The sequence below is a fragment of the Kitasatospora sp. NBC_01287 genome (assembly GCF_026340565.1).
Lineage (GTDB): Bacteria > Actinomycetota > Actinomycetes > Streptomycetales > Streptomycetaceae > Kitasatospora.
The window spans coordinates 1082301-1311253 of sequence record NZ_JAPEPB010000001.1 but is presented as its reverse complement, the minus strand read 5'-3'; the positions used below and the strand labels follow the sequence as shown (position 1 = coordinate 1311253).

The window sequence follows — 228953 nt, the reverse complement described above, 5'->3', positions numbered from 1 at the left end:
CCGTTCCCGGTGCGGTCTGCCTGTCCGGCCCGGAGCGGCTGGCCAACCTGCAGCGCGCACTCCGGCACGCGCTGGCGCTGCGCGTGTACGGGCCGCCTGCCGGAACCTCGCCCACGGCGGCCGTGTGGGAGGTGGTGCTGCCGGGCATGCGGCTGAGCCTCATGCTGTCGCCGGACGCCGCACGCGGCTTCTCCGGCGAGGGCGGTGTGCTCGCCGCGCTCGCCAACGAGCATGCCGATTCCGACGCCGAATTGGTCTCGGCGCTGCTGGCTTGGGAACCCCGGATCGACCCGGCGGAGCTCGCCGAACAGGCGGGGCTGACCACCGAGCGCGTCCGCGCAGCCCTGACCAGGCTCGGGGCGGCCGGCCAGATCGGGTACGACACGGCCGAGGCCGCATACTTCCACCGTCAACTCCCCTACGACTCCGGCCGCGCCGAGGCGCAGAACCCGCGCCTTCGGGCGGCCCGCGCCTTGGTGGCGGCAGGCGCCGTGCGGTTGGAGGGCGGCGGCGCGCTGGTGACGGTGGACGACCACGTGCAGCGGGTTCGGGTGGGGCCGGACGGGCGGCTGAGCTGCACTTGCCTGTGGTGGGCCAAGTACCGGGGCGGGCGCGGGCCGTGCAAGCATGCGCTCGCGGTGAGCCTGTGCTCGAACTCGGGCTCGGTGGCCGACGGCAGGGCGGAAGACGGGGCTGGGACCACGGTAGTGGAGGGAATGCGATGACGCTGATCGAGCGGGTGCGGGCGGGAGACGCCGACGGTGTGGTCCGGGAACTGGCCGGGTTGACGCCAGCCCAGCGACGTGACTGCATCGCGGAGCTGAAGGAGATCCGTCAGGAGATCGGCGAGGAGTGGTGGCTCAAGCGCGGCGTCCTCCAGGCGCTGATGGTCGCGGGGGCCGGCTGCCACACTGCCGCCACCTCGGCGGCCGCCTGGCTGAGCATGAGCGGCCCGGGGTTCAGGCTGGACGACAGCTGGGATCAGCCCGCCCTGCTGACGGCGATCGAGAGCCAGCCGCTGGAATGGCGCAGCGCGCTGGTCGCCAAACTGGCCGAGCGGCGGGCCACCTCCTGGGCGACGAGGAAGTACCACCTGCTGGAGCACCTGGTGCTGACGACCGGCTGCGACGTGCCGACCTCGGACGGCTTCGTCACGCAGTGGTTCCGCGGCCGGACCTGGACGTACGCCTCCCACCGGAACCCGATCGTCGTCGTGACCGGTAAGACCCTGTGGGAACGGCTGTCGAAGGACCCGTTCGTGCCGCTCCTGACGCCACGGTTGTTCGAGCTCGACGAGATCGGCCCCATGCTCGACGGCCCGGGGAACGAGCAGCGCCCCGAGGACTGGTGGCCGACCTGCCTGGTCCGGCTGGCCGAGCAGGGCATGCTGGACCGGGGGGAGCTGATTGACCTCTGCCTGGCCCGGCTGGCGCGGGGCGGGCGGACCAGCGATCAGCGCGGCTTCCTGAAGCTGCTGCAGATCTTCGCCCCGACCGCCGAGGAGAGAACGGCCCGGGCCAGAAACTACTTCGCGCTGCTCGACGCGCTCCCCACCGTCGCCGCGCACGCCCAGCAGGTGCTGGCCGACCTCGACGAGGCGGGCCTGCTGGCTCCCGGCCTGCTCGCCGAGGCCTCGGCGACGGTGCTCCTGCGCACCGAGAAGAAGCTCGTCCGCGCCCAGCTCGGCTGGCTGGACGAGGCTGCGCGGCGCGACCCGGCCCGTTCCGGTGAGGTGGTGCTCGCGACGGCTCGCGCCTTCGGCCACCCCGACCCCGACCTGCAGGGCCGGGCCCTGCAGGTGACGGCCCGCCACCTCCCCGCGGCCGGAACGGCGGTGCTCCCGCAGTTGCGAGCGGCCGCCGAACTGCTCAGCCCGGCGCACACCGCACGGGCCGGGGAACTCTTCGGTGGCGACCTTCCCGCGCCCGCCGAGGCGTATCGGGAGCTGCTGCCGCCGGTGCTACTGCCCGTGCCGGTGCCTGGCCCGCTGGACAGTGTGGAGGAGGTCGCCGAGGAGCTCGGCGCGGTCCTCGCCGGAGACCCGGACGCGGCGGCCTTCGAACGCGTCCTCGACGGCTTGGTCCGGCACACCCACCGGGACCGCCCGGCGCTCGCCCGGGCGCTGGAGCCGGTGCTGCGCGCCCACGCGTGGAGCGGCACGCACCGCTGGGCGGACTGCTCGCCGCGGGCCGTCCTGCACGTCGCCCTGGCGGCAGCCGGGCGAGCGACCCCCGAGCCGCTGCGCAGCCCCGGCTTCGGCACCGAGTTCGGTGACGTGCTGGCCGGCCGGCTGGAGGAGGCGGCCGACCGGATCCGGACCGGCAACATGCCCTTCCTGCTCGCCACTCCGACCTCCGCTACCGGAGCGCTGGACGCGGCGACGCTGGTCGACCGTCTCGCCGCCTATGAGGCAGCCGGTGCGGAACCTGGGGCCGCCGACCTCTCGCAGGCGCTGCTGCGCGTGGTGCCCACCGAGGACACCGAGGTGCTGGTCGCCGCCGAGCGGCTCGGATCGCCGGCCGGGCAGTACGCGGCGCGCTGGCTCCGCTCGCGCGGGCTGCCCGCGCAGCGGTCCACCCGTAGGCGGTTCGCCCCGGCGCAGGACCTTGAGGGCCATTGGCGGGTGCACGAGTTCGAGGGCGTCGTGCTGACCGTGATCGACCAGCCCGGCGAGGAGTCCGCCGATCAGCGCGACGGGGTGGACGGCCAACTGGCCGCCGACTTCGTCGAACTGGTCGGTCCGCTCGTCCACTCGGGGCTGCGGACGATCCGGTACCGGCACGGCACGCCGCCCCGGCTCTGGCTCGCGGCCCTGCCCAACCACCGTGAGGAACTGGCTGCCCGGCTGCTCGACGCGTTCGCCCACACCGAGGACCGGGGCGCCGCCGAACTGCTTCCCCACCTCGTCGAGGCCGGCGGCCCGGCGGGCCCGGCCGTCCACCTGGCCGTCGGGTACGGGCTGGGCGCCCGGCGGCCCGAGGACCGCACCGCCGCGGTGGACGCCCTGCTGGTGCTCGCAGCCCAGGGCGACCTGGACGGCCCGCTGCTCGGGCAGGAGCTGGCGGAGCTGGTGCTGATCGGGGCGGTGAAGGCCAACCGGCTCACCGACTCCGTACGGGCCGCCGCCGCGACGGGTGCGTACGGCACGGTGTGGTCGGTGCTGGCCGCAGCCCTGCCGCAACTGCTCAGGGCAACGCCCGCACGGGGCGTTGGCGAGCTGCTCGCGGTGGCAGCCGACTGCGCGCGGCGCAGCGGCTCGCGCGGACCGATCGCCGAGGTGTCGGAGACGGCCGGGCGCGGTGGATCGAGCCGGGTGGTGAAGGAGGCACGGGCCCTACGAGAGGTGCTGGCCGGGGCATCAGCCGGAGGGTAGACGTCCGCTGGCTATCCGGCACTGGAATGTGTGCCAGTCGGCGTGACATCCAGAAGCTTCTGCAGGCCGGGTTCAAGCTGTCACAGCAGGGGGCCGACTCCGCCGTCATGGGCACGGCGGTGTTCGGTGAGGCTGGTCACGCTGCTCAGTGCTTGCAGCTCGTCCTCCAGGGCGGCCTTGTCGACGGTCAGCTGGCGGATCGCCTCGGCGTAGATGCGGACCAGCTTGCGCAGGTCGCTGTTCTCCCGCCGGAGGCGGGCTGTCTCGTCGTCGGGCCGGGCACTGTTCTTCGGCGCCGTGGCCGAGCGGTGTCGGTCGTCGAGTCGGCTCTTGAACCAGGCGATCAGCTCCGGGTAGTTGCGGTAGAAGGTCGCGTGGGTGACACGGAGGTGCTTCTCAACGTTGGTGACGGTGGCGCGTCGGCCGACGGCCTTGCTCTCGGCGAGTTCGGTTTCCATCGCGGTTCGGACTTGCGCGTCGGTGGGCAAGTGAGGGCTCACGGGTTCTCCGTCACAGTGTCCGGGTCGGTGCCGACGGTTTCGGCGAGGAAGTCGGCGAGCTCCTGCCGGCGGGCTTGGAGCCGGTGCCGAACGAACGGTGCCAGCCGGTCCGCTTGGGCGAGCTCCTGGTCGTGAGCGTCCAGGGCTGCTCGCAGGTGGCCGGTGTTCTCGATGGACAGGGCGACGTTGCGGCAGCGCAGGGGCTGGCAATCCGGCAGCGAGGGACCGTTCCCACCATCGTCCCGGCGGCACAGGGCCCGGTCGGGGTTGTGGACGCAGGTGACGTACTGGCCTGGGTAGATGTGCGGGTCGTGTCGAGCCATGTGGCGCTGGAGCCGCTTCGGGTCGTTGATCACCTTGCCCTGGAAGTGGACGTGGCGCTCGAACTCGGCGAGGCGGCTCTCCGCCTCCGCCGCGGCCGGCCCGGTGAGTCGGTGGAACTCGTCGCTGATGATCAGATCGCCGAGCTTCTCGCCGCGGGCGATGGCCTCCTCGGATTCGACTTCGTCGCGGAACCCGGAGCTGGAGGTGCCTAATGGTGGAGTCGGGTATTGGAACCCTCTGAATGCCTGTCACTCCCGTGCCATGATCGGTGCATGAGGGAGTAATCCTGGCCTGAGGACGGCATCGAAGTCGGAGCCCGAGCCAGGGCGGCGTGGTCCGCGACATGCCAGGCGCTACTGAACTTGAACTCGTGATGTCGGTCCAGGTCCCGGGCCTGCACGCCGCCGCTGCGGGCGAAGATCGCCGCGACCGATACCCCAACTCCCGCTGCTCAACAGGCTCCGGCGGTGCCGACTGCCGTAGCCCGTGGCCCCGCACTGGTCGGCCCGCCGCCCCCAGCAGCATGCCGGCGGTCCCCACTGAGGCGCTGTTCTCCCGCGTCCAGACCCGTCAGGCGGTGTGACATGACCGAATAGGACACCGACAAGAATCTGCGGCCACTTCTAGCGAAGATCACCATCACCGGTTGGGCCACGCTCACCGAGGATGTGAGCAGGGCTCATCCAGAACGAGACCCGGGGCATCGACAGCCTCGCCTGGTCACCGCCTTGGAGGGCACGTTCGGCATCGTCATCCCCGACGAGGCCACCGGCTAGCTGGAAACCGTCGACGACATCCGCCGCTGCGTGGAACCGCTCACTGCCGCGGAGACCACGCTCCCCGCACCCGAAGGACCCCCCGAGTGAGCCTCCGCGAGATCAAGCCAGGTAACCGCGGCTACCTCTACGTCAACAGCCATCCGACCGGCTGCAAGACGGTGGTTGACCGCATGTGGCAGCGGCTACCAGACTCCGCTGGCGGCCGGCCCGGCCCGGTCGCCCTCGTCATCGGCTCCAGCGCCGGCTACGGACTGGCTGCGACCCTGGTTGGCCTGCGTACCCACCGGATGCGCGGACTCGGCATCGCCTTCGAGTCCACCGCAACCGAGCGCCGCACCGCCAGCGCGGGCTGGTACCGCACCGCGCGGACCGCCGAGCTCGCCGCCGAGGCCGGCGCTGACTTCACCTTCCTCAACGGCGACGCCTTCTCCGAGGGCGTCAAGGACGAGGCCACTGACCAGCTCGCCGCCCGCTTCGGCAAGATCGACCTGCTCGTCTACAGCATCGCGGCCCCGCGTCGCACGGACTCGCTGACCGGGGAGGTCCACCACTCCGTCATCAAGCCGCTCGGCACCGACTACCAGGCCAAAACCCTCGTGTTCGAGGACGGCCTCCCGCGGATCGGCGAGTTGCACCTGCAGGCCGCGGACGAGGCCGAGCGCGAGGCGACCGTGCAGGTCATGGGCGGCGCCGACTGGCAGATGTGGATCGACACCCTGCAGTCCAAAGGCCTGCTCGCCGACGGCTTCCAGACCGTCGCCCTCTCGTACGTCGGATCCGACATCACCGCCCCCATCTACCGGGCCGGAACCATCGGCGCTGCCAAGCAGCATCTGGAAGAAACCGCCCGCGCCATCAACACCCAGCTCAAGGGCACAGGCCACGCCTACACCGTCGTCGCCGGCGCGGCCGTCACCCAGGCCTCCACCGCCATCCCAAGCATCGCGCTCTACACCAGCATCCTTCACCGCGTTACCGGTGACAGCTGGCAGGCCACCGTCGACCAGGCAGCGGCCGTGTGGAACCAGCTCGCCGGTGACGCCGAACTCGACCTGGACGACCAAGACCGCATCCGGCTGGACGACTGGGAGATGGACCCCGGGGTTCAGGCTGCCGTCCGCGCCGCGTGGGACCAGGTCGACGCCGACACCATTGCCACCAGCGCGGACACTGGTTGGTTCCGCGACCAGGTCGGCCAGCTCTACGGCTGGGACGTTCCCGGCGTCGACTACGAGGTCGCAGCCGAGACCACCGTCCCGTGGCCCGCTTCCCCGTCGTCCGACGCCGCCACCCCGTAGAGCCCTATCCGCCCTTCGAGGATAAGAAGCCGCTCCCGCTGCCGTTCCACCCGCTCGTTCTGGGTGGTCAACGGCGGCTGACGGCGGCGGCATAGGCGGCCCAGTCGCCGGCCGATGCCTTCTGCCACTGGACGGCGACTTGGATGTGGATGCCGAGCATGCGGGCCAGGATCGCGGCCGGGACTTCCTCGGCGAGGGCGAACAGGGCGGTGGACCTGGCCTGGCCTGGTTGGATTCCGACGGCGATCAACCGTAGGCCGAGCCGGTCGGCGCTGACGTGTTGGCCTGGGCGTTGACCTGGAAACAGCCAGGGCGTCTGATCGGCGTGTCCGATCACTGTGTAGGGGCGGCGTGTTGCGAGGCGAGTTGGCGGTCTTGAACATCTCCTGCCAGCCCGACGGATGGCTTGGCAGGCCGTGGCGGTTCAACCAGAGCGCCGCCGGCTCCAGCCCCTGGGGAGTCTCGATCAGGACCCGGCGGCGCTCGCGGTGGTCCAGCTGGCCGATCGGCAGGCGTTCGCCGTCGATCACCACCACCGGCTTACACGGGTCCGAGACGATCAGCGGCTTGCGGATCCGTTCGTAGAGGCCCTTCTCCCGCGCCACTTCGACAGCCTCCGCCCGGTCTGTCTCCACGTAGTCCCACACGTCCTTCAGCGAGGACACCGGGAAGTAGATGCGTCGAGCCGATCCGCCCTTGGCGATCGCCTCGGGCAGCCAGGTGCGGAAGTTGAGCGTCCCGGGCACCGGCTCGGGCAGCTCGAACAGGCTCAGGCTCGTCTGCTCGGACAGTCGCAGCCCGGTGCGGATCAGCGAGTCGGTGAAGGCCGAGTTCCGTGATGCGAACCGGCCGCGGAACGACCGGTCGGGGAGGCCATGCGGGGTGAACCCGCGCACTCCCGTATCTCTCCAGAGGCGGTAGGTCGCGGGCGGCAGCCACTCGACGTCGTTGGGCCGCCCCTCGTGTGAGGCCTCGGCCGGGGTCGGCTCACCCGAGGGCCGACGTGGATCGCGGCTGCGGGATACCCGCTGCCGGAACGGGTTCCGTGCCGCGTGCCCCTCGACGACGGCCCAGCGGTAGAACTGGTTGACCGTGGCGACCTCACGGTCCCAGGTCGTCGCTTCCACTCTCGGTCCGGCAGCGTCGTGCAGCCGCCAGTGTTTGAAGGCTGCCCGGTCATCCGGCGAGGCGGCCTTCCAGCTCCGGCGGCCCCGGTTGTCCCACAGGAACTTGAGGAACCGCTTCAGGTCGTAGGCGACGGCGGCTTGGGTCGTGTCAGGCTCGTTAGCGAGCATGGTGACGAAGTAGTCGTTCAGGTCGACGTCGTACCGGCCGAGCGGATCGATCAGGTACGGCGAGCCGTCCCCGATCCCGTACTCGTCCAACCAGTCGTCCAGAGCAGCAACGTCGACCATCACGTCCGTACTTGCCTGCGGCAGCCCAAGCTCACGCCGGGTGAAGAACACCCGCCAGCCCAGCACGCCCGGATCTCTTGGTCTGGATCGCACCGCTGGAACGTAGCAAGGACATGTCCGAAACCGCACAAGTGACGACGAGGGCGGCCCGGCACCGCGTCAGCGCAGGCGCACCGGCAGCTCGTAGAGGTCGTTCTGGGTGACCACCGGCTTGTTGCGCAGCTCGGTCCGGTCCACCGCCAGGTCGAGCGCGGGGAAGCGCTCGTACAGGGTGGGCAGGGCGATGCCGGCCTCCAGGCGGGAGAGGGCCGAGCCGGGGCAGACGTGCGGGCCGTGGCCGAAGGCGATGTGGCGGTTGGGCGAGCGGGTGATGTCGAAGTCCTGCGCGGTGGGACCGTGCGCCTGCTCGTCGCGCCCGATCGCCGCGTAGGAGACGATCAGGGCCTCGCCCGCGGCGATGGTCTTCTCGCCGACCTGGACGTCCTCGGTGGCGAAGCGGATCAGGACGTGCGAGGTGGGGGTGGACCATCGCAGGGTCTCCTCGATCACCGCGTCCCAACCCACCGCCCCGGAGCGGACCAGGGCGAGCTGCTCGGGGTGGCCGGAGAGGTTGACCACCGCGTTGACGATCAGCGAGATGGTCGTCTCGTGCCCGGCGGCGATCATCAGCTGGAGGGTGTTGACGATCTCCTCGTCGGTCAGCCGGTCGCCGTCCTCGGAGGCCAGGATCAGCGCGCTGGTGAGGTCGTCGCCAGGGGCGGCGCGGCGCTCCGCGACCACCTTGGCCATCATCTCGCCCAGCTCGACCAGCGTCGCGAAGACCTCCGTGGGCGGGGTCTGGGTGGAGAAGAACTTCTCGAAGAGCACCTTGAGCCGGGGATGGTCGGCGGGGTCGATGCCCATCAGCCCGCTGATCACCTCCATCGGCAGCGGGTAGGCGAACTCGGCCTTCAGGTCGACGACGGCCTCCGGCGGGTGCGCGGCGAGCCGGTCGAGCAGCCCGTTCGTCAGCTCGGTGACGTGTCCGCGCAGCAGCTCCACCCGGCGCGGGGTGAGCGCCTGCGCGACCAGGGTGCGCAGCCTGCGGTGGTCCTCGCCGTCGACGGTCAGCATCGAGCGGCCGGGGTTCGCCAGGCCGATCAGCGGCCAGTCCTGCGGTATCTCACCGCGCTGCCAGGCGCCCCACACGTTGATGTCCTTCACCAGCCGCCGATCGGCCAGCAGCTGCCGCGCCTCGGCATGGTGCGTGACGGCCCACACCGGCACCCCGCCCGGCAGCTCCACCGCGGCGAGGGGGCCCGCGGCGCGCAGCCGCGCGCTCTCGGCGTCCAGGTCGGTGACGAACGGGTCGAGCGCGATGCGTCCCTCGTCGGGGACGGTGGTGGGGCTGGTCATGACCTCGTGCCTCCAAGCGCGGGGGTGGGGGTGAAGCGCACCGGCAGCTCCGTCAGGCCGCGAAGCCAGGGGGAGGGGCGGCGGCTGAGCGATCCGGCGGGGACGTCCAGGTCGATGTCGGGCAGCCGGTCGAGGACCACCTCGATGGCGGTCCTGGCGATGACCTCGGCGATCTCCTGGGCGGGGAACGGGCAGCGGTGCTCGCCGTGGCCGAAGGAGAAGAACGCGCTGTTGCCGCCGGTGAGGGAGCCGCTGTCGGTGCGCACCTGCGGGTCCGAGTTGGCGGCGGCCAGGCCGAGCAGCAGCAGGTCGCCGGCCCTGATGTGCTGGTCGCCGAGCTGGGTGTCCCGGGCGGCCCAGCGGCCCGCCACGTTCTGCGTGGGCGTGTCCTCCCAGAGCACCTCGTTCATCGCCTCGGCGACGCTGTGCCGGCCGCCGAAGAGCGAGGCGGCGAACCGGTCGTCGGTGAGCATGAGCCGCAGCGAGTTGCCGATCCAGTCCGCCGTCGGCTGGTGCCCGGCGGCCATCATCACCATCAGGTCCTGGGCGACCTCCTCGCCGGTGAAGCCGGCGGAGTCGGCCAGCATCCGCGAGACCACGTCGCGGCCGGGGGCGGCGTGCTTGTCCGCCAGGAGCTGCTGCATGGACGCGGCCAGGTGCTGCATCCCGGCCAGCGCGCCCTCCTGACCGTTGATCATGTCGTTCATGGCGGTGACCAGGCCCGGGCCCTGCGCGTCGGAGAACCCGTAGAGCCTGGCCAGCACCCGCAGCGGGAGCAGCATCGCGTAGTCGGCGATGATCTCCGAGGCGCCCTTGCCGCAGAACCCGTCGATCAGCTCGTCGGCGATCTGCTCGGTGTACGAGCGCAGTTCGGTGGGGTCCACGGCCTCCAGCGCGTCGCTGACCATCGCGGCGCGCACGCGGTGGCGCTCGCCGACCGTGTAGAGGATGGACGGCTGCTTGTGCCCGATCATCGGCAGCAGCGGCCAGTCGGCCGGGATGCGGTCCCACTGGTTCCACAGGTCCGAGTCCCGGCTGAAGAGCACCGGGTCACCGGTGACCTGGTGCAGTTCGCGGTAGCCGAGCACCAGCCAGGCGGGCACCTGGCCGTCCAGCAGGACGGGGGCCACCGGCCCGTGGTCGCGCCGCATCTCCCGGTAGAGCTCGGCGGGTTCGGTCTGGAACCGGGGCCCCGAGAGCGGTACGGGGGCGGGCCCTGGGGCGCTGGTCACTGGGCGGCCTCCTGGAGGACGTAGCGGGAACGGACGTGCTGCACCAGCGTGATGAGCACGTTCTTGCTGGACTCTCGCGACCGGGCGTCGCAGATCAGCAGGGGCACGCCGGGATCGAGGTCGAGCGCCGCGCGCAGCTGCTGCTCGCTGTGCTCGGGCCCGGCGAAGTCGTTGCAGGCCACGATGAACGGCGTGCCGTGCGCCTCCAGGCGGTCGATGGCGTACCAGGAGTCCGCGATCCGCCGGGTGTCCACCAGCACGACGGCCCCCAGCGTGCCCGTGAACAGGCGGTCCCACAGGAACCAGAACCGCTCCTGGCCGGGGGCGCCGAACAGGTAGAGGACGTTGCGCTCGTCCAGCGAGATCCGGCCGAAGTCGAAGGCGACGGTGGTGGCGGTCTTGCCGGCCACCGCGGCCGTGTCGTCGATCCGCTCCCCGGCCCGGGTCATCGTCTCCTCGGTGCTCAACGGGCGGATCTCGCTGACGGAGTGCACCATCGTGGTCTTGCCGACGCCGAAGCCGCCGACGATGACGATCTTGACGCCGTTGTCGGAGGTGGCCCGCAGGTCGGTGCGGGCTCCCGGCAGCTCGGCGGCTGCCGGCCGGTCAGAGGTTGCGGAGGCCAACGAGCACCTGCTCCAGGAGGTCGAGGTCGGGAACGCTGCGGGCCGTGGCGGCGGTGCGCGGGTGGCGGGCGCTGATCCGGCCCGCGTCCAGCAGGTCGGAGAGCAGGATGCGGACGATGCTCACCGGCAGGCCGAGCTCCGCGGCGATCTCCACCACCGCCGCCGGCCGCTGGCACATCCGCAGGATCGCGGCGTGCTCGGACTGCATGCCCGGGACGGGGGCGAACTCGGCGACCACCAGCGTCACGAGGTCGAAGGCGTCGGAGCCGGCGTGGCTGCGGCCGCCGGTGAGGGTGAAGAGCCGGTCGGGCGCGTCGTCCCTGCCGGGGCGGCTCATGAGCCGCCGGCCGTGCGGGGCGCGGCTCGCAGGTGCTCGCCGAGCTGCTCCACGAGCTCGCTGACCTGGTGGCCGACGAGCCCGGCGTCCGCGTCCTCGGCCGCGATGACGGCCAGGTGGGCGCCCTCGCCGGCCTCCACGACGAACAGCAGTCCGCCGTGGAACTCGGTCATCGCGGAGCGGACGCCGCCGGAGCCGTCGCCGAACTCGATGGACGCCCCGTGGGAGAGCGACTGGATGCCCGCGGCGATCGCGGCGAGCTGGTCGGCCTGGTCGACCGACAGCTCGGGCGTCCGGCAGAGCTTGAGGCCGTCGCGGGAGAGGACGAGCGCGTGCCGGGCCCCGGGGGTGGACTTCAGCAGGTTCTCCAGCAGCCAGCCCAGCTGCTCGTCGACGGTCGCGGTGGCATTGCGGGAGCTGGCGGTCATCGAGGGGTGTCGCCTTCCGATTCCGAGTGCGGGGGAGTGGCCGGAGCCCGGCCGCTGAGCGGGTCTGCGGGGTGGCCTGTCCGGTCTGCCTGGTCTGCCTGGTCTGCCTGGCCTGCCTGGCCTGCGGGGCCCTCGGTCCCGGCGGCCGCGCCGGCCTGCGCGGCGCCGCCGCGCACGGCCTGACGGAAGCTGCCGAAGCGGGCCAGGCCCGCCCGGACGTCGGTGCGCGCGGGCTGTGCCGGGGCGCCGGTGCGGCGGGCGCCCTCGGCGGCGGCCAAGGTCCGGCCGCGCCGGCGGTGCGGCAACGCGCCGTCGCCGCTGTCGCCGTCGCTGCCGTCGCCGTCGCTGCCGTCGCCGCCGTTGCTGTCGCCGTTGTCGTTGGCTTCGGAGCCGGGCCGCTGCTCGGAGGGGAGCGTTGGCCTGCGCAGGGTGAGGGTGGCCGTGCTGGACGCCTCGTCCGCCGTGGCGGCGGGGGCAGGCGCGGGGGCAGCCGCGGGCGCGGGGCGGGGGTGCACCGCCTGGGCGGGGGCCGCCGCCTGCGGCGCGGCGCTGCGTCCCAGCAGCTCCTGCGGGACGAGGACCAGGACGCCGGTGCCGCCGCGCGCGGACGGTCGGAAGGAGACGGTCAGGCCGTGCTTGCGGGCCAGCCGGCCCACCACCGCGAGACCCAGCCGGGTGCCGGAGAGGCCGCCCAGGTCGGTCGCCTCGCCGCTCACCGCGCGCTTGGCGCGGCGCAGCTGGACCTCGCCCATCACCAGGCCGCTGTCCTCGACGGAGACGATGACCCCCGCGGGCACCTGCTCGACGTAGACGTGCACCTCGGCCGTCGGCGGGGAGAACTTCGCCGCGTTGTCCAGGAGTTCGGCGAGCACGTGCATCACGCCCTCAGCGGCGTGGCCGGCCACGGACACCTCACCGGTCGAGTGCACCCGGACCCGCTGGTAGCCGCCGATCCGGCCCATCGCCCCGCGCAGCACGGACTCCATGCTGATCGGCCTGGCCCAGCGGCGACCCGAGCGGGCGCCGGTCAGCACGGCGACGGAGTCGGCCAGCCGGCCGGCCTGCGCGGTGCGGTGGTCCAGGTGGAGGAGGTCGGCGAGGACGTTCTCGTCGGCGTGGCGCTCCTCCATCTGGCGCAGGTCGGCCAGGATGCCGGTGGCCATCGCCTGCATCCGGGCGGACGCGTTGGCGCAGGCGGTGATCGCCGAGGTGCGGTCGGCGACGGCCAGCCGGGCCGCTGCCGCGAGGCGGTCGCGCTCGGCGGCGTGCTCCGCTGCCAGCCGGGCGCCCTCGGCGGTGAGCCGGGCGCTGTGCCGGGCCTCCTCGGCGGTGAGCTGGGCGCGCAACTGGTCAACAGCGGCGGCTAGTTGCTCGCGCTCGCGGTGGAGCTGCCCGGCTTCCCCGGCCGCGGCCGCCAGGTGCCGCCCGCGCAGCCGGGCGGACCGGAGGGCGTGGGTCGCCGTGGCGACGGCGGCACTGAGCAGCACGGCCCCGGCCCCGGCGCCCCAGCCGAGCGCGACGCGCACCGAGGCGGGAGCGGCCGCCACGGAGCCGGCCACGATCAGCCCGGCGGCCACAGCCGTCAGCAGCAGTGCCAGGACGGAGGCGCGCAGCGGTGGACGTTCCGTGCCGGGGGGAGCGAAGGGCGGTGACGCCGTCATCAATGTCCTCGAAGTACTCGTGAGCTCGATGTCCCGACGGGGTGTCATCGACAGAGACTGTGCTGAACTGATCAACGGATCGTTACTATAAATGAGTTGGTGGGTACTCGAAACCATCGCCCCGCATGCTGGGATCCCGGGCCCGGTCGCCCCGGGCCAACCCGGTCGGAGGGAGCCGCCGTTCGGTGCCCCGCCCGCTCCTCCGAGCGCTGCTCCGGCGTCGTGGTCCGAGGCGCTCCGTCAGGCGCTCCACTCGGCAGCGGAGTTGGTCGACGCGAGCCGGCAGGGCCCGGGCGCTGGATGCCGGGTGCCGGGTGATGCCGCGTGGGCTCAGGGAATGATGATCACCTTGCCCCGGATCCGGCCGGCCGCACTGCGGCGGTGGACGTCCGCGAGGGCACTCAGCGGGTGCGACTCGCTGATGTCGATGGTGATCACGCCCGCGTCGACGAGTTCCACGAGCGCCGCCAGCTGCCCCGGGTCGTTGCGGGCGACCATGTGCAGCGCGGTCACCCCGGCATCGGCGGGCGGCTCGACGGGGGTCGCGATCGAGACGATCCGCCCGCCCGGCCGCACCAGCGGCACCAGGGCCGCGGCGTCCGGCGGACCCAGCGGCACCAGGTTGAGCAGCGTGTCCACCGGGCCGTCGAGCGCGGCGGCCAGCGGCCCGGCGGTGTAGTCGATCACCTGGTCCGCACCCTGTCCGCGTACGGCTGCCGCGCTCCGGGCTCCGGCCGTGGCGATCACCTCGGCTCCGGCGTGCTTGGCGAGCTGCGTCACGAAGCCGCCGACGCCGCCGCCCGCGCCGTTGACCAGCACCCGCTGATGAGCACTCACCCGCCCGTGCTCGAAGACCGCCTGCCAGGCCGTCAGGCCGGCCACCGGCAGGGCGGCGGCCTGCGCGAGGGGGACCGAGCGCGGCGCCGCGACCAGCACCTCGACCGGCGCCCGGACGTACTCGGCGGCCGAGCCCGCGCCGTCGAGCCGCCCGATGACCAGGTCGCCGACACCGAACCCCCGTGTCCCCGTGCCGGTCCCGGCGACGGTGCCCGCGACGTCCCAACCGAGGGTGTGGGGCAGGTCGACGGGCAGGAATGCCCGCAGCAGCCCGGCGCGCAACGCGGCCTCACTGGGATTGAACGAGGTCGCGGCGACCCGGATGAGCACCTCGCCGGCGGCGGGGCTCGGGCGCGCGACGTCGTCGTAGCTGATCACGGAGGCGTCGCCGTACGCGTGGATCCGTGCGGTCCTCATCGTCTCCGTCGTCTCCATCGTCTCCATCGTCTCCGTCGTCTTCGTCGTCTTCGTCGTCCTCAACGTCATGCCACGAAGCTACGGGCGTGTCCGGAGACGATCCATGCTTCAGGGTGCCCGGTTCATACGTGAGCGTCTCGCACGCGTAGGGTCCGCGCATGGATCTCCTCAGCGACGTGATCGCGGTGACCCGCACCGGCCGCCCCCGGTCGGCCTACGTGCGGTGGCACGCCCCGTGGGGGCAGGAGTTCGCCTCCGTCCCGGGGTCGGCGGGCTTCCAGGTGGTCCTGCGGGGCTCCTGCTGGCTGCTGCCCCCCGACGCGGAGCCCGTCCGCCTGGGCGCGGGAGACGTGGTGTTCCTGCCGCACGGCCGCGGGCACACGCTGGCCGACAGTCCCGAGGGCCTGCTGACCGCCCCGGCCTGCGGCCCCGACGACCCGCGGCCGTTCGAGTCCGAAGGCCCGGCCGGCGTCCACGCGTCGGACAGCGTCGACCGGAGCGGCAACGGCGGTCCGGTCACCGTGCTGCTCTGCGGGGCCTACCAGCTCGACCCGTCCCGTGCGCACCCGCTGCTTCGCACCCTGCCGGACCTGATCCACCTGCCGGCGCGGGCGGGCCGCCACCCCCGGCTGAGTTCGGCGGTGGAGCTGCTGGCCGCCGAGCTGGAGAGTCCGGGTCTGGGCACGGACGCCGCCGTCCCGGCGCTGCTGGACACCCTGCTGCTCTACCTCCTGCGTGGCTGGCTCACCGAGCAGCCCGCCCAGGGCAGCCCCACCGGCTGGGCCGCCGCCCTCAACGACCCGCCGGTCACCGCCGCTCTGCGCGCCATCCACCAGGACCCGGCGGCGCCCTGGACGGTGGCGGAACTCGCCGTGGCAGCGGGGCTCTCCCGGGCACCCTTCGCCAGGCGCTTCGCCCTGCTGGTCGGTCAACCGCCGCTCGGCTACCTGACCTGGTGGCGGATGACCACGGCGGCGCGCCTGCTGCGCACGACGCGGGCGCCGCTGCGGTCCATCGCCGCCCAGGTCGGCTACACCTCCGAGTTCGCCTTCGCCAACGCGTTCAAGCGCACCCACGGCTCGGCACCCGGCAGCTACCGGCGGAGCGGTTGAGCCCGGTGCGGGGCGCCGCGCCGCGGAGGCCTGTCGGACTCTCAGTACCTTGGCGGGCAAGGGTGGTTGATGTCCGAACGGCTTGGTAGGGTCCGTTCCGCCCTTACTGAACGATTGTTCGGACGACGGTCGGCCCAGCGCCACCGGAATGGAGAAGCCATGGCCAGCGGTTCAGTTCACGGTGCGGATCATTCCGGTGGCGGCACCAGTCGCCGGTCGATCCTCGCGCGCACCGTCGCCGGCGCCGCCGGGCTCTCCGCGCTCACGATGGCGATGCCTGAAACGCCCGCCGCGGCCGCCGGCACCGGACAGGGCGTCACCGACTGGGTCAACGCGGTCACCCAGTTCGGCGCGGACCCCAGCGGGGCGACCGACAGCACGAGCGCGATCCAGCAGGCGCTGAACTCGCTGTCGAAGACCGGAGGCGTCGTCTACCTGCCGACCGGTGGCTACGTGTGCAACCAGGCCAGGCTGACGCCGGTGGACGGCGTCACGCTCCAGGGCGCGGGATCGAAGGCCTCGGTCGTCCACTTCGACGCGACCCTCAACCCGACCCTCTTCGGGACGGTCGACACGACGCGGCGCAGCTTCTGCATCCGCGACCTCGGCATCACCCAGACGAACAGCTCGGCGGCGGGCACGGCCATCGACGCGAGCTACTTCCTCTACTCGGACTTCACCCGGCTGCAGATCGCCGGCTCGAACATCGGCATCGACATCAACGGGGGCAGTGCCTACTACAACTGGGTGAACTGGTGCCAGATCACCGTCGCGGGAGCAGGTGCGATCGGGATCCGGATCGGCAGCGGCTCGAACAACAACCACGTGGTCGGCGGGCGGGTGCAGGTGTCGAGCGTCGACACCGGCAGCACCGGGTACTACATCGACGCGAAGTCCTGCTCGCTCCAGTCGCCGAACTGCCAGGAGGGTCCCGGGGTCGGCATCGACCTGGGCCCCATCGGTGTCGCCACCACGATCACCGACCCCTACCTGGAGGACAACGCCGTCGCCAACCTGCGGTTCGCGGCCGGCGTCCTGTCGCCCACGGTCATCGGCGGGACGATCGAGAACGACACGCAGTTCGCGCCGAACATCGTCGACAACGGTGCCATCTCCCCGATCATCCTGAACGCCAGGACCTCGCACGGCGGCGACATCTACGCGCACACCAAGGCGGTGATCGGCAACACCTGGCAGCCGGAGGACCACGGCCTGATCTCCTGGGCGTACGACCCGGCGGCCATTTCGGCGAGTTCGGCGATCGTGTCCGGCACCGCGTACTTCGTCAAGCTCCCGGTGCGGTACGTCACGACGGTCTCGACCGTCTGGTTCGACATCGCCTCGCCGGTGACCTTCCCGCCGGGCGGTCACGGCTTCTTCGGGCTCTACCACGTCAGCCCCGGCGAGTCCGTGGCCACCCTGCTGGCCGCGGGCAGCGCCGACGCGGTCCTCACCGCCGGCGGCGTGCAGTCGGTCGCGATAAGCCCCCAGGTGGTCACCCCCGGATACGTCTACGCGTGCGTCATGGCCGCGGGCTTCACGGGCACCCTCGCGCTGGGCCGCAACGCCACCGGTGGCGCGGCCAACCTCAACCTCCCCGCCGCGGGGTACCGGTTCTTCCAGAACACCACGGGCAACGGCACGGCGCTGCCCGCCTCGATCACCATGTCGGCCAACGCGGCGCCCCCGGCGGCCTTCTGGGCGGCGATCGGCTGACAGAGCGCCCGAGGACGACCGAAGGAGCCAGGTCGGAGGGGCGTGCCCGGGCGGGCGCGTGGGACCACCGCCCGGGCGTCGGACCGTATTTGACGGATCGACACATGGGGTCCACCGGCGCTCGCTAGTCTGCCCGCGTACATGCCAGAGAGGCCCGCCCCGGATCCCGGAGGTCCCATGTCCTTCCTGCCTGTCCTCGCCCGCCCGCTCCGCCACGCGGCCACCCTGCTCGCGGCGCTCGCCTGCGTGCTGCCACTCACCACCGGAGCGGCCGGCGCCGCCGACACCGGCGGCCTCTCCCTGGCGGCCGGCACCTCGGTCGGCCTCCACAACACCTACGACGACACCGCCCAGTTCCCCTTCCTCGCCGACGCGCTGGACACCGGGGCCTCGCTGATCGAGCTGGACACCTGGGTGGACCCGATCACCCTCGAATGGAAGGTCAGCCACGCCAACCCGCTGGGCAACCAGAACAACTGCGTCGACGCGAGCACCGCCGCCGACCTCTACCGCGGCGGCGCCAACAAGGACCTGGGCAGCTGCCTGGACGACATCCGCCTCTGGCTCGCGGCCCACCCCGGGCACCCGCCGATCATGGTCAAGCTGGAGATGAAGGCGGGCTTCGACGCGACGGTCGGCCTCGGCCCCACCCAGCTGGACGCGCTGGTCCAGGCGCACCTGGGCGCGGACGTCTACCGGCCGGCCGACCTGCTGGGCGGCTACCCGACGCTCGACGCGGCGGCGCGGGCCGGGAACTGGCCGACCCGCGCGGCGCTGGCCGGCAAGGTGGTGCTGGAGGCGATCCCGGGGACGTTCGAGCAGGCCAACCCCTTCGACCACCTGTGGACCGACACCGAGTACGCCCAGCACCTGTCCGCGCTCCAGGCGGCGGGCACCCTCGGCCAGGCGCAGGTCTTCCCCTCGGTGCTCGGCGCCGCCGCCGGTGACCCGCGCACCCGCTACCCCGACGCCTCGCTGCGCCCCTGGTTCGTCGTCTTCGACGGTGACGCGCACGCCTATGTCGACGGCGGCATCGACACCTCCTGGTACGACACCAACCACTACCTGCTGGTCATGACCGACGCCCAGAACGTGGCCCCCGCGCTCTCCGACACCGCCCCGGCCCAGGCCGACGCCACCGCCCGGGTGGCCCGGCTCGCGGCCGCGCACGCCTCCTTCGTCTCGTGCGACTGGACGGGCCTGCCGGCCGTGCTGGGCGAGCAACTCCCGCGCGGCTGACGCGCCCCAGCGCCGCCAGCGCCCCCAGCGCCCCCAGCGCCTCCCGCGCCGCCCGTCAGGCGCAGGAGGCGCACAGCCCGCGGTAGGTGACCTCGGCCTCCAGGACGGTGAAGCCGAACCGCTCCCGCGCCGGCAGGTCCGCCAGCGGATCGCCGGTCGGGTGGACATCGCGGATGGTGCCGCAGCGCGAGCAGACCAGGTGCTGGTGCGGGTGGTGCGCGTTGGGGTCGTAGCGCTTGGCGCGGCCGTCGGTGGAGACCTCGACGACCTCCCCGAGGGAGACCAGCTCGCCCAGGGTGTTGTAGACGGTCGCGCGGGAGATCTCGGGCAGCCGCCGCGCCGCGCGGGCGTGCACCTCGTCGGCCGTGAGGTGCACGTGGTCGCCGCCGAGGACCTCGGCGACGACCCGCCGCTGGGCGGTCATCCGCCAGCCGCGCCGGCGCAGGCGCTCCAGCAGGTTGCTCATGTCAGCTCACCCAATCAGGTCGGCTCAGGTCGGCGGGACGTGTGCTCTGCGTGCTCCACCCCGCGTGCTCTACCAGCGGATGTCCGGTTTCCGATCAGATATGGAGTTGGCGCACTTCTTGACTTGGACTCTGTCAATCGTAGGATCGGTTCTAGCGATAAGCCAAGGGATAGGAAGAATTCCAGTACGCCGCGGCGTCACCCGCCCGCAGTTCCTGAGCACCACGATCCGCCTGGTCCGGAAGGAATCCCATGTCTGAGAACCATGATGCAATCGTCGTAGACGCGAAGGCGGAGGGCGGGGGTGGCTGCCCCGTCGCGCACGGGCGCGCCGCGCACCCCACCCAGGGCGGTGGAAACCGCCAGTGGTGGCCGGATCGGCTCAACCTGAAGATCCTCGCCAAGAACCCGGCCGTGTCCAACCCGCTCGGCGAGGAGTTCGACTACGCCGAGGCGTTCAAGACCCTCGACCTCGCCGCCGTGAAGCGGGACATCGCCGAGACGCTGACCACCTCGCAGGACTGGTGGCCGGCCGACTACGGCCACTACGGCCCGTTCATCATCCGGATGGCGTGGCACAGCGCGGGCACCTACCGGATCAGCGACGGCCGCGGTGGCGCCGGCGCGGGCCAGCAGCGCTTCGCCCCCCTCAACAGCTGGCCGGACAACGCGAACCTCGACAAGGCCCGCCGCCTGCTGTGGCCGGTGAAGAAGAAGTACGGGCAGAGCCTCTCCTGGGCCGACCTGCTGGTCCTGGCCGGCAACGTCGCCCTGGAGTCGATGGGGTTCGAGACCTTCGGCTTCGGCGGTGGCCGGGCGGACGTCTGGGAGCCCGACGAGGACGTCTACTGGGGTCCCGAGACCACCTGGCTGGACGACGAGCGCTACACCGGCGACCGCGAGCTGGAGAGCCCGCTCGGCGCGGTCCAGATGGGCCTCATCTACGTCAACCCGGAGGGCCCGAACGGCAACCCGGACCCGCTCGCCGCGGCCCGCGACATCCGTGAGACGTTCCGCCGGATGGCGATGAACGACGAGGAGACGGTCGCCCTGGTCGCCGGTGGCCACACCTTCGGCAAGACCCACGGCGCGGGCCCGGCGGACAACGTCGGCGCCGACCCCGAGGCCGCCTCGCTGGAGCAGCAGGGCCTGGGCTGGAAGAACGCCTTCGGCACCGGCAAGGGCGCCGACGCGATCACCAGCGGCCTGGAGGGCGCCTGGACCCCCACCCCGGTGGCGTGGGACAACAGCTTCTTCGAGACCCTCTTCGGCTTCGAGTGGGAGCTGACCAAGAGCCCCGCGGGCGCCCACCAGTGGAAGCCGAAGGACGGCGCCGGGGCAGGCACCGTCCCCGACGCCCACGACCCGGCCAAGAGCCACGCCCCGACGATGCTGACCACCGACCTCGCGCTCCGCGTGGACCCGGTCTACGAGCAGATCTCGCGCCGCTTCCTGGAGCACCCCGACCAGCTCGCGGACGCCTTCGCCCGGGCCTGGTTCAAGCTGACCCACCGTGACATGGGCCCCGTCGTGCGCTACCTCGGCCCGGAGGTCCCGAGCGAGACGCTGCTCTGGCAGGACCCGCTCCCCGCGGTGGCGCACGAGCTGGTCGACGCCGCCGACATCGCCGAGCTCAAGGGCCGGGTCCTCGCCTCGGGCCTCACGGTCGCCGAACTCGTCTCCACCGCGTGGGCCTCGGCCTCCTCCTTCCGGGGCAGCGACAAGCGCGGCGGCGCCAACGGCGCGCGCGTGCGCCTCGAACCGCAGCGCGGCTGGGAGGTCAACGACGCCGACCGCCTGGCGGCGGTGCTGCGCACCCTGGAGGGGATCCAGCAGGCCTTCAACAGCGACCGGAGCGGCGGCAAGCAGGTCTCGCTCGCCGACCTGATCGTGCTCGCCGGCGGCGCCGCCGTCGAGCAGGCCGCCAAGGCCGCCGGGTTCGAGGTCGAGGTCCCCTTCACGCCGGGCCGGGCGGACGCCTCGCAGGAGCAGACCGACGTGGAGTCGTTCGCCGCGCTGGAGCCGACCGCCGACGGGTTCCGCAACTACCTCGGCAAGGGCAACCGGCTGCCGGCCGAGTACCTGCTGATCGACCGGGCGAACCTGCTGACCCTGAGCGCCCCCGAGCTGACGGCCCTGGTCGGCGGCCTGCGGGTGCTGGGCGCGAACCACCAGCAGTCGCAGCTGGGCGTCTTCACCACCACTCCCGGGTCGCTGACCAACGACTTCTTCGTCAACCTGCTCGACCTGGGCACGACGTGGCAGGCGACCTCCGAGGACGCGAACACCTTCGAGGGCCGTGACGCCGCCACCGGCGAGCTCAAGTGGACCGGTAGCCGGGCCGACCTCGTCTTCGGCTCCAACTCCGAGCTGCGCGCGCTCGCCGAGGTCTACGCGAGCGACGACGCGAAGGAGAAGCTCGTGCGCGACTTCGTCGCCGCGTGGCACAAGGTGATGAACCTCGACCGGTTCGACCTCGTCTGATCCCGCGGACCCGTCCGATCCCGCGGACCCGGCCGGCCCGCACGGGCCGGCCGGGCCACCCGTCGGCCCGACACCCTGTCACGGGGTGCCGGGCCGGCGCCGTTCCGGCCGGCGCGCGGCCGGGCGCAAGGCGTCCGGGCCCCGCGCCGTAGACTCTGGATCCGCTTCGTCCTCTTCAGACGTGGCCACCCGGATCGCGTCGGCAGGTAGGTAGGTACTCCATTTCATGAGCGTGATAGCTGGGCCGGAGCAGGCCGCGGACGGAAAGGACGGCCGCCGCAGGGTGCCCCGGCCACTGGGGGCCCTCGTGGGGTGGGCGGGACGCACGTTCGACGAGCTGGGTCCGGCGGTGATGGGCTACGGGGCCGTGAAGCTGATCGGCTTCACCGTCTTCATGCGGCTGCTGGAGGTTTCCGGCGACTACCTCAAGAAGGGTGCCTTCGGCGGCGGCAAGCACCCCTGGGACGTCCTCGGCTCGTGGGACGGCGCCTGGTACCAGCAGGTCGCCATCCACGGCTACCACCCGCAACTGATCTACACCACCGGCGGATTCTTCACGGCCGAGCAGAACTCCGCGGGCTTCTTCCCGCTCTACCCGGGGCTCATGCGGCTGGTCATGGAATGCACGGGCCTGGGCAGCTTCGGTGCCGGCATGCTGGTGGCCATCGTGGGCGCGTTCGCGGCCGCGGCCGGCATCTACAAGGTCACCGCGCGGCTGGGCGGCCCCAAGGCCGGCGTGATCGCCGCCCTCATCTGGGCCGTCTTCCCCGGCTCCGGCGCCGAGTGGGCGGTGTACTCCGACTCGCTCTTCGTCGCGCTCTGCGCCTGGGCCTGCTACTGCGTCATGACCCACCGCTGGCTCACCGCCGGCACCCTGACCCTGATCGCCGGCCTGAGCCGCCCGACGTCGGCGGCGCTCATCGCGGCCGTCGGGCTCGCCGCGCTGGTGGCCCTGGTGCGCCGGCAGGACGGCGTGCTGCGCCCGCTGCTCGCGGGCCTGATGGCCCCCTGGGGCCTGATCGGCTACCTGGCCTGGGTGGGCTACCGGATGGGCAACCTCAGCGGCTACTTCATCCTCGAACGCGATGCCTGGGCGCACTACTTCGACTTCGGCCGCTACACCGAGCACGCCACGCTGAGCGTGATGCTCGGGCGCACCAACTACATCTACTCCTACCCCCTCGCGGACGAGATCGCCGCGCTGGTGCTGGTCGCGCTGCCTCTTCTGATCATCGCCCTGGTGCGCCTCAAGCCGCCGCTGGTGCTGGTCGTCTACACCCTGATGACCTGCGTCCCGGCGCTGGGCAGCCAGCAGATCTACAGCAACCTGCCCCGCTACCTGCTGCCGGCGTTCCCCCTCTTCATCGCGCTGGCGATCGGCCTGAGCCGGTTCAAGTGGACGGCGCTGACCGGCATGTTCGTGGTCCTGGGGGCGGCCTCGGGCTGGTACGCCGGCTACGTCCTCTTCGAGCTGGGGATCCCGTAGCCGGCGCGGCAGGGCCGACCCCGTGATCACAACTCGATGTCCGGGTGCAGCCGGGCGACCGTCCACACCCGCTGGCGCCGCACGCTGAGCGTGCTGAGTGCGAGGAAGGCCAGGGCGAAACCGGCCAGCACCACCAGGTCGCGGACCAGGTGGCCGGTGAGGCCGCCTGAGATGGTCACCCGCAGGCCGTCGACCAGGTAGGTCATCGGCAGCAGCGGGTGCAGGAACTGGAAGAAGGCCGGCGCGGTGGCCATCGGGTAGAGCCCGCCCGAGGCGGTGAGCTGGAGGATCAGCAGCACCAGCGAGAGCACGTCGCCGGCCACCCCGAGGCTGGTGCGCAGGAAGTGGTCGACCGCCACGAAGGAGCCCGCGGCCAGCACCAGCAGCGCCACCGTGGCGAGCGGGTGCACGGGGTGGAGCCCGAGCGCCTGGTCGACCACGGCGTAGAGCAGCAGGGCGGCCACCGCGCCCAGCAGCGCGGCGGGCAGCCAGCCGCCCACGGCGACGCCCGCCGCGCGGGTCCGCCCGGCCAGGGCGCGGCGGTTGACCGGGCGCAGCAGCAGGTAGGCGAAGAGACCGAAGACCCATAGGGCGATGCCGAAGAAGAACGGTGCCAGGCCGCGCCCGTACACCCCGGCCGGGTGCAGGTTCTGCCGGTCGATCCGCACCGGCGAGCCGAGCACCTGGGCCGCCGAGGCCGCCTGCTGGTCGCTGAGGACCGGGATCTGCTTCAGCTCGTCGTCCACCGTGCCGGAGAGGCTGGTGGCGCCGTCGTGGGCCTGGCCGGCGGCGCTCTGCAGCGCGCTCGCGCCCTGCTGCAGGGTGCCCAGACCGCTGGAGACGCCCGCGGCGCCGGTGGCCACGCCCTGCGCGCCGGAGTCGATCTGGCTCAGCGGGGTCTGCAGGCCGAGTACCTGCTGCTGGAGCGCGCCGATGTGCCGCTGGAGGTCCTGGGCGTCCTGCAGGGCCTGGTGCGCGTTGCCGTCCGCCGTGGCGGCCTGGCCGTCGAGCTTGCCCGCGGCGTCGTCCGCGCGCTGGGCGTCCTGCAGGGCCCGCTGGAACGCGGCGTCCTGCGCCAGCTCGGGGTGGGCCGCGGCGACCTGCTGGAGGTCGGTGACGACCAGGGTGGTGCCCTGCACGGCCAGCCCGGTGCCCTGGTGCACCGCGTCCAGGCCCTGGGCGGCCAGGCTCGCGGCGGTCACGAGGGAGGAGGCGGTGCTGGGCAGTTGGTCCGCCGCCGCCGAGTCCAGGGTCTTGGCCGCGCTGTCGAGGGTGCTGATCGCCTGGCTGATCTGCGCGGCGCCCGACGCGAGTTGGGTGGATCCGGTGTGCACCGCGTCGCCGCCCGCGCTGAGCGCCGCGCTGCCCTGCTGCGCGGTGGCGGTGGCGGTGACCAGCTGGTGCGCGCCGTCGGAGGCCGTCGTCAGCTTGTCCCTGACCTGGGAGAGTTCACCGTAGAGGCTGCGTACGTAGGCCTCGTGGGTGGCCGAGTCGATCTGGTCCGCCAGCTGGGACTGGACCACCTCGGTCATCACGCCCGCGATGTAGTTGTTGGCGTCGTTCAACTCCATCCGGATACCGGCCTGCTGGGGCTGTACGTCGGAGCCGCTGGCCAGCCGGGAGCTGAAGTCGGCGGGAATCTCGATGGTGAACGCGAAGCGCCCCTCGCGCAGGCCCGCCGCGGCCGTGCCCTGGTCCACGAACCGCCAGCCGAAGGTTCCGGAGGCCTTCAGCTGCTGGACCAGCTGGTCCCCGGCGTCGACCAGTTGACCCTGCGCGGTGGTCGCTGGCCGGTCCAGGTCGACCACCGCCACCGGGATCCGGTCGGTCTTGCCGTAGGGGTCCCAGTTCGCCCACAGGTACATCGCGCCGTAGAGCAGCGGGATCAGGCAGAGCAGCAGGGGTACGGTGCGGCGCAACGGGCCACGGAAGCGGCGCAGTTCGAGGAAGGCCAGGCGGACGGCGATCACGCGGCCGCCTCCCGTCCGGTGGGCGCGTCGGACGTGTCGGAGGCGTCGTGCCTGCCTTGGTCCGGTGCTGCCAGCAGGTCGGCGCTGCGCCTGGGCAGTGCGATGAGGACCGTGCCGTCCGTGCCGTCCGCGCCGTCCGCGCCGTCCGGGGCGGTCGGCGGTGCCTGGGTCGCGCCGGCCAGCACCGTGCAGCCCGTCGAGCGCGCGGCTCCCAGCGCCCGCCAGGCTCGTTCGCGCTCGTCATCGGGGCAGCCGTGGTCGACCGCGTCCACCACGAGCACGGCGGGCCGCGCGGCCAGGGCGAGGGCGGTGGCCAGCAGCAGTGCGTCCAGCGGCGGGAGCTCCTCGGCCCACGCGTCGGCGCGCAGCCGCAGCCCGAGCAGCCGGGCCGCCTCGACGATCCGGCGCGGCGTCACCCCGCGCTCCAGCCAGCATCGCTCGGCCACCAGCTCGCGCACCCGCAGCCGCCCCTCCAGACCGACGGCCGGCTCGGCACGGGCCACCGCGACCGCCTGCCTGATCCGGCGCCCGCCCCGGCCGGGAGCGGTGTCAGCACCCACCCGCACGGCACCCGCACTCAGTCGCATGCGCCCGGCCAGGGCCAGCAGCAGCGAGGTCCGCCCCGACGCGGCCGGACCGTGCACCACCAGCAGGCCGCCGGCGGGCACGTCCACGTCCACGTTCTCGAACACCGGACCGCGCGGACCGCGAACGCTGATGCCGCGGGCGGTCACCTCTTTCCCAGTTATCTCCACTACCGGCGGGTAACCGGATTCGGCGGATGTACTCCCGCCACCGAATAGTGACGGATCAGGAATGCGAGTCCGTCATCAGGGCAGACGCCGGTCGTCACCAACTGGGAGGTTGTTCATCATGGTTCCTCTTCTGCTCGTTCTTCTTCTGGCGCTCCTCCTGTTCGGCGCGGGGTTCGCCCTGAAGATTCTCTGGTGGGTCGCCATCGTGGTGCTGGTGGTGTGGCTGGTGGGCTTCATCGCCCGTGGAACCGGGGCATCGGGCAGCCGGGGCCGCTGGTACCGCTGGTAAATCCTCACCGCCGGACCGCAATCGACTGATTTCGACGCACATTCGACGCAGATCGTGGTCGAGGATATTCCCACCGCGCCGGCCCGCCAGATTCCCTGGCGGGCCGGCGCGGTGCTGAGCCGGGCCACCCGGCTCAGCTGTCCCACCCGGCTCACCGCTGGCGGCGCCTGGCACGGCTGAGCACCAGCCAGGGCAGGACCAGCCAGCAGGTCGCGAACCACGCCATCACCCCGCCCGTGACGGCCCACGCGGTTGCCGACCCGGTCGCCACCAGCAGCAGGAGCAGCAGTGCCGAGCCCACCGTCAGGGCGAGCAGCACCAGCCCGAGGGAGATCAGCCTGGCGGCGGCCCGGTCCAGCTCCGGCTTCAACCGGTGCCCGGCGAAGAAGCGGTGGAAGGCGACCGGCGCGATCAGTGTGCCGGTCGCCATGGCACCGAGGATGACGGTGATCACGTACAGCGTGCGCTCGGTCGCGGACAGCTGGGCGAACCTCGGTGTGAAGGCGACGCTGATCAGGAAGCCGAAGAGGATCTGCGCTCCGGTCTGCGTGACTCTGACCTCCTGGAGCATCTCGCCCCACTGGCGGTCGGCGCGCTCCTCCGGACTCTCGTCGCGTCCGGTCCGGCTGGATCCCGACCCGTCATCCGTCTGTCGCATGCCGTCCGCCCTCTCGTACGCCGAATAGCCGAATACCGGATGTATGGACATTTTCCCGGTATCCCCGGGGAGGAGCCAGCAGGAGCCGGCGTCATCCACGAAGAGGAGAAGGTCTTGACGTTCCAGCACCCCGCCCGGAAACGCGATGACGGCAAGCGAGGCCGGTTCGAGGAGTTCGCCGAACTGGCCTCGAACTTCACGAGTTCGCCGTTCTTCGCGCTGCTCTGCCTGGCCCTGGTCGGCGTCTTCGTGGGCGTGCACGCGGCCGGGCTCGCCATGGAGTGGCAACTGCTGGCCGGAGACGCGATGGGAGCGGTCACCCTGCTGCTGCTGGCCCTGCTGAAGAACGCCGAGCGCCGCGCCGAGCACGCCGTCCAGCGCAAGCTCGACGCGATCGCCTCGGCGCTGCTCGAACAGCAGCAGCGGAACGCCGGCGCCGCGCAGGAGGAACTGGAGCAGGCCATCGGCATGGACGAGCGGCACTGAGCGCGGTGCGCGTTCACCGTCCCGCGGAGGCCCCCGGTCGCTCCCGGTCGCTGCCCCGCGGCGGCGCGGCGGTCGGCGACCCCGACCGCCGGGTGGACCAAGCGGCAGCCCAGCAGTACGGTCGCCGCCGTCGACCAGCCGCTCACGCTGCTTCGTCCACGCGGCACAGGGCTCGCTCGACCCGGCGCGGGGCGACCTCGGGCCGTGGCCGGCGCACCCCCTGCGGGCGCTCCGCCCGCGCCAGCGCGCGGACCAGCAGGGCGCACCCGCGCAGCAGCGCGTAGGGCAGCACCGCGAGGGCGCGCGGGACACCCGGGCCGACCCCGGGCCGGCGGCCCGCCGCCCGGCGGACCCGGCGGGCCGCGCCCGCGGCCGCCGTGGCCGCCAGCACGGCCGCCACCAGCTCGACGGGAGTCGCCGGACCGATCAACCCGAGCGTCAGCGTCACCAGCACGACCCACCAGACCGCGAGCTCCATCACAGCACCGCGCACCGCGCACCCCTCTCCGCCTCCGACGGGCCACACCGCCGGTATCCTTCGGGCCCGGCGGCGAGGACCGCCCGCCGGGCGAGTGGTCGGCACGCTCAGTTCACTGCGACAGCCCAGCCGACCGGGCGTCGTCTACCCGCGACCGCCGGCCCGATGCCGCCCCGATGCCGATCGGCGCCGCCGGTTCACCGCGTCCGCCCCGCCCGCGCGCACGCGCCCACGCCCACGGCCGCCACCGCGGCGGCCGCTGCCAGCAGCGGACCCCGGTGCCGGCTCGCCCAGAGCTGCGCGCTGCGCGGGTGGGCGCGGTCGTCGAAGCGGCCGTGCGCGCCGTGGTCCCGCTCGGCGTCGACGGGCTGCCAGAGGTTGGACGGATCCGTGCTCCGCCGAGGCCGGTCGGTCTGCTGCGAGTCGAAGCCGGTGCGCGCGAGGTAGCGGTCGAGCAGGCCCGGGACCACTGCGTTCGCCAGCAGGGTCGCCGCGGTGCTGCCGCCCACCCAGTACTCCCGCCGCCCGGGGTGGTCGGCCGCGTACAGCACCGCCCGAGCGGCGACCTCGGGCTGGTAGATCGGCGGCACGGGCTGCGCCTGGTTGCGGAGCCGGGAGAGCACCCAGTCGAACTGCGGGGTGTTCACGGCGGGCATCTGCACCATCGTGGTGCGCACTTTGGTGCCGGAGGCGAGCAGCTCGCAGCGCAGTGCCTCGTGCCAGCCCTGGATCGCGTGCTTGGCGCCGCTGTAGGCGCTCTGCAGCGGTATCCCGCGGTAGGCGATCGCCGAGCCGACCTGCACCAGGGTGCCGCGGTCGCGGGGCAGCATCCGCCGCAGCGCGGCCTGGGTGCCGTACACGTAGCCCAGGTAGGAGACCTCGGTGACGCGCCGGAACTCCTCGGCGGTGATCTCCGTGAAGGGCGCGAAGACCGAGGCGAACGCGTCGTTCACCCAGACGTCGATCGGCCCCAGCTCGTCCTCCGCGCGCTGCGCGGCGGCCTCCACGGCCTCGGGGTCGGCCACGTCCGTCTCGATCCCGATCGCGGTGGCGCCGGCCCGCTCGGCCTCGCGGACGGCGCCGGCCAGCCCGGCGCCCCCGCGGGCGACCAGCGCGAGCCGGTCGCCCCGGGCGGCGAAGGCTTGCGCGCAGGCGCGGCCGATCCCGGCGCTGGCTCCGGTGACGACCACGACGCGGTCGGTGCTGCGGTAGTTGGTCATGCGGGACGTCTCTCCCGGGCGCCGGCGGCGAAACGGCCGGGGCAGGCGCGGTGCGCCAGCGCACACGTGCGCGGCCCGGCCCGGGTTGGACCCGGGCCGGGCCGCGCTTGTCGGGGCGAACCCCCGGTCAGCCGTGGAGCATGTCGTCGGGATCGGCCGGCGGGGTGGCCGCGTGACGGCCGATCGGCCGGCCCGGGTAGGCCTCCGGCGGCGGAGGCGCCCCCTCATCGGTCATCCGGGACTGCGGCGTCTCCGGGACCGGGGTACCACCGACCAGGTCCCCGGGCGCGCCCGCGTGGCGGGCGGTGGTGCCGCGCCGCCCTGCCACGGGAGCCTGCGCCGCCACGGGACCCTGCCCCTCCCCGGGCGCGATCCGGCCGCGCCACCCGCCGCGCTCGCCGCCGCGATCCTCGATGAAGTCCTTGAACCGACGCAGGTCGCCGCGCACCCGCCGGTCCAGCACCCCGAGCAGGTCGCCCGCCTTCTCGGTCACGCCGTGCGGCTCGAACTCCATGGCCAGGCTGATCCGGGTGTGGGTGTCGTCGAGCTGCCGGAAGGTGATGACGCCCAGCTGCTCGACGTCCCCGCCCACCGTGCGCCAGGAGATCCGCTCGTCGGGCAGCTGGTCGACGATCTCGGTGTCGAACTCGCGGCGCACACCGGCGATCTTCGTGTTCCAGTGGCAGCGCCGGATGTCGATCTGGCGGACGTCCTCCACGCCGTCCATGAAGCTCGGGAAGTCCTCGAACCGTGTCCACTGGTTGTAGACCCGGTCCACCGGGAGGTTGACGTCGATGGATTCCTTCACGCTGCTCATGGGGGTCTCCTTCGCTGGTCGTGCCGGGCGGTTCCGGTCGAAACGGCGCCTGCCCGCTCCGGCGCGACTCATGCGACTCGATCGCACGGGCCGGCGGCTGTCACCGGTGGGGCGGCGGCTGGGTCAGGCGGACGGCGGTCTCCAGCATCAGGCCGTGCACGAAGGCCTGCGGCAGGTTGCCGCGCAGCTGGCGCTGGGAGATGTCGAACTCCTCGGCGTAGAGGCCGGGTGACCCGCAGGCGGCCCGGTTGCGTTCGAACCAGCGCACGGCCTCGATGGTGTGTCCCTGCTGGTGCTCGGCCAGCGCCAGCACGAATCCGCAGAGCAGGAAGGCGCCTTCGGCCTCCTCCAGCGGGCGCTCGTCGTGGCGGAACCGGTAGGCGAAGTGGTCCTGGCAGAGTTCGCGGCGCACCGCGTCGAGGGTCGCCGTGGTGCGGGAGTCGTCCGCCGGCAGGGCGCCGCGGATGGCGGGCAGCAGCAGCGCGGCGTCGACGCCGGGGTCGGTGGGGGAGCGCTGCCAGCGCCCGGTGGGGTGGGTGCTGGTCGCGGCGGCCAGTGCGGTGAGGTGGTCGGCCAGCGCCTCCCAACCGGCGGCCGTGCCGGGGTCGGTGACGCCGGCGGTGGCGGCCGAGCGCAGGCCGGCGGCGCAGATGAGGCGGCTGTGGGTCCACCGGTCCTCGTGCAGCTCCCAGATGCCCGCGTCCGGCTCCCGGTGGCGCTGGGCGATGGCGTCGGCGGCGATCCGGGCGGCCTGGCGGCCGTCCTGGTCGAGGCGCCCGTGCCGGGCGGCGGCCGCGAGCAGCAGCAGCGTCTCGCCCAGCCCGTCGAGTTGGAACTGCTCGTTGACGTGGTTGCCGGTCACGTCGGAGCCGCCGGGATAGCCGGGCAGGTCCAGGGTGCGGCGGTCGGGCAGGGCCAGGCCGGTGGTGGTGTAGGCGGGGGCGAGGTCGGGGCCGTGCTCGTGCAGACGGGCGGTGGTGAAGCGCACGGAGTCGTCGAGCAGGGGGTGCGCTCCGGCCGCCGCGACCGCCTGGCCGATGTAGGCCTGGTCGCGGATCCAGACGTAGCGGTAGTCGTAGTTGCGGCCCTGCTCGGCCCGTTCGGGCAGGGAGGTGGTGGCCGCGGCGACGGTGCCCCCGCTCGCGCCGGTCAGCCCGCGCAGCACGGCGTAGGCGTGGCGGGCGTCGCGCGGGCCGAGCGCGTCGTCGAAGTGCGGCACCTGCTCGGCCCAGCTCGCCTCGGTGGCCCGCCAGAGCCGGTCGGCGGCGGGGCAGCGGCCCAGCGTCCGGTCCGCGATCTCCAGCACCAGGTCGTGCTGCTCGCCGGCATCGAGGTGCAGCCGGGTGCGGAGCACGGGGTGACCCTCGCCGTCACCCTCGCCGTCACCCTCGCCCTCGATCACGTCGGCCCCCGGCGCGCCCGTCCAGCGCAGGTGCAGGTCGCCCGCCCGTCCGGTCCAGCGTCCGGTCTCGTCGCGGTGCAGCCCGCGGGCCGGGTGGTCGCCGAAGCCCGCGGCGGGTTGCAGCGCGACGTCCACGGTGGCCGGCCCGTCGACGGCGATGATCCGGCGCAGCAGCACCGCGCGGTGCGGATCGCCCGGGTGGGCGAGGGCCTCCCGGCACTCGATGATGCCGCTGGTGGTGGTCCAGCGGCTGCGCCAGATGAGGGAGCCGCCCTCGTAGTAGCCGCCCCACACGTACGGGGCGGCCGGGGTGACGCAGTACCAGCCGGGGCCGCCGATCAGTGCGGCGAAGACGGCGTCGCTGTCCCAGCGCGGGGCGCACATCCAGGCGAGGTCCCCGCGCGGGCCGACGAGGGCGCCGCGCTCGCCGTCGGCGAGCAGCGCGTAGTCGCGCAGGACGTGCGGGGGCGGCGGGGCGGGGTGCACGGGTTGGTCTCCTCACGGGTCTGGATCGCCTTCCCCGGAGCGGGGATGACGGTGGGTCAGGCGGTGCGGTAGCGCTCGGCACGGTCGGCTCGCAGGGTCAGGCCGAGCCCGGGGGCGCCGTCCCGGCCGGGGCGCAGCGTCCCGCCGCGCGGGTCCAAGGTCCCTTCGAAGAGCAACTCCTCGATCCGGACGTGGTCGTGGAACCACTCCAGGTGGCGCAGGTTGGGGATCGCGGCGGCCGCGTGGGCGTGGACGTGCGGCGCGCAGTGGCCGGACAGCTGCAGGCCGTTCGCCTGGGCCAGGGCAGCGGCGCGCAGCCAGCCGGTGAGGCCGCCGCAGCGGGTGGCGTCCGCCTGCAGGCAGTCCACCGAGGGGATCATCCGGGCGAAGTACGGCAGGTCGTAGCCGTACTCCCCGGCGGTCACGTCCGCGGTGACGGCGTCGCGGACCAGGGCGAGCCCGGCCAGGTCGTCGGAGGAGACGGGCTCCTCGAACCAGCTGACGCCCAGGCCGGCGAACGTGCGGGCGAGGCGGACGGCCTGCTTGCGCTGGTAGCCGCCGTTGGCGTCCACGTACAGCTCGGTGTCGTCGCCGATCGCCGCGCGGGCCTGCTCGGTGCGCCGCAGGTCGCGTTCCTCGCACGTGCCCCAGGACTCGCCGATCTTGATCTTGACGCGGGGGATCTCCTGCTCGTCCGTCCAGTGCCGCAGCTGGTCCGTCAGGCGCCGCTCGTCGTAGCTGGTGAAGCCGCCGCTGCCGTAGACGGGCACGTCCTGGCGGGCTGCTCCCAGCAGGTCGACCAGCGGCAGGTCGAGCAGCCGGGCCTTGAGGTCCCAGAGCGCGATGTCGACGGCCGAGACCGCCCCGGCGACCAGGCCGGGGCGCCCCGCGTTGCGGACCGCCCTGCCCATCGCCTCGTTGGCGGCCGGCACGTCGAACGCCGGCCGGTCCAGCACGAGTTCGGCCAGCTGGTCGCGGATCACCGCCGCGGTGGCGGGCGCGCCGTAGGTCCAGCCGAGACCCGTCGCGCCGCCTGCCCGGGCCTGCACGAGCACCATCGTGGTGGCGTCCCAGGCGAGGGTGCCGTCCGCCTCGGGCCCGTCGGTGGGGACGGTCAGCACCTGGACGTCGAGGCTCTCCAGGAGCGGGGAGTCGGGGGTCATGCCGAGCCGCCTTCCGTCGGGGTGCGCAGGCCCTGACGCTCGCCCGCCACCAGGCGGCGGGCGGCGCGGTCGACCAGGGCCATGATGGTGAGCGCCGGGTTGGCCGACCCCTGGGTCGGCAGCACGCTGCCGTCGGTGATCAGCAGGTTGGGGATCGCGAAGGTGCGCAGATCGCCGTCGACGACGCCGTGTTCGGCGTCCGCCGCCATCCGGCAGCCGCCGACCAGGTGGGCGTAGCGCTCGATGGTGATCACCTCGGTGGCGCCGGCGGCGCGCAGGATCTCCTCCATCGTGGTGCGCGCCGCCTTGATCACGGCACGGTCGTTGTCGCACTGGCTGTACGAGAAGTTCGCCACCGGCAGGCCGTGGCGGTCCCGCTCGTCGGCGAGGGTGACCCGGTTGCCGGCCTGGGGGAGCAGCTCGCAGAGCGCGCCGAGGGTGGCCCAGTGGATGTAGTCCTGCAAGTAGCCGCGCAGGTCGCGGCCCCAGTGACCCTGGGCGGCGACGTGCTCGGCCCAGGTGATCGGCAGTGGCGAGACGGTCTGGATCGCGTACCCGCGCCGGTAGGGCTTGGCCGGGTCGGTCTCGTAGAACACCTCCGAACTCACCTCCGGCGGAGGGGCCTTGTAGGCGCGGATCTCGTCCGCGAACCGGCCGGCGGTCTGCGGCGCGCCCTGCACCATGACGTAGCGCCCCACCAGGTCGTGGTCGTTGCACAGCCCGTCGGGGAAGCGGCGGTCGGCGGAGTTGAGCAGCAGCCGCGGGGTCTCGATCGCGTAGCCGGCCACCGCCACCATCCGGGCGCGCTGGACGTGTTCGCGGCCCTCGCGCAGGTAGCGCACCCCGGTCGCGTAGCGGCCCTGGGCGTCCGTCTCGATCGCGGCGGCCATCGACCCGGTGCGGATCTCCGCGCCGTGCGCGAGCGCGTCGGGGATGTGGGTGATCAGCGTGGAGCCCTTGGCGTTGACCTTGCAGCCCTGCAGGCAGAAGCCCCGGTAGACGCAGTGCGGGCGATTGCCGAAGCGACCGTTGGTGATGGCGACCGGTCCCACCCGGGCCTCGATGCCCAGCGCGGCCGCCCCGCGCAGGAAGACCTCGCCGTTGCCGCCGACCGGGTGCGGGGCGTGCGGGTAGCCGTGCGGGTCGCCCCAGGGCCAGTACTGGCCCGCCACCGGCAGCTCCTGCTCGATCCGCTCGTAGGAGGGGCGCAGTTCCTCGTAGCCGATCGGCCAGTCGGCGCCCACCCCGTCGTCGGTGAGCGTGGTGAAGTCACTGGGGTGCAGGCGGGGCACGAAGCCCGCGAAGTGGACGGTCGAACCGCCCACCCCGCGGCCCGAGTTGTTCGATCCCATCGGCACCGGGTCGGGGCCGGAGATCACTCGCGGTTCGTTCCAGTAGAGCTGGTGCGAGCCCGCCTCGTCGCTGACCCACTGGGTGTCGGGGTCCCAGAACGGGCCGGCCTCCAGGCAGACCACCGACCAGCCGGCGTGCGCCATCCGCTGGGCCAGGGTGGCCCCGCCCGCGCCGCAGCCCACGATGACCAGGTCCACCTCGTCCGCGTCCTCGAACCGGCGCATCCGCTCGACCAGGTGCTGGTCGAAGCGCGAGCCGTCGTCGGGCAGCAGCCAGGCGGAGGCGTTGCGTTCGCGGATCGCCCGCTGCGATCCCGCGCTCCGCGCGAGGGTGGCGCGGGCGGCCGCCAGGCGTCCCTTCACTGCTTCTCCTCCTGCGGCGGTCGAGGTTGCCGCTGCTGTCGCGGGGCCGCCGGATCGCGCGGGTCGGCGTCCGGGTGCTCCCAGCGCTCGCGCGAACCCACCCCCAGGCGGGCGTAGCCGCGCGGATAGGCGGGGCCGCCGAAGCCGATCTCGTTCCACGCCCAGGGGTGCGCGTAGAAGGCGGTGCACGCGTAGCGGGTCCACAGGCTCCAGACGTGCCGCGCGGGCATCCCGTGCCAATCCTTTCCCTGCAAGTCCTGCACCGCTTGGACCAGTTGGCGCTGCTGCTCGTCGCCCAGCGCGGCGAACGGCGCGCCATGGCGATCGCCGGCGTCCTGATCCAGGGCGCGCAGCGTGGCACGCCAGGCCTCGCCGTCCTCGGGCATGTCCTCGTAGCGCCAGCCGTCGGTCTGCGCCTCCGCCAGGCGCGCGTCGATCAACTGCAGGACCGGCACCTTCGGTTGGCCCGGCGGCCCGTCCTGGGCGAGCAGCAGGTCGAGCAGCGGACCGGCGCAGGCCTCCTCCTCGGTCGTGAAGAAACGCAGCTCCGGCGGGAGTTGGAGGCGCTGGAAGACGGTGGCGCTGGTCACCGGGTCCCAGGCGCCGGACTGGTCGAGCACATCGAAGCCGGGGAAGCGCCGGCCGGCCTCGCCCGAGGGCACCGCCCGCTCCGACGGCGGGCGCCGCGCGGCCACGCTCACCGCTCCCGGCGCAGGGCGGCGGCCAGCAGGCCCATCCCGCCGACCATGGTCACCAGCAGCGGCGCGAACAGCGGCGGCCCCATCTCCACGTTGTAGCGGGCCATCGACCAGCCGCCCGGCTTGCGGGCGACGCCCCGGGCGTGCAGGTAGGTGCCCTGCAGCCCGTTTGCCACGACCGCCGCCGACACCAGCGGCAACGCGGTGTGCGCTGCCCGCCGACTGGCGAAGCCGGCGACGCCCGCCGCGGCGGCGAGGGGGCCGAGCACGACGGGCCACCACATCACGCGGTTGCCGAAGCTCGCCCGGTCGTGCTCCAGGTAGATCTCGGCGGAGGTGATCAGCGCGCCGCCCGCCATCAGCAGCGAGAGTGAGCGCTCCAGGCGGCCGTGGCGCACGTTGCGGGCCACCCTCGGCAGCAGGCGCACGCCGTGAACGTCCCTGACGTGAAAGGCCGTTCGACCCTGGAGTGGCGACCTGAGTGGCGACCTGAGTGGCGACCTGAGCGGAGACCTGAGCGGCGACCGGTGCGGCGACCGGAGCACGGTGCTCACTCCTTCTCCCCGCTGGGCAGGAACTCCTGGATCTTGGCCTTGATGCCCTGGCGGATCATCGAGCCGCGATCGCTGTCGCCGTGGACCACCGCCGAGGTCGCCGCCTTGATCTGCGCCACCGTCGCGTGGGGCGGGATCGGCGGCACCGCCGGGTCGGTGCGGAAGTCGATCACGTACGGACGGTCCGAGGCCAGCGCCTGGCGCCAGACCGTCTCGACGTCCGCCGGGTCCTCCACCCGCCGTCCGTAGAGCCCCAGTTGGACCGCGAAGTCCGCGTAGCGCACGTCCGGCAGCTGCTGGGAGGGCTCGAACTGCGGGGCGCCCTCCATGGCGCGCATCTCCCAGGTGACCTGGTTGAGGTCCTGGTTGTTGAGCACCGCGACGATGAGCCGCGGGTCGGCCCACTGCCGGTAGTACTTGGCGACGGTGATCAGCTCCGCGAGGCCGTTCATCTGCATCGCCCCGTCGCCCACCAGCGCGATGGCCGGCCGGTCGGGGTGGGCGAACTTCGCGCCGATGACGTACGGGACGCCGGGTCCCATGGTCGCCAAGGTGCCCGAGAGCGAGCCGCGCATCGAGCCGCGCATCCGCAGGTGCCGGGCGTACCAGTTCGCGGACGAGCCGGAGTCGGCGGCGATGATCGCGTCGTCGGGCAGCAGCGCGTCCAGGGCGTGGACCACCTGCTCGGGGTTGAGCGGGTCGGCCTCGACGGCCGCCCGGTCCTCCATCACGCGCCACCAGTGCTCGGTCCGCTGCTGGATCGTCTCCCGCCAGGTCCGGTCGCTCTTGCGCTCCAGCAGCGGCAGCAGCCGCCGCAGGGTCTCGGCCGCGTCGCCCACCAGGTTGAGCTCGAAGGGGTAGCGCAGGCCGATCATGGACGGGTCGATGTCGATCTGCACGGCCCTGGCCTGCCCGAACTCGGGCAGGAAGTTGCTGTACGGGAAGCTGGAGCCGATCACCAGCAGGGTGTCGCAGTCGCGCATCAGCTCGTAGGACGGGCGGGTGCCGAGCAGGCCGATCGAGCCGGTCACGTAGGGCAGCGTGTCGGGCAGCACGTCCTTGCCGAGCAGCGCCTTGGCCACGCCCGCGCCGAGCACCTCGGCGAGCTGCTCCACCTCTGCGCGGGCGTGCCGGGCGCCCTGGCCGAGCAGGATCGCCACGTTCTCGCCGGCGTTGAGGATCTCCGCGCAGCGGGCGATCTCCTGGTCGGCCGGGATCGGCGCGTAGTAGCCGACCCCGAGGCTGGAGGGCACCATCTTGAACGCGTGGGCCGGGGGCTCGTACTCCAGGTCCTGCACGTCGGCGGGGATGATCAGCGCGGTGACGGTGCGGCGGGTCGCGGCGATCCGCATCGCGCGGTCCAGCACGTTGGGCAGTTGCTCGGGGACGGTGACCATCTCGCAGTACTCGGCGACGTCCTTGTACAGCGCCAGCAGGTCAACTTCCTGCTGGTACGAGCCGCCCATCGCGCTGCGGTCGGTCTGCCCGACGATCGCCACCACCGGCACGTGGTCGAGCTTGGCGTCGTACAGGCCGTTCAGCAGGTGGATCGCGCCCGGCCCCGAGGTGGCCGCGCACACCCCGGTGCGTCCGGAGAACTTCGCGTAGCCCACCGCCTCGAACGCGGCCATCTCCTCGTGCCGGGCCTGGACGAACTGGGGCTTGTTGTCGGCCCGGCCCCAGGCGGCGAGCAGGCCGTTGATGCCGTCGCCGGGATAGCCGAACACCTGCTCCACATCCCACTCGCGCAGCCGTTCCAGGACGTAGTCCGAGACCTTCATCGCATGGACTCCCATCGGTGTCGACGGCCCCGCGGGGCCAGGGCGCGCGGCGCGGCGCCCACTGCCGCGTCTGACCCGCGGGGTGCGCGGGAAACCCTCAGCCGGCCGCCCGGTTGAGCGCCACCCAGGCGTCGACCCGGTCCCAGTGGGCCAGTAGCCAGGCTTCCCGGGCCTGCCGCCCCGTGGGTACCGCGCGGGCCGGGACGCGCCACCACCGCGCGCGGACCGGGCGGGTCAGCGGCAGGCCGCGCCAGACCGTGCCGATCGAGTCCATGCCGTCGAGCCCGGTGTGGGCCACGAAGACCACGTCCGCCGTCGGTGCGGCGGCCAGGGCGGCGAGCGTGCCGGCCATCCTCGGCGGCAGCACGTGGTGGTCCCGCTCGGCGTGCGCGACCCGGGCCCGCTCACCGCGCCGGCGCAGCCGGCGGATCGCGCGCTGCCGGCGCCGCTGGGTGAAGTTCCCGCCCTCGGGGAAGATCACCAGTGCGTCCCCGTCCCGCAGCCCGGCGGCGAGTTCGGTGATGCGGGCCACGGTCGCGTCGGTCTCGCCGCCTCCGGGCGGCACGAAGCAGGAGGGCAGGCGACCGAGCAGCACGTCCAGGGTGGGGTCCAGGCGCAGCCGCTGCTTCAGCACGATCCGCGGGCGGTAGCCGGCCGCGGAGAGCAACTGGTCGACCAGGAGGAACGAGTCGCCCGGTCCGGCGTGCCGGGCGAGCACGATCAGCGGACCGCCCGGGCCCGCGCCGCCGGTGCTGCCCCCGCCCGCCGGATCGGGGCGCACCCGCAGCCGCAGGTCGAAGAGGCGGGCACCGGCTCCGTGCACGATGCGCAGCAGCCGGCCCAGCAGCCGGTGGTCCAGCTCGGCGCGCCGCTCGGCACCCCGGGCCCGCCCCAGGCAGCGCAGCCAGTTGACAGTCGCGGCCAGCAGGCCGCCGAGATCCGCCAGGACGTACAGCAGCAGCAACGCGGCGAGCCGCACGGGTCGGGCGCGGCGGCGGCCGAGCAGCAGCAGCGGCAACTGGCAGACCAGCGCCACGAGCAGCAGCGCGGCGGCCGCCGGGAGGCTGACGAGCAGCAGCGGGACGGTGACGCTCCGCCGCAGCAGACACCGGAGCCGGCCCGTCGCGCGCCGGCCCTCCACTCGGCGGCTCGTCGCACGCCCGCCCGTCGCTCGGCGGTTCATCGCGCGCCGGCCCGTCAGTCCTGCACGGGGCGCAGCCCCGCCAGGTAGCGGGCGCTGGCCCGGTGGGCGCGGTCGATCCGCTCGGCGACGCGGCGGGCGTCCCGGTAGCGCAGCTGGCTGACCGGTCCGGGCGGGCGCTCGTCGGCGGCCCCCGAGGGCAGCAGGTGGACATCGACCCCCGGTGGCAGGTTGCTCACGTCATGGGCGAAGCGGTGCCGCCGGGCGATCTCGAAGGCGACCAGCGGCACCTCCCAAGGGCGTTGGGCCGGCCGCAGCGGTTGCTCGATCCGCCCGACCTGCAGGACGAACACCTCCCGCGCGCCGAGGGCGACGGCCCGGCCCACCGGGATGCTGTTCACCAGACCGCCGTCCAGGTAGTGGCGACCGTCGATCCGGGCGGCGGGCAACAGCCCGGGGACCGCGCAGGAGGCGAGCAGCGCCTCCACCACCGGGCCCTCGGTGAACCAGTGCTCGGCGGCCGACTCCACCTCCGCCGCGACGCACTGGAACGGGACGGCCAGGTCCTCGATCAGCCGTCCGTGCAGCTCGCGCTCCAGCAGCGCCCGCAGCCGCGTGTCGGAGTGCAGATGGGTCCGGCTGCGCACGGCGGTGCGGGTCCGCTGGAGCACCGAGCCGGAGAAGACCGCCGAGCCGGTCAGCCCCGCCCACACCGCCACCAGCCGCTCGACCGCGTCGGGCGTCGGGTCGGCGGCCAGCACCGCCCCGTTCAGCGCGCCGACCGAGGTGCCGACCACCAGGTCCGGACGGATGCCGGCTTCGAGCAGGGCCCGGAGCATCCCGACCTCGTGGGCGCCGAGATAGCCCCCGCCGCCCAGCACGAAGGCGCACCGGTAGCGCCCCGCGGTCTCCCCGGGCGGCTGCGTGGCGGCTGGTGTCCTCATACCGGGCGTCTTCCCGCACCAGGCGCCTTCACGCCCCCGGGTAGCCGGTCCGCGTCAGCCGGTGGCTCGTCCCCCTCCGTGCCGAGGAGTGATCCGTCGCCCCGGTGCCACCAACTCGCCGACGCGGACACGGATTCACCCGGATCGAGTGAGACCCGCCGGGACACGCCGAACGTCCCGGCAGCGCGCTGCCAGGATCGGGGACCGCACCAGCAGCCCACCCCGTTGCGCGGCATGCCGACCGGCACCGCCGCTGACCGAGCACGCCCACCAGCCCACCGCGTCACCGCCCCGGCACGTCATCACCCCACCTCCGCAACCAGGCCGCCGACCAAGGGAGCAATGTGTCCGAGCACAGCGTGAAGGCGGATCAGCAGAGCGCCGCCCCCGCAGCCCAACACCCCGAACCCCAGCGCCCCGAGTCCGAGCACTCCGAGTCCGAGCACTCCGAGGAGTTCCACCTGCGCTTCCCCGGCGACCGGCGGGCAGCCGCCGCGGAGTCGATGTCCACCGGCGCGATGGTGCGCCGCCTGCCCCACCTCGTCCGCCGGGCCCTCGCGCTGGCCTGGACCGCCGACCCCCGCTCCACCGTGCTGCTCCTCGTCTGCCAGGTCCTGTCCGGGGTCTGCGGTGCCGTCGCCCTGTACGCCACCACCGGCACCCTCGCCGCGCTCCTCAAGCCGGGCCCGATCGCCGGGCACCTCGCGGTCGCGGCGCCGTCCCTCTCCGTGCTCACCGCCGCTGCGGCGCTGCGGGCCGTCCTCGCCATCGCCGTCACCACCCTGTCCGGCCGGGTGTCCCCCCGGATCGGCCGGGAAGCGGAACTCGCCCTGATCGCCGCCGGCTGCGCGGCCGAGCTGGAGGCGTACAACGAACCCACCTACAACGAGCGGTGGGAGTCGGCCGACCGCGGTGCGGCCACCGTCCCCGACCTGCTGACCAACGCGCAGGACGTGATCGCCTCCACCGTCTCGCTGGTCGCCGCCGCCGGCGTGCTGGCGACCCTGCACCCCTACCTGCTGCCGTTCCTGCTGCTCGGTTCGGTGCCCACCGGGGTCGCCGCCGTCCGTACCGCCCGCATCCACTACCTCGCCTCGATCAGCACCAACGAGGACCGGCAGGCCCTGCGGATCTACCGCTGGTTCCTGATCGACAAGCGCAACGCCGACCAGGTCCGCTCCGACCAGATCGCCCCCTTCATGATGGCCAAGTACCGTGCGGCGGAGGCGAAGATCGCCGCCGCCACCGACCAGGCGACCACCAAGGCCGCCAAGGTCTCGCTGGTCGCCTCCCTCGGCACCGGCGCCGGCACGGCCCTGATCTGGGGCACCCTGCTCTACCTCGTCGCCACCGGCCGGATCGGCCTGGCCGCCGCCGGCACCGCCGTCTTCGCGCTGCGCACCGCGTCGAGCGGCCTGCAGGGCATGGTCGGCAACGGCGCCCGCCTCTACCGGATGGGCCTGTACCTCGACGACCTGTTCGGCTTCCTCGACGAGGCCGGCGGCCACCGGATCGAGCGCGGCACCGTCGTCCCCGGCGCACCCGGCACGGTCGAGGTCAAGGGGCTCAGCTACACCTATCCGGGCGACCAGCAGGAACCGGCGCTGCGCGACGTCGACATGACGCTGCGCCGCGGCGAGGTCGTGGCGCTGATCGGGCAGAACGGCAGCGGCAAGACCACCCTCCTCAAGCTCCTGGCCGGTCTCTACCTGCCCAGGACCGGGTCGATCACCTGGGACGGGGTTCCGATCGCGGACCTGGACGCCGAGGGCCTGTGGCGCAGGGTCGCGCGAGTGCCGCAGGAGTATGCGAACTGGCCGCTCCCGGCCGCCGAGAACGTCCACCTCGGGCACGGCGCCGACGACCCGGACGTACTGGACGCCGTGCGGCGGGCCGCCGAGAAGACGGGCTTCGACGAGATCGTGGGACGCCTGCGCTCAGGGTGGCGCACCCTCCTCGCCCAGGGCTGGTGGGGCGGCGCGGAGTTGTCCGGCGGCGGCTGGCAGCGCGCGGCGGTCGCCCGCGCCCTCTACCGGACCAGCCGCAACCCCGGCCTGCTGATCCTGGACGAGCCGACCTCCGACCTCGACCCCCGCGCCGAGCACAGGATCCTGCACTCGCTGCGCGCCCTCGCCCCCGGACGCATCACCCTCCTGGTCACCCACAACATCGCCAACGCCGCCGTCGCGGACCGGGTGATCGTCATGGACCAGGGCCGCGTCACCCAGACCGGCACCTGGCAGGAGCTGGCCGATCAGCGGGACGGCCTGTTCCGCGAACTCCTCGACCTCCAACGCGACCGCGCCGTCCCCGGCCAGCGCACCGCCCCCGAGTAGGACTCACCACCGAGTAGTACCGGCCACCGAGTAGTACCGGTCACCGAGCTCGGTCGGTGTCGGGAACAGCGTCTCTCGACACCGACCGACACCGACCGACACGGATCGAGCCCGCGCCGAGCCTGCGTGCGCCCGCGAGTTTGTACCTTCCTACAGGCATGTGCGCCAGTTCATCGCAGTCTCTCGTGTGGATCTTCAACGTTCGCGTGTGAACTGGCTTTCGAGCGGGGTATCGATCAGGATCGACGGTTGGGTGCGGGGCGCCCGAGTGCGCTCGGCCGACCGGCCCTACCTGCACCCGAGGTCTACCCTCCCGAAGTCAGAGAGCCCCGTTCATGCGCTTCTTGAACCCCCAGACCGGCACGATCGACGACCGTTACTCGGGACCGTACGACCTGACGTACGACGACGTCTTCATGGTCCCCAGCCGCTCCGCCGTGGGCTCCCGGCAGGGCGTCGACCTCTCCTCGAACGACGGGACCGGAACCACCATCCCGCTGGTGGTGGCCAACATGACCGCGATCGCCGGCCGCCGGATGGCGGAGACGGTGGCGCGGCGCGGCGGCCTGGTGGCCATCCCGCAGGACATTCCCACCGAGGTGATCGCCGACGTGATCGGGTGGGTGAAGCAGCGGCACCTGGTCTTCGACACGGCGGTCACGCTCGCGCCCGGTGCCACGGTGGCGGACGCGCTGGCGCTGCTGCCCAAGCGGGCGCACGGTGCGCTGGTGGTGGTCGAGGATGGCAAGCCGGTCGGCGTGGTGACCGAGAGCGACTGCCAGGGGGTGGACCGTTTCACCAGCCTGGCCCAGGTGATGTCGCGCGACCTGCTGCTGCTCGACGAGGGCATCGACCCGCGGACCGCTTTCGAGCGGCTCAACGAGGGCCACCGCAAGGTCGCCCCCGTGGTGGACGCGGCAGGCAGGCTGGTCGGCATCCTGACCCGCAAGGGCGCGCTGCGCGCCACCCTCTACACCCCGGCCGTGGACGGTGCCGGCAGGCTGCGGGTCGCGGCCACCGTGGGGATCAACGGCGATGTGGCCGGCAAGGCCAAGGCACTGCTCGACGCCGGCGCCGACGTGCTGGTGGTGGACACCGCCCACGGTCACCAGGAGTCGATGATCAGCGCGCTGCGCGCGGTGCGCGGGCTGGCCCCCGAGGTGCCGGTCGTGGCGGGCAACGTGGTCTCCGCCGCGGGTGTGCGCGACCTGGTCGAGGCGGGCGCTGACATCCTCAAGGTCGGCGTCGGTCCGGGCGCGATGTGCACCACCCGGATGATGACCGGCGTGGGGCGCCCGCAGTTCTCGGCGGTGCTGGAGTGCGCGGCCGAGGCGCGCAAGCTGGGCAAGCACGTCTGGGCGGACGGCGGGGTGCGCCACCCGCGCGATGTCGCGATGGCGCTGGCCGCCGGTGCCTCCAACGTGATGATCGGCTCCTGGTTCGCCGGCACCTACGAGTCGCCCGGTGACCTGCAGACGGCTGCCGACGGCCGCCAGTACAAGGAGAGCTTCGGCATGGCCTCGGCCCGCGCGGTGCTCAACCGCACGGCCGAGGAGTCCGGCTACGACCGGGCCCGCAAGGCGCTCTTCGAGGAGGGCATCTCCACTTCGCGGATGTTCCTCGACCCGGCCCGCCCGGGTGTCGAGGACCTGATCGACTCGGTGATCGCCGGCGTCCGCAGCTCCTGCACCTACGCGGGCGCCAGCAGCCTGGAGGAGTTCCACCAGAAGGCGATCGTCGGCGTGCAGAGCGCGGCCGGCTACGCCGAGGGCAAGCCGCTGCACTCCAGCTGGGCCTGAGCCGCCCGGCACCCGTCGGCCCCGCGCCCGGACCGTGAGGTCCGGGCGCGGGGCCGACGGGCGTGCGGGCCTTCGGGTCCGCCTCGGCTGACCGGGGTTCGAACCGGGTCCGCCCCGGTCCGCCGTTGTATCAGCCGTTGTAGGTGGCCCAGAGCTTGGAGAACTGGTACGGCGACTGGGCGATGTTGGTGCACTTGAACAGGCTGCCCGTGCAGGCGTTGCCATCCCGGGTGACCTCCCAGAAGGAGAGCTCGCCGAGGTGGTTCTGCTGGGCGAAGGTGAGCAACTGCTGCGCGTCGGCCAGGCCGAACACCTCGTCCGCGTTGTCGTTCTGACCCAGCATCGGGGTGACGCCGACCATCGCCCAGGTCTGCGCGGTGGTGAGGGTCGGCCAGACCGAGGCGATCTGGGCGCGGGTGGACTGCGCCGCCTGGATCGAGTAGGCGCCCATCTTGCCGGACGGGCTGGGCGCCTCGGTGTCACCGAAGTCCATCGCCATCACGTTGACCGCGTCCACGTTCACCCCGGCGGCCTTGGCCGACTGCAGGACGTAGACGCCGTCCGCCGTCAGGCCGCTGGGCAGCACCGGCAGGGTCAGGGTGACCTTGAGGTCGCGGCCCTTGGCCCGCTGGGCGGCCTGGACGGCGGCGATCGCGGCCGAGCGGCGGTCGATCGAGGCGTGGTCGGAGACCGCGGAGCCCTCGATGTCGAAGTCGATCCGGTCCAGGCCGTAGGCGTCGACGACTTTCTGGTACTGCGCGGTCAGCGTCGGCACGGTGGTGCAGGACTGGGCCAGCTCGGTGCCGTTGGCGCCGCCGAAGGATGGGCGGACGTCGCCGCCGGCCGCGCGGACCGCGTCGAAGTCGGCCTTGTCCCACCCGGTGCCGGGGTCGTAGGCGTTGAACCAGCTGGCCGTGCACGCCGTGGTGCCGTTCACGATGAAGCCCAGTGAGAACTGCCTGAGGCCGGTGGTGGCCGCGATCTGCGCCAGGTCGGGCGTCGGGTAGGCGCCGAGGTCGACGAAGGGGGCGGCCACACCGGGGGTGGCGCCGCTGCCGGCCACGCCGGTCACCGCGGTGGACTTCGCGGACTCGTTGCCGAGCGCGTCGAAGGCGGTCACGGTGAAGGTGTGGCTGCTGCCCGCCAGCAGGCCGGGCACGGTGACCGAGGTCGCGGTGGTGGTCGAGGCGACCACCGAGCTGCCCTCGTAGACGTTGTAGCCGGCCACCCCGGAGCTGTCGGTGGAGGCGTTCCAGGCGAGCGAGATGGTGTCGGGCCCGGTGCCGGAGACCGCGACCCCGGTGGGGACGGTCGGCGGGGTGTTGTTCACCGGGACGCCGGCGCACGGCGCGTTGTTGATCAGGCAGTTCGCCGGCAGGACCTGGGTGCCGGTGGCGCTGATGTCCATCCCGACCACCGGCGCGCTCGCTCCCGGGGCCAGCGGGGAGGCCCAGCTCGGCGAGGTGATCGTGACGTGGCTGCCGGTGCTGGTCGCGGTGCTGGTCAGCGTGCCGTTCCAGGCGCTGCTGACGGTTTCGCCCGTGGGCAGGTCGAAGCTGAGCGACCAGGAGTTGACGGTCGCCCGGGTGTCATTGGTGATCGTGTAGTCGGCCTCGAAACCGCCCTGCCAGCTCTGTGGCGAGGTCACGGTCGCGACCAGGCCGGTGATGCCGCTGGCGGCCTGGGCGGCGGCCGGCAGCGAGAGGGGCAGGACGACACCGGAGAGCAGCGCGGTGGCTACGACGGTGGGCAGGGTGACACGCCTCATGGGCGGGCCTCCTCGGCGTGGGGCGGCGCACGGAGCACGCCGCCAGGACAGTGTGGGGGAGTGCCGCGGCTCCCCCACATTGGTAGAGACCAATAGGGTGCGTCAATAGCGCTGGTGGGAACCGGTGATGATTTAAGGTCAGCTCAAGGTAGGCCCCCCTTGCTGTGCCCTTGCCGCGTCCAAGACCGCCGCTGACCAGGCCCTTGCCGCCCCCTTACCCCCTGCCGGCCCGTCCCCGTGCGGGCCGCTTGCCCTGTCCGGTGCCGCGCTGCCCGCGGGTCAGTCGCCCACCGGGGTGAGGAGTGCCCGGCTGACCATGCCGACTGAATCGTCCAGCGCGGCGACCAGGGCGCGGTAGGCGAGTGGTGACTCCCGCAGGCCGCGCAACGCCAGCACGGTGGCCCAGGCCGCCGCCCTGGCCCGGTCGATGCTCCAGACGCCGATCACGTGCAGCAGCGGCTCGGCGTCTCGGAGCCGGCCGGGCTCCGGCAGCAGCGCGATGCGGACCTGGGCCTCCACCTGGGCCAGTAGGTCGTTGATCCGGTGGTAGTCGGCCTCGAAGGAGAGCGGATCGCGGCCCAGTCGCCGGGAGGTGTCCAGCACGGCGAGCGGCAGGTCGTGCTCGATGTGCGTGTTCATCCCCGACAGCGCGGCCTGCAGTGGGTGGATCCCGGGCCGCCGGCGCAACTCGAAGAGCGGCCGCCAGCAGGCCTGCGGCGGTGCGCCGGCCGCGTCCGCGTCCACCGCGGCCAGGTAGCGGCCGGCGAAGAGCGCGTCCAGCACCGCCAGCGCGGCGGGGTCGGTGAAGTAGGCGTCGGAGAGCCTGGCGGCGACCAGCTCGGTGACGGTCAGGTACATCCGGTGGAAGACGCCGACCCCGTCGTCCGGTGGGAAGCCGGGCGCGAGCTCGCGCATCCGCGCCAGCACCTGATCGACCGTCAGCTCTGCCTGCTGGGTCGGCCCTGTCGTCACCTCGGTCATGACCTCACCTCACCTCCGCGGCCGGGGAGGTCCAGCCTGTCAAATCGAGCGGCTGTCCGATATCGGCCGACCGGGTGATCGCGGCGGGGCGCGACGAGGGCGTGGCGAGGGCGTGGCGAGGACGTGGCGAGGACGTGGCGAGGGGGCCGGTGGGGGCGCGTCAGAGCGCCCCGGCGTCCCGTGCCGTCCAGACCGACGGGTAGAGCGGTCGCCAGCCCAGCTCCGCGCGGATCAGCGCGGTGCTCGCCACGCCGTGCCAGGGGTCCGTGTCCACTTGGTCGGCCGTGTCCGTGGGCTGCGGCACCCCGTGCAGTGCGCGGATGTCGTGCGCGGTGATGGCGGCGTCGTCCAGCACGTTGTAGGTGCGCCCGGCCGCGCCCGGCATGCTGAGCGCGCGCCAGAGCGCCTGCGACAGGTCCGCGTGGTGCACCACGGGCAGCCGCTTGTGCGCGGGCCACTGTGCGACCCGGGGCAGCGCGTCCCGCAGGTGGCTGTCGCCCTCCCCGTAGACGAAAGCCGGTCGCACCACGGTCAGTTCCAGCTGCTCGGCGAGCTCCCGCAGTCCGGCCTCGGCCTGTGCCTTCGAGGCCGGGTACACGTTGGCCGCCGGCCCCGGGTCGGCCGGATCGCTCTCCAGCGCGGGCCGGCCCAGGCCCGCCGGGTAGACCAGGTTGGTGCTGGTCTGCACGAACCGGCGCACGCCCGCCTCGACGGCCTCGCGGCCCAGCGCGACCGCCGCGTCCCGGTTCACGGCGAAGGCCTCGTCGTCGGGCACACCCCGGAAGGCGGCGGCCACGTTGACCACGATGGTGGCACCGGCCAGCGCCTTCACCCGGTCTCCGGGCTCGCGCAGGTCTCCGGCCACCACCTCGACCCCGGCCCGGGCCAGGCCCTCGACCGCCGCCGCGTCCCGCACCAGCACTCGCACCGCGTCGGCGCCCGCCCACTGCACCAGCCGCGGCAGGAACCGTCGGCCGACCTGCCCGGTCGCGCCGGTCACCAGAATCTTCGTCATCGTCGCTCTCCTTGTTGTTCGTTGCCCGTCGCCCGCTGTTCGTTGCCCGCGGTTTTGTCGCTGACGGCTGACAGATGACGAAATTTGTCATCCGTTAGTTGTTGGCAGTCAGCCGCCAACGGTCAGCTGCCCGTCGTCAGCAGTCAGCAGTCAACGGTTAGCCGCCACCAGTCAGCCGTTCGCCGTTCGCCGGCCTTGACCCGTCCGTCGGGCTCGCCCACCACTCTGCGCCTGTCCGGCCGCTGCCGGGAGAGACCTGTTGAGCAGCGGATTCGCTGTCCAGGGACTCATAATCCCTGGATAGCCGGAACGGGAGGGGCCATCCTTGGACCATGATCGACCGCCAGGAACTCGCCGACTTCCTCAGCCGCAGGCGGGCCCGCCTGACGCCCGCCGACGTCGGGCTGCCACCCGGCGCCCGGCGCCGCACCCCGGGGCTGCGCCGTGAGGAGGTGGCGGGCCTGGCCGGCCTCTCGGTCGACTACTACGCCCGTCTGGAGCAGGCCAGGGGCCCGCAGCCTTCGCCCGCGCTGCTCGCCGCACTGGCCCGTGCGCTGCGCCTGAGCGGCGACGAGCGGGACCACCTCTTCCACCTGGCCGGTCATGAACCGCCGCGCGGAGCCGGGCGGCTGACCCATGTCCGCCCCGGTCTGCTGCTGATCCTCGACCGCCTCTACGACACGCCGGCCCAGGTGGTCTCGGAACTCGGTGACATCCTGGCGCAGAACGCGCTCAGCGCCGCGCTGAGCGGCGACATGACCCAGGTGCCGCCGCGCGAGCGCAACCTCGTCTGGCGCTGGTTCGCCGTCCCGGGCAGCCGCTCGCTCTTCCTGCCCGCCGACCACGAGCAACTGGCCCGCGCGCACGTGGCCGGACTGCGGGTGCTGCACGCCGCCAGATCGGATGATCCCGAGGTGCGCGAGCTGGTGGAGAGCCTGCTGGCGACCAGCGAGGAGTTCCGGGAGCTCTGGGCGCGGCACGACGTGGCGGTGCGCCGGGCCGAGTGCAAGACCTTCCTGCACCCGCAGGTCGGGGCGATCGAGCTGGACTGCGAGGTGCTGGCCGGGGCGGGGGAGGGCCAGCGGCTGGTGGTCTTCACGGCGCGTCCCGGCAGCGAGTCGGCCGGGCGCCTGGAGCTGCTCCGGGTGATCGGCCAGCAGCGGATGACGGAGGCGCGAGGGTAGCCAGGACGCGCTGCTGCCGCCGGCTGCCGTTGCCGCTGCCGTGCCGTTCCGCCGCTCAGCGTCGCGCGGCGGCCAGGCCGGTCAGCTCCGCGCGGGCCAACTTGCCCGTCGCCGCCAGGGGCAGCGCGTCGAGCGCGATCAACTGCTCCGGCAGCTTGCGCCGCTCCAATCCGCGCACCGCCTCCAGGAAGTGGTTCAACTCGGCCAGGTCCGGAGCCGGTTCGCCGGCCCTGGGCACCACGCAGACGCACAGCCGCTCGCCCAGGTCCTCGTCCGGCACCGCCACGCACACCGCCTCGGCCAGCGCGGGGTGGGCGCCGGCGTGCCGCTCCACCTCGGCCGGGCTGATCGAGTAGCCGCCGCGTTTGACCAGTTGGCTGTTGCGGCGGAGCAGCCGAAGCCGACCCTCGGCGGTCAGCAGTCCGTGGTCGCCGGTGCGCACCCAGCCGTCGGAATCACGGCGCTGCAGGTCCAACTCCGGTGCGCCGACGTAGCAGAGCGGCGTCATCGGGCCGCGCGCCCATAGCTCGCCCGGCGTGCCGGGCGGCAGCTCACGGCCTCGCGCGTCGCGCGCCGTGAAGTCGCAGACGGCCGGGTCGGGGCGCCCGAGCAGGGTGGTGTCCTCGGTCGGGGTGCGGTACTCCGCACGGCAGTTGACCCCGTCCGAGGAGCCGTAGAGGTTGCTGACCGGGCAGCCGAACCGCTCCAGGCAGGCGGCGAGGAGCTCGGCCGGCAGCCCGTCGCAGCTGGCGACCACCGAGCGCAGCGAGGAGAGGTCCTCGCCGGGACCAGGTGGCAGCTGCGTGATCCGGCGCAGCATGGTGGCCACTCCGAAGAGATGGGTGGGCCGGTGCTCGGTGACGGCGCGCAGGGCGGCGGCGGCGTCGAAACCGTCCAGCAGCACCAGCGTCGCGCCGTGGCGGTAGAGCGAGACGACGCCGAGCGAGCCGTAGGAGGCGGCCAGCGGCACCAGCACCAGGGCACGCGGCACCTCGGTGCCCGCGAACACCTGGGCCAGGTAGGCTCCGCGCCCGCCCGCCATCGCATGGTGCGCATAGGCGACCATCTTGGGCTCGGCCTCGGAGCCCGAGGAGACCAGGATCCTGGCCGGTCCGGCAGGTTCGGCCGCCACCGGCTCGAACGCCACCGGCTCGAATGCGGTCGGGTCGAACGCGGTCGGGTCGAACGCCACCGGCTCGAATGCGGTCGGGTCGAATGCGGTCGGGTCGAACGCGGCCGTCGCCTGCTCCGCTGGTGGTGGCTGCCCCTCGGCGCCGATCAGCAGTCGCCGCACGCCCGGTGCGGCGTCCGCCTCGAAGGTGAACAGTGCTTCCAGGAAGGGTAGTTGGTCATGCCCAGCGCGGATCGCATGGACCGTGCGGGTCGTTGCGGCCGTGGCGACCAACGCGGTTGCGCGGGAGCGGGTCAGCAGGGCGACGGCCTCGCCGCTGCCTCGTCCGTCGGGGAAGGTCAGAGCGACCGCGCCGAGCGCGGCCACCGCCAGCTCCGCGGCCACCGCGGGCCAGCCGTTCGGCAGCCGGATCGCCACGATCTCCCGGGTGCCGACGCCGCCCTGGCGCAGCTGGTGGGCGATCAGCCGCACCCGGTGGTCGAGTTCGGCGTAGTCGAGCGACTCGCGCGGGTCCACCACAGCCTGCTGCCCGGGGTGCCGACGTACCCGGTCCTGGAACAACTGGTAGACGTCCCGCGCGGGAAATCCGCCCTGTTCGGCCCAGGCCCGGCGCAGCCCGGCCGGGACGAGATCGGGCAGCTCGACACCCTGCGGGGAGCGCCAGACCGGCGCCGACTGCTCGGCGCCCCTGTGCAGCCGTGTCGCCGGCGCCGCGCCTGCCATCGGCGCCGCGCCTGCCATCGGCGCCGCGCCTGCCATCGGCGCCGCGCCTGCCATCGGCGCCGCGCCTGCCATCGGCGCCGCGCCTGCCGCCGGCGTCGGGCCGACCGGCGCGCCCGGGAGGCTCGTGCTCACGGGTGGAACTCCCAGGGTGAGCGCGGCAGCAGGCAGCCGTCGCGCTCCAGCGCGCCCGCGAACCGGGGGTCGGCCGCCAGCTCGCCGATCGTCGCGGGACGCAGGGCGCTGGGCGGCGTGCGCGGTGGGGTGGCGGTGTCCAGCAGGGTGACGGCGGCCGACCAGAGCGAGGACTCGACCCGCTGGCCGTATCCGGTGACGGCCCGCGCCAGCAGTGCGGCGAGCACGCCCTCGGTGCTGACCAGGCCGCCGAAGATGTCGGTGATGGTCAGCAGCGACGGGGTGACCGGCCGGCCGGGCGGGGTGACCAGAGCGGCCAGCCCGCTGTGCGCCTGCACCAGGTAGTCAGTGCCGAACGGCGGCTTGCCGCCGAAGAGTTCACCCCACCCGGAGGCCCAGGCATGCACCAGCCCCGGTTGCTCGGCGAGTAGCCGCTCGGCGTCCAGCTCGAACTCCTCGGCCTTGCCCGGGGCCAGGTTGTGCAGGAACACGTCGGCCCCGCCGACCAGTTCGCGGATCGCCCGGCGCCCGGCGGTCGAGCGCGGGTCCGCCTCGACCACCCGCTTGCCCCGGTTGAGCGCGTGGAACCGCGCCGAGACCTCGCCCACCATCGGCGGTACCCCGCGCAGCGGGTCGCCGCCGAGCGGCTCGATCCGGATCACCTCGGCGCCGAGCAGCGACAGCAGCAGCCCGGCCAGCGGGCCCTGCAGGCGGCGGGTCATCTCGACCACCACGACCCCGGCCAGCGGCAGGGCCACCGGCGGGGCCGTGGTGGCCCCGGGTGGCATCGGCGGTTCGCCGGCCCGCGCGATCCGCCAGGGCGGGGCCGGGTAGTCGCGCGGGCCGCCGGCCCGCACCGGGACGATCGCCAGGCCCGCCTCGGCCGCCGCCACGGCCAGTTCCTGATAGGGCAACCCGGCGGCGGCCTCGGCCAGTTCCACCGGGAGGCGGCAGCGCGCGGTGGCGAAGCGCAGCTGGAACGGCGGCCAACCGTGCCCGATCACCCGGTTTGGTACCCCGAGCCGGCTCCAGAACTCCAGCCACTGCCCGGGCTCCAGCGCCTCGATCTCGAACCGCACGCCGTCCCCGCTGGTGAACGGCGGTGCGGCAGCGGTGAACCGGGCCACCGCGGAATCCCCGGCATCCGTCCTTCCGGCCCGCGCGCCCCCGGCCCCCGCACCGGTGCCCGCGCCACCGGCCGTCCCCGCGCCACCGACCGCCCCCGCTCCGTAGCCGCCCCCCGCACCGCTCCGGCCGTCCGGAACGCCCCCCGTTCCGTGCGCCGTCTCGTCCGCCGTGGCCGCCGCGAGGTACTGACCCACCGTCAGTAGTGCGGCCTGTGCCACCGAGGTCCGCACCTCGCGCACCGCCGAGCCGCGCAGCATCGCGAACCGTGCGGCCAGCAGCCCCTGTACGGCCAGCACGCCGGCCACCGCGCTCGCGTAGTCGATCCCGAGCGGCAGCGGGCCGCCGTGGCGCCGACCGTGCACCTGCGCGATGCCGCAGGCCGCCTGGACGCCGGCCTCGTCACGCAGCGGCAGCGCCACCGGCCCGGCCCAGTCGATCGCGCAACTCAGGCTGCCGAGCGCCAGCCTCCCGGCACCTTCTGCCAGGGCTGCGTGAGGACCCAACTGGCAACCCAATGTCCAGAGTTGACGAGTCGCCAGCTCGACAGCGGCGCCCTCGCCGGCCGCCACCAGCCGCACTCCGGCGAGCGGGCCGGTGGCCCCGACGGCGTTGCCCGGTCGGCGCAGTAACGGGCGGTTCGTGCTGATCCGTGGCATCGGGCCTCGTCGGTCCTCGTGGTGCGGAAGGGGAGGTTGAGCCCGGTGCGCGCGCTCTGTGACGAAGCTAGCACAAAGGGTGACGCCCCATCATCTCCCTGTCACCCGCTCGCACCGTCTCAAACCGCTCGCGCCGCCTCAACCCGCTGCGGTAGCCGGATCCCCACCTCACGGTGGATGCCGCCACCCGGCGTTCTGGCTAGGGTTCGCCGGAGTGCGCGGGTTCGGCCTCGGGGCTCGGGGAGTGGCCGGGGCCCGAGGAGCCACGGGGCCTGGGAGAGGGGCGGTGGGGTGACAGGCACGGTGGTCGGCGAGCGCTGGACACGCTGGCGGCCGTGGGTGATCGACGTCGCGCTGGTCGTCGGCGTCACCCTCTGCAGTGTGTTGCTCGGCCGCCAGGTGCCGCCGAACGGCTGGCGGCCGATGGACCTCGACGGGCAGCTGCTGACCTACGCGTTCAACGGCGTCCTGGTGTTCCGGCGCCGGCTGCCGATGACGGTGCTGCTGGTCGGCCAGGCGTGCTGGCTCGGCTACATCGCCGAGGGGTTCTGGCCGGTGGTCGGCACCTACCCGACCATGCTCGCCTTCTACACCGTGGTGGTGTTCCGCGGTGGCCGGATGGGCCTCGCCGCGGGCGCGGTCATGGCGGCCGACTGGATCGTGGCCGGGCTTCCTCCGGCCGCCGATTCCTTCCCCACCGTGCTCGCCCAGGCGCTGGCCACCCCCACGATCCTCGGGTGGTTCGGCCGCCACGACCGCCAGCTGCGCGAACGCAACCGCCAACTGGCCGATCTCGCCCGGCAGCTGGCGGCGGAGCAGCAAGCCAGGGCGGAACACGCGGTCACCCAGGAGCGGTTGCGGATCGCGCGCGAGCTGCACGACGTGGTCGCCCACCACCTCTCCGTGATGTCGGTGCAGGCGGGCCTCGCCGACTACGTCTTCGAGGCCGACCCGCCCACCGCCCGGGGCGCGCTGCGCACCATCGCGGCGACCAGCCGCGAGACGCTGGAGGAGATGCGCAGCCTGCTCCAGGTGCTGAGGCTGCCGATCGGCGGCACCGCCGAGCCGCCGGGTGCCCCGCTCCGTCCGCCGCCCGGCCTGGTCAGGCTCGGCGAACTGCTGGAGCGCGTCGAGGTGGCCGGGATCCAGGCCGAGTTGCGGATCACCGGCGAGCAGCGGCCGCTGCCCCCGGGGATCGAGCTGTGCGCGTACCGGGTCATCCAGGAAGCGCTGACCAACGTGCTCAAGCACGCGGGCGCCACCCGGCTGCTGCTGGCCGTGCACTACGGGAAGGACGAACTGACCGCCCAGGTCACCGACTGCGGCGGCCGACCGGAGTCCGCGGCCGGTGCTGCCGGCACCACCGGCACCACCGGTCCGGCGCTGCCCGGCGGTGGCCACGGGCTGATCGGGATGCGCGAGCGGGTCAACCTCTACGGCGGCGAGCTGCGGGCCGGGCCGCTGGCCACGGGCGGCTTCGAGGTGCGGTTCAGCCTGCCACTCAGCCCACGCAGCCCACGCAGCCCATCGAGCCCACCCAGCCCGAACGACCCGACCCCCCTCCCACCGACCCCCCTCCCACCGCCCCCGCCCCCATCGCCCCCACCGCTCACGCCCCCGCTCGCGCACCCACCGCCCGCGCACCCACCGCCCGAGGCCCCACCGCCCGAGGACCCGCCACCGATCGCTGCCGCCCACCTCCCGGGCTAAGGTCGGTGTATGGGAGAGCGACAGGTCGCGCCCACCGCGCCGCAGCTGGTCCTGCAGACCGCCGGCGACTCGCAGCTCCTCAGCCCGAGCCGCTCGTACCGTGTGGGCCGTGATCCGGTCAGCGAGATCCCGCTCGCCGATCCCCGGGTCTCCTGGCACCACGCCGTTCTGCACGCCGATGGCACCCACTGGGTCCTGGACGACCTGCACAGCACCAACGGCACCTACGTCGCGGGCCACCGGATCGGCCATCTCGACGTCAGCGCCGGCAGCGTGGTCCGGTTCGGCAGCCCGGGCGACGGCCCTCAGGTGGAGTTGGCCCCGGTGCCCGCCGCCCCCGAGCCCGCGCGGCGGGCCCGCCCGGGACCACGGCCGACCGCGCTGACCGCCATCACCGGCTCCTACCGTCCGCCCACCAGCGTGCACCCGCTGAGCGCCCGCACGGTGCACATCGGCCGCGCGCTCGGCAACGACCTGGTGATCGAGGACCTGGAGGTCTCCCGGCACCACGCCGAACTGCGCACGCCCGCCGACGGCCGGTACGAGATCGTCGACCTCGGCAGCCACAACGGCACCTACCTCAACGGCCAGCCGGTGCTGCGGGCCGAGGTCGGCCCCGGCGACCTGGTCGGCATCGGCCACTCCGTGTTCTGCCTGGTCGACGGCGAGTTGCAGGAGTTCGCCGACACCGGCGAGGTCAGCCTCGACGTGCAGGACCTGCGGGTCCGCACCGGTGAGGGCCGCACCCTGCTGGACGGCATCAGCTTCCCGGTCGGCGAGAAGTGCCTGCTCGCGGTCGCCGGACCGAGCGGCGCGGGCAAGTCCACGCTGCTCAACGCGCTCACCGGCCTGCGCCCCGCCGACGAGGGCAGCGTCCGCTACGACGGCCGCGACCTGTACCGCGACTACGCCGAACTGCGCCGCCGGATCGGGCTGGTGCCGCAGGACGACATCCTGCACACCCAGCTCACGGTGCGCCGAGCCCTCGGCTACGCGGCCGAACTACGGTTCCCCGGCGACACCGCACCCGCCGAGCGCGAGGCCCGGATCGCCGAGGTGCTCGGCGAACTCGGCCTGGAGCAGCGTGCGGACCTGGTCATCTCCAGCCTCTCCGGCGGCCAGCGCAAACGCGTCAGCGTCGCCCTCGAACTGCTCACCAAGCCCTCGCTGCTCTTCCTGGACGAGCCCACCTCGGGCCTTGACCCCGGCATGGACCGCTCGGTGATGCACATGCTGCGCGCGCTGGCCGACGACGGGCGCACCGTCATCGTGGTCACCCACAGCGTGCTCAGCCTGGACCTCTGCGACCGGCTGCTGCTGCTCGCCCCCGGCGGGCGCACCGCCTACTACGGTCCGCCGGAGGAGACCCTGCCCTACCTCGGCTACCGGCAGTGGCCCGAGGCCTTCGAGGCGTTCGAGACCGAGCCGGACCGCGACTGGGCCGGCCAGTACCGCGCCTCCACGCCTTACCGCCGCTACCTCGCCCAGCCGGCGGGCCCGATCCAACCGGCCGGCCCCGTCCAGCCGGCCGGCCCCGTCCGGCCCATCAGCCCCGCGCAGCCCGCCGGACCGGGCAGCCGGCCCGCCGGACCGGGTGACCACGCCGCCGTCGGGTACCCGGCCGCCGCACCCCCGGCCGAGCGGCCCATGCTCAAGTCGCCCACCCCGCAGCGCTGGCACCACCAGGTCGGCACCCTGGTCCGCCGCTACGCCACCGCGCTGACCGCCGACCGGACCTTCCTGGCGATCATGATCGCGCTGCCCTTCGTGATGGGTGCGATGACCCGCGCCCTGGCGGGCGGCAAGCTCACCCAGAACAGCGCGCTCAACGCCCTGCTGCTGCTCTGCGTCGGCGGGGTGCTCACCGGCGCGGCCAACGCGGTGCGCGAGCTGGTCAAGGAGCGGGCCATCTACCAGCGCGAACGCGCGGTCGGCCTGTCCCGCTCGGCCTACCTCTGCTCCAAGGTGGTGGTGCTCGGCACGGTGACGGTGGTGCAGGCGGTGGTGCTCACCGTGGTCGGCCTGGCCGGCGTCAAGCTGCGGCCGGCCGGCGGCGGGGTGCTGATGCCGCCGCTGATCGAGATCGCCCTCTCCGTCGCGGTGCTCTCCTTCACCGCGATGATGCTCGGCCTGCTCATCTCCGCCCTGGTCCGCAAGGAGGAGGTGACCATGCCGCTGCTGGTGCTGCTGGCCATCGTGCAGGTGGTCTTCTGCGGCGCCCTGCTGCGGTTGAACGGCGTGCCCGGGCTCGACCAGCTCTCCTGGCTGGTCCCCTCCCGCTGGGCGCTCGCCGCGATGGCCGCCACCGTCGACCTGCCCGCCCTGGTGCCGGGCACGCTGACCGCCGACCCGCTCTTCCGGCACAGCGCCGGGGTCTGGCTGCTGGACATGGGGATGCTGCTGGTCCTCAGCCTCGTCTTCGGCCTGCTGGTGCTGCGGTTGCTGCGCCGCCACGAGCCGGCGGTGATGCGGCGGTGATCGGGGCCGCCACCGAGGGGTTCGAACCGACCCATGTGATACCGCCCGGCGGGCTGCCCAGTTGGGTGGCCCCCGACCCGGCCCGGCCCGCCGCCCGGCTCGACCCGCTGCTCCCGGTCCGGCTCGCCGAGACCGTGGGGGACTGGGCCCGGGTGGTCTGCGCCAACGGGTGGGCCACCTGGCTGGACGGGCGGCTGCTGGTCACCCTGCCGCGCGGCCCGGACCCGGCCGAGCTGCTGGCCGGTGAGGACCCGCGTCCGCTGCTGGCCCGCCTGGAGCGGGCCCTGGCCGACTACCGCGTGCTGCTCGACGACCTGGCTGCCGGGCGGCTGACCCTGGGCGCCTTCGCGGAGCGAGCCGCCGGCCTGCGGATCGGCGCAGTGGTGGCCGGCACCGAGGCCTGGCTGCTCGACCTCGCCGAGCACCGCTGGTACTACTGCGACGGGACCCGGTTGCGCGGCTACGCCACCGACCCGCAGGCCGAGCGGTGACGGCCGCCGATGTCCGCGATGCCCTCGGACCTGGCCGGGCAGGAGATCGCCGGATACCGCCTGGAGCACGAGCTCGGGCGCGGCGGGATGGCCGTGGTCTACCGGGCGCTGGACCTGCGGCTCGGGCGTACTGTCGCGATCAAGGTGCTGGCTCCTGAACTGGCCCGCAACGACGTCTTCCGCCGCCGCTTCGAGCACGAGTCGCGGATCGCCGCCTCCATCGACCACCCGCACATCGTCCCGGTCTTCGAGGCCGGCGAGGCGCAGGGGGTGCTCTTCATCGCGATGCGCTACGTCCGGGGCCTGGACCTGCGCGCCCTGCTCGACCGCGAGGGGCCGCTCCCGGTGCCCAGAGCGGCCCGGCTCTTCGCCCAGGTGGCCTCCGCGCTGGACGCCGCGCACGCCCACGACCTGGTCCACCGCGATGTGAAGCCGGGCAACATCCTGGTCGCCGAGGGCACCGACCCCGAGCACCCCGAGCACCTCTACCTGACCGACTTCGGACTGACCAAGAAGTCGCTCTCGCTGACCGGTTTCACCACGGTCGGCCAGTTCGTCGGCACTGTCGACTACATCGCGCCCGAGCAGATCGAGGGCAAGCCGGTGGACGGGCGCTGCGACGTCTACGGCCTGGCCTGCGTGGTGCAGGAGGCGCTCACCGGGGCGCCGCCGTTCCGCCGGGACGACGACCTGGCGCTGGTCTGGGCCCACCTGCACGACCCGCCGCCCCCGACCGGGATCAGCACCGAGGTGGACGCGGTGCTGGGACGGGCGCTGGCCAAACAGCCGCAGGCGCGGTACGGCAGCTGCATGGAGTTCGTCACGGCCCTGCGGCGCGCGGGGGAGGGCGGGGCCAGGCCGGTCCGCCCGGTGCCGCGCCCGCCCGCGTGGGCGGCACCGGTCTTCCTGACGCCGGACGAGCCGGACGAGCCTGACGCCTGACGCCTGACGGTCCGTGAGCCGTTCACCGCAGCAGCGGTTGCGGGTGCCGCCGCCGTCGCACAGAGAATGGCGGGTGAGCTCCGAAACCCCGTCAGACCAGCCGGACCAGCCGGACCAGCCGGACCAGCCGAGCCAGCCGGATCGGCCGACCGAGGCCGCCGCGCCGCGCGGCTCGGACGCGCCGGACCCGTCGCAGGGTTCGAGCCGACCGGACCGCCCGACCGAGCCGGCCTCGCCCGCCGGGCCGCCGTCCGGGCCGCTGGCGGGGGATTCGGGCGCCTCCGGTGCCGGACCGGCCGGGCGACCGCCGGGCCCTGGGTCAGGAGCGGGTTCGGGAGCGGACACCGCTCCGGGTTCCGGTCCTGGCACCGGCCCCGGTTCATCGGGTTCGGGTTCGGGTTCGGGGGCAGGCTCTGGCGCCGAGCCACCGCCCGGCCCGTCCTCGGCGCCGCCCGCCGGGCCGCCGCCGTCGGGGCCCGGCGCTCAGGGCGCCGTCCCGCCGCCGCCACCGCCCCCCGCCCGTACCGTGGTGGGCGCCGCGGGCTCCGGGCCCCGCCCGCCGTGGTGGCGGCGGCCGCGCATGATCGCGGTGGCCGTCGGCGTGGTGGTGGTCGCGGTGGTGCTGGCGGTGATCCTGGTGGAGCGCCAGCCCAAGTCGAGCAGCCCCACCGTGTCGGCGTCGGCACCCTCGTCGCCGGGATCGAAGGTGACCCTGGTGGCGGCGGCCGCTCCCGGGCAGGACCCGTACACCACTTCGGTCGCCGCCTCACCCTCGGCGGGCCCGTCCGGCGGCTCCCCGGGCGCCGCCTCCGGCCCCGCGCCCGGGACCATCACCGTCTCCGCCGGGCCGGGCGGCGCGCAGAACGTGAGCGGTGGCACGGTCGGCCTCTACGGCGGCACCGAGCAGGTCGCCAGCTGCGATGTCGCCCAGCTCTCCGAGTTCCTCACCACCCACCCCGACAAGGGGAACGCCTGGGCCGGCGTCGAGGGCATCGACATCGGACAGATCCCCGCCTACCTGCACACGCTCACCCCGGTCGTGCTGCGGGTCGACACCCGGGTGACCAACCACGGCTTCGCGGGCGGCGCCGCCACCAGCTACCAGTCGGTGCTCCAGGCCGGTACCGCGGTGCTGGTCGACGACCGCGGCGTGCCGCGGGCCCGCTGCGCCTGCGGCAACCCCCTGCTGCCGCCGACGGCCGACAGCGCGTCGCCGCAGTACACCGGTGACGCTTGGTCCGGCTTCAGCGCCACCCAGGTCGTGGAGGTGCAGCCCGCCCCGGCCCCGGTCGGCTCGCTGGTCCTGGTCGACCAGGGCAGCGGCCACTGGTTCACCCGGCCGGTCGGCGGCACCGGAGCCGGTGACCGGGCCACCACCGCGCCGACGGGCGCCGCGAGCGGCTCGGCCTCGGCCTCCGGCGGGCGGACGGCGACGGCGACCGCCACCTCGACGGCCTCCGGCACCGGGCCGGCCACCGCGACGGCCACCGGAGCGGCGAGCTCGGCCTCGGCCGCGACGTCGGCCGCGAGCTCGGCGGCCTCCTCGGCGCCGCCGAGCAGCAGCGGGCCGCCGACCGGCGGCCACTCGACCGGGACGGGGGCCGCCACGCTGACCTCCGCACCGCCCGCGGCGCTCTCCCCGGCCGCGAACGCGGACGGCTCGGCGGTGCGGGGCTGACCCGGATCACGCGGGGCCGAGCCGGATCAGTGGTGCCGGTCAGTGGTGCCGGTCAGTAGTGCCAGTGCAGGCCGCCGCTCTCGGTGACGCAGGTGATGCTGGTGCCGTCGCTCTCCACGGTCGACTTCCCGAGATCGGCCTTCGGGCAGAACTCCCCGGCACGGTAGTAGTTGCCGCTCGGTGACAGGAGCACCCCGGCCGGCGCGGCCGGCGCGGCCGGCGCGGCGGGGGTGGCCGGTGGTTCCGCTTGCTGCGGCGGTTGCGGCTGGTCGGCGGGGGGCTGCGCCGCCGTGGTTGGCCGGGCGGGTGTGGGCTTCGCGGCGGGGGAGGGGGTGCGGGTGGCCGCGGGCGTCGGCCGGGCCGCCGGGGTGCCGGCGGCGGGAGCTGTGGGAGCGGCGGGAGTGTTCGCGGCCGGGGCCGCCGGAGCGGTCTGCGCGGGCGTCGGGGGGAGCGTCGGCGCCTGGGCCGGTGCGGCGATGAGCGAGGAGGCGGGCGAGGCGGTCGGCGAGGCGGTCGGCGTGGGAGAGACCGAGTGCGTCGCAGTCGTCGTCGCTCCGGCTGTCGTCACCGTCTCCTTCTGCGGAGAGACGACGGCACTGACGACGCCGGCCAGGACGAAGAGGCCCACGGGTATTCCGCAGCCGATCCCGGCGATCTTGAGGCCCTTGCGCGGTCGGCGCGGTGCGGCGGGCTGCAGCGGCCGGCTCCAGCCGGGCGGGGTGGGGAAGCTGTCGGGCATGGCGGTCCTCGGTGCGAAGAGTGGGAGCGTGGCGACGCGTCAGCCTGCCAGCTCGGGCTGACCATGCGTCAGCTTGTGATCAGGTCGTGATGGTGCTGCGGCGAAACCGCCACCGCGCGGAGCGCGGACGTCGTGGGTCGGGCGCGGGGCTGAACGCGTGGTCCGGCCCGCGACGGAGCGTCAGACCGCTCCGCCCGGTGCCCGGAGCCCTACCATCGGGATCACTCCGCAGCCGACCGGTCACGCACCGGGGGAAGACAGGTTCGTGCGTGATCGCGCTGGTCGTCAGCATGGCAACGCTCTTCGCCTGGGCCCTGGTGGCCGACCGGCTGGCGCACTGGAGCATCACGGCGCCGGTCGCGATGACGGCCGCGGGAGTGGCGCTGACCGTCGGCCCGCATCCGGTGGTCCGGATCAGTCTGGGCACCTCGCAGGCCGAGCGGGCCGTGGAGATCATCCTCGCGATCCTGCTCTTCGTCGACGCCACCGCGGTGCCGGCCGGTGCCATCCATGAGCAGCGCGGGCTGCTGGCCCGGCTGCTGGTCCTCGCCCTGCCGCTGACCCTGGGTGCCGGGCTGCTGGTGGGCGGCCTGCTCTTCCCGGCGGACCACTGGTGGCTGGCCGCGCTGTTCACCTCGGTGACGGTGCCGATCGACCTGGCCCCGGCCGCCGAGCTGATCCGCGACGCCCGTCTGCCGTCCTGGCTGCGCGGGGTGCTCACGGTGGAGAGCGGGCTGAACGACGGCATCGTCGCCCCGGTCTTCCTGCTCTGCCTGGCGGGTGCCGAGGCGCACGGCGGGGTCCCGGAGGCGGCCGACGATCCGCTGGGGGCGGCGGTCAACGCGCTGCTCTGGGCGGTGGTCGCCGGCGTCCTGGTCGGCCGCCCCGCCGGCTGGCTGCTGCGGCGGGCCTGGCGGGCGGGCTGGACCAGGCCCGCCGCCGTTCGGCTGGGTATCGTCGCGCTGCCCCTGATGGCCTACGCGCTGGCGATCGTGCTGGACGGCAACGGCTTCGTCGCGGCCTTCGTGGCCGGGCTCGGTTTCACGCCGTACTCCCGGGCGCTGCCGGCCAGGACGCTGCACCTGGTCGAGGACACCGGGACGCTGCTCTCGCTCGCGCTCTGGTTCGTCTTCGGGGAGGTCGTCACCCAGGCGTTCACCGGCGACTTCGACGGCCGGGTGGTGGCCTACGCGTTCCTGTCGCTGACCGTGGTGCGGATCGGCCCGGTGCTGCTCAGCCTGCTGGGCAGCGGCCTGAGCCGGGCCGACCGCCTGCTGCTGGCCTGGCTCGGGCCGCGCGGGCTGGCCTCCATCGTCTTCGGCCTGCTCGCCTTCATCGCGCTGACCCCGGCCGACCCGCACGCCGCCGACCTGATCGGCCAGGTGATGACGATGACCGTGCTGATGAGCCTGGTCCTGCACGGGTTGACCTACGGCCCGCTGGCCGAGCGCTACGCCAGGGCACGCGAGCGGGCGGCCGGCGGGTGAGCCGCGAGGTGAGCCGCGTACGTGAGCCGTGGGGGTGTTGACGGCGGCTGATACTTCTCCGAGAAACTATCTCTGGGAAATTGACGCCCGGAGCCTGAGGAGGCCGCCCGTGCCCAGTACTCACCCACCCCTCGCCGGCGGGTCCGCGATCGTGCTCGGAGCTGCCGGCGGGATCGGGCGGGCCTGTGCGGAGCGGCTGGCCGAGGGCGGGGCGCAGGTGGTCGCGGTCGACCGGCACGAGGCGGTGCGCGAGCTGCCCGGCTGCCGCGCGGTGGTCGGCGACGCCGCCGACGAGGCGGTGCTCGCGCGGGCCTTCGCCGCCTGCGAGCGGCCGCCGTTCGCCGTGGTGCACGCACTGCTGGCCGAGCACCGGGCGCCGCTGGCCGAGCAGACGGCCGAGGCCTGGCACCAGGTCTTCGACACCACCGTGGTCTCCGCCTGGCGGGCGGGGGCCGCGCTGCTGCGCGCGGCGGCCGGGCGGCCCGCTTCGCTGGTGCTGATCGGCTCGGTGCACGCGCACGGCGCCGTCCCGGGGATGGCGCCCTACGCGGTGGCCAAGGCCGGGCTGGCCGCGCTGGCCAGGGCTGCCGCTGTCGAGTGGGGGCCGGCGGGCCTGCGCTGCAACGTGGTGGAGCCGGGCTTCGTGGCCGTGGCGCGCAACGCGCACCGCTGGCAGGAGCCGGCGGAGCGCGAACGGATCCTGGCCGGCTACCCGTTGGGGCGGCCGGCGGGGCCGGAGGAGGTGGCCGAGGTGGTGGCGTTCCTGGCCGGGCCGGGTTCCGGCTATGTGAACGGCGTCTGCCTGCCGGTCGACGGCGGCGCGCTCGCGGTGCTCCCCGAGGTGAGCGTCCGATGAGCACGCCGCGAGTCGAAGCCGTGGACGACCGGGTGAGCCTGCTCGGCGAAGGGCCGGTCTGGGACGTGCGCACCGGCACCCTGCGCTGGGTGGACATCCCGGCCGGGCTGGTGCACAGCACGGACGGCTCCTCGACGGCGCTGCCGCCGCCGGTCGCGGCCGTGCTGCCCACCAGCGCCGGGTGGGCGGTGGTCCGGGCCGACCGGATCGAGGACCTGGCCACCGGGGCGACGCTCGCCCGGATCCCGCTCGGGGCGGCCGACCGCTGCAACGACGCCAAGACCGACCCGACCGGCCGGATCTGGGTGGGCACCATGGTGTCCGGCGAACCGGACGGGCGCGGCGCGCTGTTCCGGCTCGACGAGGATCTGACGGTCCGTCAAGTCATCGCGGGGGCCACCATCTCCAACGGCCTGGGCTGGAGCCCGGACGGCAGTCGGATGTACTGGATCGACACTCCCACCCGCCGGATCGAGCTGCTCGACCCTGCCCTGGCCATCGGCGCGGCCCCCGCGAGCGCTCTCGGCGCGACCATCGCCCGACGCACCTTCGCCGAGGTGAGTGCCCCCGGCCGGCCCGACGGTCTGGCGGTCGATGCCGCCGGCGCGGTCTGGGTCGCCCTGTTCGACGGCTCGGCCCTGCACCGCTACACCCCGGACGGCCGGTTGGCCACGGTGCTGCCGCTGCCGGTCTCGCACCCCACCAGCTGCGCCTTCGGCGGCCCGGACCTGCGCACCCTCTACATCACCACTGCCAGTCGTCCGCCGGGCGCCACCGGGGCGACGGCCGGGCGACTGCACGCAGTGCGCGTGCCGGTGCCGGGGCTGCCGCCCACCGAGGCGCGGATCCCGAGGTCGCGGGCATTCCCGGCCGCCGAGTGAAACAGAGCACAGCGCCATCCTCTCCCGCCGCGCTTGCGGATCATGGCAGAATGACGGCAATGCAGTAAGCAGTGACGTTCAGCGCACTCCGGGGTCGGTGAAAATCCGAACCGGCGGTTACAGTCCGCGACCCGTCCGCAGCCAGCGGCCGGTTGACCAGGTGAAATTCCTGGACCGACGGTTAAAGTCCGGATGGGAGGCGTGCGCGACGGGTTGGACAGCGGTGCCGTGGTTCCCCTTGGCGGGAGCCGCGTTCGAGCGGTGTCGGCGGATGGCCGTCCTCCTGCAGGGGGCGCGCGGTCCGAGGGCTCCGCGCGGCTCCGCCGTTCCGGTAGGCCCGTTGGTCAGCTTCCCATGTCATGCCGCCCCGGAGTCCGCGCCTCTAGCGCGAGGAGAACCCGGGTGTTCACCGGCATCATCGAAGAGCTCGGCGAGGTCGTCTCCATCGAGGAGTTCGGCGACTCCTCGCGGATCCGCCTGCGCGGTCCGGTGGTCTGTTCCGACGCCCGGCACGGCGCCTCCATCGCGGTCAACGGCGTCTGCCTGACCGTGGTCGACACCCCTGAGGAACTCGCGCTGGGCGCCGGTGAGTTCAGCGCTGACGTGATGGCCGAGACACTCAACAGGTCCAGCCTCGGCGCGCTCGGGCCCGGCTCCCGGGTCAACCTGGAGCGCGCGATGGCGCTCGGCGCCCGGCTCGGCGGACACCTGGTGCAGGGGCACGTCGACGCCACCGCCACCCTGCTGGGCCGCGCCCCGGGCGAGTTGGACGAGGACGGGCTGCCGCGCTGGGAGGTGCTGCGCTTCTCGCTGCCGCCGAGCATCGCGCGCTACCTGGTCGACAAGGGCTCGATCACCGTGGACGGCATCAGCCTCACCGTGGTCGAGGCGGCCGCCGACACCTTCACCGTCAGCCTGATCCCCGCCACCCTCGCGCTCACCACGCTGGGCGCCAAGGCGGTGGGCGAGCCGGTCAACCTGGAGGTCGACGTGCTCGCCAAGTACGTGGAGCGGTTGCTGGGCGCGGGTGTCGTCCCGGGCGGCGCCGCGCTCTCCCCTCTCGGCACGGCCCCCGTGGACCCCAAGGACGCCTCGTGAACTGGCTCAACGGCATCGCCTTCTCGATATTCGGCCAGCACGTGCTCTGGACCGACATGATCGGCAACCTGCTGGGCCTGGGCGCGCTGGCGCTCGGCTGGCGGCGCTCGATCTGGAGCTGGCCGGCCCAACTCCTCTCCGGCGTGGTGCTCTTCGGGGCCTTCGCGTCCGGCCACCTGTCCGGCCTGGCGGGCAAGCAGGTGATCGTGGTGGTCACCGCGCTCTGGGGCTGGTTCCAGTGGCAGCGCGGGCGCCGCGACACCGGTGAGATCCAGGTGCGGTTCGCCAGTTGGACCGAGCGCGCGCTGCTGGTCGCCGGCACGGCGGTGGCCACCGTGGGCCTGGCGCTGCTCTTCACCCACTACTCCTGGATGTCCTGGAGCCCGTGGTCGGACGCCTACATCTTCACCGGCACGCTGGCCGCGATGGTCGCCCAGGCGCGCGGTTGGGTGGAGTTCTGGATCGCCTGGATCGCCGTCGACGTGGTCGGCGTCCCGCTCGCCTTCAACAACGGCTACGCCTTCTCCGGCCTGACCTACAGCATCTACTTCGTGCTGGTGCTGCTCGGCCTGCGCGCCTGGTGGCTGCGCGGCCGCACGCCCCGTACCGCCTCCGCCTCGACCCTGCAGGGAGCCACGGCATGAGCATCACCGCTACCGACCGCAGCACCGCCCCGGTGTCCGCCCTGTCCACCGGCACCACTGGCACCACCGGAACCGCCGGGGCCGTCGCCGCCGCCGACCTGACGCTCGACCCGGTCGAGCGCGCCATCGCCGACATCGCGGCCGGCCGCGCGGTGGTCGTGGTGGACGACGAGAACCGCGAGAACGAGGGCGACCTGATCTTCGCGGCGAGCGCCGCCACGCCCGAACTGCTCGCCTTCACCATCCGCTACACCTCCGGCGTGATCTGCGTGCCGGTCACCCACGCCGACGCCGACCGGCTCGACCTGCCGCCGATGACCCGGGTGAACGAGGACCGCAAGGGCACCGCCTACACCGTCTCGGTCGACGCCCGCGAGGTGGAGTCGACCGGCATCTCGGCAGCCGACCGCGCGCTGACCGTGCGGCTGCTGGGTGAACCGGCCAGTACCGCACGCGACTTCACTCGTCCGGGTCATGTCTTCCCGCTGCGCGCCGTGGACGGCGGGGTGCTGGTCCGCCCGGGCCACACCGAGGCCGGGGTGGACCTGGCCCGCCTGGCGGGGCTGCCGCCGGCCGCCGCGATCTGCGAGGTGGTCAACGACGACGGCACCATGGCCCGGCTGCCCGAGCTGGTCGCCTTCGCCCGGCAGCACGGCCTGGCGATCATCTCGATCGAGGACCTGATCGCCTACCGCCGCCGCACCGAGCTGCACGCCGAGCGGATCGCGGTCACCAAGCTGCCCACCGTGCACGGTGAGTTCACCGCCGTCGGCTACCGCGGCACGATCGACGGTACCGAGCACGTCGCGCTGGTGGCCGGCGGCCTGGACGAGCACGGGCGGCTGCCGGACGGCGAGGACGTGCTGGTCCGGGTCCACTCCGAGTGCCTGACCGGCGACGTCTTCGGCTCGCTGCGCTGCGACTGCGGCCCCCAGCTGCAGGCCTCGCTGGAGCGGGTGGCCGAGGCGGGGCGTGGCGTGGTGCTCTACCTTCGCGGCCACGAGGGGCGCGGCATCGGCCTGGGCCACAAGCTGCGCGCCTACCAGCTGCAGGAGCAGGGCCGCGACACCGTGGACGCCAACCTGGAGCTGGGCCTGCCCGCCGACGCCCGCGACTACAGCGGCGCCGCGCAGATCCTCACCGACCTCGGGGTGCGCTCGCTGAGCCTGCTCACCAACAACCCCGAGAAGCTCGCCGCGCTCACCGAGCACGGCCTCAAGGTCACCGGCCGCGAGCCGATCCCGGTGCAGGCGGGCGAGCACAACCTGGCCTACCTGCTGACCAAGCGCGACCGGATGGGCCACGACCTGCCGTGGCTCGTCGGCTGACCGGCCCTGCCCTTTCCGATGCCCTTTCCGATCCCCCTTCCGATCCCTTCCGACCACAGCAACCCAACCGTGAGGACATGAACGTGAGCGGCCACGGAGCCCCCGAGCTGACCGTCGAGAACGCCCAGGACCTGCGGGTCGCGGTGATCGCCGCCCAGTGGCACACCCAGGTGATGGACGGGCTGCTGGACGGCGCCCGGCGCGCCCTGAAGGAGCTCGGCGTCGCCGAGCCCACCGTCATCCGGGTGCCGGGCACCTTCGAGCTGCCGGTCGCCGCCAAGCGCCTGGCCGAGCGCGGCTACGACGCGGTGGTCGCCCTCGGCGTGGTGATCCGCGGTGGCACCCCGCACTTCGACTACGTCTGCGAGGCGGCCACCCTCGGCCTCACCCAGGTCAGCGTCGACACCGGGGTGCCGGTCGGCTTCGGCGTGCTGACCTGCGACAACGAGGAGCAGGCGATCGACCGCGCCGGGCTGCCGGGCTCGGCCGAGGACAAGGGCCACGAGGCGGTCACCGCCGCGGTGGCCACCGCCGCCACGCTGCGCGCGCTGGGCTGAGCCCGCCCGCCCCGGGGAGCGTCCCAGATCGGTGTCCACCGTCCGGGACGCTTCCCACGCCTCCCGCGATTGCCCGTATGGTGAGTGCCATCATGGCTTCCAAGACATTCGAGGCGCTCTTCACCGAGCTCCAGCAGAAGGCCGCCACCGGCGACCCCGCGTCCTCCCGCACCGCCCAGCTCGTGCAGCAGGGCGTCCATGCCATCGGCAAGAAGGTGGTCGAGGAAGCGGCCGAGGTCTGGATGGCCGCCGAGTTCCAGACCAAGGAGCAGACCGCCGAGGAGATCTCACAGCTCCTCTACCACCTTCAGGTGATGATGGTCGCCCGCGGGCTGACGCTCGACGACGTCTACGCCTACCTCTGAGCCGCACCGCCACCTCCGAGCCGCACCCCGAGTCCCGTACTCCGCTCCCCTCCCACCGCACCGCTCCCACAGCGAAGGATCTTCCTCTCATGCTGCGCATCGCCCTCCCCAACAAGGGTTCGCTCTCGGGTCCCGCGGCGGAGATGCTCCATGAGGCCGGGTACCGCCAGCGCAAGGACCCCAAGGAACTGGTCCTGGTCGACCCGGAGAACCAGGTCGAGTTCTTCTTCCTGCGCCCGCGCGACATCGCGGTCTACGTCGGCTCCGGCCGGCTGGACGTCGGCATCACAGGGCGTGACCTGCTGCTGGACTCCGCGGCCGGTGCGGAGGAGGTGCTCGCGCTCGGCTTCAGCGGCTCGACCTTCCGGTTCGCCGGCCCGGTCGGCTCGCCCAAGGACGTGCACGGCCTGCAGGGCCTGCGGATCGCCACCTCCTACACCGGCCTGGTCGAGCAGCACCTGGCCGAGCACGGCGTCAGCGCGACCGTGACCAAGCTGGACGGCGCGGTGGAGACCGCGGTGCAGCTGGGCGTGGCCGACGTGATCGCCGATGTGGTGGAGACCGGCACCAGCCTGCGCAACGCGGGCCTGGAGGTCTTCGGTGAGCCGATCCTGGTCTCGGACGCCGTGGTGATCCGGCCCAAGGGCGCGGGCGAGGACGCTCGGGTCGAGCAGTTCATGCGCCGGTTGCAGGGCGTGCTGGTGGCCCGCCGCTACGTGCTGATGGACTACGACATCCGGGCCGAGAAGGTCTCCGAGGCGGTCGCCCTGACCCCGGGCCTGGAGTCGCCCACCGTCTCCCCGCTGCACACCGAGGGCTGGGTCGCGGTCCGTTCGATGGTGCTCCGCAAGGAGGCCCAGCGGATCATGGACGACCTGTGGAACATCGGCGCCCGCGGCGTCCTGGTGACCAACATCCACGCCTGCCGCCTCTGACCTGCCGCCTCTGACCTGCGGCTTCTGACCCGCCGCCGCTGACCTGCCGTCGGTGGCTGGCCCTCACCGGCCGGTCGCCGCACCCGCAGGCCGCTCCACCCGCCGTCCGCGTCACCCAGGAGTACCACCGCCGTGCCTGCCACCGACCTGCCCGCCCTGCCGCTCACCTGGGCGCCGCGCCGCAACCGCCTGGTGCTGCTGCCGGCCAGCGCGGTGCTGGTGGTGCTCTTCGTCGGCATGGCGGTGCTGCTCCCGGCCAGCTGGCAGCTGAACGACCGGATCCTGCTCACCATGCTGGGCCTGGTCTTCGCCGGGGTCGGCGTGATGCTGGCCAGGCCCAAGGTGCTCGCGGACGCGGACGGGGTGACCGTGGTCAACTTCGTGCGCACCCGGCGGCTGCAGTGGGCCGAGATCGTCCGGGTGAACCTCCGCCAGGGCGACCCCTGGGTGACCCTGGACCTGGCCGACGGGACGGCGCTGGCCGCCCTCGGCATCCAGCCCGGCAGCGGGCGCGAGCAGGCGGTGCTCGCCGCCCGCGGCCTGCGCGACCTGGCCGAGGCCCGCGGCGCGGCGGGCGAGCCGGCCGCCGCCTGAGGCCTGCGGCCTGACGCCTGCGGTCCGGGCCGCGACCCCGGGGACGCCATGGTCCAAGGGCCGCTCGGGCTGCGCGAGAAGTCGAACAGGTATCGGCTAACCTGGTAAAGCCGGGGCAAAGCCCGCCCGCCGGCAGGCCCGCGACCTGAGGAGTGACTCTCCCCCTCGATGGACGATCCGTCCGGTAGTACCCCCGCCGCCACTCTCCCCGAGCCACGAGAGCGAGCGGCGCTGTGACCACCGCCTGGCTGCTCCTGCTGGCGGCCTTCCTGCTGATCCTCGCGAACGGCGTCTTCGTCGCCGCCGAGTTCTCCTTCGTGACCGTGGACCGCGGCGCGGTGGATCGGGCCGCGGCGGCCGGTGACCGGCGGGCGGCAGGTCTGCGCACCGCGCTGCGCCGCCTCTCCTTCGAACTCTCCGGCGCCCAGCTCGGCATCACCATCACCTCGCTGGTGGTCGGCATGCTCGCCGAGCCGGCCCTCTCCGTGCTGCTCGCCCCGGTGCTGACCGCGGTGGGCGTGCCGACCGGGGCCGCCACCGGGCTGGCCGTGGTGATCGGCATGCTGGCCGCCACCGTGCTGCAGATGGTGATCGGTGAGCTGGTCCCGAAGAACTGGGCGATCGCCCGCCCGCTCCAGGTGGCCCGCGCCGTGGCCGCCCCCCAGCGCGTCTTCTCCGCCGTCTGCCGGCCGCTGATCGCGGCGCTCAACGGCTGTGCCAACCGCCTGGTGCGGGCCTTCGGCCTGGAGCCCGCCGATGAGCTGGAGCACGCCCGCACCCCCGGTGAACTCGCCTTCCTGGCCCAGCACTCGGCCAGGGCGGGCGCGATAGAGCAGGATGCCGCGCTGCTCTTCGTGCGCACCCTGGGCCTGGCGGACCTGACCGCCCAGAGCGTGATGACGCCCCGGGTGGACGTCGCCGCGCTGCAGCAGGACGCCACCGCCGCCGACGTCGTCAACCTGACCCGGGCCACCGGCTTCTCCCGCTTCCCCGTCTACCGGGACAGCCTGGACGAGGTCACCGGCACCATCACCCTCAAGGAGGCGCTCACCGTGCCGCCCGAGCGCCGCGCCGAGGTGCGGATCGCCGAACTGGCCGAAGCCCCGCTGCTGGTGCCCGAGACGCTGCCGGCCGAGCGGCTGCTCGAACAGCTGCGCCGCCGCCAGCCGATGGCCATCGTGATCGACGAGTACGGCGGCACGGCCGGCGTGGTCACCCTGGAGGACATCGTCGAGGAGATCGTCGGCGAGGTGCGCGACGAGCACGACCCGGGCTCCACGCCCGAGCTGCTCGCCGTCCCGCCGGTGGCCGGCCGCCCGGCCTGGCTGGCGGACGGCAGGGCCCGCCTCGACCAGCTGGCCGAGATCGGGCTGAACGCCCCGCACGGGCCGTACGAGACGCTGGCCGGGCTGCTGGCCGACCTGCTCGGCAAGATCCCGGACCAGGGCGACCTGGTCACGCTGCCCGGCTGGGAGCTGACCGTGCAGGCCGTGGACCGCCACCGCACCACCCGGGTGCGCCTGGTGCGGGTGCCGCAGCCGGGGGAGGAGTGGCGGTGATCTTCCTCCAACTCTTCGCCGCGGTACTGCTGCTGCTCGGCAACGCCTACTTCGTCGGCGCCGAGTTCGCCGTGATCTCGGTGCGCCGCAGCCAGGTCGAGCCGCTCGCCGAGGCCGGCGACCGGCGGGCCCGGCAGGTGCTCGGCGCGCTCTCGAACGTCTCGGCGCTGCTGGCCGCCGCCCAACTGGGCATCACGGTCTGCTCGCTGCTGCTCGGCGCGCTCGCCGAGCCGACCATCTCCCACCTGCTGGAGGGCCCGTTCGAGGCGATGGGCCTGCCGGCGGGGCTGGTCCACCCGATCGCCTACGCGCTGGCGCTCGCCCTGGTGGTCTTCCTGCACATGGTGATCGGCGAGATGGTGCCCAAGAACGTCGCGCTCGCCTCGCCGGAGCGGGCCGCGCTCGTGCTCGGTCCGCCGCTGGCCCGGCTGGCCCGCGTGCTGGCCCCGGCGATCCGCTTCCTGAACGCCTTCGCCAACCGGGTGCTGCGGCTCTTCAAGGTCGAGCCGAAGGACGAGGTGGAGTCGGTCTACACCGCCGAGCAGCTGCTCTGGATCCTGGCCGAGTCGCGGGCCGCGGGCCTGCTGGCGGCCGACGACCAGGAGCGGCTGGAGGATGCCCTGGAGCTGGGCCGCCGCCCGGTGCGCGAGGTGCTGCTCCCCTTCGAGCAGCTGGTCACCGTCGAGCCAGGGGTGACGGCCCGGGAGCTGGAGCGGCGGGCGCTGTCGACCGGCTTCTCCCGGTTCCCGGTGGTCGACGCGGAGCGGGAGATCCTGGGGTACCTGCACCTCAAGGACATCCTGGAGATGGACGACCAGGACACCCCGGTCCCGGTCCGCCTCTGGCGCCCGGTCACGGTGGTGGGCGAGCTGCTCCCGCTGGACGACGCGCTCACCGCGATGCGCCGGGCGGCCGCCCACCTCGCGGTGGTGACGGGCGCGGACGGGCGGGTCCTGGGGCTGGTCACCCTGGAGGACGTGCTGGAGGAGCTGGTCGGCGAGATGCACGACCCGGACCACCGGCACGCCGCCGCCTGACAGCTCGACCACCTGACAGCTCGACCACCGACCGCTCGACCACCTGACAGCTCGACCACCGACCGCTCGACCACCCGGCCGCCGCCGGGCCCGGCACGGGCGTCCGGCGGCCGGTTCGGCTCCGGCGGCCGGCTCAGCTCCGGCCGTCGATCAGCTCGCCGTAGGCCTGCACCAGGTCCGGCAGCCGCAGGGTGGCCAGGTCCTCGCGGGTCGGCAGCTCGCGCGAGAGCGAGAGCCGCAGGTCGCGGTAGGCGCAGGACTTCTCGTAGAGGGTGCGGATGAAGCGTCCGTTGCCCAGTTCGTCTATCCAGCCCTCGCCGACCACGTGGGCGCAGATGCTGGCCAGCTCGTCCGCCGCGTCCTCGTCCCAGCCGTCGCCGTCCCTGGCGGCCAGCGCGCTGCCGATCGCGGTCAGTTCGGCGGGCCGGTAGCTGGGGAAGTCCACCCGGGTGGTGAAGCGGGAGTTCAGGCCGGGGTTGGCGGCCAGCAGCCGGTTCATCCCCTCGGGGTAGCCGGCCAGGATCACCACCAGTCGGTCCCGGTTGTCCTCGGCCCGCTTGAGCAGCACCTGCAGCGCCTCGTCGCCGTAGGCATCGCCCTTGCTGTAGCCGGAGTTGGCCAGGCTGTAGGCCTCGTCGATGAAGAGCACGCCGTCCAGCGCCGAGTCGATCAGGTCGTTCGCCTTGACCGCCGTCTGTCCGAGGAACTCGCCCACCAGGTCCGCCCGCTGGGCCTCCACCAGGTGGTCGCCGGAGAGCAGGCCGAGCGCGTGGAAGACCTGGCCCAGGATCCGTGCGACGGTGGTCTTCCCGGTGCCGGAGGGGCCCGAGAAGACGAAGTGCCGCTTGGGCGGCTGCACCGGCAGGCCCTGCTCGGCGCGCAGCCCTGCCATCCGCAGCTGCGCCGAGAGCGCCCGGACCTGACGCTTCACCGGCTCCAGGCCGACCATCTGCTCCAGTGCCGCCAGCGCCTCGTCCAGCCGCTGCTGACCGCCCGCCTCGGGGCCGGTCCCGGGCAGGCCGGCGCGCGGTGCGGTGGCGGCGCGCGCTCCCGGCGCGGGCTGCGGCTGCGAGGTGCTCCCGGGGCCCGGTCCGGCGGCGGCCTCGACTGCTTCGGCGGCCTCGCCGGCCTCCTCGGGCGCCGCTTCGGCGGGTGCCTCAGGACCGCCGGGGCCGCCCTCGCCGGAGCGCTCGGCCAGCGGGGAGCGCCCCACCACCTGCAGCGGCCCGCCGTCCGGCTGCTCCGGGTAGCCGGCCTCCTCGGCAGCGCCCGCCGGTTCCGCGAAGCCCGTCTCCTCCTCGAAGGCCGCCTCCTCGAAGCTGGCCTCCTCGAAGCCGGTCCCCTCGAAACCGCCCTGCTCGAAGCCCGCCTCCCCGAACACCGCCGTCTCCAGCACCCCGCCGACCCCGCCGAGCAGGTCCAGCGCCGCGCTGTCCGCGCCGGGCCCCTCGGCGCCGAGCCCGTCGCCGGCGCCGAAGACGGGCAGCTCCTCCAGCAGCCCGAGCCCGTCCTCGGCGGCGATCGCGGCCAGCCGGGCGGCGGTGTCCATGAAGGCGGGGTCGGCGCGGTGCACCGCGCGGTAGAGCGGCAGCGCGGCCGCGCTGCGTCCGGCGCCCTCGTAGGCCCTGGCCAACCAGTAGCGCAGCTCCTTGCGCTGCGGCTGCTCGGAGCGGCAGCGGGCCAGCGAGGCGGCCAGCGGGGTCTGGGCCTGGGCGCACATGTCCAGGCGCACCCGGGCCATCCCGCCGAAGAGTCCGGCCTCGATGCCGAGCAGCGGGTCGTCGAGTAACTGGTCGGTGTCCCGGATCAGCTGCTCCCAGTCCTTGAGCAGGTAGGAGCGGCAGGCCCGCAGGAAGCGCACCGAGGGGTCCTGTTCGGCGGGCGGGCACTGGGCCATGGCGCGGTCCAGCTCGGTCAGGTGCCGACCGTCCAGCCAGTGCGAGGCGTGCGCCAGCGCCAGGTCGCGTTCGTCCTCCAGCACCGGCTGCACCCACCAGCCGAGCCAGTACCACGAGCTGAGCGGCCGGGCGTGGCGGCGGCGCTGCTCGCCGAAACGTTTCTTGTGGCGGTGCATCGAGAGCAGCGCGCCGGAGGTGTCGCAGCGCAGCGCGTGCAGGCCGAGCCAGGCGTCCGCCATCCCCGGGTCGAGCCGGACGGCGGTGCGGAACTCCTCCTCGGCGCGGGCGTAGGCGCCGGCCGTGTAGGCGTCCATCGCCCGCAGCCAGGCGCGGTCGGCCGGACCGTGCGGTCGGCCGCTGCTGCCGGAGTTGTCAACCATGGTCACTCACGCCCCCCGTGGTGTGCACCGAGGCCCGGTCAATGGCGGGACAGCGCCGTGCACCCGGGACGCTTCTGCGCCTGTGCGGAATCGTACCCGTGCGGCGCTGATCCGTAAGGGTGTCGCGCAGGTCCAAATCATTGGTGTGCGTTGACCGTTGGCGTACTGACGGTTCACCGCACGGACCTGGTCGGACGATGCCCCGGGCGGCCCGCGGGGAAACGGCCGTGGGGCGGGGCGCGGTGGGTCGCGGGGGCGGTGGGCCGCGCGGATGGGTGCGGGTGGGCGCGGGTGGGCGCGGAAAAAAGAACGGCACCTCCGGCTCACGGGGGAACGAGCCGGAGGTGCCGCGTCTAGTTGCGGGCTCAACTAAATCCCGCTGAGGGAGAACTTAGTTCAAATCCGTACTCCCGGTCAAGCGACCGCTTAGTCAGCTGGTCAGGCCGCTGGTTGGTGTGTGTGACATCTCTCGTTCATCTGGATGACATGTTCTGGCGCCGGCCCGGTCGGCCCGGTCGGCCCGGTCGGCCCGGTCGGACCAGCCGAGCCAGCCGAGCCAGCCGGGTCAGCCAGGGTCGGCCGGCAGCAGCTCGCCGCTCCGCCCGTCCACCCGCAGCCCGGCGAACGGTCGGCTGGGGTCGGCGGCGAAATGGGCCGCCTCGGCCGCCGTCCAGCGCTCCCAGAAGGCGGCCAGTTCCGGCCCGTCCCGCCGCAGGCCGCGGGCCCTGGCGTCGGCGGCCGGCAGCTCCATCCAGATCAGCTCGGCGAGCGCGGGCCGCACCGCCCGCCGCCCGGCACCGACGCCCTCCAGCAGCACCACCGGTGCGGGCGGCACCACCCGCGGTTGCGCGAACCGCTCGGCGACCCAGTCGTAGGCCTCGAAGCGGGCGCTCTCGCCGAGCGCCAGCGGTCGCAGCACCTGCGCGCGCAGTCGCTCGGTCCAGCCGAAGAAGGCCTGCTGGGTGGCCAGGTCGTCCAGGTGCACCACCGGCGCGCCGTCCAGCCGCGCGGCGAGCAGGCCCGCGAAGGTGGTCTTGCCGCTGCCCGCGTGCCCGTCCACCGCGACCAGCCGCACCCCGCCGCAGGACGGCGGCAGGGCGCGCAGCCGCCGCGCCAGCTCGGCGAGCGTGCGCGGACGGGGGATCGGCACCGGGTGATTCACTGGCGTCACTGTACGGCCCCTGACCTGGTCTTCGGCTCGAAGCGACGGAGCCGGGACGGATCGGCCGGCGGTCGTGACGCGGGGCCCGGGATCAGGCATACTCGCTTCGCCAGACATGTGAACGCCCGTTCACCGCGACCCGGTCGCGGACGTCCACCAGCTCCCCCCACCGCGCCTACCGGACACCCCCGGGGCCCGACCGAGGAGGCGACCACCCTCATGAACGCCGCACCCCCCAAGCCCGTGGAACGCCGACTCCCCAGCGACGAGGCCCGCGAGCTGCTCGCCCTCACCCGCGAGCTGGTCCACCGCGAGCTGCTGCCCCGGGCCGCCGAGGACGAGGCGGCCGGCCGCTTCCCGCGCGAGGTCTTCCGGACCCTGGGCGAGGCCGGCCTGCTGTCGCTGCCCTACCCCGAGGCCGTGGGTGGCGGCGACCAGCCCTACGAGGTCTACCTGCAGGTGCTGGAGGAGCTGGCGGCCGGCTGGCTGGCGATCGGGCTCGGCACCAGCGTGCACACCCTCTCCTGCCACGCGCTCGCCACCTTCGGCAGCCCCGAGCAGCGCGAGCGCTGGCTGCCCGGCATGCTCGGCGGCGAGCAGCTCGGCGCATACTGCCTCTCCGAGCCGCAGTCCGGCTCCGACGCCGCGGCGCTGCGCACCAGGGCCGACCGCGAGGGCGCGGAGTACGTGCTGCGCGGTACCAAGGCGTGGATCACCCACGGCGGGCGGGCCGACTTCTACAGCTCGATCGTGCGCACCGGCGAGGACGGTCCGCGCGGCATAAGCTGCCTGCTCGTCCCGGGTGACGCCGAGCACCTGTCGGCCGCGCCGCCGGAGCACAAGATGGGCATGAACAGCTCGCCCACCGCGCAGCTGCACTTCGACGGTGTGCGGGTGGCCGCCGACCGGCTGGTCGGCGAGGAGGGCCAGGGCTTCCAGATCGCGCTGGCCGCGCTGGACTCGGGCCGACTGGGCATCGCGGCGTGCGCGATCGGCCTGGCCCAGGCCGCGCTGGACCAGGCGGTGGAGTACGCGGGCACCCGGCAGCAGTTCGGCCGTCCGATCGCCGACTTCCAGGGCCTGTCCTTCATGCTGGCCGACATGGCCACCCAGATCGAGGCCGGCCGCGCGCTCTACCTGGCCGCCGCCTGCCGCCGCGACGAGGGCCTCGCCTTCTCGAAGCAGGCCGCGATGGCCAAGCTCTTCTGCACCGACACCGCGATGCGGGTGACCACCGACGCCGTCCAGGTGCTCGGCGGATACGGCTACACCCAGGACTTCCCGGCCGAGCGCTTCATGCGCGAGGCCAAGGTGCTGCAGATCGTCGAGGGCACCAACCAGATCCAGCGCCTGGTGATCGGCCGTCACCTGACCCGGGGCTGAACGGAGCAGGCCTGCCCGGGTGCTGACGGTGCGCAGGACCTGGCGCACCGTCAGCACCCGGGCGGGCGGGCGCCGGTTCAGCCCCGGACCAGGCCCCGCTGCGCGGGCACCCGCTCGGCGAGCAGCAGCGGCACCGAGCCGGGGCCGCCCACGTGCGAGAAGGGCTGGGTGCGCCAGTCGAGTTCGGCGGGCAGCGTCAGCAGCGCGTCCAGCGGGTGGAGCGCCGGGCCGTCCGCCGCGTCGGACTCCCGGTCGTTGGCCGGGCCGGAATCCGTGGCGAACTCCTCCAGGTCCTCGGTCGGCAGGCCGGAGCCCGGGCAGAGGGCGGGCGAGAACGGGTGCCAGGCCGTGCGGAGCACCGCGTGCTGCGGCAGCAGCTCCTCGTCGCCGACCAGGGCGATCGGGCGGTGGCACTCCGGGCAGTGCACCCGGAAGATCTCCCAGGTCTCGGCGTCGCCGGGATCGGCGCCGGGGGCGAAGTCGGCGCCGGCGGCGGTGAGATCCTCGCCCTCCGGGTCGTCGTGCGAGGTCAGGGTGCGCTGGGCGCCGAAGGCGCGCTGCTCAGTTGCAGGCATGTGATCCCCCTTGGATCGGGCCGGGCCGACTCGGCCCGGGCCACCAGCAGCCTTTCCCAACTCCGCAAGCTCATAACCCTGCAGGTCGGCGCACGGTGATGCACTCGCGATGTGGCCTTCGCCACATTCCGCCGGCACATGCCACCCGCCGCCTCCGGCGCCCGCTCCCGGTGCGGACCGTGAGCCGGGCGCCGCTCAGCGTGTGCGGCACCCGCCCGGGTCTCGGGTAGGTTTACGCCTTGTGGAGGATCTCGACCAGCGCATTGTCCAGCTGCTCGTCCAGGACGGGCGGATGAGCTACACCGACCTCGGCAAGGCCACCGGCCTGTCCACCTCGGCCGTCCACCAGCGGGTCCGCCGCCTGGAGCAGCGCGGGGTGATCCGCGGCTACTCGGCGATCATCGACCCCGACGCCGTCGACCTGGCACTGACCGCGTTCATCTCGGTCAAGCCCTTCGACCCCAGCGCCCCGGACGACGTGCCCGACCGGCTCGCCCCGCTGCCCGAGATCGAGGCCTGCCACAGCGTGGCGGGGGACGAGAACTACATCCTCAAGGTCCGGGTCGGCGCACCGGGCGACCTGGAGGACCTGCTGGCCAGGATCCGCACCGCGGCCGGCGTCTCCACCCGCACCACCGTGGTCCTCTCCACGCCGTACGAGGCACGCCCGCCCAGGCTCTGAGTCCGGGCCCCGAGTCCGAGCCCGAGTCCGGGCCCCGAGCCCGAGTCCGGGCTCCGGGCCCAGCGCCCGGGCGCCGAGGGGGCAGCGTCCAGCAGGTGGACGGACCGGGTGCAGACTGTTCCCCATGACCGAACGCACCTCCCGCACCGTGCTGCTGCGCGGCGGCACCGTCTACAGCCCGGCCGACCCCTTCGCCACCGCGATGCTGATCGAGGGCGAGCAGATCGCCTGGGTCGGCAGCGAGGGCGCCGCCGACGCGTACGCGAGCGTCGCGGAGGAGATCGTCGACCTGGCCGGTGCGCTGGTCACCCCCGCCTTCGTGGACGCCCACGTGCACGCAACCTCCACCGGCCTGGCCCTCACCGGCCTGGACCTGAGCGACTGCGCCTCACTCACCGAGGCCCTGGCCCGGATCGCCGGGCACGCCCGCGCGCACCAGGGCGTGCTGATCGGCCACGGCTGGGACGAGACCCGCTGGCCCGAGGGCCGCCCGCCGACCCTGGCGGAGCTGGACGCCGCCGCCGAGGGGGCGCCGCTCTACCTCTCGCGCACCGACGTGCACTCCGCCCTGGCCACCAGCGCGCTGCGCGAGCGCACCCCCGACCTGGCCGGGCAGCCGGGCCACCACCCCACGGGACCGCTCACCCGCGCCGCGCACCACGCCGTGCGCCGCGCCGCGCTGGCCGAGCTGACGGATGATCAGCGCCGCGCCGCCCAACTGGCCACCCTGCAGCGCGCCGCCGCCCTCGGCATCGCCGCGCTGCACGAGTGCGCCGGCCCCGAGATCTCCTCCGAGCAGGATCTCGGCGCCCTGCTCGCGCTGGCCGCCGAGCACCCGGGGCCCGAGGTCTACGGGTACTGGGGCGAGCTGAGCGAGCGCGGCGGCGTCGAGCGGGCCCGGCGGCTCGGCGCGGTCGGCGCGGGCGGCGACCTCTTCGCGGACGGCGCGTTCGGCTCCCGCACCGCCTGCCTGCACGAGGCGTACCGCGACCTGCCCGCGGACGGCCAGGACCGGAACGGCACCGCCTACCTGACGGCCGCCCAGATCGCCGACCACGTCGCCGCCTGCACCGAGGCGGGCCTGCAGGCCGGCTTCCACGCGATCGGCGACGCCGCCGTCGCCGCCGTGCTGGCGGGCGTGCGCGCGGCCGCCGACCGGGTCGGCCTGGCCCGGGTGAAGGCGCTGCGGCACCGGGTCGAGCACGCCGAGGCGCTGGACGAGGAGGCGATCGACGCCTTCTCCGAGCTGGGCCTGACCGCCTCCGTGCAGCCCGCCTTCGACGCCACCTGGGGCGGGCCCGAGGGCATGTACGCGCAGCGCCTGGGCACCGAGCGGGCGGCCGCGCTCAACCCGTTCGCCGCGCTGCTGCGGGCCGGCGTCCCGCTGGCGCTGGGCTCGGACGCGCCGGTCACCCCGCTGGACCCCTGGGGCACGGTGCGGGCCGCCGCCTTCCACCAGAACCCCGAGCACCGGATCTCGGTGCGCGCAGCCTTCGCCGCGCACACCCGCGGCGGCTGGCGGGCGATCGGCCGCGACCAGGAGGGCGTGCTGGTCCCCGGCGCCCCGGCCAGCTACGCGCTCTGGCGCACCGGCGAGCTGGTGGTGCAGGCCCCCGACTCGCGGGTGGCGGGCTGGTCCACCGACCCGCGCTCGGGCACCCCGGGGCTGCCCGACCTGACCCCGGGCACCGAGCTGCCGACCTGCCTGCGCACGGTGGTCCGCGGCCGGACCGTCTACCAGCGCGAACTCGCTGGCTGACCTGCGGATTCTCACCCGCCCGCGACTTCCGGTGGGTGGTCGGCGGCAGGTACCGTCGACCTTTACCGCGAATACCGCGAAGGTATCCCGACCCCGGCCGCGGTCCCTCGACCCGGCCGGATCCAGCCAGAGAGATGGTGCGCAGGTGGCTTTGCCCGTCGACGCGGATTCGCCCGCCCCGGATTCGCCCGGCCGCGAGGCGTCCGGCCCGGAGGTGTCCGGCCAGGTCGGGTCCGGCCGTGAGGCGTCCGGCCGTGAGGCGTCCGACCCGGAGGTGTCCGGCCCGGAGGCGTCCGACCGCGAGGTCCCCGACCGCGAAGCGCCACAGGCCGCGCGGCCGGGCCGCTTCGCCCGGCGGCGGGCCAAGGTGCGGGCCGGCTGGCGCCGCGCCGCGCTGGCCGCGGCGGCCGGGCTGGCACTGGCCGCCGCCTTCCCGCCCTACGGCCTGTGGCCGCTGTCGATCCTCGCGGTGGCCGCGCTCTCGCTGCTCACCCGTGGCCGCACCTTCCGCCAGGGCGCCTGGACCGGCTTCGCCTTCGGGTTCCCCTTCTTCCTCTGGCTGCTGGCCTGGATCCGGGTGGTCGGCTCGGACGCCTGGGTCGGCCTGTCGGCCGCCGAGGCCGCCTTCCTCGCGGCCCTGGGCGGCGCGCTGGCGCTCACCTCGCGGCTGCGTTGCTGGCCGCTCTGGGCGGCCTGCCTCTGGGTGACCGAGGAGTGGGCCCGCGACCGGCTGCCGTTCGGCGGCTTCCCGTGGGGGCGGCTGGCCTTCGCCAACACCTCCAGCCCGTTCACGCCGCTGGCCGCGCTCGGCGGCGCGGTGCTGGTCACCTTCGCCGTCGCGCTGACCGCCACCCTGCTCGCCTACCTCGCGCTGCCGCCGCTGCGCCGCCTGCGGGACCGCCGGGCCCCGGCGGGTGCGGGGGCCGTCGGGGGCGAGGCGGCCGACCGGGCCGGACGGGTGCCCGCCGCTCCCGCGCCGCGCCGGGTGCTGCTGCCCGCCGGGGCCGGCGCCTGCGCCGCGCTGATCGTGATCAGCGGCTTCGCCGTCCCGGTGCCCACCGCGGGCCAGAGCGCGGACGGCCCGGCCAGCGCCCAGGTCGCGGTGGTCCAGGGCAACGTCCCGCACCCCGGCATGGACTTCCTCGGCCGCCCGATGCAGGTGCTGGACAACCACGCCAACGAGACCGAGAAGCTGGCCGGCGAGGTGGCGTCCGGCCAGGTGCCCAAGCCGCAGCTGGTGATCTGGCCGGAGAACTCCTCCGACGAGGACCCCTACGGCGACCCGCTCACCTACGAGACGATCACCGAGGCGGTCCGCTCGATCGGCGTGCCCACCCTGGTCGGCGCGCTGGTCGACGGCCCCGACCCGCAGCACGTGCAGAACGAGGGCATCGTCTGGGACCCGATCAGCGGCCCCGGCGCCCACTACACCAAGCAGCACCCGGTCCCGTTCGGCGAGTACGTGCCGTTCCGCTCGGTGCTGATGAAGGTGATCACCCGGCTGCAGCGGGTCGCCCACGACTTCTACCCGGGCAAGGGCACCGGCGTGATGCAGCTCGGCCCCGCCCGGATCGGCGACGTGATCTGCTTCGAGGTCGCCTACGACGAGATCGTCCGGGACACCGTCAACGACGGCGGCCGGGTGATCGTGGTGCAGACCAACAACGCCACCTACGCCAAGACCGGCCAGCCCGACCAGCAGCTCGCGATGTCCCAACTGCGCGCGGTCGAGCACGGCAGGGCCGTGCTGATCGCCGCGACCAGCGGGATCAGTGCGATCATCCGCCCGGACGGCAGCATCGAGAGCCGCACCGCCGAGCTCACCCCGGCCACGCTCAGCGCCGACGTGCCGCTGCGCGACAGCAGGACCCTGGCCGACCGGGTCGGCGCCGCGCCGGAGTGGGCACTGGCCGTGATCGGCCTGCTGGCCTGCGGCGCGGCGGTGCTGATCGAGCGCCGTCGGCGCGGTACGGGCGGCGGCAGCGGGACGGAGATCGGAACACCGGCGGACGCCGAACCGTTGTCCGTTTCGTGACACAGCATGCGAACCCCACCCCCAGGGCCGGCCGCCCCAACCGGCTGCGCCGCTTCGTCCCGCTGCTGCTGGCCCTCTGGCTGGTGCTGGAGATCTGGCTGCTGATCAAGGTCGCTTCGGTGACCGGCTGGCTGCTGGTGCTGCTCCTGCTGCTGCTGGGTCTGATGGCGGGGTTCCGGCTGATCAAGAAGGCCGGGCTGGACGCGCTGCGCGCCGCCACGGCCGGCACCCCGTTCGAGCGGGAGGTGGCCGAGCCGAAGGGGCGGCGGCCGGGTGGCGGCAACGCCGGCCTCACCGCGCTGGCCGGGCTGCTGCTGGTGCTGCCGGGCTTCCTCTCCGACCTGATCGGTCTGACCATGCTCGTCCCGCCGACCCGGGAGCTGTGGCGGGCGGTGGGCCGCCGGCTGGCCCGCCGCGCCGCGCGCACGGCGCCGGTCGGCGATCCCCTGGCCGACGCGCTGCGGCTGCAGGAGCAACTGCGGATCCACCGGCCCGACGGCAAGGTGGTCCAGGGCGAGGTGGTCGACCCGGTCGACGACCGGGTGGGCGAGCACCGGCCGCAGGACGATGAGCCGCGCCCGCCGCTGGGCCGCTGACGCCACGCCTGCTGAAGCGCGCACACGCCGATAGCGCGGCGGGGCCCCGATCCAGTGGATCGGGGCCCCGCCGCGCTATCGGTACTTCGGTGCTGTCGGTACTTCGGGTTCAGGCGCTCTTGCGGGTGTCCCGCGGGTGCACCGCGAGGTTCATCCCACCGGAACGGAGCACGGCCAGCCGCTCGGCCAGCACCTCCTCCAGCTCCTCACGCGTCCGGCGCTCCATCAGCATGTCCCAATGGGTCCGGGTCGGCTTGGTCTTCTTCTCCTCAGGCTCGTCACCGTCGAGCAGGACGGCCTCGGTGCCGCAGAAGCGGCACTCCCACACCGAGGGAATCTCCGCCTCGACGGAGAAGGGCACCTCGAACCGGTGTCCGTTCTGACATGCGTACTCGACGGTCTGGCGCGGAGCCAGGTCAATGCCACGGTCGGTCTCGTAGCTAGTGGCGCCGAGTCGCGTGCCTCGGAGAGCTCGCTCGCTCATGAATCGTGCCTCCAGGGCTTATGGCCCACAGGACTAGTTGGGTCGCTGTCTTCGTCGTTCGGTCAACGCTCGGCTTCCGACGAAGATTCCCGTCCGGGGACATGCGTCGTCTGTCGTGTCGCCCCTGTTTGTACCCATCTCCGTCCGATTTGTCACATCTGGACAGTGATATCACCCTGGGTGTCACGAATTTCGCGTCCTGTGACCGAATCGCTTTACTGGCGTGCCGGAGCGTACTGGGGGTTACGCCGAATTGGCCATTCGGCGGGTTCCGCCGGGCCGAACCGGTGAGCCGGCCGGCCCGGCGGAACCGGTCAGCGGGGCTTGCCCAGCTCCACCCGGGTCGCGCCCGCCGGGGGCTGCTGCTCGGCGGCGCCGGGTGCCTGGGGCGGGTGTGCGGGCAGCGGCGGGGCGGCGGCCTCGATCCGGGTGTCGCGGTGCGGCAGCAGGGCGATCACCGCGTCGCGCAGCCGGGCGGGGGCCTCCTCGTCCAGCGGGTCGATGGTGGCGGGCACCTGGAGCCTGGTCGGCGGCTGGGCACCGACCCGGGCGTAGCCGCGCCCCGGCGGGGTCTGCGCGGCCGGGACGACGTCCAGTGGGACGCCGAGCGCGCGGTGCAGGTCCTGCGGGTGGTGGCCGCCGAGCACCACCCGGGCCCGGGCGGCGGAGCGCAGCGCGGGCGAGAGCCGGTCCATGGCCTCGATCGACTCCGCCACCACCACGGTGACCCGGGCCGCCCGGCCGTGGCGCAGCGGCAGCTCCAGCAGGTCCTGCGGGTCGGGGCGGCCCTCGGCCTGGGCCAGCTCGCTCAGCTCGGTGGGGTGGTCGAGCAGCAGCCAGAGCGGGCGGGTGGCATCGGTCGGTGCCGGCTCGCCCCGGTAGCGGGCGGCGTTCAGCGCGGCGAGCCGCCGCTCGGTCTCCTGGGCCGCCCACTCCAGCGCGGCCAGCGCGCCGTGCAGGCTGGTCTCCACCGTGTGCACGCCCGGCCGGTTGACCAGGCAGGCGTGCTCGCCGGTGCCCGCGCCGTCGATGACCAGCAGGTCGCCGTGGACCAGCGCCTGCAGGCCGATGGTGCGCAGCAGGGTGGAGGTGCCGGAGCCGGCGGTGCCCAGCGCCAGCAGGTGCGGCTCGGCCGAGCGCGGGCCGGTGCGCCAGATCACCGGCGGCTGGTGGCCGGGGCCGCCCTCCTGGGCGACCGGGATCATCCGCTGGGTGGCCTGGGAGTCGGTGAAGCCGAGCACGATCTCCCCCGGGGTGGTCACCCAGGTCTGCGCGGGCACGTCCTGCGGCAGCGGGGCCAGCGCGGTGACGTGCAGGCGGTTGCACTCCTGGTCCCAGTCGAAGCGGTACTCCCGGGCCCGGCCCGCCTTGCCCTGCACCACCTGCTCGATCCGGGCGCGGGCGGCGGGCTCGGTGTCGGTGAAGTAGGCGGGGTAGCCGATCTCCAGTGCGGCCAGCCGCCCCTGTGCGTCGAAGGACCAGTCGGCGAAGGCGTCCTGGTAGGCGCCGTCCGGGCGGTAGAGCGGGCAGGCGTCCTCGGGGGCCGCGAGGTAGGGCGTGAGGGCCGCGTAGAGGGCGGGCAGCTTGACGTCGGCCGGGGCGGGCTCGGGGGCGGTCGCCGCCTTGGGCTCGCGCCCCTTCCAGGCGGCGCTGGCCACCAGGGTGACCACGGCGAGGAGCGGGCCGTGCGGCAGCAGCAGCACGCCGACGCTGGCGGCGAGGGCGAGCAGCAGGGTCGGGCCGCGGCGCTCCCTGGGCGTGGCCTGCCAGCGGGCCCTGGCCCAGCCGGCGTGCCGGCGCAGGCCCCGCGCGATCAGGGTGAGCGGCGCGAACATGTCGGCGGCGTGGTCGCCGGCGGTGCGGGCGAGGTCGCGGCCGCGGGTCAGGTGGCGGTTGAGGGACATGGTCCTGGACTCCCCGGGCGGATCGGACGGGCACGGATCAAGGCGGGCTCGGAGCAAGGCGGGCTCGGAGCAAGGCGGGCTCGGCGGTGGGACGCCGGGTGTGGCGGGTGTGGGAGGTGCGGGAGGGTGCGGGAGGTGCGGCGGGGCCGGTACGGGTGGCGGCCCGGGGCGGTGGGACCGCGCCCGGGCCGCCGGTCCCGGGGCGCGGCTCAGAACTTGATGCCGCCCAGCAGGTTGGCCAGGCTCGCGCCGCCGGCCTGGATGCTCGGGGCGATCGCGGTGCCCGCCAGGTAGAAGCCGAAGAGCGCGCAGACCAAGGCGTGCGAGACCTTGAGCCCGTCCCGCCGGAAGAAGAGGAACGCGATGGTGCCGAACAGGACGATGCCGGAGATGGACAGGATCACGGGGGCTGCTCCTCGGTGAGGCGGGACAGGGTGCCACTGCCGGGGGATGGCAGCGACGGGGTGGTCCGCGAGGCCATACAGGGGACAGTGTCACGGAGAGTGCCTTAATCCTGACAAAAAGTAATAGATGACGGAACGGGGCAAATGGGTGGTTTTCGACCGAAGCCGCAGGCCGGAGGTGGGAACGAAGGTTCGGTCGGCCTTCTGGCACGGGCGCGGCGCGCGGTTTTCCCGGACTTCTGCGGCGCGCCGCCCGCGACCGGAACCGGCTCGGGACGACGCGCCGAATTCGCTCGAACGGCGCCGGTGACCACCGGGCCGGTGCGTCGTGTCCGCCGCCGGTGGCGGGCGGCGGCTCGCCCGGTCGCGGTCGGGTGGCCGGATCCTGGACGGCCGCTGGCCCGGTTGATCACGGACGGCTACCGTTCCGGTGGCTGTACCCCGACCTGTTCGCCCCGACTCGAAAGGGCCCGTGATGGCCGACTCCTCCGAATCCCTTCCGCCCACCGCCGAGGAGCCCGACGAGGCCGAGCTGATCGAGCTGGCCGGCCGGATCTTCGACGCCGCGCGGGCCGGCGACGCCGAGTCGCTTCGCGGCTTCCTGGCGGCCGGGGCGCCGGCGAACCTCGCCAACGACCGCGGCGACACCCTGCTGATGCTGGCCGCCTACCACGGCCAGGCCGAGGCGGTGCGGGTGCTGCTGGCCGGCGGCGCGGATCCGAACCAGGCCAACGACCGGGGTCAGACCCCGCTGGCCGGCACCGTCTTCAAGGGCGCCGACGAGGCGCTGGACGCCCTGCTGGCGGGCGGCGCCGACCCGCACGCCGGTGCGCCCTCGGCCTTCGAGACGGCTCAGATGTTCGGCAAGGACGAATTGCTGGCCCGGTTCGGCGGGCGTTGAGACCACCGTTCGGTCCAAGAGGGAGAATCATCGGATGATCGGGTGGGTCGTATCCTGGCGCGCATGGAACTTCGCATCACCGGATACGACCACCCCGACGCCGAGAAGCTGACCGCAGCGGTGCAGCAGGAGTACGTCCGCCGCTACGGCGACATGGATCTCACCGAGATGCGGGCCGAGCACTTCGTCGACCCGCAGGGCATCTTCGTGGTCGGTTATCTGGACGGCGCGCCGGTGGCCTGCGGCGGCTGGCGGGTCAAGGACGGCGGCCACCCCCATCTGCGGGACGGCGACGCCGAACTCAAGCGGATGTTCGTGGTTCCCGCCGCCCGCGGCCGCGGCCTGTCCCGCACCCTGCTGCGCCACCTGGAGGAGCTGGCCGGCCGGGCCGGGCGGCGGCGCCTGGTGCTGGAGACCGGCACCGAGCAGCCGGAGGCGGTGGCGCTGTACGAGTCGGAGGGCTACCTCCCGATCACCAAGTTCGGCATCTACCGGGACGCCCCCGAGTGCATCTGCCTGGGCAAGGAGCTGTCCGCCGCCTGAACTCCGGGCCCCGGCTCCCGGAAATTCGGCGCGCGGTGCCGCCGATCGGCCGGTTACTTGACTGATGCCGGTGAATTATCCGTACTCCGGTCGTGGGGTCGTGCCACCGGGTGGCGGATAAACCGCGAATGGGACGGTTGGGCTGGGTTAGCGTCGTCCCCGTTGCGTCTTCGAGTGCTCCCGGGAAACCGGGAGTGCTCGTCCCTGCCCAACCGCTATTTCCCGGGAGAAACCGTGCACGACAATTGCCAGCCGGAAAGCAGTGCGGCCGCCGCCGACGGAGTCCAGCTCGCCGTGAACGCGCTCGCCGAATTCCCCGTCCGGGGTGGGGCCGGAAACATGGTGGGCCGCATCGCCGCGGTCGCCGAGCTGTGCCGGGCGGTGGACAAGGCGATGGACGCCCTGGTGGTCAGGGTCGCGGCCGAGGCCGCCGAGGAGGGCTGGACCACCGGCCGGATGCGCGAGGCCAACGCCGGCTACCACCAGCGCCTGCAGCAGGCGCTGGCCGGCCCGCACCGAGTGACCTCAGCCGGGGCGCAGCGGTGAGCGGGGCCCGGATGACCACCGGTCGCAACGCCCACGTCCTGCGCTGCCCCACCCGCTGGGCCGATGTCGACCAGAACGGGCACATCAACAACGCCCGGCTGGTCGGCTACATCCAGGAGGGAATCTACGACCTCTTTCACCACCACGCGCGGGCGGTGCGGGATTCGCTCTTTCCGGCCGGATTCCTGATCGCGCGGCACGAGATCGATTATCTGGAACAGCTGCACCACCAGCCCGACCCGCTGCTGGTCCGGCTGACGGTGGAACGGCTCGGCCGCAGTTCCGCACACGTGCGGGTGGACGTCTGCCGTGACCCGTTCACCTACATGACGGCCCGCACCGTGGTGGTGGCCCGGGACCGGGCCACCGGGCGGTCACGCAAGCTCAGCTCCTCGGAGCGGCGCTTCCTCTCCGACTACCTGACGGTCACACCGTCGGTGATGGCGGACAGCAAGCCGCTCTCGGCCCGCCCGGTGGTCCACCAGGGGGCGCCCGGACGCGGCCCGAGCGCCCCGTCCCGCAGCAAGGTTCCGCTGCCCAGCCGACTGCCGGCCCGGGTGCTCTGCCGGGTCTGACCGGCGGGCGCGCGATGCGGCCGGACCGGGAGCCTCCCGGTGCGGCCGCACCGCGCGATGCGGCCGGACGGGGAGGCTCAGTCGAGCACGGCCTGCGCGTCGATCTCGACCAGCATCACCTCGTGCGGCAGTTCGACGAAGACGGTGGTGCGGCAGGGCTTGACCGCCCCGGCGGGCAGGTTCTCGGTCAGGAAGTCGGCGTACACCTCGTTCATCGCCGCGAAGTGGCCGCGCTCGGTCAGGTAGACGCGGAACATCACCACGTCCGCCACGCTCGCGCCGCCCGCGGTCAGCACCGCCTTGACGTTCTCCAGGGTCCGCCGGGTCTGCGCCCGCACGTCGCCCTCGTACAGGTAGGCGCCGGTCGCCGGGTCCTGCGGGCCCTGGCCGGAGACCTGCAGGATCGGGCCCTTGCGCACGCCCTGGGAGAACACCCAGGCCGGGGCCGGGGCGCCGGTGGTGCGGATCTCGGTCTTCTCGCCGAGTGGCTGGGTCTTCTCGCTCATGGTGCTCGTCTTCCTGTTCGGTGCTGTGCGGCTGTGCGGTGCTGTGCGGGCCGTTGGCGCGGGTCAGGGGGAGCCACAGGCGGCGGAGATCTCGGCGGTGGTGGCGAGCAGCTGGGGCAGCAGTTCCAGGACCTGCTCGTAGGGGAGGACCAGATCGGGGACCGAGAGCGAGGCGGCGGCGACCACCCGGCCGGTCGCGTCCCGGACCGGGGCCGCCACGCAGTTCATGAACGACTCGTGCTCGGCCCGGTCCTGCGCCCAGCCCTGCTGCTCGACCTGGGCCAGCTCGGCGAGCAGGGCCTTCGGGGTGGTCAGCGTGCGGTCCGTGAAGGGTGTGAACTCCAGCGTTCTGACCAGAGCCTGACGCTCGGTCAGCGGCAGGTCGGCGAGCAGCACCTTGGCCACCGCCGCGCAGTGCATCGGCACCGGCAAGCCGATCCTGGAGTACATCCGCACCGGCTGGCGGGACTCGTACTTGTCGATGTAGACCACCTCGCCACCCTCCAGCGCCGCCAGGTGCACGGTCTGGCCGGTGGCCGCGCTCAGCTCGGCCAGCCGGGGGGCGGCGGGGCGGCGCACCGAGCGCTGCTCCAGGGCGCGGCTGGAGAGGGCGAACAGTCCGGCGCCCAGGTGGTAGCGGTAGGCGCCGTCGCGGTAGACCAGGCGCGACTCCTCCAGGCTCTGCAGCAGCCGCAGCACGGTGGTCTTGTGCACGCCGATCAGCTCCGCCAGCTGGTCCAAGGAGCGCTCGCCCTCGGCCAGTTCGGTCAGCAGCGCCAGGGCGCGGCCCACGGTCCGGCTCATCGGTCGCCGCCCACGGGGGAGTCGACGCCCGCCGGGCCGACGCGGGTGTCCGCCCACTGGCGCTCGGTGGCCGCCAGCAGCGCCGCGACCAGGTCGGGAGCCGGCAGTGTGCCCTGGTCGCCCGGCGAGGTGAGGGCGGTGGCCGCCGCGAGGTGGCCCAGGCGCAGCCGGCGGCGCTGGTCGAGCTCGCGCAGGGTGCCGGCCAGGTAGCCGGCGGCGAAGGCGTCGCCCGCGCCGGTCGGCTCCACCACCTCGACCCGCAGGGCCGGTTCGGTCACCTGGCGGCCGCGGTGGTCGAGGGCGGTCGCGGTGTGCTCGGCGTCCTTGACCACCAGGGTGGCGGGGGCGGGCAGCAGGGCGCGCAGCGCCACCGGGTCGCCGGTGCCCAGGGCCTGCGCGGCCTCGTCGGCGCCCAGCAGCACCAGGTCGGCCGCCCCCAGCAGCTCGGGCAGCACCGCCGGATCGCGCCGCTGCCAGAGCGCGGGGCGCCAATTGAGGTCGAAGCTGACCAGCCGCCCGGCCCGGGGCGCCGCGAGCAGCGCGCGCAGCAGGGCCAGGCAGCTGTCGGAGAGGGCGGCGGTGATGCCGGACAGGTGCAGCAGGCGGGCGCCTGACAGCAGCGCGGCCGCGGCGGGATCGGCGAGCAGCTCGGGGCCGAGCGCCGCGGCGGCAGAGCCGGTGCGGTAGTAGTGCAGGCGGCTGCTGCCGGGCCCGAGGTCGTGCGGGTGCTCGCCGGCGCCGCCGACCTCCTTGACGTACAGGCCGGTCGGGCGCGCCGGGTCGACGGCCACGGCCGAGGTGTCCACCCCGTGCGCGGCCAGCTCGGCGAGCAGGCGGCGGCCGAAGCCGTCCGCGCCGATCCGGCTGAGCCAGGCGGTCGGTATGCCGAGGGCGGCCAGTGCGCAGGCGACGTTGGACTCGGCGCCGCCGACCGTGCTGCGGAAGCCGCCGACGGTCTCCAGCGGGCCGGGGCGGTCCGGGAGCAGCGCGGCCATCGACTCGCCGAGGCAGACCGCCTCGGGCGTGGTGGGTGCTGGGGCTGCGGCTGTCACCAGGTGCCCTCCTTCGGTGGCTGCTGTTCGGTGACCGATGTTCGCGTCGACCGAGGTTCGCGTTGACCGCTGTTCGTTGACCGTTGTCGCCCCGCATGTTAGAACGGCGGCAGCAGTATACGCAATGGAGGTTGCATGCAGTGCAACTCCCCAGGTCAGAATGGGTGGTGGCGAGGCATGGGGCAGTCGGCCGGGGTGTCAGGGTTGCCAGGGGGCGCGGCGGGGCCGACCCCGCCGGCGATCGATCCGGCCCGGGTGGCCGCACTCGCCGACGAGCGCCTGGACTGGCGGTTCAAGGCCGTGCCGCCCGCGGCCTGGGGCCTGACGGTGCGTCGGTATCTGGCCACCGAACCGACGCTGGACCAGTTCGCCACCCCGCTGCTGACCCTGGACGCCGGTGCCCTGGCCCACAACCTGCGCACCATGGCCGACTGGTGCGCGCGCGCCGGTGTCGCGCTCGCCCCGCACGGCAAGACCACCATGGCGCCGGCGCTCTGGCAGGCCCAGCTGGACGCCGGCGCCTACGGGATCACCCTGGCCAACCTGCCGCAGCTGCGGGTGGCGCGGGCCTTCGGGGTGCGCGAGGTGCTGCTCGCCAACTCCCTGCTGGACCCGGGTGGTCTGGCCTGGCTGGCCGCGGAGCTGGCGGCCGACCCGGGGTTCCGGTTCAGCTGCTGGGTGGACTCGGTGGCGGCGGTGCGGCTGATGGACCAGGCGCTGCGGGCGGCCCGGGCCGCGGCGGGTCCGCAGGGTGGGGCCGGAGTCGGAGTTGGAGTCGGAGCCGGAGCCGGAGACGGGGCCGGGGGCGGGCGGCCGGTCGAGGTGCTGGTCGAACTCGGCGGCCCCGGCGGGCGGACCGGTGCCCGGGACCTGGCGACCGCGCTCGACGTGGCGCGGGCGGTCGCGGCGGCGCCGACCCTGCGGCTGGCCGGGGTGGGCGGCTACGAGGGCGCGCTCGCCCATGACGCGACCGGCCCCGGGCTGGCCGCCGTGCAGCGCTACCTGGAGCGGCTGGTGGAGCTGCACGACGAGCTGCGCGGCGCGGGGCTCTTCGCGGCGGGGCGGCGGGTACTGGTGAGCGCGGGCGGCAGTGCCTACTTCGACCAGGTGGCCCAGGTGCTGGCCCCGCTCGGCGCGCACCCGGACACCACGGTGGTGCTACGCTCGGGCGCCTACCTGGCGCACGACGACGGCTTCTACCGCGCCGTCTCCCCGCTGGTCCGGGGCGGGGGCGCGGGCGCGGCGCCGTTCCGGGCGGCGCTGCACGGCTGGGCGCGGGTGCTCTCGCGGCCGGAGCCCGGCCTGGCGCTGCTGGACGGCGGCAAGCGCGACTTCCCCTACGACGAGGGCCTGCCCGAGCCGCAGCAGGCCAGGGCTCAACTCGCGCTTCCTGGGAGGCCCTTGCACGGCGTGGTGAGCGCGCTCAACGACCAGCACGCGTTCCTGCGGGGGAGCGACGCCGAGGTGGGCGAGGTGGTCCGGCTCGGGCTCTCGCACCCGTGCACCGCCTTCGACAAGTGGACGCTGATCCCGGTCCTGGACGACGCGTCGGCGGCCCGGCCCCGGGTGGTCGACCTGGTGCGGACCTTCTTCTGATGGCCGATCTGCTCTTCCGCGGCGCCACGGTGGTCGACGGCACCGGCGCCGACCGCCGCCGGGCCGACGTGCTGGTGCGAGACGGTGTCGTCGCCGAGCTCGGGCAGAAACTGACGGCTCGTCACATCATCGATTCCGAGGGCCTGGTGCTCGCCCCCGGTTTCATCGACATGCACAGCCACTCCGATCTGCGGCTGCTGCTGGAGCCCGGGCACCCGTCCCGGGTGACCCAGGGCGTCACCTGCGAGGTGCTCGGCCAGGACGGCCTCTCCTACGCCCCGGTGGACGATCGCACGCTGCCCGAGCTGCGCCGCCAACTCGCGGGCTGGAACGGCGATCCGGCGGACTTCGACTGGAGCTGGCGCACCGTCGGCGAGTACCTGGACCGGCTGGACGGCCAGGGCACCGCCGTCAACGCCTGCTACCTGGTGCCGCACGGCACGCTGCGCGCGCTGGTGCTCGGCTGGGAGCGGCGGGCGCCGAGCGCGGCCGAACTCGACCGGATGCGCGCCCTGCTGGCCCAGGGGCTGAGCGAGGGCGCGGTGGGCCTGTCCAGCGGACTCAGCTACCCGCCCGGGATGTACGCGCGGACCGAGGAGCTGACCGCGCTCTGCGCGGTGGTCGCGGAGCACGGCGGCTACCACTCGCCGCACCAGCGCTCCTACGGCGCCGGCGCGCTGGCCGGGTACGCGGAGATGCTGGAGATCTCGCGCCGCTCCGGCTGCCCGCTGCACCTGGCGCACGCCACGATGAACTTCGGGGTGAACGCCGGGCGGGCCGGCGAGCTGCTGGACCTGCTGGACGCGGCTATCGCGGCGGGGGCCGACGTCACCCTGGACAGCTATCCGTACCTGCCGGGCTCCACCACCCTGGCGGCGCTGCTGCCGAGTTGGGCGGCCGAGGGTGGCCCCGAGGCCACCTTGGCCCGGCTGGCGGACCCGGGCGCGCGGGAGCGGATCCGGGTGGACCTGGAGGAGCGCGGCAGCGACGGCTGCCACGGCGTGGTGGCGGACTGGCGCACGGTGCAGATCGCCGGGGTGCGGACGGCCGGGCTGGTGGGCGCGGTCGGGCGCACCGTCGCCGACCTCGCCGCCGAGCGCGGCCGCGGCGGCACCGAGGTCTTCTTCGAGCTGCTGCGCGCCGACGAGTTGGGCACCACGATCCTGCAGCACGTCGGCCACGAGGAGAACGTGCGCGCGATCATGCGCCACCCCGCGCACACGGTGGGCAGCGACGGGCTGCTGGTGGGCGCGCGGCCGCACCCGCGGGCCTGGGGCACCTTCGCCCGCTACCTCGGCCACTACGTGCGGGAGGCGGGCGTCCTCACGCTGGAGCAGGCGGTGGCCCGGATGACCGGCCGGCCCGCCGCCCGGCTGCGGCTGGCGCGTCGCGGCCTGGTGCGGCCCGGCCACCACGCGGACCTGGTGCTCTTCGACCCGGAGACGGTCGCCGACACCGCCACCTTCGAGCAGCCGCGCCGCGCCGCGACCGGGCTGGCGCACGTCCTTGTCAACGGTGTCGCGGTGCTGCGCGACGGCCGCCCCACCGGGGCGCTGCCGGGGCGGACACTGCGGCGCGCCCCAGGAGGAGAGACCCGATGACCTTCCAGCAGCTACTGGCCCGCGCCCGGGTGATCGCCGTGGTGCGCGCACCACTGATACCCGACGCCGCGGCGCTCTGCGCGGCCCTGGTGGCCGGCGGCATCCACTGGGTCGAACTCACCTGCACCACACCGGAGGTGACCCGCCACCTGGCCCGCGCGGCCGGGGCGGGCACCGGGGCCAGGCTCGGCCTGGGCACCGTGCTGAGCGCCGAGCAGGCCGAGGCCGGGATCGAGGCCGGGGCCGAGTACCTGGTCACCCCGGGCTGCCGGGCCCCGGTCGCCGAGGCGGCCCGGGCGGCGGCGGTCCCGGTGCTGCTCGGCGCGCTCACGCCCACCGAGGTGGCCCACGCGGTGGACCTGGGTGCCGCCGCCGTCAAGGTCTTCCCCGCCCGCGCCTTCGGACCCGGCTACTTCAAGGACCTGCACGGCCCTTACCCGGGCCTGCCGCTGGTCGCCTCCGGGGGCGTCGACGCGGCCAGTGCCCCCGGCTACCTCGCGGCCGGCGCCGTCGCCGTCTGCGCCGGCGGCGAGGTGGTCCCCGCGGCCGCCGTCGCAGCGGGCGACTGGCCCGAACTGACCCGCCGGGCCGCCGCCTTCATGGCCGCTCTGGCGAGCTGAAGGCCCGGCGGGCGCCGGGTCAGAGCTTGGCCAGGAACGCGTCCGCGATCACCTGGTAGCCGGTGTCGTTCGCGTGGATGTCCCCGCGCGACATGTTCGTCCAGGTCATGATCCGCGCCACGTCGAGCGGCACCTGCTGCCCGGCCAGCGGCACCAGCGGCAGCAGGGAGTTGGTGCTGAACGCGCCCGCCACGTCCGCCGTGGGCACCCCGTGCACGGCGTCCACGAAGCCCAGGGTCCCGTTCAGGGTGTCGGCCAGCGGGACCGACAGGCCGGCCAGCACCTTGCCCTGGGTGCCCGTCATCCAGGCGGCCAGGAAGGGGTCGTAGAGGTTCATCCCGACGAACCTGGTGTGCGGTCCGGCGGCGGCCTTGAGTCTGCTGAGGATGGTGCCCAGGTCCCAGCCGGCCGTCGCGATGCCCTTGGCGGCGCAGGCGGCGTCCAGGCTGCCGCCGGTGGCGCAGCCGTCCACGTTGTTGGCGCCGATGTCCAGGGTGACCGTCAGGTCGTCCCCGTGGTGGGCCTTCAGGTAGGCGACGGCCGCGTCCAACTGGGCGCCCGCGTAGGGGTGCGGGTACGGGCAGCCGCCGTTGATCATCGAGCCGGTGGTCTCGCCGGGGCAGCCCAGGTCGGTGAAGGAGAACGGGTGGCCCGCCCGCTCGGCCCGCTGCCCCAGGGTGCTCGCCAGGTCCTGGGCGTAGCCGTGGCCGACCTCGGAGCCGCCGCCGGGCAGCGTCTGGTAGCCGGCCGCGAGGGAGTCGCCCAGGGCCAGGTAGTAGCGGGTGCTGGGCGCGCTCGCGGCGGCGGCGGGGCCGGCGCAGAGGCCGAGCAGAGTGGCGCCGAGCGCGGTGGCGCAGGCCGCCGCGCGCAGGCGGCGGCTGAGACGAGAACGCATGAACCCTCCCGGGTGACCCGGCGCGGCCCGGATGGCGGCGCGCGGGTCGGATCCGGCGAGGTTACTGCCTGGTAGTGGCCAGGGTAAGGGGTGCGGAAGGCCCAGTTCTCAAGATCGGCGAATCGTGACCGGAGCCGCCGCTAAGCGTGACCGGAGCCCGGGGAACCGTGGCCTGACGCGGGCGAACCGTGACCGGAGCGCCGCGAACCGTGACCGGGGATCAGGGAATCGTGACCAGGCCCAGGGCGATCAGGTCCGCCAGCGGCTCGGCGATGCTGCAGGTACCGAAGCCGGTGAAGGCCGCCCGCGCGGCGTCCACCTGCGCCGCGCTCAGGTCCGCCGCGTTCTCGGCGAGCACCGCGCCGTCCCGCTCGCGCAGCAGTGCGGCCAACTCGCCGTGCTCGGCGCCGTCGAGCGCCGCGTGGGTGGCCAGCAGCACGTTGAGGAAGCCGTGGTGCTCGAAGCCGGTGGCCGGGTCGTCGTGCCGCAGCGCGTGGTGCAGGCCGGCGGTGCACTTGAAGGACAGTCGCCGGTAGACCGCCGCGTAGAGGAAGGAGGCCAGCTCCAGCTCCCCGGGGAAGGCGTCGTGGCTGGTGCCGCCGGTGCGGAACTTGGCGCGGTAGGGGCTGCCCTCCAGCTCGTCCAGCGCGAGCAGCAGCTCGGGGCCGCGGGCCACCTCGACGGCCGCCACCACCCCGGGCGCGTGTTCGGGCAGCAGCTTGTCGAGCGCGGTGCGCACCTTGCGCACGCCCTCGGCGGCGGTGCCGTCCCGGTCGGCCGGCACCTCGATGGCCGTCAGCCGCAGCCGCGGCGCGGCCGCCACCGCGCGCAGCGCCGGCTCCAGGCCCGCGCTGCCGTCCGGCACGATCAGGCCGATCGGAAGGCCGCCGGTGCCCAGCCGCTGCCCGAGCGCGTCCGCCTGGTCCGCGACCGCGTCCACCTGCTCGGCGAGGGTGCCGATCCGCCCCGCGCCGCAGAGGAAGGGGCCGACCAGCGGCGCGTACCAGGAGGAGCGGTGCGCCAGGTGGGCGGGGACGGCCTGCGGGAGCGGCAGGTCGCCGGGCGGGAAGATCGCCGCGTCGTCGCAGAGCCCGGCGAAGAGCGGGGGGATCACGCTCTGGGGGGCCTGAGGGATCGTCATCGGTGCTCGTCCTTCGGGGTCGCGGCGGGGCACGGCGATGTGCCCCTGTCAGCCGAGCCTGCCGCAGGTCGCGGGGGCGGGGCAAGGGGGTCTGGTGGCGGGCGGGTGACACGCGCCGAACGAGTGAGAATGCGACCGCCTGGAGCGGGGAGGCGATAGCTGTAAGCGCGAACGCGCTGTCACCGAAAGCGCGAATTCGTCACTGGAGGTAGTCATGCGGGTCTCTCCCGCCCTGAACCGCGTCCGCCCGCGCACCGCGGGCCTGCTCGGCGCGGCCCTGCTCGCCCTGCTCACCGCCGCCGCGGCGCCGGCCGCGACGGCCGGCGCGACCGGCGCCCAGGAGGTGCGGATCGACAGCACCGGCAGCGTTTCGGCGGACGGCACGGTCACGCTCACGGGTAGTTACCGCTGCCTGAGCGGGGGCGCGGTCTTCGTCAGCAGCAACCTGCGGATCGGCGACGAGTCGCGCAACCTCGGCACCGGTGTGCGGGCCGCCTGCGACGGTGCCTCGCACCGCTGGAGCAGCCGGGCCAAGCCGGAGCAGCTCGACGCCAAGCCGGGGCCGGCGCAGGCCGAGGCGACCTTGGTGCATCTGACAGAGGGATCCCTGGTGCCGATGCCGGAGTTCCTGGCCGTCGGCCGGCAGGACATCACGCTCGTCGCGGACGGTGCCTGACCGCCCGTCGCCATCGCGCCGCAGCCGGACTGACGCCACGTCAATCGCCGCCGGGGGCTGGCGAAGCGGCGCCCGGCCGGGATTCCCGGGGGCGCGGAATAGCGCCCCCGGCGGACCGCATCGCTATACAGCCCGAATGAAGAATATGACCGGAGGGGCCGACCATAATGCAGCCTCGGGCGAGAAGCCTCAAATGAAGCTCAAATATTGGTCTGGACTAATCCGGGTGTAAGTGGTCAACCGCATCGGCGCCGCTGACCTGCGGCGATCCTACGCTCCCCGGACACTCTCAGGCTCGGTGCGATCAGCTGAATTTCAGCCCCAAAGGGGGCGTGCGCCAGCCCGTGAACGTAACTATTCGGCCGAGGGGTCTTTGCAGATCCTTAATGGCCCGCTAGCGTTCACCGCACTCTCACCCGCCATCTTTGAAGAGGGTCCCCACACATGGCAGTTGTTGACAAAATAGCGTCGTCGGGCACCGGTTCGGGCACCAAGCTCCGCCGGGACATCGGGCTCGTGGGCCTGCTCTGGGCCTCGGTCGGTTCGATCATCGGCTCGGGTTGGCTCTACGGCGCGAAGAACGCGGTGGTGGTCGCCGGTCCCGCGGCCGTCATCTCGTGGGGGATCGGGGCCGTCGCCATCGTGCTGCTCGCACTGGTCCATGCCGAGCTCGGTGGCATGTTCCCGGTCGCGGGCGGTACCGCGCGCTACCCGCACTACACCTTCGGTGGCCTGGCCGGGATGAGCTTCGGCTGGTTCTCCTGGCTGCAGGCGGCCACCGTGGCGCCGATCGAGGTGGAGGCCATGATCGGCTACGCCGGTCACTGGAGCTTCGCGCAGGGCTTCCTGCACGCCGACGGCACCCTGACCGCCTCCGGCTTCGCGGTGGCCGTGATCCTGATGGCCGTCTTCGTGGCGGTGAACTTCCTCGGGGTCCGCCTGCTCTCCAAGACCAACAGCGCCGCGACCTGGTGGAAGGTCTTCATCCCGCTGGTGGCGATCTTCGTGCTGGCGTTCACCAACTTCCACCCGAGCAACTTCACCTCGCACGGCTTCATCCCGTACGGCGTCAAGGGCGTGCTCGGCGCGATCAGCACCAGCGGCATCATCTTCGCGCTGCTCGGCTTCGAGCAGGCCATCCAGCTCTCCGGTGAGAGCAAGAACCCCAAGCGCGACATCCCGCGGGCGGTGCTCGGCTCGGTCTTCATCGGTGCCGCGATCTACACCCTGCTGCAGATCGTCTACATCGGCGCGCTGCCCGGCAGCTCCTTCGTCAAGGGCTGGGCGAACCTCGCCTACGAGGGCATCAGCGGCCCGTTCGCCGGTCTGGCCACGATCATCGGCCTGGGCTGGCTGGCCTGGGTGCTCTACATCGACGCGCTGATCTCGCCCGGTGGCACCGGCCTGATCTACACCACCTCCACCTCGCGCATCTCCTACGGCCTGAGCCGCAACGGCTACGCCCCGCAGCTGTTCGAGCGCACCGACAAGCGCGGTGTGCCGTGGTTCGGCCTGCTGATCTCCTTCGTGACCGGCGTCGTCTGCTTCCTGCCCTTCCCCAGCTGGCAGCAGCTGGTCAGCTTCATCACCTCGGCCAGCGTGCTGATGTACGCCGGCGCTCCGCTCGCCTTCGGCGTGCTGCGCGGTCGGCTGCCCGAGCGCGACCGCCCGTACCGCCTGCCGCTGGGCAACGTGGTGGCCCCGGCCTCCTTCGTGGTCGCCAGCCTGATCATCTACTGGTCCGGCTGGAACACCCTGTGGCGCCTGGGCTTCGCGATCCTCTTCGGCTACCTGCTGCTCGGCGGCTACGCCCTGTACGCCACGCTGAAGCGCCTGCCGAACGCGCCGCGGATGAGCTGGAAGGCCGCGCAGTGGCTGCCGGTCTACCTGATCGGGCTGGGCATCATCTCCTACCTGGGCGGCTTCGGCGACGGCTCGCAGAACGTGCTCAAGCTCGGCTGGGACATCGTGGTGATCACCGCCTTCTCGCTGGGGATCTACTACTGGGCCCGCGCCGTGGCGCTCCCGGCCGAGGAGATCCAGCGCAACATCGAGGACGTCGAGGTGGTCGACGAGGGCGGCCACTGACGGTCCGTCAAACCCCCTGTCAAAACCCCTGACCCACGCCTCGGGCCCGCCACCGGAACCACTCGGTGGCGGGCCCGAGGCGTCGTCGTAGCATGCCCGGTATGACGAGTCAGACGAGTGACCTGATCCCCGAGGGCGTCGGCCGGACGGCCGTCGGCGTGGCCCGGGCCCGAGCCGTGGAGAGCGCCCGGGCCGACCGCCTCTTCGACGACCCCTACGCCGCCGCCTTCGTGACCGCCGCCCACGGTGGGAACCCGGCGCCACCGCGCGCCAACCCCACGCCGGCGCTGATCGCGCTCGCCCGCCACCTGGTGATCCGCACCCGGTTCTACGACGACTACCTGCTCACCGCCGCCCGCGAGGGCTGCGTCCAGGTGGTGGTGCCCGCGGCCGGGCTGGACACCCGGGCCTTCCGGCTCGACTGGCCGTCCGGCACCCGGGTCTTCGAACTCGACATGCCGCCGGTGCTGGCCTTCAAGGAGCGGGTGCTGGCCGAGCAGGGCGCCGTCGCGCCGGTGCCGCGCAGCGTACTCGCCGCCGACCTGCGCGAACCGTGGGCGGCGGTGCTCACCGCGGCGGGCTTCGACCCGGCGGTGCGCAGCGTCTGGCTGGTGGAGGGGCTGCTGGTCTACCTCGGCTCGGCGGAGGTCACCGACCTGCTCTCCACCATCGGCGAACTCAGCGCCCCCGGAAGCCGGTTGGGCCTCACCCACGGGCGCGGCAAGCAGGAGGGCGGCGATCCGCAGGGCCCGCGCCCGGAGGAGAAGGCCCAGGAGCTGGGCCTGGAGGTGAGGTTGATGACCGACCTGTGGCGCGGCGGCCTGGACGAGGACCCGGTCGACTGGCTGGCCCGGCACGGCTGGCGGGCCGAGCGCCACGACCGCGCCGAGCTGGCGGTCGGCTACGGCCGCCCCGCCGACTACGTCAGCCAGAACCATAGCTTCATCACCGCCGAGCGCACGGGCGGGCCGGAGGCCGCGCGGCAGGCCGCACAGTAGGGCTCGCAGTAGGGCGCGCAGCGGGCCGCACAGTAGGGCGCCCACACCAGCGGTCCGCCGCCGGTGTGGACCGCCCACATGTCAGCCGCGCCCCGCCGCCCCTACGGTGGCGGGGCGCGGGCCGATCGGGCCCTCACCAGTGGGGAGTTGACGCGGCATGCGAGCTCGGTACCGATGGCTGCTGGCGATGCTGCTGGCCCTGGCCGGCCTGGGCACGGGGGTGCTGCCGGCCGCGGCGGCGGTCCCCTCCTACCTGACCCTGGAGGCCGGTTACACCGGCGTGCCCAACGGCTGGGACCACGTGGAGCGCTACCTGGACAGCACCCCCGGCTTCCACCAGGAGCAGTACCCTCCGGACGGCCGCGGCGACCAGGACGGCCAGCGGCTGACCTACTTCAACAACGTCAAGGAGCCGTTCTCCGGCCGCTTCCTGCTCTACTCCGCGCCCGGCTGGAACACCGGCTCGCACCAGGTGCCGGTGCTGCTGGTGCACGGCGCCAACGACAACCCCGACCGCGCCTGGGCGAACCCCGGTGAGTCCGGCGGCTACGGCTGCGGCACCACCCCGTGCCCGAGCACCGGCATGATGCAGTACCTCTCCTCGCGCGGCTACCGGGTCTTCGCGATCGGCTTCGCGCAGAAGCAGGGCGACAACCTGATGCAGGCCCAGGAGGTCGGCGACGCGATCGCGCTGATCCGGGCGAAGCTGAACGTCCCGCAGGTGGACCTCATCGGCTGGAGCAAGGGTGAGATGTCGGCCCGCGCCTACGTCTCCTCCCTGGCGCCGAGTTGGGGCCGCCCGTACGCCGGCGACGTGCGCAAGCTGATCACCCTCGGCGGCCCCAACGGCGGCTACGACTACCCCTTCGCGCACGGCTGGGCGCACGACGTCAGCATCTGGCCCCAGTGCGGCGGGACCGTCAACGCCCCGGCCCCGAACCTGGACATGACCTGCTACGGCACCTACACCGCGCATCCCGAGTTCGCCTTCACCCCGACCGCCGGCTACGACGACTACCCGGGCCAACGCCAGATGCTGGCCCGCTGGGACGGCACCTACGGCGTGGACGAGACCCAGCAGGACTGGTACACCACCTACTACGGCGGCCAGGGCCTCTACACCTACACCAGCGGCTCCGGCATCCAGTCCGCCATCGACGCCGGCTCGCTGGTCGCCCCGCTGCAGCAGGCCGGGGTGCCCGCCTCGGTCAGCACCTACCTGCTGGCCGGCGGCACCCCGAACGTGCTCGGCATCTTCAACGAGGACCGCGGTCCCAGCGACGGGGTGGTCTTCGAGGCGAGCGCGCTGGACACCGCGGGCATCGGCCACGTCGCGGGGACCGCGCTGATCGCGGGCGCCAACCACCTCGAACTCGGCTGGAACGGCGCGGCTTGCGCGCAGGTCGCCGGCTGGCTGAACTGAGCGGAGCAGCCCGATGCCGAACATCACCACCGCCCGACTGGCCGTCCACTACCGCGAGGTCCCCGGCCGCACCGGTGAGCCCGTGCTGCTGGTCCACGGCAACGTCTCCGACAGCTCGTTCTGGCAGCGCACCATGCTCGACCTGCCCGAGCGCTACCGCCCGATCGCCCCCGACCTGCGCGGTTTCGGCGCCACCGAGCCGCTGCCGGTGGACGCCCGGCGCGGGGTGCGGGACTACGCGGACGACCTGCTCGCCCTGATCGAGGCGCTCGACCTGGGCCGGGTGCACCTGGTCGGCTGGAGCCTGGGCGGCGGGGTGGCCCTGCAACTGCTGCGCGACCACTCGGCGCTGCTGCGCTCGGTCACCCTGGTCAACCCGGTCTCCCCGTACGGCTTCGGCGGCACGCACGGCCTCGACGGGCGGCTCAACGCCGCCGACGGGGCGGGCTCCGGCGGCGGCGCGGCGAACCCGGAGTTCGTCCGGCGGCTGGCGCTGGGGGACGCCGGGGACGAGTCGCCGCTGTCGCCCCGCGCCGTCTTCACCGGCTGCTACGTCGCCGGCCCGGTGGCCGGCACCGATGACTGGGTCGCCGCGATGCTCACCACCCGCTGCGGCGAGGACCACTACCCGGGCGACAGCCGCCCGAGCGAGAGCTGGCCCGGCTTCGCCCCGGGCGCCCGCGGCGTGCTCAACTGCCTGGCCCCGAACCACTTCCGGTTGGCGGACCTGGAACTGGTCGACCCCAAGCCGCCGATCCTCTGGGTGCGGGGCACCGAGGACGTGATCGTCTCGGACACCTCGCTCTTCGACCTCGCGCACCTGGGCGCGCTCGGCGCGGTGCCCCACTGGCCCGGCGAGGAGGTCTGCCCGGCCCAGCCGATGGTGGCGCAGACCCGCGCGGTGCTGGCCCGCTACGCCGCGGCGGGCGGCAGCGTGCGCGAGGCGGCGGTGGCGGGCGCGGGGCACAGCGTGCAACTGGAGCGGCCCGAGGAGTTCCTCGCGGAGCTGGTCCGGGTGCTGGCCGGGCCCGTCTCCGGCTTGCCGGGTGTGGGGTGACGGCTGCTGGACTGAACAGCGCCGGGCGGCCCCGCTGGGAGCCGCGGCCGCCCTTTTGACGCACCGTCAGCCAGCGGCCGCACCGTAGATCTCGCTCGAGATTGACCAGTAACGCCATTGCTGCAGAACGCTCTTGGCTGACATGATCTGCTGGCCTGGCGGGGGATCCACCTGGCTCGGCAGGACTGTGCCAAGTAGCCCGGAGCTGTCCTGGCTGCAGCGCGCTGCCTGCCGGTCGAGCACGGGGGCGGCCTGGCCGCCTCGTGGACAAGGGGCGGAACATGGGATTCATGCGGCAACTTCCTGGCGCAGCCAGGCGAATACCGACGCTGCTGATCGGCCTCGGACTGGCCTCGAGCTCGTTCTGCCTGGCCGGCGCTCCGACCGCGTACGCGAATACTGCGACGCCGGGGACAACATCGGCTGGACTGTGGCACAACTATGCGATCGGCTTCGACACCAGCCACGGACCGTACTATGGGATCGGAGTCAGCCGCAACGACACCTACATTCCGGTTGGACCCGCGAGTGACTGCACCACGAGCGCCTTCAGCCCACCTGTGGTCTACCAGACCCAATGGGTCCTCATGACCTCCGATGCGCAGAACTGGGAGGAGCTCGGCACCTCGCATCGCTGCAACTACCACGACTTCTGGTACTACGGCTACGGACTGTCTGGCGCCTGGTACCCGGTGGGAACGAGGAACGAGCAGTACATCGGGTCCCCTGCCCGGCACCGCTTCAGCATCTGGCGCGACGGCAGCAACACCTGGCACTACGAGGTCGACTCCACTGACCTGGGGACCGACTACTGGGCGACCTCCGGGGCGCAGATCAGCTTCGGGCTGGAAAGCTACGACCCCAGCGCGTCCACGGTCGGCACCGACTATGCCGGCATCTCCTTTCTCAACAGCGCGGGCGGCAGCACCTCGATCAGCGGCCAGGGCGGCGTCGACATAGGCACCAACATGTGCGGCACGTGGAGCGCGAACAACACCACGTGGTGGGCCGGAGAAGGCTCGGGGTGCGGCTTCGGGAGTGCCGCCAGGACACAGTCGTCGACCGTCCAGGGCACTCCGGCAGCGGCGGACTCGTCGCAGGCAGCGCTCCCCATCGCCGGGCCACTGCGAGCCGGCGGCGGACTGAGCACCGCGGCGGTCGCCACGAGCTGCGCAAGCACCGCCAAGTACGGTGCAGCGGTGTGGGGAACCACCGGCGCGGTCACCAGTGCCTACGGATCCACCGCCAAGGCCGTCAACGCGTGGAAGAGTCGAGACTTGGCCCGCAAGGGCAAGGAGCTCAGTCCCGCACAGGCGGACGCAGATGGTCCGGTCGCTGTCTGCGTGATCTCCGGGACCTACGCGATTCCCGCGCCGCTGCCGGCCGGTGGTTCCGCGGACCAGGCAGCCGGTTACGACCTGGCTGTCGTCACCGTCGACAGCCACGGCAAGGTCACGCCGTTCGCCTACGGGAACGCCATCACCCTGGCCGACCTGCTCACCCCGCCCCCGGCGGGCTGACAGCTGGGTGAAGCAGTACGCGTCCCGGCCTGCCGACCGCCACGGGCGGCCGGACTGACGCCATGACGGCCGGTCAATGGACTGCCAGCTGACGATCCGTCAGGTCGACCGTTGGTACCGCGCCGTCGCTCCCCAGGTGGGGCAGCCCACCACCGGGAGCCAGGCATGCTGTGTCGGAAGTCGGCTGAGCCGACTTCCGACACAGCATCAGCTGACCGGTCAGGCGCCGCCCGGCAGCGGCCGGTCCTCCTCGACCAGGCGCTTGAACTGGGCCAGGTCGCCGCGCACCGTCTCCTCGATGGCGTGCGACTGGGCGAAGCCGTTCGGGCCGCCGTAGAGGTCGTGGACGGCCTCGGGCTCGTACTCGACCCGGACCTGCATCCGGGTCGCGCCGTTCTCCAGGGAGCGCAGGGCGACGGTGCCGCGCAGGTGCGCCGGGTCCAGCGTGCGCCAGTTCATCACCTGGTTCTCGCCGTGGTCGCTGATCGCGGTCTCGAAGGTGCGTTCCGCTCCGCCGACCTCGATGTCGAGGTGGGCGCGGTGGCTGCCGTGCGCGTGCGCGTGCCGCAGGCCGGCCACGAACTCGGGGTACTGGTGGATCCGGTGCAACTGCTCCCAGCAGACCTGGACCGGGACGTCGACGTCGATCTGCTCTTCCAGTGTGCTCATCGGCTCACTCCGCGTCCTCGTAGGGTTCGCCCTCCGCGCGGGTCTCGTCCGTGGCGTGCTTGACCTGCTCGGAGGTGACGCCGTCCAGCAGGTCCGGGTCCTCGGCCTCGGCGGCGTCGGCTGCCGCGCTCCGGTCGCGCTGCGGGCTGACGGTGGACATCAGTGCCTCCCTGGTGTTCAGGGGCCGGCCGGTGCGTCCGGCCGACATGTCCAGCCTGCGCCCCCCGGCTACGGTGGGCAACCGGCCTCGGCGCGAGCGGTCTCAGGCCAGCCCGAGGCCGGGGTCCGCCTCGGGCTCGGCGGCGGGGGAGAGGTCGGCCAGGGTGTTCCAGAAGAGCAGCTCGCACTCCTGCAGCAGCCGCCCGTAGCTGCGACCCTCGGTCAGGCGGGCCTCGGTCAGGCCGCCGGCCGCGAGCACCTCGACGGCGTCGTCGTCCAGTTCGGGGGCCGGGGTGGCGAAGAAGTCGAAGAAGGCGCAGGCGGCGTCCGAGAACCCGTAGTGACGGCGCAGCGCACGGGCGGTGACCGCGCAGTAGTCGCCCCAGGTGGCGAAGTTGACGGCCAGCGCGAGCACGACGGCACTCGGCTCGCCGTTCAGCGCCAGCCAGGCCAGCTGGCCGGCGTACGCCTGGCAGCCGGCCAGCGGCTCGCGGGCGCGCAGCGCCGCCTGGTCCAGGCCGCAGCCCGCGGCGAAGGCGGTCAGCGCGCTGAGCGCCAGCGATTCGCCTTCGGCCAGCTTGGCGAAGTAGCTCCCGGCCGGGGTATCGGCGCAGCGGGCGGCCAGCACCAGGAAGCTGCGCCGGTCGCTGCGGATGATCCGGTACTGCTGCCCGGCCAGTTCGGCGAGCACCGGGACCGGGGCCAGGCCCGCCTCGATCCGGGACACCAGGCGGTTGTCCCGGGCGGCCGGGGCGAGCTCACGGCGGATGGTCAGCAGGGCCTCGCGCGGCGTGGGCGTCATGGCGGCAGCGTATCCGTGCGGACACGGAGGGTGGGCGAGCCCGGCCGCCGTGTCGCCGTGCCGTCGCCATGGTCGCCGCGAGGATGACGCACCGTCAGAAGATCGACCAGCCGGTCGCCGTGGTGAAGGCGTCCAACGCGGTGACCGCGCCGACCGAGTTGCCCGCCCGGTCCAGCGCCGGCCCCCAGGCGCAGAGCGTGCCGCGCCCCGGCACGATGGCCAGGATGCCGCCGCCGACCCCGCTCTTGCCCGGCAGGCCCACCCGGTAGGCGAACTCGCCCGCCGCGTCGTAGGTGCCGCAGGTCAGCAGCACCGCGTTGATCCGCTTGGCGTCGCTGCGCGAGAGCAGCCGGCTGCCGTCGGCGCGCAGGCCGTGCCGGGCCAGGAAGAGGCCGGCCAGCGCGAGGTCGCGGCAACTGGCGCTGATCGCGCAGTGCGCGTAGTAGTGCGTGAGCACCGCCTCGACCGGGTTCTCCAGATTGCCGTAGCTGGCGATGAAGTGGGCGAGCGCGGCGTTGCGGTGGCCGTGCGCGGCCTCGGAGGCGGCCACCTGCTGGTCGGTGTCCAGCAGCGGGTTGCCCGACTCGGCGCGCAGGAAGGCGCGCACCGTCGCGGCGGCGTCCCCGGTCAGCGTCAGCAGGCGGTCGGTGACCACCACGGCGCCCGCGTTGAGGAACGGGTTGCGCGGGATGCCCTGCTCCGACTCCAGCTGGATCAGCGAGTTGAACGGCGTGCCGGAGGGCTCGCGGCCGACCCGGTGCCAGATCGCCTCGCCGCCGGTGGCCAGGGTCAGGGCGAGGGTGAAGAGCTTGGAGATGGACTGGACCGAGAACGGCGCCTGCCAGTCGCCCGCGCCGTACACCTCGCCGTCGACCGTGGCCAGCGCCAGGCCGAAGGCGCCGGGGTCGACCGCGCCCAGCACCGGGATGTAGTCGGCCACCCGTCCGGCGGAGAGCACCGGCCGCGCGGCCTCCACGGCGCGCTGGAGTTCGAGCTGATAGTCCATACAATCAGCTTTTCATGGCGCGGCGCCGCCCACCTACCCCCCGGTCGGCGGCAGACTGGACGGTATGCCCGAACTGCCCGAAGTCGAAGCGTTGAGCGCCTTCCTGGCCGAGCACCTGGTCGGCCGGCGGATCGAGCGAATCGACCCGCTCGCGGTGAACGCGCTGAAGACCTACGACCCGCCGGTCACCGCGCTCGCGGGCCGCACCGTCACGGCCGTCGGGCGACGCGGCAAGTTCCTGGTGATCACGACCGCGGGCCAGGGCGCCGACGGCGACCCGCACCCGGACGGCGACCTGTACCTGGTGGTCCACCTGGCCAGGGCCGGCTGGCTGCGCTGGCAGCGCAGGCTCGCCGCCGAGCCGCCGCACCCCGGCAAGGGCCCGCTGGCCCTGCGGGTCGCGCTGGCCGACCCCGAGGACCCCCGGGGTGCCGGGTTCGACCTGACCGAGGCCGGGACCAAGAAGGGCCTGGCCGTCTCGGTGGTGGCCGATCCGGCGCAAGTCCCCGGGATCGCCCGGCTGGGTCCCGATCCGCTGGACCCCGGGCTCACCCTGGCCGAGCTGCGCGCACTGCTGGCCGGCGAGCGGCGGCAGCTCAAGGGCGTGCTGCGGGACCAGAGCGTGCTGGCCGGGATCGGCAACGCCTACTCGGACGAGATCCTGCACGCCGCGAAGCTCTCCCCGTTCAAACCGGCCGCCAGGCTCACCGAGGCGGAGAGCGAGACCCTGCACCGGGCGATCGGCGAGACCCTGCGCGAGGCCGTCGAACGCTCGCGCGGGCTGGCCGCCGGGGAGTTGAAGGCGGAGAAGAAGACCGGGCTGCGGGTGCACGGCCGGGCCGGGCAGCCCTGCCCGATCTGCGGGGACACCATCCGCGAGGTCTCCTTCGCCGACTCCGCGCTGCAGTACTGCCCGCGCTGCCAGACCGGCGGCAAGCCGCTGGCCGACCGGCGGCTCTCCCGGCTGCTCAAGTAGCGCGAGCTCAAGTGCCCGAGCTCAAGTACCCGAGCTCAAGTAGCGCGAGCTCAAGTGCCCGAGCTCAAGTAGCCCGAGGGTATGGCGGGTCGCGGCCGGGTGTGGCAGCCTCGCTCCCGGTTACGATCCCTCACCCGCACGGGAGCTGCCCATGCTCAGCCACGCCCAAGGCGCCACCGACCGACCGCTGCTGGCCGAGACCATCGGCGCCGACCTGGCCCGCACGGTGGCGGCCTTCGGGGAGCGCGAGGCGCTGGTGGACGTGCCGACCGGGCGGCGCTGGACCTACCGCCGGCTCGCGGCCGAGGTGGACGTGGTGGCGCACGGGCTGCTCGCCCTGGGCGTGCGGCGCGGCGACCGGGTCGGCATCTGGTCGCCGAACTGCGCGGAGTGGGTGCTGGTCCAGTACGCGACGGCCCGGATCGGCGCGGTCCTGGTCACCGTCAACCCGGCCTACCGCACGCACGAACTGGAGTACGTGCTGCGCCAGTCCGGCGTCGTCGTGGTGGTGGCGCCACCGGCCTACAAGAGCTCCCAGTACGCGGCGATGCTGGCCGGGGCCCGGTCGAACTGCCCCGAATTGCGCGAGGTGGTGCTGATCGGCGAGGACTCGTGGACGGCGCTGCTCGAAGCCGGGCGCGCCGGCGACCCGGCGGCGCTGGCGGCCCTGGCGGCCGAGCTGCGGCCCGAGGATCCGATCAACATCCAGTACACCTCGGGCACCACCGGCTTCCCCAAGGGCGCCACCCTCTCGCACCGCAACATCCTCAACAACGGCTACTTCGTCGGCGAGCTGTGCGACTACACCGAGCAGGACCGGATCTGCGTGCCGGTCCCCTTCTACCACTGCTTCGGCATGGTGATGGGCAACCTGGCGGCCACCTCGCACGGCGCCTGCGTGGTCATCCCGGCCCCCACCTTCGACCCCGCCGCCACCCTGGCGGCCGTCGCCGCCGAGCGCTGCACCTCGCTCTACGGCGTGCCGACCATGTTCATCGCCGAGCTCAACGACCCCGGCTTCGCGACCCACGACCTGGGCTCGCTGCGCACCGGCATCATGGCCGGCTCGCCCTGCCCGGCCGAGGTGATGAAGCAGGTCATCGAGAAGATGAACATGCGCGACGTGTCGATCTGCTACGGCATGACCGAGACCTCGCCGGTCTCCACCCAGACCCGCCGCGAGGACGGCTTCGAGCAGCGGATCTCCACCGTGGGCCGGGTCGGCCCGCACCTGGAGGTCAAGGTGGTCGACCCGGTCACCGGGGCGGTCGTCGAGCGCGGCACCCCCGGCGAACTCTGCACCCGCGGCTACTCGGTGATGATCGGCTACTGGGCGGAGCCCGAACGCACCGCCGAGGCCCTGGACACCGAGGGCTGGATGCACACCGGCGACCTCGCGGTGATGGACGAGGACGGGTTCCTGGCGATCACCGGCCGGATCAAGGACCTGGTGATCCGCGGCGGCGAGAACATCTACCCCCGGGAGATCGAGGAGTTCCTGCTCACCCACCCCGACATCCTCGACGCCCAGGTGGTCGGGGTGCCGGACGAGAAGTACGGCGAGGAGCTGATGGCCTGGATCCAGCTGCGCGCCGGCGCGCCCGAGCTGACCGCCGAGGCGCTTCGGGCCTACTGCACGGGCCGGTTGGCGCACTACAAGATCCCCCGCTACGTGCACCGGGTGGACGCCTTCCCGATGACGGTGACCGGCAAGGTGCGCAAGGTGGAGATGCGCGAGGAGGCGGTGAGGCTGCTGGGGTCGGGCCTGGCCGGTTAGAGGCCGGTTAGAGGCCGGTTGAGAGGCCGGTTGAGGCCGGAGGCCGCTCAGGCGTGGTCCTTGCCGACCTTGCCGACCTTGCCCGCCGGCGCGGCGGGCATCGGCTCGTAGCGCAGCGGGGCCCGGGTGAAGGAGCCGGTGCCGTGCGAGAGCGAGCGCAGGTCCACCGCGTAGCGGGTCAGCTCCAGTTCGGGCACCTCGGCCCGCAGCAGGCTGCGGCCCGGCCCGGCCGGCTCGGTGCCCAGCACGCGCGCCCGGCGCACCGAGAGGTCGCTGAACACCCCGCCCAGGTACTCGTCCGGGACCAGCACGCCGACCTCGGCCACCGGCTCCAGCAGCCGCACGGTGGTGCGGCTCGCGGCGTCGCGCAGCGCGAGCGCGCCCGCCGACTGGAAGGCGGAGTCCGAGGAGTCCACCGAGTGCGCCTTGCCGTCCACCAACGTGACCCGGACGTCCACCAGCGGGCGGCCCTCGCCCACGCCGCGCTCCAGCTGGGCCCGCACGCCCTTCTCCACCGAGGGGATGAAGTGCCGGGGCACCGAGCCGCCGACCACCTTGTCGACGAACTCGAAGCCGCTCCCGCCGGGCAGCGGCTCGACCAGCAGTTCGCAGATCGCGTACTGGCCGTGGCCGCCGGACTGCTTGACCAGCCGGCCGTGCCCGGTGGCGGGCGCGCCGAAGGTCTCGCGCAGCGCGACCCGGTACTCGACCTGCTCGACCTGGACGCCGAACCGGTCGGCCAGCTGGTGCAGCAGCACCCCGGCGTGCGCCTCGCCGGTGCACCAGAGCACCAGCTGGCCGGTGGCGGGGTTCTGCTCGACCCGGACCGTCGGGTCCTGCGCGGCCAGCTTGGCCAGGCCCTGGGCCAGCTTGTCCTCGTCACTGCGGCTGCGGGCCTCGACGGCGACCGGCAGCAGCGGTTCGGGCAGCTCCCACGGGGTGAGGCGGAGCGGTTCCCGCGGCTCCGAGAGGGTGTCGCCGACCCGGGCGGCGGTCAGCTTGCCGACGCAGACCAGATCGCCCGCCACCGCGTGCGGGACCGGGCGCTGCTGCTTGCCGAACGGGCTGGTCAGGCCCGCGATCCGCTCGTCGGTGCCGGTCCTCGCCGCCTCGCCCTCGCCCTCGCCCTCGGCGGCCGCGGCGCCGGCCACGTGCAGCTGGGTGTCCGGGTGCAGGGTGCCGGAGAAGACCCGCACCAGGCTGAGCCGCCCGACATAGGGGTCGTCGGTGTTCTGGATCACCTGGGCCAGCAGCGGACCGGCGGGGTCGCCCGGCAGCTCGACGAGCTCGGGCAGCGGCCGGTCACCCGGGGCGGGGAAGGCGGTGACGATCAGGTCGAGCAGGTCGACCGCGCCGGTGCCGTCCTCGGTGAGCGGCAGCACCGGGTGGATCGCGTCGTGCAGCACCGCGCCGCGCAGCCCCCGGGTGAGCGAGCCCTCGTCCAGCGTCTCGCCGCCGAGGTAGCGCTCCAGCAGCCCGTCGTCCTCGCTCGCGATCGCCTCCACCAGCCGCTCGCGGGCCGGGCCGGTCTCCGGCACCGCCGCCCGCTGCGCCTCCTGCGCCGCCTGGCCGTGCGTCTCGCCGCTGAGCAGCTCCACCGTGCCGCGCACCCGGCCCTCGCTGCGCACCGGCAGGTCCATCGGCTGGACCGACTCGGGGTGGCCCGCGCCGAAGGCCTCCTGACAGGCGCTCAGCACCTCGTCGAAGTCGGCCCGTGCTGCGTCCATATGGGTGATGGCGATGGCCCGGGGCAGGCGGAGCGCCGCGCACTGCGCCCAGAGCGCGAGCACCGGCGCGCCGATCGGCTCGGTCCCGGCGACCACGAAGACGGCCGCGTCGGCGGCCCGCAGCGCGGCCCGCAGCTCGCCGGCGAAGTCGGCGTGCCCGGGCGGGTCGAGCACGTTGATCTTCACGCCCCGCCAGCCGACCGGCACCAGCGAGAGCCGCACCGAGCGCTGCTGCTCGTGCTCGATCTCCTCGTGGTCGGAGACGGTGGTGCCCTCGCTCACCCGCCCGGCCCGGCTCAGCTCCCCGGCGGCCAGCGCCAGTGACTCGGCCAGCGTGGTCTTGCCGGAGCCGCTGACACCGACCAGGACGACGTTGCGCAGCTGCTCGGGCCCGTCGGCGGCGGGGACCCGTCCGGCCGCGCCGGCCCGGGATGATGCTCGCTCGGACATGCCGGTGCTCCTCGGACGCACGGGAAGGCTCGTCCTTCGAGCTTTCCACCGTGGCAGGCCCGGGTCCACCGGGGGCGCGGGCCCCGGGCGGGCGGGCGCGGCGCTCGGCAGGACGCGGGTGCTCAGCCGGCCGCGGCCGCGGGCGCGCTCGACGGGGCCGGTGCGGCCGCAGCTTCCGAGGCGCCTGCTTCCGAGGCGCTTGCTCCCGCGCCGCTCGTTCCCGCGTCGCTCGTTCCCGCGCTGCCCGTTCCCGTGCGGCTCGCGCTCCGACGCTGGGCGGTGGCCAGCAGCAGCGCGGTGAGCAGCGCCAGCCCGGTCGCCACCACGATCGCGATCCAGGCGTGCCGGAAGGCGTCCAGCGCCTGCCCGGCGGAGTGCGGGGTGCGGGGTGCCCAGCACGCTCACCACCACGGCCACGCCGACCACCGCGCCGATCTGACGTCCCATCGTGGTGACCGCCGAGCCGGTGGCGAACCTGGCGGGCGGCAGCGCGGCCGCCGCGGCGCCGATCAGGGTGGGCAGGGTCAGGCCGACCCCCGCGCCGGTCAGCAGCATCCCGGGCAGCAGCTCGGCCGCGTACCCGGGCGCGGTCTTCGCCGCCACGGCCCACCAGGCGATCCCGGCGGCGAAGAGGAGCAGCCCGAGCGCGGCCAACCGGCCGTGGCCGAGCCTGCGCAGCAGCGGACCCGCGCCCAGCGCGATCGGCGGGACCAGCAGCGGGCCGGGCGCGACCGCCAGGCCGGTGCGCAGCGCCGAGTAGCCCCAGACCTGCTGGCACCAGAGCACCGAGGTCAGCAGCATGCCCGCGAAGGCCACCGTGAAGAGCAGCGCGGTCGCGTTGGCGGCGGCGAAGACGGGCACCCGCAGCAGCGGCAGCTCGACCACCGGGGCCGGGTGCCGGGCCGACCTGCGCAGGAAGCCGCCGGTCAGCAGCACGGCCGCGGCCAGGCTGCCGGCCACCCGCGTCGAGGCCCAGCCCCAGCTGTCCGCCTTGACCAGGCCGATCGCCAGCAGCGCGATCGCGCCGGTGAGCAGCAGCACGCCGACCAGGTCCGGCCACGGCTCCGCCGCCCGGCCGCGCAGCCGCGGCAGCACCCGGATCCCGGCGACCAGTCCGGCCAGCCCGACCGGCAGGTTGGCCAGGAAGACCCAGCGCCAGTCGGCCTCCACCAGCAGACCGCCGAGCACCGGGCCCAGCCCGGCCGCGATCCCCCCGATCGAGGCCCAGGCGCGCACCGCCCCCGGCCGCCGGGCCGGCTCGGTCGAGTCCAGCAGCAGTGCCAGCGAGGTCGGCATCAGCAGCGCGGCGCCCACCGCCTGCAGCAGCCGGGCGCCGACAAGCCACCACACCCCCGGCGCGAGCGCGCAGAGCGCGGAGGAGAGCGTGAACAGCCCGAGCCCGGTCAGGAACGCGCCCCGGTGCCCGACCCGGTCGGCCAGCCGCCCGGCCGGCACCAGCAGCGCCGCGAAGACGATGGCGTAGCCGTTCAGCACCCAGGAGAGCGAGGCGAGGTCGCTGCCCGCGAAGTGCGTGTTCATCGCGGGCAGCGCGACGTTGACGATGAAGAGGTCGAGGTTGGAGACGAAGACGGCGGCGGCCACCACGAGGAAGACGCCGCGGGCCGGTGCGCCGGCTCGCCGGTCATGGTTTGAATTTCCAACTATCTGCATGGCACGGCACCGTAGCGTTAGCGGGTTTGGAAATGCAACCCATCGAGTGGGCCGATGAGCGGGTCGTATGCTGAGCGCATGGGTGGGACGGTGACTGCGGTCGGCAGCAACGGTGAGTACTCGTTCACCAAACCCAACCGGGCGGGCATCAGGCTGCTCGCCGGGCTCGGCGTCGAGGGCGACGTGCACGCGGGGGTGACCGTCAAGCACCGCTCGCGCGTCCGGCAGGACCCCACGCAGCCGAACCTGCGCCAGGTGCACCTGATCCACCAGGAGCTCTTCGCCGAGGTCGAGCGGCAGGGCCACCTGGTGGCGCCCGGCGACCTCGGCGAGAACATCACCACCAGCGGGGTGGACCTGCTGGCCCTGCCGGTCGGCACGCTGCTGCGGATCGGCGCCGACGCGGTGGTCGAGGTGACCGGTCTGCGCAACCCCTGCCCGCAGATCGACCACTTCCAGGACGGACTGCTCAAGCTGGTGGTGCACCGCGACGACGCCGGCGCGCTGGTGCGCAAGGCCGGCGTCATGGGCGTCGTGCTGAAGGATGGCGAGGTGCGCCCTGGTGACCCGGTCGAGGTCGAACTCCCGGCCGGACCGCACCGGCCGCTCGACCGGGTCTGACGTCCGTCCCCGGCTGTTCTCCGCACTCGTGGTGACGTCCGAGATCGCGGAACGGATCGCCGCGCGGTGCCCGGAGTTGGACGGACTCGAAGGACAACCGCTCGTTGATTCCGCCACGACCGCGGCCCGGACCGCGGCCCGGACCGCGGCCCGGACCGCGGCCCGGTCCGGCGGCACCGTGCCGGCGCCGGTGCTCTCCCAACTCGGTTCCCCGGAGGGAACGGTGCGCTGGGCAGCCCGTCCAGCACCGGAACGTCGGCGGAGTTCGTCGCCGCCTTCGCCCCTCGGTTCGCCAGGGCGCTGGCCGGGGAAGCCTCGAAGCCGAGCGGGGCTCGTTCGGATTCCGTATGGTGTCGCGTGATCGGCCGGTGACAGGAGTGGGGGATCGCGGTGCAGGAAGACCGGGTGGGTGGGCTGATCGCGGGGCGTTACCGGTTGACGGCGAAGCTCGGGGCCGGGGGCTTCGGGGAGGTCTGGGAGGCCCACGACGAGACCTTGGGTGTCAACGTGGCGGTGAAGGCGGTGCGGGTGCCTCCCGCAGCGTCCGTCGAGGAGCAGGCCGAGCGGCTGGCCCGAGCAGCACGCGAGGCACGCAACGCGGCGAGGCTGCGCGACCATCCCAACGTCGTGGCGGTGCACGACGTGGTCATCGACGGTGGACTTCCGTGGACCGTCATGCAACTCGTCGCCGGCACATCGCTGCAGGAGCACCTGGACGCGCAGGGCCCGCTGCCCGTGGGCCGGGCCGTCGCACTTGCCTCGGCGATGCTGAGCGCCCTGGGCGCCGCGCATGACGCGGGGATCGTGCACCGTGACGTCAAGCCCGCGAACGTGATGCTGGCGGGTGATCGGATCCTTTTGACGGACTTCGGCATCGCCGTTCACCAGCAGGACACCGCGCTGACCGGTACCGGGATGCTGATCGGCTCGGCGGAGTACATGGCTCCGGAGAGGGCCCGTGGCCAGGACGCTCTCCCGGCGAGTGACCTGTTCTCCCTCGGGGTGATGCTGTATCAGGCGGTGGAGGGGTTCTCGCCGTTCCGCCGTGGCACCTTCGAGGCGTCACTGGCAGCCGTGCTGTTCGAGAGCCCATCCCCGCCGCAGCGCGCCGGGGGGCTCGCTGACCTGATCACCCAGCTGATGGCCAAGTCCCCGGACCAGCGTCCAACCGTGGCACAGGCCCGGGAACTTGTGCGGTCGACCATGCTTGGTCGCTCTCGGAAACCAACCTTCGACGGGAGCGACGGCCAAGGTGGCCTTCCCCATGCCGGCACACACCGACGAGAACGCCTCAGTGAGGCTCTGGCCGCTGCGGAGCAGACCGCTCGCTGCCTGGTCGACGTGGACGAATCCGCCTGGGTGTTGGCCCAGGTGGCACAGTTCGTGAGCATCACCGACCCCGACCGGGCCCGTCACCTCGCCGCCGAGGCCGAGAACTTGATTCGCAGCTCCCCGCCGGCGAGCGGTTTCGGCGAGCCGGCGGTCCTGGCCGGGGTCGCGAGCAGCCTGGCCGGCACCGACCCCGACCGAGCCCGGCACCTCGCTGATGAAGCCGAGCATCTCGCCCGCGGCCTCCTCGGGGAGGCCGACCGGGCGCCGGCGCTCGCCCTGGTCGCGCGAAGCCTGGCCCGCGTCGACCCCGAGCGAGCCCGACGGCTCGTCGACGACGCCGAGCGCCTCGTCCTCCCGGACACGGACGCGTGGGCGGTGGCTCTCAACTGGGCCGCGGACGCGATGGCCGTCATCGACCCCGGACGCGCCCAGCAGCTTCGGGTAGCAGCCATCCACACCGAGGCCGTCCCTCCCTCTCCGGGCGAAGCCAAGGTGAGTCTTGCCGCCTCACCCAGCAGTGAGGCCGAGCGGGCGGCCCGCGCCACCTCCGATCGGGTCGAACGCGTCAAAGCGCTGGCCGAGGTGGCAGGCCAGTGGGTCGAGGCCGACCCCGACCGTGCTGAACTGCTGATGGCCGAGGCCGAACGCACCGCGCAGCGGATCCTCACCAGGTCGACGCGCTCCTGGGCGCGCTCCGAGATGGGAAAGGCCTGGGCGCGGACCGCACGAAAGCTGGCCTTCAGGGACCCCGACCGGGCCTGTGCCTGGGCGGACAGGACCCGGCGCCTCGCCCAGGACATACCCGATGGCACCTGGAAGAACGTGGTGCTGACGGAAACGGCTGGGGCGTTGGCCTGGATCGCGTTCGCCGTCGCGTCTGCCGACCCGGACAAGGCCGTGTCCCTGGTGGCCGAGGTCCGGGGCGTTGCCCGGACCGTGCCCGACGGCGAGTGGAAGCACATGGCAGTCACGCACGAGGTGAGTGCCCTGTCCTGGGTTGCGGGGAGCTTGGGCGGGCACGACCTCGACCGCGCGCTCCAGCTGATGGAGGAGGCCAAGACCACCATCAGCCGAGAGCTTCCCCATGATCGCAGGGACATTCCGCGGCGCGATGTGGTGCGGGATCTGGCGGAGATCGCGAGACGGCAGGTTCCTGTGGACCTCGACCGGGCCCTGGCGGTTGTCTCCCAGGCTCAGCTCCTCGCGCAGGAGATCTCTCACGACACCTGGAAGACCCCGGCGCTGGACGCGGTCGTGAGGGTGCTGGCCGATGTCGCCAAGCTCCTGGCCATCAGCGATCCCGTCCGGGCCCAGCAGACGGCGAACAGGGCCCTCCGGGCCCTCCGCGGCCTCCCGCAGGATGCCGCGAGCGGTTCGATGGGGCGGGTCGTCGAGGCAATGGCACGGATAGGAGAGCAGCAGGAGAGGACGGACCCGGGCCTCGGCGCAACACTGCTGGCCGACGCGGAACGCCTCACGCGCGACATCACCGACGACTCCGACAGGGCGTTCGCCTGGACAGAGATCGCGAGGGCGTGGGCGAATGTCGAGGAAGGCCACTGATGCCTCCTCGAAGGTGGACGGTTCCTGTAGCGGCCCCGACACTTCACTGACCGTCTGTCTGGCCGTCTGTCAGGCCGCCCGTCAGGCCGCCCGTCAGGCCGTCTGTCTGGCGCCCGACCGGTTGCCTGACGGGTTGCTGACCAACCATCAGGCCGGCTGCTCCATCACGGCGTTGATCTCCGCCATCGGAACCGCCCCGGCGAAGGAGCCGAAGCCACCGGTGCGCAGGATCTCGGCGGCGGAGCGCTGCGCGGCGGCCAGCGCGAGGCGGGCGAAGGCCGAGCCGACGCTGATCCGGCGGGCGCCGAGCTCGGCCAGCTGATCGACCGTCAGCTCGGCGATCGGGCCGGCCGCGATCACGCTGACCGGCTTGCTGACGGCCGAGCAGACGGTGCGGACCGCCTCGGCGTCCGGCAGCCCGGGCGCGAACAGCACGTCGGCGCCGGCCGCCTCGAAGGCCCGCAGGCGCCGCACCGTGTCGTCCAGGTCGGGGCGGCCGTGCAGGAAGTTCTCCGCGCGGGCGGTGACGGTGAACGGGAAGTCGAGCTCACGGGCCGCCGCGACGGCCGCCCGGACCCGTTCGACGGCTGCCTCGAACGGGAAGATCGGCTCGCTCGACCGGCCTGTGGCATCCTCGATCGATCCGCCGACCAGACCGGTCGCGGCGGCCAGCCGGATCGTCTCGGCCACCTCCTGCGGACTCCGGCCGAAGCCGTTCTCCAGGTCGGCGGCGACCGGCAGTTCGGTGGCGGCGACGATCGCCCGGGCATTGGCCAGCGCCTCGTCGCGGTCCACCAGGTTCGCGCCGTCGGCCCGGCCGAGCGCGAAGGCCAGCCCGGCGCTGGTGGTGGCCAGCGCGGCGAAGCCGAGGCCGCTCAGCAGGCGCGCGGTGCCCGCGTCCCAGGCGTTGGCGATGACGAAGGCGCCGGGGGCGGTGTGGAGGTCGCGGAAGGCGAGTGCGCGGCGGCGCTGGTCCTCGGTGGAGAGCTGCACGGGAGTCCTCTGGTCGCACGGGTGGTGACGGAGTGTCCGCGGTGGGCGCGGCCACCAGGACTTCCTATCACCACCGGCCGGGGTCGTGGTGCCGGTCGGTGTGTTGTGGTCAGGCGCTGCGGTCAGGGGAGTTGGAGGTAGGCGGCGCGGCCGGTGCGGCGGGCCTCGGCGCCCGCCTCGACCAGCGCGAGCCGGGCCGGGCGCAGTTCCCGGCGCCAGGCGGTGAGCGGGCGGACGGCGAACTCGTGGTGCTCGGCCGGGTCCAGCCGTAGCGTCGCGAGCCGCGCCGGGTCGAGCGCCGCCGTCGAAGACCACGCCCACCTTGAACGGCCGGCCCGCCGACGGTGCGGCGAAGAGCAGCGCGAGCGGCGGCGGGACCGGGTGCTCGGGCAGGATCAGCCCGGTCTCCTCCCTGACCTCCCGGCGGGCGGCCCGCCACGGGTCGTCGCCGGCCTCCAGGTTGCCGCCCGCGAACTGCCAGACCTCGGGGTCGTAGACCGACTTGAGCAGGTTCCGAGGGCTATCGCCGGTCCACCGGGTCGGAGTCGGCGGCGACATCGCCGTCCAGGTAGACCCAGGCGCCCTCGTGGCGCACGAAGCGGCTGTTCTCGTGCATCGCGCCGGCGTGCCCGCGCTCCCGGTAGTGGGCGGTGAACTCGACCGTGCCCTCCTGGTGGAACGGGCCGCCCTCGGTGCTTCCCAGGATCTCCAGCCGCTGCCAGCGCAGCTCAGGGGCGTAGTCGACCTCCGCCGGCCGGGTCAGCGGGTGCCAGCTGCGCAGCAGGTAGGCGGTGTCCTCCAGCGCGAAGGCGCTGAACCGTGAGCGCATCAGCTGCTCGGCGGTGACCGCCGGGGCCAGGCCGCGGTGCAGCCGGCCGCAGCAGTCGGCGTAGCTCGCGGGCAGGCCGCACGGGCAGGCGGTGGGCTCGGCGGGGCGCTGGGTCGGGCGGGGCCTGGTGGCGCGTCGTGACATGTGTCCATTGTGACCGGCGGGGGTCGGTAGGGGGCCGGTGGGGGACCGGCGGTCGCAGCCCGGTGCCGGGTGGCACCGGGCTGCCGGGGATCAGGGCAGCTGGAGCTGCTGCCCGGGGTGGATCAGGTCGGGGTTGCCGCCGACCACGCCGAGGTTCGCCTGGTAGAGCTGCTGCCAGGAGTCGAGGTGGTGCTGCTGGGCGATGTCCCAGAGGTTGTCGCCGCTCTGCACGGTGTAGCCGGCGGCGGGGGCGCTCGGGGTCGCGGTGGGGGCGCCGGCTGCGTCGATGGCGCCGGCCGGCGTGCCGGGCGCGGTGGGCTGCGCGGGCGCCTGCGGGGCGGCGGACACCGGGGTGCCGGGTGCCGGGGCGGTCGGCACGGTCGCGGGCGGCACGGTCGGGGTGGCGGCGGGAGTGCCCGGCACCGGGGCGGCCCAGGTGGGGCTCGCGGGGGCGGGAACGCTGGACGCCGGCGTGCTGGAACCGGGCGCGGGCGTCGCGGTCGCGCCCGGGGCGGTGGGCGGGGCGGCGGGCGGCGTGCTCGGCGCCGGTGCGCTCGGGGCGGTCGGCGCGGTGGTGGGCGCGCCCGGGCTCGGCGGCGTCACCGGTGCGGTCGGCGGGGTGGGCGCGGTCGGCGCGCTGCTGACGGGCGCGGGCGCGCCCACCGGTGCGGTCGGGAGCGGATCGGTGGGCGTGGTGGGCGTGGTCGGTGCGGGCGCGGTCGGCGTCGGAGCGGGTGTGCTCACCGGCGCGGTCGGGGTGGGCGCGGCCGTCGTCAGCCCCGCCGTGGTCGCGCAGGTGCCCCAGATGGCCGGGCCCTGGGCGGCGAGCAGCTGCTCGGCCACCGCGATCTGCTGCGCCTGGGTCGCGTGCGAGGCCTGCGCCGCGTACTGGTCGCCGCCGTAGGTGAGCCAGTTGTCCTGGCTGAGCTGCAGGCCGCCGTAGAAGCCGTTCCCGGTGTCGGTGCTCCAGTTGCCGCTGGTCATGCACTGGGCGACGGTGTCCCAGGTGGCGGGGGTGGCCGCGTGCGCGCCGGTCGCGGTCAGCAGCGGCAGGGCCAGCCCCGCGCCGGCCACGGTCGCGACGGTCACCGCGCGCTCGGCCTGGGTGGGGCGGCGGTGGCGGCCCGGACCGGAAAAGACTCCGGATATGCCCATCGAACATCCCTCTCCGCACGCCTGCGAGGTGAGCTGTCGGGTTCGGACCGGGAGGTTGGCCCGGCCGTTCGCGGACGGATCCGGCGGACGGCTTCACCCCGAGCCGTACGGGGACGGCATCGAAACCTGGGTCCCCCGCCCCTGCCCAGAGGTGTGGTCGTGGTCCCGGGAGCGCGGTGGGCAGGACTCGGCGTTCCGGCCCCGGGTGCCCGCGCGGCGGCGGGTTGCTGGGGAGACTAGACGGATCATCACCTCGATAACAACCCCGCATCGCACACGTCACACGCGAATCACGGTCGCCGACCGATGCTCCGTACTGAGACCGTTCACGCTGGGTTGCGATTGGTTGCCGTGGTGTTTGCGGGGCGGCGTCGGCGAAATGCTGTGTCACTGGCCTGCCATAGCTTGCGGCCATGGGTGTCTACCTGGTCAGCATCAGCGCGGAGGAGTGGTTCGGTGGGGATGAGGACGGGTGGGGTGAGACGTCGGCAGCCCTGAACGCGGAGCTGGCGAAGCGCGGGACAGCGCCGTACGAGCCGGTGCCTGAGGGGGCGGACTTCGTCCGCGGCTCTGGCCAGTCCTTCGAGGAGAAGCTGATCCCCTCGATGGACGGGTTCACGGCTCTGTGCGAGGCACATCTGGAGCGGGAGGAGATCGAGACCGTCTGCGGCTGGACGGTCATGGTCCCGATCTCCCTGGAGGAGGACATCTGGCTGCCGGTCAGCTCCAGCTACACGGACGAGACGATGGTCGCGGGTGCTCCCCAGGTGCTGGGGATTGCCGAGCGGCTGGCCGCAGTGGTCGAGCTGCCTGCCGAGGTCCCGGAGATGTGCGACAACCTCGACCTGACGATGTGGTTCATGGGCGGGGCGGCGAAGGAGCTCGCCGCCGCGCGGCCGGGGCCCTGGGCGGAGGATCTCGACAGCACCTTCTACGTCGCGCTCCACCTGCGTGCGGCTCAGCATTCGCTGCGGCGGGGCTGTCCCATCGCATTCAGCTGACACCGCGGCTGACACCGCGGCGTAGCTACGGACGGTCACCCCGGGAACGCCGATCGGTACTGCGTCAGGTCCGCCGCTCCCGGCGGCGGTGATCGCGCCCGGACTCGCGTCCGCCGCCGCTAGGTTGGGAGTTGCCGGCGCGGACGAGCCGGTGCCGACCAGCTGATCAGCCGATGAGGAGAGGCCCATGGCCGACGAAGCCAAGATCCGCGAACTGTTCGCCGCCCAGATCACGGGCGTGCTGGTGACCCTGAAGCGGGACGGGCGGCCGCAGCTGTCCAACATCCGCTACGCCTACGACCCGGCGAAGGAGCTGATCCGGGTCTCGATCACCGCCGACCGGGCGAAGGCGAAGAACCTGGCCCGGGACCCGCGCGCCAGCCTGTACGCGACCACGCCGGACTTCTGGACCTGGGCGGTCGCCGAGGGCACCGCCGAGCTCACCCCGGTGGCGGCGGCCGAGGACGACGCCACCGTCGAGGAGTTGATCGACCTGTACCGCACCTTGGAGGGCGAGCACCCCGACTGGGACGACTACCGCGCCGCGATGGTCCGCGAGCGCCGCCTGGTGGTCAAGCTGCACGTCGAGCACCTGTACGGCCAGACTCCCTGACGGCCGTTCCCCAGCGGCCCGAGGGACGCCCCCGGGGGTCCGACGGCCGTTCCCGGGCGTCCCGACGGCCGGGCGGGGCGCCGGAGTCCGGCCCGCTCGGCCGCCCGGGTTTGCCCGATCGGCGGACACGGCACCGCGCGCCGCAGCACGATGAAGGGGCGCGCCCCCGACCGGGGAGCGGCGGTCGCATCGGGAACGAGGTGGGGCTGTGCACGAGTTGGAGCCTGCCGTCGAAGGGGCGGAGGGTGAGCCGCACTGGTGGTGGGAGGTCGACGCCGCCCTGCTGGGCAAGGCGCCCGCCCTGGACGTGGCGATGCACTGGGCCCAGGGGCTGACCGGTTGGGCCGCCGGACACGATCCCCGGGTGGCGGGTGGCGGGTGGCGGGCGGCGACCTGGAGGCGGTGCGGACCCTGCTCGGCCTGGCCGTCTACCGCGCCGCCCAGAGCGAGGCGGTCACCGACCCGGGCCGGATCCCCACCCTGCTGCCCCTGCTCGCCCTCGCCCGCGGTGCGGCCAGGAGCACCGCCGAGGCCCGCCCGCTGGGCTACGGCAACCGGGGTCGGCTGCGGCTGGCGGACCGGGCCCGGCTGCGCGCCGTGCTGGACGACCCGGACCCGGCGGCCTTCGAGGGGCTGCGCAAGGAGACGGTGCTGGTCCTGGTGGCCAACACCGACCACGCGCGCACCGAGCTCTGCCGGCGGTCCAACAGCCCGAGCGTCTGGAAGGACCGCCCGCTGATCACCATCAACGCGCGCGAGCCGCACCTGCCGCGCCGCGGGCCGCTGCCCTGGGACTGGTACAGCACCGGCGGCGGGGCGCCGGAGGCCGAGCGTTAGCGGCGTACCGACCGACCTGGCACGAGCGCCCCGGCGGCGGCCGGTCCGGGGCCTTCCCGTACGCTCGGGGGCTCGCGGGCCGAACGGCTCTGGCCTGCGGCGGAACAGCACAAGGGGAGGCCGGAACGATGAGCGCCGACGACGTGTGGCGGGCGCCGGACCCGGACGGCGGGCCTGACCTGGCCGGCGGGCCGGAGCCGAAGGACTGGCCGGGTGCGGCGGTCCCGCCGCCGGCGGCCGGACCGTTCCCCGGCCCCGGCGGACAGCAGGGTCCCACCCCGTACCCCGGCCCGTACCAGGGCTCTGGCGGCCACCCCGGCCCCGGCCCGTACCCTGGCGCAGGCCCGTACCCCGGCCCCGGCCCGTACCCCGGCTCGGGCCCGTACCCGCCGCCCCCGCCGTTCCAGGGTGGCTGGCCGCCGCCCTGGGCCACCTGGGGCTTCACACCCCCGCCGCCCAAGCCCGGTGTGATCCCGCTGGCCCCGCTCGGGCTCGGCGAGGTGCTGAACGGCGTCCTCACCACGCTGCGCCGGTACGTCAAGGCGCTCGTGCTGCCCCTGCTCGGGGTGGCGCTGGTCGCCACGCTGCTGCTCGCGGTCTACGGCGTGGTCGGCTACCTGGCGACCGAGCACGTCTTCCAGGGCCTGCAGGACCAGCCGGACGGTCAGCTGACCGACAGTCAGGCGACTGCGGTCGGCGTCCTGGTGGTGATCGGGCTGCCGCTGCTGCTCCTCTGCTACCTGCTCTTCTCGCTGGTGGCGAGCACGTCGGGCGCGGCGGTGCTGCGGCACGCCGTCCTCGGGCGCCCGGTGACGGCCGGGCAGCTCTGGTCGCAGACCCGGCCCTTCCTGTGGCGCGTGCTCGGCGTCCAGCTGCTGCTCGGCCTGGGCGGGCTCGGGGCCGTGCTGGTCGCGCTGCTACCGGCGGCGCTGGCCGGGCTGGCCACCGGCAGCGGCGCGGTCTTCGGCGTGCTGGCGGCACTGCTGGTGCCGGTCGCACTGGGCTGCTCGTGCTACGTCGGGATCCGGCTGACCCTGTTGATCCCGGTGCTGGTGCTGGAGGACCGCCGCCCGATCGCCGCGATCCGGCGGGCCTGGGCGCTCAACCGGGGCGCGTGGTGGCGCAGTCTGGGCATCCCGCTGGTGATGCGGGCGCTCGGGTCCTTCGCGGTCCAGGCGATCTGCGTACCGGCCTCGATGCTGGGATCGATGGCGCTGGCCGTCTCCGGCTCCACCGCCCAGATGGACCAGTACGGGGACCAGGCCACCGGCGCGCCCTCCGCGTTCGGCGTGGTCGTCTTCATCGCCGTGATGCTGCTCGCGCTGGGTGTGGCGACGCTGCTGCTCGCGCCGGTGGGGCCGCTGACCGACGGGCTGCTCTACATCGACCGGCGGATCCGCCGGGAGGGTCTGGCCGACACGCTCGCGGAAGCGGCCGGGATCCCCACGGCGCCCGCCGCTCCGGGGGTCTGACCCGCGCAGCCCGTCGCGCCCCGGTCCGCCTCCGCCGCGTGCGCCGCGTCAGCGGGTGTAGATCCCGTCGAGGCGGCCGCGGCCCAGGGCCGGACCGCCCGCGGCGGCGAGCACGTCCGCGGGCCTGGCCTGCTCCAGGGCCGCGCCGCCCGCTGCCGAGGTGAGGGCGGCGGGCAGGGCGAAGAGCTGGAAGACGTAGCGGTGCGGCCCGTGCCCCTTGATCGGCTCGGGGCCGGTGTAGCCGTGCCCCATGCCCGACCGGAGCACCCGCACCCCCGGGACCGTACTGCCCGCGTTCAAGGCTCCGGTGGGCAGCGTGACGAGACCGGGTTCGAGCAGTGCGAGGCAGTGGACGAACGGGCTGCGGGTGGGTGAGTCGATGTCCTCGACGACCAGCAGCAGTTGGGCGGTGCCTTCGGGCGCGCGGTGCCAGACCAGGGCGGGGGAGCGGTTGTCGCCGCCGGCGCGCTTGCCGACGTGGGCCTGTGGGACGACGCCCTCGTGGTCGAGAACGGGGCTCCACAGGTCGAGCACCTCGGGGCCGGCCAGGGCGGGCAGGTGCCAGGCCAGGTTCGCTTCGCCGGCGCGCTTGTTCTTCAGCAGGGTTCCGAGAATCGCCACGGTGTTTCCTTGGTCAGTCGGAGGGACGGGAGCAGGTGTGAACGCCGGTGCGGGGACGGGCGCGGGGACGGGCGCGGGGATGAACGCCGGCGCGGAGCCCGTCACGCGGTGACCGGACGAGGTCCGCCGGCCGACGGTGCGGGCGCCGCCGCGGCCAGTTGGCGCACCTCGCGGGCGATGGCCGGCCACAGGGCGGCCGGCAGGTCGTGGCCGACACCGGGGAAGGTGACCAGCCGGGCCCCGTCGACGGCGCGGGTGGTGGCGCGGGCCGCGGTGACCCGCAGGATCGGGTCCTGCTCGCCGTGCAGCACCAGCGTCGGACGGCGCAGCTCGCGCAACGCGGGGCCGTGCCACTGGGCGCCGATCTGGCGGCTCTGCGCCTTGGTGTCCCGGGGGCCGCTGTCCACCTCGGCCTCGACCCAGGCGCGGGCGGCCGCCTCGTCGAAGGGGTAGCCGGGGGAGGCGATGCCGCGCCAGACCGCCAGGCTCGCCTCGATGTCGCCCTCCCGCCCCTCGGGGAACCGGGCGCGTGCCAGCTTGGCCAGCAGGCCGAACCGCAGGTAGCGCAGGACCCCGAGACCGGAGACGTCGCTGGGCAGCGCCGCCGAGGACGTCACGCTGAGCACCCGGTCCGGGTGGCGCAGGGCGAGCCGCTGGGCGATCGCTCCGCCCAGGGAGTGGCCGAAGACGTGCGCCCGCTCCCAGCCGAGCGCGTCCAGGACGGCGACCGCGTCGTCGGTCATGTCCTCGGAGGTGTAGGCGTCGCCGCGCTTGCCGAAGAGCGCCTTGAAGGGGTTGGCGGCGGCGGTGTCCGGCATCCGGGTCGACTCGCCGGCGTCGCGCTGGTCGTAGCGGGCCACGGCGAACCCGGCGTCGGCGAACGCCTCGCAGAGCCCGGTCGGCCACCAGAACCGCGCGGTGGCCAGCCCCATGATCAGCAGCAGCGGCTCGCCCCGCGAACCCGTGAGCTGGTCGAACGCCACCTCCACCGCGCCGTTGTCGGCATGCCTGGTCGCCGTCCACGCGCGCTGCCCTCGCACCTCGGTCATGGACTCCCCCTCTCGACTGCACTCAGCCGTATCTCCACTGCGATCGACGTTCGCAGTACCTGCCCACTAAGGTACTGCATACAGCGTTCGCAGAAAAGGAGAGATCATGTCCGAGCAGGCCGTCCCGAGCATCTGGCTCCGCCCCGAACGCTCGGGGCGAGGGCCGGCTCCCGCCTTCGACCGCGACCGCCTCGCCGCGGCCGGTGTCGCGCTGGCCGACGCGCACGGCCTGGCCGCCGTCACGATGCGGGCCGTGGCGCAGTCGCTCGGCTCCGGTCCCGCGTCGCTCTACCGCTACGTCTCCACCCGCGAGGAGCTGCTGGAGCTGATGATCGATCAGGTCAACGGCGAGATCTCCTACGCCGCGCTCGGATCCGGGCGGTGGCTCGACGACATGCTGGCCCTGGCCCGCCAGAGCAGGCGCCGCTACCTCGATCACCCCTGGCTGCTCGACGCGCTCGCCCAGCGGGCCCTGTTGGGGCCGCACGCCGTCACCTATCTGGAGCGCTCACTGGCCGCGCTCGCCGACCTGCCGGCCACCCCGCGGGCCAAGCTGGAGGCGATCGGCGTGCTCGGCGCCGTGGTCGCGGCCCTGGCCCGCGCCGAGGCCGCCCAGCGCCTCGCCGGGCAGACCGTGCCGCAGTGGCAGCGGGCGCAGGCGGAGTACCTCGCACAGGCCGCCGGTTCGGGCCGGCATCCCCACCTGGCCGCCGCCCTGGCCGGGGAGGGGGCCGGCGCGGGGGCCGACGCTGACCATGGCGTCGGCGAGGGGGCGGGCCCCGGCGGTGAACCGGCGGAACAGCTCTTCGACCGGGTGGTGACCCGCATCCTGGTCGGGCTGCTCCAGCCTGGTGTGATCGCGTCGTAGGGCCCGAGGGGCGTGGGGTGGGCGGGGGCCTGGACCGGGCAGGGGATTGGGTTCCCGGTCCAGGCCGACCACGCACGGGCGCCGAGCGGGCGGCGGACCCCACGGGGGTGGAGGCTCGCGGCCGCTCGGCGTCCGTGGTCCCGGGGCGGGCGGTGGCGGTCCTTCCGGGGACCGGGCACCGTGCTCCGCGGGGTGGGACGAGCCTGGCACGGCCGGTCGGTCAAATCAACAGATGCTGATGTGATTGTGCATCACATTCATTTCAGCCTACGGATGTCCCGCTCAGCCGCGTCCCGGGGTCGACGCCGGCTGGTCCGCACCGGTCTGCTGCGGACCGGGCCGCCGCTGGTCGGCGCCGTCCGGGCCGCCTCCCGCGCCCTTGCCGTCCTTGCCGCCCCGGCCGCGCAGCGCCGAGGCGAGCGCGCCGATCAGGGCCAGCAGGGCGGCGGCGCTGAAGACGGTGACCAGGCCGTGGTGGAACGGGCCGGAGACCAGCTCGGGGAAGAACCGGTTGCCGGTCAGCGTCTGCGCGTTGGCCGGCGGCAGCGTGGTCAGCACCCCGCTGGGACCGAGCAGGTGGCCGATCGGGTTGTTGCCGAGGAAGGTGGCGAAGAGCGTGCTCACCGGTGGCAGTCCGGCCACCTGGCTCGCCGTCGCCGCCGGCACCTGCTGGGCCCGCAGCCCGGTGTCCAGCGCGTGCGGCAGCGAGCCGGCCAGCCCCACGATCATCAGTGAGAAGAAGAGCCCGATCGACAGCGCGCTGCCCGAGTTCTGGAAGGTCGAGCGCATCCCGGAGGCCACCCCGCGCTGGTCCGGCGGCACGCTGCCCATGATCGCCGAGGTGTTCGGCGCCGAGAACATCCCCTGGCCGATCCCGCTGACCAGCAGCAGCGCCGCGAAGGCGGGATAGGGGAAGTCGACCGGCAGCAGCATCAGGCCGACGAAGGAGGCGGCCACCAGGAGCAGTCCGCCGGTGGCGAAGAGCCGGGCGCCGAAGCGGTCGGAGAGGTAGCCGGAGACCGGGCCGCCGAGCAGGAACCCGACGGTCAGCGGCAGCATGAAGATGCCGGCCCAGAGCGGCGTGCGCTCGAAGGAGTAGCCGTGCAGCGGCAGCCAGATGCCCTGCAGCCAGATGATCAGCATGAACTGCATGCCGCCGCGGGCGATCGCGATCAGCAGCGCCGCCAGGTTCCCGGCCGCGAACGCGCGGATCCTGAAGAGCCGCAGCTGGAACATCGGCTCGGCGATCCTGGTCTCCGCGACGCAGAACGTGGTGAGCAGCACCAATCCGGTGCCGAGGCCGCCCAGCACCCAGGGGTTGGTCCAGCCGGTGGGGTGCCCGCCGTAGGGCTGGATGCCGTAGGTGATGCCGGCCAGCAGGCAGGCGGCGCCCGCGGTGAAGGTCAGGTTGCCGACCCAGTCGATCCGCCCCGGCCGGCGGGTGCCGGTCTCGCGCAGGCTGCGGTAGGACCAGAAGGTGCCGACCACGCCGAACGGGACGCTGACCCAGAAGACGGCCCGCCAGTCGATGGTGGCCAGCACGCCGCCGACCAGCAGGCCCAGGAACATGCCGGCCAGGGCGGTGATCTGGTTGATGCCCAGCGCCATGCCGCGCTGCCGGGCCGGGAAGGCGTCGGTCAGGATCGCGGCCGAGTTGGCCGTCAGCATCGAGCCGCCGACCGCCTGCACGATCCGGAACCCGATCAGCCAGAGCGCGCCGCCGCCGCCGTGCAGCGGATCGAGGGAGAGGGCCAGCGAGGCGGCCGCGAAGACCACGAAGCCCAGGTTGTACATCCGCACCCGGCCGAACATGTCGCCGAGCCGGCCGAGCGCGACCACCAGGACCGCGGTGGTCAGGGTGTAGCCGAGGATCATCCAGAGCAGGTAGCCGATGTTGGCGGGCGCCAGCGGGTCCAGGCCGATGCCGCGGAAGATCGCGGGCAGCGAGATGATCACGATCGAGCTGTCGATGGTCGCGATCAGCACGCCCATCGTGGTGTTGGAGAGCGCCACCCACTTGTAGCGCTCGCTGGTCTCGCGCGCTCCGGTCAGCGCGCTCGCGCCGCTCACAGCCGCTCCGCGAGGCGGTCGAGCAGTGGCAGCGTCTCGCGCAGCAGCTGCCGCTCGGCGGGTGTGAACTCCGCGTCGATGGCACCGGTCAGCAGGTGCACGGACTCCGAGCGGCGCTCGGTGAGCACCTGGCGGCCCGGCCCGGTGATCGTCATGATCGCGCGGCGGCCGTCGGTGGCGTCCGGTCGGCGGCTCACCAGGCCGCGCTCCTCCAGGGCGGCCAGGGTGGCGGCCATCGCCTGCGGGCGCACCCGCTCCTGCTCGGCGAGCGCGCCGGGCGAGCCGGAACCCTCGCGGTCGAGGCGGACCAGCACGGACACCTCGGAGTGCGCCAGGTCGCCCGAGGCGTGGGACTGGCGCACCCGACGGGCGATCCGGCCCACGAGGAGCCGCAGGGTGGCCGCGAGCTCCTCGGAGTCGTCCGGGCTGTCCGGGCCCTCTGCCCGGTCCGGGGGTGGTGAAGTCGTTGTCATAGGTAGTAACAATAGCTTAATCAATCTGATGTAACTACCTCCTCCGGGATTACGCCGGACGACTGGTGGTCCGGCCGCGTCGGGCCCGCGCGGCGGTCGCCACCCGGTGGACTGAGGCAGCGTCAGCATGTCCACCTCGCCGCCAGAGAGGCCGCAGCCATGGAATCGCCCGCACCGGCGCGCCCGCGCTCGTCCCCCAGGCACGCCCTGCGCCGCGAGGTGGGTCTGGCCGGCCTGCTCTGGGCCTCGGTCGGCGCGATCATCGGCTCCGGCTGGCTCTTCGGCGCCGAGAAGGCCGCCAAGGCCGCCGGACCGGCCGCCCTGATCTCCTGGCTGGTCGGCTCCCTCGCCATCGTGCTGCTCGCGCTGGTGCACGCCGAGCTCGGTGGCATGTTCCCGGTCGCCGGCGGCACCGCGCGCTTCCCGCACTACGCCTTCGGCGGCTTCACCGGCATGTCCTTCGGCTGGTTCACCTGGCTGCAGGCCGCCACCATCGCGCCGATCGAGGTGCAGGCGATGATCGGCTACGCCCGGCACTGGAGCTGGGCGGACGGCCTGCAGAACGCCAAGGACTCGACGCTCACCAGCTCCGGCTTCGGGGTGGCGGCGCTGCTGCTCGCCGTCTTCGTCGCGCTCAACTTCCTGGGCGTCAAATGGCTGGCCCGCACCAACAGCGCCGCCACCTGGTGGAAGGTCGCCATCCCGGTGCTGACCATCATCATCTTCGCCAGCACCGCCTTCCACACGCACAACTTCACCTCGCACGGCTTCGCGCCCTTCGGCGCCCGCGGCGTGCTCGCGGCGATCAGCACCAGCGGCGTGATCTTCGCGCTGCTCGGCTTCGAGCAGGCGATCCAGTGGGCCGGCGAGAGCACCCACCCGCGCCGCGACATCCCGCGCGCCGTGCTCGGCTCGGTGCTGATCGGGAGCCTGGTCTACATCCTGCTCCAGGTCTCCTTCCTCGCCGCGGTGCCGGACTCCGCGATCACCGGCGGCTGGGGCGCGCTCACCTACGAGGGGATCAGCGGCCCGTTCGCCGGGCTGGCCACCGTGATCGGCCTGAGCTGGTTCGCCACCGTGCTGTACATCGACGCGATCATCTCGCCGGCCGGCACCGGTCTCGTCTACATCACCTCCAGCTCCCGGATCACCTACGGCCTCAGTCGCAACGGCTACGCCCCCGAGACGATGCAGGCCACCAACCGGCGCGCGGTGCCCTGGATCGGCCTGCTGATCGCCTACGCGGCCGGGGTGCTCTGCTTCCTGCCGTTCCCCAGCTGGCAGAAGCTGGTCAGCTTCATCACCTCGGCGGTGGTGCTGATGTACGCGGGCGCGCCGCTGGCCTTCGGCGTGCTGCGCAAGCGGTTCCCCGACCTGGAGCGGCCCTACCGGCTGCCCGCCGGCGAGATCATCTCGCCGATCTCCTTCGTCATCGCCGGCCTGGTCATCTACTGGGCCGGCTGGGACACCCTGTGGCGGCTGGGTGCCTCGATCCTGATCGGCTACCTGCTGCTCGGCTCCTACGCGGCATACGCCAGGGCCAAGCACCTGCCCAGGGCGCCCCGGATGGACTTCCGGGCCGGCCAGTGGCTGCCGGTCTACCTGGTGGGGCTGGGGATCACCTCCTGGCAGGGCCAGTTCGGCGCGGGGGCGCAGAAGAACCTGCCGCTCTGGTGGGACATCGGGGTGATCACCGTCTTCTCGCTGGTCATCTACTACTGGGCGCTGGCCGTGGCGCTGCCCGCTGCCGAGATCGAGCGGAACATCGCCGGCGTCGAGATGATGGACGCCGGCGGCCACTGAGAGCGACCGGCGGATCCGGTCGGTCCGGTCGGTCCGGTCGGTTCGGTCGGTTCGGCAGATCCGGCAGATCCGGCAGATCGGTCGGTCCAAGAGTGATTCCTGACCCCTCCCGGCGACCGTCCGGAGCGCCGGGGCGCCGACGGCGGCGTCCCGGTGGAGTATGAGGGGAGGGCTTGACCGGGCGAGGTGGACGGTATGGACAACTCCCGCTTCCCGTTCCTCGACGGTGTGGCAGGGGTCGTGGTCGACGGCGGTGGCAGGATCCTGGACTGCACGGCGGCCGCCGAGGCGCTGCTCGCCCTCCCGGCGGCCGTGCTGCGCGGGCGTCCGGTGCGCGAGCTGCTCGCGGCACCGGTGGAACCGGCGGGGCCGGCGGAGTCGGCCGGCCCGCACGGCTACGCCGAGCGCGGCGCCGCCTGGGCGGGGCGGGTGAGCGTGCGCACCGGTGACGGGCGGCTGATGCCCATCGAGGTCCGGCTGCTGGCCCTGCGCGGCGCGGCCGGTGGCGACCGCGCCGCCGCCCGCTACGTGGTGCTCGGCGCCCCCGCGAGCACCGCCGACCGCTGGCGCCAGGACCAGGCCTTCACCCGCGAGCTCTTCCTGCAGGACCGCTTCGGCCTGGTGGTCTTCGACCAGGACCTGCGGATCGTGCGCACCAACACCCACCTGCTGCCCTACTCCGGCATGCCGATCACGCTCACCGGGCGCCGGCTCTCCGACTTCCTGCAGCCCCAGGACGCCGCCGCCGTCGAGCAGCACCTGCGCGAGGTGATGGAGAGCGGCAAGCCGCTGGTGCTGGCCGAGGAGCTGGCCAGGACGGTGATAGACCCGCGCGGCGGCCGGATGATGGCGATCTCGGCGTTCCGGCTGCAGTCCTCGGACGGCGCGGTGATCGGGCTCACCGCGCTCTTCAACGACATCACCGAGCAGTACCGGACCCGCCGCCGGCTGGCGCTGCTGCACCAGGTCACCGCCGCCACCGGCCGCTCGCTCTCGGTCACCGACAGCGCCGAGCAGCTCGCCGCCGCGCTGATCGGCAACTTCGCCGACGTGGTGACGGTCGACGTCGCCGCCGCCGTCTTCGGCGGCGAGGAGCCCGCTCCCGACCCCGAGGGCCGGCTGCTGCTGCGCCGCACCGCCGTCGCCGGACCGCCCGAGGCGCTGCCCGCCACCGGCGACACCGTGCTGGTCGGGGCGGACGGCGAGACGGTGCTGGTCGGCCCGGACGGCCAGGACGAGACCGGGGCACTGGCCGACCTGGCCGAGGCCTGGCTGATCACCGCCCCGCTGAGCGCCCGCGGCGTGCTGCTCGGGCGGATCTCGGCGCGCCGCGATCGCTGGAAGGACGCCTACGAGGAGGAGGACGCCGCGCTGCTGCGCGAGGTCGCCGCCCGGGCCGCGCTGGCGCTGGACAACGCCCGCCGCTACACCCGCGAGCACCGGGCCGCGATCGGCCTGCAGCGCAGCCTGCTGCCGCCCGCCGTCCGCTCGGTCGCCGCGGTCAGCACCGCCAGCGTCTACCTGCCCACCGACACCGTCGGCGGGGTCGGCGGCGACTGGTTCGACGTCATCCCGCTCTCCTCGGCCCGGGTCGCCCTGGTGGTCGGCGACGTCACCGGCCACGGGCTGCACGCCTCGGCCACCATGGGCCGGCTGCGCACCGCCGTACGGACCCTGGCCGACCTGGACCTGGAGCCGGAGGAACTGCTCGTCCACCTGGACGACCTGGTCGCCCAGCTGCTGGTGGAGGCCGCGCTGGCGGCCGACGGCGACGACGACCTGGAGGCCGACGGCCTGCACCCGGCCCGCTACGGGGTGGTGGCCGAGCCGCCCGACGAGGAGGGCCGCAACGTCCGGCGGGCCAGGCCGGAGCCGGGTTCGTTCGGCGGCACCTGCCTCTACGCGGTCTACGACCCCGTCTCCCGCACCTGCACCGTGGCCAGCGCGGGCCACCCGCCGCCTGCCGTCGCCCACCCCGACGGGAGCACCGAGTACCTGCCGGTGGTGCCGGGCCCGCCGCTGGGGGTGGGCGGTCTGCCGTTCGAGTCGGTCAAGGTGCTGCTGGAGCCCGGCAGCGTGCTCGCGCTCTACACCGACGGCCTGATCGAGCGCGGCGACGGCGACATCGACACCGGAATGGCCGAGCTGACCCGGCGCCTGGCCGTGGTCCGCTCCCAGGGGCTGCCGCTGCCCGAGGCCGGCCAGCGGATCATCGCCGGACTGCCGCCGACCCGCCTGCACGACGACGTCACGCTGCTGCTGGCCCGCACCAAGGCGGTGGCGGCGGCGGACACCGCCGTCTGGTCGGTGGAGCCGGATCCGGCGGCGGTGGCCAAGGTCCGCGAGGACGCCACCGCCACGCTGGAGGCCTGGGGCCTGGAGGACCTCGCCTTCACCACCGAACTGGTGCTCAGCGAACTGGTCACCAACGCGATCCGCTACGCGGGCGGCCCGGTCGTGGTGCGGCTGATCCGGGCGGACACCTTGACCTGCGAGGTCTCCGACGGCAGCAGCACCCAGCCCCGGATGCGCCGAGCCCGGCTGACCGACGAGGGCGGGCGCGGCCTCTACCTGGTGGCCCAGCTGACCAACCGCTGGGGGAGCCGGTACACGGCCTCGGGCAAGACGATCTGGACGGAGCAGGAACTGCCGGGGGAGTAAGCGGCGTTGAGCCGCCGGGCCGGATCGACGGGGGCGCCGGCTGGCAGACTGGCCGGTGAGTTGCCCTCCGGTGCGGGCGCCAGGGCTGTTGAGGGGAGCCGGGGTGGCGGGTGCGGTGGTCGAGGTGTGGGTGGCTCGGGTTGATGGGCAGGAGCGGGCGGCGGCGCGGGAGTTGGCGTTGCGGCTGGTGGCCGGTCGGGTGGGGGTGGCCGTGGATCGGCTGCGGCTCGGGCGGGCGGTGAGCGGGCAGCCGGTGGTCGAGGGGGCCTCGGGGGTGGCGGTCAGCATCAGTCATGTGCGCGGGGTGGTCGCCGTGGCTGCCGGGACCGGGGTGGGCGGGGTCGGGGTGGATGTGGAGCGGATCCGGCCGGTGGCTCATGAGGCGTTGGCCCGGCGGTGGTTCCCGGCGGCGGAGGCGGCCTGGATCGCCGGGCGCGAGCCGGCGGAGCGGTCGGCCGCGTTCCTCTGGTTGTGGACCCAGAAGGAGGCGTTGGCCAAGGCGCGGGGTCAGGGGCTGGGCGGTGGAAAGGGGTTGCTGCGGCCGGTGGCGCTGCCCGAACGGTGGCCGCCGGGACCGTCCTTCAGCCTGTCCTCCGCTGTCGCCTGGCCGGTGACGGAGGAGTTGATGCTGGCGGTGGCGGTTCGGGGGGTGGCGAGCTCCGCGCTGGACGTGCTTCTACTGGGCGGTCCCTGACGCTGCGTCAAATCCGCGCAGTGCCCGATTTCCCTGCAGCCAGAGGGCGGTGGCGCCGTACAGCGCCGCCGCGACCAGGACTCCGGTGCGGGCGCCGGCCGAGTCGGCGAGCAGGCCGAAGGCGGAGGGGGCCAGCCAGCTGAGGCTGGAGCCGAAGAGTTGGATCGCGTTGCCGGTCTGGGCTTGCAGGTTGTCCGGGGTGATCCGGGTGGCCTGGACCTGGAAGACGATCACCGCGGGCATCACGGTGAAGGTGGTCAGCGCGCCCAGTACCGCCATCAGCCAGACCCAGGGGGAGAGGGCGATGCCCACCGCGCAGGTCGGCAGCAGCCAGGAGGTGACCAGCACCCAGAGGCGGCCGCCGAAGAGCTTCACCAGGCGCGGCCCGAGCAGCGAGCCGGCCAGCCCGCAGATGGCGCTGGCCGAGACCAGCGCGCCGACCTCGGGGGCGTTCGCGCCGCGGGACCGGGCGAGCACGATCACCATCAGCAGCATGCCGGCCGCCACCGCGTTGACCGCCGCCGCCCAGCTCGCGTAGAGCCGCAGGGTGGGTTCGCGCAGCACGTAGCGGGCGCCGGCGGTGATCCGGCTGCGGATCGGCTCGCGCGGGCGCTCGGCGGCGGTCGGCTCCGGGTCGAGCGAGCCGCGCACCAGGGCCGAGGTGAGGGTGATCGCGCCGAAGGAGAGCGCGTCGAGCAGGAACGGCAGCGACTGCGCGACGCCGAAGAGCGCGCCGCCCAGCGGCGGTCCGATCATCGCGGCGGCCTGGCCGCGCGCCTGGGTCAGCGACATCGCCTGCGGCAGCTGCGCCGAGGGGACGATCCGGCGCACCGCGCCGCGGCCGGCGCCCATGAAGAAGGCCGAGGCGCAGCCCTGCAGCGCTCCCACCACCATCAAGTGGGCCAGCCAGAGGTGGTGGGTCAGCACGGCGGGCACCACGCTGCCCACCGCGAGCAGTTGCAGCACCGAGGTGATCAACAGCAGCCGCTTGCGCGGGTAGTGGTCGGCCACCACCCCGGCGGGCAGCAGCATCACCAGGCTGCCGACCAGGGTGGCGCCGCCGACCAGCCCGGCCTGGGCGGCCGAGCCGGTCGCGGAGAGCACCAGCAGCGGGTAGCAGATGCCGGACATCTGGGTGCCCAGCGCGGAGACCGCCTGGCCGCTCCAGAGCAGGTTGAAGTCGCGGTTGCGGCGCAGTGGCGGCGGTGCGGGCGGCTGCGGCTGGACGTCGGCGACCGGCTCGGTGGTCACCGCAGTGTGACCGGGAAGTCGGAGAAGCCGCGCAGCACCGTGCCGCGCCGCACCGGTGGGCCGGCCGCCGCGAGGTGCGGGAAGCGGCTCAGCAGCGCGGGGAAGAAGACCGCGGCCTGCGTGCGGGCCAGCGGGGCGCCCAGGCAGTGGTGCACCCCGCCGCCGAAGGAGAGCACGGTGGCGCCGCCGGTCCTGGTCAGGTCGAAGGTGTCCGGGTCGGGGAAGGCGGCGGGGTCGCGGTTGGCGGCGCCGAGCATCAGCACCGCCGCGCCCCCGGCGGCCACCGGCACCCCGGCGATCTCGGTCTCCTTGGCGGCCACCCTGGCCATGCCCTGCACCGGGGTGTCGTAGCGGAGCATCTCCTCCACCGCGCCGCCGACCAGGCTCGGATCGGCGCGCAGCAGGTCGGCCTGCGCGGGGTGGGCGAGCAGCGCGGCCAGGCCGTTGAGCAGGGTGTCGACCATGCTCTCGATGGCGGCGCTGAAGACCAGGGTGAGGGTCTGCTCCAACTCGTCCTGGGTCAGCGGCCGCGGGTTGTCGGGGCCGGGGACCATGGCCGCCACCAGGGCCGAGGTGACGTCGTCGGCGGGCTCGGCCCGGCGCCGGGCGGCCAGTTCGCCGAAGTAGCCGGTCAGCGCCTCGCCGGCCCGGTCGATCTGGGTCAGGTGCTCCTCGACGCCGCCGCCGTCCACCGCCAGGCGCAGCCCCTCCAGCGGCTCGCGCAGTGCGCCTTGGTCGGCCTCGGGGACGCCGAGCACCTGGCCGATCACGCCGATCGGCAGCCGGGCGGCGAGGATCTCGTGCAGGTCGACGGGTGAGCCGTCGGCGCCCGCGTCGGCGATCGCGTCCAGCACCCGGTCGGTCAGCCCGGTGATGAACTCCCGCAGGGCGACGGCCCGGCGCTGGGTGAAGGCACCGGCCACCAGCTTGCGCAGCCGGGTGTGCTCGGGCGGGTCGAGGAAGAGGAAGGACTCGGTGGTGGCGCGCAGGCCCGGGTGCTCGCGCCAGTTCGGGCGCCGGGTGTCCATCCAGGCGGCGTTCTGCGCGTGGAAGCCGGGGTCGCGGGTGATCGCCACGCAGTCCTCGTAGCGGGTCAGCAGCACGCCGCCGCCCGGGGTCGGGTGCACGGGGGAGAGCTCGCGGAGCACCGCCAGGTGCGGGTAGGGGTCGGCGCTGCCCTGCGGGGTGCGCAGCGCGGCCAGTGCCTGCGCGACGGGATCGGTCACGGCCGGGCCTCTCCTGACGGTTCGTCAGTTCGTGATGGTTCCTCGAACGCCTCGCGCAGCCGCTGGGCCGCGTGGGCGATGGCGGCCCGGCCGCCGTCCAGCACGCCGGACATGGCGAAGAAGCCGTGCACCATGCCCGGGTAGCGGGTGGCCTGGACCGGCACGCCGGCCTCGCGCAGCCGCTCGGCGTACTGCTCGCCCTCGTCGCGCAGCGGGTCGTACTCGGCGGTGATCACGGTGGCGGGCGGCAGCTCGGCCAGGTCCTTGGCGAGCAGCGGGGAGGCGAGCGGGTTGCGGCCGTCCTCGGGGTCGGCCAGGTAGTGCGACCAGTACCAGGCCACCGAGCGGTGGTTGAAGAGCAGCGGGTCGGTGTTCTCCCGGCGCGAGGGGGTGTCGGCGAACTGGTCGGTGTTGGGGTAGACCAGCAACTGGTGGGAGAGGGCGGGTCCGGAGCGCTCCTTGGCGAGCAGGGTGACGGCGGCGGCCAGGTTGCCGCCCGCGCTGTCACCGCCGATCGCCAGCCGGTGCGGGTCGCCGCCCAGTTCGGCGGCGTGGTCGGCCAGCCAGCGCGCGGTGGTCCAGCAGTCCTCCAGCGCGGCCGGGAACGGGTGTTCCGGGGCGAGCCGGTAGCCGACCGCGACCGTGGTGCAGCCCACCGCGTTGGTGAGCGCGCGGCAGATCGCGTCGCTGGTGTCGATGGTGCCCAGGGTCCAACCGCCGCCGAAGAGGTAGAGCAGCACCGGCTGCGCGCCCCCGCCCGCTGCCCGGTAGGCCCGCGCGGGCAGTGGGCCGGCCGGCCCCGGAATCGTCAACTCGATTACCTCGGCCACCGGTTCGGGATCTCCGGCGGCGGCCCTGATGTCGGCCAGGTCGCCTTCGCGGGCCTGCTCCAGGCTCAGTTCGTACAGCGGCGCGGCGGCCGAGGCGGCGCGCCGCTCGCGCAGCGCCTGGACCTGTGGATCGAGTGGCATCGGGCTCTCCGGGTCGGGGGGTTCAGTGCTGGGCGGTGCCTGGATTCGGACCGACCACCAGGTGCCGGTCGGCCTCAGCCGGTGCCTCAGCCGGTGCCCAGCCGCCGGCCGAGCCGGCGCACCGCCTCGGCGGCGGCGATCGCGTGGCTGCGCCCGCTGCCGTGCCGGCCGTCGCTGCTGTAGATGTCCCGGCGGGCGGAGGCCGGGTGGGCGGTCAGGTCGAAGTGCAGGGCGCCCTCCCGCGCGGCCAGCTCGGCCGTCCGCCCGGAGAGGCTGTGCAGCCGCTCCCGCAGCGCCGCGCGGTACTGCTCGGGCACCAGCGGGGAGAGCGAGCCGTCGAACATGCCGACCGTGATCACCTCGGCGCCCCCGTCCCGCAGTGCGGTGACGATCGCGCGCAGCTCGCCGGTCACCGCCTCGGCGTCGAAGCCGGAGCGCAGTGCGTCGAAGCCGCCGCAGGCCACCAGAGCGAGGTCGGGACGGAAGCCGAGGGCCTCGGGCAACTGCTCGGCGCGGACCTCGGCGGCCGGGGTGTTCCGCCAGCCCAGGTTGTAGTAGCGCAACCCGGGTTCCACCAGGCGTAGTTCGAGGCCGATCCGCTCGGCCCAGGGCTGCGTCGGGTAGCCCGGGGTCGGCTCACCCAGCCCCTCTGCCACACTGTCGCCCAGCACCACGAACCGGCGCCAGGGGTGGCCGGCCAGTAATCGGGCGGCGTCGCCCTCGGCCAGGCAGAACGGGTCGTCCGCTTCGGAGGCGGGAGTTGGGGTGTCTGAAGGCATGGCTCGGAACCCGATCCCTTCGTGAATCGGCGCGGGCGAGATCGTCGCCCTTCGGCCGCTGACGAGACCTTACGGTGACCATGGAGCGCTCGGCAACGGTATGAGCCGAACTGATCGTCAGCACCCGCTCCCAGCAGCCAAGATGGATCTCGGCAGGTGGTCGCGGTGCCGCCGCCCTCGACGGCGCCGCGCGGCGGACCGCAGAATGACCCGGCGTTGACCATCTTGATGCCGTGCCGGCCGCCGGGCCGGTCACCGAGCCGGCGCCGCGCGCCGGACCCCGAGACAGGAGGCCGACCGATGGGCGCAGACCCTGGCGAGAGTGGCGAGGAGCGTGCCGACGGGCATGCCGACGGGCGTGTCGACGGGCGTGCCGTCGAGCGTGCCGAGCAGACCCCCGAGGTGACCCCCGAGCAACTGCTCGCGCTGCTGGGCACCCCCGAGGGGCGGGCCGACCCCTACCCCGTCTACCGGCGGCTGCGTGCGCTGGCGCCGGCCTGCCGGACCGCCCGCGGCCAGGTCTACCTGACCGGCCATCAGGACTGCGCCGACCTGGTGCGCGACCCCGCCTTCCGGGCCCAGGGCCCGGACTGGATGGACCGGGTCTCGCCCGGCTGGAGGGAGCGGCCGGGCAAGGTGGCCACGATCGAGGCGATGCTCTTCCGCGACCCGCCGGACCACACCCGGCTGCGCCGCCTGGTCAGCGGGGCGTTCACCGCCCGGCGGCTGGCCGCACTGACCCCCGAGGTCGAGCGCTTGGCGCGGCGCGCGTTGGACGGCCTGGCCGAGGCCGGCGCGGACGGCGGCACGGTGGACCTCCAGGCACTGCTGGCCCGTTCGCTGCCGGTCTCGGTGATCGGCACCCTGGTCGGGGTCCCCGAGGCGGACTGGGGGCTGCTCCAGGACTCCATGTCGGCCATGATGCAGGTGGTCGAACTCACCGTGGACGAAGCCGCGCTGGCCGCCGCCGACCGGGGCGCCGAGGTGCTGATGAAGTACTTCGCCGAGCTGGTGGCCGAGCGCCGGGCGCGCCCCACCGAGGACCTCGCCTCGGCCCTGGTGGCGATCCGCGACACGGACGGCGGGCTCAGCGAGGAGGAGCTGCTGCAGACCCTGCTGCTGCTCTTCATGGCCGGGGTGGACACCATGGTGAACCACCTGGTCAATGCCACCGCCGCGTTCCTGGACCACCCCGAGCAGGCCCAACTGCTGCGCACCGAGCCGGCGCTGGGGCCCGGCGCGGTCGAGGAGGCGCTGCGCTACGACCCGCCGATCCAGATCCTGGCCCGGGTGGCGGGCCAGGACCTGACGATCGGCGGAGCCGAGGTGGCGGCGGGCTCGCTGGTGGTCGGGCTGCTGGGCGCGGCGGGCCGCGACCCGGCGCGCTACCCGGACCCGGAGCGCTTCGACATCACCAGGACCGGGGCCGCCTCGGTCGCCTTCGGCGGTGGCATGCACCACTGCCTGGGCGCTCCGCTGGCCCGGATCGAGTCGGCCGCCTTCCTGCCCGGCCTGTTGACCCGGTTCCCCGGGCTTCGCCCGGCCGGCCCGGCGGTGCGCCGGGGCATGGTGCTGCGCGGTTTCGCGCAATTCCCGGTGGCGATCCGCTAGGACGGCCCGCGCGAGAAAGCGCCGCGCGGGAAACAGGGCGTGCCGGAAAGCGGGCGGGCGGGAAACCGGCCGCGCGGGAAAAGCGGAGCCGGTTCGCAGGACGTTCCGGCGTATTCGATCAAGCCGGTGTCCGGTTTATCCGGCTAGGCAGCACGACCTTCCGCCGCTATCGTCGAATTGCGCCGCCGAACATTTCGGCGGGCGTTCCGCCGGACGAATGGAGGTGCTGCAATGTCCCGTGTGACCGAGAGCCCGTCGGGCAACGGCTTCGTGGCCGAGACCAACGTGGCCGAGTCGACCAACGTGGCCGAGGAGAACCGCGTGGCCGAGGACAGCCGCGTGGCCGAGACGTCGAACGTGGTCGAGAACTGAGTGCATGACCCAAGGTCCGCCAGGACCTGACCGTGCCGGGCCGGCGGTCACCGAATCCCCGATTCGGTGACCGCCGGCCCGAGCCGCTTGCCGGCTGCTCGCCCGGTGCTTGCCCGGCGCCGGTCAGTCGTGCCGTCCCTTCACCAGGTCACCGTCCCCTCACCAGGTCACCGGCAGGTCACCAGGTCACCGGCAGGCTCAGCAGCGGGTGGATCAGGTTGCCCTCGCCGTAGCGCACCTCGTCCGGCGCGATGGCGGGCCGCAGTCCGGGGAACCGGTCGGCCAGGCCGCGCAGCGCGAGGGCCAGCTCCAGCCGGGCCAGCGGCGCCCCGGGGCAGAAGTGCGCGCCCAGGCCGAAGGTCAGGTGCGGGTTGGCCGTGCGGTGGATGTCGAAGCGCTCGGGGTCGGGGAAGACCCCCGGGTCGCGGTTGGCGGCCGGCACCGAGACCTGTACCGCCCGCCCCGCCGCCACCGCGCCGGCCGACAGCGCCACCTCCTCGGTGGTCACCCGCAGGAAGGCGCCCTCGCTCGGCACCTCGAAGCGCAGCACCTCCTCGACCGCGGGGCCGGTCAGCCCGGGCTCGGCGCAGAGCGCCGCCCACTGGTCGGGGAAGCGCAGCAGCGCCAGCACACCGCGGGCCAGCGAGGAGGCGGTGTTCTCCTGGCCGCCGATCAGCAGTGCCGAGACCAGCTGCACCAGCTCGCCCTCGGAGAGCTTGCCGTCGGTGTCGCGGGCGGCCACCAGCAGGTCGACCAGGTCCTCGCCGGGCTCCTTGCGCCGCTGCTCCAGGAAGGCGCGGATGTAGGCCAGGAACTCGCGGTTGGCCCGCAGCCGCTCCTCCAGGGCGGCCGGGTCGACGGCGAAGAAGACCGCCGTCCAGTCGTGGAACAGCTGCCAGTCGGTGGCCGGCACGCCCACCAGGGCGCACATCACCGAGATCGGCAGCACCCCGGCGAAGTCGGCGACCAGGTCGCTGGGCGGCCCGGCGGCGGCGACCTGGTCCAGCAGGCCGTCCACGATGCCCTGCACGATCGGGCGCCAGCGGGCCTCCCGGCTGGGGCTGAAGGCGCCCTGGATCACCTGGCGGAAGCGGCCGTGCTCAGGCGGGTCGTGGTTGATGATCGCGTCCGGGTTGTCGTTCATGTCCGCCTCGCGGACCATCCGGGGCGCGCCCGGGTAGCGCAGGTTGCGGCTGAACCGGCGGTCCCGCAGCACCCGGGCGACGTCCTCGTAGGCCACCACCAGGTGGGCCGCGTCGCCGCTGGGCAGCGCCACCTCGCCGAGTGGGCACTCGGCCCGGCGGCGCTGGTGCTGGCGGAAGGAGGTGCCGAACTCGTCCGGCTGCAGCGGGAAGGGAAAAGCGTCCAACTCTTGATCGGCCATCGTCTCCACCGGTTCTGGAAGAAATAGTTCTCGGACGGCCGGGTAGCAATTCGGCCGCCTGGTGCGCAATGATTTCCTGAGATATCCGCCCACTGCTTCAGGGAGCGCATCGATGGTGAATTCGCCGGCCACGCCAGGATTCGATCCGCTGGTCGAACTCGTCCCCGGGAGCGGGGATCCGCTGTGGTGCGTCCACCCGGCCGCCGGAATCTCCTGGGAATACCTGGCGCTGGGGCCGTGGCTTCCCGCAGGGCAGCGGATCACCGCCCTGCAGGCCGAGGGGCTGAGCAAGCCCGACCAGCTGCCCGGCTCGGTCGAGGAGCTGGCCGAGCGGTTCCTCGCCCTGGTCCGCGAGGTCCAGCCCAGTGGCCCCTACCGGCTGCTCGGCTGGTCCTTCGGCGGCATGGTCGCGCACGCCATGGGCCGGCTGCTGCGCGAGGCGGGCGAAGTGGTCGCGCTGCTCGCCCTGCTCGACTGCTACCCCCACGACGCGGCCCACCCCGAGCGTGAGCCCAGCGACCACGAGTACCTCACCACCCTGCTGGAGAACGCCGGTTGCGATCCGGCGGGCCTGGTGCAGCCGGACGGCGCGCCGCTGGACGAGCGGCGCGCCAGGGCGGTGCTGCTGGCCGGCGGGCACCGGTTGGCCGGCCTGGAGGACTGGCGGCTGGAGGCGGTGCTGCGGGTCTTCCTGCACCACATCCAGCTGCGCCGTGACCACACCCCGGCCCGCTTCGACGGCGACGTGCTCTTCGTGCGAGCCGCACTGGAGCGCACCGCGCCGTTCAACTCGGCCGCCGACTGGGCGCCTTACGTCGACGGCGTGATCGACGTGCACCAGCTGCCGACCGAGCACCGGCTGCTGCTCCGCAAGGAGCCGGCCGAGCGGATCGGCCGGCTGCTCGCGCAGCGCCTGGCACCTCGCGGCGAGGCGGGGGCGTAACGCGCTCACCGGGGCGCCAGCGGGGCGATCGTCCGGCTCTGCGGGTCCAGGCCGAACCGGGCCCGCAGAGCCGCCTTGTCGATCTTGTCGAGCGGGGTGCGCGGCAACGCGTCCACGAACTCCACCGTGCGCGGAACGTGATAGTCCGTCAGATCGGCCTCCACCCGCGCCTTCAGCTCCGCCGCGAGCTCCTCCGGGCTCAACTCCCCGCCGGGCACCGGCACTACGAAGGCGTGCACCAGCTCGCCCCAGCCCGGGTCGGGCACCCCGATCACGGCGGCCTCGCGGACCTGCGGGTGCGCGGCGAGGCTGTCCTCGACCGGGCGGGTGTAGACGTTGGCCGCGCCCACGGTGGTGATGATCATGTCCTTCTTGCGGTCCACCAGGTAGAGGTAGCCGTCCTGGTCCAGGTAGCCCAGGTCGCCGGTGTGCAGCAGCCCGTCGACCAGCGTCTCCTGGGTCATGTCGGGTTGGTTCCAGTAGCCGGACATCATCAGCGAGCCCGCCGCGCAGACCTCGCCCACCTCGCCGGTCGGCAGCGGCTCGCCCTTCTCGCCGCGGATCTCGACCCGGGCGTCGGCGAACGGGCGGCCCACCGAGGCCAGCCGCTGCGGGTGCTCGGGGTCGTTGACCATGAACGGCTGGTCGGCCACCAGCGGCATCTCACTCAGGCCGTAGACCGGGCGCACCACCGGGCCGAACCGCTCGATCGCCTGGGCCAGCCGGGTCGGCGAGACCGGGCCGCCACCGGTGTTGAGGTAGCGCAGGCTGCTGGTGTCCGTCTGCGGGTCGTCCAGCAGGTCGCTGTCCAGCAGCTCGGAGAGCCGGGCCGGGGAGATGAAGACACTGGTCACCCGCTCGCGCTTGACCGTCCCCAGGAAGGCGGGCAGGTCCACGCCTTCGGCGAGGAAGACCGTGCCGTCCTCGCAGAGCGTCAGCAGCACCGGCATCTGCCCGCTGACGTGCACGAAGCCGGTGGTGGACAGGTGGCGCATGCCCAGCTCGCCGATCGAGCGGTAGTAGCCCGCCGCGGCAAGCAGGGCCAGGAAGAAGCGGTGCTCGTGATGGACCAGCTTGGCCTTGCCCGCGGTGCCGCCGGTGTAGAAGAGCGAGGACGGCTCGGGGGTGCCCGGCTCGCGGACGAACTCCGGCTCCTCGGCGGCGGCCGCGGCCACCACGTCGGGGCCCGCGCCGTCCGGCCCGGTGCAGAGCAACTGGAGCGGCTCGGTGCGCGCGGCCAGTTCCCCGATCACCTTGTCGGAGCGCGACGGGTCGTAGATCAGCACCTCGACCTTGGCCAGCTCGACGAACTCCGCCTGCTCCCGCTCCGGGGCGTAGGCGGCGATCCACACCGTGCGGCAGCCCAGCAGGTGCAGCGCCAGTTGGAGGGCGATCGACTCGGGCCGGTTGCGTACCAGCAGCGCCACCCCGGCACCGGTGCGCACCCCTTGGCGGCGCAGCGCGGCGGCCAGCCGCAGCACCAGGGCGCGGAACTCGGTGTAGCTCAGGCGCTGCTCGCCGCAGACCACGGCCTCCGTGTCGCCGCAGGCGGCGAACAGCTTCAGGGCCTGCTCGACGTAGTTGGGGGTCTGCTGTTCCGTCATCTCTGCCCACTCCCTTGTGGTTCCTGAACTGCGGCGTGTTCCTGAACCGCAGTGTGTCTCCGGTGAACTGCGGCGTGTTCTCGATGAACCGCCGGTGCTGCCGGACGGTCAGTGCCGGGCCATGGTGGCCAGCACGGCGGTCCGCAGCTGCTCCCGGCCGGGTTGCACAGCCCGGTCCAGGCCGATCGCGAACGGCAGCACCGCGCCGTCCGGGCGGGTCACCCGGCGGGGCGCGGCGCGCAGCGGCATCCCGAGCTCGACCACCGAGGCGATCACCTCGGCGGCCAGCCCGCACATCCGGTTGGAGTCGTCGACCACCACCAGCCGCCCGGTCCGCCCGACGGAGTCGTTCAGCGCCGCGAAGTCGAACGGGTAGAGGGTGCGCGGGTCGAACACCTCCACCGAGACCTCGGGCGCCAACTCCTCGGCCACCGCGAGCGCTTCGTACACCAGGTGCCCGGCCGCCACCACGGTGACGTCGGTGCCCGCCCGGTGCACCCGGGCCGAACCGATCGGCACCGGCGCCAGCTCGGTGGTGACGTCCTCGCGCACGCCCATCGCGCCGGCCGGGGCGAAGAGCACCACCGGGTCGGGGTCGCGGATCGCCGAGACCAGCAGCCCGTAGGCGTCGGCGGGGGTGGCCGGCAGCAGGGTCTTCACCCCGACGTGGGCGAAGAGGCTGTACGGGTGGTCCGAGTGCTGGCCCGCCCAGCCCTCGCGGGAGCCGGAGCCCGGCACCACGAAGGTGACCGGGGCCGTAATCTGACCACCCGTCATCAAGCTGATCTTGTGGGCCTGGTTGGCGATCTGCTCGAAGACCAGGAAGAGCAGCGAGGGGATCTGGAACTCCACCACCGGGCGCATCCCGGCCAGCGCCGCGCCCAGCGCCAGTGAGCTGAAGGCCTGCTCGGAGAGCGGGGTGTCGACCACCCGCTCGGCGCCGAACCGGTCGCGCAGGCCGGGGGTGAGGCCGGACAGGCCCGCGCCCAGGTCCTCGCCGAAGACGCAGACCGCCTCGTCGCGGGTCAACTCGTCGGCCAGCGCCCGGTTGAGCGCCTTGGCGTAGGAGAGCTTGGTCACCGCGCCACCTCCACCGGGTGCCCGGGTCGCGGCAGCAGTCCGTCGGCGTACAGGTACGCGAGTGCCCGCGCCGGGTCGGGGTGCGGCCCTGCGAGAGCGAACTCCACTGCCTCTGCCATCAGTTCGGTGATCTCCTGGTCGATCGCCACGTGCTCGCCGGGCGCCAGGAGCGCGGCGCCGGACTCCAGCGGGTCGCGGGAGCGCCAGGAGTCGATCTCCTCGGCGCTGCGGTAGCGCACCCGCACCCGGCGCTCCATGGTGTGGTGACCCTCGAAGCGGTAGGTGCGGCACTCCAGGAAGCTCGGCCCCCCGCCCGCCCGGGCGCGGGAGACGGCGCGGGCCGCCGCCGCGTGCACGGCGACCGCGTCCATGCCGTCCACCTGCTCGGCCGGGATGCCGAAGGCGGCCGCCCGGCCCAGCGCGCTGCCCGCCACCCCGGCCTGCACCGACAGCGTGGTGGCGTAGCCGTTGTTCTCGCAGACGAAGAGCACCGGCAGTTGCCACAACCCGGCCAGGTTGAGGGTCTCCAGCAGCACGCCCTGGTTGAGCGCGCCGTCGCCGAAGAAGCTCGCCACCACCCGTCCGCTGCCCTGGCGCAGTGCCGCCCAGGCCGCGCCGGCCGCGATCGGCGCGCCGGCCCCCACCATGCCGTTGGCACCCAGGATGCCCAGCGCCAGGTCGGCGGCGTGCATCGAGCCGCCCCTGCCCCGGTTGAGGCCGGTCTCCCGGCCGGTCAACTCGGCCAGCATCCGGCGTGGTTCGGCGCCCTTGGCGAGCACGTGGCCGTGCCCGCGGTGGGTGCTGGTCAGTTGGTCACCCGGGTCGAGCGCGGCGCAGACGCCGACCGCGACGGCCTCCTGCCCGATGTACGGGTGGGTGCCGCCGACGATCTCGCCGGAGCGCACCAGGGCGAGCGCCTGCTCCTCGAAGGAGCGGATCAGGCGCATCGACCGGTACAGCGCGGCGGGGGAGGGCTGTGTCACGGCGCGGACCGCCACAGGGTCGGGCAGAACTCCGGGTCCGCGTAGTCGGGTTGGCCGGCCTCGTCGGTGCGCACCAGCACGTCGTGGTTGTAGACGACCGCGGAGCCGTCCGCCTTGGTGTACGGGCGGTAGCGATTCTCCCCGTCCTGCAGGTGCAGCGAGATCGCCCGGCGCGGGCGGTCGGCGAGGTTGGCGCCGCTGCCGTGGTAGGTGCGGCAGTGGTGGAAGCTGATGTGCCCGGCCGGGATCTCCACCGGGACCTTGCGCACCTCGGCGTTGTTGAACTCGGCGGTCTCGGCCAGGATCTGCTCCAGCTCGCCGCGGTCGCGGTCGGCGAAGTGGCGGGTGGAGTCGTCGCCCGCGATCTCCTTCCACAGGTGGCTGCCGTCCACCATGGTGATGGTGCCCATCCGCTCGTCGCAGTGGTGGAAGGGGATGAAGGCGGTGAGCATCCGCTCCGAGGTGCAGGTCTGCCAGTAGTGGCGGTCGCAGTGCCAGGGGACCAGGTTGCTGGCCTCGTCGGGGCGCGGCGGCTTGAGGATCAGGGTGGACTGGAAGACCCGGATCTCCTCGGCCTGGGCGAGGCGGGCGGCCACCGCGCCGAGCAGCGGCTTGCGCAGGATCGCGCCGATCGCGGTGCTGCGGTGGGCGATGTAGTCGTTGTGCCGCTGCACGGGGCCGTCGCTCGGTTGCCAGTCGGCCAGCCGCGGCGGTCGCACCGGCAGCGCGTGGTCCTCGGCACCGGCGTAGAAGGCCTCGCTCGCGGCGGTCAGGGCGGCCAGCTCGTCGTCGCTCAGCAGGCGCTTGGAGAGGTACCAGCCGTGCTCGGCGTAGAACGCCACCTCCTCGTCGGACGGCAGCAGGGCCCGTTCTTCGTCGGTGAGGTCGAAATCTGACACTGTGTCACCTTCCGTGCTGTTCAAGGGGTGCTGGTTGTTCAAGAATTGCCGGGTGCTCAAGAGTTGCCGCGTGCTCAAGAATCGCCAGGCGCTCAAGGGTCGCCGGGTGCTCAAAGGGCGCCTGGTCAGGAAGGGGCGGCGGTACGTTCGACGGCCTCGTAGAGGGCCTTGATGTTGGCCGCGCCGAAGGTGGTCGCGCCGCGCCGGTCGATGACCTCCAGGAAGAAGGTGCGCCGCGGGTGGATCGAGGAGGTGAAGATCTGGAAGAGCTGGCCGCCGTGGTCCCGGTCCACCAGGATGTTCAGCCGGCGCAGCGTCTCCAGCGGGATCTCGCACTCGCCCAGCCGCTCGCCGAGCAGGTCGTAGTAGGCGCCCGGGGTGGTCAGGAAGCGCACCCCGGCCCGCTGGTAGGTCTCCACCGCCCGCGCGATGTCGTCGGTGCGGAAGGCCAGGTGCTGCACGCCCACCCCGTGGTGGCTCGCCAGGAACCCGTCGATCTGGCCCGGGCTGCGGCTGGTGTCCGGCTCGATCAGGGTGAAGGTCACCCCGCCCGAGTCGCTCTGCACCACGGTGGAGTCCATCGCCTGGGTGCCGACCTCGATGTACTCGTGGAAGATCGGCCGTAGCCCCAGCGCCTGCTCCATCAGCGCCACCGAGCTCTTCAACTCGCCTGCCGGGACGCAGATCGCGACGTGGTCCAGCTCGGCCAGCAGGCCCGCGGACGCCGTGGCCGCCGACTCGCCCGCGCGCTGCACGAAGCGCAGCGCCACGTCCCCGAAGCCCTGGACGGCGGCGGTCACCACCTCGTGCCCGTCCTCCAGGTGGGTGGCCGGCCCGGCCAGCGGGGCGGCACCGGCCGCCACCGCCTGGCGGAAGGCGGCGGTCGCGTCCGGGCAGGAGAGCGCCAGCACGGCCACGCCGTCGCCGTGCCGGCTCACGAACTCGGCGGCAGGGTCGTCCGCCCGGTCCGAGGAGCTGAGCAGCAGGCGGATGCCGCCCTGGCGCAGCTGGACCGCCTGGCGCCCGGCGGGCAGCGCCGCCTGGCCGGGGTGGCCCCCCAGCTGGAAGCCGAAGGCGTCGGCGAGTTCGGCCGCGGCCGCCGGGGCATCCGCGACGTGGAACTCGACATGGTCGATCCGATCGATGTTCATGGTGCGGGGACCGTCCTCTACGGGGTCTGATCTCTGAACTGCGCGCTCCGGGCCGCCCTGGTGCTCGGAGTCGTGAAGACGAGGCTGAGGTTGTGCCCGCCGAAGGCGAAGGAGTTCGACAGGACGGCGGAGAGGCCGCGCGGGCTGCGCGGGCTGGGAGAGCCGGGCGGGTTGGGCGGGCTGCTGGGCTGGTCGGCGTTCTGGTCGCTGTTCTGGTCGGTGCGCTGGTCGGTGCGCTGGTCGGTTCGCTGACGATCCGTCAGCGCGACGTGGTTCAGCTCGCATTCGGGGTCTGGGTCGTCCAGGTTGAGGGTGGGCGGCGGCGTGCCGGTGGTGAGCGCCAGGATGCTGACCACCGACTCCACCGCGCCGGCCGCGCCCAGCAGGTGGCCGGTGGCGCCCTTGGTGGAGCTGACCCGCGGGCCCGAATCGCCGAAGACGGCACGCAGCGCCGCCGTCTCGGCCCGGTCGCCGAGCTTGGTGCCGGTGCCGTGCGCGTTCACGTAGCCGATGTCGGCCGGCTCCAGGCCGGCGGAGGCGAGCGCGGCGCGCATCGAGTCCGCGGCGCCCTCGCCGTCGGGCCGGGGCATGGTGGGATGGTGCGCGTCGGTGCTGGCGCCCCAGCCCGCGAGGTCGGCGTGGGCCGCCGCACCGCGCGCGTCGGCGAACTCGGCCCGCTCCACCACCAGCACCCCGGCGCCCTCGCCCAGCACGAAGCCGTTGCGGCGCCGGTCGAAGGGCCGGCTGGCGAGCTCCGGATCGTCCCAACCCGAGGCCAGCGCACGGGCGTTGCTGAAGGCGGCGGCGATCGTGGGGTGCAGCGAGGACTCGGCGCCGCCGCAGACCACCACGTCCGCCTCGCCACCCCGGATCAGCCGCAGCGCCTCGGCGACCGACTGGGCACCGGCCGAGCAGGCCGTCACGATCGACGAACTGTAGCCCCGGATACCGTACTTGATCGCGATCCGGGCGGCCGCCATGTTGGAGAGCATGCCCGGCAGCAGGTACGGGCTGACGCCGGTGCGGCCGCGCTCCAGCCGGGCGTGCGAGTGCTGCTCGAAGGTCTGCAGCCCGCCGCCGCCGGTGGAGACGACCACCGCGACCCGGCGCGGGTCCACGTCCCGCCCGACCACCAGGCCGGCGTCGGCGAGCGCGTCGTCGGCCGCCGCGAGGGCGAGCAGCACGAAGCGGTCCACCGCCTTGGTCTCGGTGCGCGGGAGCACCTCCAACGGGTCGATCCAGGGGGCGATCCCGGCGGCCTCCAGCCAGCCGGCGACCGCGTGGTCGGCCGGCGGGCGGATGAGCCCGGAGCGGCCGGCCAGCAGCGCGCCGTAGAACTCCTCGGGTTTGCGGCCCAGTGGAGAGACCAGGCCCAGGCCGGTGACGACGGCGCTCATCGGGCCGCTCCGGCGGGCTGCTCGGGCTGCTCGGGCGCCGGCCGGGCGGCTGCTGGGCTGTTTGCCGGGGCGGCTGCTGGAGCGGCTGTCGGGGCGGCTGTCGGGGCGGCCGTGCTCGCGGTGTGCTGGGCCAGGTGGCGTTCGCGGAGCAGCACCTTGCGGACCTTGCCGGTGGGGCCGAGCGGGATGTCCGCCTCGTCCACCGCGATCACCCGGCGCAGGGTGGCGGCAACGGCCTCCTCCAGGAGCGCCGTCACCTCCTTGGTGCGGTCCCGCTCCCGGTCGGCGCCCGCGGCCAGTTGCAGCAGCACGTCGGTCACCACCCGCGCGCCGTCGCGCACCGCGACCACCGTGCAGTCCAGCACGTCCGGGCAGCCGGCCAGCACCCGCTCCTCGGACATCGCGGTGAAGAGCCTCTTCCCGTCGCCGAGTTCGACCGAGTCCACCGCCCGGTCCACGTGGTAGTAGAAGCCCGCCTCGTCCCGGTAGACCAGGTCCCCGGTGAGGAAGTAACCGCGCAGCCTGGTGCGGTAGGTGGTCACCGAGTCGTTCCAGTAACCCAGTGCCAGGGTGGGAGACTTGGTGCCCAGCTCGCCCACCTGGCCGGGCCCGAGCGCCGCGCCGTCGGGGTCGAGCACCACGCAGTCCACGAAGGAGTGTGGCTTGCCGACGCAGCGGCCGTAGTGGGCGCTCTCCTTGGTGTGGGTGATGTGGAAGTGCGAGTGGCCCATCTCGGTGGAGCCGAGCCCGTCGACGAAGGCGGAGCCGCTCTGCCGCTCGCGCTTGCCGGCCACCAGCGTCTCGCGGCTGCCCTGCGCGACCAGCCGGCGGATGTGCGCCTCGTGCGCGCAGTCGCCGGTGTTCCACCAGAGCGCCACCGAGGAGAGGTCCCGTCGCGCCAGATCGTGCCGGGCCAGGTCCGACCAGGTGGCGGCGAAGCCGAACACCCCGTGCGGGCGGTAGCGCTCGATCGCGGTGAGCACCGCCTCGCCGCTCTGCGCGGAGATCAGGGCGATCTCGGCGTGCGCGCTGAGCGCGAGGTTGAGCGCTATCAGCGTTGCGGCGTGGGCGGCGGGCAGCGCGCTGAGCATCCGGTCGGAGCCCTGTGGACGGGGCAGCGCCAGCCGGTAGCGGATCGCCGCGTAGAGACCGCGGTGCGAGTGGGCGACGGCCTTGGGCAGGCCGGTGGTGCCCGAGGAGTGGGTGATCGCGACCGGGTCCTCGGCGGTGAAGCGGTAGGCCGGCGGGGCGGCCTGCGCGTCGCCGGCGCCCAGCTCGGCCGGGTCGGCCAGCAGCGGGGTGCCGGTGTCCTGCCCGGCGAGCGTCGCCTGGTGCTCCTGGTCGGCCAGCAGGCCCACCGCGCGCAGCCGTTGGATGTAGATCGCGGCCTTCGCCGGCTCCAGCCGCGGGTTGACCAGGGCCGGGATCGCACCCAGCCGGGTGAGCGCGAGGAAGGCGAGCACCTGGTCGGCGGCCGCGGTCGCCCAGACCGCCACCGGGTCGCGGGGACGGACCCCGAGGGCGGCGAGCGCGGCGGCCCTGGCGCGCACCAGGGTGTCCAACTCCCGGACGGAGAACGCTTGCCAGGCGGGGTGGCCGTCGACCTCGGTGTCGAAGGTCAGCATCGGCTCGTCCAGGCCGACGCCCAGGGCGATGCGGGCCGGGAGCACGCTTCCGGCGCCGACTTCGAGGTCGGCGGCGAGTTTGGCACGAATCTGACGGACAGTCACGCTCGGTTGTCCCTTTCCTCTTCCTGGCCGCGGTCGGCGGTGCGTGGGGTACGTGGGGTACGTGGGTACCGCCGGCGGCTACCAGCTAGCTGTGCTCGGGGGAGGTGCGGTGGGGCGCGTGCATGTGGTCGGCGGGTGCGTGCTCGGTGGGGGCGACCAGGAGTGCCACCGCCTGCTCCGGCGCGCCGGACTCCTCGCTCTGCTCGGCGACCACCACCAGCACGTGGCCGGCCTCACCGTCGGCGAGCAGCCGGGCGGCGCAGCCGAGCGCGTCGGCCAGCACCGCCGCCGGGTCGCCCGCGGGCGGGGCGGTGCAGATGATCGGTCCGGTCAGCCCCCAGCGGGCGGCGACCTGCCCGGCCACGGCGTTCGGGTTGGACTGGTAGAAGAGCAACGGCGGTACCGCGCGGCCCTCGGCCAGGGCCGCGGTGACCAGCCGCGGGGTGAGGGTGTCGCCCCGGGTGCTGGCCAGCACCACGCCGGTGCGCGCGGGGGCCGGCAGGCGCAGGTCGCGCAGGCAGCGCGCGGCCACCTCGGCGACCAGCGGGTTGAAGCCCGCCTGCACGAACCCCGGCAGCGGTGGCACGGTGTCGCCCGGGTGCTCGGGCCAGTGGGCACGGGCCGACACGGCCAGGCCGAGCCGGCCGGCGCTGAGCTGTTCGGCGCTCAAGTGGTCGCTGCTGGGTCGTTCGGTGCTGGGTCGTTCGGTGCTGGGCTGTTCGGTGCTGGGCTGTTCGGTGCTGGGCTGTTCGGTGCTGGGCTGTTCGGTGCTGGGCTGTCCGGTGCTGAGCTGCGCGGTGGGCTCCTGCTCCTGCGATTCGACGGCCAGGCTCATGCCGCGCCCACCAGCAGCGCCGTGTTCGCCCCGCCGAACGCCGAGTTGAGGCTCAGCGCGTAGCGGGCCCGGGTCGGGCGCGGCGCGCCGAGCACCAGGTCGAGGTCGGCGAAGTCCGGCTCGGGGGCCTGGTGGCCGCCCTGCACCGGTAGTAGCCCGGCCGACAACGCGCCGATGGTGATGACCAGTTCGAGCAGTGCCGAGCCTTCGAGCGCGTGCCCGTGCGCCCCCTTGCTGGAGCTCACCGGCAGCTCGCCCAGCCGCTCGCCGAAGACGGCGCGAAGCGCCGCCACTTCGGAAGGGTCGCCGAGCACCGAGCCGTTGGCGTTGGCGTTGACGTATCCCACCTCGGCGGGGGCCACCTGGGCCCGGTCCAGCGCCGCCGTGATCGCCCGGGTCAGACCCGAGCCGAGGGGGTCGGGGCGCACCACGTGGTACGCGTCCCCGGCCCGCCCCCAGCCCGCGAGTTCGGCCAGGGCCGGCGCCCCGCGCTCGGCCGCGAGGTCGGCCGCCTCTAGCACCACGGCTGCCACCCCGTCGCCGAGCAGCACGCCTTGCCGGTCCTGGCTGAACGGGCGCACCGCGCCGTCGCGGGCCAGCGCCCGCCCGGCGTCGAAGAGCGCGAACTGCACCGGCTCGACCAGGTAGCCGGCCGCGACCACGACCCGGTCCAGCTGCCCCGAGGCGATCCGTGCGGCGGCGTCCGCCACGGCGGTGCTGGCGGCCACGCAGGCGGTGGTGTAGATCCGCTCGGTGCCCGCCAGTCCGGTACGGGCGGCCAACACTCTTGAGAGCGGCCCACTTTCGGTCGCCTGGTCGCTGTGCGCGGCCAGCAGCAGCGGGCAGTCGACCAGTTCACCCGCGCTCAGGCCGGCCTGGGCCAGCGCCCGCTCAACCGAGCCGGCCAGTTCGTCGAGCAGCGAGCCGGCGCCGTCCAGCAGTGCGGCCCGGTGCACCCGTCGTCCTACCGTGGTGAACCGTTCCACCTTGCCGAACGCGGCTGTGCCGTATACGATCTGACTGAAGGTCGGCTCAAGCCCGCGACCGTGTGCCGAGAGCGCGTCCGTACCGGTCGCCACAACCCGCCGGGCGGCGGGCCATGGCGACCTCGGGTCACGCATCACCGGAGCGGTCGGCCAGGGCGTCGTGCAACACCTCGATGGCGCCGGTCACTGTGTGCATCCGGTCGAGCTCGGCGTCGGCCAGGTCGAGGAGTACCGCGTAGCGCTGCTCCACCTCGCTGATCAGCCAGGTCAGTTCGAGCGAGCCGACCGACTCGTCCACCATGCTGGGGTCCCGGTCGCCGAAGGTCGCCAGGATGGCGACCACCTCCGCGCGATCCGGGGGCGGCAGGTCGCTCATTCCGCCGCGACCTCGGTGGGCACGGCGATGCGGTCGGCCAGGGTGGCGGCGAACTCGCCGAGGTTCAGGGTGGCGAGGGTCTCCATGTCCTCGTCGCTGAACTTGATCCCGTACTCGTCCTCCAGCTGCACCGTCAGGTCGGCCAGTGCCAAGGACTCCAGGTCGAGCCCGGCGGGGCCGAGGTCGGTTGCGTCGGTGACGTCCTCGACGTCGTAGTTCATCTCGCGCAGGGCCTGGACGATGAACCGGCTGATCTGGTCTCTCACGGTGCTGCTCCTTCGTCGTGCGTGGGGCTGACGTGCGGTCAAGCCGTGCGGAAGCACCCGGAGGGTAGGCCGGGTGTCAGTGCGAACGCGCGGGACGGAGCGGCGAGTTGGTCGCCGTCGGTCCGGGTGGGCGTCCGGGCGCAGGGAGGCGTGCCGGATAGGTGCAGGGGAGCTGGAGAGGTGCTGGGAGGTGCTGGTGGGGCGGTGAGGTGTGCTGGGAGGTGCTGGTCGGACGGTGGGGCGGTGGGGTGCGCTGGGCGGTGCTGGTCGGGCGGCCTGGGCGTGCCGTCAGGCGCCGGCGTGCTGGGCGGCCGCGTACTCGGTGACGGCTCGGCGCAGTGCGACCGGGTCGCGCAGGGCCTTGCCGGTGGCGGTGCGGGGCAGGCTCGGCAGCACGTGCAGCTGCCTCGGCCGCTTGTAGGCGGCCAACTCCTGGGCCAGTTCGGCCTGGACAGCCTCCGCCGTGGTGTCCCGCAGTGCCAGGTAGGCGTTGATCCCGCCGTCGTGGATGACGACGGCCTCGGTCACGCCGGGCACGGCGGCCACCGTGCGCTCGACCTCGGTGAGGTCCACCTTCAGGCCGCCGATCGCCACTTGGGAGTCGAGTCGCCCGAGGATGGTGGCCAGGCCGGTGGCCGGGTCGACAGCGGCGGCGTCCCGGGTGTGCAGCCACCCCTCGTCCCAGCGGGTCGGATCGCTGAGCCCGAGGTAGGGCGACGCCGGTGCCGCGATGAGCAGTTCGCCCTCGCGCACCCGCAGTTCCATGCCGTGTGCGGGTTCCACGGCCGGATAGTGATGCCCCGTCAGGTCAGTTGCGATCATACCCAGTTCGGTCATCCCGAACATGGTTCCGAGCGGTACGCCGAAGCGCGCGGTGAACGCCTGGGCCAGTCCGGGGCGGGTCAGCTCGCCGGCGACGATCATCCGGCGCAGTCGCTCCGGTCGCTCGTCGCCCGGCAGTGCCGACAGCAGCTCGGCGTAGAACGGCACGCCGAGCACGGTGGTCGGCCGGTCGCCGGCCGCCACCGCCTGCAGGATGCCGGCGCCGGTCAGCCGTTCGGGGAAATGCAGTTGGACGCCGGCGTGCAGGCCCTGCAGCAGTCCGCCCACGAGCCCGAGGACGTGGACGGCGGAGGCCAGCAGCACCACGCGCTCGCCCCGCCGCGGATAGTCCGGCAGCCGGTCGTAGCGGTCGAGCTCCCGGACCAGCGAGTCCGAGGTCCTGGCGATCACCTTGCTCGGACCGGTGGAGCCCGAACTGAGTTGGATCAAGCAGTGCTCACTCGCCGCGGCCTGACCCTGCGGGCGTGAAGCGAGCACCGTCTCGATCTCGGTGTAGCCGCGCATGGCGGCGCCGCCGGACGTCTTCGCCGCGACCACGAGTTGCGGATCGAGGCGGTCCAGCGCCCGCGCGACCTCGGCCTCGGTGAGCCGGTGGTCGAGCAGGCTGACCTGCGCGCCCAGGCGCCAGGCCGCGAGGAGGACGGCGACGTAGCCGAGCGAGGGCGGCAGCCGCAGACTGACGGTGCCACCCGGTTCGAGCCCGGCGTTGGACAGCCGGAGCTGTTGCTCGTCCACCAGGTCGAACAGTTCGCCCCGAAGTACGGTCCGGCCCAGGTGCAGGCACGGCTCGCCCGGATCGCCGGCGAGTAGGTAGTGGTCGACCCAGTCGCCGGGCGACGGCTGGGCTAAGTGTCTCGGGAGGTTGGAAACCGACAACGCGACTCCCAGTTGGGGGGGTTGCGAGAAGTAGATGTGAAGAATGGTCATGCGGTCCCCGTGCCGTGAGACTCCCACAGCGCTCGATCCAGGGTCAAGGCTCTCGTGATGAGGATCGATCAAAACCTGAACTGAGATGGACGGCAGCCTGTCTCCCATGGCCCGACCACCGATTGGATCAGGCCACGGTGGCGAAGTCGGTGAACCGGGGACGGGTGCGGATGATCTGTTCCATAGTCAGGCGGCTGTGCGGGAGCTCGTGTTGATGTTCACCGTTGCCGCCCGGACGGAAGGAGTTCGAAGGTACCGGCCGCGCGTCGCGGTGGGTGCGGCGTGCGTGGCGGTGGGTGCGACGTGCGTGGCGGTGGATGGCGGTGGTGATGGTCGCGGGAGGTGGAGGGCGGCGGCGAGCGGCTCGGGTCGGCTCGGCTCGGGTCGGCGACCGAGGCGGTGACGGACCGTCAGCAATCAGGGGTCAGCCCGAGGTGGTGCCGCGGCTCACCCGCAGGGCCCATCCCACCAGCGGCACCTGGATCGGCAGCCGGGCGAGCGCCGCGGCGCGCAGCGGGGCCGGGCGGTGGCGCCAGTCGTACGCCATCTTCACGTTGGCCGGAAATACACCGACGAAGAGACCCGCCGCCGCCAGCGCGCCCAGCCGCCGGGTGCGCGGTGCCACGACGGCGGCCCCGATCGCGAGCTCGGCCACACCGCTGGCATACGTCCAGCTCCGCGGGCTGCCGGGCAGCGTGCGGGGCACCACCGCGTCGTAGAACCTGGGCGCGGCGAAGTGGGTGACGCCGGCCGCGATCAGCAGGCCGCCGAGCGCCCGGGCGGAGCGCTGCGTGGAAGCGGGCATGGCGTGCTCCAGGGGTGGCGGTCCGGTGCGGGCGGGTCGGAGGGGACCGCCGCAGGGTTCGTTACCGGAGAGTAGCCTCTCGCGCCCATCGACGGAACCCCGCTCAGTCGGTCGGTGCCGCGCTCTGTGCGGCGCGGTCGCCGAACTCGTCCAGCGCCTCGTCCACGATGGCGGTCAGGCGGGCGTGGTGGGCGCCGCGCCAGTAGACCTGGCCGCAGTCGGCGCAGCGGGCGAACGTGTCGTACGAGCGTTCGGTGCCGTCGTGCAGCCGCTCGTGCACGGCCTCCTTGGCGGTCGCGCGCAGCGTTCCGTTGCACGCCGTGCAGCGGGTCCACGGCGCCAGCGGTGGCGCGAACCGCGAGAGCACGTCCCGCAGTTGCTCGGCCGGCCGGTGGCTGTACACGTACCCGCCCGCCCACAGCTCGCGGCGGCGCAGCAGCCCGCGGTCGCGCGAGAGCAGCACCCGCTGCTCGGCCGCCGAGCGGGCGGCGAGGGCCGCGTCCCCGATGTCCGGATTCTCATAGGCGGCGTCGACCCCCAGCAGCCGCAGCCGGCGGGCCAGGGTGCCGAGGTGCACGTCGAGCAGGAAGCGCACCGCCCCGGGCACCGCCTGCGGCCGCGTCACGGGCTGGACGTCGATCCGGTCGCCGTCCTTCGGCAGGTGCCCGGGCGCCACCGGGCGTCCGTCGGCGAGCAGCGCGCCCACCTCGGTCAGCGGCACGCCGAGCGACTCCACGACATGCCCGAGCGTCGAGGCGCCGTCGGTGCGGACCGCGGCGTGCTCCGCCTGGCGCCGCCCGGCGGCGAGGAACAGCCGCAGCTCGGGCGCGACGGTCAGCGAGATCTCGGGCTTGCGCACACTCTCCACCTGGCCAGCATGCCAGCGCGTGCCGACGCGGGGCGAATGGTTTGCGGCTCGGGCTGGGCCCGACCCAGGTCCGGCCAAGGCCCGGCCAAGGCCACGGCCAAGGCTCAGCCCACTCGCCCCCAGGCGGTGATCAGCGGTGCGGTGGTGACGTCCAGTTGGTCGGCGGCCTCGGCCGGGCGCTGCTGCTCGTGCTCCACCTCCCCGAGGTGGGCGAGGTGCCGCTCGATCTCCGCCGCGGTGGCCAGCCCGCCGGTGATCAACTGCTCGCGCAGCTGACGCACCGTCGCCGCCTCCAGGGCGCGGCAGGCCGGTGAGGTGACCGGGAAGTACCCCTCCGCCCGCACCTCGCGCACCCCCGCCTCGCGCAGCAGCCCCGGCAGCGTGCGCCCGAAGGCCAGGTCGACGCCGCGCTCGGCCAGCAGCGCGCGGAAGCCGCGCCGGATCCGGTTGGCCAGCTCCTGCGCCGGCCCGCGCTCGTCCGGGCAGGCGAGCGGCTGGAGCGCCGGATCCGCGTCCTCCACCACCAGCCAGCCGCCCGGCCGCACGGCGGCCGCCAGTCGCCGCAGCACCTCGACCCGCTCCGGCAGGTGCACCAGCAGGAGCCGGGTGTGCACCAGGTCGAACTGTTCGGCGGGCGGTTCGTCCCGTACGACGTCGTGACGGCGGACCTCGATCGGCGCGCCGGGTGCTCCTGCTTGCGCTGCTTGCGATGCTTGCCCTGTCAGGCCCGCCAGCCAGGAGGTGTCGAGGTCGGTGGCCAGGATCCGTCCAGCCGGTCCGACCCGCTCCGCGAGCGCGCGCGGCAGCGCGGGGCCGCCCGCGCCGACCTCCCAGCAGCTCCAGCCGTCCACCGGCCCCAACCGGTCCAGGTGCTCCAGCGTCCACGGGTCGAAGAGCTCGCCGATCGCGGCGAAGCGCTGACCCGCCTCGCGTCGGCGGTTGTCGAGCAGGTAGGCGCCGGCGGCCTCGGTGTCGTGTGTCATGCCGCCATCCTGGCACTCTTCATCTGACACACCGTCAGGCCGGTCGGATCCGCCGCCGACGCCCTCGGCCCGGTACCGTGCCGCTATGCGAATCGTCATCGCCGGAGGCCACGGTCAGATCGCGCTCCACCTGGAGCGCCGGCTCGCCGCGCGCGGCGACCGCCCGGTGGGCCTCATCCGCCGCTCGGCCCAGGCCGACGCGCTGCGTGACCACGGTGCCGAGCCGGTGGTCTTCGACCTCGAAGCGGCCACCCCCGAGCAACTCGCCGTCGTCCTCGACCGAGCCGACGCGGTCGTCTTCGCCGCCGGTGCCGGCGCGGGCAGCGGCGCCGCCCGCAAGGACACCGTCGACCGGGCCGGCGCCGTCCTGCTCGCCGACGCCGCCGAGCTGGCCGGCGTCCACCGCTACGTCCTGCTCTCCTCGATGGGTGCCGACGCCCAGGCCCCCGACGGCACGGACCCGGTCTTCGGCGCCTACCTGCGCGCGAAGGGCGCCGCCGACGACGACCTGCGCTCACGCACCGCCCTGCACTGGACGGTGCTGCGCCCCGGCCGCCTGACCGACTCCCCCGCCACCGGCCGGGTCAAGCTCGCCGACTCCACCGGCCCCGGCGCCGTCCCCCGCGAGGACGTGGCAGCGGTGCTGGCCGCCCTGCTCAGCGACCCGGCACCCCTGGTGGGGCGCACGGTGGAGCTGGTGGCCGGCCCGGACGCCGTGGCGGCGGCGGTCGCGGGGGCTTGAGGGGGCACTGTCCCCGGTCGGAGGCAGAGGCGCGCGTCGGCGTCGCCGGCAGTGCTGCTGGAGGCAGGGCGGCTCGCCAGGTCGTCAGTGGCCCGAGCGGAGGCGGCCGCAGGCGGGTGCGTGCTGGCGCCCGGAGACCACGCGGCTGCTACGGCGCGACGGGGTCAGCCGTGCGGGCGTGAGGAGCAGCCGGCCGGGTCGGACGAGCGCGGCCGACCGATCTGATCAACCCCGCAGGCGCGGGGAGCAGGCCGACCCAGAGGGCGAGCAGCCCTGGGTGAGGGGATCAACCCCGCATGCGCGGGGAGCAGAGTCGGTGAGCTGGGCGATTGTCAGGTCGAGGTGGTGGGGCGTGGAACTTCTGTCGACTCGGGCATAGCGGGCAAAAGGGAACTACCGCCCACCGAACCGCCGCCGCTTCGATGCCTTGCTCCAGCCCCTGGCGCCCGTGTCCGCCAGCGGGCTGGGCCGGTTGGTGGGGCGGCGGATCAGGGTGAGGCCCTCGTGGGTGACGGGGTGCCATTTGTGGTCGTGGGATTCGAAGGCGAAGCCCTGCTCGGTGTTGGTGGTGTAGGTGAGCAGGGCTCGCCCGTTGGCGGTGTACTGCTTCACCTCCTGCCAGAGGATGTCGCGGATCCGGGCGGAGGGGTTGCCCACGAAGACGCCGGGTGAGATCTCCAGTAGCCAGCGGGTGAGCAGGCCGCGCAGTCCTGCGGGGCAGTTGGTGAGCACGATCGTGATCACCGGTCGGCCCCATCGCTGTAGTTGCGGCCGCCTGGCACGGTTCGCCCTCGATCGGTCTGGAGTTCCACCCGGTCCGACTCGTCCGCCCCATCAAAGGCGTTCTCGGCTTCCTCGGCGTCCAGCGCGTCGACCAGGGCCACCGCGTCGTCAGCGGTGGCCGCAGCCTCCGTACCGTCCTTCTCCTGTCTCGCGTACGGTGCGAGCAGCCGCTTGATGTCGTCGACGCAGCGGTCCAGCAGGCCGGTGGTGCGGATCCGCTCCCGCAAGGCGCGGCGGGTGCGGGAGGCGATGTCGTCGGGGCCCTCCAGGGCCGCGTCGAAGGCGGCCGGGATGCCGACCTCGGTCTTGTACAGGTCGGCCACGTCGAGGACGAACGACAGTTCGTGGCCGGAGTGAACGAAGCCCAAAGCAGGCGAGCAGCCGAGGGCGCCAACGACGGCGTGGGCGATCCCGTACAGGCACTGGGCGGCTGCGGTGACGGCCTGGTTGGGTGCGTCTCCGGAGGCGAAGTCGCCGGGGACGTAGTGCCGACCGCTCCACCGGACGCCGGTGCGCAGCGACTCTCGCCGGTAGGCTTCCTTGACCCGTTGGCCCTCGTGGCCCAGGAGTTCGAGGCGGGTGAGTCCGGAGGGGTCCTCGTCGGGGTAGCGGGTGCGGTACATCGCGCGGGCGACGTCGAGGCGGCTGCGCCGGTTGGCCCAGGCGGTGGCCTGGGCCTCGGCGAGGGCGGCGGACCGGGTCAGGGCCCGGCCCGCCGCGTAGTAGCGGACGCCGTTCTCGCCCACCCAGACCACGCCGGCGCCACACTCGCCCAGCACGCTCATGGCCTGGTGGGTGATGCGGGTGCCCGGGCCGAGCAGCAGGGTGCCGATGGTGGCCGACGGGATGTGGGTGGTGCCGTCGGCGTCGTCGGCGGTGATCGCGTTGGCGTCCCGGTGCACCACGCACCGTTCGAGGTAGACGAAGGACAACCGGTCGCCGACGCGAGCGAGTTCGCGCGGCGTGGACAGCCGGCGCCTGGCCGGAGTGCTCACCGTGCTCACCGCACCGGGGCGAGGGTCATCAGGCCGCAACCGTAGGCCTTGGCCTTGCCCAGCCCCGCCGTCAGCGTGCGGCGCAGGGCGTCCGGGTCGGTCACCCGCAGGCGCCCGTCGTACGTGGCGGTGACGATGGTGACCCGCCTGCGTGGGCCGCCGGGTTGGTCGGTCTTGCCGAAGTCGAGCCCGCGCTGATCGCGCACGATGAGCTGGTGTTCGTCGCCCTGTGGCAGGACGCGGCGTTCGGGCGTCGTCTCCAGGATGGCGAAGCCGCCTTCCTTCTGCCGGTCGAGCAGCCATTGCTCCTGATGACGATGTGTCAGATGTGCAGTGCGCTTTGTCGGTTCGCCTTCCTTGCGGCGGATGCTGTGCACGGGGTTGGCGGTGAGCCGGAACGACCAGGTGTCGCCAGCGGTGAGCTTGGTCAGGAAGGGCCCGTAGTCGAAGGTCTGCCAGCCGCCGCCGAGAGTGGGCCAGCCGGCCTGTTCGACCAGGTGGGTCAGGTCGGGCTGGTGCGGGCCGACAACGTAGAGCGCCACCTCGGCACGGGTGTTGTGGTCGACGCGCCACAACACGCGGGGACCGCCACCCTCGTGGGTGGGCAGCTCCGCGAAGGACGACATCACGGCGGCGTGCAGCCGTTGCGGTGAGGAGAGCAACCGCTTGGCGTCGGTGCGCGCGGTGTTGATACGGAAGCGTGTGAGGAACATCGGTCAGACCCCGTCCAGCAACTGCGTCGGATCATGGTCGGGCACGGGCACAGGCGTGGGCACAGGCGTGGGCGTGGGCGTGGGGAGGGGGGATTGCTCGTGCGGTCGCGGCAGCAGCACGCTCGCCGTGTGGACGCCGCGCAGTGCGTAGCGCCGGTGGCGCGGGTCGAAGCTGATCGGCTGATCCCGCACGGCGTCGGCGCCCGCGTGCGCGGCGGCGTGCGCGTCCCCGTCCCCGCCCTCGTCCCCCGGCTCGATCAGCAGTGTCAGCCGCAGTACGGCCTTCTGTCCGTGCTCCCGTCGGTACCAGGGGGCGGCCAGCCAGGGCTCCCGTTCCAGTACCTCCCGCAGCCCTGCGTCGTCCCGCACCCCGACATCGACCGGCCCGCTCGGCGGACACGAGCGCCGCCCCAGGTACGGCAGGTGCACGGGTGCCCGAACGGCCGCGTGCAGCGCGGCGATCAGCGAGCGTTCGCCCTCAAGCGCGGCCAGGAAGACCGCGTCCGCCAGGTAGAAGCGCTGCGACAGGGGCATCGACCGGTCGCTGTCGCCGTGGTGCGCCGTCTGCAGGTCCACGATGCGAGTGCCGGGCTGCTCGATCCGCACACCGAACCGCAGCGCGGCGAGGTCGGACAGGTCGGCGTCGCGGTCCCGCCCCTGGGCGCCGGCGAGCAGGCCGAGTACGCCGCTCTTGGTGGGGGCGGTCTCCGTGGTGCGCCGGGCGAAGCGGGCCGCCGAGCCCCAGGACTGCAGCGGTCCGGCCAGTCGGAGGACGAGAACGCTCATCCACGCCGCTCCGTGCGGCCCGCCATGGTCGCGGCAGGCGTCGCCGCCCCGGTCCCGGCAATGGTCTCGGCAACGGCGGCGCCGACTGCCGAGCCGACCGCCTGCACCAGCTCCGGCAAGTTGACCTCGGTACCCAGGGAGGCGAGTTGCTCGGTATCGGTCCCGACCCGCAGCACCCAGCTGCCGCCCCCGCTCTCCGCGCCGTAGGCTCGCTCCAGTGTCGGCACGAACGCCGCCAGCCTCGCGCTGGCCGCCGCGACATGGCCGCCGCTCCGGCCCGCCTGCACCGGCTCCTCGAAGGCACCGACGAAGCTGATCGGCCGCGACGAGCGCAACTTGACGATTACCGCGTCCGGCAGGGTGTGATTGCCGAAGGTGTTGATCTTCCCGGTCGGGATCGAGGCGACGAAGCCCTCGACGAACGCTTCGACCGCGCGCCGCACGGACGTCGCCGCCGACTCGTCGGTCACCGGCCCCTTGCTGAGGTTGCGGTACAGCTGGTCCACGTCGAGTGCGGCATAGCGGTAGAGCGTCGCTGAGTTGAACTCGACCGTGCCGATCATGCCGGCCCCGGGCTCGGCCTCGCTGTTCCGGTCGTCCACGGCGGTGTAGTAGTCCGACTCGGTCTCCGCGGCGTGGACGCTGATCGCGTGCGCCACCTGCGCCGCGGCGTCGACGTTGATGTCGGTGGCGTCCGCGACCATCCGGCCGAACAGGGCGATGTCCACCGAGTGCCGGGTGTCAGCGAGTTGGCGGGCCTGGGCCCTGTTGTCCTTCTCCTTGAGGAAGGCCTTGCTGTCCCCGCTCTTCACCGCCTCGGCCGCGAGCTGTGCCAGGGCGTCGAGTTGACGGGAGCTCAGGAACATCAGATACGAGGACTCGGGGGCTGGATCCGGCGCGCCGGCCTTCTCCTTGGCCGCGTTCGCCTTGCGGCGGGGCGGCTCGATCTTCGCGCCGGTGGCGGCGATCAGTGTGTCGGCGGCCAGTGCGAGTGCCTCGGCGCCCTCCGTCGTCGGGCTCAGCGCGGTGATCCGCTCAGCCAGGGCCTCGGCCACCTTCTTTGTCCGGACGCCGAGTTCACTGGGATCGAGCAGCTCGGCGAAGGCCTGCCGGGTGGCGCGCTTCCAGGCCTGGCTGGAGACCCGGGCGCGGCGCACCCCGCCGTAGATGGCGGTCTTCGGTGAGCCGGTGTCGTCCCGGTTCAGGTTGCTCGGCGGCACGGTCTGGAGGATGTGGACATCGAGGATGGTCCGGGTCACGAGGCGTCCTTGTCGGCGGTGGCGGTGGCGGTGGCGGTGGCGGTGGTGGCGGTGGAGTTGGAGGCGGTGGGGTCGGTTGGGTCGGTGGGATCGGCTGAGGTGCTCTCGGAAGTGCCGGTTGCGGAGGCTTGGTCGCCGGACCAGGCGGCGTGGAAGCTGTGCCCCCAGGCGCGGCGCACCGCAGTGCGGCCGTCAGGCCGCTGCCACTGGAAGAGCTGGTCGGCGAGCACGCCGTAGTCGAGCGGGATCCCGTCACCACGCCGGAGCAGCAGCACGATCTCGCGCAGCCGCTGGCTGAGCAGGTCGAAGGAGGACGAGGAGCCGAGCCGCACGAAGCGCATCCGGACAGCCTCGTCGATGTCGTTGGTCGGCATCAGCCGACGGACCGCGCCGCCGAGTTGCCAGCCGCCGCGTCGGTGCATGCCGGACTCGCGGTGCGCCTGCTGGTGCAGCGCCCAGAGGGTGATGGCGGCATGGAACGCGTTCTCCGCCTCCTCGGCGGCCGCGCCTCTCAACGCCTGCTCCTGGTAGAGCCGTTCCATGCCCGTGACGCCCCACAGGTCGACGGCCTCCGCCACGGACCGGCCGGCGCCGCGGCGGATCCGGGCCACGGCGGAGACGGCGTCGGCACGGTCCTCGCGGTAGCCGCGCTGGAGTTCGCGGATGTGCGGCTCGACGGCGGTGCCCACCAGGCCCAGCTTCCGTTGGTCGGTGGGGGGACGGGTGTCAGTGGTGGTCATTCCTCAGCCTTCTGGTCGCTTTGGCCGCTCTGGCCGTTGTGCTCGCTCGGCATGCTGCGCGCGCTGCCTTCGTCTTGCTCGTGGTGGTTGCGCGGCTTGTCGCCGTTCATCCGCTCATCGGCAACGGCTGCGGGCAGTAAGCGGTTCAGCCGCCCGCGGAACCGCAGCAGCGCGCGACTGTCGTCGAGCCAGGAGCGGCCGCCCTTGGCGTCGGTCACCACCCGCCCTTCGCAAGCGGCTTGCGGGGCCGCATCGGCCAGCTCGCGCCCGGTGCTGCCGAGCAGGCGGTGCACGGTGCGCTGCCACTCCTGCCGGGCCTCGGCCGGGTCGGCGCTGCGACCCAGTTCGGCCAGCCACTGCCGGTACGGCCCGTCGAGCAGGCCGAACCCGAGGTCCAGGGCGCGGTTCTGCGGCGGGTCCTGGGCGGAGCCGGCTGCCTCGGCGAGGTCGGACGCCAGTCGGCCCAGCGCCCGGACGGCGCTGTCGGCGTCCGCGACCGCGTCGATCGCCGCGGCGGCGTAGCGGTGGTCGTGCTCGTGGAGCAGGACCACGGCGAGGGCGAGGCCGTCGTCGACCACGTCATCGATCACCGACTGCTGGGTCCCGTACGCCGCACCGATGATGCGCGCCCTGATCAACTTGCGAGCGGGCAGCACCCGCTCGGTCGTCAACCGGGCCACCCAGTCCAGCACCCGCGGGCGCAGGAAGGTGGCGGCCTCCGCGCGCTGCTCGGGCAGGTGCTCGGCCTCGGCGGTCAGCAGCGCCGCCAGGCCGCGCCAGGCCGCCCGAGCCGGGTCGTGCTCGCGCGGCAGGTACACCGGTACCTCGCCGAGCTTCCTCTCCTGAGCCGGGCTGCGCCGCCACCCGGTCATCGGCTCCAGCGCGAACCGGTTGCGCGGGCTGAGCGGATCGCCGTAGGAGAGGACGACCCCGTGCACCTGCTGCCCGTCGTGGTGCAGGCGGATGCGGCGGGACTGCCAGGTGTAGAGGTCTCTGGGGCCGGACGGTCGGCGGGCCGCCGGGTCTGCGGCGCCGGGGTCCTGGGCGGGCCCGTAGGGTCCGCGGCGCCAGGCCGGGCGGTCGTCCGCCGGCCTGAACCGCAGGCCGGGCGAGTCGGCGGCCACCAGGTTGAGCAGCAGTGTCTCGCGCAGGGTGTCGCCCTCCGCCAGTACGCCGCCGAGGTTTCCGGTCCAACCCAGGCCCTGCGGATACACCTTGCCGCTCTTGGCGCGGGGGTCGCCCACGGCGGCCGACTTGATCCCCGAGGTGTCGAAGGCGTGGGCGTGCACCAGCCAGCGCGCCGCCTCCGCGAAGCCCAACCGGTCCACACCGGGCATCCGCATGGTGAGGAACGGGTCACCGTTGGGCACATCGGCGACGATCCGGTTGAGGCTCGCCACCTCGTCCTTCTCCGTGCGCAGTTCGGCCACTTGGAAGAAGGGAGTGCGCGGGTGCAGCAGGTCGAAGTGCTCCTGGTACTTCGCCAGATACGGGCCGACCGCCGTGAACGGCGCCGGGCTGTGCCAGAGCTCCTCCCAGTCCTCCAGCTCGACCGGGCCTTCGACGGCGTCGTGCAGGATCGCCAACAGGAGCCGCAGCAGCGCGAATTCCTGGGTGGGCAGATCACCGACCAGTCGACGCAGGGCGTGGGCCTCCGTGAAGACCTCGCCGAGGGAGAGCTCGGCCGTCGTGCCGTCGAGCCGCTGCACGGGCAGCCACGGCTGCGAGACCAGGTCGAAGGACGGTACGGATCGCGTGGGAGGCGCCGCGTGCGCAAGCAGCACCTGCGGCGTGGACGACTTGGACGGAACGGATGGAACGGATGGCACCTGACTCCTCTTCTTCGCGTCGGCCGACCTGACCACCAGGCCGTCGGTGACGCTGTACTGCAGCTCGTAGCCAACCAGTTGGGTCCGGCAGTCCTCGTCCAGCACCAGCACCAGCTCGCCCGCCAACTGCGGGCACTCGCGCACCTGCCAGGCGGCGACGTTCAGCTGCTCCAGCTCGTCGATCGCGCGGTCCACCACCCAGGGCTTGCTGAACTGGTAGGGCAGGCGCAGTGAACTCGCCGCCAGGGCTCGGCACGCACGCGGCGCCGGTACCGCGTCGAGCGGCAGCTCCAGCCCGCCCATCCCGCGGTCCAGCCAGGGCACGGTGGTGAGTGAGCCGTCCGCCCGCCGCTGGGCCACGAGCACTTCGAGACTCTCCTCGCCGTCGCGCACCTGGGCCCGGCCGGTGCGGGTGTCCTCCGTGTCGCCGACGCCGGCCTCGATCCAGCCGACGAGTGAGCGCCCCGGTCTGCGTACCTCGTCCAGCCGGAACACCTCGGCACGGGCGGTCTGCTCCGCGCGGGCCCGGCGGTAGTCGTCGGCGGCCCGCGCCATGGCAGCCGCCCACTCGGGCGGGCCCTCGGGGCCGTCGCCGTAGGCGCGTTGGACGAGCGGGCTGATGTCGTCCGGGAGTTGGAGGGCTGGTCCATCGGCGTGCAGCTGGGGCTGGAGGACAGCCAGCGCACGCAGCAGGGGGTGAAGGCGGTAGATGGCCACGGAGCCGCGGACGGGCGTCGGGGGCGTTGGGGGTGTCGACGGTGCCGGTGCAACTGATCCCTGGAGCGTCAGAGAAGCCGGCGATGCGCCGACCTGCCAGTCGACCCCCGTCAGCAGGCAGCGCGCGGTGCGGAGCGGCGCAGGGCGCTGGCGCTGGTGGCGGTGGAGCCGACCCAGGCGCTGCAGCAGCAGGTCGACCGGGCAGAGGTCGGTGACCAGCAGGTCGAAGTCGATGTCCAGCGACTGTTCGACGACCTGGCTCGCTACCACGATGTGCGGGCCGGCGGGTCGGGCCCCTGGGTGCGCGTCAGGACCGAACCGGCTCAGCAACTCGCTGTCCTTGCGGGCCCGGTCCAGATCGAGGAACCGGGCGTGGGCGACGGTGACGGCTGCCGCACCGAAGCGCTCCCGGAGCTGCTGAGTGGCCTCCAGCACGCGGTCCACGGTGTTGCGCACGACCAGCGCGCAGCCGCCCTCGCGCAGCTCGTGGGCCAGGCGGTCGGCGAGCTCGCCGAGGTCGTCGCTCAGTGGGTCCAGCCGGACGGCGGTGCGGCGGCCGGACGCGGCGGGTGGTTGGCGCTCGACCGGACGGCTGCTGGGGGCCACGGCGGTCAGCAGCGGGTACGCGGCGGTCGGGGGGAGCGGCACTCCGACGTACTCCGCCTGGTTGCCAGCCTCGGCCCCGGTGTACGCCTGCAGCAGGGCCTTGCGGGTCGCGGCAGGGAGGGTCGCCGAGAGCATCACCACCGGGACGCGGTAGGCGCCGAGCCAGGAGAGCACCCGCTCCAGGTAGCTGCTCATGTAGGCGTCGTAGGCGTGCACTTCGTCGATCACGACGACCTTGCCGGCCAGCGCCAGATGCCGCAGCGCCAGGTGCCGGCTCTTGAGCCCGGCGAAGAGGAGCTGGTCGACGGTGCCGACCGCGAACGAAGCGAGCATGCCCTTCTTCCGCCCGCGCAGCCATTGGTGGGCGATCAACTCGGCCTCTGCCGAACGGTTCTGCCGCCATGAGCGCGGAATCCCGCGCGGCCCGTCCGCGTCCACGGCTTCGATGCTCCGGTTTCCCGCGCGCATCAGTCCGGCGTACTCGTCCTGCAGTGCGGCCTTCGCGTGCGCCAGGTATACGGAGCGCTCACCGTCGCCCGGTAGGTGGTCCAGCCACTGGAGGAGCCGGGAGAACATCGCGTTGCTCGTCGCCCGGGTGGGCAGCGCGATGAAGCAGCCGCCCGCCCCGCTACGAGCGGCGAAGATCTCCGCCACCGCGAGGGCGGCCTCCGTCTTGCCCTCGCCCATGGGCGCCTCGATCACCATCAGGCCCGGCTCCGGCATGGTGCGCGCCAGCTCGATCGCCTGCTCCTGGACCGGCCGGGCCGTGGCACCGGGTGGTAGTGCGAAGCGGCGGGCGATCAACGTGGCCGCGGGCTCCGTGGGTTCCACCGGGCACCATCGAGGCGGCAGGTTCAGCCCGCGCCAGGCAGCGGCGATCCGGTCGGCTGAGCGCGAAGGCTGCGGGAGGGGAAGGTAGGGGAACAGCTCCGGGTTGCTGGCGATCCAGTCGGCGAGGATGACGACAGCGGTGAGCGAGACCTGCGTGGGCTGCGAGAGCTTGACCGTGCGGAGGGCGGGGAGCAGCTCGCGGATGCCGTAGTCGGCAGCGCAGGCATCCAGCAGCTCGAACTGTGTTTCGCGCCAAAGGGTTTCGCTGGGTCCGTGGGTCCGCAGCAGGTCGGGCCGCAGGTCGAGATCATGGATCTGCGAGTGGCTCGGCGGTACCCCGTGGTGCCCCCCGGCGATGACGGTGAACTGCGCCGCCCACCGCTCGGACCACCCGTTCTCCTCCACCAGCCACTCCTGCAGCAGGAGTTGCCCGGCCAACCCGTGCGGCGCCCGTCGCCGGTCCTCCCCGAACTGCCGCTGCTGCGGCATCTCCAGCCCCGCCGCCCGCATCCGGTCGGCGAGGCTCTCCACCTGGCACGCGAAGGCGGGCGTGGCCTTGCCGATGTCGTGCGTGGCGGCGAGCCAGACGACGAGGGTGCGGGCGTGGGCGCAGCTTTTGATGTCGGCTGTGTCGTCGGCCAGTTGGTTTGAAATGAGTTGACGGATGCTCAGTGGCAGCCACTCGTCCCACAGCTGTCCGGCAACGGCCGCGCTGTCCGCCAGGTGCCGCCACAGCGGGAGCCAGGTGTCGGTCGCCTGGTGATGCTTCGCCCAGACGGAGCGTGCGGCCGGGGTGAGCCGCGCCCCGAGGGCAGCGGCGTCGGCTGATCCGGTCATGGTCGGGATTCAATCGCAAGGGGTTTGGTGGGATTGGCTGATGAGAGGAAGAAGGCTGCTGATGATCGAAGGTGATCGTTTGCTGGGCACACCTGATCGGTTCGCCGGAGACTGGGAGGGGGGCAGGTGAGACGGCACGGCCAGGCACGGGTGCCTGGAGGGTGAGGGCGTGATTCGGTGGGCGCAGCTGTGGTGAGGAGCAAGCTTGGTGGCGACCTCGCGAACGTGGGGTAGTGGGAGACCTATCGGGCCCGCTGGCCAGGCGATAGGCCAACCCCGCGGGTGCGGGGAGCAATTGCCCCACATGCTGATGGGGGTCCTGCTGGGTGTCAGGATCAGCCCTGCGGCTGTTGGGAGCAGGGGGTCCGGGTCGCGAACGGCTCCGGCCGCGCGATCAATCCCGCGAGTGTGGGGGCGCAGGCGTCCCCTTGGCCCGTAGGCCCGGCAGGGTGCCAATCCGACTGCTGCAGGGATGTGGGTGCTGACGGCAGCAGTCGGGTGACCGGGTGAGGGTAACCCCGCAGGTACGGCGAGCAGATCGAGGCGAAACTCGCGGAATAGTCCTGCAAGGGATCGACCCCGCGGGTGCGGGGAGCAGCAGGCTCAGGTCCAGCTCCGCGCCCACGACGTGGGATCAACCCCGCGGGTGCGGGGAGCAGACCTGGGAAAACGCCTGGTCGCGGGGTTGCGTCCAGGGAAGTGGTGTACGGGTTCCACCCGTTCCGGGGGTTTCGTCCCGGTAGCGGGTGTCGCCTGAGAATGTAGAACGGCCACCGGTTGATCCTTCGAGATGTCTGACGTCACGAAGAGGAGACCAACACGATGACCGCACCTGACAGTCTGCCGTTCGCCGCGCTGCTGGAGGAGAACCTCGCCTCGGCGAGTCCGGACTTGTTGCGCGCGATGGTGAAGACCTTCGCCGAGGCGATGATGTCCGCCGACGTCGACCGCGCCTGCGGCGGCGAATACGGCCGCCCGGGCGAGGACCGCACCAACTCCCGCAACGGCTACCGGCATCGGGACTGGGACACTCGCGCCGGCACCATCGACCTGGCCATCCCGAGAGTTCGGTCGGGGTCCTACTTCCCGTCGTGGCTGCTGGAGCGCCGGTGCCGGGCCGAGCAGGCCCTGGTCTCGGTGGTCGCCACCTGCTACCTGCTCGGCGTCTCCACCAGGCGAGTGGAGAAGCTCGCCGAGAGCATGGGCGTGACCCAGCTGTCCAAGTCCCAAGTGTCCGAGATGGCCAAGCACTTGGACGAGCGCGTCGCCGAGTTCCGTAACCGCCCGCTCGACCAGGGCCCCTACACGTTCGTCTGGGTCGACGCGCTCACCCAGAAGGTCCGCGAGGGCGGCCGGGTCGTCAACGTCCACTGCCTGGTCGCGGTCGGCGTCAACAACGAGGGCCAGCGCGAGGTCCTGGGCCTGGACGTCGCCACCAGCGAGGACGGCGCCGGCTGGCTCGCCTTCCTGCGCTCCCTGGTCGCCCGCGGCCTGGCCGGCGTCAAGCTCGTCGTCAGCGACGCCCACGCCGGGCTGGTGGACGCGATCGGCGCCACCGTGCCCGGTGCGGCCTGGCAGAGATGCCGAACGCATTACGCCCGCAACCTGCTCTCGCAGGTCCCGAAGTCCGCCCAGCCCTGGGTCGCCACCCTGCTGCGGACCGTCTTCGAACAGCCCGACGCGAAGGCCGTGCGCCAGCAGATGGCCACCGTCATCGCCGCCCTGGACGAGCGATTCCCCAAAGCCGCGGAGCACTTGGAGCACGCCCGCGAAGACCTGCTCGCCTTCGCCGCCTTCCCGCGCACCGTCTGGAAGTCGATCTGGTCGAACAACCCGCAGGAGCGCCTGAACAAGGAGATCCGCCGTCGCACCGACGTCGTCGGGATCTTCCCCGACCGCAGCTCGATCATCCGCCTGATCGGCGCCGTCCTGGCCGAGCAGAGCGACGAATGGGCAGAACAGCGCCGCTACATCGGCTCCGAGATCCTCGGCCGCTGCCGCCTCCACCCGATCGAGGGAGAAACCCTCGAAGAGACCAGCACAACCGCACTCACCGCATAGCCTGAAATCGGATCACCGAGTGGCCGTCGATACACCACTCCGCAGGACGTGACCGGTCGCGGCTGACCATGGGATCAACCCCGCGGGTGCGGGGAGCAGTCGGCCCGGGCGCGGTTGAGGAGCCACATGCCGGGATCAACCCCGCGGGTGCGGGGAGCAGCCGTTGACGAACAGGACCAGGTCGAGGGACCGGGATCAACCCCGCGGGTGCGGGGAGCAGAAGGTGACCCGCGAACTGGCCCACACCAAGGAGGGATCAACCCCGCGGGTGCGGGGAGCAGAAGGTGACCCGCGAACTGGCCCACACCAAGGAGGGATCAACCCCGCGGGTGCGGGGAGCAGAAGGTGACCCGCGAACTGGCCCACACCAAGGAGGGATCAACCCCGCGGGTGCGGGGAGCAGGCGCCCCGCGCAACAGTTCGGGCGCCTGGCCAGGGATCAACCCCGCGGGTGCGGGGAGCAGTCGATCCGCTGGCGGACCACCCGGCGGGCGCGGGGATCAACCCCGCGGGTGCGGGGAGCAGGCTAGGGCCGCCTCGTGCAGAATCGCACGCGCGGGATCAACCCCGCGGGTGCGGGGAGCAGCTGGATCAGCCCGTCGAGCTGGTCTGCCTGGAGGGATCAACCCCGCGGGTGCGGGGAGCAGGACGGCATCAGGGTGCTCGCGCCGGCGGGCGTGGGATCAACCCCGCGGGTGCGGGGAGCAGTCGAGACCGAACAAGGTGGTGGGGCTCCTTCCGGGATCAACCCCGCGGGTGCGGGGAGCAGAAGATCCACTGGTGGATGATCGGCTTCGTCGCGGGATCAACCCCGCGGGTGCGGGGAGCAGCCAAGACAGTGATCCCGAATGGGACACTAGTACGGATCAACCCCGCGGGTGCGGGGAGCAGCGATAAAGCCAAGGAGTAGCGATGATCGTTGAGGGATCAACCCCGCGGGTGCGGGGAGCAGGAGGACGGCGACGAGCAGTGGGGGGAGATCGGGGGATCAACCCCGCGGGTGCGGGGAGCAGTGTTCGTGAGCTGGGCGTTTACTGGGGGTGGGGGCGGTGGGTGGGTACTTTGGTGGGAACGGGCTTTTTGGGTGAAAGCGGTATCAATCCTCGGCCTGGCGCGCCATCTCGTGCAGCTGTGCCGGGGTGCTCTGGTGGTCCCGGGGTATGTCGGAGGCTTGGGCTGCAGGTTGGGATCCTACGGGCGATCCGCCCACGGACGGGGGCGCATCAGCAAAACGGTTCGTCCCCTCGGCAGGCTTGGAGGCTGAGGTCTGTCGCGGGGGCGGCATGAGCAGTGTGACGAGGTCTCCGACGCTCACGGGAGTGGCGAGGAGGTCGATCGGCGGGACCGTACCCGTGTCACGGTGATGCCCGTGCGTGCTCTGGCGCCGGGGTGTGGTCTCCGGTCGGTGGGAGGTGCTGGGCGAACGTACTGCCGGAGGAAGCAGCACTGTTGGCCTGCCGATGGTGGCGGATCGGCCGGGTGGCCGGCCGGCGTTCGGAGCTTTGAAGCCGGCGCGGAGGAGGGCGAGGTCCACTCGGAAAGCGTGCTGTTCGGTGGATTCTTGAGGTTGCTCAGGTGGACGAAGGTTTCGATCGGCTCCGGCCGCCCCGGAGAAGACCTGCGCCAAGGCGAGTGCCACGGTGTCGGATAGTCGGCCGCGCTGCCTTTGTAATGAGACGGGACTGAGCCCGGCCCGCTGCTGGCTCGCCGAGCGCCTTCGACGTTGGCCTCAGGCCGTGGGGGCGGCGGTCTTGTCGTGGTGGGCGGTCTTCAGGGCGGTCTTCAGGGCGGTCTTCTTGGCGGGGTTGCCGCAGGTGTCCATGGAGCACCAGCGGCGGCTGCCGGGGCGGGAGTTGTCGAGGAAGAGGGCGTCGCAGTGGGGGCCGGCGCAGGCGCGGATGCGGGTGGCGGCGGGGGTGGTGGCGAGGTCGAGGGCGTCGCGGGCGATCAGCGCGAGGGTGGCGGTGACCGGATCCGCCGCGTGCCAGTGGAGTTGGCCGGAGGTGTCGAGGCGAGGGGCCGGCACCGGGTGGGCGGCGGCCTGGTTGAGGAGCTCGGCGGAGGTGGGGTCGCAGGCAGCCGCGCCCCGCTCGCTGCGGGCCGCCAGGATCAGCTGGTGGACCGCCTCGCGGAGTGCGCGAGCGGACTCGACCTGTGCGGACTCGACCTGCCCGACCGCCACCTGCGCGGGCGGTTCGCCGACGTGGGGCCAGAACTGCCGTACCCAGGCGGCCAGTGACGCCGGGTCGGCGAGCTCCTCGACCACGTCGGCGGCGTCGGCCGAGCCGCGGTGGCGCAGGGTGCGGATGAAGTCCAGGCACACCTGGCTGGGCTGGCGGGCTCCGTACCTGGCGGCCGCGGCGCTGGTGCTGCAGCTCGCCGTGGTGCTGGCCATCAAGCTGCCGGTGACCGCGCCGCCCTCGCGGCAACGGTATCCCGCGTTGCTGGCCGAACCGCTCCGGTTGCTGCGGGCCGAGCCCGACCTGCGCCGATCCGCCTGGTACCAGGCCGCGTTGTTCGCCGCGTTCAGCGCCGCTTGGACGAGCATCGCGCTCTTCGTCACCGGGCCGGCGTACCGGATGGGCGCGCCCGTGGTCGGCCTGATCGCGTTGGTGGGTGCTGCGAGCATGTTCAGCACGCCGATCGCCGGGCGCTGGGTCGACCGGCGCGGGCCCGACCTGGTCAACCTGGCCTGCATGCTGGGCGTCGTGCTGGCGGCGGTCGTGCTGCTGGGCGGTCTGCTGCACGGCATGATCGGCCTGGCGGCCCTGACCGTGGGGATGCTGCTGCTCGACGTCGCTGTGCAGGCCGGTCAAGTTGCCAACCAGGCAAGGATCTTCGCGCTGCGTCCGGAGGTCCGCAGTCGGCTCAACATCGCCTACATGACCTGCTCGTTCCTTGGCGGCAGCGTCGGTTCCTGGCTGGGCGTCCGCGTCTACGACATCGGCTGGGGCAGCGTCTGCGGGGTGGTCGCGGTCGCCGCCGTGCTGGCCCTGCTGCGGCACCTGCTCCGACGGAGCGCGCCCACGCCCACGCCCACGGTGGCAGCGGCCGACACGGTTGCTGCGGGCTCAACGATATTGCAAGCGGCGGCCGCTGACGGAACGGCACCCGTCTGATCCCGCCGTCCGCCGTCCGCCGTCCGCCGTCCGCCGTCCGCGGCTCAGCGGTCCGGGTCCAGGAGCAGCTTGCCGAAGGTGCGCCGGGCTCGCAGGTCGGTGTGCGCGCGGGCGGCGTCGGAGAGTGGGTACACGCCGCCGACCTGGGGCTTGAGGCGGCCGTCGGTGGTCATCGCGAAGAGTTCGGCCATCGGCTCCCGGTACATCCCGGGGCGTCCGACGCAGTGCATCAGCCAGAAGCCGACCACCGACCGGGAGCGGCCCATCAGTTGGGCCGCCGCCACCGGGGTGGGCGGCACCCGCGAGGCCATCCCGTAGGTGACCAGGCGGCCGAACGGCGCGAGCGCTGCCAGGGAGGCGTCGAAGACCGGGCCGCCGGTCATCTCCAGGACGATGTCGACCTTGGCGCCGCCGTTCGCCTCGACCAGCCGCTCCTTCAGCCCCTCGCCGTCGGGCGCGGCCTCGATCGCGACGTCGGCGCCCAGTTCCAGGGCCAGTTCACGCTTCTCCTTGGACGAGGCGGTGGCGATCACCCGCCCCGCGCCGAACTCCTTCGCCAGCTGCACGGCCAGCGAACCGGTGCCGCCGGCGGCGGCGTGCACGACCACCGACTCGCCCGGTGCGATGCGCGCGCAGGTCCGCAGCAGGTGCCAGGCGGTGAGGCCCTGCACCACCAGGGCGAGCGCCTGGCCGTCGGTCACCGACTCGGGCACGTCGTGGGCCATCGCCTCCCACACCGCGGCCCGCTCCGCGTACCCGCCGCCGTCGCTGAGCGCCACGACCCGCCGCCCCTCGGCCGTCCGCCCGACCACCTCGCCACCGGGCACCATCGGCAGCGTGCTCCGCGACAGGTAGGAGTCCTCGACGGCGTGCGTGTCCGCGTAGTTCACCCCGGCCGCCGAGACCTCCACCAGCAACTGCCCCGGCTGTGCCGACGGCTCCGGCAGGTCGACGACCCGCAGCACCTCGGGGCCGCCGAACTCGGTGATCTGGATCGCGCGCACTCGCACTCCCTACTCGTGGGTAGCTGCCGTCCCGGTCAGCCAACACCGCCGACCGTCGCTTGTCCAGAGCTAAGCAAGCGCTTATTCAGTGGGGTGTCGGCCACCCGGAACGTGTCCCAGCGGTTCGGGCCGCCCCCAGGGGGCTCAGCCCCGCTTGACGGCCACGCCGCCGTACATGGCGATGTCCTGGTCGCGCACCCGCGGCGCGCCCTGGTCGGGCCGCCACTGGTGGACCAGCGTCACCCCGGGATCGAGCAGGTCGTAGCCGTCGAAGAAGGCGGTGGCCTCGGCCTTGTCCCGGACCTGCAGCGGGATGCCACGCGCGTTGTACTCGCGACTGACGCCGCCGACGCCCACCGGGTCGGTGTCACCGGTGAAGACGGTCAGCGCCAGGAAGCTGCCCGGGGCCAGCTCGTCCATGAAGCGCCGCACGATGGCCTGCGGGTCGTCCTTGTCGAGGACGAAGTGCACGATCGCGATCAACGAGAGCGCCACCGGCCGGCTCAGGTCCAGCACCTCGCGCAGCCGCGGCGCGTCCAGGATCGAGTCGACGTCGCGCAGGTCGGCGTCGATGTAGCAGGTCCTGCCCTGCGGCGTGCTGGACATCAGGGCCCGGGCGTGGGTGAGCACGATGGGGTCGTTGTCGACGTAGGCGACCCGCGCCTCGGGGGCGATGGCCTGCGCGATCTCGTGCAGGTTGGGGGAGGTGGGGATGCCGGTGCCGATGTCCAGGAACTGGCGGATCCCGTACTGCTCGGTGAGGTGGCGGACCGCGCGCTGCATGAAGGTGCGGGTGGTGCGCATCGAGACCGGCAGCGCGGGCCAGGCCTCGACGGAGGCGTGGGCGGCCGTCCGGTCGGCCTCGAAGTTGGTCTTGCCGCCGATCAGGTAGTCGTAGACCCGGGCCGAGTGAGGGACGTCCATGCGCAGGTCTATGCTCGGCCACTCGTCGCTTTGCGGCTTCTGTGACATCCAGTCCGTGTCGGACATATCGCTCTCCCGTTCGCCTGCTCGGTCAGTGGATCAAGAGTAACTTCCTTGGCGGCGGCCTGTCGTACGCACACTGAAGGATCGTCAGGTCCGACCGGAGGCCACCTGGGGTCTCCGCACCCGCCGCGGTGGCCGCCGCACTGAGGAAATCGCACTGAAGAAATCGCAGTGTGCGAAGCACCCGAATCGTGATCTGCGATGCGCCTCGGACGGGAACCCGAGGCCCTACGGTGCACGTCGCAGGCAGCGCCGCACACTCGCGCGGTCTGGTGGCACCGGAGAAGAGAGACCGAGGATGAACGGCCCGACCGAGGAGAGACCCGAGGAGAGAGCGGCCCAGGCCGACGGACCGTGGACGCTGCCCGGCTACACCGAGGAGCGCGAACTGGGCACCGGGGGCAGCGGCCGGGTGGTGCTGGCCCGGCACGACGCCACGGGGACCCGTGTGGCCGTCAAGTACTTGAGCAAGGCGCTCGGCGGCACCACCGCCTTCCGCCGCGAGGCGGAACTGCTCGGCGCCCTGCGCGTGCCGCAGGTCGCCCAGCTCTACGAGTACGTGGAGGGCCCGCGCGGCGCCGCGATCGTGATGGAGCTGGTGGACGGGCCCTCGCTGCGGGCGCTGCTGCGCCAGGAGGGGGCCACCTCTCCCGAGGCGGCGCTGGCCGTGCTCAAGGGCTCGCTGCTCGGGCTGGCCGCCGCGCACGAGGCCGGGGTGGTGCACCGCGACTACAAGCCGGAGAACGTGCTGGTCGCCCTCGACGGCTCGTCCAAGCTGGTGGACTTCGGCATCGCCGTGCCGAGCGGGGCCGAGCCGGGCATCGCCGGCACCCCGGTCTACATGGCCCCCGAGCAGTGGACCGGCGAGCCGGCCACGCCCTCGGCCGACGTGTACGCCGCCACCGCGACCTTCTTCGAGTGCCTCACCGGCGCCAAGCCCTACAACGGCACCACGCTGGCCGAGTTGGCCGCCCAGCACACCGAGGCCCCGATTCCGGACGAGCTGGCGCCCGAGCCGGTCCGCCCGCTGATCCGCGCGGGCCTGGCCAAGACGCCGGGCGAGCGGCCGGCGAGCGCGGCCGCGCTGGTCGAGCAGTTGGAGCGGGCGGCGCGCGCCGGGTACGGCGAGGACTGGGAGGAGCGCGGTCGCGACGCGCTCGCCGCCCTGGTCGCGCTGCTGCCGCTGCTGCTGCTCCCGGCCGGTGGCGGCGCCGCCACCGGCACCACCGCGCTGGCCACCACGGAGCTGGCCACCACGGAGCTGGGTGGTGGCCCGGGCGAACTCGCCGCGGCGACGGAGCCGGGCCCGGGTGCGGACCTGTGGCCCGCCGCCGGTGGGTCCGGAGTGCCGCGAGCTCGGCTGAGCCGCCGGGGCAAGCTGCTGGCGGGCGCGGTGGGCATCGCCCTGCTGGGTGGGGCGATGGTCCAGATGGCCGCCGCCGATGGTTCCGGCGCCTCGGGCACGACCGCCATGACGGGCCCGGCACCGGAGTTGACCACCTCGCTCGCGCCGGTCGCCGAGGTGTCGCCAGGCGGCTCCGTGGCGCCGAGCGCCTCGGGGTCGGCCTCGCCGTCCGCCTCGGCTTCGGTGTCGCCGTCCCCCTCGGCGTCCCCGTCGTCGTCCGCCTCCGCCTCCGCCTCGGCCTCGCCCGCCGCCTCGGGCACCGGTTCGCCGAGCGCTGCCGCCGGGGCCTCCGGCGCGCCGTCACCGAAGCCCGGCCGCACCGCGCCGACCGCCGGCGGGCCCGGCGCCACCCCGACGGCGCCGACCACTCCCGCCGGTTCGCCGAGCACCGCTCCCGCCTCGGCGCCGGCCTCCGCCCCCGCGACCACTCCGGCGGCCGTCCCGACCTCGGCGTCCGCCGCGCCGCCGTCCGCCTCGCCCACGCCGCCGCCCGCCACGCTGCGGATCACCGGGGTGACCATCAGCGGGTACGGCTGCTACCGGACCTACGGCACCAGCGGCACGGTCACCGTCACCTCCGACGGTGCCGCGGCCGGCACGCTGACGATCAGTTGGGTGGACGGTGGCAGCACCCGCAAGGTGGTCGCGACCCAGGTCCTGTCCATCGCGAAGGGGCAGACCACGGCCCGCTTCGCGGTCAACCACACCTTCGCGGACAGCGCGACCATGTGGGGCCTGCAGGCAGGCGGTTCCTATCAGGAGGTCGCCGCCTACCTCTGCAACCCGCCGCGCTGACCGCGTGCCGGTGGGGTGTCCGCCGAGCCGGCCGCCGAGCGGTGCCGGGCCGCCGCGGAGCTGATCCGGCCGGCCGCCGAGCAGCCGCAGACCAGCGGTGGACCCACCGCAGACCAGCCGCCAGGAAGAGACCATGACCGCACCACAGGACCCGACCGTCCACCTCCCGCCCGTCCTCCCGTCCCGCCCCGTCGACCCGGAGACCGACAGCGCCACCCTGCTCGACGAGGAGGTCTGGGACACCCCGGCCGTCACCATCGAGCTGCCTCCGGCGCCGGCCGACTCCACCGCCGTGACGGTGGAACTGGGCGCGGCCACCGAAGTGCCCACGGCTGCCGAAGCGTTCACGGCCACCGAAGTGCCCACGGCTGCCGAAGCGTTCACGGCCACCGAAGTGCTCACGCCCACCGTGCCGCTCGCCACCGAGCCGCTCTCCACCGCCGAACTCCCCGCCGACGAGCTGCCGGTGGCCGAGGACGGCCTGCGCCGCTTCGGCCCCGGTGTGCCGGTCGCGGCCGTGGCGGTCCCGCCGCAGCTCGCTGCCCGCTGGCACGGCGACGGCGGTGACAGCGGTGACAGCGGTGACAACGCGCCCGCGCCCGCCGAGCGGCCGGCCCGGGGCCGGGGCTCGCGCTGGCTGCTCCCGGTGCTGATCCTGCTCGCCGTGCTGGGCTTCCTCGCCTGGCAGTGGTGGCCGGACCCGCTGACGGTGACCGGCGTCTCGGTGCACACCGGCCCGGCCGGCCCGGCCTGCGACGGGACGGCCCAGGTGGTCGGGACCCTGGCCACCGAGGGTGGGGCCGGCACCGTTTCCTACCGCTGGCGGCGCAGTGACGGCACGGTCTCCGCCGAGCTCACCCAGGAGGTGCCGAAGGGCAGCCACCGCACCGAGGTGGTGCTGCGCTGGACCTTCGACGGCAAGGGGACGATGGCGGCCACCGCCACCCTGGAGGTGCTCTCGCCCGGTGCGCGCTCCGCCGCGACCACCTTCACCTACACCTGCCGCTGAGCGGGCGGGCCGGCCCGCACGGTCCGGCCCGCCCGCCCTGCGGCAGGGCGCGAGGAGCACGGGCGCGAACAGCACGGGCGCGAAGAGTCGGCAAGCGCGGAGCCGGCAAGCGCGGAATCAGCGCGCGCGGAGCCGGCGCGCGCGGAGTCACGGCGCGAGGAGCTGGTCGACCTCGGCCTCGAAGAACCGCTCGGGATCGAAGCCCATGCCGGCGAAGTGACCGGCCACCTGAAGGCTGATCAGGCCGTGCAGCCTGGTCCAGAAGGTGAGCGCGCGGCGGAGCACCGCCGCCGGCGCGGGGTGGCCGCCGGCCCAGTCCCGGTGGGTGGCGAGGTAGTCGTCGAACGGGACGGGGGCGGCCGGGGGCAGCGCCGCGAAGGCGCTGATCAGCAGGTCCATGATCTCGGCCGCGACGGCGGTGGTGCCGTCGGGCGCGTGGTAGCCGGGGATCGGCGTGCCGTAGATCAGCAGGTAGCGCTGCGGGTCGTCCAGCGCCCAGCGGTAGAGCGCGCGCGCGAGGAGGCCCGGTTCGGCGCCCGGCGCCTCGGCGGCGGCCCGCACCGCGTCGGCGAGGCTGCGGTAGGCGTCCTGGACGAGCTCGGTGAGCAGTTCGTCGCGGCCCGCGAAGTAGCGGTAGAGGGCCGGCCCGCTCATGCCCAGCTGCTTGGCGATGGCGTTGAGCGAGAGCGCTGAGGCGCCGGCCGAGGCGATCTGCTCCCAGGCGTGCTGCTTGATCTCGGCGCGGACCTGCGTGCGGTAGCGCTCGCGTGGGGTGGTCGGGACCTGGCTGTCCACGCTGCCTCTCCTTCTCCCGCTCCTCCCGCCACCGGCTTTCCGGGGCGGCTTGACAAGCTGACGATAACACGTTCATTCTTGCGTTAGAGGGTGTAACTGAAGCAAGTATCACTAACGGAGGTTGAACCATGACTGCAAAGACTCCTGCCACGCCGGACGCCGCCGCTCTGCCCGAGGAGCTCACCGAGGTGGTCCTGCCGGGCGTGGTGGAGCCGGAGGGGTTGCTCCTGCGCCGCCGTCCGGTGCCCTCGCCCGGCCCGGGGCAGGTGCTGGTCCGGGTCGCGGCGACCGGCGTCTCCTTCGCCGAGCAGCAGATGCGCCGCGGCCGGTACTACGACCAGCCGCCCTTCCCCTTCGTGCCGGGCTACGACCTGGTCGGCACGGTGCTGGAGGTCGGCGAAGGGGTCGGCGAGGGGGTCGGTGCGGCGCTGGTCGGCAGCAGGGTGGCCGCGCTGACCAAGACCGGCGGCTGGGTCAGCCACGCGCTGCTCGACGCCGCCGACCTGGTCCCGGTGCCCGAGGGGCTGAGCGCGGCGCGGGCGGAGACCGCGGTGGTCAACGGCGTCACCGCCTGGCAGCTGCTGCACCGCAAGGCCCGGGTGCGCGCGGGGCAGACCGTGCTGGTGCACGGCGCCAACGGCGGCGTGGGGTCGACGCTCGTCCAACTCGCGCTGGCCGCCGGGGTGCGTGTCATCGGGACGGCCGCCGAGCGGCACCACGCGGCACTGCGCCGCCTGGGCGTGCTCCCGGTCGACTACCGCACGGAGGATGTCCCCGCCCGGGTACGGGAGTTGGCGCCCGAGGGGGTGGCCGCGGTGTTCGACCACATCGGTGGTCCCGGCGTACTGGACTCCTGGCGGCTGCTCGCCCCGGGCGGCACCCTCGTCGCCTACGGCAGCGCCTCGACGCGCGACGACACCGGCTCCAAGCAGTGGCCGGTGCTCAAGCTGCTCGGCCGGGTCTGGTGGTGGAACGCGCTGCCGAACGGCCGGCACGCCTACTTCTACAACGTCTGGGCCGGGCGGGCCTTCGCCAAGGACCGCTTCCGCGCACGCCTGCGGGCCGATCTGGGCGAGGTGTTCGCGGCGCTGGACCGCGGGGACATCACCGCCCAGATCGCCGCCGAACTCCCGCTCGACCGGGTCGCCGAGGCGCTGCGCCTGGCCGAGTCGGGCACCGTCGCGGGCAAGGTGGTACTGACGCCTTGAGCGGGAGCGGCGGCGGGGACGGGGGCGCGCCATGCGGTCCATTCACCGAGGCCGCGTGACCCGCGCTGCGTGACCGCGCCGCGTGACCCGCGGGGTGTGAGCTGCCGGGCGCCGCTCAGGACACCAGGGTCTGCGCCTCCAACTCCGCCAGCGTCACGGTGCAGAGGCCGCCGCGCTCGCTCTTCACGTCCGTCACCTCCAACTGCGTGCCCGGCAGCAGGATGAACTCCTCCTCGCCGGTGAACGCGGAGAAGTCCTGGATGCCGGTGGCCCGCAGGGGCCGCACCTCGAAGAGCGTCCGCTTGCCGCGACTGCCGAGGAACGCCCGCGCCACGCCGGGCTTCGAGGTGCACGAGGAGACGCCCCACCAGGTCACCGTCCGGCCGAGCGGATACTGCGCCCGCAGGTCCAGCGGCACCCCGCGCCAGAGCGGCTCCGTGCGGGCGGGCAGCCGCGAGACCGCGGCGAACAGCAGCCGCAGGTAGGGCAGGTACGGGACGAGCCTGCTCCGGTCCGGGGAGCGCAGGATCGCGTTGATCTCCCGGTAGAACGCCGACTCGCAGGTGTAGAGGTGGAGCGCGGCGATCGCGTCGGCGGACAGGCCGGCGGCCGCTCCGTCCGCCCGCCGCTCGCCGAACTCGTGCGACAGCCCGACGTACCGGTCCAGACCGGACAGCAGCGCGGCGACCGGTCCCACGGCGTCGCGGAAGTCCATCAGCGGAGTGTCGAACACGCCGGTGATCGCGGGGAGGACGAGCCCCTCGTCCTTCACCCCGGCGAGCCGCTCCAGGTAGAGCTGGTGAAGCTCCATGGTGGAGGTGATGAACGCGCCCATGCGCGCGGCGACTTCGCCGTCCGTGCCGCCGCTCGCCGCGGCGAGCGTGTTCCAGCCCCGGCTCGGCAGCCAGTCGACCTCGGCAGCGCCCAGCGAGGCGAGCGCCGCGTTCACCAGCCCGAAGTGGTCGCCGTCGCAGAAGACGTCGCCCTGCGCCGCGGGGTTCGGGTGGTCGATGTGGCGGACCTCGACCCCGGGGTACTTCTTCTGGAGCCGGAGCACGACCTGCTTCAGACTGCGCGCGTGCGCCCCCCACCAGGCGAAGACCACACCGCGGTCCTCCTCCCGCGCGTGCTGCTTGGCCCGCAGGATCTCCTCGACGATCCGCTCGGCGACCGGCCGCCAGAACGCGGTGTGCCGCTCGGGTGCCATCGCCCCGTCGCCGCTGGCGGTGAGCGCCGCGTTGAGCAGCAGCACGCCCTGCGTGAGCATCGCCTGGAACCACTCCGGCGGCTGGACGGTGTCCCGTTCCTTCAGCAGCGCGCGGATGTCGGCTATCGGGGTCTTCTTGGGGATGCCGTACTTCCACATCGTCGCCGCCTTGATGACGCAGCGGATGCTGATGACCCGGCCGAACTGGCTGTCCTTCCAGTCGTGGAAGGTGTTGTCGAACATCGCGATGCCGGTGGCGCTCTCCGCGCGCGGGTACGGGTTCTGACCGAAGACGACGACCTTCCACTTGTGCGGCGCGTTCGGCTTGAGCGCCTGCAGGGTCAGTTCGCGGACGGGGACGACCCCTTGGCCGCGGCCCGGGCCGATGAACGAGGCCGCGTCGGGCTGCGCCTCGATGACCGGCCCCAGCAGCGGGAGCCAGGCCTCGCCGCCGCCCGCGAAGAGTTCGGCGAGGGCCAGCGGGTCACTCGGGTCGGGCGTGGCGTTCGGGGCGGGCGTGGCGGGGGAGTTGGCGTCGCTCATGGTGGTGGGTCTCCGAGGGGTCGAGCCGCGCTGACGGGGGCAGGACCGCCGGGTGGCCGAGGCACCGGCGGCACTCGTAGTGATACCGGTCGCCGGTGACAACGCCCGGGACGCCCGATGCGCTCGACACGCCCGACTGCCTTGTCAGCGGCGGACGGTAGCTTCGTGATCGACAGCGGGGCAGTTTCTCGATCGGAGTGGACCATGACCGAAGACCGTGTGCAGTCGCCGCTCAAGGTGGTGCTGACCGACATCAACGCGACAGTGGTGGCGGCGTGGCGAGCGGCGTTCGCGGACACCCCCGGGATCGAGATCCGCACCGGCTCGATCCTCGACAAGAAGGTCGACGCCTGGGTCAGTCCCACCAACTCCCGTGGCCGGATGGACGGCGGCACCGACGCGGCCATCAAGCGGCACCTCGGCGCGGGGATCCAGCTGCGCGTGCAGCGGGCGATCCGGGACGGCTTCCAGGGCAGGCTTCCGGTGGGCAGCGCGGTCTGCGTCCCGTCCGGGGCGGCCAACCCGAAGCACCTGATCTCGGCGCCGACGATGGACGAGTCCGCCCAGAACGTGAGCGAGACCCTCAACGTGGCACTGGCCTGCGCCGCCGCGTTCCAGGCGATCCACCGGCAGAACGAGGAAGTACCGGGCAGCATCCGCTCGGTGGCCCTGGTCGGCATGGGCGCCCGCACCGGCCAGGTGCCGGCCCGGGTGTGCGCCAACCTGATGTGGACGGGCTACACCCTCTTCAACGACCACTCCTTCGAGGACTACGACGACCTGCGCGCCACGGTCACCGCCCAGCTCGACGACATCGAGCAGGCCCCCACCACCCAGCGCGTCCGCATCACCCCGCCCGCCCGCCACACCCCCCGCCGCTGACCGGCCGCCCCGCACCGAGCAGCGCCGGGTGCCAGGGTGTGCGTGGTCAGCGCAGTGAGTGACGCAGGTAGCGCGACTCGGGCGGGCGCCGGCGCGCTCGCCGTTCTCCGCCGGTTCGCCGTTCTTCGCCGGTTCGGCGGTTCGCAGCGCTCGACCGGCTTCGTCCTGCCGACCGACCGCGTCGTGTGGACGCGGTCGGCATACGGAAGCGGTGGGCCGGGTCAGCCCCGGCAGTAAGCGTCGAGCCAGGTCGCCGGCGCGGTGATCTCCAGGGGGATCAGCCGATGTGGCCGCAGGCGGTGTCGACGTTGTTGCCGTCGGTCTCCAGCTTGGACTGCAGGTCGTCGCTCGGCGCGGTGCCGGTGTTGACGTCGGTGTACAGCTGCTGGTAGTCGGCGGCCAGCGCGCTGATCGCGTTCTTGGCGCTGGCGTTGCCGGCCTTGGCCGCGGCAGCGTTCAGCTGGTCGGTCGCGTCCTTGAAGTCGGTCTTCAGCGCGTCCGGGTTGCTGGCGTCGGCGGTCATCTTGTCCGAGTAGGTGCTCACCGTGCTGGTGGCGCTGGTGCAGCCGGGGTCGATGGCCTTGACCACCTTCGAACCGATCAGCACGAAGACCGCGATGGCGGCCGCGATCGAGAGCAGCGAGACGATGAGGCCGATGATCGACGCCACCTTGCCCTTGCCGGCGCTCTTCGACTTGACCAGGCCGACGATGCTGAAGATGAGGCCGAGCGGGGAGAAGAAGAAGGCCAGGATCAGACCGGCGATCGCGAAGCCGTTCGAGCCGGTCGGCTGCTGGACCGGGTAGCCGTAGGGCTGCTGCGGCGCGCCGTACGGCTGCTGCGGCGGGACGCCGTAGGGCTGCTGAGGGTTCTCACTGGGAGGTATAGACACGTCAATCCTTAATGGGACATGAGGATGGCCGCCTATGAATACCGGAAGCTCGCACTTCTTGGCAACTCTGAGTAATGGCGGCGGCCGCGGGGCCGGGCCCAACTCGGGCCCGCGCCACGGCCGCTCCACCGCCCGCGGAGAACTGGTCAGCGGACGAACGGTCAGGCCGTACGTCGACCGGCCCGCCTGCAGGCCCGGGCAGACCAGCTCGACGGCGGCAACCGGCGCGCCCGGCCGCCGGTGCGGTACATCAGAGCCGCCCGTCGTGCCCTGGGAAGCGGCCCGCGCTGTCGGCCGGTTCCAGGTGACTCTGTGTCATCTACGGTTCGGTGATGCGGAGCTCGACCCTGTGCGTCCCCGGGCGGGCTTCGCGCCGGTGCTCACGTCGTGGTGCCCCCGCTCTCGGAGCGGGCGGCGACGGCGCGCAGGTGCTCCGCGAAGAACCGGCGGGGGTCGCCTCCCATGCGGGCGAGCAGCACCAGTGCGGACAGGGCCACGTCGCAGGTCTCCTTGCGCACGTCGTCCCAGTCGTGCGAATGGCCCTTGCGGGGGTTGGCGCCGAGTGCTCCGATCACGGCCTCGGCGACTTCGCCGACCTCCTCCTGGAGCTTGAGCGCCTGTACGGTCCAGCGCTGCTCGTCACTCCGATCGAAGTGTGAATCAAGCTTGTCGGCAAGGAAGTTGACGGTCTCCCAGATCTCGTCCATGGGCGAGGATCCTGCCCTTGTTCGAACGGGTCGATCAAGCCGGGCGATTCTCGGCGGTTCTCGGCGGTTCTCGGCGAGCCCGGGCCATTTCGATTTCTCGCCGACCTCCGGGCCGCCCGCCCGCGAGGGGCGCCCAGGGCGGACCGCTGGTCCCGCCGCGCTCCGCCGCCGACCCCAGGGTGGCGGGCATCATGCGCGAGAGCATCGAACGCACCTACCAGCGTCGCACGGGGGCGGTCGCGTGTCGTTACCGCTCGGTTGTGGGCGTGTGTTCCATCGGTGAGCCGAAGAGCTGACCGTGGCCGTCCGTCCGGCTCGACGACCACGGTCGGGCAACCCGGCTGACAGCGTCAGTAGTTGACGATCTGCAGGGTGGTGCCGCTCGGGCTCACGCCGCCGGTGACGTACATGGTGTCGCCGTCGGGGCCCAGGGCCAGGCCGTCGACGGTGTCCTCATCCAGACCGCTCACCGTCTCGGCCGGGATCGCCGCACCCGTGGTGGCGTCGAAGGCGAGCACCGAGGGGCCGTTGGTGAGGTCCTCGTTGACCAGGTAGAGCCGGGAGCCGTCCGGGCTGACCTGCGGGTACTCCAGGTCACCGTCGGGCGCCAGCAGCCTGAGGGCCGTGGTGACGGTGTCGGTCCCGGGGTTGATCAGCGCGCCGGCTCCGCTGCCGGTGCCGTTCACCGCGAACAGGCGGGTGCCGTCCGGGGTGAACGCCAGCTCGTAGTCGTAGGCGGTGGTGGTGCCCGGGACGGTGCCGACCAGGCTCGGTGCGGCGCCGGCCACGTTCAGGTGGAACACGCCACCGTTGCTGCCGACATACACGTCGTGGCTGCCCGGCCGGACCACCACCGAGCCCAGCTCGCCGGCGGTCAGCTGGATCTGCGTGGTGAACGCCCGCTGAGCGGTGGCGAACTCCAGCACCCGGCCCTGCCCCTCCTGGCGATAGGTCTCCGGCCCGTTCTGGGCCACATAGACGGTGGACCCGTCCGGGCTGAGCGCCAGTCCCTCGGTCGTGCCGGCGGACCAGCCGGTCGGGCGTGGTTGGTCCGGCACGGTGACCGAGGCGAGTGCGGCCAGCGAGGCGGTGTCGATCACGCTGAGGTTCGGCCCGTTCAGCACGTACAGCAGCGAGCCGTCCGCGCTGAGTGCCATGAACGGCCTCCCCTGCCAGGTGCCCAGCACGAGTTTCCCGATGACCGTGTCGGCCTGGGTGTCGACCGCGTTCAGCACGAGGTGGTTGTTCCCGTCGACCGCCGCGACGTAGGCCTTGCCGCCGTCCGGGCTGACGGCCGGCGTGGCTTCCCCCGCGCCCACCGTGATGGTGGCCTCGTTGCCGGAGACCGGTGTGACCGGCGCGTCTGCCGCGGTTGCGCCGGCCGCCGCGGCCACGTCGGCCGCCGGACCGAGCAGGGCCGCGACGGCTAGCGCCGCCGTGCCCCAATGGAACGCCTTTGCGCGAGACTTCATGTGTTTCTTCCCTCCCCATGGCAGCGCACGACGCGTTGCCGCAGGGAAGGCTAGGTGCTGCTCGGCCACACCGGAAGAGGGCCACGACGGCGAGCGCGACCCGGCGGGCATCGACCGACACGTCCGCTGACACGTCCGCCGACACGTCCGCGACCGTCCCCCCGCGACAGCAGCGCGGGCGGCCGGTCACGGCAGTGCCCGGGCGCCCGGGCACGCCGAGCCCCGCTCCGTTCCGCGAGAGGGCGGCTGGAGCAGGGGCTGGGCGAGGCGACGGACGGATCCGGGCGGTGCGGTTCAGCCGTTGGTGGCCGTCGTCACGCTCACGAGCCCTGGCCCGACGGGTGGTCGTGCTCGTGCTCGTGGCCGTGCTCGCAGTCGATGCGCAGGGTCAGGGACTGGTCGGCCTCCTGGTTCTGCGCGAAGTCGATCGAGCGGTACAGCAGTTCGTGCCGTCCGTCCGTGGTCAGCGTGATCGGGCCGGTGTAGGCCGTCCAGCCGGCGCCGTCGAGGTTGTACTCGGTCCGGCTCACGCCCGAGATGTCGTCCGTGGCGCTGAGGGTGACGGTCACGTCCGTCGTGAAGTAGTCCTTCCGGCCACCGGCCGGGTCGGTGGTGGCGGTGGTGGCCGGCGGCGTGGTGTCAAGCGGCAGGACGTCCTCCTCCTGCTCCATGGTCGGCTCGTTGTTCGGGGTCGGCAGGTCGGGGAGGAGGCGGGCGCCGAGCAGGCCGATCCCGCCGGCGCGCAGTCGCAGGGCGCTCCAGTCGTCGTGGCCGGAGAGCCGTGTCTTCTGCCCGTCACCGTTGACGTCGGCAGTGACCACGCCGCGGTTCTGGACGCCGTCGCAGTTCCAGTCCACCCAGCCTTTGCTCCGCGGTGTGGTGATGTACGGGCCGTTCGGGTCGTTCTGGCAGTAGTGGACGACGTCGTAGTTCTTGCTGCTGAACGGGTAGTTGCCCTCGTCGATGAACACCTCGTTCAGGCTGCGGACGTCGCGGGAGTAGTCGGCGATGCCGGTGGTCGTACCGGCGGTCAGGCCCCGGACGGAGTACGAGTAGTTCATCACGCTGAAGTACTGCGGCTTGTAGTTCGGGAGGTCCGCGTCACCACCGTGCCGCAGGTCCAGGTTGTGGCCCAGTTCGTGCATGAAGTCGACAGCCTGTGCGGCGATCTGGGGGACGTTGGGGGCGAGGGCGCCCAGGCTGAGGATGAAGTCACTGCCCGGGAGCTCGGCGATGCCGAGGGTGGTCGAGCCGGGCCACAGGTGGTCGGCCGAGATCGCGTAGTGGAAGACCGGGACCCGGCCGGAGCTGACGAAGCCGCCCTTCTCCGTCTTGATCTTGCTGAAGGCGTCCCACTGGTAGTTGCCGTTGCCGTCCACGGTGCCGAGGTTGGTCGTGTCGGTCAGCTGCCGCGCCTTGCTGAGCGTGCCCCAGGTGGCGTTGGTGTCGAAGTTGAGGATGCTGTTCGGCCCGGCGTCGATGTGCAGGTTGATGCCGGTGGTCGGCGAGTGCTTGTTGTACGGGGAGTTCTTGAACGCCTCGACCACCTGGCGGATGGCCTGCGGGTCGAGTGCGTGGCTGTGGGTCTTGTCGGCCATCCAGTCGAGTTGGACGAAGATGTCCGGCTTGTTCACGGTCGCGCCCATCTTGGGCAGGTCGATGAACTGCGGGCCGCTGCCGTCGCCGGGGAGGATGGTGACGCCGTTGCGCTTCCAGTCGTCGGGGATCCCGTCGCAGGTGGTCGAGTTGCAGTCGAAGGTGAACTGGACGGTCGGGTTCGAGCCCTCGCCGCCGCTGTGGCTGATGACGTAGCCGCCCAGTGCCGTTTGGGAGTAGCTGTTCGGGCCGCTGGTCGGGCTGTCCCAGCTCACCTGCACCGTGCCGACGTTCTCGCCGGCGACCCGGAAGGAGGCGTTGCCCGCACTGCCGTTCGAGCCGACGCAGGGCTCGGACGACCAGCTGGCGGAGGTGCCCGCGGCGATCTCGCTCGGCTGGCTACCGATCAGGCAGCCCCTGGTCATGGTGAAGGTCGCGAGCGACAGGGCGCGGTCGCTGTTGTTGGTGAAGTTCACCGTCACGCTGCCGCCCTCGCGCCGCGCGGCGGCGGCCGGCGAGATGACGGCGGCGAAGGTGAGCATGGCCAGTGCCATCACCAGTACGGCGGAGAGCCCGGTCCGCGGTGCGTGGCCGGGTCTGCCTGGCCTGCCCGGCTCCCCGGTTACGGAGGGTGCATATTCTGTATCCATACCGTCACGCTAGGGTGTGCGCTGACGGTGGACCGGCGCGACCTGACGGGTTGTCACCCTCCCGGACGCGGTCCGCTTGCCATGCGGGCCGGGCGAGGTCTCTGCGTCGGCGCCCGGAGTGGGTCGAGGGAGCGGCCCCCTTCCAGGTCGCGGTGGCCGGTCGCGGTGGTCGGTCGCGGTGCAGGGGGACACCGCGGGCTCGTTGCCGCCGAAGACGTTGGGCATCAGGACGTTGTCCCCGGCGGCCCGGGTGACCTGCTCGCCGATCGCCGTGGCCGCGCGACCGTAGCCGTTCCCGCTGTGCCGCCGGCTCTGCCTGTACGTGGGTTGCGCTCTCCGTCCCGATGGGTGGATGACGGGGTGGAGAGGTTGTTGAGGGCCACGCCGAGAGATGGCAGGTGGGTGCCGGGGTCGGCCTCGGCGAGGACACGGCGGATGGCGACAGCTTCCTGACTGGCGGCCAGGCCCTCCTCCTGGCGACCTACCCTGCTGAGGCTGACAGCGAGTTTGTTGAGGGAGTTTGCAAGGCCGGGTAGGTGGGCCTCGGGGTCGGCCGCGGTAAGGACACGGTGGTGTCGCACAAGTTCGTTGGCAAGGCTGGCAGCGGTGATGGCGAGGCGGTGGCTGGCCTCGGGGAACTGGTCGTGGAGCGCGTTGAGAGTGTGGAGGGGGGTGTCGGGAGGGGGATGGCGTAATGCTCCAGCGGCGGGATCGGCAGTGCGCGGAGAAGCAGGCCGCCGTTGGCGTGCGGGTTCGCCCCCAGCCGCCGCCGGCCGTCCGGGATGCAGGCGAGCACCTGCGGGGTCGGGCGCCCATGCTCGTCGAAGAGCTCCTCGGGGTGGTAGGAGCGCAGCCAGGCCTCCAACTGGGCGAGGTGTTCGGGGTTGTCGCGGACGTGGTCGAGCGGCACCTGGTGGGCGCGCCATGTGCCCTCCACCGGTTTGCCGTCCACCTCGGCCGGGCCGGTCCAGCCCTTGGGGGTGCGCAGCACGATCATCGGCCAGTGCGCGCGGCTGGTGGCGCCGTCCGCGCGGGCGGCCTGCTGGATGGCCGCGATCCGGTTGATCGCGGTGTCCATCGCGGCGGCCATCAGCTGGTGGACCGTCAGTGGGTCGTCGCCGGTGACGTGGAGCGGGTCGTGGCCGTAGCCGCGCAGCAGGCCGTCCAGTTCCGCTTCGGGCAGTCGGGCGAGGACCGTGGGGTTGGCGATCTTGTAGCCGTTGAGGTGCAGGATCGGAAGCACGGCGCCGTCGTGCACCGGGTCCAGGAACTTGTTGCCGTGCCAGGAGGCGGCCAGTGGTCCGGTCTCGGCCTCGCCGTCGCCGATCACGCAGGCGACCAGCAGGCCGGAGTTGTCGAGCGCCGCGCCGTAGGCGTGGGAGAGGGAGTAGCCCAGCTCGCCACCCTCGTGGATCGAGCCGGGGGTCGCGGGCGCCACGTGGCTGGGGACACCTCCGGGGAAGGAGAGCTGCCGGAACAGCTTCGCCATGCCGTCGCCGTCCCGGGTGACGTCGGGGTAGGTGTCGGTGTAGCTGCCCTCCAGCCACGAGTTGGCGAGGACCGCCGGGGCGCCGTGCCCCGGACCCCAGACGCAGATCGCGTCCAGCCCGCGCCGCCCGATCACCCGGTTGAGATGGGTGTGCACCAGGTTGAGCCCGGGGGAGGTGCCCCAGTGCCCCAGCAGGCGGGGCTTGATGTGCGCCGGTGTCAACGGCTCGCGCAGTAGCGCGTTGTCGAGCAGGTAGATCTGACCGGCCGCCAGGTAGTTCGCGGCACGCCAGTGGGCGTCCAGCTCCCGCAGTTCATGATCGGGCGGCGTGGCGGCGTGGCGGCGTGGCGGCGTGGCGGTGTGGCAGCGTGGCGGCGTTCGACGGGTCGGTGTCGCGCATGGGAGCGGTCTCCTCGGGGTGCTGGGCGACTCGGTGCGGCGGCTGCGGGGCAGCCTCGTTCCGTCCTGCACCGTCCTTTTCGGCACGGCGCGCGGACAGGGTCGTTGAGGCCGGTCGACGCCGGTGCTGATCACCACCTTCGGCCCGCCGTCGGCGCCGGGATGGCGGTGGCCGAGCACGGCCCGGGCCAAGTCGCGTCGCCCGACAGGCCACTGGCCGGGCGCGGGTCAGCGGGACGGGACGACCGCGACCGGACACCCCACGTGGTGGATCACCGCGTGGGCCACCGGCCCCAGGTGCGCCCCCAGCGGGCTGCTGCGGTGGCGGGCGCCGATGACCAGCAGCCCGGCGTGTGCGGCGGCGTCCACCAGGGTGACCCCGGCATGGCCGCGGAGCAGCTCCGTCACCACCCGCAGGTCCGGATGGCGCTGGCGCCAAGGGGCGAGCGCCCCGTCCAGGCGGCGCCGTTCGTCAGCCGCCAGCTCCTCGTCCATGCTCGCGATCGCGGCGAACGTCATGTACTCACTGCCGGGCGGCGGTTCCCAGGCGTGCACGGCGGTCAGCGGGACCCGGCGCAGTGCGGCGGCCTCGAAGGCGAAGGCGAGGACCTGCTCGGAGGGGTGATCCAGATCGAGTCCCAGGACGACTCCTGGCGCCGCGGTGGCCGTCGGTGGCGGTCCGTCGACCAAGCGGTCGCGGGCGGGCGCCGCGGGGTCGTCCCGCACCAGGACGACCGGGCAGGGGGCATGGCCGAGCACCTGCTGGCTCACCGAGCCGACCACGAAACCGCGAAGCGCGCCGAGGCCTCGGGAGCCGAGCACCAGCACCGTGGCCCGTTCGGCCGCCGCCTCCAGCACGGTCACCGGGTCGTCCGGAACGTACGTCGCCAGCACGTCGAGGTCGGGGAAGCGGGTACGGATCCGGTCCGCCTGATCGGCCAGCCGCTGACGCCCCCAAGCCTCGGCCTCCCCGGTGCCGGGGGACTTGCCCGGTGAGCCGGGCCAGGCCTGGACGATCTCCAGCGGTAACCCGCGCCGCCAGGCCTCGGCCGCGGCCCAGTCGGTGGCGGCCGCGCTCTCGGCCGACACGTCGAATCCAGCGATGATCATTCTGTTCACGGTGGTCCTCCGCTTCTGCCCCGGCCTCGGGCGTGTTCCCCTCCGCCATCGTGCGCGCCGCCGGGCGACGTGGGCCGGCGGTCCGGTCGGCGCTGGTCAGGTGGGCACGACGGCGACCGGGCAGGCCGCGTGGTGGACGGTGGCCCGGCTCGTCGAGCCCAGGCGGCCGCGCACCCGCTCGACCGCGTCACTGAACGGGCGGTCGGGCCGGACGCTGATTCCGTGGTCCGTGGTCGTCTCCGATACTGGTGGCCGCTCTTCAATCGTGAGCCCGTACGTCCCCGTTGTCGTGGCCGGACCGGCTCTGGTGCGTGGACGAACGGCCATGGGTTCGGGACCGCGGGGCGAACGGTGGCTCGATCACGTGGCCCTGCTGCCGAGTTCGCCCGTGCCGGTCCCGTCGGCCCCGGTGCCCCGGTCGTCACCCTGCGCGGCCCGGGTGCCCGCCGGGCTGGGCGGGCCGCGCAGCAGCCAGGCGAGCGGAACCGCGAGTCCGGCGCCGATCAGCGGCCCGAGCAGGTAGATCCACAGCGGGCCGCCGTGTCCGCCGAGCAGCACCGGTGCCAGGCTGCGTGCCGGGTTCATCGACGCACCGCTGGCGGGACCGGCCCACAGCCCCGCCAGCGCGATGTAGCCGCCGATGGCGATGGCTGAGTTGTGGCCGATGTTCCGCGCCCCGTTCGAGGTGCCGAGGATGACCGTCATCAGTCCGAGCGACAGCAGCACCTCCAGACCGAACGCCGCGCCCGTACCGACGCCCGGGCCCGGGTGGCTGGCCCCCAACCGGCCCGTGGTGCCGAACATGGCCCGCAGTACCGCTGCTGCCGTGACGGCCCCGGCCAGCTGCGCGCCGACGTAGGCCGGTACCCGCCGCCACGGGAAGTGGCCGCGGGCCGCGAACGCCAGGGTCACCGCCGGGTTGAGGTGGGCACCGGAGGTCACACCCAGGGTGTAGATCAGGGCGAGGACCATGGCGCCGGGCGCGAGGGCCTGCGCCGCCGGTGAGACGGTGCCGCCGGTGACGGCGGCGACCACGCCCGCGCCGGCGGCGACCAGGACCAGGAAGAAGGTACCCACGCCCTCGGCGGCCAGTCGCCGCCGGCGCGCCTGCCGGTCCACGGCCATCTCGCCCACCTCCGACCTCGCCCACCTCCGACCTCCACCATGCGCGCACCGCGGCCCGAAGGCGCGCGGAATCGAGAAGGAGGTCAGCCGTCCGGCCCTGGAGCGCAGAACCCCGGAGCCGCGCGTTCCCATGGCCGCTGCGGGAGCCGCCCCCGGACCGGTTGACCGGAGCGCGGCCCCTGGAACGCGGAAACGGCCGACGGCTCTCCATCCTGCCGGCGCCGCGTGCTCGACGAACAGGCGCGTGCGCGTGGGCTGACACCCCGCGGCTGGGCGGCCGGAAGCGGCGAGATCGGCTGCGCGTCGAGTTCGGCTCGAGCCACCGCGATGACGCCTCCGAGGGCCGGACCAGGGACGGCTGATCGCAGTGGGTGACCGCGACGGGTCGGCCGGCCGAGTCGTTGGATGCGGCCCGGGCCGTCGATCGGGTAGCCACATCCCCTGACGCACGGCCTGGTCGGGCCCACCGGCCCACCTTTCGGCACCGCTGGACCCTATGGACCGCACGAGCCGGCGCAACAAGCTGAGGGTGAGCGCTACAGGAACCGCGTAGCACCGAGGAGGCGCCGCCATGCCCGCCGCAGCTGTCTCGCACCGGCACCCTTACTCCCGCACGCCTCTCGCACGTCAGCTGTGGCGCGCCGTTGGGCAGGACCACAGCCCGCTCTGCCGCCCGGTCGACCGGGCGCGCAGTCGCCTGCTGCTCACCATCATGGTGACCTTGGCGCTCTGCGTGGCCTTCAGCACGCTGCTCGCCCTGACCCGGATGGACGGCATGGTGGCACAGGCCCACCGGACCGCCCAGCACCGCCATCAGGTGACCGCCACCACGCTGGCCACGGTGGGCGGCGACGATCCGGCGTCGACCGCCACGTCGGCGAAGGCGGCCTGGGACTACCCGCAGTCCGACCACCGGACAGGCTTCGTCCCCGTACCGGCCGGAACCGCGCCGGGGGTCCGTGTACCGCTCTGGGTCGACGACAGCGGAAATCCGGCCGCGCCGCCGCTACCCGACGGCCGGCTGGAGACGACTGCCGGAATGGACGGCCTCGTTGTCCTGGCCGTGACAGGAGCGGCGGTCTGGACCGGCTACGCCGTACGCCGTCGGGTGCTCGACCGGCGGGCCGAGTGCGGCTGGGAGCATGGCTGGGAGCAGGTCGAGCCGCTCTGGTCCGGGCGCGGCCGCCGCCCGGAGAACGGCGAGTGCTGAACGCTCAGGGCCCCGACCTCGTGCGAGTGGGGTTGCAGGCGCCGAGGACCAGGTAGTCCTCCATTCTCCTCGCCGAGTTCGGCGCGAAGCGTCGCCTTTACGTCGATCTCGGTCACGACTCCGAGACGCTCCGCGGCCAGGTCGGCCCGTCAGCGGGCACGCGGCGAGGTTGGCCGGACCACCGCGGCGGCTGTCGGTGGACACGCCGACGCCGGTGTTCGTCACGATTGCCCCCGTACGGCCTCGTCGCGCTACCGGTGTCATGCTCGGTGGGAGGAGGTGATCGGTCGTGAGCGAGAACACCACGCCGTCCGACGGGCCCGGTGGCTCGCCGACGGGCAGCCGCAGTGGCTTCGCGCTGCGGGTGGGGCAGCGCCGCCGGCAACTCGGACTCACCCACGAGCAACTGGCGACACGGGCCGACATGGCGCCGCGTTACCTCCAGCTTCTGGAGGAACTCGGCGGCGACTTCGACGGCGTCGGCCTGCACCGACTGGCGGCAGCTCTGGAGACGACGCCACGGGAGCTGCTGGAAGGCAGTGGTGACGGCCCGCCGGGGCAGGGTGACGCGGCACCCGGCCAGGCACTGTGGAAACTGGACCCCGAGCAGTGCCGCGACCGGCTCGGCACGCACGGGGTCGGCCGCCTGGCGCTTTCCACGTCCGGCGGGCCGACCGTCGTCCCGGTCAACTACACCGTCCTCGGCGGAACGGTTGTCTACCGCACGGCCCCCGGCACCGTGACCGCGGCTGAGCCGGGCGGAGAGGTGGCCTTCGAAGTCGACCAGATCGATGAGGCCCGCAGTCGAGGGTGGAGCGTCGTGGTCGTCGGGACGGTCGAGTACGTCACGGAGCCCGAAGCTGTCCAGCGCCTGATGGAGGAGTCCGCAGCGCAGCCCTGGGCGGGTGGCAAGCGTGACCTCTGGGTGCGGATCGAGCCGACCCGCGTCACCGGCCGGATCATTCGCCCGGTCTGAGCGGGGCAGGGCCGTCAGGGCCGCTCACCCCACGGGCACCACGGCGACCGGGCACTGCACGTGTTGGACGACCGCCTGGCTCACCGAGCCCAGACGCCGCAGGGGCCCGCGTACCGCACCGTGGCGCCCGACCACCACCAACTGATGGGTTTCGGAGAGGGAGACAAGCAGTTTGGCCGCGCTGGAGCGGACGGCGATCGCCGCGACCTCCACGTCGGGGTACTTCTCCCGTGTCCCCGCGAGTGCCTCGGCCAGCAGCCGCTCCCGCTCGGCGGCGACGTGCTCGTCCTCGTACACCGCGGGAAAGCTGTGGCCCGGTCCGCTGACCAGGGGATAGCTCCAGGCGTGCACGGCCTGCAGCGGCAGTTTCCTCCTGCTCGCGGCCTCGAAGGCGAAGGTGAGCACGTCCTCGCCGTACTGCTCGCCGTCCACACCCACCAGGACGCCGCCGGGAGTCGACCGGGCGTCTCGCGGGTGGACCACGACGACCGGGCACAGGGCGTGGGAGGACAGGTGCAGGCTCGTCGAGCCGACCAGCAGGCGCGAGAACCCCCCGGAGCCGCGGGCTCCGAGGACCAGCAGATCCGTCTCCTCCGAGGCGGTGAGCAGGGCCTCGCGCGCGTAGTCGTCGGCCAGCTCGGTGGTGACCTCCAGACCCGGGCTGTGCATGCGGGCCTGTTCGCGTGCCGCCCCGAGGGCTTCCTCGCCGGTGTCGCGGGTCTGTCGGGTCACCTGCCCGGCGGGCGCGTGCAGCGTCTCGCCGAGCCATGCGTGCAGGACGTGCAGGGGCACGCCGCGCAGACGGGCCTCCTCCGCGGCCCAGCCGACCGCGTCGTGGCTGGCGTCCGTGCCGTCGATTCCCACGATGACCGGGTGTCTCATCTGCTTCTCCCTCGATATCTCGATATCTCGATATGCGGGTAACTGCCGTTACCGAGGTCGCCCACCGGCCTCTGCGGTCAACGTGGCCGGCCTCCGTCGGCTGTTGTCGTCCTTCTGATCGTCACGCCGCGACAGGCTGCTGTCCTGCTCTCATCCTGTCCTGCCCTGGCCGCCGAGCCGGGCGGGCGGGCGAATCAGGGCCCGCCGCGCCCGCACTGCTCCCGACGAACCGGTGCCGGCTCATCGGCGATCGCCGTGGCGGTGATGGAACGCGATCTCGTCGGCGATCCGCCGGGCCAGTGGGTCCACAACGGCGGCGACCGGTGCTGACAGGCCGGTTCCCGGGCTGGTGTCCGTTCCCTCGACGGCGTAGACGACGAGCCGTCCCGGTAGGCGGTCCAGCACACGGGCCAGTTCGACGGCTTCGCCGAGTCCCAGCCCGTGCGAGCTGGTACTGGCCGCGGCGGGTGACCAGGGTCCGCCGTCGAGTTCGAGCCGGTGCACCCGGCCCGGTCGGCCGGGGTGGGCGTGGGCGGCGTCCACCACGACGGCGAGGTCGGCGCCCTCCCAGAGGGTGATGAGCCGGGCCGGGTCACCGTCGCAGACCAGGAGGTCGGTCCCGCCCGGCAGCGGCTGCTGCTCGGCCCGCCGGGCGAGTCGGGTCAGCACGGCCGGGCCGAGGCCGTCGTCGTGGCGGTACTCGTTCCCGACCCCGATGACGGCGGTCCGCGCTGCTCTGCTCATGGGTGTCGCCCTTCCCGCCCGTCGCCCGGGTCAGTCCTGCGCGCGGGGTGAGCGGGTCCGTCCGGGGTAAGTCCACCGCCACCTGGGCCACAGCGGAGCCCGTCGGCCCGCATCCGCGTTCCGGTCCGTGCACATACTGGCCCGGACAGCGTGATCGGCGTCGGGAGGTCGGAGATGGCGGACGACGACGGTGCGACAGCGGTGCTCGGAAAGGACGGCCTGGACGCGTTGATCGGGGTCCTCGTCGCTCGCGGTCGGACCGTTGTCGGCCCGACCGTCCGCGACGGGGCGATTGTGCTCGCCGAGCTCTCCGGCGGGGCGGACCTGCCGTACGGATGGGGCGTCGAGCTGGAGGCCGGCGTGTACCGGCTGCGGACGCGCGAGGACGGTGCGGCGTTCGCGCACAGTGCGGGCCCGCAGTCCTGGAAGACGTTCCTGCACCCGCCGCGCGTGCGGCAGTGGACCGCTGACCGCGCTGCGGACGGCGAGCTGGTGATGACCGCGGACGCGAGCGTGCCGCCGTCGTACGCCTTCCTGGGCGTGCGTCCGTGCGACCTGCGGGCCATCGCGATCCAGGACCGGGTGCTGACCGGCGGGACGTACAGCGATCCGGCCTACCGCGGGCGCCGGGAGCGGGCGTTCCTGGTGGCGGTGGAGTGCACCGAGCCGGGGGCCACCTGCTTCTGTGTGTCCATGGGCTCCGGGCCGGCGGTGGGGCCCGGCTACGACCTGGCGTTGACCGAGGTGGTCGACGCCGACGGCCACCGCTTCCTGGTGCGGGCCGGGAGCCCGGAGGGTGAGGCGGTGCTGGCCGAGTTGCCCACGCGGGTGGCCGACACCGCCACCCGCACCGCCGCGCGGGACCGGGTGGCCGAGGCGGCGGACCGGATGGGCCGCAGCATGCCGCTGGTGGACCTGCAGGTCCTGATGCGCGAGACGCTCACGGCCGACCGCTGGGACGATGTCGCGGCCCGCTGCCTGACCTGCGGCAACTGCACGATGGCCTGCCCGACCTGCTTCTGCACCTCCGTCGAGGACGTCACGGACCTGACCGGCGACCACGCCGAGCGTTGGCGGCACTGGGAGTCCTGCTTCGACCGGGACTTCTCCCACCTGCCGACCGGCCCGGTCCGCGACTCCTCGAACAGCCGCTACCGGCAGTGGGCCACGCACAAACTCGGCACCTGGTACGACCAGTTCGGCAGCTCCGGCTGCGTCGGCTGCGGGCGCTGCATCGTGTGGTGCCCGGTCGGCATCGACATCACCGAGGAGGCCCACGCGCTGAACCGCGAGCGGGAGAGCGGCGCGGGAGAGGGGGCGCGGTGACCACCGCGGCGTCGGGCTTCCTCGCCGCTCTTGCGCCGGCCCATCGAGCGCGCCTGCTCGGGCTGGCGCGCGAGGTCTCCTTTCCCGCCGGGGTGCGGCTCTTCGAGGAGGACGGCGCGGCCGACCGCTTCTGGATCGTCCGCTCCGGGTCGGTTGCCCTCGACATCCACGTCCCCGGCCGTCGCGGGGCCGTCGTGGAGACCCTGGGGGAGGGTGAACTCCTGGGCTGGTCATGGCTGTTCGAACCGTATCGCTGGCACCTGGGCGCACAGGTCCGCAGTGCGCTGCTGGCCGCCGAGTTCGACGCGCCGAGGGTCCGCGCGGCCTGCGCGGACGACCCCGCCTTCGGCCTGGCGATCACCCACGGCGCCGCCCGGGTGATCGCCAGGCGGCTGAAGGCCACCCGCACCCGCCTGCTGGACCTGTACGGGCCGCCGGACACCGGGGCGGCGAGATGATGACGACTCCCTCCCTCGTCCCGCTGCCCTACCGGGTGGTGGCCCGCCGTGACGACACGGCCGACACCGCCACGATCGCGCTGGAGCCGGTCGGCACGGCGCTGCCGCCCTTCGCCCCCGGCCAGTTCGCGATGGTCTATGCCTTCGGTGTCGGCGACGTGCCGCTCTCCGTCTGCGGCATCGACGGGAACCGCCTGACCCACAGCGTCCGGGCGGTCGGCGCGATCTCCGGTGCCCTGCGTGCGCTGCGGCCCGGAGCCACCGTCGGAGTGCGCGGACCGTTCGGCACCGACTGGGGCCTGCCCGGAGCGGCCGGGAGCGACCTGCTGGTGGTGGCCGGCGGCATCGGCCTGGCGCCGCTGCGCCCGCTCGTCCTGGCCGCGCTCGCCGCACCCGGACGGTACGGGCGGCTGAACGTCCTGGTCGGAGCTCGTGAACCCCGCGAGCTGCTCTACCCCGCCGAGCTGACCGCCTGGAATGCGGCCGCCCGCGTGCTGACCACCGTGGACCGCGCCGACGACCGCTGGCAGGGCGACGTCGGCGTGGTCACCACCCTGCTGGACCGGGCCGTCTTCGAGCCGCGCACGACGACGGCCTTCGTCTGCGGCCCCGAACCGATGATCCGGGCCACCGCCGACGACCTGGTCCAGCGCGGCGTCGAGCCCGAGCGGATCCGCGTCTCGTTGGAGCGCACCATGCACTGCGGCACCGGGCACTGCGGGCACTGCCAGCTCGGCCCGCTGCTGCTCTGCCGGGACGGCCCGGTCGTCAGCTGGACCCGCGCCCGACCCCTTCTCCTGGTACGGGAGTTGTGAGATGGCCCCGCACGATCGCCCGCGCCCCAAGCTCGCCGTCTGGAAGTTCGCCTCCTGCGACGGCTGCCAACTCACCCTGCTGGACTGCGAGGACGAACTCCTCGCGCTCGCCGAGCGACTGGACATCGCCCACTTCCTCGAAGCCTCCAGCGCGACCGCACCCGGCCCCTACGACCTGTCCCTGGTCGAGGGCTCGGTGACCACCGCGCAGGACGTCGAACGGATCCACCACATCCGCGCCGTCTCCCGCCGCCTGGTGACCATCGGCGCCTGCGCCACCGCCGGCGGCGTCCAGGCCCTGCGCAACTACGCGGACGTCGCCGAGTTCCAGGCCGTCGTCTACGCCAGACCCGACTACGTCGCCACGCTCGCCACCTCCACCCCCATCAGCGCGCACGTCCCCGTCGACTTCGAGCTGCGCGGCTGCCCCATCGACCGCCGCCAACTGCTGGAGGTCATCACCGCCCAGCTGGCCGGCCGCACCCCCAACGTCCCCGCCCACAGCGTCTGTTTCGAGTGCAAGCAACGCGGCACGGTCTGCGTGACCGTCGCCCACGGCACCCCCTGCCTCGGCCCGGTCACCCACGCCGGCTGCGGCGCCATCTGTCCCACCTACGGACGCGGCTGCTACGGCTGCTTCGGCCCCAGCGACTCCACCAACCTCCCCGCCTTCGTCCCGCTCCTGCACCGCGAGGGCATGGACACCCTCGCCGTGGTGCGCGTGCTGCGCACCTTCAACGCCGCCGCCCCCGAATTCGACACGGCAGCCCGGAAGGAACTGGAACCGTGACCCACCGCGGAACCCGCGTCCTGCACGTCGGCTCACTCGCCCGCGTCGAGGGCGAGGGCGCACTGCACCTCGCACTGGCGGGCCGCACCGTCACCGGGGCCCGGCTGGCGATCTACGAACCCCCGCGCTTCTTCGAGGCGTTCCTGCGCGGCCGCGCCCACACCGAGCCACCCGACCTCACCTCCCGGATCTGCGGCATCTGCCCCGTCGCCTACCAGCTGAGCTCCTGCCGCGCCATCGAGGACGCCTGCGGCGTCACCGTCACCGGCCAACCGGCCGCCTTGCGCCGCCTGCTCTACTGCGGCGAGTGGATCGAGAGCCACACCCTGCACGTCCACCTCCTGCACGCCCCCGACTTCCTCGGCGCCGACGGCGCCGTCGACCTCGCCCGCACCCACCGCACCGACGTCGAGCGCGGCCTGCGCCTCAAGCAGGCCGGCAACGCGATCCTCGAACTCCTCGGCGGCCGCGCGATCCACCCCGTCAACGTCCGCCTCGGCGGCTTCCACCGCCTGCCCACCACCGCCGAACTGCGCCCACTGGCAGAGCAGTTGCGCCGGGCCCGCGACGACGCCCAGCAGACCGTGCGGTGGGTGGCCGGCTTCGACTTCCCCGACGCCGACTGCGACCACGACCTGCTCGCCCTGGCCGAACCCGACCGCTACGCCATCGAGTCCGGCACCCCCACCGTCATGCCCGCCCCCGGCACGACCGGCCCGGCCCGCGACAGCGACCGCGCACTGCCCACCCGCACGTTCCCTCTGCGCGCCTTCGGCGACCACGTCGTCGAGCACCAGGTGCCGCACTCCACCGCCCTGCACTCCCGGCTCGACGGCCGCCGCCACCTGACCGGCCCGCTCGCCCGCTACGCCGTCAGCGGCCGCTTGCTCTCCCCGATCGCCCTCCAGGCCGCCCAGGACGCCGGACTCGGCGACCCCCGGCAGGGCGCCGTGTGCCGCAACCCCTACCGCAGCATCGTGGTGCGCGCCGTCGAGGTCCTGTACGCCGTCGACGAGGCCCTGCGCATCGTCGACGCCTACGAGCCCGCGCCGAGCCCGTACGTCGAGGTCCCTCCGCGGGCCGGGACCGGCCACGGCGCGACGGAGGCACCGCGCGGCCTGCTCTACCACCGCTACACCCTGGACCCGTCCGGGACGGTCACCGACGCGGTCCTGGTCCCGCCGACCGCACAGAACCAGGGTGCCATCGAGGACGACCTCCGCCGCCAGGTCCAGAGCCGCCTGGACCGCGGCGACGCCGCTGATGCCGAGCTGACCGCCCTGTGCGAACGGGCCATCCGCAACCACGACCCCTGCATCTCCTGCTCGACCCACTTCCTCGACCTCACCGTCGAACGCGCCGGGAACTGCTGACCATTCCAGGTCCGGGTCGCCACTGCGGCGAGGACGGTGCGAGGCGAGAATGGAAGGGCCCCGGTGAGTTCGGCCAGGAGCGAACCGCCACGTCGACCGAGGGGCAGCCCATGGAGCGAGCCGCCATCAAGGTCGCCGGTCTCAGCAAGCGGTTCGGTTCGGTGGTCGCCCTGGACCAGGTGGACTTCGAGGTCCGTCCCGGAGCGGTCTTCGGGCTACTGGGACCCAACGGGGCGGGCAAGACCACCGTGATCCGGATCCTGACGACGATCCTGCGCCCCAGCGCCGGACACGCCGAGGTGCTCGGGCACGACGTGGTGCGGGAGGCCACGGTGGTACGGCGGCTGATCGGGCTGGCCGGCCAGTACGCGGCCGTGGATCCGAACCTGACCGGGCGGGAGAACCTGCGGCTGATCGGCAGGCTGACCCAGCTGCCCCGTTCGCGGACCCGTCCGCGGGCGTCCGCCCTGCTGGAGCGCTTCGACCTCGCTGCGGCCGCCGACCGCCCGGTGCGGACCTACTCGGGCGGGATGCGCCGCCGTCTCGACGTCGCCGCCGCGCTCGTTCCCGAACCGCCGGTGCTCTTCCTGGACGAACCGACCACCGGCCTGGACCCGCAGAGCCGCAACGCCCTGTGGGAGCTGATCCGCGAACTGGTGAGTGACGGAACCACCGTCCTGCTGACCACCCAGTACCTGGAGGAGGCGGACCAACTGGCTGAGCGGGTCGTCGTCGTGGACGAGGGACGGGTCATCGCCGACGACACCCCCGCCGCCCTCAAAGCCGACCTGGGCAACACCGTGATCGAACTGGACATGGGCGACCGGAGCCACGCGGTGAAGGCCGCGGCCGTCATCGCGGAACGGCTCGGAGAGACACCGGAGATCGGGGGCGCGCGGCTCGCACTCACCTCCAGGAACGCTTCCGGACTGCTGCGCGGCATCCTGAACCTGCTGGACGCCGACGGACTCGCACCGCGCACCGTCTGGGTGCGCGAATCCAGCCTCGACGACGTCTTCCTCGCCCTGACCGGCCATCGCACACAGCCCGGCCCCTCCGCCGACCCGGCCACCACCGGAGGCCCGTCATGACCGTGAACACCGCCCCCCGCGGCCTCGCCGCAGGGCGGCCAGGCCACCGGATCGCCGCCACCGTCCGCGACGGCCTCGCGGTCGCCTGGCGCAACCTCATCGCGCTGCGCCGGGTGCCGCGGCTGCTGGTGTTCTCCACCATCCAGCCACTCGTCTTCGTGCTGATGTTCCGCTACGTCTTCGGCGGGGTGGTCGGCCCGTCGCTGCCGCCCGGGGTCTCCTACGTCGACTTCCTGATCCCGGGGATCTTCGTGCAGACCGCTGTCTTCGGCTCGATGAACACGGCGATCGGCCTGGCCACCGACATGCAGACCGGCTTGATGGAGCGCTTCCGCTCGCTGCCGATGGCGCGCTCCGCCGTGCTGGTCGGGCGGACCACGGCCGACCTGGCGCGCAACGTCTTCGTGGTGGCGCTGATGACCGCGGTCGGGTTCGCCCTCGGTTTCCGGATCCACGCCGGTGTCCTGGCGTTCCTCGGCGGCGTGCTGCTGGTGCTCGCGTTCGGCTTCGCGATGTCGTGGATCTTCGCCGTGGTGGGCATGGCGGTAGGCGACCCGGAGACCGCGCAGGCCGCCGCCTTCCCGGTGCTCGCTCCGCTGGTCTTCGCCTCCGCCGCGTTCATCCCCGTGCACACCATGCCCGGCTGGCTGCAGGCCTTCGCGAACCACCAGCCGGTCTCGCAGACCGCTGAAGCGGTCCGGATCCTGGTCCTGGGCGGCCCGGCCGGCGCTGCGGTGTGGCAGGCGCTCGCCTGGGACGCGGGGATCGTCGCCGTTTTCGCGCCGCTGGGGGTGTGGTTCTACCGAAGGGCCGTGTAGGGCGGACCCGCCCAGGCGTCCTGTTCGCCGATGTGTCGATGTGCCGATGTGCCGATCGGGTGGTCGTCCGTGTCGACCACCGGGACGGCGGTGATGTCGAACTCGGTGAGCAGGGTCAGGATCTCCTGGAAGCCGGTGCCGGCTGTGACACGGACTTCCTGGCGGGTCATCACGTCCTGGACCGTGGGGTGGAACGTGGCTCACTCACACCGTCGTGTTCTGGCGGATGCCCAGGTCCAGCGTCTCGCTGACCGGACGGCGGGGTGTGGGGGATCCGGGCGGCCCGTATCCCAGGCGCAGGACGAGCTGGACGTGGCCGGGCCCCTCGGCCGGGTCGCGCAGGCCCCAGCGCGTGTCGGGCCACTCGACGGCCTGGTGCAGGACCGAGGCGCGGAGGCCTCGGACCGTCGCCAGCAGCCACACGCGTTCCAGGGCTTGTCCGGCGCGCAGCCAGTCGGCCGGCAGGTCGGCGTGGGTGGTGAGGGTGGCCAGCTGGGGCAGCGCCTCGAAGCGCTGGGATCGGGTGGCGTCGGTCGACGGCCGGCCGGTGTAGCTGCGCATGGGCACATGGGCCTCGTGGTCCTGCGGCCCGAGCGCGGCTTGCGGGATGCCGTCCGTCGCGGGCTGCTCCGGCCGGAGCCAGCTGCGGGTCTCGGCCATCCGGGCCAGGTCGGTGTCGGTGCGCTGTTCGGCCTGGGCGGTCAGTGACAGGACCCGGCGCACTCCGTCCTCTTCCAGTGGGGACAGCACCACGCCCTCGTCGAGGGCCGCCGCCATCAGTTCGCCCAGTACCGTCTCGGGGATGTCGCGGTTGGCGAACGGCTGGCGGCTGGAGCGGCGCTGCGTGATCGCCGGATAGAGGTCCCGGCCGTAGGGGTGTGGGACGGCGGCGGGCTCGGAGAGGTCCAGCAAGGCGACCAGGTGCGGGTCGTCTCCGTCGGGAAACAGGTGCACGTCCGGCTCCCGTCCGAGGTGGACGGCGGCGAGGCGCAGGTTGAACAGGGCCGCGCCCAGCGAGATGTGCAGGGCCCGGCCGTCGGGGTCGGTGAGGGGTACGGCCCGCCGGGGATCGCTGGACAGGCACAGGCCTCGGGCATCGGGGGTCGGTCGGAAGAGCCAGGGCTGGCTGTTGTGCAGCGACGGCGCCGCTCCACCGGCCTCGGCCAACAGCCGTAGCTCGTCGGGGGTGAGGGCTTGCATGGTCATGGTGAGTCCGTCCAGGCCGACAGGAAGTCAGTCGTGCGGGGTGGAGTCGTCCGTCCAGGAGTCGGCCCGGCCGGCGTTGATCAGTTGCCGGCCGAGGTCGAGGAGGGCGCGGCCGGCCGCGTACTCATCGCCGATCTCGGGGACGGGGTCGTCGTGCGGGTTGCGTTGCGCAGCCGTCTGACTGTGCAGTGTGTTGTCGCCGGTGTCGAGAACGGCGTGGACCTTGGTGACGTCGCCCTCCTCGAAGATGTCGAGTCGCAGGGTCCACTGCTTGGTGCGTGCCGGTTGGGTCGTGGTGCGCTCGTTCATGGCCAGGTACATCCTTCCGTCTGCCAGCCCGGGGCGCCGTCGCGCGAGCGGGTGCGGATCGGTGCCGGGAACCGGTGGCCGGCGATCGCCGAGGGTAGATCGGTGGCGGTGTGCCGGTTCTCGTAGCTGACGAAGGGGGAGTGTTCGGACACCCTGTGTTCGCACCGCCGCACAATCGTGACTCTGGCCTTCGGCATGACAACCGCCTCCTTCACTCGCCGCCGCCTCCAGCCTGCCCTGCCGGAGCCTCGCCGGCTTGGGCCATCCGGCCCTCGTCGGTGGCCGGACGGGCCCGTCCGGTTTGGTCACGGTGCTCGCCGACCGTGCTCGGCGCCGACCCGGTGGGCGTGGGCGACGATGTCGGCGGCCGTGTGTTCGCTCACGTCCAGGGCACGGGAGAGCCGGTGGGCACTCCAGCCGTGGCGGGCCAGCAGCACGGCCAGCTGGTGGTGGCCGTTTGTGCCGGTTGCGGGTTCGGGGAGAGCAGGTGCCGTTGGAGCGGGCTGCGGTGCGGGGAGTTGGCCGGTGCGGTGGCGCAGCAGGGCTCGGCGCAGTTCGTCGGCGCCCCAGACGACGAACGGGAAGGGCAGTACGGTGGCGAGCTGGAGCGGGGTGAGGGCCGCGGTGCCGAAGACGGAGTGCAGGGGCGGCAGGTAGATGAGGGCGGCGGCGAAGGTGAGGGAGAAGGCGATGCCGCCGAGCAGGTAGCGGTTGCTGAACACGCCGAGGGAGCGCAGCGAGGCGTGTTCGGTCCGCACGGCGAAGGCGGTGCCGATCTGGCAGGCGACGATGCCGAGCCAGGTGACGGTGGTGGCCTGCTGGTAGGTGTGGTGCAGTGCGGTGCCGGCTCCGGTCGGGTCGCCCGGGTGCCAGCCGCCGCGGCCGAGGGTGAGGAAGTAGCCGCCCATGACGAGGACGGCGGAGAGCAGTCCGAGGAATCCCCAGGCGCGGGCGAGCATCGCCGGTTGGATGACGCCTTCGCTGCGCGGGCGGGGCGGGCGGTCCATCAGCCCGGGTTCGGCCCTCTCCCGGCCCAGGGCGAGGGCGGGGAGGGTGTCGGTGCCCAGGTCGATGGCGAGGATCTGCATGACTGTCAGGGGGAGTGGGATCATGCCGCCGGCCAGGGCGAACACCAGGAACGGGACGACCTCGGGGACGGCGTGGGCGAAGATGTAGACGATGAACTTGCGGATGTTGTCGTAGGTTCGCCTGCCCGCCTCGACGGCGGCCACGATGGTGGCGAAGTTGTCGTCGGTGAGCACCATGGTCGCCGACTCGCGGGCGACGTCCGTACCGGACCGGCCCATCGCGATGCCGATGTCCGCGCGGCGCAGGGCCGGTGCGTCGTTGACGCCGTCTCCCGTCATGGCGATGGTGTTGCCGGCGGCGCGCAGCGCGTCGGCGATCCGCAGTTTGGCTTCGGGTGAGGAGCGGGCGAAGATCACCTCCTCGCCGCGGGCGAGCAGGGTGTCCAGTTCGCGTTCGCTCATCGCCTCCAGTTCGGTGCCGGTGACGATGCGCATGCCGTGGTGGCCGATGCCGACCCGCGCGGCGATGGCGGCGGCGGTCAGGCCGTTGTCGCCGGTGACCACGTGCACGGTGATCCCGGCCCGGTGCGCCAGCTCGATGGCGTGGGCGACCTCGGGGCGTGGCGGGTCGGCCATGGCGACCAGCCCGAGGAGGCAGAGGTGCTGCTCGGCGTCCTCGCGGCTGCCGGGCGGCGGCTGCCCGGCTGGTAGGCGACGCAGGGAGACCGCCAGGACCCGCAGCCCGCGTTCGGCCAGCGAGCCGACGGTGCGGATGATCTGAGCCCGGTCGGCGGGGGTGAGCGGGCGCTCGTTCCCACGGTCGAGGACGGCGTCGGCGCGGAGGAGGAGTTGTTCCGGTGCGCCCTTGGTGTGCAGGACCAAGGCGCCGCCGTTCTCGGCGTCGGCGGTGGTCATCAATTTGATCCGCGGGTCGAAGCGGAACATCGCCCGGCGCCGTTGGTCACGTTGTTCGGGTGGAGCCAGGTCGCCGAGGCGGTCGGCGAGGTCGAGCAGTGCGAGTTCGGTGGGGTCCCCGGTGGAGTGGCCGTCCCCGCGGACGGCAGACGTCGCAGTGGTGCAGGCGGCGGCCGCTGCGGCCAGCAGGTGGACCTGCTCCGGCACAGCGGCGGGAACGGCGTCGCCCAGATCGCTCTCGCCCCCTGGGGTCCAGACAGTGGTGACCCGCATCCGGTTCTCGGTCAGCGTTCCGGTCTTGTCGGTGCAGATGACCCGGGTCGAGCCGAGTGTTTCGACGGCGGACAGCCGCTTGACCACCGCACCGCGCCGGGCCAGCGCGCGCACACCCGAGGCGAGGGCGAGGGTGACCGTGGGCAGCAGGCCCTCCGGCACGTTGGCGACCAGCAGGCCGATCGCGAACGCCACCGTGGCCGACAGCGACAGCCCTGAGGCCAGACCCAGCGGAACGAACGCCACACCCACGCCCACCGCGATCACCGCGATCAGCCGCGCCACCCGCTTGACCTGGTGCTCCAGCGGGCTCTCCTCGCGCTGCGTGCGCTGGCTGAGCGCCGCGATCCGCCCCAGCTCCGTGTGCATCCCGGTGGCGGTGACCACCCCCACCGCCTGCCCGCCGGTGCACGTCGTGCCCGTGAAGAGCAACTCGCGCGCCTGGAGCAGCGGGCCGGAGGCATCGACGAACTCGGCCGACCGGAACACCGGGACCGACTCGCCGGTCAGTGCCGAGAGGTCCACCTCCACCCCGCCCGACAGCAGCCGGGCGTCCGCACAGATGCGGCTGCCTTCCTCCACCACCAGGACGTCACCAGGCACCAGAGCGGTCGCCTCGACCTCCTGACGCACCCCGTCGCGCACGGCCGCCGCCCGGTCGGGCAGGAACGCGGCCAGCGCCTCCACCGCCCGCTCGGCCTGCTGCTCCTGCGCGAAGGCCAGGAGGGCGTTGAGCACGATCACGGCCAGGATCGCCAGCGCGAGCGCCGGTGCGCCGGTGGCCGCGGCGAGGACGGCGGCCAGGGCCAGCAGCAGCGCCAGCGGCTGGGTGAACTGCTGTGCCAGCTCCCGGGGCCAGCGCCGGCCGCCACGGCGTGCCAGCATGTTCGGCCCGTAGACGGTCAGCCGGCGTGCCGCCTCGCGCGCCGCCAGGCCCTGTGGAGAGGTCCGCATGTCACGCAGGAGCACGGACAGCGGCTCACGTGGGTCGGGTGACCCAGGCTGCTCGGCACTGTCCGCCGAGGCCTGCTGCGGCGCGAGCGGCTCCCTGTCGGCCATGCCGGCTCAGTCCGTCCGTACCGCTGCCTGCTGGGCGGTGGTGCGGGGAGGGACGACCGGTGGGGAGGCCATGACGGCGTAGACCGTCATTGCGTCGCTCCGCTGCCGCGGGTGGTCGCGCTCCGGCCGTCATCGGCCTGCGCGGTCGGTCCGACGCTGATGAGGGTCCGCACGTCCACGACGCCGGGTACCGATCGGGCCAGCAGGTCCAGGACGCCGATCGGGCTGGGCTCCGGGACCGTGCCGCGCAGGGTGACCCGGCCCTCCTCGACCTCCACGTTGATGCCGGACGCGTCGGCCGGCAACGGGTGGGCGAGCAGTGCGCGGTGCACGTCGCCCGCGATGTCGTCGTCCGGTCGCAGGTAGACCTTGAGCAGGTCGCCGCGGCTGACGACGCCGACGAGATGGCCCTCCGAGTCGATCACGGGCAGACGCTTGACGCGGGCGTGCACCATGGCGCGGGCGGCCCGGGCCGTGGTGGCGTCGGGGTGGACGGTGATCGCGGGGAACGACATCAGCTGCCCTGCCGTCACGGCCTGGGCCTGCTGCTGGCGGGTCGCGTCCGTCGCGCGGTCCGACGGGGGCAGGACGGCCTCCCTGAGTTCCTCCCGGGCCAGCAGGTCGGCCTCGGACACCACGCCCACCACGTGTCTGTCGCCGGCCAGCACCGGCAGCGCGCTGATCCGCCACTTGCGCATGTTCTCCACGATCTCCTGGAACGGCGCGTCGCGGCCCACCGCGATCACGGTGTGCGTCATGACGTCGCTGACGTGCGGGTGCTTCACGGTGTCCTCCTCGCGTCGGACCGGCCCGCGTCGGGCCGGTCCGACGCGCCTGCCCGGGCCCGAAGGTCCCGAGGCCGGTGCAATTCGTCCCCAGCAGGGCCGGCCGCGCACCGGCCGCGCGGACCGCGATGCGGCCTGTCCTGAGGCGAACGGTCGGTGCTCTCGTCATTCCCATGCTCCTCCCGGTGCCGTGCTGCGGCACGCGGGCTCCGTGGTGGCGGCCGCGCCGGGCGACGCGCGCGTCCGGGCGTGCCGCGACGTGCTGTCCGGCGGCGGGAGGCAGGGTCTCAGTGGTGGGGGGGTGAACGGGCCGATCATGCCGCGGACGAGGGGTTTCCGACGTCGAGGCCGGTGTCGTCGACGGTGTGGCCGAGGGCGTTGTGTACGGCGACGACGCCGTCGACGGAGCGGCAGAGTCGTTCGACGATCGGGATGAGGCTCTTCTGCTCGACGCGACCGGTCAGGCTGACGACGCCGTCGTGCACGGTGACCTCCACCGCGGTGGGGGCCAGCCACAGCGTCTCGCCGAGGACGTCGTGGGTGATCTCCTCGCGAATCGCGGCGTCGTGGCGCAGGAAGATCTGCAGCAGGTCGCTGCGGCTGACGATGCCGACCAGTCGTCCGGCCTCGTCGACCACGGGCAGCCGCTTGACCTTCTCGCGGTCCATCACCCGGGCGGCCTCGACGATGCTCCAGTCGGGCCGGGCGGTGATGGCGGGGCTGGTCATCAGCGCACCGGCGGTCTCGGCCTCGGCGCGGGCACGCTCGTGAGGGCTCAAGCGGGCTGCGCCGGAGTGACCAGCGGGGTCCGGCTGGACGGCCTCGTTGCGGAGCAGGTCCGCTTCGGAGACCATGCCGAGCGGGCGGTCCCGGTCGTCGACCACGGGGACGGCAGTGATGTCGTTGCGGTGGAACAGCCCGGCGACTTCCTTGAACGGGGTGTCGGGCCGGGCGGTGACGACCCCCTGGGTCATCACGTCGTGGACGGTGCGGTGCTGCATGGCCCTCACGCCTCCTCGGGTGTCGATCCCTGCCGAGGGCACGACGCCCTCCTGCTCCCAGACTCCGCCCACACCACGGCGCGGAACAGGGCCGATCGGTCCCTGCCGGGCCACCGGGCCACCGGGCGACCGGGCGACCGGGCGACCGGGCGACCTGGCGACCTGGCCACCTGGATTCCTGCCGGAACATCTCCTCCTGGGCGGGGTGAACCGTGGTCATGGCGGTCTCCGGGGCGGGTGCGGCGGCCCGGGGGCAGACGTGGAGGAGGCCGAGGCACCGGCGTCGACCCTGGATGCGGTGGCCCGGTTGGAGGGCCGTGGACGGAGGGCGCGGACGTCGTCGGTGGCGCCTGTGATGGCACCCACGAGTTCCTCGGACGGCTTGGGCCGGACGTCAGGACCGGCGCAGTGACGTGATCACGAATGCGGGGATCACCGCCGCGCCGGCGATCAGGTGCATCAGGGCCAGCAGGAACTGGTCGGTCGTCGTGACACCGGCGCCGTTGTAGGGAAGGCCGCCGACGAGCACCAGGACCGCGAGCGAGGTCCAGATGGCGGTGGCCCGCCGTGGGACGCGTCGTTCCAGCAGTTCCAGCAGTCCCCAGCCGAGCAGCGTCGGGACGACGGAGGCAGCGATCACCAGGCTGATCAGGATGGACTGGGCCGGCCGCCCGAACACGGCGGGAGTCCTGAGGTCGTACCCGGCGGTGTCGGTGAGGACGATCACGTACGCGAGGTTCGCGAGGAGACCGGTACCGATGGCGGCTGGTCGCAGCACCCGGGCGGGGATGTCGGTGAGGCGGCGGGCGGATGGTCTCGGTGAGGACGATGCGGTGGCCATGGTGGTTGCTCCGTGGGAAGAGTGGGTGTCAGCGGATGACGGGCAGGACGAGGTGGGAGGGGTGGTCGGCGTCGTGGTGGATGAGATCGCGGCCCACCTGGTGGCCGTAGTAGTGGTGGAACAGGCCGTCGGCCACCGGGGAGTCGCCGTTGGCGATCTCCAGGCGGATGCGGCTTCCCTTGGGGAAGAGGTAGGAGGTCGGCCAGATCTCGATCTCGTAGCGGATGACGGTCCCCGGCTCGATCGGCTGGGGCGGCTGGGTGCGGTGGGAGGCCTTCAGCCAGCCGCGGGTGACCATCGCGGAGGGTGGCGGCACGTTCTTGGCGACCTTGCGCATCAGGGCCGCCTTGAGCTTCGGAACGGCCTTCTGCTCGGAGATCTTGACGTGGAAGTCGGTGTCGGTCTGGTCGGACTCCGCGTACAGCACCAGGGTGATCTTCCCGGTGACCTCGGTGTCGTGTTCCAAGGGTGGGGTGGTGAAAGTGAGGATGCCGCGGGTGGGTTGTGGGATGCCGTCGGTGATGACGGTGGTGCCCACCGTCCACTCGGGGTTGGGGTAGTCGTGGACGGTCGGTTGCCCACCCGCCTGGGTGGGCGCGGTCGTGCTGAGGCTGCCGTCGTTGAGTGAGCCGACGGCGTGTGCGGTCTCGGGGCGCAGGTAGAGCGTGGTCGGCACGGCGCGCCGGGGCGGCCATTCGGATTCCTCCCGCGGCCGGCTCCCGGAATTGGCGACCTGGATACGGATCGGAGGGCCGTCCATGACGGCGTTGTCGATGCCCTTGAGCCAGTGGTCGTACCAGGGGCGGATGTAGGTGTCGAGGAACTCGGTCTGGTAGTAGCGCTCGTGGCTGTCGCCGCCGGCGAGTACGAGCAGCCGCTTGTCGGTGCCCTTGAGGCGCTCGTGGCCGTCGAGTTGACCGCGCAGGTGCAGCCCGACGCTGTACCACCAGGCGATGTTGAGGACGGGGATGTCGATGTCCTCCACCTTCACCGCCCGCTGCTCCCACCAGTCGTCGACGACGGGCCGGTCCAGGGTCGTGCCGATGATGTCGGTGGTGATGCCGCCGGGCCGGGGCGGGGCGCCGCCGCCGATGGTGGCGGCGGCGCGGAGGTGGTCTGTGGACCAGAAGTTGAGGAACCCCATGGAGTAGATCCCGCCGTGGTAGACCGCGTCGTGGTAGAGGTTCGTGAACCCGTTGTAGATCAGGGCGCAGGTCAGGTGCGGTGGGCGCTGCGCGGCGGCCAGCCACTGGTTCACGCTGTAGGCGCTCTCCCCGATCATCGAGACCTTGCCGGTCGACCAGGGGAGGGAGGCGATCCACTCGATGGTGTCGTGGAAGTCGCGCTGTTCGGCGGGGCCGAACAGCGCGAACTCTCCTTCGGACCTGCCGGTGCCGCGCTGGTCGCCGACCACGACCGCGTAGCCGTGCCCGGTCCAGTAGTCGATCGGACCGGTCTCGATGTACCGGAACATCGACACGGCGGGCAGGTACAGCAGGTCCTTCTGGTAGGGCGCCACCGCGTACAGCGCGGGGAACGGGCCGTCCCCGTCAGGCAGGTACACATCGACGCGGATCCGGACGCCGTCGGACGCCGTGACCCACTCGTCTTTGAACGTGCGCATGACCAACTCCTAATTTCATCGCATGTGGAAACTAATTTCAGCGTATGATGAAACTGTCGCGGACGGCAAGGGAGGTCCTCGGCGACCTGCTGCGGAAGGTGAAGCGTGTGAGTGGGCGAGGCCCCCGAGGAGAACGCGGAGAGCAGGCGGACAAGATCGTCGCCGCCGCCCGCAGATCCTTCGCCACCCGCGGCTACGCCGCGACCTCACTGCGCTCGGTCGCCCAGGACGCCGGCGTCGACCCCGGCCTGGTGCACTACTACTTCCAGGGCAAGACCGCGCTGCTGGAAGCGGTCATGCAGCCCCCCGAGGCGTTCGGCGCGGCCGTGGCCGCCGCGGCCGAACAGCCCCTGCACCAGCGCGGACGCGCGTTCGTGCAGGCCACCCTGCGCCTGTGGGAAGACCCTGCCCCCGCCGAGATCCTGCGCTCCATCATCCTCACAGCCGCCCAGGAGCCCGCCGCCATGCAGCGCCTGCGGCAGTTGTTCTCCGAACTGGTCCTGGCCGTCGTCTCCCACGGCCTGCCCGACACCGAACGCACCCTGCGCGCCAGCCTCATCGCCACCCAGATCGTCGGCATGGTCATGAACCGCTACATCTGGCAGGTCGGCGACATCGCCACCCTCCCCGCCGACACCGTCACCGACCTCCTGGCCCCCACCATTCAGCACTACCTCGCCGACCCCCTCCCCACGACGCTCCGTGACCACTCGGGGCTGGGCTGACCGGACCCGTCCGGTACAGGGCAAGGGTGCGGCGAAAGTTCCCCGTTCATCGCGTCCATCGGGATGACGCGTGCCGACCAGCGCTGGAGTGGCTGCATCCCGCTCCTCCGGGCAGGGTGGGAGACAGGTTTTCCGAGCATCGGAGGCGGTGGACGATGACTGATGACGTGACGGCTGCGCCGCGGATCGTGGTGGGCGTCGACGGATCGGACCCGTCCAAGGCGGCGCTGTGGTGGGCGGTGCGGGAGGCGGGGTTGATCGGCGGCGTGGTCGAGGCGGTCGCCGTCTGGGAGTACCCGACCGCCTGGTACGGCTGGACGCCTCCGCAGGCGGAGGTCTTCGACTACGAGAAGAACGCGAGAAGGACCCTCGTCGAAAGCATCGACCGGGCCATCGGCCCCGACCGGCCGGTGGAGATCCACACCCGCGTGGTCCAGGGCCACCCCGCCGCTGTGCTGCTGGACGCCGCCCGAGGCGCACGCCTGCTGGTCGTGGGCAACCGCGGCCACGGCGGATTCGCGCAGGCGTTGCTCGGCTCGGTCGGGCAGCACTGCGCGCAGCATGCCTCCTGCCCGGTCGTCATCGTGCGCGGCCCCGGTGAGGCGAGCAACGACTGAGGTCGTTGTGCCTCGAGGCGCAGCCGGTGATGGTGCCCCGTCACGAGCGCAGGGAGGATGTCGGTGGACCGTCCGTCCGAAGCGGATTCCTCACCCGTGCCGCAGCTGCAGTTGGACGACCTGCTGGACGAGTTGCAGGCGCGGCTGGACATGGCCCGCGGGACCAGGGACCGGGTGCACGGCCTGCTGGAGGCGGTGCTGTCGGTGGGGAGAGAGCTGGAGTTGGGCCAGGTGCTCCAGCACATCGCTGAGGCCGCGATCGAGCTGGTGGACGCCGAGTACGGGGCCCTGGGGGTGATCGGCGAGGACCAGTGGCTGTCGCAGTCCATCCCGGTTGGCCTGAGCGATGAGCAGATCCGGCGGATCGGCCCGCTGCCGGCCGGGCACGGTCTCCTGGGCGAGCTGATCCACCGCCCCGAACCGCTGCGCCTGGCAGAGCTGTCCGAGCATCCGTCCTCCTACGGATTCCCGGCCCATCACCCCCCGATGCACAGCTTCCTCGGGGTGCCGATCCGGGTCCGGGAAAAGGTCTTCGGCAACCTCTACCTCACCGAGAAGCGCGGTGGCGGGGACTTCGACGCCGAGGACGAGTCCGTGCTCGCGACGCTGGCGGTGGCTGCCGGGGTGGCGATCGACAACGCCCGGCTGTACGCCCAGGCACAGCTGCGGGAGCGCTGGCTGCTGGCGACCGGCGAGCTCACCAACAGCCTCATGTCGGGGCACTCCCAGGAGGAGGTGTTGGAACTGCTGGTCGCCCGGGCCGGGGACATCGCCGGGGCCGACCTGACGGTCGTCGCCCTACCGCTTCCCGGTTCCGACGAACTGGAGGTCCAGGTCGCCGTCGGCACGGAGGCGCAGGCGCACCGAGGGTTGGTGCTGCCACTGGAGGGCTCCTTCGTGGGGGCGGCGGTCCGCAGTGGAGGGCTGGTCACCAGCGTCGATGTGGGCAAGGACCCGAGGATCACCGCGGGTCCGCCGCGTTGGGAGGGCCTTGGCCCGGCGGTGGCGGTGCCGATCGGTACGGCCGGGGGCGGTGTGCGCGGGGTGCTGATGTTGGCCAGGGCGGCCGGCCGCCCGGTGTTCGAGGCGGAGGAGTGCGCTCCGCTGCCGAGCTTCGCAGGGCAGGCGGCGGTGGCGATGGAACTCGCCGAGCGGCGACGGGACTCCGAGCAGGTCGCGTTGCTGGAGGAGCGCGACCGTATCGCCCGGGACCTGCACGACCAGGCGATCCAGCGGCTCTTCGCGACCGGGATGACCCTGCAGGGCGCGGCCCGCCTGATCGAGCACCCGGAGGCCGTCGAGCGGGTGCTGCGGGCCATCGATGATCTCGACGACACGGTGAAGACCATCCGGTCCACGATCTTCGGGCTGCGGGCCCGGCAATCCGGCCCGGCCGGCATCGGGTTGCGGGCTGACATGGTGGCGGCTGTCCAACGGGCCGCCGCCAGCCTGGGGTTCGCCCCGGCACTGCGGATGCAGGGATTGATCGACCTCAGGGTGTCCCCGGCGCTGGCCGAGGAGGTGCTGGCCGTTCTGGGGGAGGCGCTGTCGAACGTCGCCCGGCACGCCCGGGCCCGATCGGCGGAGGTGGTGCTGGCCGTAAACGGGGAGCTGGCGCTGACCGTCACCGACGACGGGGTCGGCCTGCCGGAGGGCGGGCGCCGCAGTGGCCTGGACAATCTCGCCGAGCGGGCGGCGAGGCTCGGCGGGGTGTTCCAGGCCGTCGCGGGCCCGACGGGTGGGACGCGTCTGGAATGGCGGGTGCCGCTGCCCGTGCTCGGCGAGCCGGACCGGGGTTCAGGGTGAACTGTGAGGGCGCCACGTCCCGTGGGAGCCGCCGGCCCCGGGGGCCGGCCGCTCGAGCCTGGTGGCGATGACGGCGGCCTGGATCCGGCGTTCGACGCCCAGTTTGGCGAGGATCCGCGAGATGTGGTTCTTCACGGTCTTCTCGGCCAGGTAGAGTTCCCGGCCGATCTGGCGGTTGGTCTCGCCCTTGCCGATCAGGGCCAGCACCTCCAGCTCCCTGGGGGTGAGGTCGGCCAGGCCGGGACCGGTGTCGGGTTCGTCGTGGTGGCGCAGGCTCGCCATGAGGTGGGTGGTGGTGGCCGGGTCGAGCATGGACTGGCCGGCGGCGACGGTGCGCACCGCGGTGACCAGGTCGGCGCCCTTGACATCCTTGAGGACGTACCCCGCGGCGCCGGCCATGATCGCGTCCAACAGCGCTTCGTCGTCATCGAACGAGGTGAGCATCAGGCAGGCCAGTTCCGGCATCCGGGAGCGCAGCTCCCGGCAGGCGCTCACCCCGTCGCCGTCGGGCAGTCGGACGTCCAGCACAGCGACCTGGGGGCGCAGCGCGGGCACACGGGCGAGCGCCTGCGCACAGGTTCCGGCCTCGCCGACCACCTCGATGTCCGGCTCGGCCTCCAGCAGATCCCGAACCCCGCGCCGGACCACCTCGTGGTCATCGAGCAGGAACACGCGGATGGACTGCCGATCGCGGCTTTCGCTCGTGTCCATGGGTGCTCCCACCGCCGCAGATCCGGACGTGTCACCTTCGAGTGTGCCGGGACGGCCGGTGCCCGGCCCGTCGAGGGGCCCGTCGGGCGTTGGCGACTCGCTCCGTCGGGTGGTCCCATGGAAGCAGCAGGAATGCCCCCGGGACGCGGCCGACGGACTCGCACCGGTTCGGTGCATGTCGGGCGATACCCAGCCCTCTTGATCTGACGAACCGTCGGTGTCGCTCGACGGCCGGCCGCCTTCTCACTCCCGTACCAGCGGAGGTAGTCATGTCCTCGACCCGTCGTGTCATCCGGTTCGCCGGGATCGGCCGCGCGGACGTGAAGGTCGTCGGAGGCAAGAACGCCTCGCTCGGGGAGATGGTCGTCAACCTCGGTCCCGCGGGTGTCCGGGTTCCCGACGGCTTCGCGAGCACCGCTGACGCCTACCGGGAGTTTCTCGGAACCGGAGGTCTGCGCGAACGGATCGTCGAGCAGGTCGCGCTGCTGCACGCGGGTGCGCCGCTCGACCAGGTGGGAGGCGTGATCCGGGCCGCGATGCTCGGCACACCGCTGCCGCCCGCCCTGGAGCGGGAGCTCGCCGACGCGTACGCCGACCTCGGCCGGGAGGCCGGCCGGGCGGACCCGGACGTCGCGGTGCGCAGCAGCGCCACGGCCGAGGACCTGCCGGAGGCCAGCTTCGCCGGGCAGCAGGACACCTACCTCAACGTGGTGGGCCGGGAGGCTCTGCTGGACGCCTTCCGCCGTTGCTATGCGTCACTGTTCACCGACCGGGCGATCGACTACCGCGAGCGGATGGGCTTCGACCAGCTCGCGGTGGCGCTGTCGGTCGGTGTGCAGTTGATGGTCCGCTCCGACCTGGCGGGCGCCGGGGTGATGTTCACCCTGGACACCGAGAGCGGCTTCCCGGACGCGGTGGTGGTCAGCGCGGCCTGGGGGCTGGGCGAGACGGTGGTCAGCGGGCAGGTCGACCCCGACGAGTACCTGGTGTTCAAGCCGCTGCTCAAGGATCCGGGCCTGAACCCGGTGATCCACGCCGAGACCGGCGCCAAGCGCCGCAAGGCCGTCTACGCCGACGAGGGACTGACCCGCACGGTGGACACCACCGCGCAGGAGCGCGCCGGGCGGGTGTTGGACGAGGCGGAGGTGCGCACGCTCGCCCGCTGGGGCGTGGTCATCGAGCAGCACTACGGCTGCCCGATGGACATCGAGTGGGCCAAGGACGGCCGCACCGGTGAGATCTTCGTCGTGCAGGCCCGGCCCGAGACCGTGGTGTCCCGGCGGCGCGCGACGATGCTGCACCGCTTCCGGCTGACCGGGACCGGTGACCTGCTGGTCAGAGGTATCGCGGTCGGTGAGGCGATCGGCGCCGGCGCGGTGTGCGCGCTGTCCGCTCCCGTCGAACTGGAGCGCTTCCCGCCCGGAGCGGTGCTGGTCACCGGGATCACCGACCCCGACTGGGAGCCGATCATGAAGCGGGCCGCCGCCATCGTCACCGATCACGGCGGCCGCACCTCGCACGCGGCCATCGTCAGCCGGGAGTTGGGCGTGCCCGCGATCGTGGGGACGGGCCGGGCGACCGAGCTGCTGTACGGCGGCCAGGAGGTCACGGTCTGCTGCGCCGAGGGCGAGGACGGACACGTCTACGCCGGTCTGCTCGACTACGAGCAGTCCGAGATCGACCTCGCCGGACTGCCGCGGACCCGCACCCGGGTGATGCTCAACCTGGCCGCCCCCGCGGCGGCGTTCCGCTGGTGGCAGCTGCCGGCGGACGGTGTGGGGCTGGCGCGTACCGAGTTCGTCGTCGCCCACCAGGTCAAGGTCCACCCGATGGCGCTGGTCCACCCCGAGCGCCTCGATGCCGAGGAGCGGCGCCGGGTCGACGCGCTCACCGACGGCTACACCGACCGCACCCGGTACTTCACGGACCGCCTCGCCCAGGGCGTCGCCCGGATCGCCGCCTCGCGCTGGCCCGACCCGGTCGTGGTGCGCACGAGTGACTTCAAGACCAACGAGTACGCCAAACTGGTCGGAGGCCGCCCCTTCGAGCCGGTCGAGGCCAACCCGATGATCGGCTGGCGAGGCGCGAGCCGCTACTACAGCCAGGGCTACCGCGAGGGCTTCGCCCTGGAGTGCCGGGCACTTCGCCAAGCCCGTGACGAGATGGGTCTGACGAACGTGGTGGTGATGATCCCGTTCTGCCGCACGCCGGACGAGGCGGACCGGGTGCTCGCGGTGATGGCCGAGGAGGGCCTGCCGCGCGGCGGGAACGGGCTGAAGGTCTACGCGATGGCGGAGATCCCGGCGAACGTGATCCTGGCGGCCCAGTTCGCCGAACGCTTCGACGGGTTCTCCATCGGCAGCAACGACCTCACCCAGCTCACCCTGGGCGTGGACCGCGACTCCGACGCCCTCGCGCACCTCTTCGACGAGACCGACCCCGCCGTAACACGCAGCATCGAGACCCTGATCGCCACCGCCCACGCGGCCGGCCGCCCGGTCGGTCTCTGCGGCCAACGGCCCAGCGACGACCCGGAGTTCACCCGCTTCCTGGTGCAGGCCGGCATCGACTCGATCTCCGTGGCACCCGACGGCTTCGTCGCGGTCAAGCAGCACGTGGCCGCCGCCGAGCAGGACTGACCCGCAACGCGCCCGGCCGTTGGCCGCCACGCCTGCTTGCTGTGCCGGACGCTCCGGGGCCCGGACGGTCCTGGCGGTGGGCGGGGTGACCGCGTCGGCATGGTCGGCGTGCCCTGATCAACGCTCCGGAGCCGGCGCACGGGCCGGAGGCAGCCGGGTGCTCCCGATCGCGCCTCCTGCGCTCGCGCAGCAGGATGGAAGGGGTGACGAGTGGGGAGGTCGAGATGACGGGCGAACCGCGCGATGGACGTGGGGTACTGATGGCCTTCGTTCCCGGACCTCTTCGAGGGCTCCCCATGGAGTTCCGCCTCTCCGCGGAGGACCCGGGAGAGCGGCCACGGACGATCGAGCTCACAACCCTCGTGTCACACGATGAGTGGCACTGAGATGTCCGGTCCGCTCTCGGCTGGTCGCGGCGGGGTGAGTCCGCCGGCGGAGACCATGGCTCCGATCCTCACCCTGACGGTGAACCCCACCGTCGACATCTGCTACGAGGTCGACCGTCTGGCGAAAATCGGCAAGACCCGCGCCCGAGTCAGGTACGTGGCCGCCGGAGGTGGAGGGATCAACGTCGCGCGGGGCCTGTCGCGTCTGGGAGGACGGGCGACGGCCGTCCACACCGCCGGCCGGGAGGTCGGCCGGCGCCTGAACCGGCTACTGGACGAGGAAGGGGTCGACCACCTCGCCATCGGGATCGCGGGTGAGACCCGCGAAGCGTTCGTGCTGTTCGAGACCGGGACACGCCGCAGCTACCACATCGTGCCGCCGGGCCCGCGACTGGACGACGGCGAGGGAGGACGTCTTGTGGAGGCGCTGGGCCGAGCAGCCGGGAGGCACGAGTACGTCGTGGCCAGCGGCAGTCTGCCCAGCGGCCTGCCCGACGCCTTCTACGCGGTTGTCGCCCGCCGGGTAAAGGAGGCCGGGGCCCGGCTCGTGCTGGACACCTCGGGGCGAGCCCTGCGTGAGTCCCTGCGTGAGGGCGCCTTTCTGCGAAGGTGCAACAATCACGAGGCCGCCGGCCTCGCCGGCCGGCCCGTCCGGACCTTCGACGACGCCCGTGCCGTCAACGAGTACCTACTCGCCGCGGGAGCGACCGAGGTCGCCATCACCACCCTCGGCGAACTGGGCGCACTCTGTTCGACCAGGCATGGCCACACCGAGTTGCGGGCTCCGCCGTTGCCCGGGGAGGTGCTCAGCGACGCAGGGGCCGGAGACGCCATGGTGGCCGCACTCACCCTTCGGCTGGCCGCGGGCGACGATCCGGTCGAGGCCTGTGCCCTCGGGGTGGCCGTGGCCGCCGCGGCAGTGCTCACCCCGGACACCGAACCGTTCGATCGAGAGGTGGCCGAGTCCCTCTGTCCCGCGGTGCGGCTAAGGCGGCAAGCCGGCTCATGAGCCACTCGTGCCGGCGCCTTCGATCCCTGCGAGGTCTGTGTGGCGGCCGCCGCAGCCTGCGGCGCACTGCACAGCCGGCTGTTCACGACTCGCTGCTGCTCGGCCGCTGCCCGCGCCTGAGCGCGTACGGCGTCACTGAGGACCTAGGCTGGGCCGGTGACCCGAGCCCCGTCCGGGAGCCGGTCCGATGCCACCGGGCCGGCTCCCGGCCGGCCGGTCAGTTCTCGGCGTGTCGGATCACGACGACCGGGCAGTGGGCGTGCTGCACGCAGTGCTGGCCCACCGAGCCCAGCAGGGCGCCGGAGAAGCCGCCGTGGCCCCGGCTGCCGACCACCAGCAGCTCGGCACCCTGCGCCCTCTCCAGCAGTACCTCGGCGGCATTGCCGAGCACGACGCTCTCACGGACCTCCACCGGCGGGTCGTCGCCGACCACCTCGGCCACTGTCTGGGTGAGCATCTTCCCGGTAGCGTCGGGGAGTTCGGGATCCAGTCCGGTCATCCCCCACCCGTACAAGGGCGGGTAGGCCCAGCAGGCGACCGCGTCCACGACGGCGCCGGTCCGCCGGGCTTGATCGACCGCCCACCGCAGGGCCTGCTTCGAGGACGCCGAACCGTCCACTCCGACCACGATCCGACTCCCCGCCGACTCTTCTGCACTCATCTCGCACCTCGCTACTCGGATGACAGTCCCAGACTGCGCCTCCCGGCGCTGGGGCGCCCAGGGCCGGACGGCCCCGGGCACGGGTCCGTTCGGGCGGTCGCTCCACCGGGGTGGAGCCGGCCAGCCACACGTCGTCGTTTCACCAACAGCGCGGTCGTGAGGGTTTCCAGGTCGGCATTGACCAAGCCTCCAGGCTCCGGCACCGGGGCGGTGCGAGGCCGGAGCCTGGAAATACGGTGCTGATGGCCGGGAATCACGTGCGATATCGGGGGGCGACCAGCTCAGTCAGCGAGCTCGAATCGGTCGGCGATCTGCTCGATGAGTGGCAGGTGCTCCTCCCAGGTCGCGCTTCCCATGCCGAGCACGAACACGGCGTTGCCGCGTACGGCGAAGTACTCCCGCGTCCGGCGGACGACCGTCCCCTCGGTGTTGCGGGTGACGAAGTCGAGTGCTACTGCCGACTGTCCGGCGAACTGGGTCTCGGTTCGTGTGAAGTCCTCGAAACCATGGGCTGCGAGCCTCTCCTGAGCCGCGTCCGCCACCCGGGCAGCGGTCAGTCCCCTGGCGGGCATCTTGAAGACGATCAGCATCTGGCCGGATCCTCCGGTGGCTCGCAGGATCTCCGGCCCGTTCGCCGGGACGGGAGGCAGCGCCTCCCAGCCAATTGGTACGTGCAGGATCGCCCCGTAGGGGACGATCTTGATTGCTTGCCAGGTGGCATTGCTGCTGTCAGACATATGGCGGCCTTCCGGGGCGGCGTTCTCGGTCGCCAGAGTGATACCGGCGATCACCCGCGGTGCGAACCTCGCATACGCAGCTCTGCCCGGTATCCGTAGGAGCGGCAACCACATAGGCGCCGAACTGAGGGAGACCACCGCCGTGACCAGTCAGCAGGCCGAGCCGGACGCCTGCGAACGGGAACGCCTCGTGGCGTTGCACGGCCACCTCGTCGAGCGAGAGGCCGCCCGCTACCGCACCTGGCACATCGAACGGGCCGACCTGCGACAGGCCGGCATCCTCGGGCTGCTCATCGCCGCGAGCCGCTTCGATCCCGAGCGCGCCGTGCCCTTCGGGGCGTACGCGCACACCTGGGTACGCAAGGAGATCCAGCGCGCCATCTCCCGACAGGAGTTCCCCGCTGTCCTACCCGCCGACCTCGTCGGCCGCACCGTCGCCCTGCGCCGCGCCCTGGACGAGAACGCCGACAGCCTGAACCTGGCAGCTGCCGCACTGGGTATCTCACCGGCGACCGTCGCGGCGCTACACCGGCAACTTCGCACCACCGGCCCTGAAGACGACGAAGAACTGCCGGCACCTGGCTACGTCCTGACCGATCCCGCGCACACTGCTGTCGCACAGGACTTCATCAGCACGGTCCGTACCGCTCTGGCCCGCATCGACTCGCGCGAGGCCGAGGCGCTGATCCTGCGCTACGGACTGGATGACCGCCCAGAACGGTCCTTCCGTGAGATCGGCCGTCACCTCGGTGTCTCCGACCACACCGCCAAGAAGCTCGTCGAACGCGCCCAGGACGAACTGCGTCGCCTCATCACCTGACGCATCCAGGCCCTCCACCCACGACTGCCCGCCATCCACCCCTTGGAATAGATCATCCAGGCGCCGGCGGGTCCACTCGCGACGACCAGGAGGCGTCGTCTGGGCGGGGCCGGCAAGTCGTCAAGCTGTGTCTGCGCCATGCCGGCTCTCCTGCGCCGTGCGGCGACGAGCGTGGCCTGCTCCAGGCTGGGCTTCATGGCGACCATGGCCGCGATCGGCAGCCAGTAGCCGTGCGAGAGGTTGAGTCCGAAGGCAAGCGCGACGGTGCCGGCGATGGTCAGGGCGCGGATCACCGCGAACATGATCAGCGGCCGGGTCAGCTTCTCGCGTGAGGTGTCGCCGGGGAGCTCGCCGCCGGCTGGCGCAGTCGGCGCAGGTAGGGGTCGAACGGGTGTCGGGGTTCCAGCCGCACCCTCGCGTCCACGCAGAGCAGCCCGTCGGGGGTGGCGATGATCGGGTTGAGGTCGGCCTCGGCGAGCTGGGGCAGGTCGTCGGCCAGCCGGGAGAGTCTGGCGAGCAGGTCCTGGACGGCCGTCAGGTCGGCTGCGGCCCGGCCGTGGTAGCCGAAGAGCAGCGGGGCGCAGCGCAGTTCGGTGGTCATGGTGTGGATGTCGCTCTCGGTGAGCGGGGTGAGGCGGGCGGTGCGGTCGTCCAGCAGGTCGGTGGAGGTGCCGCCCATGCCGAAGACGATCAGCGGGCCGAAGACCTGGTCCTGGACGATGCCGGCGAACAGCTCGGTGCCCGGCGCGGACATCGGCTGGACGACCACGCCGGTCAGACGCTCACCGAAGCGGTTCTCGAACTCGCGGTAGGTCGTCCGGACCGACGCGTCGTCACCGGGGCCGAGGTGTACCGCACCGGCGTCGCTCTTGTGGAGCTGCCCTGGCCAGTACGCCTTGAGAGCGATCTTTCCCTCGTGCCCGAGCTGACGCATGGACCGGGCGGCGAGCACCGTGCTGTGCTCGTCGGGTGCCCAGAGGGAGGTGGTGAGCGGCAGGCCGTAGCAGTCCAGAAGGTCTGCGGTGAGGGCGGGGTCGAGCCAGCCACCGTCCGGATGCGCCTCCAGGAAGCGCGCCGCCAGGTCCTTGGCGGCCTGCGGATCGCAGTCGTGGACAACGGGTTCGGCACCAGGCGGTTCGGCGAGCCAGCGGGCCCGGTCGCGGGCGTGCGCGAGGGCGCGGGCGGCGGCTTGCGGGTCGGCGTAGACGGGAACGTGCGTGCCGTGCGCGCAGTCGAGGTAGCGCACCGGGACCTCCTGGCCGAGCAGAACGACCGCGACCGGGATGCGGCGCCGACCCGGGCCGTCGAGCAGAGCGCGTACCGGATCCTGTTCGGGGCTGGTGGTCAGCGCGGTCGGGACGAGGCAGACCAGCAGTGCTTCGACGGCCCGGCTGCGCGTCAGCAGGTCCAGGCAGGCCCGCAGTTCGTCCGGCCCGACGGCCGCGGTGGTGTCCACCGGGTTGGCGGCCGATGCGCCCGCGGGGAGCAGATCGGACAGTTCGAGTGCCAGGTGGGCGGGGAGTTCGGGGAGCGTGAGCCCGCAGTCCACACAGGCGTCGGCAGCAAGGATTCCCACGCCGCCGGCATTGGAGACCACAGCGACGGCGGACCGCGCGGCGGGCAGTGGCTGTGCGTGCAGCAGGGCTGCGGTCTCGACAAGCTCGCCGATTCCATGGGTGGCGGTGATACCGGCTTGGCGGTACAGGGCCTGGCGCATGACGGTCGGGGTGGCGGCGGCGGCGGTGTGCGAGGCCGCTGCCCGGCGTCCGGCGGCGGAGCGTCCGGCGTCCACGGTGAGGACCGGGAACCCGCGGGTCACCCGGCGGGCGGTGCGTGAGAAGGCACGGGGGTTGCCGAAGGACTCCAGGTGGAGCAGTGCCAGGTCGGTGCGGTCGTCGCTCTCCCACCACTGCAGCAGGTCGTTGCCGCTGACGTCGTACTTGTCGCCCAGCGAGATGAAGTCGGACACCCCGACCCCCAGCCAGGTCAGCCGCTCCAACAGGGCTATCCCGACGCCGCCGGACTGCACGGCCACCCCGGCGGTGCCGGACAGCGGCCAGGCCGCGCCGAACTCGGCGTCCAGACGGACGGCGTCGTCGGTCACCGCGATGCCCAGGCAGTTCGGGCCGACCACGCGCATGCTGTGCCGTCGGCAGGCGGCCAGCAGTTGCCGAGCGTCCGCACCACTCAGACCGGAGGTGAGCACGACCAGGGCGCGGGCACCGGCCTGGCCGCACTCCTCGGCCGCGCTCGCCACCACGCCGGGTGGCACGGCGAGCACCGCCAGGTCCGGGGTCCCCGGTAGTTCACTCAGCCCGGGATAGGCCGGCTCGTCCCCGATTCGCTCCGCGTACGGGTTGACGGCCCACAGTTCGCCCCTGAAGCCGCCCTTCCGGATCTTCTCCAGCACCGTCCGGCCGACCGATCCCGGTTGCCGCGAGGCGCCGACCACCGCGACCGAGTGGGGCCGCAGCAGCGGCACCAGGCTCGCGACATCGGCGCTGCGCCCGCGCTCCTCGACGGCGCCGCGGTAGTGCTCGTCCTTCTCGTCCAGGGGCACTCGGACCCGGATCTCACCGTGGCCGAGGTGGCGGTGCACTCGTAGTCCGAGGTCGGTGAAGACCTGGTGGACGGCCCGGTTCCCGGCCAGGGTGTCCGCCTCGATGGTGCGTACGCCCTGCTCGCGAGCCGTATGCAGCAGGTGCTCCAGCAGCAGTGTCGCCACGCCGTGGTGCTGCCATCGGTCGGCCACCGCGAGCGCGATCTCGGCGGCGTCGGGGCGGTCGCGGATGGTCTCGTAGTCCACGGCACCGACGAGTTCCCTGTCCACCCAGGCGCCGAGCGCGAGGAACCCCGGGCGTGGTGGCGCGCACAGCCGGTCGGCGGCCAGCTTCGGGGCCAGGCGACTGGCGCCGAAGAAGCGCTGTCGGCGGCTCTCCTCGGACATTCGCACAGCGTGCAGGTCGTACACGTCTTCCCGGTCGGCCGGCCTCAGCGGTCGGATGGCTGCCGTGGTGCCGTCGGAGAGCAGGGCCTCGACGGTCGGTGGCAGAGGCTGGGCGGTGGACATGCGGGCTCCCCGGGCTCGGTGCCGCCGTGCCGCGACAAAACGGCCGGGCGGGCACGGAGGCCGTGCCATGCCGGGTGCCCCGGGCGTGGCACGCCCGGCCGCTCACCTCCAGCCTCCGTCAGGACCCGACCAGCCGCACAGGGCCGGTCGGGCCGGTCCGCCGGGGCCGGGAGGGCCTGTCGCGGCCGCGTGCGCGACATGTGGCTGGACGAGGCGGACGCACTTCGTGGTCCGGCGCTGTGGCCCGGCCCCGCCGGCCGGCTGTACCCCTTTCGGCCCGGGGGATTCGGTCGGCCGCTGCCGAGAATGGAACAGGCAGCCGCTGAAGGGCGGGGTGAGAACGATGAGCGACGGCACCGGACCGGGCCGGACGCCGGGCCCTCAGAGGGAGAACGTGCGGCTCGTGCCCGGCCGGATCGCCGTCGTCGAGCCTCGGAAGGCGACCTGGACCGGCGGCTGGCGGCTCTCGCGCAGGCTGACGGTGACCGTGTGATGGTCGACGACGATCCGTACGCCCCAGTGGCCCCGGTAGCGCAGGTCGAGTTCGAGTCGGCCGAGGGCCGAGGGCAGGCGCGGGTCCAGCCAGAGGGTGTCCTCGCGGAGCTCCAGCCCCGTGTAGCAGCGCTGCAGGAGGTCGACGGCGCCGGCCATCGCGCCCAGGTGGACGCCCTCGGCGGTGGTGCCGTGCTGGAGGTTCGGGGCTGCTTCCTGGCCGGAGGCCGGGGGGAGGTCACTGCTGAGCGCGTCGCGGAAGAACCGCCAGGACCTCTGACGGTCGGCGCGGGTGAGGACCCAGGCGTGCACGACCGCGCTGAGGGTCGAGCCGTGGACGGTTCGGCGCAGGTAGTAGTCGGTGGTGCGGCGCAACAGCTCGTGCCCGGCCGGGTAGCCGAGGTGGCGCAGCAGGCCGCGTAGTTCGCGCGGGGAGAAGAGGTAGCAGAGCATCAGGACGTCCGCCTGCTTGGACGCCCGGTAGGTGTTGACGGTGCCGCCTTCGGCTTCCAGGATCCGGTCGAGGCGCTGCAGGTCGGGATAACGGCGCCGGTAGGCGGTCCAGTCCAGCTCGGCCAGGCGCTCGTAGCCCTCGAACTGGCTGATCACGCCGTCGTGGAACGGCACGTGCAGGCGGCGGCCGACCTCCTGCCAGCGGTCGAGTTCGGTGGGGTCGATGGCCAGCCGTTCCAGCAGTTCGTCCCGGCGGTACTCGGGTAGCAGTTCGACCGTCTCCAGTGCGCGGGCCAGCACCCAGGAGGCGAGCACGTTGGTGTAGGCGTTGTCGTCCAGGCCCGGACCCTCGGCCCAGGGGTAGGCGTCGTGGTACTCGTCGGGGCCGAGGACGCCGCGGATCGAGTACCGCCGGCGGGTCGGGTCGTAGGCTGCGGCGGAGGACCAGAAGCGGGCGATCTCCAGCAGCATCTCGGCGCCGGTGGCGGCGAGGAAGTCGAGGTCGCCCGTGGCCTGGTAGTGCTGCCAGACGTTGTAGGCGACGGCCGAGCCGACGTGCCGCTGCAGGTGGCTGTGGTCGGGCAGCCAGCGGCCGGAGAGCGGGTTGAGGTGCAGTTGCTGGGACTCCTCGCGGCCGTCGCTCGCGCTCTGCCACGGGTACATCGCGCCGCGGAGGCCTGCCTCGCGGGCGGCCGCCCGGGCGGCGTCCAGCCGTCGGTGGCGGTAGCCGATCACGGCCCGGGCCAACTCGGGAAAGCGCAGGTTGAGCAGGCGGAGCACGAACAGTTCGTCCCAGAAGACGTGTCCGCGGTAGCCCTCACCGTGCAGGCCGCGGGCCGGGATGCCGACGTCCAGGTCGACCGAGTGCTCGGAGTAGGTCTGCAGCAGGTGGAACAGGTTGAGGTGCAGGGCCGTCGCGCCGTCGAAGTCGGCCTGGATCCGGCAGCGCCGCCACAGCCCGGCCCACCGCAGAACGTGCTCGACGAGCAGGTGCTCGAACACCGGCGCCTGGGCCACCAGGCGCCGTGCGGCCGGCAGCGGCGCGTCGATGGCCGGATCGCGGGAGGTGTACACGGCCACGGTCTTCTCGATGATGACCGGACGGCCCTCGGTGACGTCCAGGGTGAGGACTTCGGCTGCCCAGCCGTCCCGCAGCCCACTGGTGCGCCGCAGCGCGGGCGGTGTCGCCCGGGTTCGGGCGGCGAGGGCGATGTACAGGGGCGATCCGGCGGTGGCGACCTGCAGCCACAACGTGCCGTCCTCATCCAGGCCTTGTCCGGCGGGTACGAGATGACGGCTGGTCAGTCCCCGGTAGCGGGCGACACCGGTGTTGCTGACGGTGCCGTCCAGGGCGGAGCGGACTTCGAGCGGGCCGGACCAGTTCTCCGCCACCAGCTCGGTCTCCAGCGCGACCAGGTGGGGCTGGGCCTGGCTGGCGATCCGGCGCTGCACGAGACGGGTGCGCCGGCCGTGCGCGTCCACGACCAGGGCGTGTCGGGTGAGCACGCCTCGGCGCAGGTCGAGGTCCATCCGCTGCTCGGCCGGTGGTCCGGTGAACCAGTCCCCGTCGGCGGAGCGGAAGCTGAAGGACTGCCAGTTCGGACAGTTGACCAGGTCCTCGTTCTCGACCGTTCGGCCGTCGGCCACCGACACCGCCCGGTCGTAGACGCCCGCCAGGTACGTACCCGGGTAGTGCACGCCGTCCGCGGACGACTCCGGGGCGGCGGCACGGCTCACCAGGTAGCCGTTGCCGACCGCGCAGAGCACCTCGCGGACGCCCTCCTCGGCCGGCTCGAAGCCCCGGAGGCGCAGGTGCCAGGTCTCCGGGCGCTCCGGGGACGAGGCGGTCATGTCGGACTCGGCCACGGTGCCTGCCACGGTGGGATCGTGCTCCTGCTCGGTGATCCCACCCGGGCGTGGATGAACTCCGGTGGAGGCCCGCATCCCCGAGCCTCACGAGCGACCCCGTCCGGAGCG

General features: G+C 73.3%; 194 protein-coding genes, 4 pseudogenes, 1 CRISPR repeat array and 2 riboswitches (2 of these 201 cut by a window edge). Of the genes and pseudogenes, 87 read left to right on the top strand and 111 right to left on the bottom strand.

All coding sequences use genetic code 11. From position 1 onward, the window contains the following. Both OG455_RS05340 and OG455_RS05335 read left to right on the top strand, forming a co-directional pair. Positions 1-725 carry the 3' portion of an SWIM zinc finger family protein gene (locus tag OG455_RS05340; RefSeq protein ID WP_266290737.1) on the top strand. The gene continues 694 nt to the left of window position 1, outside the view, so 725 of the gene's 1419 nt are visible here — the last part of the coding sequence; its start codon lies off the left edge, out of view; its stop codon occupies positions 723-725. Beyond that, complete coding sequence (locus OG455_RS05335; RefSeq protein ID WP_266290735.1) at positions 722-3373, top strand: DUF6493 family protein; 2652 nt, start codon at positions 722-724, stop codon at positions 3371-3373. The genes OG455_RS05340 and OG455_RS05335 overlap by 4 nt, the downstream gene beginning before the upstream one ends. Positions 3374-3453: 80 nt before the next feature. Here OG455_RS05335 and OG455_RS05330 read toward each other — a convergent pair whose 3' ends face one another. Together OG455_RS05330 and OG455_RS05325 are read right to left on the bottom strand one after the other, a co-directional pair. Continuing rightward, complete coding sequence (locus OG455_RS05330) at positions 3454-3873, bottom strand: hypothetical protein (protein WP_266290733.1); 420 nt, start codon at positions 3871-3873, stop codon at positions 3454-3456. Continuing rightward, complete coding sequence (locus OG455_RS05325; protein ID WP_266290731.1) at positions 3870-4196, bottom strand: hypothetical protein; 327 nt, start codon at positions 4194-4196, stop codon at positions 3870-3872. Before OG455_RS05325 ends, OG455_RS05330 begins: the two co-directional genes overlap by 4 nt. Here OG455_RS05325 and OG455_RS05320 point away from each other — a divergent pair. Both OG455_RS05320 and fabV read left to right on the top strand, forming a co-directional pair. After that, the gene (locus OG455_RS05320; RefSeq protein ID WP_266290730.1) at positions 4185-4409 is read left to right on the top strand and encodes a hypothetical protein; all 225 of its coding nucleotides are present in this window, start codon (positions 4185-4187) and stop codon (positions 4407-4409) included. The genes OG455_RS05325 and OG455_RS05320 overlap by 12 nt on opposite strands. Before the next feature lie 650 nt (positions 4410-5059). Next, positions 5060-6274: an enoyl-[acyl-carrier-protein] reductase FabV gene (gene fabV / locus OG455_RS05315; protein WP_266290728.1), complete on the top strand. Its 1215-nt coding sequence runs from the start codon at positions 5060-5062 to the stop codon at positions 6272-6274. Here the strand turns inward: fabV and OG455_RS05310 are convergent. The 8 genes from OG455_RS05310 to OG455_RS05275 all read right to left on the bottom strand — a co-directional run bounded on the left by OG455_RS05310 (position 6205) and on the right by OG455_RS05275 (position 14691). After that, complete coding sequence (locus tag OG455_RS05310) at positions 6205-7755, bottom strand: site-specific integrase (protein WP_266290726.1); 1551 nt, start codon at positions 7753-7755, stop codon at positions 6205-6207. The genes fabV and OG455_RS05310 overlap by 70 nt on opposite strands. Positions 7756-7848: 93 nt before the next feature. Then, positions 7849-9084 (bottom strand): cytochrome P450, encoded by a 1236-nt coding sequence (locus tag OG455_RS05305; RefSeq protein ID WP_266290724.1) that lies wholly within the window; start codon positions 9082-9084, stop codon positions 7849-7851. Next, positions 9081-10316, bottom strand: coding sequence for a cytochrome P450 (locus OG455_RS05300; RefSeq protein WP_266290722.1), 1236 nt, complete (start codon positions 10314-10316; stop codon positions 9081-9083). The genes OG455_RS05305 and OG455_RS05300 overlap by 4 nt, the downstream gene beginning before the upstream one ends. After that, positions 10313-10903, bottom strand: coding sequence for an ATP/GTP-binding protein (locus tag OG455_RS05295; RefSeq protein WP_266300663.1), 591 nt, complete (start codon positions 10901-10903; stop codon positions 10313-10315). The genes OG455_RS05300 and OG455_RS05295 overlap by 4 nt, the downstream gene beginning before the upstream one ends. A 19-nt stretch (positions 10904-10922) precedes the next feature. Further along, positions 10923-11279, bottom strand: coding sequence for a DUF742 domain-containing protein (locus OG455_RS05290; RefSeq protein ID WP_266290720.1), 357 nt, complete (start codon positions 11277-11279; stop codon positions 10923-10925). Then, entirely contained in the window at positions 11276-11707 is a 432-nt protein-coding gene (locus OG455_RS05285; RefSeq protein ID WP_266290718.1) for a roadblock/LC7 domain-containing protein, read from the bottom strand. The genes OG455_RS05290 and OG455_RS05285 overlap by 4 nt, the downstream gene beginning before the upstream one ends. Continuing rightward, entirely contained in the window at positions 11704-13368 is a 1665-nt protein-coding gene (locus OG455_RS05280) for an ATP-binding protein (protein WP_266290716.1), read from the bottom strand. The genes OG455_RS05285 and OG455_RS05280 overlap by 4 nt, the downstream gene beginning before the upstream one ends. Positions 13369-13698: 330 nt before the next feature. Then, positions 13699-14691: an NADP-dependent oxidoreductase gene (locus OG455_RS05275; RefSeq protein WP_323185421.1), complete on the bottom strand. Its 993-nt coding sequence runs from the start codon at positions 14689-14691 to the stop codon at positions 13699-13701. A gap of 89 nt (positions 14692-14780) precedes the next feature. Between OG455_RS05275 and OG455_RS05270 the strand changes: the two genes are divergently transcribed. The 3 genes from OG455_RS05270 (at position 14781) to OG455_RS05260 (ending at position 18689) form a co-directional block, all read left to right on the top strand. Beyond that, the gene (locus OG455_RS05270; RefSeq protein ID WP_266290714.1) at positions 14781-15734 is read left to right on the top strand and encodes an AraC family transcriptional regulator; all 954 of its coding nucleotides are present in this window, start codon (positions 14781-14783) and stop codon (positions 15732-15734) included. A gap of 159 nt (positions 15735-15893) precedes the next feature. Next, on the top strand, positions 15894-17450 hold the full coding sequence (locus tag OG455_RS05265; RefSeq protein ID WP_266290712.1) for a glycosyl hydrolase family 28-related protein: 1557 nt from the start codon (positions 15894-15896) through the stop codon (positions 17448-17450). Between the two features lie 177 nt (positions 17451-17627). Continuing rightward, entirely contained in the window at positions 17628-18689 is a 1062-nt protein-coding gene (locus OG455_RS05260) for a phosphatidylinositol-specific phospholipase C domain-containing protein (RefSeq protein WP_266290710.1), read from the top strand. Between the two features lie 55 nt (positions 18690-18744). Here the strand turns inward: OG455_RS05260 and OG455_RS05255 are convergent, their stop codons facing one another. Next, the gene (locus OG455_RS05255) at positions 18745-19155 is read right to left on the bottom strand and encodes a Fur family transcriptional regulator (RefSeq protein ID WP_266290708.1); all 411 of its coding nucleotides are present in this window, start codon (positions 19153-19155) and stop codon (positions 18745-18747) included. Positions 19156-19406: 251 nt separating this feature from the next. On the opposite strand from OG455_RS05255, the gene katG reads away from it, so the two are divergent. Further along, a complete protein-coding gene (katG, locus tag OG455_RS05250; protein WP_266290706.1) occupies positions 19407-21638 on the top strand; it encodes a catalase/peroxidase HPI in 2232 nt (743 codons plus the stop codon). 226 nt (positions 21639-21864) lie between these two features. Beyond that, positions 21865-23124: a hypothetical protein gene (locus OG455_RS05245; protein ID WP_266290704.1), complete on the top strand. Its 1260-nt coding sequence runs from the start codon at positions 21865-21867 to the stop codon at positions 23122-23124. Between the two features lie 26 nt (positions 23125-23150). On the opposite strand, the gene OG455_RS05240 is transcribed toward OG455_RS05245, so the two are convergent. Next, positions 23151-25094 (bottom strand): YhgE/Pip domain-containing protein, encoded by a 1944-nt coding sequence (locus tag OG455_RS05240; protein WP_266290702.1) that lies wholly within the window; start codon positions 25092-25094, stop codon positions 23151-23153. Beyond that, the gene (locus OG455_RS05235) at positions 25091-25849 is read right to left on the bottom strand and encodes an ABC transporter ATP-binding protein (RefSeq protein ID WP_266290700.1); all 759 of its coding nucleotides are present in this window, start codon (positions 25847-25849) and stop codon (positions 25091-25093) included. The genes OG455_RS05240 and OG455_RS05235 overlap by 4 nt, the downstream gene beginning before the upstream one ends. 118 nt (positions 25850-25967) lie before the next feature. On the opposite strand from OG455_RS05235, the gene OG455_RS05230 reads away from it, so the two are divergent. Then, on the top strand, positions 25968-26138 hold the full coding sequence (locus OG455_RS05230) for a hydrophobic protein (protein ID WP_266290698.1): 171 nt from the start codon (positions 25968-25970) through the stop codon (positions 26136-26138). A gap of 151 nt (positions 26139-26289) precedes the next feature. Here the strand turns inward: OG455_RS05230 and OG455_RS05225 are convergent, their stop codons facing one another. Beyond that, entirely contained in the window at positions 26290-26796 is a 507-nt protein-coding gene (locus OG455_RS05225; RefSeq protein WP_266290696.1) for a DUF6328 family protein, read from the bottom strand. A 114-nt stretch (positions 26797-26910) separates the two neighbouring features. Between OG455_RS05225 and OG455_RS05220 the strand changes: the two genes are divergently transcribed. Beyond that, complete coding sequence (locus tag OG455_RS05220) at positions 26911-27282, top strand: low affinity iron permease family protein (RefSeq protein ID WP_266290694.1); 372 nt, start codon at positions 26911-26913, stop codon at positions 27280-27282. A gap of 142 nt (positions 27283-27424) precedes the next feature. Here the strand turns inward: OG455_RS05220 and OG455_RS05215 are convergent, their stop codons facing one another. The 11 genes and pseudogenes from OG455_RS05215 to OG455_RS05165 all read right to left on the bottom strand — a co-directional run bounded on the left by OG455_RS05215 (position 27425) and on the right by OG455_RS05165 (position 39681). Beyond that, positions 27425-27775, bottom strand: coding sequence for a hypothetical protein (locus OG455_RS05215; protein ID WP_266290692.1), 351 nt, complete (start codon positions 27773-27775; stop codon positions 27425-27427). 182 nt (positions 27776-27957) lie between these two features. Then, positions 27958-28980 carry an SDR family oxidoreductase gene (locus tag OG455_RS05210; RefSeq protein WP_266290690.1) on the bottom strand — a complete coding sequence of 341 codons (1023 nt, stop codon included), beginning with the start codon at positions 28978-28980 and terminating at the stop codon, positions 27958-27960. Between the two features lie 358 nt (positions 28981-29338). Beyond that, positions 29339-29797: pseudogene (locus OG455_RS05205) on the bottom strand (SRPBCC family protein); the annotation flags it as partial. A 100-nt stretch (positions 29798-29897) separates the two neighbouring features. Beyond that, the gene (locus OG455_RS05200; protein ID WP_266290688.1) at positions 29898-31685 is read right to left on the bottom strand and encodes a glycoside hydrolase family 15 protein; all 1788 of its coding nucleotides are present in this window, start codon (positions 31683-31685) and stop codon (positions 29898-29900) included. 56 nt (positions 31686-31741) lie between these two features. Further along, complete coding sequence (locus tag OG455_RS05195) at positions 31742-32848, bottom strand: enolase C-terminal domain-like protein (RefSeq protein ID WP_266290686.1); 1107 nt, start codon at positions 32846-32848, stop codon at positions 31742-31744. Beyond that, the gene (locus OG455_RS05190; RefSeq protein ID WP_266290684.1) at positions 32845-34563 is read right to left on the bottom strand and encodes a GMC family oxidoreductase; all 1719 of its coding nucleotides are present in this window, start codon (positions 34561-34563) and stop codon (positions 32845-32847) included. Before OG455_RS05190 ends, OG455_RS05195 begins: the two co-directional genes overlap by 4 nt. Next, positions 34560-35258 carry a gluconate 2-dehydrogenase subunit 3 family protein gene (locus tag OG455_RS05185; protein WP_266290682.1) on the bottom strand — a complete coding sequence of 233 codons (699 nt, stop codon included), beginning with the start codon at positions 35256-35258 and terminating at the stop codon, positions 34560-34562. The genes OG455_RS05190 and OG455_RS05185 overlap by 4 nt, the downstream gene beginning before the upstream one ends. A 2-nt stretch (positions 35259-35260) precedes the next feature. After that, positions 35261-35689 carry a hypothetical protein gene (locus OG455_RS05180; protein WP_266290680.1) on the bottom strand — a complete coding sequence of 143 codons (429 nt, stop codon included), beginning with the start codon at positions 35687-35689 and terminating at the stop codon, positions 35261-35263. A 122-nt stretch (positions 35690-35811) separates the two neighbouring features. Then, positions 35812-37596: a thiamine pyrophosphate-requiring protein gene (locus OG455_RS05175; protein ID WP_266290678.1), complete on the bottom strand. Its 1785-nt coding sequence runs from the start codon at positions 37594-37596 to the stop codon at positions 35812-35814. A gap of 97 nt (positions 37597-37693) precedes the next feature. Continuing rightward, complete coding sequence (locus OG455_RS05170; protein WP_266290676.1) at positions 37694-38737, bottom strand: 1-acyl-sn-glycerol-3-phosphate acyltransferase; 1044 nt, start codon at positions 38735-38737, stop codon at positions 37694-37696. 56 nt (positions 38738-38793) lie between these two features. After that, positions 38794-39681: a patatin-like phospholipase family protein gene (locus OG455_RS05165; protein ID WP_266290674.1), complete on the bottom strand. Its 888-nt coding sequence runs from the start codon at positions 39679-39681 to the stop codon at positions 38794-38796. A gap of 344 nt (positions 39682-40025) precedes the next feature. On the opposite strand from OG455_RS05165, the gene OG455_RS05160 reads away from it, so the two are divergent. Continuing rightward, entirely contained in the window at positions 40026-42017 is a 1992-nt protein-coding gene (locus OG455_RS05160; protein ID WP_266290672.1) for an ABC transporter ATP-binding protein, read from the top strand. A gap of 335 nt (positions 42018-42352) precedes the next feature. Continuing rightward, positions 42353-43816, top strand: a complete 1464-nt coding sequence (locus tag OG455_RS05155; RefSeq protein ID WP_266290670.1) for a GuaB1 family IMP dehydrogenase-related protein — start codon at positions 42353-42355, stop codon at positions 43814-43816. Between the two features lie 130 nt (positions 43817-43946). On the opposite strand, the gene OG455_RS05150 is transcribed toward OG455_RS05155, so the two are convergent. The 3 genes from OG455_RS05150 to OG455_RS05140 all read right to left on the bottom strand — a co-directional run bounded on the left by OG455_RS05150 (position 43947) and on the right by OG455_RS05140 (position 47580). Next, a complete protein-coding gene (locus OG455_RS05150; RefSeq protein WP_266290668.1) occupies positions 43947-45584 on the bottom strand; it encodes a cellulose binding domain-containing protein in 1638 nt (545 codons plus the stop codon). Positions 45585-45863: 279 nt separating this feature from the next. After that, positions 45864-46565: a DUF5995 family protein gene (locus tag OG455_RS05145; RefSeq protein ID WP_266290666.1), complete on the bottom strand. Its 702-nt coding sequence runs from the start codon at positions 46563-46565 to the stop codon at positions 45864-45866. 160 nt (positions 46566-46725) lie between these two features. Further along, the gene (locus tag OG455_RS05140) at positions 46726-47580 is read right to left on the bottom strand and encodes an NAD(P)-dependent oxidoreductase (protein WP_266290664.1); all 855 of its coding nucleotides are present in this window, start codon (positions 47578-47580) and stop codon (positions 46726-46728) included. A 335-nt stretch (positions 47581-47915) separates the two neighbouring features. Between OG455_RS05140 and OG455_RS05135 the strand changes: the two genes are divergently transcribed. Beyond that, positions 47916-48764: a helix-turn-helix transcriptional regulator gene (locus tag OG455_RS05135; RefSeq protein WP_266300661.1), complete on the top strand. Its 849-nt coding sequence runs from the start codon at positions 47916-47918 to the stop codon at positions 48762-48764. A 55-nt stretch (positions 48765-48819) separates the two neighbouring features. On the opposite strand, the gene OG455_RS05130 is transcribed toward OG455_RS05135, so the two are convergent. Beyond that, entirely contained in the window at positions 48820-50751 is a 1932-nt protein-coding gene (locus tag OG455_RS05130) for a class I adenylate-forming enzyme family protein (protein ID WP_266290662.1), read from the bottom strand. Continuing rightward, a complete protein-coding gene (locus OG455_RS05125; protein ID WP_266290660.1) occupies positions 50748-52535 on the bottom strand; it encodes a CoA transferase in 1788 nt (595 codons plus the stop codon). The genes OG455_RS05130 and OG455_RS05125 overlap by 4 nt, the downstream gene beginning before the upstream one ends. 291 nt (positions 52536-52826) lie before the next feature. On the opposite strand from OG455_RS05125, the gene OG455_RS05120 reads away from it, so the two are divergent. The 5 genes from OG455_RS05120 (at position 52827) to OG455_RS05100 (ending at position 59834) form a co-directional block, all read left to right on the top strand. Then, positions 52827-54245: a sensor histidine kinase gene (locus tag OG455_RS05120; protein WP_266290658.1), complete on the top strand. Its 1419-nt coding sequence runs from the start codon at positions 52827-52829 to the stop codon at positions 54243-54245. Between the two features lie 9 nt (positions 54246-54254). After that, positions 54255-56723, top strand: a complete 2469-nt coding sequence (locus OG455_RS05115; protein ID WP_266290656.1) for an FHA domain-containing protein — start codon at positions 54255-54257, stop codon at positions 56721-56723. Then, the gene (locus OG455_RS05110; protein ID WP_266290654.1) at positions 56720-57214 is read left to right on the top strand and encodes a hypothetical protein; all 495 of its coding nucleotides are present in this window, start codon (positions 56720-56722) and stop codon (positions 57212-57214) included. The genes OG455_RS05115 and OG455_RS05110 overlap by 4 nt, the downstream gene beginning before the upstream one ends. A 9-nt stretch (positions 57215-57223) precedes the next feature. After that, entirely contained in the window at positions 57224-58156 is a 933-nt protein-coding gene (locus tag OG455_RS05105; protein WP_266290652.1) for a serine/threonine-protein kinase, read from the top strand. Positions 58157-58736: 580 nt separating this feature from the next. Then, positions 58737-59834: a DUF6777 domain-containing protein gene (locus tag OG455_RS05100; protein ID WP_266290650.1), complete on the top strand. Its 1098-nt coding sequence runs from the start codon at positions 58737-58739 to the stop codon at positions 59832-59834. Positions 59835-59886: 52 nt separating this feature from the next. Here the strand turns inward: OG455_RS05100 and OG455_RS05095 are convergent, their stop codons facing one another. Further along, positions 59887-60573, bottom strand: coding sequence for a hypothetical protein (locus OG455_RS05095; protein WP_266290648.1), 687 nt, complete (start codon positions 60571-60573; stop codon positions 59887-59889). A gap of 269 nt (positions 60574-60842) precedes the next feature. Between OG455_RS05095 and OG455_RS05090 the strand changes: the two genes are divergently transcribed. The 12 genes from OG455_RS05090 (at position 60843) to OG455_RS05035 (ending at position 71914) form a co-directional block, all read left to right on the top strand. Beyond that, entirely contained in the window at positions 60843-62060 is a 1218-nt protein-coding gene (locus OG455_RS05090) for a cation:proton antiporter (protein ID WP_266290646.1), read from the top strand. A 109-nt stretch (positions 62061-62169) separates the two neighbouring features. Further along, positions 62170-62916, top strand: a complete 747-nt coding sequence (locus OG455_RS05085) for an SDR family NAD(P)-dependent oxidoreductase (protein ID WP_266290644.1) — start codon at positions 62170-62172, stop codon at positions 62914-62916. Further along, positions 62913-63797: an SMP-30/gluconolactonase/LRE family protein gene (locus tag OG455_RS05080; protein WP_266290642.1), complete on the top strand. Its 885-nt coding sequence runs from the start codon at positions 62913-62915 to the stop codon at positions 63795-63797. Before OG455_RS05085 ends, OG455_RS05080 begins: the two co-directional genes overlap by 4 nt. An 80-nt stretch (positions 63798-63877) precedes the next feature. Continuing rightward, positions 63878-64005: riboswitch (FMN riboswitch) on the top strand. A gap of 194 nt (positions 64006-64199) precedes the next feature. Next, positions 64200-64895: a riboflavin synthase gene (locus OG455_RS05075; protein ID WP_266290640.1), complete on the top strand. Its 696-nt coding sequence runs from the start codon at positions 64200-64202 to the stop codon at positions 64893-64895. After that, the gene (locus tag OG455_RS05070; RefSeq protein WP_266290638.1) at positions 64892-65539 is read left to right on the top strand and encodes a nicotinamide mononucleotide transporter family protein; all 648 of its coding nucleotides are present in this window, start codon (positions 64892-64894) and stop codon (positions 65537-65539) included. Before OG455_RS05075 ends, OG455_RS05070 begins: the two co-directional genes overlap by 4 nt. Beyond that, the gene (locus OG455_RS05065; RefSeq protein ID WP_266290636.1) at positions 65536-66867 is read left to right on the top strand and encodes a bifunctional 3,4-dihydroxy-2-butanone-4-phosphate synthase/GTP cyclohydrolase II; all 1332 of its coding nucleotides are present in this window, start codon (positions 65536-65538) and stop codon (positions 66865-66867) included. The genes OG455_RS05070 and OG455_RS05065 overlap by 4 nt, the downstream gene beginning before the upstream one ends. An 83-nt stretch (positions 66868-66950) precedes the next feature. Next, positions 66951-67424, top strand: a complete 474-nt coding sequence (gene ribH / locus OG455_RS05060) for a 6,7-dimethyl-8-ribityllumazine synthase (RefSeq protein WP_266290634.1) — start codon at positions 66951-66953, stop codon at positions 67422-67424. Positions 67425-67516: 92 nt separating this feature from the next. Next, a complete protein-coding gene (locus tag OG455_RS05055) occupies positions 67517-67789 on the top strand; it encodes a phosphoribosyl-ATP diphosphatase (RefSeq protein ID WP_266290632.1) in 273 nt (90 codons plus the stop codon). 89 nt (positions 67790-67878) lie between these two features. Further along, positions 67879-68724 (top strand): ATP phosphoribosyltransferase, encoded by an 846-nt coding sequence (gene hisG, locus OG455_RS05050; protein WP_266290630.1) that lies wholly within the window; start codon positions 67879-67881, stop codon positions 68722-68724. A gap of 132 nt (positions 68725-68856) precedes the next feature. Beyond that, a complete protein-coding gene (locus OG455_RS05045; RefSeq protein ID WP_266290628.1) occupies positions 68857-69318 on the top strand; it encodes a PH domain-containing protein in 462 nt (153 codons plus the stop codon). Between the two features lie 233 nt (positions 69319-69551). Further along, complete coding sequence (locus OG455_RS05040; protein WP_266290626.1) at positions 69552-70877, top strand: hemolysin family protein; 1326 nt, start codon at positions 69552-69554, stop codon at positions 70875-70877. Next, positions 70874-71914 (top strand): hemolysin family protein, encoded by a 1041-nt coding sequence (locus OG455_RS05035; RefSeq protein WP_266290624.1) that lies wholly within the window; start codon positions 70874-70876, stop codon positions 71912-71914. The genes OG455_RS05040 and OG455_RS05035 overlap by 4 nt, the downstream gene beginning before the upstream one ends. A 133-nt stretch (positions 71915-72047) precedes the next feature. Here the strand turns inward: OG455_RS05035 and OG455_RS05030 are convergent, their stop codons facing one another. Both OG455_RS05030 and OG455_RS05025 read right to left on the bottom strand, forming a co-directional pair. Further along, on the bottom strand, positions 72048-74192 hold the full coding sequence (locus tag OG455_RS05030) for an AAA family ATPase (RefSeq protein WP_266290622.1): 2145 nt from the start codon (positions 74190-74192) through the stop codon (positions 72048-72050). A 565-nt stretch (positions 74193-74757) separates the two neighbouring features. Beyond that, positions 74758-75354 carry a uridine kinase gene (locus OG455_RS05025; RefSeq protein ID WP_266290621.1) on the bottom strand — a complete coding sequence of 199 codons (597 nt, stop codon included), beginning with the start codon at positions 75352-75354 and terminating at the stop codon, positions 74758-74760. 219 nt (positions 75355-75573) lie between these two features. Here OG455_RS05025 and OG455_RS05020 point away from each other — a divergent pair, with 219 nt between their 5' ends. Next, complete coding sequence (locus OG455_RS05020) at positions 75574-76737, top strand: acyl-CoA dehydrogenase family protein (protein ID WP_266290620.1); 1164 nt, start codon at positions 75574-75576, stop codon at positions 76735-76737. Between the two features lie 77 nt (positions 76738-76814). Here the strand turns inward: OG455_RS05020 and OG455_RS05015 are convergent, their stop codons facing one another. After that, positions 76815-77312: a hypothetical protein gene (locus OG455_RS05015; protein ID WP_266290619.1), complete on the bottom strand. Its 498-nt coding sequence runs from the start codon at positions 77310-77312 to the stop codon at positions 76815-76817. Between the two features lie 241 nt (positions 77313-77553). On the opposite strand from OG455_RS05015, the gene OG455_RS05010 reads away from it, so the two are divergent. The 4 genes from OG455_RS05010 (at position 77554) to fxsA (ending at position 82384) form a co-directional block, all read left to right on the top strand. Next, positions 77554-77994: an Lrp/AsnC family transcriptional regulator gene (locus OG455_RS05010; RefSeq protein WP_266290617.1), complete on the top strand. Its 441-nt coding sequence runs from the start codon at positions 77554-77556 to the stop codon at positions 77992-77994. A 124-nt stretch (positions 77995-78118) separates the two neighbouring features. After that, the gene (locus OG455_RS05005; RefSeq protein WP_266290615.1) at positions 78119-79753 is read left to right on the top strand and encodes an amidohydrolase; all 1635 of its coding nucleotides are present in this window, start codon (positions 78119-78121) and stop codon (positions 79751-79753) included. Between the two features lie 145 nt (positions 79754-79898). Continuing rightward, a complete protein-coding gene (lnt, locus tag OG455_RS05000) occupies positions 79899-81788 on the top strand; it encodes an apolipoprotein N-acyltransferase (RefSeq protein WP_266290613.1) in 1890 nt (629 codons plus the stop codon). Beyond that, positions 81785-82384 (top strand): FxsA family membrane protein, encoded by a 600-nt coding sequence (gene fxsA / locus OG455_RS04995; RefSeq protein ID WP_266290611.1) that lies wholly within the window; start codon positions 81785-81787, stop codon positions 82382-82384. The genes lnt and fxsA overlap by 4 nt, the downstream gene beginning before the upstream one ends. 109 nt (positions 82385-82493) lie before the next feature. On the opposite strand, the gene OG455_RS04990 is transcribed toward fxsA, so the two are convergent. From OG455_RS04990 to OG455_RS04980, 3 genes are all read right to left on the bottom strand, one after another. Continuing rightward, a complete protein-coding gene (locus OG455_RS04990) occupies positions 82494-82868 on the bottom strand; it encodes an RNA polymerase-binding protein RbpA (protein WP_101384134.1) in 375 nt (124 codons plus the stop codon). 314 nt (positions 82869-83182) lie between these two features. Continuing rightward, complete coding sequence (locus OG455_RS04985; RefSeq protein ID WP_266290608.1) at positions 83183-84772, bottom strand: FtsK/SpoIIIE domain-containing protein; 1590 nt, start codon at positions 84770-84772, stop codon at positions 83183-83185. Positions 84773-84981: 209 nt separating this feature from the next. Beyond that, positions 84982-85176, bottom strand: coding sequence for a hypothetical protein (locus OG455_RS04980; RefSeq protein ID WP_035840595.1), 195 nt, complete (start codon positions 85174-85176; stop codon positions 84982-84984). 475 nt (positions 85177-85651) lie between these two features. Here OG455_RS04980 and OG455_RS04975 point away from each other — a divergent pair, with 475 nt between their 5' ends. The 4 genes from OG455_RS04975 to OG455_RS04960 all read left to right on the top strand — a co-directional run bounded on the left by OG455_RS04975 (position 85652) and on the right by OG455_RS04960 (position 87741). After that, the gene (locus OG455_RS04975) at positions 85652-86077 is read left to right on the top strand and encodes an ankyrin repeat domain-containing protein (RefSeq protein ID WP_266290603.1); all 426 of its coding nucleotides are present in this window, start codon (positions 85652-85654) and stop codon (positions 86075-86077) included. 63 nt (positions 86078-86140) lie between these two features. Continuing rightward, positions 86141-86620: a GNAT family N-acetyltransferase gene (locus tag OG455_RS04970; protein WP_266290601.1), complete on the top strand. Its 480-nt coding sequence runs from the start codon at positions 86141-86143 to the stop codon at positions 86618-86620. 234 nt (positions 86621-86854) lie between these two features. Continuing rightward, entirely contained in the window at positions 86855-87166 is a 312-nt protein-coding gene (locus OG455_RS04965) for a hypothetical protein (protein ID WP_266290599.1), read from the top strand. Between the two features lie 11 nt (positions 87167-87177). Next, complete coding sequence (locus OG455_RS04960; protein ID WP_266290597.1) at positions 87178-87741, top strand: thioesterase family protein; 564 nt, start codon at positions 87178-87180, stop codon at positions 87739-87741. Positions 87742-87818: 77 nt separating this feature from the next. Here the strand turns inward: OG455_RS04960 and OG455_RS04955 are convergent, their stop codons facing one another. From OG455_RS04955 to OG455_RS04945, 3 genes are all read right to left on the bottom strand, one after another. Further along, a complete protein-coding gene (locus tag OG455_RS04955; RefSeq protein ID WP_266290595.1) occupies positions 87819-88247 on the bottom strand; it encodes a RidA family protein in 429 nt (142 codons plus the stop codon). Between the two features lie 63 nt (positions 88248-88310). Next, positions 88311-89051 (bottom strand): IclR family transcriptional regulator, encoded by a 741-nt coding sequence (locus OG455_RS04950; RefSeq protein ID WP_266290593.1) that lies wholly within the window; start codon positions 89049-89051, stop codon positions 88311-88313. Further along, complete coding sequence (locus tag OG455_RS04945; protein WP_266290591.1) at positions 89048-90103, bottom strand: sugar kinase; 1056 nt, start codon at positions 90101-90103, stop codon at positions 89048-89050. Before OG455_RS04945 ends, OG455_RS04950 begins: the two co-directional genes overlap by 4 nt. Before the next feature lie 177 nt (positions 90104-90280). Here OG455_RS04945 and OG455_RS04940 point away from each other — a divergent pair, with 177 nt between their 5' ends. From OG455_RS04940 to OG455_RS04930, 3 genes are read left to right on the top strand one after another with little or no spacing between them, the layout of a single operon-like run. After that, positions 90281-91699 carry an alanine racemase gene (locus OG455_RS04940; protein ID WP_266290589.1) on the top strand — a complete coding sequence of 473 codons (1419 nt, stop codon included), beginning with the start codon at positions 90281-90283 and terminating at the stop codon, positions 91697-91699. Continuing rightward, on the top strand, positions 91699-93300 hold the full coding sequence (locus OG455_RS04935; protein ID WP_266290587.1) for an amidohydrolase family protein: 1602 nt from the start codon (positions 91699-91701) through the stop codon (positions 93298-93300). Before OG455_RS04940 ends, OG455_RS04935 begins: the two co-directional genes overlap by 1 nt. Continuing rightward, complete coding sequence (locus OG455_RS04930; RefSeq protein ID WP_266290585.1) at positions 93297-93920, top strand: bifunctional 4-hydroxy-2-oxoglutarate aldolase/2-dehydro-3-deoxy-phosphogluconate aldolase; 624 nt, start codon at positions 93297-93299, stop codon at positions 93918-93920. The genes OG455_RS04935 and OG455_RS04930 overlap by 4 nt, the downstream gene beginning before the upstream one ends. 19 nt (positions 93921-93939) lie before the next feature. Here the strand turns inward: OG455_RS04930 and OG455_RS04925 are convergent, their stop codons facing one another. Both OG455_RS04925 and OG455_RS04920 read right to left on the bottom strand, forming a co-directional pair. Then, positions 93940-94815, bottom strand: a complete 876-nt coding sequence (locus OG455_RS04925; protein WP_266290583.1) for an SGNH/GDSL hydrolase family protein — start codon at positions 94813-94815, stop codon at positions 93940-93942. A 220-nt stretch (positions 94816-95035) separates the two neighbouring features. After that, positions 95036-95956, bottom strand: coding sequence for a hypothetical protein (locus OG455_RS04920; RefSeq protein WP_266290581.1), 921 nt, complete (start codon positions 95954-95956; stop codon positions 95036-95038). 214 nt (positions 95957-96170) lie between these two features. Between OG455_RS04920 and OG455_RS04915 the strand changes: the two genes are divergently transcribed. The 6 genes from OG455_RS04915 (at position 96171) to OG455_RS04890 (ending at position 103718) form a co-directional block, all read left to right on the top strand. Then, positions 96171-96632, top strand: a complete 462-nt coding sequence (locus OG455_RS04915; RefSeq protein WP_266290579.1) for a DUF6299 family protein — start codon at positions 96171-96173, stop codon at positions 96630-96632. A 444-nt stretch (positions 96633-97076) separates the two neighbouring features. Next, the gene (locus OG455_RS04910) at positions 97077-98720 is read left to right on the top strand and encodes an APC family permease (RefSeq protein WP_266290577.1); all 1644 of its coding nucleotides are present in this window, start codon (positions 97077-97079) and stop codon (positions 98718-98720) included. A 101-nt stretch (positions 98721-98821) separates the two neighbouring features. Then, entirely contained in the window at positions 98822-99718 is an 897-nt protein-coding gene (locus OG455_RS04905) for an SAM-dependent methyltransferase (RefSeq protein WP_266290575.1), read from the top strand. Positions 99719-99875: 157 nt separating this feature from the next. Next, positions 99876-101141, top strand: a complete 1266-nt coding sequence (locus tag OG455_RS04900; RefSeq protein WP_266290573.1) for a triacylglycerol lipase — start codon at positions 99876-99878, stop codon at positions 101139-101141. Between the two features lie 13 nt (positions 101142-101154). Then, positions 101155-102198 (top strand): alpha/beta hydrolase, encoded by a 1044-nt coding sequence (locus tag OG455_RS04895; RefSeq protein ID WP_266290571.1) that lies wholly within the window; start codon positions 101155-101157, stop codon positions 102196-102198. A gap of 281 nt (positions 102199-102479) precedes the next feature. Beyond that, entirely contained in the window at positions 102480-103718 is a 1239-nt protein-coding gene (locus OG455_RS04890) for a hypothetical protein (RefSeq protein WP_266290569.1), read from the top strand. A 219-nt stretch (positions 103719-103937) separates the two neighbouring features. Here OG455_RS04890 and OG455_RS04885 read toward each other — a convergent pair whose 3' ends face one another. From OG455_RS04885 to OG455_RS04870, 4 genes are all read right to left on the bottom strand, one after another. Next, entirely contained in the window at positions 103938-104387 is a 450-nt protein-coding gene (locus tag OG455_RS04885; protein ID WP_266290567.1) for an SRPBCC family protein, read from the bottom strand. Positions 104388-104391: 4 nt separating this feature from the next. Beyond that, positions 104392-104547, bottom strand: coding sequence for a hypothetical protein (locus OG455_RS04880; RefSeq protein ID WP_266290565.1), 156 nt, complete (start codon positions 104545-104547; stop codon positions 104392-104394). 102 nt (positions 104548-104649) lie between these two features. Then, positions 104650-105348, bottom strand: coding sequence for a transcriptional regulator (locus OG455_RS04875; RefSeq protein WP_266290563.1), 699 nt, complete (start codon positions 105346-105348; stop codon positions 104650-104652). 94 nt (positions 105349-105442) lie between these two features. After that, the gene (locus OG455_RS04870; protein WP_266290561.1) at positions 105443-106354 is read right to left on the bottom strand and encodes a glutaminase; all 912 of its coding nucleotides are present in this window, start codon (positions 106352-106354) and stop codon (positions 105443-105445) included. Positions 106355-106418: 64 nt separating this feature from the next. Between OG455_RS04870 and OG455_RS04865 the strand changes: the two genes are divergently transcribed. Both OG455_RS04865 and OG455_RS04860 read left to right on the top strand, forming a co-directional pair. After that, complete coding sequence (locus tag OG455_RS04865) at positions 106419-107330, top strand: Fpg/Nei family DNA glycosylase (protein WP_266290559.1); 912 nt, start codon at positions 106419-106421, stop codon at positions 107328-107330. Between the two features lie 151 nt (positions 107331-107481). Next, entirely contained in the window at positions 107482-109107 is a 1626-nt protein-coding gene (locus OG455_RS04860; protein ID WP_266290557.1) for an AMP-binding protein, read from the top strand. 47 nt (positions 109108-109154) lie between these two features. Here OG455_RS04860 and OG455_RS04855 read toward each other — a convergent pair whose 3' ends face one another. Beyond that, the gene (locus tag OG455_RS04855) at positions 109155-111284 is read right to left on the bottom strand and encodes an elongation factor G-like protein EF-G2 (RefSeq protein ID WP_266300660.1); all 2130 of its coding nucleotides are present in this window, start codon (positions 111282-111284) and stop codon (positions 109155-109157) included. A gap of 429 nt (positions 111285-111713) precedes the next feature. Then, positions 111714-112955, bottom strand: a pseudogene (locus OG455_RS04850) (MFS transporter); the annotation flags it as partial. Positions 112956-113033: 78 nt separating this feature from the next. Here OG455_RS04850 and OG455_RS04845 point away from each other — a divergent pair. Both OG455_RS04845 and OG455_RS04840 read left to right on the top strand, forming a co-directional pair. After that, a complete protein-coding gene (locus OG455_RS04845; protein ID WP_266290555.1) occupies positions 113034-113576 on the top strand; it encodes an MOSC domain-containing protein in 543 nt (180 codons plus the stop codon). Positions 113577-113966: 390 nt separating this feature from the next. Continuing rightward, on the top strand, positions 113967-116471 hold the full coding sequence (locus tag OG455_RS04840) for a serine/threonine-protein kinase (RefSeq protein WP_266290553.1): 2505 nt from the start codon (positions 113967-113969) through the stop codon (positions 116469-116471). Between the two features lie 147 nt (positions 116472-116618). Here OG455_RS04840 and OG455_RS04835 read toward each other — a convergent pair whose 3' ends face one another. Beyond that, the gene (locus OG455_RS04835) at positions 116619-117464 is read right to left on the bottom strand and encodes an isocitrate lyase/phosphoenolpyruvate mutase family protein (RefSeq protein ID WP_266290551.1); all 846 of its coding nucleotides are present in this window, start codon (positions 117462-117464) and stop codon (positions 116619-116621) included. Positions 117465-117595: 131 nt separating this feature from the next. On the opposite strand from OG455_RS04835, the gene OG455_RS04830 reads away from it, so the two are divergent. Further along, on the top strand, positions 117596-117736 hold the full coding sequence (locus tag OG455_RS04830; protein ID WP_266290550.1) for a hypothetical protein: 141 nt from the start codon (positions 117596-117598) through the stop codon (positions 117734-117736). 130 nt (positions 117737-117866) lie between these two features. On the opposite strand, the pseudogene OG455_RS42210 reads toward OG455_RS04830, so the two are convergent. The 3 genes and pseudogenes from OG455_RS42210 to OG455_RS04820 all read right to left on the bottom strand — a co-directional run. Beyond that, positions 117867-118022, bottom strand: a pseudogene (locus OG455_RS42210) (NUDIX domain-containing protein); the annotation flags it as partial. After that, positions 117985-118437 (bottom strand): YchJ family protein, encoded by a 453-nt coding sequence (locus OG455_RS04825; RefSeq protein ID WP_266290549.1) that lies wholly within the window; start codon positions 118435-118437, stop codon positions 117985-117987. The pseudogene OG455_RS42210 and the gene OG455_RS04825, both read right to left, overlap by 38 nt. Positions 118438-118527: 90 nt before the next feature. Next, positions 118528-119592: a transglycosylase family protein gene (locus OG455_RS04820; protein WP_266290548.1), complete on the bottom strand. Its 1065-nt coding sequence runs from the start codon at positions 119590-119592 to the stop codon at positions 118528-118530. Positions 119593-119594: 2 nt separating this feature from the next. After that, positions 119595-119756, bottom strand: a riboswitch (cyclic di-AMP (ydaO/yuaA leader). Between the two features lie 249 nt (positions 119757-120005). Between OG455_RS04820 and OG455_RS04815 the strand changes: the two genes are divergently transcribed. The 4 genes from OG455_RS04815 (at position 120006) to OG455_RS04800 (ending at position 123515) form a co-directional block, all read left to right on the top strand. Next, the gene (locus OG455_RS04815; RefSeq protein ID WP_266290546.1) at positions 120006-120593 is read left to right on the top strand and encodes a hypothetical protein; all 588 of its coding nucleotides are present in this window, start codon (positions 120006-120008) and stop codon (positions 120591-120593) included. 187 nt (positions 120594-120780) lie between these two features. After that, complete coding sequence (locus OG455_RS04810) at positions 120781-121206, top strand: PPOX class F420-dependent oxidoreductase (protein WP_266290544.1); 426 nt, start codon at positions 120781-120783, stop codon at positions 121204-121206. A 378-nt stretch (positions 121207-121584) separates the two neighbouring features. Beyond that, positions 121585-122043: a hypothetical protein gene (locus OG455_RS04805; RefSeq protein WP_266290542.1), complete on the top strand. Its 459-nt coding sequence runs from the start codon at positions 121585-121587 to the stop codon at positions 122041-122043. Positions 122044-122171: 128 nt separating this feature from the next. Next, complete coding sequence (locus tag OG455_RS04800) at positions 122172-123515, top strand: hypothetical protein (RefSeq protein ID WP_266290540.1); 1344 nt, start codon at positions 122172-122174, stop codon at positions 123513-123515. A gap of 48 nt (positions 123516-123563) precedes the next feature. Here OG455_RS04800 and OG455_RS04795 read toward each other — a convergent pair whose 3' ends face one another. Together OG455_RS04795 and OG455_RS04790 are read right to left on the bottom strand one after the other, a co-directional pair. Beyond that, positions 123564-124136, bottom strand: coding sequence for a YbhB/YbcL family Raf kinase inhibitor-like protein (locus tag OG455_RS04795; protein WP_266290538.1), 573 nt, complete (start codon positions 124134-124136; stop codon positions 123564-123566). A gap of 101 nt (positions 124137-124237) precedes the next feature. Next, positions 124238-125185 carry an alpha/beta fold hydrolase gene (locus tag OG455_RS04790; RefSeq protein WP_266290536.1) on the bottom strand — a complete coding sequence of 316 codons (948 nt, stop codon included), beginning with the start codon at positions 125183-125185 and terminating at the stop codon, positions 124238-124240. Positions 125186-125291: 106 nt separating this feature from the next. Here OG455_RS04790 and OG455_RS04785 point away from each other — a divergent pair, with 106 nt between their 5' ends. Continuing rightward, on the top strand, positions 125292-126053 hold the full coding sequence (locus OG455_RS04785) for a TetR/AcrR family transcriptional regulator (RefSeq protein ID WP_266290534.1): 762 nt from the start codon (positions 125292-125294) through the stop codon (positions 126051-126053). 282 nt (positions 126054-126335) lie between these two features. On the opposite strand, the gene OG455_RS04780 is transcribed toward OG455_RS04785, so the two are convergent. Next, the gene (locus tag OG455_RS04780; protein WP_266300659.1) at positions 126336-128045 is read right to left on the bottom strand and encodes an MFS transporter; all 1710 of its coding nucleotides are present in this window, start codon (positions 128043-128045) and stop codon (positions 126336-126338) included. A 74-nt stretch (positions 128046-128119) separates the two neighbouring features. Next, the gene (locus tag OG455_RS04775) at positions 128120-128596 is read right to left on the bottom strand and encodes a MarR family winged helix-turn-helix transcriptional regulator (protein ID WP_266290532.1); all 477 of its coding nucleotides are present in this window, start codon (positions 128594-128596) and stop codon (positions 128120-128122) included. Between the two features lie 159 nt (positions 128597-128755). Between OG455_RS04775 and OG455_RS04770 the strand changes: the two genes are divergently transcribed. The 3 genes from OG455_RS04770 to OG455_RS04760 all read left to right on the top strand — a co-directional run bounded on the left by OG455_RS04770 (position 128756) and on the right by OG455_RS04760 (position 133754). After that, on the top strand, positions 128756-130399 hold the full coding sequence (locus OG455_RS04770; RefSeq protein ID WP_266290530.1) for an APC family permease: 1644 nt from the start codon (positions 128756-128758) through the stop codon (positions 130397-130399). Between the two features lie 195 nt (positions 130400-130594). Continuing rightward, positions 130595-133060, top strand: coding sequence for a SpoIIE family protein phosphatase (locus tag OG455_RS04765; RefSeq protein ID WP_266290528.1), 2466 nt, complete (start codon positions 130595-130597; stop codon positions 133058-133060). Positions 133061-133190: 130 nt separating this feature from the next. Beyond that, positions 133191-133754, top strand: coding sequence for a 4'-phosphopantetheinyl transferase superfamily protein (locus OG455_RS04760; protein WP_266290526.1), 564 nt, complete (start codon positions 133191-133193; stop codon positions 133752-133754). Here the strand turns inward: OG455_RS04760 and OG455_RS04755 are convergent. The 4 genes from OG455_RS04755 to OG455_RS04740 all read right to left on the bottom strand — a co-directional run bounded on the left by OG455_RS04755 (position 133737) and on the right by OG455_RS04740 (position 137981). Next, positions 133737-135005, bottom strand: a complete 1269-nt coding sequence (locus OG455_RS04755) for an MFS transporter (RefSeq protein ID WP_266290524.1) — start codon at positions 135003-135005, stop codon at positions 133737-133739. The two genes, OG455_RS04760 and OG455_RS04755, sit on opposite strands and share 18 nt — an antisense overlap. Beyond that, positions 135002-136231: a cytochrome P450 gene (locus OG455_RS04750; protein WP_266290522.1), complete on the bottom strand. Its 1230-nt coding sequence runs from the start codon at positions 136229-136231 to the stop codon at positions 135002-135004. The genes OG455_RS04755 and OG455_RS04750 overlap by 4 nt, the downstream gene beginning before the upstream one ends. Then, positions 136228-137202: an alpha/beta hydrolase gene (locus tag OG455_RS04745; RefSeq protein ID WP_266290520.1), complete on the bottom strand. Its 975-nt coding sequence runs from the start codon at positions 137200-137202 to the stop codon at positions 136228-136230. The genes OG455_RS04750 and OG455_RS04745 overlap by 4 nt, the downstream gene beginning before the upstream one ends. Before the next feature lie 86 nt (positions 137203-137288). After that, positions 137289-137981 carry an SGNH/GDSL hydrolase family protein gene (locus tag OG455_RS04740; protein ID WP_266290518.1) on the bottom strand — a complete coding sequence of 231 codons (693 nt, stop codon included), beginning with the start codon at positions 137979-137981 and terminating at the stop codon, positions 137289-137291. A 300-nt stretch (positions 137982-138281) separates the two neighbouring features. On the opposite strand from OG455_RS04740, the gene OG455_RS04735 reads away from it, so the two are divergent. Next, complete coding sequence (locus tag OG455_RS04735) at positions 138282-139592, top strand: cytochrome P450 (RefSeq protein ID WP_266290516.1); 1311 nt, start codon at positions 138282-138284, stop codon at positions 139590-139592. Positions 139593-139823: 231 nt separating this feature from the next. Further along, positions 139824-139964 (top strand): hypothetical protein, encoded by a 141-nt coding sequence (locus OG455_RS04730; RefSeq protein ID WP_266290514.1) that lies wholly within the window; start codon positions 139824-139826, stop codon positions 139962-139964. A 178-nt stretch (positions 139965-140142) separates the two neighbouring features. Here the strand turns inward: OG455_RS04730 and OG455_RS04725 are convergent, their stop codons facing one another. Next, positions 140143-141348 carry a cytochrome P450 gene (locus OG455_RS04725; protein WP_266290512.1) on the bottom strand — a complete coding sequence of 402 codons (1206 nt, stop codon included), beginning with the start codon at positions 141346-141348 and terminating at the stop codon, positions 140143-140145. Between the two features lie 112 nt (positions 141349-141460). On the opposite strand from OG455_RS04725, the gene OG455_RS04720 reads away from it, so the two are divergent. Beyond that, positions 141461-142291 (top strand): thioesterase domain-containing protein, encoded by an 831-nt coding sequence (locus tag OG455_RS04720; protein ID WP_266290510.1) that lies wholly within the window; start codon positions 141461-141463, stop codon positions 142289-142291. A 5-nt stretch (positions 142292-142296) separates the two neighbouring features. Here OG455_RS04720 and OG455_RS04715 read toward each other — a convergent pair whose 3' ends face one another. The 15 genes from OG455_RS04715 to OG455_RS04645 form a co-directional block, all read right to left on the bottom strand. Continuing rightward, positions 142297-143895, bottom strand: a complete 1599-nt coding sequence (locus OG455_RS04715; protein ID WP_266290508.1) for an AMP-binding protein — start codon at positions 143893-143895, stop codon at positions 142297-142299. A 108-nt stretch (positions 143896-144003) separates the two neighbouring features. After that, on the bottom strand, positions 144004-144975 hold the full coding sequence (locus OG455_RS04710; protein WP_266290506.1) for an alpha-ketoacid dehydrogenase subunit beta: 972 nt from the start codon (positions 144973-144975) through the stop codon (positions 144004-144006). Then, on the bottom strand, positions 144972-145958 hold the full coding sequence (locus OG455_RS04705) for a thiamine pyrophosphate-dependent dehydrogenase E1 component subunit alpha (RefSeq protein WP_266290504.1): 987 nt from the start codon (positions 145956-145958) through the stop codon (positions 144972-144974). Before OG455_RS04705 ends, OG455_RS04710 begins: the two co-directional genes overlap by 4 nt. Further along, positions 145955-146857, bottom strand: a complete 903-nt coding sequence (locus tag OG455_RS04700) for a phytanoyl-CoA dioxygenase family protein (RefSeq protein ID WP_266290502.1) — start codon at positions 146855-146857, stop codon at positions 145955-145957. The genes OG455_RS04705 and OG455_RS04700 overlap by 4 nt, the downstream gene beginning before the upstream one ends. A 125-nt stretch (positions 146858-146982) precedes the next feature. Continuing rightward, entirely contained in the window at positions 146983-148008 is a 1026-nt protein-coding gene (gene hppD, locus OG455_RS04695; RefSeq protein ID WP_266290500.1) for a 4-hydroxyphenylpyruvate dioxygenase, read from the bottom strand. A 17-nt stretch (positions 148009-148025) separates the two neighbouring features. Further along, on the bottom strand, positions 148026-149405 hold the full coding sequence (locus tag OG455_RS04690; protein ID WP_266290498.1) for a beta-ketoacyl synthase: 1380 nt from the start codon (positions 149403-149405) through the stop codon (positions 148026-148028). Continuing rightward, on the bottom strand, positions 149402-151135 hold the full coding sequence (locus tag OG455_RS04685; protein WP_266290496.1) for a class I adenylate-forming enzyme family protein: 1734 nt from the start codon (positions 151133-151135) through the stop codon (positions 149402-149404). Before OG455_RS04685 ends, OG455_RS04690 begins: the two co-directional genes overlap by 4 nt. A gap of 85 nt (positions 151136-151220) precedes the next feature. Beyond that, positions 151221-151970, bottom strand: coding sequence for a beta-ketoacyl synthase N-terminal-like domain-containing protein (locus OG455_RS04680; protein WP_266290494.1), 750 nt, complete (start codon positions 151968-151970; stop codon positions 151221-151223). Further along, positions 151967-152926, bottom strand: coding sequence for a beta-ketoacyl synthase N-terminal-like domain-containing protein (locus OG455_RS04675; RefSeq protein ID WP_266290492.1), 960 nt, complete (start codon positions 152924-152926; stop codon positions 151967-151969). The genes OG455_RS04680 and OG455_RS04675 overlap by 4 nt, the downstream gene beginning before the upstream one ends. A gap of 157 nt (positions 152927-153083) precedes the next feature. Further along, positions 153084-153332, bottom strand: a complete 249-nt coding sequence (locus OG455_RS04670; protein ID WP_266290490.1) for an acyl carrier protein — start codon at positions 153330-153332, stop codon at positions 153084-153086. Further along, complete coding sequence (locus tag OG455_RS04665; protein ID WP_266290488.1) at positions 153329-153598, bottom strand: acyl carrier protein; 270 nt, start codon at positions 153596-153598, stop codon at positions 153329-153331. Before OG455_RS04665 ends, OG455_RS04670 begins: the two co-directional genes overlap by 4 nt. Before the next feature lie 288 nt (positions 153599-153886). Then, entirely contained in the window at positions 153887-155368 is a 1482-nt protein-coding gene (locus OG455_RS04660) for a class I adenylate-forming enzyme family protein (protein ID WP_266290486.1), read from the bottom strand. A 424-nt stretch (positions 155369-155792) separates the two neighbouring features. Next, the gene (locus tag OG455_RS04655; protein ID WP_266290484.1) at positions 155793-156173 is read right to left on the bottom strand and encodes a MauE/DoxX family redox-associated membrane protein; all 381 of its coding nucleotides are present in this window, start codon (positions 156171-156173) and stop codon (positions 155793-155795) included. A 103-nt stretch (positions 156174-156276) separates the two neighbouring features. Continuing rightward, positions 156277-157032 carry a Mut7-C RNAse domain-containing protein gene (locus tag OG455_RS04650; protein ID WP_266300658.1) on the bottom strand — a complete coding sequence of 252 codons (756 nt, stop codon included), beginning with the start codon at positions 157030-157032 and terminating at the stop codon, positions 156277-156279. A gap of 113 nt (positions 157033-157145) precedes the next feature. After that, positions 157146-158024 carry a class I SAM-dependent methyltransferase gene (locus OG455_RS04645; protein ID WP_266290482.1) on the bottom strand — a complete coding sequence of 293 codons (879 nt, stop codon included), beginning with the start codon at positions 158022-158024 and terminating at the stop codon, positions 157146-157148. Between the two features lie 85 nt (positions 158025-158109). Between OG455_RS04645 and OG455_RS04640 the strand changes: the two genes are divergently transcribed. After that, complete coding sequence (locus OG455_RS04640) at positions 158110-158766, top strand: NAD(P)H-binding protein (protein ID WP_266290480.1); 657 nt, start codon at positions 158110-158112, stop codon at positions 158764-158766. Positions 158767-159159: 393 nt separating this feature from the next. Here the strand turns inward: OG455_RS04640 and cas2e are convergent, their stop codons facing one another. From cas2e to casA, 7 genes are read right to left on the bottom strand one after another with little or no spacing between them, the layout of a single operon-like run. Beyond that, positions 159160-159510 carry a type I-E CRISPR-associated endoribonuclease Cas2e gene (cas2e, locus tag OG455_RS04635; protein ID WP_266290478.1) on the bottom strand — a complete coding sequence of 117 codons (351 nt, stop codon included), beginning with the start codon at positions 159508-159510 and terminating at the stop codon, positions 159160-159162. After that, positions 159507-160544: a type I-E CRISPR-associated endonuclease Cas1e gene (gene cas1e / locus OG455_RS04630; protein ID WP_266290476.1), complete on the bottom strand. Its 1038-nt coding sequence runs from the start codon at positions 160542-160544 to the stop codon at positions 159507-159509. Before cas1e ends, cas2e begins: the two co-directional genes overlap by 4 nt. A gap of 5 nt (positions 160545-160549) precedes the next feature. Then, the gene (cas6e, locus tag OG455_RS04625) at positions 160550-161257 is read right to left on the bottom strand and encodes a type I-E CRISPR-associated protein Cas6/Cse3/CasE (protein ID WP_266290474.1); all 708 of its coding nucleotides are present in this window, start codon (positions 161255-161257) and stop codon (positions 160550-160552) included. 3 nt (positions 161258-161260) lie between these two features. Continuing rightward, entirely contained in the window at positions 161261-162043 is a 783-nt protein-coding gene (gene cas5e, locus OG455_RS04620) for a type I-E CRISPR-associated protein Cas5/CasD (protein ID WP_266290472.1), read from the bottom strand. Next, complete coding sequence (gene cas7e / locus OG455_RS04615) at positions 162040-163302, bottom strand: type I-E CRISPR-associated protein Cas7/Cse4/CasC (RefSeq protein ID WP_266290470.1); 1263 nt, start codon at positions 163300-163302, stop codon at positions 162040-162042. Before cas7e ends, cas5e begins: the two co-directional genes overlap by 4 nt. Beyond that, the gene (gene casB, locus OG455_RS04610; protein ID WP_266290468.1) at positions 163299-164042 is read right to left on the bottom strand and encodes a type I-E CRISPR-associated protein Cse2/CasB; all 744 of its coding nucleotides are present in this window, start codon (positions 164040-164042) and stop codon (positions 163299-163301) included. The genes cas7e and casB overlap by 4 nt, the downstream gene beginning before the upstream one ends. Further along, a complete protein-coding gene (gene casA / locus OG455_RS04605) occupies positions 164039-168862 on the bottom strand; it encodes a type I-E CRISPR-associated protein Cse1/CasA (protein ID WP_266290466.1) in 4824 nt (1607 codons plus the stop codon). The genes casB and casA overlap by 4 nt, the downstream gene beginning before the upstream one ends. Positions 168863-169684: 822 nt before the next feature. Here casA and OG455_RS04600 point away from each other — a divergent pair. Beyond that, complete coding sequence (locus tag OG455_RS04600; protein ID WP_266290464.1) at positions 169685-170923, top strand: IS256 family transposase; 1239 nt, start codon at positions 169685-169687, stop codon at positions 170921-170923. Between the two features lie 70 nt (positions 170924-170993). Continuing rightward, positions 170994-171936: direct repeats of the CRISPR family, unit length 29 nt; unit sequence GGGATCAACCCCGCGGGTGCGGGGAGCAG. 716 nt (positions 171937-172652) lie between these two features. Here the strand turns inward: OG455_RS04600 and OG455_RS04595 are convergent. Then, positions 172653-173246 carry an ABATE domain-containing protein gene (locus OG455_RS04595; RefSeq protein WP_266290462.1) on the bottom strand — a complete coding sequence of 198 codons (594 nt, stop codon included), beginning with the start codon at positions 173244-173246 and terminating at the stop codon, positions 172653-172655. On the opposite strand from OG455_RS04595, the gene OG455_RS04590 reads away from it, so the two are divergent. Then, positions 173230-174042 (top strand): MFS transporter, encoded by an 813-nt coding sequence (locus tag OG455_RS04590; RefSeq protein ID WP_323185418.1) that lies wholly within the window; start codon positions 173230-173232, stop codon positions 174040-174042. The genes OG455_RS04595 and OG455_RS04590 overlap by 17 nt on opposite strands. A gap of 44 nt (positions 174043-174086) precedes the next feature. On the opposite strand, the gene OG455_RS04585 is transcribed toward OG455_RS04590, so the two are convergent. Together OG455_RS04585 and OG455_RS04580 are read right to left on the bottom strand one after the other, a co-directional pair. Then, positions 174087-175046: a zinc-binding dehydrogenase gene (locus OG455_RS04585; protein ID WP_266290460.1), complete on the bottom strand. Its 960-nt coding sequence runs from the start codon at positions 175044-175046 to the stop codon at positions 174087-174089. Between the two features lie 144 nt (positions 175047-175190). After that, positions 175191-176036: an SAM-dependent methyltransferase gene (locus OG455_RS04580; protein ID WP_266290458.1), complete on the bottom strand. Its 846-nt coding sequence runs from the start codon at positions 176034-176036 to the stop codon at positions 175191-175193. Between the two features lie 295 nt (positions 176037-176331). On the opposite strand from OG455_RS04580, the gene OG455_RS04575 reads away from it, so the two are divergent. Continuing rightward, positions 176332-178233 carry a serine/threonine-protein kinase gene (locus tag OG455_RS04575; protein WP_266290456.1) on the top strand — a complete coding sequence of 634 codons (1902 nt, stop codon included), beginning with the start codon at positions 176332-176334 and terminating at the stop codon, positions 178231-178233. 133 nt (positions 178234-178366) lie between these two features. After that, positions 178367-179242: a hypothetical protein gene (locus tag OG455_RS04570; RefSeq protein ID WP_266290455.1), complete on the top strand. Its 876-nt coding sequence runs from the start codon at positions 178367-178369 to the stop codon at positions 179240-179242. Between the two features lie 147 nt (positions 179243-179389). Here the strand turns inward: OG455_RS04570 and OG455_RS04565 are convergent, their stop codons facing one another. After that, positions 179390-180037 carry a TetR/AcrR family transcriptional regulator gene (locus OG455_RS04565; RefSeq protein WP_266290453.1) on the bottom strand — a complete coding sequence of 216 codons (648 nt, stop codon included), beginning with the start codon at positions 180035-180037 and terminating at the stop codon, positions 179390-179392. A gap of 128 nt (positions 180038-180165) precedes the next feature. Here OG455_RS04565 and OG455_RS04560 point away from each other — a divergent pair, with 128 nt between their 5' ends. Continuing rightward, positions 180166-181245 (top strand): medium chain dehydrogenase/reductase family protein, encoded by a 1080-nt coding sequence (locus OG455_RS04560; protein WP_266290451.1) that lies wholly within the window; start codon positions 180166-180168, stop codon positions 181243-181245. A gap of 115 nt (positions 181246-181360) precedes the next feature. On the opposite strand, the gene OG455_RS04555 is transcribed toward OG455_RS04560, so the two are convergent. After that, entirely contained in the window at positions 181361-182995 is a 1635-nt protein-coding gene (locus tag OG455_RS04555; protein ID WP_266290449.1) for an ADP-ribosyltransferase domain-containing protein, read from the bottom strand. Between the two features lie 204 nt (positions 182996-183199). Between OG455_RS04555 and OG455_RS04550 the strand changes: the two genes are divergently transcribed. Continuing rightward, positions 183200-183877 carry a macro domain-containing protein gene (locus OG455_RS04550; RefSeq protein WP_266290447.1) on the top strand — a complete coding sequence of 226 codons (678 nt, stop codon included), beginning with the start codon at positions 183200-183202 and terminating at the stop codon, positions 183875-183877. Positions 183878-184154: 277 nt separating this feature from the next. On the opposite strand, the gene OG455_RS04545 is transcribed toward OG455_RS04550, so the two are convergent. From OG455_RS04545 to OG455_RS04515, 7 genes and pseudogenes are all read right to left on the bottom strand, one after another. Further along, positions 184155-184769, bottom strand: a complete 615-nt coding sequence (locus OG455_RS04545; RefSeq protein ID WP_266290445.1) for a hypothetical protein — start codon at positions 184767-184769, stop codon at positions 184155-184157. 380 nt (positions 184770-185149) lie between these two features. Continuing rightward, the gene (locus OG455_RS04540; RefSeq protein WP_266290443.1) at positions 185150-185476 is read right to left on the bottom strand and encodes a MazG-like family protein; all 327 of its coding nucleotides are present in this window, start codon (positions 185474-185476) and stop codon (positions 185150-185152) included. 350 nt (positions 185477-185826) lie between these two features. Beyond that, a complete protein-coding gene (locus OG455_RS04535) occupies positions 185827-186948 on the bottom strand; it encodes a hypothetical protein (RefSeq protein ID WP_266290441.1) in 1122 nt (373 codons plus the stop codon). A gap of 320 nt (positions 186949-187268) precedes the next feature. Then, positions 187269-189098: a hypothetical protein gene (locus OG455_RS04530; protein ID WP_266290439.1), complete on the bottom strand. Its 1830-nt coding sequence runs from the start codon at positions 189096-189098 to the stop codon at positions 187269-187271. A gap of 754 nt (positions 189099-189852) precedes the next feature. Further along, a pseudogene (locus OG455_RS04525) lies at positions 189853-190995 on the bottom strand (phosphoketolase); the annotation flags it as partial. 315 nt (positions 190996-191310) lie between these two features. Continuing rightward, positions 191311-192192: a universal stress protein gene (locus tag OG455_RS04520; RefSeq protein ID WP_266290437.1), complete on the bottom strand. Its 882-nt coding sequence runs from the start codon at positions 192190-192192 to the stop codon at positions 191311-191313. A gap of 369 nt (positions 192193-192561) precedes the next feature. Beyond that, the gene (locus tag OG455_RS04515; RefSeq protein ID WP_266290435.1) at positions 192562-193326 is read right to left on the bottom strand and encodes an MIP/aquaporin family protein; all 765 of its coding nucleotides are present in this window, start codon (positions 193324-193326) and stop codon (positions 192562-192564) included. A gap of 571 nt (positions 193327-193897) precedes the next feature. On the opposite strand from OG455_RS04515, the gene OG455_RS04510 reads away from it, so the two are divergent. Both OG455_RS04510 and OG455_RS04505 read left to right on the top strand, forming a co-directional pair. Then, the gene (locus tag OG455_RS04510; protein WP_266290433.1) at positions 193898-194536 is read left to right on the top strand and encodes a hypothetical protein; all 639 of its coding nucleotides are present in this window, start codon (positions 193898-193900) and stop codon (positions 194534-194536) included. A 289-nt stretch (positions 194537-194825) separates the two neighbouring features. Continuing rightward, entirely contained in the window at positions 194826-195512 is a 687-nt protein-coding gene (locus OG455_RS04505; protein ID WP_266290431.1) for a pyridoxamine 5'-phosphate oxidase family protein, read from the top strand. 24 nt (positions 195513-195536) lie between these two features. Here OG455_RS04505 and OG455_RS04500 read toward each other — a convergent pair whose 3' ends face one another. Both OG455_RS04500 and OG455_RS04495 read right to left on the bottom strand, forming a co-directional pair. After that, positions 195537-196394, bottom strand: a complete 858-nt coding sequence (locus OG455_RS04500) for a universal stress protein (RefSeq protein ID WP_266290429.1) — start codon at positions 196392-196394, stop codon at positions 195537-195539. 240 nt (positions 196395-196634) lie between these two features. After that, on the bottom strand, positions 196635-197138 hold the full coding sequence (locus OG455_RS04495; protein WP_266290427.1) for a hydrogenase maturation protease: 504 nt from the start codon (positions 197136-197138) through the stop codon (positions 196635-196637). 174 nt (positions 197139-197312) lie between these two features. Between OG455_RS04495 and OG455_RS04490 the strand changes: the two genes are divergently transcribed. From OG455_RS04490 to OG455_RS04460, 7 genes are all read left to right on the top strand, one after another. Then, entirely contained in the window at positions 197313-198464 is a 1152-nt protein-coding gene (locus tag OG455_RS04490) for a 4Fe-4S dicluster domain-containing protein (RefSeq protein WP_266290425.1), read from the top strand. Beyond that, complete coding sequence (locus tag OG455_RS04485) at positions 198461-198922, top strand: cyclic nucleotide-binding domain-containing protein (protein WP_266290424.1); 462 nt, start codon at positions 198461-198463, stop codon at positions 198920-198922. Before OG455_RS04490 ends, OG455_RS04485 begins: the two co-directional genes overlap by 4 nt. Beyond that, positions 198919-199737, top strand: a complete 819-nt coding sequence (locus OG455_RS04480; protein ID WP_266290423.1) for an FAD/NAD(P)-binding protein — start codon at positions 198919-198921, stop codon at positions 199735-199737. The genes OG455_RS04485 and OG455_RS04480 overlap by 4 nt, the downstream gene beginning before the upstream one ends. Position 199738: 1 nt before the next feature. Beyond that, positions 199739-200527, top strand: a complete 789-nt coding sequence (locus OG455_RS04475; RefSeq protein WP_266290422.1) for an oxidoreductase — start codon at positions 199739-199741, stop codon at positions 200525-200527. Continuing rightward, the gene (locus OG455_RS04470; RefSeq protein WP_266290421.1) at positions 200524-201900 is read left to right on the top strand and encodes a Ni/Fe hydrogenase subunit alpha; all 1377 of its coding nucleotides are present in this window, start codon (positions 200524-200526) and stop codon (positions 201898-201900) included. The genes OG455_RS04475 and OG455_RS04470 overlap by 4 nt, the downstream gene beginning before the upstream one ends. Positions 201901-202010: 110 nt before the next feature. After that, positions 202011-202991: an ATP-binding cassette domain-containing protein gene (locus OG455_RS04465; protein ID WP_266290420.1), complete on the top strand. Its 981-nt coding sequence runs from the start codon at positions 202011-202013 to the stop codon at positions 202989-202991. After that, positions 202988-203809, top strand: a complete 822-nt coding sequence (locus OG455_RS04460) for an ABC transporter permease (RefSeq protein WP_266290419.1) — start codon at positions 202988-202990, stop codon at positions 203807-203809. Before OG455_RS04465 ends, OG455_RS04460 begins: the two co-directional genes overlap by 4 nt. Here the strand turns inward: OG455_RS04460 and OG455_RS04455 are convergent. The 8 genes from OG455_RS04455 to OG455_RS04420 form a co-directional block, all read right to left on the bottom strand. Next, positions 203791-203979 (bottom strand): CBS domain-containing protein, encoded by a 189-nt coding sequence (locus OG455_RS04455; protein WP_266290417.1) that lies wholly within the window; start codon positions 203977-203979, stop codon positions 203791-203793. The genes OG455_RS04460 and OG455_RS04455 overlap by 19 nt on opposite strands. A gap of 34 nt (positions 203980-204013) precedes the next feature. Beyond that, positions 204014-205015: a hypothetical protein gene (locus OG455_RS04450; protein WP_266290415.1), complete on the bottom strand. Its 1002-nt coding sequence runs from the start codon at positions 205013-205015 to the stop codon at positions 204014-204016. A 27-nt stretch (positions 205016-205042) separates the two neighbouring features. Next, positions 205043-205324 carry a dsRBD fold-containing protein gene (locus OG455_RS04445; protein ID WP_266290413.1) on the bottom strand — a complete coding sequence of 94 codons (282 nt, stop codon included), beginning with the start codon at positions 205322-205324 and terminating at the stop codon, positions 205043-205045. A gap of 305 nt (positions 205325-205629) precedes the next feature. After that, positions 205630-208599, bottom strand: coding sequence for a cation-transporting P-type ATPase (locus tag OG455_RS04440; RefSeq protein ID WP_266290411.1), 2970 nt, complete (start codon positions 208597-208599; stop codon positions 205630-205632). 86 nt (positions 208600-208685) lie between these two features. Then, on the bottom strand, positions 208686-209384 hold the full coding sequence (locus tag OG455_RS04435; RefSeq protein ID WP_266290409.1) for a CBS domain-containing protein: 699 nt from the start codon (positions 209382-209384) through the stop codon (positions 208686-208688). A gap of 314 nt (positions 209385-209698) precedes the next feature. Further along, on the bottom strand, positions 209699-210385 hold the full coding sequence (locus OG455_RS04430) for a CBS domain-containing protein (RefSeq protein WP_266290408.1): 687 nt from the start codon (positions 210383-210385) through the stop codon (positions 209699-209701). Between the two features lie 394 nt (positions 210386-210779). Further along, a complete protein-coding gene (locus tag OG455_RS04425) occupies positions 210780-211226 on the bottom strand; it encodes a DUF6069 family protein (RefSeq protein ID WP_266290407.1) in 447 nt (148 codons plus the stop codon). 28 nt (positions 211227-211254) lie between these two features. Beyond that, positions 211255-212850 (bottom strand): CocE/NonD family hydrolase, encoded by a 1596-nt coding sequence (locus OG455_RS04420; protein ID WP_266290405.1) that lies wholly within the window; start codon positions 212848-212850, stop codon positions 211255-211257. A gap of 107 nt (positions 212851-212957) precedes the next feature. On the opposite strand from OG455_RS04420, the gene OG455_RS04415 reads away from it, so the two are divergent. The 3 genes from OG455_RS04415 (at position 212958) to OG455_RS04405 (ending at position 215998) form a co-directional block, all read left to right on the top strand. After that, positions 212958-213575 carry a TetR family transcriptional regulator gene (locus OG455_RS04415; RefSeq protein ID WP_266290403.1) on the top strand — a complete coding sequence of 206 codons (618 nt, stop codon included), beginning with the start codon at positions 212958-212960 and terminating at the stop codon, positions 213573-213575. A gap of 155 nt (positions 213576-213730) precedes the next feature. Next, positions 213731-214192 (top strand): universal stress protein, encoded by a 462-nt coding sequence (locus OG455_RS04410; RefSeq protein WP_266290401.1) that lies wholly within the window; start codon positions 213731-213733, stop codon positions 214190-214192. Between the two features lie 63 nt (positions 214193-214255). Further along, positions 214256-215998 carry a GAF domain-containing protein gene (locus OG455_RS04405; RefSeq protein ID WP_266290399.1) on the top strand — a complete coding sequence of 581 codons (1743 nt, stop codon included), beginning with the start codon at positions 214256-214258 and terminating at the stop codon, positions 215996-215998. On the opposite strand, the gene OG455_RS04400 is transcribed toward OG455_RS04405, so the two are convergent. Then, on the bottom strand, positions 215990-216709 hold the full coding sequence (locus tag OG455_RS04400; protein WP_266290397.1) for a response regulator transcription factor: 720 nt from the start codon (positions 216707-216709) through the stop codon (positions 215990-215992). The genes OG455_RS04405 and OG455_RS04400 overlap by 9 nt on opposite strands. A gap of 269 nt (positions 216710-216978) precedes the next feature. Between OG455_RS04400 and ppsA the strand changes: the two genes are divergently transcribed. Then, positions 216979-219348, top strand: a complete 2370-nt coding sequence (gene ppsA / locus OG455_RS04395) for a phosphoenolpyruvate synthase (protein WP_266290395.1) — start codon at positions 216979-216981, stop codon at positions 219346-219348. A 441-nt stretch (positions 219349-219789) separates the two neighbouring features. Then, on the top strand, positions 219790-220743 hold the full coding sequence (locus OG455_RS04390) for a 1-phosphofructokinase family hexose kinase (RefSeq protein WP_266290393.1): 954 nt from the start codon (positions 219790-219792) through the stop codon (positions 220741-220743). Positions 220744-220960: 217 nt separating this feature from the next. Here the strand turns inward: OG455_RS04390 and OG455_RS04385 are convergent, their stop codons facing one another. Further along, positions 220961-221404 carry a universal stress protein gene (locus OG455_RS04385; protein WP_266290391.1) on the bottom strand — a complete coding sequence of 148 codons (444 nt, stop codon included), beginning with the start codon at positions 221402-221404 and terminating at the stop codon, positions 220961-220963. A gap of 281 nt (positions 221405-221685) precedes the next feature. Next, positions 221686-222195, bottom strand: coding sequence for a hypothetical protein (locus OG455_RS04380; protein ID WP_266290389.1), 510 nt, complete (start codon positions 222193-222195; stop codon positions 221686-221688). An 88-nt stretch (positions 222196-222283) separates the two neighbouring features. On the opposite strand from OG455_RS04380, the gene OG455_RS04375 reads away from it, so the two are divergent. Further along, positions 222284-222961, top strand: a complete 678-nt coding sequence (locus OG455_RS04375; RefSeq protein WP_266290387.1) for a sigma-70 family RNA polymerase sigma factor — start codon at positions 222284-222286, stop codon at positions 222959-222961. 316 nt (positions 222962-223277) lie between these two features. Here the strand turns inward: OG455_RS04375 and OG455_RS04370 are convergent, their stop codons facing one another. The 3 genes from OG455_RS04370 to OG455_RS04360 form a co-directional block, all read right to left on the bottom strand. Then, a complete protein-coding gene (locus OG455_RS04370; RefSeq protein WP_266290385.1) occupies positions 223278-226031 on the bottom strand; it encodes a GNAT family N-acetyltransferase in 2754 nt (917 codons plus the stop codon). 381 nt (positions 226032-226412) lie between these two features. Further along, positions 226413-228854, bottom strand: a complete 2442-nt coding sequence (locus tag OG455_RS04365) for a glycoside hydrolase family 65 protein (RefSeq protein ID WP_266290383.1) — start codon at positions 228852-228854, stop codon at positions 226413-226415. A 75-nt stretch (positions 228855-228929) separates the two neighbouring features. Next, positions 228930-228953: the final stretch of a hypothetical protein gene (locus OG455_RS04360; RefSeq protein ID WP_266290381.1), read on the bottom strand. Its footprint extends 243 nt past the window's final position; 24 of the gene's 267 nt are visible here — the last part of the coding sequence; the start codon falls outside the window, past its right edge; its stop codon occupies positions 228930-228932.

Excerpts from the sequence above, each read along its gene's own strand:
- OG455_RS05335 (WP_266290735.1), top strand. The coding sequence starts at position 722 with ATGACGCTGATCGAGCGGGTGCGGGCGGGAGACGCCGACGGTGTGGTC.
- OG455_RS05325 (WP_266290731.1), bottom strand. The coding sequence starts at position 4,196 with ATGGCTCGACACGACCCGCACATCTACCCAGGCCAGTACGTCACCTGC.
- OG455_RS05305 (WP_266290724.1), bottom strand. The coding sequence starts at position 9,084 with ATGACCAGCCCCACCACCGTCCCCGACGAGGGACGCATCGCGCTCGAC.
- OG455_RS05290 (WP_266290720.1), bottom strand. The coding sequence starts at position 11,279 with ATGAGCCGCCCCGGCAGGGACGACGCGCCCGACCGGCTCTTCACCCTC.
- OG455_RS05285 (WP_266290718.1), bottom strand. The coding sequence starts at position 11,707 with ATGACCGCCAGCTCCCGCAATGCCACCGCGACCGTCGACGAGCAGCTG.
- OG455_RS05280 (WP_266290716.1), bottom strand. The coding sequence starts at position 13,368 with ATGACGGCGTCACCGCCCTTCGCTCCCCCCGGCACGGAACGTCCACCG.
- OG455_RS05275 (WP_323185421.1), bottom strand. The coding sequence starts at position 14,691 with ATGACGTTGAGGACGACGAAGACGACGAAGACGACGGAGACGATGGAG.
- OG455_RS05270 (WP_266290714.1), top strand. The coding sequence starts at position 14,781 with ATGGATCTCCTCAGCGACGTGATCGCGGTGACCCGCACCGGCCGCCCC.
- OG455_RS05265 (WP_266290712.1), top strand. The coding sequence starts at position 15,894 with ATGGCCAGCGGTTCAGTTCACGGTGCGGATCATTCCGGTGGCGGCACC.
- OG455_RS05260 (WP_266290710.1), top strand. The coding sequence starts at position 17,628 with ATGTCCTTCCTGCCTGTCCTCGCCCGCCCGCTCCGCCACGCGGCCACC.
- OG455_RS05255 (WP_266290708.1), bottom strand. The coding sequence starts at position 19,155 with ATGAGCAACCTGCTGGAGCGCCTGCGCCGGCGCGGCTGGCGGATGACC.
- katG (WP_266290706.1), top strand. The coding sequence starts at position 19,407 with ATGTCTGAGAACCATGATGCAATCGTCGTAGACGCGAAGGCGGAGGGC.
- OG455_RS05245 (WP_266290704.1), top strand. The coding sequence starts at position 21,865 with ATGAGCGTGATAGCTGGGCCGGAGCAGGCCGCGGACGGAAAGGACGGC.
- OG455_RS05230 (WP_266290698.1), top strand. The coding sequence starts at position 25,968 with ATGGTTCCTCTTCTGCTCGTTCTTCTTCTGGCGCTCCTCCTGTTCGGC.
- OG455_RS05225 (WP_266290696.1), bottom strand. The coding sequence starts at position 26,796 with ATGCGACAGACGGATGACGGGTCGGGATCCAGCCGGACCGGACGCGAC.
- OG455_RS05210 (WP_266290690.1), bottom strand. The coding sequence starts at position 28,980 with ATGACCAACTACCGCAGCACCGACCGCGTCGTGGTCGTCACCGGAGCC.
- OG455_RS05195 (WP_266290686.1), bottom strand. The coding sequence starts at position 32,848 with ATGACCCCCGACTCCCCGCTCCTGGAGAGCCTCGACGTCCAGGTGCTG.
- OG455_RS05175 (WP_266290678.1), bottom strand. The coding sequence starts at position 37,596 with ATGAAGGTCTCGGACTACGTCCTGGAACGGCTGCGCGAGTGGGATGTG.
- OG455_RS05165 (WP_266290674.1), bottom strand. The coding sequence starts at position 39,681 with ATGAGGACACCAGCCGCCACGCAGCCGCCCGGGGAGACCGCGGGGCGC.
- OG455_RS05155 (WP_266290670.1), top strand. The coding sequence starts at position 42,353 with ATGCGCTTCTTGAACCCCCAGACCGGCACGATCGACGACCGTTACTCG.
- OG455_RS05150 (WP_266290668.1), bottom strand. The coding sequence starts at position 45,584 with ATGAGGCGTGTCACCCTGCCCACCGTCGTAGCCACCGCGCTGCTCTCC.
- OG455_RS05145 (WP_266290666.1), bottom strand. The coding sequence starts at position 46,565 with ATGACCGAGGTGACGACAGGGCCGACCCAGCAGGCAGAGCTGACGGTC.
- OG455_RS05140 (WP_266290664.1), bottom strand. The coding sequence starts at position 47,580 with ATGACGAAGATTCTGGTGACCGGCGCGACCGGGCAGGTCGGCCGACGG.
- OG455_RS05125 (WP_266290660.1), bottom strand. The coding sequence starts at position 52,535 with ATGCCACGGATCAGCACGAACCGCCCGTTACTGCGCCGACCGGGCAAC.
- OG455_RS05115 (WP_266290656.1), top strand. The coding sequence starts at position 54,255 with ATGGGAGAGCGACAGGTCGCGCCCACCGCGCCGCAGCTGGTCCTGCAG.
- OG455_RS05105 (WP_266290652.1), top strand. The coding sequence starts at position 57,224 with ATGTCCGCGATGCCCTCGGACCTGGCCGGGCAGGAGATCGCCGGATAC.
- OG455_RS05100 (WP_266290650.1), top strand. The coding sequence starts at position 58,737 with ATGATCGCGGTGGCCGTCGGCGTGGTGGTGGTCGCGGTGGTGCTGGCG.
- OG455_RS05095 (WP_266290648.1), bottom strand. The coding sequence starts at position 60,573 with ATGCCCGACAGCTTCCCCACCCCGCCCGGCTGGAGCCGGCCGCTGCAG.
- OG455_RS05080 (WP_266290642.1), top strand. The coding sequence starts at position 62,913 with ATGAGCACGCCGCGAGTCGAAGCCGTGGACGACCGGGTGAGCCTGCTC.
- OG455_RS05065 (WP_266290636.1), top strand. The coding sequence starts at position 65,536 with ATGAGCATCACCGCTACCGACCGCAGCACCGCCCCGGTGTCCGCCCTG.
- OG455_RS05055 (WP_266290632.1), top strand. The coding sequence starts at position 67,517 with ATGGCTTCCAAGACATTCGAGGCGCTCTTCACCGAGCTCCAGCAGAAG.
- hisG (WP_266290630.1), top strand. The coding sequence starts at position 67,879 with ATGCTGCGCATCGCCCTCCCCAACAAGGGTTCGCTCTCGGGTCCCGCG.
- OG455_RS05030 (WP_266290622.1), bottom strand. The coding sequence starts at position 74,192 with ATGGTTGACAACTCCGGCAGCAGCGGCCGACCGCACGGTCCGGCCGAC.
- OG455_RS05020 (WP_266290620.1), top strand. The coding sequence starts at position 75,574 with ATGAACGCCGCACCCCCCAAGCCCGTGGAACGCCGACTCCCCAGCGAC.
- OG455_RS05015 (WP_266290619.1), bottom strand. The coding sequence starts at position 77,312 with ATGCCTGCAACTGAGCAGCGCGCCTTCGGCGCCCAGCGCACCCTGACC.
- OG455_RS05005 (WP_266290615.1), top strand. The coding sequence starts at position 78,119 with ATGACCGAACGCACCTCCCGCACCGTGCTGCTGCGCGGCGGCACCGTC.
- OG455_RS04990 (WP_101384134.1), bottom strand. The coding sequence starts at position 82,868 with ATGAGCGAGCGAGCTCTCCGAGGCACGCGACTCGGCGCCACTAGCTAC.
- OG455_RS04985 (WP_266290608.1), bottom strand. The coding sequence starts at position 84,772 with ATGTCCCTCAACCGCCACCTGACCCGCGGCCGCGACCTCGCCCGCACC.
- OG455_RS04975 (WP_266290603.1), top strand. The coding sequence starts at position 85,652 with ATGGCCGACTCCTCCGAATCCCTTCCGCCCACCGCCGAGGAGCCCGAC.
- OG455_RS04970 (WP_266290601.1), top strand. The coding sequence starts at position 86,141 with ATGGAACTTCGCATCACCGGATACGACCACCCCGACGCCGAGAAGCTG.
- OG455_RS04960 (WP_266290597.1), top strand. The coding sequence starts at position 87,178 with ATGACCACCGGTCGCAACGCCCACGTCCTGCGCTGCCCCACCCGCTGG.
- OG455_RS04955 (WP_266290595.1), bottom strand. The coding sequence starts at position 88,247 with ATGAGCGAGAAGACCCAGCCACTCGGCGAGAAGACCGAGATCCGCACC.
- OG455_RS04950 (WP_266290593.1), bottom strand. The coding sequence starts at position 89,051 with ATGAGCCGGACCGTGGGCCGCGCCCTGGCGCTGCTGACCGAACTGGCC.
- OG455_RS04940 (WP_266290589.1), top strand. The coding sequence starts at position 90,281 with ATGGGGCAGTCGGCCGGGGTGTCAGGGTTGCCAGGGGGCGCGGCGGGG.
- OG455_RS04935 (WP_266290587.1), top strand. The coding sequence starts at position 91,699 with ATGGCCGATCTGCTCTTCCGCGGCGCCACGGTGGTCGACGGCACCGGC.
- OG455_RS04930 (WP_266290585.1), top strand. The coding sequence starts at position 93,297 with ATGACCTTCCAGCAGCTACTGGCCCGCGCCCGGGTGATCGCCGTGGTG.
- OG455_RS04925 (WP_266290583.1), bottom strand. The coding sequence starts at position 94,815 with ATGCGTTCTCGTCTCAGCCGCCGCCTGCGCGCGGCGGCCTGCGCCACC.
- OG455_RS04920 (WP_266290581.1), bottom strand. The coding sequence starts at position 95,956 with ATGACGATCCCTCAGGCCCCCCAGAGCGTGATCCCCCCGCTCTTCGCC.
- OG455_RS04915 (WP_266290579.1), top strand. The coding sequence starts at position 96,171 with ATGCGGGTCTCTCCCGCCCTGAACCGCGTCCGCCCGCGCACCGCGGGC.
- OG455_RS04910 (WP_266290577.1), top strand. The coding sequence starts at position 97,077 with ATGGCAGTTGTTGACAAAATAGCGTCGTCGGGCACCGGTTCGGGCACC.
- OG455_RS04905 (WP_266290575.1), top strand. The coding sequence starts at position 98,822 with ATGACGAGTCAGACGAGTGACCTGATCCCCGAGGGCGTCGGCCGGACG.
- OG455_RS04900 (WP_266290573.1), top strand. The coding sequence starts at position 99,876 with ATGCGAGCTCGGTACCGATGGCTGCTGGCGATGCTGCTGGCCCTGGCC.
- OG455_RS04895 (WP_266290571.1), top strand. The coding sequence starts at position 101,155 with ATGCCGAACATCACCACCGCCCGACTGGCCGTCCACTACCGCGAGGTC.
- OG455_RS04890 (WP_266290569.1), top strand. The coding sequence starts at position 102,480 with ATGGGATTCATGCGGCAACTTCCTGGCGCAGCCAGGCGAATACCGACG.
- OG455_RS04885 (WP_266290567.1), bottom strand. The coding sequence starts at position 104,387 with ATGAGCACACTGGAAGAGCAGATCGACGTCGACGTCCCGGTCCAGGTC.
- OG455_RS04880 (WP_266290565.1), bottom strand. The coding sequence starts at position 104,547 with ATGTCCACCGTCAGCCCGCAGCGCGACCGGAGCGCGGCAGCCGACGCC.
- OG455_RS04875 (WP_266290563.1), bottom strand. The coding sequence starts at position 105,348 with ATGACGCCCACGCCGCGCGAGGCCCTGCTGACCATCCGCCGTGAGCTC.
- OG455_RS04870 (WP_266290561.1), bottom strand. The coding sequence starts at position 106,354 with ATGGACTATCAGCTCGAACTCCAGCGCGCCGTGGAGGCCGCGCGGCCG.
- OG455_RS04865 (WP_266290559.1), top strand. The coding sequence starts at position 106,419 with ATGCCCGAACTGCCCGAAGTCGAAGCGTTGAGCGCCTTCCTGGCCGAG.
- OG455_RS04860 (WP_266290557.1), top strand. The coding sequence starts at position 107,482 with ATGCTCAGCCACGCCCAAGGCGCCACCGACCGACCGCTGCTGGCCGAG.
- OG455_RS04855 (WP_266300660.1), bottom strand. The coding sequence starts at position 111,284 with ATGTCCGAGCGAGCATCATCCCGGGCCGGCGCGGCCGGACGGGTCCCC.
- OG455_RS04845 (WP_266290555.1), top strand. The coding sequence starts at position 113,034 with ATGGGTGGGACGGTGACTGCGGTCGGCAGCAACGGTGAGTACTCGTTC.
- OG455_RS04825 (WP_266290549.1), bottom strand. The coding sequence starts at position 118,437 with ATGTCACGACGCGCCACCAGGCCCCGCCCGACCCAGCGCCCCGCCGAG.
- OG455_RS04820 (WP_266290548.1), bottom strand. The coding sequence starts at position 119,592 with ATGGGCATATCCGGAGTCTTTTCCGGTCCGGGCCGCCACCGCCGCCCC.
- OG455_RS04815 (WP_266290546.1), top strand. The coding sequence starts at position 120,006 with ATGGGTGTCTACCTGGTCAGCATCAGCGCGGAGGAGTGGTTCGGTGGG.
- OG455_RS04810 (WP_266290544.1), top strand. The coding sequence starts at position 120,781 with ATGGCCGACGAAGCCAAGATCCGCGAACTGTTCGCCGCCCAGATCACG.
- OG455_RS04800 (WP_266290540.1), top strand. The coding sequence starts at position 122,172 with ATGAGCGCCGACGACGTGTGGCGGGCGCCGGACCCGGACGGCGGGCCT.
- OG455_RS04790 (WP_266290536.1), bottom strand. The coding sequence starts at position 125,185 with ATGACCGAGGTGCGAGGGCAGCGCGCGTGGACGGCGACCAGGCATGCC.
- OG455_RS04785 (WP_266290534.1), top strand. The coding sequence starts at position 125,292 with ATGTCCGAGCAGGCCGTCCCGAGCATCTGGCTCCGCCCCGAACGCTCG.
- OG455_RS04780 (WP_266300659.1), bottom strand. The coding sequence starts at position 128,045 with ATGGGCGTGCTGATCGCGACCATCGACAGCTCGATCGTGATCATCTCG.
- OG455_RS04775 (WP_266290532.1), bottom strand. The coding sequence starts at position 128,596 with ATGACAACGACTTCACCACCCCCGGACCGGGCAGAGGGCCCGGACAGC.
- OG455_RS04770 (WP_266290530.1), top strand. The coding sequence starts at position 128,756 with ATGGAATCGCCCGCACCGGCGCGCCCGCGCTCGTCCCCCAGGCACGCC.
- OG455_RS04765 (WP_266290528.1), top strand. The coding sequence starts at position 130,595 with ATGGACAACTCCCGCTTCCCGTTCCTCGACGGTGTGGCAGGGGTCGTG.
- OG455_RS04745 (WP_266290520.1), bottom strand. The coding sequence starts at position 137,202 with ATGCCACTCGATCCACAGGTCCAGGCGCTGCGCGAGCGGCGCGCCGCC.
- OG455_RS04740 (WP_266290518.1), bottom strand. The coding sequence starts at position 137,981 with ATGCCTTCAGACACCCCAACTCCCGCCTCCGAAGCGGACGACCCGTTC.
- OG455_RS04735 (WP_266290516.1), top strand. The coding sequence starts at position 138,282 with ATGGGCGCAGACCCTGGCGAGAGTGGCGAGGAGCGTGCCGACGGGCAT.
- OG455_RS04730 (WP_266290514.1), top strand. The coding sequence starts at position 139,824 with ATGTCCCGTGTGACCGAGAGCCCGTCGGGCAACGGCTTCGTGGCCGAG.
- OG455_RS04725 (WP_266290512.1), bottom strand. The coding sequence starts at position 141,348 with ATGGCCGATCAAGAGTTGGACGCTTTTCCCTTCCCGCTGCAGCCGGAC.
- OG455_RS04720 (WP_266290510.1), top strand. The coding sequence starts at position 141,461 with ATGGTGAATTCGCCGGCCACGCCAGGATTCGATCCGCTGGTCGAACTC.
- OG455_RS04715 (WP_266290508.1), bottom strand. The coding sequence starts at position 143,895 with ATGACGGAACAGCAGACCCCCAACTACGTCGAGCAGGCCCTGAAGCTG.
- hppD (WP_266290500.1), bottom strand. The coding sequence starts at position 148,008 with ATGAACATCGATCGGATCGACCATGTCGAGTTCCACGTCGCGGATGCC.
- OG455_RS04690 (WP_266290498.1), bottom strand. The coding sequence starts at position 149,405 with ATGAGCGCCGTCGTCACCGGCCTGGGCCTGGTCTCTCCACTGGGCCGC.
- OG455_RS04680 (WP_266290494.1), bottom strand. The coding sequence starts at position 151,970 with ATGAGCCTGGCCGTCGAATCGCAGGAGCAGGAGCCCACCGCGCAGCTC.
- OG455_RS04670 (WP_266290490.1), bottom strand. The coding sequence starts at position 153,332 with ATGAGCGACCTGCCGCCCCCGGATCGCGCGGAGGTGGTCGCCATCCTG.
- OG455_RS04660 (WP_266290486.1), bottom strand. The coding sequence starts at position 155,368 with ATGACCATTCTTCACATCTACTTCTCGCAACCCCCCCAACTGGGAGTC.
- OG455_RS04655 (WP_266290484.1), bottom strand. The coding sequence starts at position 156,173 with ATGCCCGCTTCCACGCAGCGCTCCGCCCGGGCGCTCGGCGGCCTGCTG.
- OG455_RS04645 (WP_266290482.1), bottom strand. The coding sequence starts at position 158,024 with ATGACACACGACACCGAGGCCGCCGGCGCCTACCTGCTCGACAACCGC.
- OG455_RS04640 (WP_266290480.1), top strand. The coding sequence starts at position 158,110 with ATGCGAATCGTCATCGCCGGAGGCCACGGTCAGATCGCGCTCCACCTG.
- cas6e (WP_266290474.1), bottom strand. The coding sequence starts at position 161,257 with ATGTTCCTCACACGCTTCCGTATCAACACCGCGCGCACCGACGCCAAG.
- cas5e (WP_266290472.1), bottom strand. The coding sequence starts at position 162,043 with ATGAGCGTTCTCGTCCTCCGACTGGCCGGACCGCTGCAGTCCTGGGGC.
- casB (WP_266290468.1), bottom strand. The coding sequence starts at position 164,042 with ATGACCACCACTGACACCCGTCCCCCCACCGACCAACGGAAGCTGGGC.
- casA (WP_266290466.1), bottom strand. The coding sequence starts at position 168,862 with ATGACCGGATCAGCCGACGCCGCTGCCCTCGGGGCGCGGCTCACCCCG.
- OG455_RS04600 (WP_266290464.1), top strand. The coding sequence starts at position 169,685 with ATGACCGCACCTGACAGTCTGCCGTTCGCCGCGCTGCTGGAGGAGAAC.
- OG455_RS04590 (WP_323185418.1), top strand. The coding sequence starts at position 173,230 with ATGAAGTCCAGGCACACCTGGCTGGGCTGGCGGGCTCCGTACCTGGCG.
- OG455_RS04580 (WP_266290458.1), bottom strand. The coding sequence starts at position 176,036 with ATGTCCGACACGGACTGGATGTCACAGAAGCCGCAAAGCGACGAGTGG.
- OG455_RS04575 (WP_266290456.1), top strand. The coding sequence starts at position 176,332 with ATGAACGGCCCGACCGAGGAGAGACCCGAGGAGAGAGCGGCCCAGGCC.
- OG455_RS04570 (WP_266290455.1), top strand. The coding sequence starts at position 178,367 with ATGACCGCACCACAGGACCCGACCGTCCACCTCCCGCCCGTCCTCCCG.
- OG455_RS04560 (WP_266290451.1), top strand. The coding sequence starts at position 180,166 with ATGACTGCAAAGACTCCTGCCACGCCGGACGCCGCCGCTCTGCCCGAG.
- OG455_RS04555 (WP_266290449.1), bottom strand. The coding sequence starts at position 182,995 with ATGAGCGACGCCAACTCCCCCGCCACGCCCGCCCCGAACGCCACGCCC.
- OG455_RS04550 (WP_266290447.1), top strand. The coding sequence starts at position 183,200 with ATGACCGAAGACCGTGTGCAGTCGCCGCTCAAGGTGGTGCTGACCGAC.
- OG455_RS04540 (WP_266290443.1), bottom strand. The coding sequence starts at position 185,476 with ATGGACGAGATCTGGGAGACCGTCAACTTCCTTGCCGACAAGCTTGAT.
- OG455_RS04535 (WP_266290441.1), bottom strand. The coding sequence starts at position 186,948 with ATGAAGTCTCGCGCAAAGGCGTTCCATTGGGGCACGGCGGCGCTAGCC.
- OG455_RS04530 (WP_266290439.1), bottom strand. The coding sequence starts at position 189,098 with ATGGCACTGGCCATGCTCACCTTCGCCGCCGTCATCTCGCCGGCCGCC.
- OG455_RS04520 (WP_266290437.1), bottom strand. The coding sequence starts at position 192,192 with ATGATCATCGCTGGATTCGACGTGTCGGCCGAGAGCGCGGCCGCCACC.
- OG455_RS04515 (WP_266290435.1), bottom strand. The coding sequence starts at position 193,326 with ATGGCCGTGGACCGGCAGGCGCGCCGGCGGCGACTGGCCGCCGAGGGC.
- OG455_RS04510 (WP_266290433.1), top strand. The coding sequence starts at position 193,898 with ATGCCCGCCGCAGCTGTCTCGCACCGGCACCCTTACTCCCGCACGCCT.
- OG455_RS04500 (WP_266290429.1), bottom strand. The coding sequence starts at position 196,394 with ATGAGACACCCGGTCATCGTGGGAATCGACGGCACGGACGCCAGCCAC.
- OG455_RS04495 (WP_266290427.1), bottom strand. The coding sequence starts at position 197,138 with ATGAGCAGAGCAGCGCGGACCGCCGTCATCGGGGTCGGGAACGAGTAC.
- OG455_RS04490 (WP_266290425.1), top strand. The coding sequence starts at position 197,313 with ATGGCGGACGACGACGGTGCGACAGCGGTGCTCGGAAAGGACGGCCTG.
- OG455_RS04480 (WP_266290423.1), top strand. The coding sequence starts at position 198,919 with ATGATGACGACTCCCTCCCTCGTCCCGCTGCCCTACCGGGTGGTGGCC.
- OG455_RS04475 (WP_266290422.1), top strand. The coding sequence starts at position 199,739 with ATGGCCCCGCACGATCGCCCGCGCCCCAAGCTCGCCGTCTGGAAGTTC.
- OG455_RS04465 (WP_266290420.1), top strand. The coding sequence starts at position 202,011 with ATGGAGCGAGCCGCCATCAAGGTCGCCGGTCTCAGCAAGCGGTTCGGT.
- OG455_RS04460 (WP_266290419.1), top strand. The coding sequence starts at position 202,988 with ATGACCGTGAACACCGCCCCCCGCGGCCTCGCCGCAGGGCGGCCAGGC.
- OG455_RS04455 (WP_266290417.1), bottom strand. The coding sequence starts at position 203,979 with ATGACCCGCCAGGAAGTCCGTGTCACAGCCGGCACCGGCTTCCAGGAG.
- OG455_RS04450 (WP_266290415.1), bottom strand. The coding sequence starts at position 205,015 with ATGACCATGCAAGCCCTCACCCCCGACGAGCTACGGCTGTTGGCCGAG.
- OG455_RS04445 (WP_266290413.1), bottom strand. The coding sequence starts at position 205,324 with ATGAACGAGCGCACCACGACCCAACCGGCACGCACCAAGCAGTGGACC.
- OG455_RS04440 (WP_266290411.1), bottom strand. The coding sequence starts at position 208,599 with ATGGCCGACAGGGAGCCGCTCGCGCCGCAGCAGGCCTCGGCGGACAGT.
- OG455_RS04430 (WP_266290408.1), bottom strand. The coding sequence starts at position 210,385 with ATGCAGCACCGCACCGTCCACGACGTGATGACCCAGGGGGTCGTCACC.
- OG455_RS04425 (WP_266290407.1), bottom strand. The coding sequence starts at position 211,226 with ATGGCCACCGCATCGTCCTCACCGAGACCATCCGCCCGCCGCCTCACC.
- OG455_RS04420 (WP_266290405.1), bottom strand. The coding sequence starts at position 212,850 with ATGCGCACGTTCAAAGACGAGTGGGTCACGGCGTCCGACGGCGTCCGG.
- OG455_RS04410 (WP_266290401.1), top strand. The coding sequence starts at position 213,731 with ATGACTGATGACGTGACGGCTGCGCCGCGGATCGTGGTGGGCGTCGAC.
- OG455_RS04400 (WP_266290397.1), bottom strand. The coding sequence starts at position 216,709 with ATGGACACGAGCGAAAGCCGCGATCGGCAGTCCATCCGCGTGTTCCTG.
- ppsA (WP_266290395.1), top strand. The coding sequence starts at position 216,979 with ATGTCCTCGACCCGTCGTGTCATCCGGTTCGCCGGGATCGGCCGCGCG.
- OG455_RS04390 (WP_266290393.1), top strand. The coding sequence starts at position 219,790 with ATGGCTCCGATCCTCACCCTGACGGTGAACCCCACCGTCGACATCTGC.
- OG455_RS04385 (WP_266290391.1), bottom strand. The coding sequence starts at position 221,404 with ATGAGTGCAGAAGAGTCGGCGGGGAGTCGGATCGTGGTCGGAGTGGAC.
- OG455_RS04370 (WP_266290385.1), bottom strand. The coding sequence starts at position 226,031 with ATGTCCACCGCCCAGCCTCTGCCACCGACCGTCGAGGCCCTGCTCTCC.